The following is a 230,686-nucleotide window of genomic DNA, read 5'->3' on the forward strand; positions in this document are numbered from 1 at the left end:
TAATCTTTATCTGTGAATTTATCCTTCGCTTCACCGATACCCTTTTGGACCTCGCCTTTTGCCTTATCTTTTTTGCCTTCAGCCTGCATGTCCGTTTTGTCAGTCATATCTCCGACTTTATCCTTCACTTCTCCCTTGGCTTTATTTAAGCCGCCTTTCATTTTATCTTTTACACTATCGTTACCCATGTGTCATTCTCTCCCTTCATTTAAGTGTGTACTTGTTACCTTCCCGATCTGAGCAACAGTAAACATTTGAATATTATTTATCGATTTCATAACGCTCTCCGTAACGGAGCACCTTGTAGAGCGCCAGCCCGTCAGATGATTTATTTTCTGAGTAACGGACCGGCAGCAGGGCAAAAAACACATAATACGTAGAAAAGTAGACAAACTGATAGAAAAACACATTTGGCTCCAATACACTGTGTATAATGAGCAAATTCACTGCGAAAATGGTTATTAAGTTAAACAGGCAGCCTCCGGCATAAACAAGTGCGTGTGAGAATCGGTTGTCGATCTTCAGCTCACCGTACCGGCAAAACGAATCCATAAAATAAATGGTTCTGACCTGTATCGGCCCAATCTTAAACAGTTTTTTGCCCATCCCGATATCCAATGAACCCTTCCCGCCAAAAACAAAAGCCATAAAGCTGTGCCCGGCAACATGTATAATAGATACAAGCGGCAGAACGATGAGGAAAGACCATAGAAACTTCACCATATCATCAAATCCAAACATTGAATTCCCCCTCACGCTTGTCATAAACAACAACACATATGCACTCCGCCATTTCTCTGTTTACAAAATCGCGGCTTTCCATTCGTTTGTGTTCAAAAACAGTATGTAGCGATTTTTCCTGTTCTCCACGGAAATAAACGTCCCGATGCTCCCCTTTTTTTGTATAAAAAAACCATCCGGCATCAGATGGTTTCGTCTTACACTTGATATAAACAGTCTTCCTTCAGGATCAGCGCTCTCATGCTGACCGCTTTTTCATAGAAAAACACCGCATCTTTATAGTTTTCATGAAGGCTGGAATATGCAGCCGCATCCAGAGCAAATTCCTCAATATACACATACAGGGACTTGGCTTCCATATAATCAAATACCTCTTGTATCATATCCATATTAACGGATTCCACATATAGAGCCTGCAGAAATTTATATTTTTCCAGACTGAAGCTGTCGTTTCGTTTTCGGGCGATGGCAATCCCTTTTTCATAATAATGCATAGCCGCCTGTTCAGCCTGTTTTTTGAAGAGTACACGCGTTAAGCTGAACAGCGCTTTCGGGAGCTGCTCCAGCTGGTGTTCCTCAAAGACAGGAAGCGCTTTTTCAAAGAATGCGGCCGCCTGGTCCAGTTCTCCTTTTTCATCATAACAGTTCCCCATGTTGTAGAGGGCTGATCCGATCAAGCGGGGCTGTCCTTCCAGTAAAGCCAAACGATAAGCGTCATCGAGATGCTCGAGCGCTTTTTCATAATTTCTGTAGTCTATATAGTTCCCTGATATGACAAAATGGCATTGAATTCTTCTGACCCTGTAAAAATCATGAGCCTTGTAGGTCTCAAGCGCCTGTATCGCATGATTCATGGAAAAGTGGGTCTGCTTCATAATATAAAATACTTCCGCTACTTTAAAATGAAATTCCGCTCTTTCAATATCATCCTCTACAAACGCAAGCATTTTCTCAGCTTTCCGATAGAAAGATATGGCTGAGATATAATTGTTCTGTTCAAATTCATACATCCCTCTGAACAAATGAAAATAATACTCAGATAATCCCGAGATGCTGTCCTTGCTGCTTTCCAGCCTCTCGATCAATTCACGATATTGGAGCTGAGATTCCTCGTGCAGGTCGGGCTTTACATAATCAAGCATAATTTGGTGACGGTAGCTGATCAGCTGATAGTACAACAGAAGCAGCTGATCCTCTTCCATATGTTCTATATCATGATCAATCTCTTCCTTCAGCTGAACGGCATCAGCCACTTGAAATGCTAAAATGTGCTTATACCACTGATTGATTTTTACTCCTACTTGAGATGACGGGATCTCGTAAGCGGCCATGCCTCTCCAACCCTTTCTATGAACTAGTGGTTATATTTTATCATATTGTATGGCTTTGGAATTAAAATTTCTTCCAGTGATTCCTTCTTTTTGCCTATCCTTATATTTTTCGGTTTCTGATTGGATTTTTTGCACTTTTTTCGCATTACAGTTTTTGACACAAAAAAGCTTACCGGACTTAGCCGATAAGCTTTTATCATATTAACCGCCAATATAAGACATTTCCACTTTCTTTTTGCCCGCAGTTTTTGAAAGAGTCCGGTCAACTGAATATTGGTCTATCCGATTCTTCCACACTGTGCCGATCATCGCTGTCAGCTCGCCATCACTTAATCCCTGCCGAACCGGCGCTCTGAGGTCATATCCGCTTGAAGCAAACAGGCAAGTAAACAACTCACCGCGCGCAGACAGGCGGGCCCTGTTACACGAGCCGCAGAACGCATCAGATACAGAAGAAATCACGCCGATTTCGCCAGATCCGTCCAAGTAGCGAAACCTTGAAGCAACTTCCCCTTTATAGTTAGGCGCGATCGGCTCAACAGGCATGTGTTCATTGATTACATCAATGATTTCCGCCTTTGTCATGACGTCTTTCTTTTCCCATTGGTTGGTGTTGCCGACGTCCATAAATTCGATGAATCTCAAGATATGCCCTTTTTCTTTAAAATACCGCGCCATAGGCAGAATATCTTTTTCATTGACGCCCCTTTGGACGACCATGTTGATTTTAACGCCGAGCCCTGCTTGTTTCGCCGCTTCAATGCCTTCAAGCACCTTGCTGACAGAAACCCCTCGCCCGTTGATCATTTTAAAGCGCTCGTCCTCTAATGAATCAAGGCTGATGGTCACCCGTTTCAAGCCGGCTTCTTTGAGCTTCTCGGCATAAACAGGCAGCAGCGACCCGTTTGTCGTCATCGCAATATCACGGAGACCCGGAATGCGGGCCAATTTTTTGATTAATTCGGGCATGTCCTTTCTCATGAGCGGCTCTCCGCCGGTCAAGCGGATTTTCTCCACTCCGAACCTGGTGACAAACAGCGTCGCAAGCCGTTCCAATTCCTCAAATGAAAGCAGCTCCTCTTTCTTTAAAAAAGGATAATCCGGGCCGAATAACTCGGCTGGCATACAGTACGTGCATCGGAAGTTGCAGCGGTCTGTAACAGAAATGCGAAGGTCTCTGAGCGGTCTATTCCTTTTATCTAACATCTGGCGAGATTCTGTATTCATTGCTGCAGCCCCTCCTGTCCCTCAATTCTCTCGGGATGTGTATACACATTAAAAGATCCGTCTCTCACAAAACCGATCGCTGTAATATTTAATTCTTCTGCCATTTGAATCGCAAGCTCTGTCGGGGCCGATTTTGAAATCACAATCGACACGCCGATTTTTGCCGCTTTTAACAGCACTTCTGATGAGATCCTCCCGCTGAAGACAATCAGTTTATCGCGGACGGACATCCCATTCAGCAGACAATGTCCGTATAATTTATCAAGCGCGTTGTGACGGCCGATATCTGTGCGCATCAAAAGCACTTTCTCCGTATCGCAAAGCGCCGCATTATGCACGCCTCCCGTCTCCTGAAATGTCCCGCTCCCTTTTTGCATGTCTTTCATGAGCGCCAGACAAGATTCAGGCGAAATCTTCATTTGGCTGACAGCCGTCTTGGCGGTTTTGACATCCTGCTGAAAATAAAAATGGCGGCCCTTTCCGCAGCACGAGCCGATTACCCGTTTTGTATATTCCTGTTGATCCAATGTCTCAGGATGAATGAGATCGACATACACAAAACCGAGACTTTCATCTATTGTAAACCTTTTAATCTCTTTTTGAAATCGAATAACCCCCTCAGATGCGAGAAATCCGATGACGAGCTCTTTGATGTGCTCCGGCGTGCAAACGAGCGTGACAAACTCACTGCCGTTCACCATCACCGTCAACGGATATTCTGTCACCATCCGGTCGGTTTGCCTGCTCATTTCCCCTTGTTCATAACGCCATATCTCCCTGACCGCAGTTACTTTATCGTTCAATGTCTCTTCCCCTCCGCAATGTTCCTGCCTTTATATTTTTTCACACTCCTCAGATTTTGTCGAATCCTGTTATAAAAAAAGAGCCCATTTTAAAGGACTCTACGTTTGGTTATGCTGATTCTTTTTCAGGATCATAAACAGCACAAGAGCTGCGATCAAAGTGAGCATGCTGACAAAAAAGAAAGCTGCCAGTTTCAGAAAAACACCGAGCAATATAAAGGCCACGGCGGCTATAAGGAATATCAGTCCTAACAATCTCATGTTTTCCACCCCTTTTACGGGTATCATTCCCGCCGGCCCTGTTTTTAAACCAATAGAAAAAGGCGCCTGGGGGAGCGCCTTTTCATTCGGTTACTCAGTAAATTTTTGTGCTTCTTTTTCCCAGGCCTGCTCAAATTCTTCCGCGCTGTCAGCTGAAATATATTCTCCGCCGCCAGCAACAGCCGCCTGTTTCATTTCCGCGTTTCCTTTCACATCAAAGTTGAAGCCGATGATATTTACAATCGTATCTACATTCGCTTCACGAAGCTTTTCAATTTCATCAGCAGGATTTCCGCCGCATGTTTCTTCACCATCAGTGATTAAATACACCACGTTTTTCCCGTCTGCATCAAACGCTTCAAATTCTTTTCTTGTATCAGAAAGCGCTTTGGCAATTGGCGTCCAGCCGGTCGGTTTGACGCCGCTTAATGAATGGTCAAAGAGCGTTCCTTCATATGGATGGAGGCCGTAAATCGTTTCTGTTGTGCTGCATGAAAGAGCCTTTCCGGAAAGTTTATTGTTTCCCGCATGTCCAAAGACGCGAAGCATCAGATTTGTATCCTCAGGAAGCAGCTCGGCAAAAGACTTTACAGATTTTTTGGCAATGTCTATTTTTCGTTCTCCTCCTGTTTTTTGAATCATACTTCCGCTTCCATCAAACAGGACAGCTACATTCGTGTCGGCTTTTTTCTCAGCTGCAAAAGACGGGGACGCAAAGGAGACAGTCAACAGTCCAATAATACCGGCAGTCAGTAATTTTTTCATGTTCAACTTCCTTTCTTTATCATATTTTCCAACCATTTGTTGGATACTTCTTTATGCTAGAATATGAAACCACAAAATGATATAGGGCAAGCTGCCTCTTATCTCCCTTTCACTCTCTATTCAAAATCGCTGGAAACCTCAATATTTTTTAGCCATTTCCGCCCAAAAAATATAGAAAGAATGTGACACCATTCATTCTTTCTTCTCCGTGATCAGGAGAGAAAAGCTGAAATCTGCTACTATGCTACAGGCGGGCAGCTGCTTACTTTTGAACGTTTTGTTAAAAACAAAAAAGAGGCTGACCTTTCAGCCTCTTTTTTTCTTATTTAGATAACATCAGTGATTGCTGAGTGAAAATTTTCTCAACATCTTTTTGCGTATAAGCAGGGAAATATTCTCCGCCGCCCACTTTAGCAATTGCGTTCAGCTGGCCTTTATACCCTTCTTTATAGTCAAATCCAATGACATTTACTGTGATGTTGTCTTTATGAAGTTCTTTTGCTGTTTTGATCGGGTTGCCGCCGCATGTTTCCTCACCGTCTGTTAGCAGGTAAACGACTTTTTCTCCTTTTGCATCAAGCTGATCGAAAGAAGATTTTGCCTCGTTCAGCGCTTTTGCGATCGGTGTCCAGCCAGTCGGCCCGATTGTGTTAAGAGAATTGAGGAAGCTCTGTTCGTTAAAGCTTTGGAAGCCGTATACGTTGCGAATGGCTTCGCATGATTGAACTTTTCCGGAATTCTTATTGTTTCCTTCTGAACCAAACACACTCATTTTCACTTGAGTGTCCGCAGGCAGTGAGCTTGCAAACTTTGAAATTTCTTTTTTGGCTGAATTAAATTTAGATACACCGTCTATTCTTTTCGCCATGCTTCCGCTAGCATCTAGCAAAACCGCCACGTTTGCCGGAGCTTCAGCCTTCGGTTCTGTTTTTTCAGCAGCAAAAGCAGGTGACGTCAGTCCAAATAGCAATCCTGTCATCATGATCAGTGAAAATCTTTTTTTCATGTTCGTGCCCCTTTTCAAGTTTGTTTCTGCGTGCAGATGTTCAACGCTGAACATAACTAATCGTATTCGACAAAAACAGAGAAATAAATAGGGCGGGCTTCCCCATTGCCGCTGTTTACTTTTGCATAGAAACCTTTGTTTTTATTAGTGATTTCCGCCTAACAGCAGGATGAAAAATCATGATTGTCCGCCTTTCGTCTTTCGTTATATGAGTCTGTCGAAGTCTGTCGATCAATGTGGATTACTTTACCACAATCTCAGTGTCAGCAAATATGAAAAAGGAACTGATTCCCTCATCATCATATAGGCTGTAAAATACGCAGGCGGCCTTTAGAAGGTCTTTAACCGCTCTTACATAAAAATAGACTAAGGAACAGAATATACGCTTAAAAACGGCAAAAAAGACGCTTTATGAAGCGTCTTTTTATTTCTTCGCCATATATTTATTTAAAAACGAATCGGCGGTTGAAACCTGTGTTCCTTGATAATAGTACTTCACAATCTCATCAACTGTTTTGCCCTCTTTCGCCATAAAATTGGCTCCATACTGGCTCATTCCCACACCGTGGCCAAAGCCTTTTGTGGTAATGGTAATGGTGTCTCCGTTTCGTTTCCATTCAAAATCAGCTGAATTGAGGCCAAGCTTTTCGCGTATGTCCCTTCCTTTCAGCGTCTTGCCGTTAATGACGGCTGTTGCCACCTGATGGCCCGGTGTCTCTCCGGTAATTTTTCCGATTGTATTTGACCCATTCAGCTGGACGCCAAGCTTTTGTTCAAATTGCGCCACTGTAAAGGTTCTGGTGGCCTTATACTTCGGAGACTTTTTATCCCAAGAGCTTTTGACGCTTTTTAAGTAAGGAATGGCACTTGTCCAATATGCTTCCGCATTTTCTGTATAGCCGTTGCTTGTGGAGAAAAAGGAGGCTTCAATCGGCTGGTTGTTGTACGTTAAGATTTTGCCTTGCGTACTGGCAACCGCTTCTGTGATTTTTTTCAGCTTTGCTTCATAATCTGCGCCCCACTGTTTCTTCAGCTCCGCTTTGCTTTTGTACACCTGAAACATCTGAGTATCATCCACCAGCGAGCCTTTAGGGGCCTCTACTGCAGAATTTGAAACCATCAGTCTGACAATAAACGTTCTTGCGGCGAGAGCCTGAGCCTTCAGCGCTTCAGGTTCAAAGGTAGCCGGCATTTCGGAGGCGACGACTCCGATGACATACTCTTCAAGCGGAATATCTTCTACGGATTGATTGGCGGTTCGATAGACTGGGATAGAAACAGGCGATGCTTTCAATGTTTCCGCTCCTTTTGATTCTTGTATCGTGTTGACTGCTGTCTTTCCTGATTCTCCTCTGGCCCCGGCTTCTTTATTATGCTGAAACGGGATCACTAAGAGTGTGGGGACCAAGAGAATCAATGCACATAGTACGGATAGTGTGATTGCGAATTGTTTCATATTCAGCTGCCTCCTGCTCGGGATTCGACTCTAGTCTAGTCTATGGGCAGGGACAAGCTAATATGACTCTCCTTTTGGACAGAAACTTTATTTGTCATTTACGTATTCTTTTTTGCTATTTTGCGCATAATGATGATAATACACTAAAAATAAAAAACCAGTATGCCAGAATGACATACTGATTTTCAATCCTTTATGCGTTTAAGTCTGAGACAACTTCTTTGCTTTCTTGCTCAGAAGCAGACTCATCGTTTACACGTTCGATGTCTGCGCCAAGACCGGCAAGCTTCTGATGGAAATCAACATAACCGCGGTCTAAGTGTTTCAGTTCAGTAACACGTGTATGACCTTCAGCCACTAACCCCGCAAGAATCAACGCTGCGCCTGCACGCAAGTCAGTAGCTGCAACTTCAGCTCCTTGAAGCTGTACAGGGCCGTTAATAATCACAGAACGACCTTCAATTTTGATATCACCATTCATACGGCGGAATTCTTCCGCATGCATAAAACGGTTTTCAAAAACAGTTTCCGTAATCATGCTTGTGCCGCTTGCACGAAGCAGAAGCGCCATCATTTGTGACTGCATATCAGTCGGGAATCCAGGGTGAGGCATTGTTTTAATGTCGATCGGTTTCAGTTCTTTCGGACCGATCACACGAAGGCCTTCTCCTTCATCCTTAATCGTAACACCCATCTCTTCCATTTTTGCGATTAAAGAAGTGAGGTGTTCAGGAACCGCTCCTTTAACTAAAACATTTCCTTCAGTGATTGCAGCGGCAACCATGAATGTGCCCGCTTCAATACGGTCAGGTATAATATGGTGTCTTACGCCGTGAAGCTTGTCGACTCCTTCAATTTTAATGGTGCCGGTGCCCGCTCCGCGGATTTTTCCGCCCATGCCGTTGATATAGTTTGCTAAATCAACGATTTCAGGCTCTTTCGCCACGTTCTCAAGCGTTGTTGTTCCTTCAGCTAAAGCAGCTGCCATAATCAGGTTTTCTGTTGCTCCCACACTTGGGAAATCCAGATAGATTTTTGCGCCTTGCAGACGGCCTTTTACTTCAGCTTCAATGAAGCCATTACCGACTTTAATTTCTGCGCCCATTGCTTCAAAGCCTTTTAAATGCTGGTCTATTGGTCTAGATCCAATTGCACATCCGCCTGGAAGCGCTACTCTTGCATGACCTGTACGCGCAAGAAGCGGCCCCATGACAAGCACAGATGCACGCATTTTACGCACATATTCAAAAGGTGCTTCAGTTTGCAAAGCGTATGAAGCATTTACAGTGACTTCATTATTCTCAAAATGCACATCTGCTCCTAAATGACGCAACACTTCATTAATTGTATATACATCGGAGAGCGTAGGTACATCACAAATTACGCTTTTTTCTTCACTTGCTAATAAAGATGCAGCGATAACTGGTAAAACGGCATTTTTAGCGCCTTCAACTTTGACTGTGCCGTTTAACTTTTGACCGCCGCGGACGATGATTTTTTCCAAGGTATTCCCCTCCGCGTCCCTAAATTCTCTATATTAATATTCAGTCGTAACGATTGGTGTGCCAACCGTAACGATATGTTTTCCGCCCATTCCTGCACTTCTAAGTGCAATTTGCAAATTCATTTTATGTTCTGAGGTCATGATAGACTCTTTCCACTCATCTGTATACGCAGAAATAGAAACGAAACTTGGCTCAACTACATGTTCAACAGATCTTGCTTGAAATTCATTTAATAACTGATTTGCTTTTTTTGCAAAACAATATCCATATTATCATCTAAATGACCATTTAGACAAGTAAAAATAACTACTTTTTCTTGGAATATCCCGAGTGCCTGCCGTTCAAACTGTTCATATGTATCATTCCAGCTAATCGGTGTCTCAAGACTCATTTGCTCATATAATAAATACGAAGTTGGGTTGTGTTTTTTGAGGGTTGTGACAAGCTGCAGTTTAAAAGAAGTATGATTTTTTTTGTCAGTATACGTGCCAATGGCCTTTACTATTTGGTCTTCCTGTGCAAGTGCCCAATTATATTGACGATACTCTGATTTTAAACGTTGCACTTTTTGATAAAATTCTTTTTCGGTCAGAGACATATTTTGTTTTGCATGCAAAGTCCACTTATCAATTGACACATTCTGGCGTTCCATTCCCTCTGCAATTTGTGCTAATGGCGTTAACTCACTCGCATGAATCGTATGGAAAACAGCAATGACGAAACTTAATACAACAGATACTATAATAGCATAGCTTACTTGTTTTTTCTTCATTATGATCTCTCCCCCTAATCTCCAGTTTTACCGGAGGCAAGGGGTGCCATACGTGGAATTCTTCGTCAAAACTCGCGTGATTACAGGAAGCGATTTAACCCGCTTCCCCAGCCATTCCCATGTTTTCGGCAATCAAAACCTATCAAAATAAATAGGGAAGCTGCTGTGAATAATTAAGGTAATCCAAAAAGAAGTTTCCGACAGTCGTTCCGATTGCAATGGTCAGCAAAATCATTAGAAGTCTTGCCTGCAGGACTTTGCCTTTTCTGATTAACGGATCAATATTGACGGCTTGCAGCGCCCACCAAGTGACCGCGATAAAAATCAAGTGAACGATAATGCCAATTGCAGCCTGCTGTCCCAATACACTCATCTATACGCACTCCTTTCATCCATTCTCCGCTTTATACCCTTTCTTATTATATAAGAAGAAGAGATAAAGATGATACATTTTATACAGAACGGAATATTCATCCAAAACTAGGGCTAATCCCCGCTTAAACAGCGGCTCTTTTGCATGGTATACTTTTTTGGAAAGGAGCTGGCAATTATGAATCATTCATTTTTTCAGCCTGAAAAGCAATATGGTGAGGACTTGCCTGTATTTGAGCAGGAATGGGAAGCAATTGCATTCTATTATGATTATAGACAGTCACAGATTGAAGAACTGAATGAATTGTGTCAGTTTTATAACATTTCTCTCACCCAAACGAGAGAAAGCCTCGAAGAACTTGAACATCTTTATTTTCAAAGCATACAAGAGCTTTTGCTTGCTGATTGGAATCTTCCTATTGAAGAATTCGAGAAGATGATCAGTGTTTATCTTATAGATTGTGTGATTGCCCATCACGAAGATGCCGAATGGATCGTAAAGCCTTATCCGTATACAGACGGGGCTTATACAATGGGCTTTAGAAGGCACCATAAATCATGGCATACCGTGAATTGCTGTGACCGTTTATACTTGCGTCAAAAAGAGAGTCAGCCGCTGCTGTCACTGTTTGATTCTCTTGTGCAGTCATAAAAAAATCCTTCTCTTAATGAGAAGGATTTTTTTATTATTTCCCTGCTACATCCAATCTGTTCAAAGCCCGCTGTAATGCAAGCTCAGCCCGACGAATGTCAGTATCATCTGATTGAGAATTCAAACGCTCCTGCGCCCGCTGACGTGCAGCTTCAGCGCGCTCTTTATCGATGCCTTCCGCTGTCTCAGCAGTTTGGGCAAGGATGGTCACCTGATCAGGACGTACTTCTATAAATCCGCCGCTGACGGCAACCAATTCAGTCTGTCCGTCTTTTTTCAGACGAACAGCGCCGATTTTAAGAGGAGCCACGGTTGGAATATGACCTGGCAAAATACCGAGATCGCCGCTTTCGGCTCTCACACTCACCATTTCGATATTCGCATCGTATACTGGGCCGTCGGGAGTAACGATATTGACTTGAACGGTCTTCATGCTTTTACCCTCCTAGGACCAGTTTAAACTTCTACACCCATTTCTTTTGCTTTCTCAATAACTTCTTCGATACGGCCTACAAGACGGAACGCATCTTCAGGAAGATGGTCGTATTTGCCGGCTAAGATTTCTTTGAAACCTTGAACCGTTTCTTTTACAGGCACGTAAGAACCTTTTTGTCCAGTGAACTGTTCAGCCACGTGGAAGTTTTGAGAAAGGAAGAACTGAATGCGGCGTGCGCGTTGAACGACAAGTTTATCTTCGTCACTCAATTCATCCATACCGAGAATCGCAATGATATCCTGAAGCTCTTTGTATCGCTGAAGCGTTGATTGAACTTCACGGGCTACCGCATAATGCTCTTCTCCGACAATTTCTGGAGCGAGGGCGCGTGATGTAGAAGCCAACGGATCAACCGCAGGGTAGATACCCATCTCAGTTAACTTACGCTCAAGGTTTGTTGTCGCATCCAAGTGAGCGAACGTCGTTGCCGGCGCCGGGTCAGTGTAGTCATCGGCAGGCACGTAGATCGCCTGGATAGATGTAACGGATCCAACGTTTGTAGACGTGATACGCTCTTGAAGCTGACCCATTTCAGTTGCAAGCGTCGGCTGATAACCAACCGCAGAAGGCATACGGCCGAGAAGGGCAGAAACCTCTGAACCCGCTTGTGTGAAACGGAAGATGTTATCGATGAAGAACAGTACGTCCTGTCCTTGCTCATCACGGAAATGCTCAGCCATTGTAAGACCTGTCAGTGCAACACGCATACGTGCGCCCGGCGGCTCGTTCATTTGTCCGAATACCATGGCTGTTTTGTTGATTACGCCAGAGTCGCTCATCTCGTAGAAAAGGTCGTTCCCTTCACGAGTACGCTCTCCTACGCCGGCGAATACAGAGATACCGCCGTGCTCTTGCGCGATGTTGTTGATCAATTCCTGGATTAATACGGTTTTACCTACACCGGCACCGCCGAACAATCCGATCTTACCGCCCTTGATATATGGAGCAAGCAAGTCAACAACTTTAATTCCTGTTTCAAGGATTTCAACTTCTGTTGAAAGCTGATCAAATGAAGGAGCCTGTCTGTGAATCGGGTCCTTCTTCGCATCCGCAGGAACCGGCTCATTTAAATCAATATTTTCTCCGAGTACGTTAAATACACGGCCGAGTGTTACATTACCAACCGGAACTGAAATCGGCGCTCCCATATCGACAGCTTCCATTCCGCGCTGAACACCATCCGTAGATGCCATTGCGATTGTACGGACTGTGTCATCGCCTAAATGAAGAGCGACCTCAAGCGTTAAATCAATACCTACTTCGTTTTCACTTCCAGCCGGCTGTGAAATTTTAATCGCATTATATATTTCAGGTAAGTGACCGTCTTCAAAACGTACGTCGACAACTGGTCCTAATACCTGGCTAACGCGTCCTTTCTTCATCGCTATCCCTCCTGACAAAATCTTTCTATTCTAAAGCGGCTGCTCCGCCGACAATTTCCGTAATTTCTTGTGTGATCGCTGCTTGGCGAGCGCGGTTGTAAGAAAGCGAAAGTGAATCGATAAGATCCTTCGCATTGTCTGTCGCGTTTTTCATCGCCGTCATTCTTGCAGCATGTTCACTTGCTTTACTGTCAAGAAGCGCACCGAAGATTAAGCTTTCTGCGTATTGAGGAAGCAAAACCTCCAGAACCTCCTCTTCAGACGGTTCAAATTCATAAGACGCCGTTCTTTTTCCGCCGCCGCCCAAATCAGATAGCGGCAGAAGTTTTTTCTCCGTCACTTCTTGAGAAATGGCGCTGACATAATGGTTATATACAAGGTGCAATTCATCAAATGCACCGTCTATAAACATTTGAATCGTTTGACGGGCAAGGTCCTTAATTTCTGAAAACGACACTTCGTCTCCAAGTCCTGTTAACTCGGAAATGATCGGAATGTCGCGTTTTTTAAAGAAATCACGGCCCACTCGTCCGATAACGATCACTGCATACTCATCCTTAGACTGATGACGTTCTTGAATGGCCTGATAAGCACTTCGTAAAACCGAACTGTTAAAAGCGCCAGCAAGACCGCGGTCAGATGTAATAACGAGGTATGCCGTCTTTTTCACTTCTCTGCTGAGAAGCATCGGATGTTTCGCGCTGCCGGATACTTTTCCGACATTTGATACAACCTCTTGAATCTTATCCATATAGGGCACAAATGATTTTGCATTGTTTTCAGCACGATTCAGCTTAGCTGCAGATACCATCTGCATGGCTTTTGTAATCTGGCTCGTTTTTTTCGTTGACGTGATCCTTGACTTAATATCGCGTAATGAGGCCAAAGATTTCACCACCTTTTCTCTTCATTTGCGTAAAAAGAGAGAAAAAGAGAACCTTTTTCTCTCATCAGCATTCGAGTTAGTTGCTTGGTGCAAATGTGCGTTTGAAGCCTTCGATTGCAGCAGCGAAGTCTTCATCAGCAGGAAGGTTCCCTGTTTTTGCAATTCCGTCAAGCAGCTCTTTATGGTTTTGGTCAAGGTACATGTAGTACTCTTCTTCAAAACGTCTGATGTCCGCTACAGGAATATCATCAAGATATCCTTTTGTCAGCGCATAAAGAATGGCTACCTGTTTTTCAACCGGAAGCGGCTTATTCAGATCCTGCTTCAGTACTTCAACTGTGCGCGCACCGCGGTTCAGTTTCGCCTGAGTCGCTTGGTCGAGGTCAGATCCGAATTGAGCGAATGCTTCCAGCTCACGGTATGATGCAAGATCAAGACGCAATGTTCCTGATACTTTTTTCATCGCTTTGATTTGCGCGGAACCGCCGACACGTGATACAGACAATCCGGCGTTGATCGCTGGGCGTACGCCTGAGAAGAACAAATCAGATTGCAGGAAGATCTGTCCGTCGGTGATGGATATAACGTTTGTCGGGATATACGCTGAGATATCTCCGGCTTGAGTTTCTACGAACGGCAGAGCTGTAATTGATCCTGCGCCTTTCGCGTCGCTAAGCTTTGCTGCACGCTCAAGCAGACGGGAATGAAGATAGAATACATCCCCCGGGAACGCTTCACGGCCTGGCGGACGGCGAAGAAGCAAGGACAGCTCACGGTAAGCAGCCGCTTGTTTAGAAAGATCATCGTATACAACAAGAACGTGCTTGCCATTGTACATAAATTCTTCTGCCATTGTAACCCCTGCATACGGAGCAAGGTACAGAAGCGGTGCCGGCTGTGACGCAGACGCCGTTACAACAATTGTATAATCAAGCGCGCCGTGCTTACGCAATGTTTCTACTACGCCGCGGACTGTAGATTCTTTTTGACCGATCGCTACATATACGCAGATCATGTCTTGGTCTTTTTGGTTTAAGATCGAATCGATCGCAACAGATGTTTTACCTGTTTGACGGTCACCGATGATCAGCTCACGCTGGCCGCGGCCGATCGGAATCAGTGCATCAATTGCTTTAATACCAGTTTGAAGCGGTTCATGAACGGATTTACGGTCCATAACACCAGGTGCCTGGCTTTCGATCGGACGTGTTTTGCTTGTGAGGATCGGGCCAAGTCCGTCCACCGGCTGACCTAACGGGTTCACAATACGGCCGATTAATTCTTCACCGACAGGAACCTCCATGATGCGGCCTGTTCTTTTTACTTCGTCCCCTTCACGGATCTCTGTGTAAGGTCCTAAGATAACGATACCTACGTTTGATTCTTCAAGGTTTTGAGCCATACCCAAAACGCCGTTTGAAAATTCAACAAGTTCACCGGCCATACAGTTGTCAAGACCGTGTACACGAGCGATACCGTCACCGACTTGGATGACTGTACCTACGTCATGAACTTCAATTTCAGATTGATAATTTTGTATTTGCTGTTTTATCAGCGTGCTAATCTCTTCAGCTTTGATGCTCACTTAGGTTTCACCCCTTCTATCGATTTTCCCCGGCAAGTTGACGTTCAATGCGCTGAAGCTTTCCGCTTACGCTGCCGTCAAAAATCCGGTTTCCAATGCGGACTTTAATGCCGCCTATTAAATCCGTCTGCACTTCATTTCTGATTCTCAGTGAAGCGACTCCGGCTTTTTTTGCAAACACTTGTGATAATGATGAAATTTCCGCATCCGTCAGCGGTTTAACTGAATATACAATCGCGTCTTCTGTTTGACGGGCCTCGTTTGCGAGTTTCACAAACTCATCTGTGAGATCAGGCACAATTGATGCCCGGTGACGGTCAATCAAAAGAAAAATCGTATGGAGCACGGACTGTGATAAAGATCCAAAAGCGTTTTGGATGAGTTCTTTTTTCTTTGCGCCCGGCACCTTCGGATGGTTTAACACATCATTTAGCGCTTTTTCATTTTGAAATACTTCTTTTACAACTTTTAGCTCTTCTTCTACCTGATTGAGCTGAGAGGACTCATTGGCAATATCGAAAAGAGCTGATGCATATCGTTTAGAGACAGCTGATCCACTCATCGGCTTTCTCCTACCTCTTTAAGATAGTCCTGGATCAATTTCTCTTGAGCCTGTTCATCCAGTTCTTTTTCGATCACTTTCGACGCAATCATGACAGAAAGAGACGCTACTTGCTCACGGAGAGCAGAAACCGCCTGTTCTTTTTCCTTCACGATTTCAGTTCTGGCTGCTTCTTTCAGACGTTCAGATTCTGCACGCGCAGCCTGAATAATCTCTTCTTTTTGGTTCTCTCCCAGTTTCTTCGCGTTTTCGATAAGCGTTTGGGATTCCTGTCTTGCTTCTTTTAACATAGCGCGCTGCTCGTCAATAAGCTGCTGCGCTTCTTTATTTTTTTCTTCAGCAGACGTAATTTCTCCAGCGATATGATCTTCACGCTGTTTCATTATGTTTAATAGCGGCCCTAAAGCGTATTTCTTCAGAAGCGCTAATAAAATTAACATAGCTAACAGTTGGAACAGGATATCTCCGCCGTTAAACGACAGTCCTAGTTCAAGTGGTAATTGAGACATCTACTACGGCAACTCCCTTCTGCAGGTTTTTCTTTGCTGATCCAGCAGCCGCACTTGTCTCTTTTCAGCCGGCAAGGCGGGATGCTTATCAGACATAAAGCAATGGCGAAGGTTCTCTTGGAATGATCTTCGCCATTTTTAGTTCATATAAGGCTTTTATGCTTAGCCAAAGAACGCTAAGAATGCGATAACGACAGCGATAATAGGAAGGGCCTCAACTAATGCGATACCCATGAACATAAGCGTTCTAAGTTCTTTACCTGCCTCCGGCTGACGGGCGATCCCCTCTACCGTACGTGAAACAATCAAACCGTTACCAATACCTGCACCAAGTGCGCCTAAACCAATTGCAATCGCAGCTGCTATTAAATTCATGAAAAAGTTCCTCCTTTAAAATGTTATCCGTTTGGATATAATGTTTTAATGATCATTACTGATTTTATGAGACATGTACACCATCGTCAGCATCGTAAAAATAAACGCCTGGATGGCACCTATAAATAAACTGAATGCCTGCCATGCCAGCATCGGCAGAATGGCACCGATTGTACCGACAAGTCCGAGAACCACGCTTTGCGAATAGAAGCTTGTCGCTAATCCCGCAAGCAGGCCGAGAAGAATCTCACCGGCGAAGATGTTACCGTAAAGCCGCAAACCGAGAGTCAGCGTATTCGCAAACTCTTCTATGATTTTCATCGGGAGCATGAACGGAACAGGTCTTAAATACTCCTTGGAATATTCCTTGAGCCCTTTCATCTTTACACCATAATAATGGGTTAAAGCGACGACCATTACGGCAAGCGTTAATGTAATGGCAGGATCGGCTGTCGGAGATTTCCACCAGAGCTCATGTCCGATTGTGACAGAGAACGGCAGCCCCAGCATATTCGACACAAATATGTACATCAGCAATGTGACACCAAGTGCCAAGAAGTTAGCCCCTGTTTTCAAATCCATTGTACTGCCGATAATATTGCGGACAAAATCAACAATCCATTCCATAAAGTTCTGGGCTTTTCCGGGACGGATCGAAAGCGTTCTTGTGGTAAGGATGGCAATCAATAACACGATCACACTCGCCACAGTAATCATCAGAATGTTTGTCAGATTAAAAGTAAGTCCTAGAAATTCAATAGTTCTGTATTCATGATTCAAAGGGTTTTCACCTCTCTTCCATTGATGAACGTTTAAGCTGGATAAAGGAATCTATCATAATGACAGGATAAATTGTCATTAATCCAATAACTGTACTTGCCATATGAAAATGCTCGGGATATTTATAGGCGACAGCCGCAGCAAGAATCGCATTGCACCACCGCGCTGCGCTCCCAAGGGATCGTATGGACTTGCCTTTCGCAACGGCCCTGTCAAAAGCATTCATTCTTCTGACGAGCAGTAAAAAATTAAACAAACTGAAAACAGTTCCCAGAATAAGGCCTAAAAAAACGGTTTTATACGCTGTTAAACCATAACCCAGTACATACGCTGCCAAAATGAACAATAGATATTTTCGTTGTCTGCTAAATTGTAGCTTGGGATCGTCCATCAACTATCTGTCTCCTGATGAAAAAATAATATATTTCTTGGATACGGCAAAATCAGCGGTTAACCCTAGTAGAAGACCTTTTTTGTCCGGCAAAACGGGCCTGTTCGAAAAAATCATTCATCCGCAAGCCTTGCAGGGATGCTGTTTCATTCGCTTAAATAAATCCTCATAAAACGGGTTTTCTGGGAGGATTTACATTGGGGATGAGGACTATAATGAAAGCTATGAAAACCTTCTCATAATACCCTCGTTTAGCATACAATAGCCCCTAACATGTGTCAATCTGTTTAAAGTTAAAAAACTTTTTATACTGTAAGCCTCCACAGAATGTTCACATTTTCACCTATAATTGTATAGAGATTCACCGAATAGCAAATAACTGGATAACAAAAAAGAAAACCCGTTGGCGGGTTTTTCTTTTTTATTTTGTTCCGAACATACGGTCTCCTGCGTCTCCGAGACCCGGAACGATATAACCTTTTTCATTTAGTTTTTCATCAAGCGCCGCTATGTAAATATCCACGTCAGAATGATGCTTCTGCAATTCTTCCACACCTTCAGGCGCAGCTACGAGACACATGAAACGAATGTTTTTCGCACCGCGTTTTTTCAGGCTGTTAATCGCTTCAACTGCGGAACCGCCTGTGGCCAGCATAGGGTCAACCACGATGAATTCACGCTCTTCCACATCAGAAGGAAGCTTCACATAGTATTCCACGGGTTTTAAGGTTTCAGGATCACGGTACAGACCGACATGTCCCACTTTTGCCGCAGGGATCAGTTTCAAGATGCCTTCAACCATTCCTAAACCTGCTCTGAGAATAGGAACAACCCCGAGTTTTTTCCCTGAGATGACTTTTGATTTCGCAGTCTGAACCGGTGTGTTGATATCCACTTCCTCTAGAGGGAGATCACGGGTAATTTCAAACGCCATAAGTGTGGCTACTTCGTCTACAAGCTCTCTAAAATCCTTCGTGCCTGTCTCTACATTCCGAATATATGTCAGCTTGTGCTGAATTAAAGGATGATCAAATACATAAACCTTTCCCATACTGTGTTTCAGCTCCTTTTTTATTGTCCCATCGACAATTTCACACTTCTATTGATTCTACAAAAAAGACATTGAGTTTCAAGGACATCGTCAAAAAACCCGCCGGGCATAAGCCCGAGCGGGTTTTTCAATCTTAGTAATCTAATTCTTTATATAGAGGGAACTTGCCAGTCAGAGCAGCTACGCGCTGTCTTGCTTCTTCAAGTTTTCCTTCATCTTCGTGGTTTTTCAATGCAAGCGCAATGATGGCACCGACTTCATCCAATGCCTCTCCGTCAAAACCGCGGCTTGTCACAGCAGCTGTTCCGAGACGGATACCGCTTGTTACGAACGGTTTTTCAGGATCGTATGGAATCGCGTTTTTGTTTGATGTAATCCCGATTTCATCAAGCACATGCTCTGCAACCTTACCTGTCAGTCCGAGAGAACGAAGATCAACCAGGATGAGGTGGTTGTCAGTTCCGCCGGAAACGAGCTGAATGCCCTCTTTTGTTAATGATTCTGCAAGACGCTTCGCGTTTGAAATCACATTTTGTGCGTATGTTTTGAAATCATCGCGCAATACTTCGCCGAATGAAACAGCTTTTGCGGCAATTACGTGCATCAGCGGTCCGCCTTGAATGCCAGGGAAGATGGACTTATCAATTTTCTTGCCGAACTCTTCACGGCAAAGGATCATACCGCCGCGAGGTCCGCGAAGTGTTTTATGTGTCGTTGTTGTCACGAAATCAGCGTAAGGAACCGGGTTTGGATGAAGGCCTGCCGCAACAAGTCCTGCGATATGCGCCATATCCACCATAAAGTAAGCGCCGACTTCATCAGCAATTTCACGGAATTTCTTGAAGTCGATTGTACGAGGATACGCACTTGCTCCTGCCACGATTAGCTTAGGCTTGTGAGCGAGGGCTTTTTCACGCACGTCATCGTAATCAATATGTTGAGTTTCTTTATCTACGCCGTACTCAACAAAGTTATATTGAACACCGCTGAAGTTAACTGGACTTCCGTGTGTTAAATGACCGCCGTGGGAGAGGTTCATCCCAAGTACAGTATCGCCTTGTTCCAAAATCGTGAAATAGACAGCCATGTTTGCTTGTGCGCCTGAATGAGGCTGAACGTTTACATGCTCCGCTCCAAAGATTTCCTTCGCGCGGTCACGAGCGATATCTTCAACGACATCGACGTGCTCACATCCGCCATAATAGCGTTTGCCAGGATATCCTTCAGCGTATTTGTTTGTTAAAACAGAACCTTGTGCTTCCATAACCGCTTCACTTACAAAGTTTTCAGAAGCAATCAATTCGATCTTAGTCTGTTGGCGTTCACGCTCATTTTTAATGGCGTTAAACACCTGTTCGTCTTGCGCAGGTAAATGTTTCATCAGCGAGATCCTCTCCTATCCGTATCCTGTTCTTTGTTTTTACCACCACTATTGTACATGGTTTTTTAGGTCGATGTAAAAGATTATTTTCAAAAAAACGAAAATTTTATTGGCAAAAACGAATATTTATAAATTAAATTTAATTTAAAGTTCGGAATTTATTCCAGCGGCGAAAATTAAAGAAAAGACTGGCCCATGCAGTCCTTTCTCATTCACACTCATAAACTGCCCGCATTCCGCCGATCAGCTTTGGCCTTGTGCGCGCCAATGTCACATGGGCAGCACCGAGACTGTTCTGAGAAATGCGTACAGGAACAGCAACCGGCTTTAAGTGCATGCCGATAAACGTGTCGCCTATATCTATTCCGGCATCTGCCTGAATGGTTTCTACCAGAACAGGAGACTTCATTTGCTTAAACGCATAAGAAGCCATCGCCCCGCCCGCTTTTGGAACAGGTACAGCGGAAACGGCCGGAAGCCTGAACAGCTCGGCCGTTTCTTCCTCCACTACAAGCGCTCTGTTTAAATGCTCGCAGCATTGAAACGCCAGATGGATTCCCGTTTTTCCCTTCAGCTCTGCAAGTCCGCTGTAGATGCTTTCCGCGATGTCTGTACTGCCCGATGTGCCGATATGGCTGCCGGCCACTTCGCTTGTGCTGCAGCCAAGGACAAAGAGCTGATTTTCTTTCAATCCCGCTTTGTCCTGAAACTCTGACAGCATCGTCTTCCACGTTTGTGTGATCTCACTCATTGAGCAGCACCCCTACAGGTTTTTCTCTTCATAGTCCGAGATTTTTCCGATGCGGGTTTGATGTCTTCCGCCAGTAAATTCAGTGGTCAGCCAGATTTTCGCAATTTCACGTGCCAAACCGGGTCCAATCACCCGCTCGCCCATTGCGAGGATATTAGTATCGTTATGTTCTCTCGTCGCCTTTGCACTGAATGTATCATGTGCCAGCGCACAGCGGATGCCTTTGACTTTATTGGCGGAAATGCTCATGCCAATGCCTGTCCCGCAAATTAAAATGCCTCTGTCCACTTCACCGTTTACTACTTTCTCGGCCACCGGAAAAGCATAGTCCGGATAATCGACAGATCCGCCGCCGCAGTCACAGCCCATATCAACATATTCAATTTGCAATTCGTCCATTAAATCTTTAATTTCGTTTCGAATGTGAACGCCGCCATGATCCGATGCTATGGCTACTTTCATCAGCTTTTCCTCCCAGCGTGTGTGATGCGGTCCGCCCGCTTTGTTGACCGCGCAGCCTGTCCGCTCATTGATTCACACCATATCGATGTGCTTTTCACTATATTCTACTCCTTCACGCAGGATTTGCAAATGACCTGTTTTCAGATTCTCTGACAAGTTATTTGCCGTCATTTTTCAATCGTTCTGCCAGCTGCCGAAGAAGCTCTTCAAGCTCATCTCTCGTTTTTTTGTAGATCTCAATGGAGCCGCCAAACGGGTCTATAATATCGCCCCGGCTGCCTGTCACATATTCTTTTAGCGTAAACACTTTATCACGATAACGTTCGAATTGGTTGACGATAACCTGTTTGTGCTGGTGGGTCATTGCCAGTACCAAATCTGCCGATTCCATATGTTCTTCAGTTAATGGCGAAGAAACATGATTAAGGGCAATGCGCTTTTCAAAAAGCGCTTCGATCGCGTGAGGCGACGCTTTCCCGTTAGGTGAGGCAAATACGCCTGCCGAGCGGACGCTGACATCCAGCCCTTCCGCTTCTGCAATTGATTTAAAAAGCGCCTCAGCCATTGGACTGCGGCACGTATTTCCAGTACAGACAAAAATGATGTTCATGTCAGTCACCCCTTATTTTTTCTATTATATATGAAGAAAAAAGAAACGGCGACAGCGTTTCTTTTATTGGGATATTAAATTGGCAAAAGCAGCTTAAGGCCAAATACGATTAATATGGTCCCCCCAAGCGCCTCACTGTATGAGCCGAGCCAGGACTGCACTTGCTTTCCGATCAGCAGGCCCAGCCAAGTCAAAATCATGCTGAAAAGCCCAAACAGGGTAACGGTGAGAAGCGGATGCGAGCCGTATATTCCAAGGCTCAGACCGACGGAGAAACTATCGAGGCTGACGCCGACTGCAAATAACAATAAGCCAGGCCCAGCCGGTGACATCAAACGTTCTTCTGACTGTTTAAAAGATGCGATCACCATTTGAACACCGAGAACAAACAGCAGCGAACCCCCGATATATACGGCTACCATGCCGAGGAGCCCTGACAGCATATTTCCCGCCGCCATCCCTCCGAGAGGCATGATGACGTGAAAGAGACCGATAATGAATCCAATATAGATGATCTGCTTTTTTCTGAGTTTGACCATGCCCATTCCGAGGCCGACAGAAAAAGCATCCATACCTAAAGCAAACGCCATGATGCTTAAGGTAATCAGTTCGCCTATAAACATCTCCGACATCACATACATAACCCCCTTGGACACGCCCGCTTTTTTAGCCTATGCGTGTCCAAAAGGGGTTAGAACTTCTGACTGTGTCAGCGAATCACTCTTCCTCCGGCTGCTTTCATCAGCCTGTTCATAATAGCAAGTCCGACGCCTGTGTCAGGAAACGATTCTGCAATAATAAAATCAACCTTTTCTTCATCAAAACTGCGCAATGCATCATAAAGGGCTGCCGCTACTGTTTCAAGCTGATCTCTTCTGCCGCAGCTCTTCACATAGTCAGCCGAATAAAAATCCGCATTTTCTTCTGTCGTCAGGACGCCGACCCGTTTTCCGCCCTGCTGATATTCTTGAATAAGCGTTTGAATGCGCTCAGGGCTTCCTTCAGAAATAACAAGCGGCGCTGACGGCGCGTAATGTGTATATTTCATTCCCGGAGAAATCGGCTTCTCATTTTGATCGGCAAGCCCTTTATCCACAAGAATCGGTCCGATTTCGGCTTCTATTTGTTCTTTTGTAATGCCGCCCGGACGAAGGAGCACAGGTGTTTCTCCTGCACATGAAAGTACGGTTGATTCGACACCGATTCCCGTAGATCCCCCATCCATCAATCCCGCTATGCGGCCATCCAAGTCGTGAGCCACGTGTTCAGCCTTTGTCGGGCTTGGTTTGCCCGATAAATTAGCACTCGGCGCTGCAATCGGGAGACCCGCGGCACGGATGAGTGCCAGAGCCAGCGGATGATCAGGCATTCTGACGGCCACTGTATCCAACCCTGCTGTTACACGGGGTGACAGCGCACCAGGTGTACAAGGCAAAATCAGTGTAAGCGCCCCTGGCCAAAAGCGCTTCATTAATATTTTCGCCTTGTCTGGCGCCGGGCCTGTTAAACCGTCAAGCTGGCTGATATCCGCAATGTGGACAATCAGTGGATTATCACTCGGCCGCCCTTTCGCCTCATATATTTTTTTGACAGCATCTGTGCTTTTCGCATTTGCGCCGAGACCATATACAGTTTCTGTCGGAAACGCGACAACCTCATTTCCTCGGAGCAAAGCAGCTGCTTGTGCAATTTGTGGATCATTTGTGGATAACTCGTCCATTACATCCACAAACCATCTTTTCGTTTTCATTTCTGACCAAACTCCTTATTCACAACAATAAAACGATCGTTTTACGCGTGTAATCCTTTTGAAAGTATAAAAGATGTCCTGTAATAAAACAAGCGTTATCCACAAATTGTGGACAACGCATATAAAGAAGTGGATAAGTTTGTGTATAAATCTCACTTATCCGGATGTTTTTTTCATTAAGACGGCCCCTTCCACTTGCCTTGATTCACAGAAGTGATCCGAGGCAAACAGCTCTTCCGGCACACTCTCCGCCCGTTCAAAGCCTATGGCCCCCAGGAAATCAGCCGAAGAATGCTGATTGGCTACCAAGTATACCGTTTTAATCTCATGCTTTTCACAAAGCACCTCCATGCTTTGAAAGAGCGATACAATATGACCTTGGTGAAGCTTGTCCGATATCACAAGTGAGCGAAGCAGGGCTTGATCGCAGCTGATTTTTTCGATCCCCAGACAGCCGGCTATGTTTTTCTCGCTGTCCTCCAGCATCAGAAACTGGGTGAACCCTTCCTTTACGCCCTCATGATTCGTTTTGGCCTGTTTTAAAAATTCCTCAAGTATGTCTCCGTCCTTTTCCCTTGCCACCCGCAGTTGATAAAACATTCGTTCACCCCGTTTTCAGCGTTCTTTCTTCCAATCTATGAGGCAAATCTATTTTTAGACCTGGTGATTAAGAAAAAAGATCGGAAAACCATTCTACAACGAAGAATTTCACTTCTGTATTGTCTTCTTTCTCTTTCTCATCTTCTTTTTCAGCTTTCTCCGCTTTGGCTGTTAAGTCCTCAAGCGCTTTTTCCGTTTGTTTTTTTGAGGCTTCTTGATCTTCTTGTTCTTTTACGGCTTCCCCATTCGAAAAATCAAGAAAGCAGAGCGGCGGGAATAATACGCACCACCAATTGGCGCCTTCACCGTTTCCAAGCGTAATCAGAATGGCTTCGTATTCTCCAGCAGGATATACCATGCTGCCGTAAAGTTTTGTCGGAAATGAGATTTTGTCAAAATCAACAGATATTGATTGACTGGCGCCTTCTTTTTCCATGGTTTCTTTTGCAATTTCCTTGATCTCAGGCAGCTTTGAGCGGATCAAACGCCGCGCTTCTTCAATAGAAGTAATATCCTTGACCCATGTTGTGATTTCTTTATTGACGGCGTCTCTGATATGACGCTTTAATTCTTGGTCCTCGTCACGATCGCTGTTTGCCAATATTCTCAGGCGAATCGCCTCGTCCGGAATGACAACCGGCTCATTTTCAGATTGCTGTGCCGTCTCTTCTTTCGCCAATCCTACGATTGCCCCAGATAATAAAAGAAACATATATATACAAATGATAACTGTTTTTTTCATCGGTCCCCACCGTTCCTCTCCGTGCTTTGTATCTAGCCCTATTATGGACAAGGAACGTATGGAGTAAACCTGCAGCGGCAAAAAAATCTAGCAAGCTTTTAATCTAATTTATGGTACGATAGTGTTTTAGGAGGTTTAAAATGAAATATAATTACACAGTGCTGCTGTCAGCGTTCACGATGTCAGTTCTTTATTCGATTATTTACATTCATTCCTTTATTATAGCTGCTCTCGTAACGATGGCCTTTTATTTCTTATTTCCTTATTTACTATTCGCGCTGCCGCTTCAGATCATGATGAATAAAAAGCCGAAACGGTTCAGCCCTTTGTACTTGCTGTATTATCTTGCCGCGGCGTTTATCGCCAACGCGATCATCTTTGGCGTGCTGCAGCCTTCCGGGCAATCCCTGCTTCAAAATACAGCCTTTTACATCTTCGCTGTATTAACAGCTGTTGTCTACTGGATATGGGATTCTGTTTTGCTGCAAAAAAAGGAAGCCTCCTAAGGGCTTCCTTTTTCATTAGATCAAAACGGTCAATAGATAACATAGAATAGAAGGTATGGCAGCAACAAAGAAAGCAGCTGATATGTTCAACCGGGCTGTCCGGCCTTCTTTGGTTTCTGAATGATAATTCGCCCGCTGGTCGCTTCCGCTTACAGCTAAACCCGATGTCACAATGGCAAGCCCGATCAAAACAAGAGACGCAATGCCGAAAATGAATTCATAAGAAATGGCTTGCGCAAAAATAGAACCCACCATACTTTCAATGGCAATAAGTAAAATTCCTGCTGTCAGGGCCTTTTTCATCTTTTACATCCCCTTTGCTGGTGTTAAAACAGCTTGCTGGTCCCGTTCTTATCTCAACTCACCAGCAAGCTGCTTATTTATTCTTATGAATTACCGCGCATATGGTTCTGTCTTTTCCGTTAATATCCTTCAGGACTTCAACTTCCGCATCCTTAAACGCATGCAGAATCAGCTCTTTTACAGCTGCGCCCTGCTTCCACCCGATTTCAAAGACGACAAGCACGGTATTCTTCATGACCAGCGGAATGGCTTCCATAAACCGCTTATAAAATTTCAGCCCGTCTCCGCCGTCAGTGAGGGCATGCAAAGGTTCATGGAAACGGACAATCTCAGATAAATCGGCCATTTCTTCTTCAGAAATATAAGGAGGGTTTGAGACGATAATATCCGCTTTTTTTCCTGCCTTAATAAAGGGCTCAAGCAGGTCGCCTTGAAGAAAATGCACCTCCGCTCCGAGCTTTTCCGCATTGGCTGAAGCAACGTCCAGCGCCTCTTTGGAGATATCAATCGCTGAAACAGAAAAGTTTTTGTTTTCCAGTGCAAGCGTGACGGCTATTGCGCCGCTGCCGGTGCCGACATCTACCACTTCAAGCTGCTCTCCTTCAGAAAAGACACTTCTATATTTCTCAAGAAGATGGCAGACAACCTCTTCCGTTTCCGGACGCGGGATCAGCACATCATCATTCACCATAAATTCCCGTCCGTAAAAAAACTCTATACCAATAATGTACTGAACCGGTACGCCTTCTTTGTGCATATCGACGTGGCGTTTAAAGCGATACAGCTCATCTTCACCGATCGGTTCCTGCAGGCTGGCGAGCAGCTTGCTTCTATCCATTCCGGTATCATAAAGCAAAAGCAGCTCAGCCGCATTTTCTTCTCTTCCCGCTTCCGTTAAATAAGAAGAAGCCCATTTCAGGGCTTCAAATATCGTCTTCATCTTAACTATCCGCCTGCTGAAGCTTGCTTGCCTGATCTTCTACAATCAGTGTTTCAACCACTTCGTCAAGTTTTCCTTCAAGAATCTGATCAAGCTTTTGAATGGTCAGGCCGATTCTGTGATCCGTCACACGGTTTTGCGGGAAGTTGTATGTGCGGATACGCTCAGAGCGGTCACCTGATCCGACAGCCGATTTCCGTGTTTGATCATATTCAGCCTGGGCTTCCTGCTGAAATTTATCGTAGATTCTGGCACGGAGAACCTTCATTGCTTTTTCTTTGTTTTTGATTTGAGATTTTTCATCCTGGCATGATACGACAACGCCTGTCGGCAAATGCGTCAGACGAACGGCAGACATTGTCGTGTTCACGCTTTGTCCGCCCGGTCCGCTTGAAGCAAACGTATCAACACGGATATCCTTCTCATGAATGTCAACCTCTACCTCTTCGGCCTCAGGAAGACATGCTACTGTTGCAGTAGAAGTATGAATACGGCCGCCTGATTCTGTTTCCGGAACACGCTGAACACGGTGAGCGCCGTTTTCATATTTGAGTTTAGAATATGCGCCGCTGCCCGTAATCATAAAGATGATCTCTTTGTAGCCGCCCGTTCCGGTTACACTTGCTTCCATGACCTCGGTTTTCCAGCCTTGAAGCTCGGCATAGCGGGAATACATTCTGTACAGGTTGCCTGCAAATAAAGCGGCTTCATCTCCGCCTGCAGCTCCGCGGATCTCCATGATAACGTTTTTATCATCATTAGGATCTTTCGGGATCAGGAGCACCTTCAGACGTTCTGACAGTGTTTCCGTTTCTTTCTGGAGTTCAGAAATCTCTTCCTTCACCATGTCGCGCATCTCGGCATCAAGCTTATCCTCAAGCATTGCTTTTGCATCAGCCAGCTGTTCTGACGCATCTCTGTATTGTCTATATACGTCAACTGTTTCTTGTATATCAGATTGCTCTTTCGAATATTCTCTAAGCTTTTTCGGATCGTTGACAACTTCTGGATCGCTTAAAAGCTCATTTAATTTTTCATATCGTTCTTCGATTGACTTTAAACGGTCTAACACGGTCTTCACCTCTGTTTTCCTGTGCGTAACATTCTCATTATAGTATAGGGACTATCGCCAGTCAAAAGCATTTCAATCCCAGTTAAAAAAGCCTCCTCTGCTATACTGAAAAAAGGAGGGATCGTATTGCTTACATCCATACATCATATTGCAATCATATGCTCAGATTATGAAAAGTCGAAAGCTTTCTACGTACATAAGCTCGGTTTTCAGGTGATACAGGAAACATACCGAGAAGAGCGCGACTCCTACAAGCTTGATTTGTCGCTTAACGGCTCGTACGTCATTGAGCTGTTTTCGTTCCCTGATCCGCCCGCACGTCAAACCCGTCCTGAAGGTGCAGGGCTCCGTCATCTTGCCTTTACGGTCAACAGCTTAGAACAGGCTGTTCAGGAGCTTCACGAAAAAGGAATCGAGACAGAGCCGATCAGGACAGATCCGCTAACAGGCAAGCGGTTCACCTTCTTTTTTGATCCCGATCAGCTTCCGTTAGAGCTGTATGAGCAATAACGGTTTTTGAAGAAAAAAGGGAGATGCCCACTTTCTTTGCCGAATCTTTTCTTGTTTTGTCTAATAGGAAGGGAACCGCTCCCCATGGTCGAATACCTAGCTAAAAAGGAGGTATGGGATCATGAATACAAATATGGTAGCAAGTGAACTCGGCGTCTCCGCAAAAACAGTGCAGCGGTGGGTGAAACAGCTGAACCTTCCGGCTGAACGGAACGAGCTCGGACACTATTCGTTTACGGCTGAAGATGTGCAAGTCCTGAAATCTATTCAAAAACAAATTTCTGAAGGCACGGCGCTTCAGGATATCAATGTGCCGCAAAGCAATAAGAAGCGCACAGGCTTCCTTGTCCAAAAAACAAACAGTGACACAGAGAAAAGAATCGAACAGCTCGAACAAAAGCTTGACACCTTATTACAGCAAAAACAGGACGAAAACGGGCTGCTGGCAAGAATTGAGGAACTGGAACGCCAGCTTAAACAAAAAGCCGATGAAGGCGTATCCTATCAGCTTCTGCAGCACAGAAGAGAAATTGATGACATTCTTGCTGATCTGCAATCACTAACCTCACAAATGAAAGAATTCACCGCTCAGCCGACCCCTGAGACTGCTGCTTCTTCCGAAAACATAAAAACAAGAAAAAAACCGCTGCTGTCACTGTTTAAATTTCAAACGTAAAGTAAAAAAGCTCCCCTTAAAGGGAGCTTTTTAGATTACGCAGTAAGCGCAATAATAATTGGAAGTGAAATCAATGACAGAATCGCACTGATCACAAACGCAGTCGCAGTTTCTTCCTCTTGTTTCTCGAAACGAGTCGCAATCATGGCTGCAACGGCAGAACCAGGGAATGCAACAAGAAGGATCGCTTTTGTTGTTTGGTCAGCTGGAAGTCCGACTGCAAGAGCAATCAGGAACATTAAAGCAGGCTGAACCGCAACTTTTAGTAACGCAATACCGATAGCCGGCAGACTGAGTTTAATTTTACGAATACCAACGGTAACACCGACAGCAAAGAGAGCAACACCAGATGTTGTGCTTCCAAGCTGATCAAGCATTTTAACACCCAGCTCAGGAAGAGTGAAATTGAAAACCAGCACTAAGATCATACTGATTAGCGGAGCAGCTGCAAGCGGCTCACAAAGACCATGCAGGATTGACTTTCCTGTCATCTTCCAGAAACTGTCGCCGCTCTCTTCGTTTTTCTTAGAAGACTCACCCACTGTAGCAATAATGATCGCAAGCGGATCAAGAATCGCATTAACAACAATACCTGTTACAGCGATCGGAATCGCAACCTCTTGCGCACCGAACAAGCTTCCCAATACAGGAATACCCATAAATGCGAATGTCGGCTGTGCAGAGTTCAAAGAAAATACGGATGAGTTCGTTAAATCATACTTAAAGACAAATCTGCAAACCAATAGAATGATGATATAGAAACCAACAATCCCGATAAGTAAAGAAACCATTAATGGAACTTGTGATAAAAATTCACTTCTGGAAGTTGTCAAAATACCAGCGATAAAGTGAGCTGGAAGTGCGTATTTCGTTACTAACGTACTTACCCCTTTTGCTGACTTGGCATCATAACTTCCGAAATGTCCTGCAAACCAACCCAGCACGATAACAAAGAAGATCGGTGCCAGGAGGATTAAGATATCTAAGATGCTCAAAATATTCTCCTCCAAATCCTATGTCCGTATACTTTAGCTTTATTCAAAGCTTTCCCTCGGACAGAAAAATTACACGCTCAATTATTTTGCGATGACTTTTTTGTATTCAGGTGTCCACATTGCATCAAGAACAGCTTGTTTTACATCTTCAGGCTGACGATTTGCTACGCCGTCTTTAATCGCTGCTTCAGCTACAGCAATGGCAACTTGAATAGATACTTCTTGAAGCTTGTCGATGCTTGGAAGCAATCCAGCTCCAGGTGTTTCAAAATCAACCATTTCAGCAATCGCATCAGCTGTTGCAGCAAACATAGCAGGCGTAATAACACGCGCTTCAGCTACGATTGAACCAAGGCCAAGACCAGGGAATGCGAATGCATTGTTAGATTGTCCGATTTCATAAGAAACGCCATTGTACTCCACATTGTCAAATGGGCTTCCTGTTGCTACAAGCACTTTTCCGTCAGTCCATTTGAACAGATCTTCAGGAACAGCTTCTGCAAGGTGAGTCGGGTTAGACATCGGCATGATCACCGGACGGTCTACGTGAGATGCCATCTCTTTCACAATTTCCTCTGTGAACGCTCCTGAAACCCCTGAAGTACCGATTAAGATCGTTGGTTTTGCTTGGCGAACCACTTCATCGAATGAAATTTGGCCTTTTTCATCACGTTTCCAGTCTTTCACTTCTGCTGCACTGCGAAGGTAAGGTTTTTGGAAATCAAGGATGCCTTCCATATCGTCTGTTAACAGGCCTCTGTAATCAAGTGTGAAGAACGCTTTGTTTGCTTCTTCCTCAGATAATCCAGCAAGCACCATTGTGTCACGGATTTGGTCAGCAATACCGATACCAGCTGAACCTGCACCGAAGACAACTACACGCTGATCTTTAATAGATGCGCCTGTTTTCTTCATAGCAGCAAGCACACCAGCAAGTGTAATTGCGCCTGTCCCTTGAATATCATCGTTGAATGTCAGGATTTCGTTGTTGTATTTTTTCATGATATTGCGCGCGTTTTTGTTGCCAAAGTCTTCCCAGTGAAGAAGCGCTTTAGGGAAGAATTTAAGCGCAGCTTTTACATACGCATCAACGAATTCTTCATAACGTTCATCAGAAATACGTTCATGATGGTTACCAATGTATAAAGGATCATTTAAAAGTTTTTCGTTGTTTGTACCGACATCAAGCACTACAGGGATAACACGGCTAGGGTCAATACCAGCTGCAGCAGTGTAAACAGCCAATTTACCGATAGCGATGTTAATACCGCCTACACCCCAGTCACCGATACCAAGGATACTTTCAGAGTCAGTTGCAACGATAAGATCAATATCGCCTGCTGTCGCATGAAGGTTTTCAAAAGCCTTTTCAATACCGTCAATGTTGTCGATTGACAAGTAGATACCTTGAGGTCTTCTGTATTCATGGCTGTATTCTTGAATTGCTTCACCAACTGTTGGTGTGTACACAACAGGAAGCATTTCACGAAGGTGATTTTGCAGCAATTTATAGAAAAGAACTTCATTGCGGTTAGCAAGATCATTTAAGTAAACATTTTGACGAAGGCGGTCTGGCTGAGCTTTAAATTGCTCGTATGCGCGTTTTGCTTGTTGATCAAGAGAAAGTACAGTTGGCGGAAGAAGTCCTTCTAAGCCAAGTTCTTGTCTTTCTTCTAATGTAAAAGCAACACCTTTATTTAAAGTAGGAATAGATAAAACTTCTTTTCCTCTTAATGTTGTTTCCAAATGGCCTTCCTTAGTTTTTTTAATGTTATTCAAGCAAATCTCCTTCTTTCTTGAAATAGTTAACCAAGTTAAGTAATAACTCATCTAAAAATAACCGATCATGATCTTTATGCGACTTTGTGACAATTATTCGAACAATGTCTCAAAACTATTTACATTACGTTAGTTATTTTATGCCTGTCAAAATCAAAATTCAAGGGAAGAAAATTACTTAATTTTTTAATACACTTAATTAAATTTTTTAATTGATTGTTATCAGAATATATAAAAAAACACCAGCTTTTCGGCCGGTGCTTTCTATCTTTTTACCCATGTTTTGTATTAGTTTTTAGATTTTCCCGGGACTTCGTGATGATGTCTGCATCTTGCTTCATAGGATTCGGACGCACCCACCAGAATGACCGGATCATCATAAGAAGCCGGCTTTCCGTCAATGAGCCGCTGTGTTCTGCTTGCCGGTGATCCGCAGACGGAACAGACGGCCTGCAGCTTCGTCACACTTTCAGCGATGGCCATAATATCCGGCACAACGCCGAACGGCTCTCCTCTGAAATCCATATCAAGGCCCGCTGCGATCACACGGTAGCCTTTATCGGCAAGAGACGATAAAACACCAATGATTGACCGATCGAAGAATTGAACCTCGTCCACTGCAATCACATCCGTGCTCTCACTGATATGATTCCAAATGTCCTCAGCCGAAGAAATGGCATAGCTCGTCATAGATGTTCCATTATGGGAAACAACAGCATCCTCGCTGTATCGATTGTCAATCACAGGTTTAAAGACCCTGACCTCCTGCTTGGCATAAGTTGCTCTCTTCACTCTTCTGATCAGCTCTTCAGATTTTCCCGAGAACATGCTGCCGCAAATCAGCTCCAGCCACCCGCTTTGCTTCATTATGTACATTGGCTCTGCTCCCCTCTCTCTGCCAGCTGTGTTTTTGACAATATAAAAAACAGGCAAGAAGTGCTTCTTGCCTGTTGAAAAATCTATTATTACTTAAGACCGTATTTTTTATTAAAGCGATCAACACGACCATCAGCAGAAGCGAATTTTTGACGGCCAGTGTAGAATGGGTGGCATTCAGAGCAAATCTCAACGCGTACCTCTTCTTTTACTGAGCCTGTTTCAAATTCATTTCCGCAAGCGCATTTAACTGTTGCTTTTTTGAAATTAGGATGAATTCCTGCTTTCATTGTATCCATCTCCTTCCGCCCTGAATCCCGTGTGGAAACAGAGTTATTATTTCGGAGCATTGTCCGAAACGCATATGAGAAAATTATATCAGTGATTTACTTCTTTTGCAAATAGATTTTATCGTCTGGCTGATGATAGATTTGCCTGTTTCCATTCTTGATTGAGAATATCGAAAAATTCCTGGTTTGTTTTCGTCTTTTTCATTTTTCTCATGAATTTTTCCGCGAAATCAGGCGAATCTGACATCGTTTTGCGGATAGACCATAAACGGTCAAGATGCTCTTTAGGCACAAGCAGCTCTTCCTTACGCGTTCCAGAACGGCGAATATCGATGGCAGGGAAGATGCGGCGTTCTGCCAGAGAGCGGTCAAGATGAAGCTCCATGTTGCCCGTTCCTTTGAACTCTTCATAGATTACATCATCCATACGGGATCCTGTATCAACAAGAGCAGTGGCGAGGATCGTTAAGCTTCCGCCCTCTTCGATATTTCTCGCCGCCCCGAAGAAACGCTTCGGACGGTGGAACGCTGCCGGGTCAATCCCTCCGGAAAGTGTTCTTCCGCTCGGCGGAATCACTAAGTTGTAGGCGCGGGCCAGACGTGTAATACTGTCCATCAGGATAATGACGTCTTTCTTGTGTTCAACGAGGCGCATAGCGCGTTCAAGCACAAGCTCGGCTACTTTGATATGGTTTTCCGGCACTTCATCAAACGTTGAGCTGACGACATCCCCAGCAACAGAACGCTCAATGTCTGTAACCTCTTCCGGTCTTTCGTCGATCAATAGCACAATCAGCTCTGCTTCAGGCTGGTTCGCTGTAATGCTGTTGGCGATTTCCTTCAGCAGCATCGTTTTCCCGGCTTTCGGCGGCGCAACAATCAAACCGCGCTGGCCAAAGCCTACCGGCGCCATCATGTCCATAATTCTAGTAGACAAGAAATTCGGTTTTGTTTCTAGCACCATATGGCGGTCTGGATAAAGCGGAGTAAGGGCTGGGAAGTGAACACGCTCTTTTGCCGATTCCGGATCATCTCCATTTACCGCTTCAACGTGCAAAAGTCCATAATAGCGCTCATTTTCTTTTGGCGGGCGAACCTTGCCTGATACTTTGTCTCCGTTCCGTAAATCGAAACGGCGGATTTGTGAAGCTGAGATGTAAATGTCTTCAGAGCTTGGAGAATAGTTGATCGGTCTCAGGAAGCCAAATCCCTCTGATTGGATGATCTCAAGAACACCTTCCATAAACAGAAGATCTTCCTGCTCTGCATTCGCTTTCAGAATGGCGAAAATCAGCTCTTTTTTTGTCAGTTTGCTGTAGTAGGAGATTTTATAATGTCTTGCAAGTTCATATAGCTCTTTCAATTTCATATTTTCCAAAGAGGAAATAGATACGTCTTTCATAAAAAACACCACGCTTTTCATAGTCAATATCTTACTTTACACATGTAATCTGCTGCTTTTGCACAACATCCGCCAAAGCACATTCTTTTTTTAACATAAAGGAACTTCTATCGGTAACACTTCCACCCATGATCGGCGCTTTTGTTAAAAGGATTGTCTTAATGAGTTTTGAAGGAAGCGAGGACAAAAACATGAGAAGATCAATACTTATATCGTCTGTATGCGGTAGAAATTGAAACTTTCCTAGTGCTTAAAAGAAGGAATTACGCAGTTAAAAATCGCAGCACTCTTTATTTTTACCTTATTTCAAACAATTATTCAACTGAAATAAGGTTTTGACACGCAATTGATAGGGTTGTCTCTTTTTTGCAAAAGAAAAGCGGGTCAACACCCGCTTTTTCTCTTTGTTATGGACGGATTACGAGATTTGGTTTTTTCTTCAGGCTGTGTCTGCCGTCAACGAAACGGACAGTTCCTGACTTCGCACGGATGACCAAGCTTTCAGTCGTGCCGACAGACCCTTTGAATTGAACGCCTTTTAACAGCTCGCCGTCAGTTACGCCGGTAGCCGCAAAAATCGCGTCATCACCTCTCACAAGGTCTTCCATACGCAGCACTTTGCTTAAATCAAGGCCCATTTTGTTGCAGCGTATGATTTCTTCCTCGCTTTGCGGAAGAAGTTTACCGATAATTTCTCCGCCCAGCGCTTTTAACGCTACAGCAGATAGGACGCCTTCAGGAGCTCCGCCTGATCCGAACAGGATGTCTACGCCTGTGTGGTCGAAAGCCGTGTTGATGGCGCCTGCGACATCCCCGTCATTGATCAGTTTGATTCTGGCGCCGGCCTCGCGAAGCTCGGAAATAATTTTTTCGTGTCTATCACGGTTTAAAATGGTGGCAACGACGTCCTCGACGTCTTTGTTTTTCGCTTTTGCTACCGCTTTAAGGTTATCAATGACTGGAGCTTCAATATCAATGCAGCCCACTGCTTCCGGACCGACTGCGATTTTCTGCATATACATATCTGGAGCGTTTAAAAGCGTGCCGTGGTCCGCAACTGCAATGACCGTCAGCGCATTCCAGCCGCCGCTTGCCAAAATGTTTGTGCCTTCGAGAGGATCAACGGCGACATCGACACGCGGACCGTACCCGTTTCCGAGTTTTTCCCCGATATAAAGCATCGGTGCTTCGTCCATTTCCCCTTCTCCGATCACAACAGTTCCTTTCATCGGAACTGTATCAAAAACGTCTCTCATTGCGCTTGTTGCTGCTTCATCAGCCTCGTCTTTTTTTCCCCGGCCCATCCATCTTGCAGATGCTAATGCCGCAGCTTCAGTCACACGAACCAATTCCATTGATAAACTTCTTTCCATCTCAACACGATCTCCTCTCGCAAATAACCAATTAAGAATTTTGCAGCTGTTCTATCTCTTCATCAGTCATTCTTTCGCGCCAGATTGTGGCTCCCAGACCCTCGAGTTTTTTCTCAAGGCTGCTGTATCCGCGATCAATATGCTCCAGACCTGTAATTTCTGTGACGCCGTCGGCCATCAGCCCGGCAACCACTAAACAGGCTCCGGCCCGCAGATCGCTCGCCTTGACCTTAGCGCCTTGAAGGTCGACAGGTCCCGTTATGATTGCGGATCTGCCCTCTACCTTCATATTAGCGCCCATTCGTCTCAGCTCATCAATATGCTTGAATCTCGCCGAATAGATGGTGTCAGTCACGACGCTTGTCCCTTTTGCTCTCGTCAAAAGCGCTGTCATCGGCTGCTGCAAATCAGTCGGAAAGCCCGGGTATACCAGGGTTTTTACATCAACCGGCTTTAGGTTTTTCTGCCCGCCGACAATAAGCAGCTGGTCGTCGCTTGTCTCAATGTGAAAGCCCATTTCTCTCAGCTTTGCTGTTAAGGACTCAAGGTGTGTCGGGATTACGTTATCGATGACGACCTCTTTTCCCATCGCGGCACCGGCAATCATAAATGTTCCGGCCTCAATTCTGTCCGGGATGATCGTATGTTTGCAGCCGTGCAGTTCCTTTACGCCATCGATTCGGATGACGTTGGTTCCAGCGCCTTTGATTTTTGCGCCCATGCTGGTGAGCAGTGTCGCGACATCAATAATCTCCGGCTCTTTCGCAGCGTTTTCGATGATGGTTTTCCCTTCTGCCAAAACAGCCGCAAGCATAATGTTAATCGTTGCCCCGACGCTTACGACATCTAAATATATACGTGCGCCTCTCAGCCTTTCAGCGCGCAAATAAATCGCGCCCTGTTCATTGGTCACTTCAGCTCCGAGCGCTTCGAAGCCCTTGATGTGCTGGTCAATCGGACGGGGGCCCAAGTGGCAGCCGCCAGGCAATCCGATGACGGCCTGTTTAAAGCGGCCGAGCATCGCCCCCATTAAATAATACGACGCGCGCAGTTTTTTCACTTTTCCGTTAGGAAGCGGCATGCTGATCATTGAAGTGGGGTCTACAATCATATCCCCATTCTCAAAATGCACATTGCCGCCGATTTCCTGTAACAGGTCACGCAGCGTTTCAATATCTGAAATCTCAGGAAGCCCTTCTATTGTCACCTCGGAATTTGCCAAAATGGTTGCTGGTATTAATGCAACAGCACTGTTTTTAGCGCCGCTGATGTGTACTGTACCGTTTAACGAGTCACCGCCGGCAATATTCAACTTTTCCATGATAGTCTCCTTCCATAAGAAGATAGCTGCGGAGCTAAATAAAATGGCATTTTATTCTGTCTCTGCAAATAAAGCTCATGTCCAAAATCTAGCCAATTCGAAGAGAAAGAATACAACACATTGTAAAATATCAGGAAGAAAATAGCGAAGCTTTGCGGGGGCATAGGTTTCAAAAAATCGACAGAGACCCGCCGGCTAAAGAGACATCTTCGTCATCCGGCAAAAGCAGCACGCAACCCTCATTCCGATATCAGCTTCTGCAGCCCAATGATTCCTTCTCTGTAAGCGGCGTGCATCTGAAGGTCCGCTGGATCAGGACGGTGAAAAGCAAAGGCCGCGGCAAACAGACACTACACTCTGTTTGCCGCCGCTTGAATTACTTGTTCCAGTCTGCCAGGAATTGTTCGATTCCTTTGTCTGTTAACGGGTGCTTTGTCAGCTGATAAATGACTTTAAGCGGCATTGTGCCGATATGAGCCCCTCTTAATGCAGCTTCAGTTACATGCTGAGGATGGCGGATTGACGCCGCGATGATTTGCGTATCAAGCCCGTGGATATCAAAAATCTGCTTGACTTCTGAAATCAGGTCAAGCCCGTTATGGCCGATATCATCTAAGCGGCCTAAGAATGGAGATACATATGTAGCGCCCGCTCTTGCAGCAAGAAGCGCTTGGTTTGCATTGAAGATCAATGTGACATTTGTTTTGATGTTTAAGTCAGTAAGTGCTTTTACGGCTTTTAAACCGTCAGCCGTCATCGGGATTTTCACCGTGATGTTCGGAGCGATTTTCGCCAGTTCTTTTCCTTCCTCGATCATTTCCTCAGCTTTCAGAGAAATAACCTCCGCGCTTACAGAGCCCGGAACGACTTCTGTGATTTCACGAAGGCGGTCATGGAATGATACGTTAGCTTCTTTTGCTACTAAACTAGGATTCGTTGTTACACCGGCAAGAACTCCCAATTCATACGCTTCTTTAATCTCATCGATATTGGCTGTATCAATAAAAAATAACATTTACAAAAGCCTCCCTGAGTAAGAATTTTCAGAACTGTGAATATGATTGCGCTTTCTAAAGATAGACGGAAAACCGCCTGTCAAGCTGTCAGGCGGTTATAAAAAGTTCCAATTGAATTAAGCTTGGTTTGAAGAACCAAATTCACGCATTTTACCGATAACAGTTTCTTTAATCGCTTCGCGAGCAGGTCCAAGGTATTTACGAGGATCGTACTCGTCAGGCTTAGCTGCCAACGTTTCGCGAACAGCTTTTGCAGAAGAAATTTGGTTTTCAGTATTTACGTTGATTTTAGCTGTACCAAGTGAGATTGATTTTTTGATGTCAGCAGTCGGAATTCCAGTACCGCCATGAAGAACGAGCGGAAGACCAGTTGAATTTCCGATCTCTTCCATTTCTTTGAAGCCAAGGTTTGGCTCACCTTTGTAAGGGCCGTGAACAGAACCTAATGCAGGTGCAAGGCAGTCGATGCCAGTGCGCTCAACAAGCTCTTGGCACTCTTTAGGATCAGCGTAGATTACGCCTTCAGCGATAACGTCGTCCTCTTGTCCGCCGACTGTTCCTAGCTCAGCTTCTACAGATACTCCGTGGAAATGAGCAAGCTCAACAACTTTAGAAGTTGTTGCTACGTTTTCTTCAAATGGATGGTGAGAAGCGTCGATCATAACAGATGTGAAACCTGCATGAATCGCTTTCGCACAAGATTCAAAGCTTGAACCGTGGTCTAAGTGGATCGCAACAGGAACTGTCACTTTGTACTCTTCCATTAGTGCTTTTACCATAGCTACGACTGTTTTGAAGCCGCCCATGTAGCGTCCCGCACCTTCGGAAACACCAAGGATCACTGGAGATTTTTCTTCTTCAGCTGCTTGTAAAATCGCTTGAGTAAACTCAAGGTTGTTTAAGTTAAATTGTCCTACAGCATAACCTTTTTCTTTAGCTGTATTCAACATTTCCGTCATTGAAACTAAAGGCATGTCGAATGTCCTCCTTATGTAGCCTGATTGTCTTCTAGCGAAAAAAGCTTTCCACCCTAGCATGACCCATAATTTGCTGTCATATGTAAATCCTCAGATCGCTTTTTCTCCATAACTAGAATACCAACTTTTCGACAAATCGGCAACACAATGAGCTCATTCAATTGTTTCTTCTTTTTGTCAGTTAGACTTCAGGGGCAGATATTTTTTGACGGCGTCTCTGATTTCGTCGATGTCAAACGGCTTCGCAAAGTGCGTCAATGCGCCCAATTCCTTTGATTCCTGGATCATATCGAGTTCTCCGTAAGCCGTCATGATGATCACGCGGATGTTTTCGTCAATGACTTTCATCCGTTTTAAGATTTCGATTCCGTCCATGCCGGGAATTTCCATATCCAGAAGGACAAGGTCCGGACGTTCTTTTGTCACAATATCAAGCGCTTGAAGGCCGTTCGCAGCCTGAAATGTCTGATAGCCCTCTTTATTGAACACTTCGTTAAGCAAAATACGTATTCCGTATTGATCATCAACGATTAAAATTTTTTCATTCATCATTTTACACCCCAATATTATGATTTTCGTCAAAAGTAAGCAGTAGTTTATGTATTCTGTTTGATTTTCCTATTTCCTTTAATTATAATAGTCTACTTTACGACATTTTCTGAGCATTTTCTCTTTTGTTGTATACTGTTATTGTACGTTATAAAGGAGGATTCACTTATGTTGAAAATATTTACGACACAGTTAACAGGTATTTTTTCCCGCATTCAGGATAAGGAATCTGACGCGATTGAAGATGGGGCGCGATTGCTTGCTCAAGCGGTGGTCAGCGGGCATTCCATATATATATACGGGGCAAATGAGCTTCAGGGCGTCTTATATGAGGCTACCGAAAGCAAAGAGCCGCTTCCTTCTGTCAAAGCGTTTCCCGCCAACGCCGATGAAGTGACAGAAAGCGACAGGGTGCTGATGTTTTGCACAGGGACAGGTACAGATGAAGAACAGGCGGTCGCGAAAGAGCTTTATGAAAAAGGCGCGGGAGTCGTTTGCGTATCGCCGGCAGCCAAAGACAGCGCCGGAATCGAACAATATTGCGATGTGCATATTGATTCGAAGCTGAAAATGCCGCTCGTTCCCGATGAAGACGGCACCCGTTACGGCTTCCCTTCATTAATGACAGCATTGTATGTCTACCATGCTCTATCATTTATATTAAAAGAAATTCTGCAAGAGTATGCATAATCACTTATTGTACATGCTGTATCTTGCCGGAAACAAATAAAAAAGACTTGTCCGCTTTTGACAAACGGCAAGTCTTTTTTTATTACTTCTGATTTGCAGCTTCAACAGACGCTCCGATAAAGCCTTTGAATAATGGCTGAGGTCTTGTCGGTCTTGACTTGAACTCTGGGTGGAACTGAGAAGCCACGAACCAAGGATGGTCTTTCAGCTCGATAATTTCAACAAGGCGTCCGTCCGGGCTGGTGCCTGAGAATACGAAGCCTTGGTCTTCCATTTGCTGTCTGAATTCATTGTTGAATTCATAACGGTGGCGGTGACGCTCGTACACCACTTCATCCTGATACACTTCAAATGCTTTCGTGCCCTCTTCAAGCTTACAAGGGTAAAGGCCGAGACGAAGTGTTCCTCCAAGATCTTCAACATCCTTCTGTTCAGGAAGAAGGTCGATGATCGGGTATTGAGTTGACGGATCAATTTCCGCAGAGTGAGCGCCTTTTAAGCCTAATACGTTTCGGGCATACTCAATAGATGCAACCTGCATGCCTAAGCAAATGCCCAAGAACGGAATGTTGTTTTCGCGCGCATGTTTTGTCGCAATGATTTTACCTTCAACACCGCGGTCACCGAAGCCGCCCGGTACGATAATACCGTCTGTGCCGCTAGTAAGCTCTCCGATGTTGCTTTCTGTTACTTCCTCAGCGTTAATCCATTTCACTTTTACATCTGTGTCAAACGCGTAGCCCGCGTGGCGAAGTGATTCAACGACAGAGATGTAAGCGTCAGGCAGTTCAACATATTTTCCGACAAGTCCGATTGTGGTCGTTTGAGACAGGTTGCTGACTTTGTTTACAAGCTCTTTCCACTCGGACATTTCCGCTTCTTTGCATTCCAGCTGCATGTGCTGGCAAACAAGCTTATCAAGTCCTTGTTTTTGAAGCTCAAGCGGAATGGAATAGAGGTTGTCCGCATCTTCACATTCAATAACCGCTTTTGTATCAATGTCGCAGAATAATGCGATTTTGTCCTTCATATCTTGAGAAATCGGCATTTCTGTACGAACAACGATAATGTTTGGCTGAATGCCCAGGCTTCTTAATTCTTTTACGCTGTGCTGTGTCGGTTTTGTTTTCAGTTCGCCGGCAGCTTTAATGTAAGGCACAAGTGTACAGTGGATGTACATCACGTTTTCACGGCCGATGTCACTCTTCATTTGGCGGATCGCTTCAAGGAATGGCAAGGATTCGATGTCTCCGACAGTACCGCCGATTTCTGTAATTACGACATCCGCGTTTGTTTCTTTACCCGCGCGGTATACGCGGTCTTTCAATTCATTTGTGATGTGCGGAATAACCTGCACTGTTCCGCCCAGGTAATCGCCGCGGCGTTCTTTTTTAAGAACCGTTGAATAGATTTTACCTGTTGTTACGTTGCTGAATTTATTCAGGTTGATGTCGATAAAACGCTCATAGTGGCCCAGGTCTAAGTCTGTTTCAGCGCCGTCATCTGTTACGAATACTTCACCGTGTTGGTAAGGGCTCATTGTTCCCGGATCGACGTTGATGTATGGATCGAATTTTTGAATGGTGACGTTCAGTCCGCGGTTTTTCAGCAAACGCCCTAATGAAGCTGCTACAATACCCTTTCCAAGTGAGGATACGACTCCCCCGGTTACAAAAATATATTTCGTCATTTCGTTTGCTCCTCTCTTCGCTCTAAGCTACATTTCTTAAAATGTACCGTTTTATAGGAAATCATTTAGCCTTTTAAATGATTTATAAGAAAAATGAGGGGTGAAAATAAGAAAGCTCCCTTTCAATTTCTTGAAAGGGAGCATAACGTTCTATGTTCTCTCTTCGTTTTTGAAGAGCCCAAAATACATACTACATAGTTCGACTATGAAAGTCAAGATCGATTTGAGGATGAAATTCTTTTACTATTTTTTATCCTCATCGCCTTCATCATAGTCATCATCTTCTTCTTCCTCATCGTCATCAATGAGATCATCATCAATTTCGAGCTCGTCTTCGTCTTCGTCGTCTTCATCGATATCGTCAAACTCATCCGCATCGAGATCAAGTTCTTCCTCAACCTCAGCCAAATCGATGTCGTCTTCGTCAACCTCTTCAAATTCATCAAGATCAAGATCTTCTTCAACAGCTTTTTTCGCTTTTTTCTTTTTCGCCTTAACTGTCGGCTGTGTTTCTTCATCAAGCTGATCGTACGGATACCAGCTGCGAAGGCCCCAAGTCTGGTCAGAGAGCGCCAAGAAGCGGCCGTCAATGTTTAAATCTGTATAAAATTGTGCGACGCGGTCTCCAAGCTCTTCTTTTTTTACGCCGAGCAATGATGCAATTTCATTTAAAAGCTCCTGAAAAGGAACTGGTTTTTTATGATCTTCAAATAATTCGTGAGCGATTTCAACTAAAGCCATTTCCTTTAGCTGTTCCTGTGAATATTGTTTGATACCCAAGGTCGGACACTCCCTTTCTATTACTTATATGTATCTGTTTTATCAATAATGAAAGCGATATTGTATCGTTCTTATACAAACCATACCTCTCATTATAAACAAAATAAAACAGAATATGCTACCCTTAACAGCGTTAATTTAAATAATTTTACAAGAGTGATCCGACTGATAGATGTTTTGCCTTATTCTGCGAGCATTCTGGAGATAACCAGCCTTTGAATTTCTTGAGTGCCTTCGTAGATTTGCGTAATTTTCGCGTCGCGCATATAGCGTTCAACCGGATAATCCTTCGTATATCCGTAGCCGCCGAAAATCTGCACAGCTTCGGTCGTCACCTTCATCGCCGTATCCCCCGCCAGCAGTTTGGACATAGCGGAGGCTTTTCCATACGGAAGGCCTGACGATTCCAGCCATGCCGCCTGATAGGTCAGTAGCCTTGAAGCTTCTATCATTGTCGCCATATCTGCAAGTTTAAAAGCTATGCCCTGCTGCTCGGCGATCGATTTGCCGAACTGGTTTCTTTCTTTTGCGTATTGAAGCGCCGCATCAAGCGCTCCCTGGGCGATGCCAACAGCCTGCGCCGCAATGCCGTTTCTTCCTCCGTCAAGCGTCTTCATCGCGATTTTGAAGCCTTCCCCTTCTTCACCGAGACGATTTTCTGCGGGAACGACACAGTCTTCGAAGATGATCTCTGTTGTCGGAGAAGAACGGATGCCTAGTTTCTTTTCTTTCTTGCCTGTCAAAAATCCTTCGAAATCCTTTTCTACAATAAAAGCGGAAATGCCTTTTTTCTTTTTCTCAGCGTCAGTGACTGCAAACACAATATAAATATCAGCGGCGCCGCCGTTTGTAATAAACACTTTTGATCCGTTTAATACATAGCTATCACCGATTCGCTCAGCGGTTGTTTTCATCCCTCCGGCGTCTGAACCGGAGCCCGCTTCAGTCAAAGCGAAAGCCCCGATTTTCTGCCCAAGGGCCAGCTGTGTTAAGTACGCTGCCTTTTGTTCTTCTGTGCCAAATGCAAACAGCGGCCAGCCGCAAAGCGAGATATGGGCTGAAAGCGTCACGCCGGTGGAGGCGCAGACTTTTGACAGTTCCTCCACCGCTATGACATAAGCCAGGTAGTCACTTCCGATTCCGCCGTAAGCTTCAGGCCACGGAATCCCTGTTAATCCTAAGTCCGCCATTTCCCGAAACAGGTCACGATCGAAGCGTTCTTGTTCGTCACGTTCTGCCGCTGTGGGTGCAACCTCATGCTTCGCAAAATCACGAACCAATTTACGAATCATTTCGTGTTCTTCTGTTAATGAAAAATTCATCGCTTTTCCCCCATTGTCATATCAGCGCCCAAGACAGATTGAGCCAGAAGCTCCGCGACGTCATACGTTTTGACTCGATCTTCCGCTTCTTTTGCCTTTGTGCCGTCCCCAAGCATCGTGAGGCAGTACGGACAGCCGGAGCTGATTACCGACGGATTGACTGCCAGCGCTTGCTCTGTTCTGGCGACATTAATCCTGTTGCCCGACTCTTCCTCCATCCACATTAAGCCTCCGCCAGCTCCGCAGCACATGCCGGTTTCCCGGTTTCTCTCCATTTCAATAAGCCGCACACCCGGAATGGCTTTTAAAATCTCTCTCGGCGGATCATAGACTTCGTTGTACCGTCCCAAGTAGCACGAGTCGTGGAAGGTGATCGTTTCATGAACTGGGTGCTGCGGTTTTAGTTTCCCGCTCTTCACCAGATCGGCCAGCACTTCCGTATGATGATACACTTCGCCTTCAAAGCCGAAATCAGGATATTCGTTTTTAAATAAATTGTATGCGTGCGGATCAATCGTAACGATTTTTTTCACATTATTTTTTTCAAATTCCGAGATATTCTTTTCGGCCAGTTCTTGAAATAAAAACTCATTTCCAAGGCGGCGCGGGGTGTCCCCTGAATTTTTTTCTTTGTTGCCGAGGATCGCAAAGGTCGCACCTGCTTGGTTCAGCAGTCTTGCAAAGGAGATGGCGATCTTTTGGCTTCTGTTGTCGTACGACCCCATGGAACCGACCCAGAAAAGATATTCGAATTCTTTTTCCTCTTTTTTTAATTCTTTTACTGTCGGAATATCGGCATCTGGGGCTGCGTCGCGCCAATTTTCACGTTCCTTGCGGTTGAGGCCCCACGGATTTCCCTGCCGCTCAATACTCGTCATCGCCCGCTGTGCGTCACTGTCCATTTTTCCTTCAGTCAGCACGAGATAGCGGCGAAGATCAATGATTTTATCAACATGCTCGTTCATGACGGGGCACTGATCTTCACAGTTCCGGCAAGTGGTGCAGGCCCAAATTTCTTCTTCGGTAATGACATCGCCGATTAAGCTCGGACTGTAATCTAGCGCGGCGGCGGCTTCCTGTGATCCGCTCCCTGAGGCTGCCGCAGCCAGCTGGTTCCCTTTCGTATGCCGGAATGCTGCAGCCGGCACCCATGGCGAGCGCGAAGTGACGGCAGCGCCTTTTTCTGTGAGGTGGTCCCTGAGGCGTAAAATTAAATCCATCGGCGACAGCATTTTTCCGGTGCCTGTCGCAGGGCACATATTGGTGCAGCGGCCGCACTCGACACACGCATACAGATCAATCAACTGGGACTGCCTGAAATCCTCAATTTTTCCCGCTCCGTAGCTTTCTTTCGTTTCGTCTGTGAAATCAATTTTTTCGAGTTTTCCGGGCGCTTCAAGCCTGTTGAAAAAGACGTTGGCAGGACCGGCAATTAAATGAGCGTGCTTTGACTGCGGCACATACACTAAAAAGCTCAGTAAAAACAGCAGGTGCACCCACCATGCGATATAAAAAATCACCGCGGCGCCCGTCTCCCCGACGCCGCCAAGCAAAAACGCGATGCCTGAAGCGATCGGCTCGCTCCAAGAAAGCCCGTGATTATGCCAGATCAGATTCATTGCGTTCCCCAATAAAACCGTCAGCATTAAACCGCCGATAAAAATGAGAACAAGTCCAGATTTAAAGCCTCGTTTCAGCCTGACGAGCTTTTCGATATAGCGTCTGTAAAATGCCCAGCCAACCGCAATTAAGATCAGAAACGTAACGATTTCCTGAAAAAAAGTGAAGGCGGGATAGATCGGGCCAAGCGGCAGATTTCGATCCGGGACCAGCCCTTTGATGATAAAGTCAATCGCTCCGAACTGAACCAATATAAAGCCGTAGAAAAACATGACGTGAATGATGCCGCTTTTCTTATCCTTGAGCAGTTTTTTCTGTCCGAATACATTCACCCATATGGCCTGAAGCCGTTCCTTGATCCGTTTATCGAACTGTTCCTTTTGGCCGAGCCTGATGTAAGCAAGCCTTGTTTTGACCAAATAGACAAACAAATAAACAGCGTAAGCGGTTACAATCAGAAATAATAATGCATTGACAATGAGAAAGCCGCTCATTCCAATTCCCCCTTTTTACTGATGAAGACCGTGATCCCCTGCCCCAAAATCTGTATTAGATTATCTTTATGATAAATAATGAATGAGTGTTCAGTCAATAATTAAATTCCTGCTGTTCGGGCACACTACCTACAACTACGGAAAGGAGTGCCGGGATGAAGGTATTTTTCGTGATTCTCATCGTTGTCATCATACTATTGGCTTTAATCCTGCTGGATATCTTTATGGGCCGCGCCGCATACAGAAAGAAAGCGTACGAGCCTGTTTTTTCAAAAAAGAAAAGTGATATCGAATTGATTCACTGCGGCGCTGATCTTGTTGAACGGATGATGGAGGATATACGCGATGCCGTCTCTTCCGTTCACGTGATGTTTTTCATTATGAAAAACGATGAGGTCAGCCACAATATGTTCACACTGCTGAAAACAAAAGCCCAGGCCGGCGTATCGGTTTATTTGCTTCTGGATTGGTCGGGCAGCCAAAAAATTAAAAAACCGGCGCTGGAGACAATGAAAAACGCCGGCGTTCACGTTCATTTTTTGAACCGGCCCCGTTTCCCTTATTTCTTTTTTCATATACAAAAACGAAATCACCGGAAAATTGCTGTGATGGATGGAAAAGTCGGCTATGTCGGCGGGTTTAACATTGGTGAGGAATACCTTGGAAAAAAGGCGAAGTTCGGCAATTGGGAGGATTATCATCTGCGTATGACGGGAGAAGGTGTCCGCGATCTTCAAACGCTTTTTACAGCCGACCTGAAACGAAATACCGGATCAGCCGAACTGGGTCCTGATGTTTGGCCTGAGCTTCCCCAAGGGAATATCCCTCATAAGATTTATGCGACTGACGGCTATTCTCTTGAAAAAACGTATTTGGCAAATATCGCACAGGCGAAAGAGCGCATTACGATTTGCACGCCATATTATATTCCGACTAAACCGCTTCAGCAGGCTTTGGTCAAAGCAAGAAAAAACGGTGTAGACGTTACATTGATTGTGCCGATGAAATCAGATCACCCGCTGGTCAGAGAAGCTGCTTTTACATATTATTCGGACCTGCTGGATGCCGGCTGTCTCATCTACCGTTTTTACCAAGGATTTTATCATGTGAAAGCCTTGGTCATTGACGATCACTTCAGCATCATAGGCACAGCCAATTTTGATCAGCGCAGCCTGTTTTTAAATGAAGAGGTAAACGTTGAAATTGATGATGTTGCATTTACAAAAGAAGTCTATGCCACGATTGAAGAGGATATTAAAAAGTCGGAGCTGCTGACAAAAGAAAATTTCAAAAAACGCACGTTCAGGCAGCGACCGGCGGAATGGCTCGGTAAAGCATTATCTTATTTTCTATAAAGGAGAGTTCCTATGATTTTCAGATTCGGGTTCGTCTCAAATGCGATGAGCCTTTGGGATGCGTCTCCCGCCAAAACACTGACATTCGCCCGTTATTCAAAGCTGCCCGAGAATGAGAGAAAAGAAGCCCTTTTGGCTGTGACGAAAGCCAACTTGCGCAATACCATGAGAACCCTTCACTATATCATCGGCCACGATATTCCATTGTACCGTTTTTCCAGCTCAATTGTGCCGCTGGCCACTCATCCTGACGTGATGTGGGACTTTGTGACGCCGTTTCGCAAGGAGTTCCGTGAGATTGGAGAACTCGTGAAAAGATACAATCTGCGCACAAGCTTTCATCCTAACCAGTTTACCCTGTTTACGAGCCCTAAGGAATCCATTACAGCAAATGCAGTAACCGATATGGCTTATCACTACCGCATGCTTGAAGCGATGGGGATTGCAGACCGCTCAGTTATCAACATCCATATCGGCGGCGCTTACGGAAACAAAGAAAACGCTCTGAAACAATTTCATCACAACATGAAAATGCTGCCGAAAGAGATCAAACAGCGGATGACGCTGGAAAATGACGATAAAACGTACACCACGGAAGAGACGCTTCAGGTCTGTGAACAAGAGAATGTTCCGTTTGTCTTTGATTTTCATCATTTTTACGCAAACTCGGATGATCATGCAGACCTGAATGAAGCACTGCCCCGGATGATCAACACATGGCAGCGGATCGGATTGCAGCCGAAGGTCCATCTTTCCTCTCCAAAATCGGAGCAAGCGGTGCGCAGCCATGCGGAATATGTAGACGCCAACTTCTTGCTGCCGCTTTTGGAGCGCTTCAGACAATGGGGAACCAATATTGATTTTATGATCGAGGCGAAACAGAAGGACAAGGCGCTTCTCCGGCTGATGGATGAACTGAGCTCAATCCGCGGCGTGAAACGGATTGGCGGCGGCACTCTGCAATGGAAATCATAAGTGTGCAAAAACAGGTTTACAGTTTGTACACATTGGGAACATACGCTATATAAGACAAGAATCAATGGAGGAGAAAGAACATGAAAAACATCAAGTCTCTAAAAGTAGCCGCACAGGCATTTACTTTAAGAAATTTGATTCACCTATATAAAATGTGCCATTCCGGAAGCCACGAGGTTTATATTTACTCAAAGAAAACGATGTGCAAAATCAAAAGCTTAATCGAGCTGGAAACGTTCCGTATGGCTCATAACGAAAAAGAATATCTGATTGTGGTTGAAGGAACAAAAGCGTCTCAGCTGGTTGAAAAGTTTCAGAATATGATTGAGCCCGCTGAGAGAGAAGCGCTCTAACTTACATAAAAAAGGATAGACAGTGATGTCTATCCTTTTTCTTATGCTCGTTTATAATGCAGCTGCGCCGCCTGTCCAAATCGTTTTATATCGGTTAAACGCAGCTTTGTTTCGGTATTTTGTTCATGAAACAGCGGAATGCCGCTCCCTAATACAACCGGAATGACAGTGATGATGAATTCGTCGACTGCGTCCTCTCTCATAAAGGTATTCACCAGCTCTGCCCCGCCCGCGATCCAGATATTTACGCCTTTTTGCTGTTTTAAGCGGCCGGTGAACGCTTTGATGTCTTCATCGATAAACGTCACGTGTTTATCATGATAGCTGGCGGGCGTTCCCGTAAACACGTAGCATGTTTTATCCTGATACGGAAAATCGGGTGTAAGAATTTTGATGTGTTCGTATGTGCTCCGCCCTAATATGACAGTATCAACAGTCTGATAAAATTCACTGTACCCGTTATCACCCTCGCCTTCAAATTCATCCAGCCAGTCGACGCTCCCATCCTCTCTCGCGATCATCCCGTCTAACGAAACAGCTATGTACAGCACATTTTTTCTATCCATACTCTCCTCCTATTGCTGCACCATCTCTCCGAACTGTGCATGATGCAGTCTGCTGTAAATACCGCCGGCTTCGATCAGTTCCTGATGCCGCCCTTGTTCCTCGATACCGTTTTTTGTCACGACGACAATTCTGTCCGCGTGTTTGATCGTCGCCAGTCTGTGGGCGATCACCAGCGTCGTGCGCCCCTCCGACAATTCTTGAAGCGCCTTTTGGATCGCCGCTTCTGTTTCTGTATCAAGGGCGGAAGTTGCCTCGTCCAGAATCAGGATAGATGGATTTTTCAAGAACATCCTCGCAATGGAAAGGCGCTGCTTTTGCCCGCCGGAAAGTTTTACGCCGCGTTCTCCGATGACAGTGTCCAATCCATCCGGCATGTGATTGACGAGTTCTTCTAAGTGAGCCTGCTTCACAGCCTGCCAGATTTCCTCTTCCGATGCATCCAAACGGCCATATGCAATATTCTCTCTCAGTGTGCCCGAGAATAAGAAAACGTCCTGCTGCACAACGCCAATCTGCCCGCGCAAGGAAGACAGCGTCATGTCTTTAGTGCTGATGCCGTCAATGGCAATGTCGCCTTCTGACGCTTCATAAAAGCGCGGAAGCAGACTGCAAAGTGTTGATTTCCCCGCTCCGGACGGACCGACAAACGCTACCGTTTCCCCTGCCCGAATGGTCAGGTTAATGTCATGAAGAACATGTTGATTCTCATCATAGCCAAACGAAACATGCTGATAGCGGATATCACCTTTCAGCCCGGAAACGTCTCTCGCCTCAGGGGAATCCTGAATATCCGGCTCTGTCTCCATCAGTTCCATGTAGCTTTTAAAGCCGGCAATTCCCCGCGGATACATTTCAATAATGGCGTTAATTTTGTCAATCGGCCGAAACAGGACATTCGTTAATAGCACAAACGCCACAAATTCTCCGTATGACAGGGAGCCTCGGATGACAAACCACGTACCGCACAAGAGGACAAACAGCGTGACAAACCGTGTCAGCATATAGCTGATGGAGCCGTTTTTCGCCATGATTTTATATGATGACAGCTTAGTGATGCGGAATCGCTGATTGTTGACAGCGAAGCGCTCTTTTTCAAACGATTCATTGCCGAACGCCTGAACGAGCCGGATGCCGCCGATATTATTTTCTACCCGCGCACTGAAGTCTCCGATATCCTTGTTCAGCGTCGTAAACGCTTTGGTCATTTTTTTATTGAAGTAAAGCGCAAGCCAAATGACAATCGGCATGATCATAAACGTCAGCAATGCCAGCTGCCAGTTGATAAACAGCATAACCCCGAACGCCCCGAGAATCGTCATAATGGCGATGAACAAATCTTCTGGACCGTGATGGGCGACTTCGCCGATGTACATTAAGTCGTTCGTCAGCTTCGACATTAACGTTCCCGTTTTGTTGTTGTCGTAAAATTTGAAGGACAGCTTTTGCAGATGGTCAAATAGCGACTTTCTCATATCGGTTTCAATATTGATTCCGAGCATATGCCCCCAATACGTGACGACATATTGAAGAGCCGAGCTGAGCGCGTAAACCGCGAACAATCCGATTGAGGTCGCGATGATCAGGCCCCAGTCTCTCCCCAGAAGCAAGGTATCAATAAAATAATTGACGATCAAAGGAAAACTTAGCTCCATTAAGCCTCCTGCGATCGCCGAGAAAAAGTCGAGAAAGAACAATGTTTTATATGGTTTATAATACGCAAAAAATTGCCGCAGCACCCTATCTTCCTCCAATGCATTAATAACTGATAAGATTTCTCAATTATACTATACACCGGCTGTTTTGAAAGACAGTATTTCTTTTTTCTTACAGAACACTTGAAAAGAGACGGGCAACTGATTCCTTTGTCCGGTCGGCCATTCCTCTTTTATAAAAGCCGACAGGGCTAAGCTTCTCACTTTCCAGCATATCCTCTTCGAAATGGTCTTCCAGGGTGCGGATCGCTTCGGCATCCGTGAAGAAAACGTTCACTTCAAAATTGAGCTGAAAGCTGCGCATATCCATGTTTGCGGTTCCGACTGAGGCGAGATCGCCGTCAATGATTATTACTTTTTGATGCATGAAGCCTTTTTGATAGGAATACACCTCAATCCCTTCTAGAAGCAGCTCAGGGAAATACGATCTCGACGCGTATTGCGTTAAAAAGCTGTCATTCGTCTCCGGCACCATAATCCGCACCTGGACCCCTTTTGTCGCCGCGGCTTTCAAAGCCGTGCGGATGGATTCATTCGGGACAAAATAAGGCGTGGCGATCCATACAGATTTCTGCGCTGTAGAAATCATTTCATAGTAGAGGTCACTCATGCTTTCCTTCATGTCAGGCCCTGTCGCGACAATTTGATAAATGCCTCCGCCCTCCACGGGGACTGGCGTATTGTATTCTTTTTGATCAATTAACACTTCATTAGAGACATATTCCCAATCCAGCATAAAGATGGCGTGAAGCGTTTGCACAATTTCTCCTTCCAGCCGCAGATGAGTGTCTCTCCAAAAACCGATAATCGGGTCTCGGCTGATATATTCCTTCCCGACATTCAATCCGCCGACAAAGCCGATTTTCCCGTCTATGATCACGATTTTACGGTGATTTCGAAAATTCAATTTCTGATTGAAGAACCCGTATTTCAGCGGAGAAAAAGGAACGATGTCCACGCCCGCTTTTTTCATTTTCATAATATCTCTTCCTGCCAATTTGATGCTGCCCGCAGCGTCATATAAAAACCGTACCTCGACACCCTGACGCGCCTTTTCCATCATAATCTCCATCATGCCGCGGCCAAGCATGTCCGATTTGAACATGTAGTATTCGATATGCAGATAAGATTCCGCTTTCCGCATCGCTTTGAAAATATCAGGAAAGGTTTGTTCCCCGTTTTTCAAAACCTTCACCTTGCTTTTCGTGTTGATATTCATATGTGAAGCCCTGATGGAATAGGTAAAGAACCTTTCCTGATTGTCCTTCAATCCGGTCACTTCAGGCGTTTCCTCCATGTCAAACTGCTTTCGAAGCTTCTCCCTGTTGTACATTCGTTTTGTTTTAAACAGCTTTCCTTTTACATACAGCTGTCCGGAAAACAGATAAAACATGTAGCCCGCGATCGGAAAAAAGACTAGAATATGTATCCATAACAGCGTGTGCTGTGACGTTCGATTTTCAAGGATTAACGAATAAATGCTGAACAAAATAATGCCGGCATAGCAAAGCAATCCTCCGTAAAACTCAAGCCTGGAAACCGGAAAAACCCATATGACGTATGCCCCGATGAGCATGATATATAAAAAGAAAAACTCCAGTCTCCTTTTCAGCATTTGTCCCCTCTCCAATCCGATCCGATTACCTTCGTATTTCCTCTTATTTCTAACCGTTAAACCTTTCTATGAAAAAAGCCTCTCCGCGCACGGGGCGGAAAGGCTTACGAGGAGGCTTCCTGTGATTGGCCGGAAGTAAAGTTCTTGAGCAAATCTAGCTTCAGCGAGTAGCTGCTTTTGATTTTATGTTTAAAGAAGCCGACAGCCAATCCCGTGATGGCAATGGACAGGATGGAGCAGAGGCCTTTTTGCAAACCGACGGAAAAAATGCCGGCCAGCACAACGGCGAAATCGAAGGTGAAATTAACCGTCCCCGGATTCCACCCGTATCGCTTTTGCATAAATAATGCGAGAATATTGGCGCCGCCAAGGGATGCCTGGTGATAAAACATGAGCGACAGGCCGAACCCGATCAATGCTCCGCCGCAAATCGCGCCGGCAAACGGGGAAAAAGAGACGGGCGGAAGCCAGTGATCAGCGCTTGTAAAAAGAGTCAGTGCTGTTACTGCAAATAACGTGGATAAAGTGAAGCTGGCACCCATTCTGATAAAAGAGAAGACATAAAACGGGATATTAATCAGAAAGAAGATCATAGCAAACGAGGAATGAAACACGTATGTCAGGCTTAGAGAAAGGCCGGCTGTGCCGCCGGTTAACACATGAGAATGTCTGAGCGTCAGAACCCCGGCGCTAGTGATGAGGCAGGCAGTTAAAATGAGGAACATCCGTTTCATTCTTCACTCTCCTTTTTCGAACATATTGTTATTTCCAAATACAAAAATATCAGTATTCCTTGCCGCCAAGCAATTGTCTTGTAAGAAAATATCTTAGGTTTTTATTTTTTCCTATAATGTGAAGAGAAGATGAGAAATCCCCCTTTTTGGCAAAGGGGGATGTTTTTACGGATGCTGTATGTGCTGTTTCGAACGCTTGCGATATACGACATAGCTGCGGGTCAGGTATTTGAACGGCAAGCTGAACACGTGAACCAATCTCGTAAATGGCCACATGATAAAAATGACGTATCCCATGAGAATATGAAGCTTAAACCATAGCGGAACACTCTCCATTAAAGAAGCGTCCGGCCTCAGCAAAAAGATCTGCCTGAACCACGGCCCGACTGTTGTCCGGTAATCGAATCCTTTCGAATCAACGTTGAGAAATGTGGCTGCAACGCCCGAGACCATCACAAACAGCAGCAAAAACAGCGTGAGAAAATCGGAGGGCGAGCTGGTTTTGCGGATCCTTTTGTCAAACAGCCTTCTGTATGTCAGGATGAAAAGTCCAATTACTGCAGCAATTCCCGCCGGCAAGCCGACGCCAATCGCCATTTTGTGATACACGTGTTCTGTGATGCCGATTGCACGATACACACCTTCGGGGATGAGAATGCCCATAACGTGTCCGCCGATAACAAACAGCATCCCCCAATGAAAGAGCGTGCTGCCCGCCGCAAGCTTTTTCTTTTCTAACAGTTCGCTTGATTTGGCGGTCCAGCCAAATTGGTCATGCTGATAGCGGTAAATATGCCCGCCGATAAATATCGTCAATACCATATACGGCATGATGACCCACAGGATCTGCCCGCTCATGTCCGAACAGCTCCTTCGCTGCTTTCACACAAGCCGATTTCCTCAAGTGCGGTAAGCAGTGCATCCAGCAGTACGGCATATAAACTTTGGTTTTGATCTAAACGGGATGTCAGCTCCCGCAAATTAGACAGATACTTCTCAAATATGCTCTTGGCTTCCTTCATCTCCGCAATGGCGGCGAATTCCAGCATAAGCGGCAGGTAATCGGGAAGCTCTTTGTCTGTCGGGAGGAAGCCGGATTGCTCATAAGTGTTCTTTAACTGCAGCAATTCAATGCCGCGTTCCCTTTGCTCGCCTGAGTTAAAGTAGGTGACATACATATTCGTTTTTTTCCCGAAGTCAAACGTGTATACATAATGTTCAATCAGGGCCTGCGGGGAAAAACATGCTGATGACTTTACAAAATGAAGCAGTTTCTCCCGGATATGCTGATTTTCGATTTCATTGATCAGATCTTTCCATTCGGGATGTTCCGCTCTCCACTCTTCATCCGGATACGAAAGAAGATAGGAAAGAGCCGAGAATGTGATTTGCCGGTCTGTGGTGTTCATCGTGTTACACCTCATTTTTCTTTGGTTATATACAAGAGCCGGGACCGCCTGAAAATGATAAGCCGCAGCTCCCTTGTTCAGCGTATAAATCAGAAATGTCTTCACGGTGGCTGCTCGGAATCACAAATCGGTCATCGTATTTGGCGATCGCAAGCAGCCGATACATGTCTTCAATTTGCTGTTCTGTTAAGCCGACACTGGAGATCAGTGCCGGATCGATTGATTTATTCGTCTGGATCGCTCTCATATACTGGCGCATGACAGACAATTTCTTTAATGTCGACCGAATATGATCTGTATCACCGGCCGTTAATAGCTGCGCCAAATAGTCAATCGGAATCCTCATTTGGTCGATAGCCGGAAAAATGTCTTCCGCTGTTTGCCGGCTTCCCTCTCCTTCAAAGAGATTCATGATTGGACTCAAAGGAGGAATGTACCAAACCATCGGCAATGTCCGATACTCCGGATGAAGCGGCAGGGCGATTTTCCAGTCGATGATCATCTTATAAATGGGCGATTGCTGTGCAGCCTCTATCCATTCTGTCGGGATGCCCTGTTCTTTTGCTTGTTTAGCAACCTCGGGATCATTCGGATCAAGAAACACTTCTAATTGAGAATGATAGAGATCCTTTTCATTTTCTGCAGATGCCGCTTCCTCCACCTTATCCGCGTCATACAGCATGACGCCCAAATAACGGATTCTCCCCACACATGTCTCTGAACAGATGGTCGGCAGTCCCGCCTCCAAACGCGGAAAGCAGAGTGTGCATTTTTCCGCTTTGTTCGTTTGCCAGTTAAAATAGACTTTTTTATACGGACAGGATGAAACACAGTATCTCCATGAACGGCAGGCATTTTGATCCACGAGCACAATGCCGTCTTCCTCGCGTTTATACATGGCGCCGGACGGGCAGGACGAGACACATGCCGGGTTGATGCAGTGCTCGCAGATGCGCGGAAGATACATCATAAAGACTTCATCGAATTCTGTTTTGATCGATTCCTCCATCTTTTGCACGTTTGGATCTTCAAGTCCCGTAATGTGGCCGCCTGCGAGATCGTCCTCCCAGTTCGGCCCCCATTCAATATTCATGAAATCTCCTGTCAGCGACGATTTTGGCCGCGCTACGGGCTGATGTTTTTTCTGCGGACTGTTAGTCAGCGTTTCATAATCATAGTTCCAAGGCTCGTAGTAGTCATCAATGGTTGGCTGATTCGGATTATAGAAAAGATTTGCAAGACGGTTGGTTTTCGGGCCTGATTTCAGCTCGAGCTTTCCTTTTTTTAAGGTCCAGCCGCCTTTATATTTGTCCTGATCCTCCCATTGCTTCGGATAGCCGATACCTGGCTTTGTTTCTACATTATTGAAATACATATATTCGGCACCGGAACGGTTTGTCCATGTGTTTTTGCAGGTGACGCTGCACGTGTGGCAGCCGATGCATTTATCTAAGTTCATGACCATTCCGATTTGCGCTTTAATCTTCAAGCCAATCGACCTCCTTCAGCTTGCGGATGACCACATTCAGATCGCGCTGATTCCCCGTAGGGCCATAGTAGTTAAAGCCGTAGCTGAGCTGGGCATAGCCGCCGATCATCTGTGTCGGCTTGACGTGAATCCTTGTCGGACTGTTATGGGTGCCTCCGCGGTTATTGGTCAGTTTTGTGCCGGGCACGTTGATGTGGCGGTCTTGGGCATGATGCATAAACGCCATTCCTTTAGGAATACGGTGAGAAAGAACGGCTCTCGCTACGACAACGCCGTTTCGGTTGAAGCATTCAATCCAATCGTTGTCTCGGATATCTGTGTCCTCTGCATCATCTTTATTCATCCACACTGTCGGCCCGCCGCGAAATAGCGTAAGCATCGGCAGAGAATCAAAATACATGCTGTGCACGGACCATTTGTTATGCGGCGTTAAATAATTGAGAACGATTTCTTTGCCCTCTTGATCAGGCCGTTTGCTTAAGAAAGGGCGATGCTGGAGGATCGGTTTAAAGGTCGCCATCGTTTCCCCGAACTCCATCATTAGCTCATGATCGACATAATAGGATTGTCTGCCTGTCAGCGTACGCCAAGGGATTAATTTTTCCACATTTGTCGTAAACGGCGAATACCTGCGCCCGCCTTTTTCCGAGCCTGTAAATGCCGGAGATGTGATCACCGTTTTGGGCTGAGCCGTGATTTGTTCGAACGTAAAGCATTCTTCCTCCCGCTCTTCAGCCAGATCTTTCAGCTTCAGATTTGTGATGTCTTCAAGCGATTCCCATGCTTTTACGGCAACTTTTCCATTCGACGTGGACGAAAGGGTTAAAACGGCTTCTGCCGCCTGCTTGGCCTCGCTTATATTCGGACATCCCTTTGCGACACTGTCTGAGGTGACTTCTCCCAGCCTTTTTTTGAGTGATTCGTATTCATCGGCAATCGACCAGCTCATGCCTTTTGTTCCGCTTGGTTTTAAGGCGGCGTTTGGGCCGAGCGCAGTCATTTTATGAAAGATTTGCTTGTAGTCCCTTTCAACAACTTGAATGTTCGGCATCGTTTTCCCCGGGACGGCTTCGCATTCGCCTTTGCTCCAGTCCTTTATTTTTCCGAGAGGCTGGGCCATTTCCTGCATAGTGTCATGAAGGAGCGGTGCGGCGACAGCTTCTTTTACCGGCTTCATATCAACTCCGTCCGCGAGATCGGAGACGGCTTTTGATAAAGCCTTGAAAATATCCCAGTCTGACTTCGATTCCCAAGGAGCCGAAATAGCCGGGACAAAGGGGTGGATAAACGGATGCATATCAGTGCTGCTGAGATCGTGTTTTTCATACCATGTCGCCGCCGGAAGCACGATATCGGAATACAAGGCGGTACCGGCCATTCGGAAATCGAGATTGATTAACAAATCGAGCTTTCCTTCCGGTGCCTGCTCGCGCCATTTGATTTCTTCAGGACGGATGCTGTCGCTGTCGTCATTCATCAAGCCGTTCGTCGTTCCCAAGAGATGCTTGAGAAAATATTCATGCCCTTTTCCCGAACTGGAGATCAGATTCGCTCTCCACACGAACAGGTTTCTCGGAAAATTCGCTTCATTGTCAGGATCTTCAATGGCAAATTTCAGTTTTTTCTCTTGAAGCTGGCGGGCCACATAGTCAGCAACATCTTTTGTTGTCTTCGCCCCCGCTTTTTCAGCTTCTTTGTACAGGTCAATTCCGTTTTTATCAAATGTCGGATAAGACGGAAGCCACCCGAGTCTTGCCGCCAGCACATTGTAGTCGGCGTGATGCTTGTAGCGGGAGGATGCCGCGATCGGAGATGCTAAGTCACTGACCGGCTGATCCTCGTAGCGCCACTGGTCAGTCGCAAAATAGAAAAAGGAAGTGCCGTTTTGCAGCTTTGGCGCCCCCTCCCAATCCTTAGCGTTGGCGATCGTCTGCCAGCCTTCAGCAGGGCGGAGTTTTTCCTGTCCCACATAATGAGCCCAGCCTCCGCCGTTTACGCCTTGGGCGCCTACCAGTAATACGAGATTTAATACTGCCCGGTAGATCGTGTCAGAGTTGAACCAGTGGTTGATCCCCGCCCCTACGATAATCATGGATCGGCCCTCTGTATCGATTGCATTTTGGGCAAACTCTCTGGCTATCTTAATGACGGCTTCTTTTTTGATCCCTGTCACCTGCTCCTGCCAGGCTGGCGTAAACGGTTCAGGATCGTCATACGAGCAGGCTGATTTCTCCCCGATCCCCCGATTCACGCCGTAGTTAGCCAAAATCAAGTCAAATACGGTTGTGACATAGACATCTTCATTGTCCAGGGCCAGTTTTTTTATAGGCAGATCTCGCTCTAGCACTCTGTTTCCCTCATTTGAGAAATAAGGGATTCGAACTGTGCCGATTTCGTCCTCTATGCCGAGCACCGAAAGCCGGGGTTCAATCGATTCGCCTGTTTCTTCATCTATCATGTGCAGGTTCCATTTCTTTTGGCCGTCCCAGCGGGAGCCCATTGTTCCTTGCGGGATCGCGAATGCGCTTGTACGTTCATTCCACACCGCAGGCTTCCACTGATCATGCTCCGTCTGCCGCCCGATGTCCTTTGCGTGAAGAAAACGCCCGGCCGTATACACGCCATCCTCTTTAGTTAGAGTGACAAAGAACGGGAAATCCGTGTATTGCTTTGCGTACTCTATGAAACGCTCTGTCTTCTGATTAACGTAAAACTCCTGCAGGATCACATGCCCCATCGCCATCGCAAGCGCGCCGTCTGTTCCTTGGCGGATGCTCAGCCAGTCATCTGCAAATTTAGAGGATTCCGCGAAATCGGGGCTGATTGAGATGACCTTAGCGCCTTTATAGCGGGCTTCTGCCAAAAAATGCGCATCCGGCGTCCTCGTTAACGGCACATTGGAGCCCCATGTGATGATATAGCCTGAGTTGTACCAATCACTGCTTTCCGGGACGTCTGTCTGGTCGCCCCAGATTTGCGGCGATGCCGGGGGAAGATCCGCATACCAATCATAGAAACTGAGCATAGGGCCGCCAATCAAAGACATAAACCGCGAGCCTGACGCATGGCTTATCATGGACATAGCCGGAATCGGAGAAAACCCGATATTCCGGTCAGGGCCGTATGTTATAACCGTATACAGCAGAGAAGCAGAAATCAGCTTCAGCACCTCCGGCCATTCAGCGCGCACAAAGCCGCCCTTTCCCCGCGCCTGTTTATAGGACTTCGCTTTATCCGGATTTTCAACGATCGATTTCCATGCTTCCAAAGGGTTTTGATGAGCCTGCAATGCTTCCCGCCACAAATTGATCAGGACACCGCGCACGTATGGATATTTGACACGCAGCGGGCTGTAGATATACCAGGAAAAACTTGCCCCGCGGGGACAGCCCCTTGGCTCGAAGTCAGGCATATCAGGGCCGGTTGAAGGATAATTCAAATTTTGCCCTTCCCACGTGACGATGCCGTTTTTCACATAAATATTCCAGCTGCAAGATCCCGTGCAGTTGACTCCGTGGGTGGAGCGGACAACTTTATCGTACTGCCATCTGTTTCTATATACATTCTCCCAATCGCGATCTTCGCGGGTGGTTTGGCTATGTTTATTTGAATGGTGTTCGATAGGAGAGAAATAGTTCAATCTCCTAAACAACGGACTCAATTTCTTTTTCTTCATGAGAGTTCACTCCTTCCGAGTCAGGTGATGCTAAGTTCACTATAAACAGAGAAAGCGTATTTCCTTGTGAACTATGTCACACACTCCCCTTTTTTCACAGAAAGTTCACATGAGGAAGAAGGAAGGGACTTTCACAGGATGTGATGAAGGCGGCGTTCAGGCAGGACGCCTGAGTCATTAGCCGTCTTTCATTCAAAGATCAAAAACCCGGTTCCTTTTAGGAATCGGGCTCAGCGTTTTCATCCTGAGATCTATGCATGTATCGCAAAAACAGCTCATAAGAGAAAAAGACATTTTGCTGGAGCATCACCAGAAAATTCATTTGCAGCTGCGGATAATAGGACATGATTTTCTTTAATAAGTAAAAAGGGATATTGAGCATAAGAATGTCTTCGGATGTTCGGACTGAAATGAATGGAGATAAGAACATCCCGCCTTTTTGATCAATGGGAAACACATCGCCTTTTTCCCACAGCGCCACGGTTTGCGACCCTTCAGGCAGCCTGCTGTCAATAAAACGAATACTGCCTTTTAATACAATATAAATGGATTGAGAATGGAGAAAAGATAGATCCTGATCACATGAACCGCGGATAAACGTCCCGTTATTCAGCAATGTTTCGACAATGGATAGAGGCACTTCATTAAACATAGGAAGTTGTTTCAAAAAAAATAAATAGTCACACTGATTCATAGGGAAGCCTCCTGTGCTAAGGATAGCTTTAGTGTAGCCCGGCCGATCCATGACAGCAGTGATGTATTTCACAGATGATATGATGAATGTCACTTATTGGCGGTATTTTTGCTTTTATAATGAAACAAGAAAGGAGTGTTTCGATGAAGGCGCTTATTCCGAAGCAGCACGGCGCTTGGGCCATGCTGCTGATTCCGTTTTGCCTCGGTATGGTGAAGGGAGGAGCGGTTCTTTGGCATATCCCCCTGTTTTTAGGCTGGCTTTTTCTTTATTTAGCTGTTTACCCTGTTACGCTGGCATTAAAAAAGAAACAAATCAACCCCTATCAAAAGTGGATATTTTCTTACAGTTTTCCAGCCTGCAGCTTTTTGCTTGCCGCTGTCATCCATAAGCCGTCTTTTATCTGGCTTGCCTTTTCTTTGCTGCCGCTGTTTCTCATTCATGTGTATTATGCCCGGCAAAAAAATGAACGAGCGCTGCTGAATGATTTTGCGGGCGTCTTATTCTTTTGTACAGGCGGACTCGCCAGCTGCTGGCTGGGGACGGAGACTCTTGACGGCTGGGCATGGTTTATTTTCGCACAATCTGCTTTGTTTTTTACCGGAAGTTCATTTTATGTGAAGTCGGTGATCCGGGAGAAGAATAATAGAGTATTTGCTTACTGGTCGTGGGGCTATCACCTGATCCTCCCCTTACTTTCCGCAGCTTTTGGAGCGGGCTGGGCCGTTCTCGCCTTTATCCCCAGCAGTTTGCGTGCATGGTTTTTTCATGGAAAGAAGTGGCCTGTTCAAACGATCGGCATTCTTGAAATCGTCAATGCGTGCTTCTTTTTCGCCATCATGTGTATTTGGCTAACAAGATAAAAACAAGGACACATTGCTGTCCTTGTTTCCTCTTAATCAATATTGCAAATCTCTAACGGGCAATTTTCGCACTCAATCTCACACCGTAAATAGTCCCGCTGATGCAGTACAATCTTTCCGGAATCCTCTATTGAAATAACCCCTTGTTTGCGGAGATCACCCAGCATGCGGTTGACGCTCTCTCTTGCAGCCGCGCAAAATTTCGCCAGATCCTGGTTTGTCAGGGCAATGTTAATGAGAATGCCGTCACTCCGGTTCACCCCATAGCTGTTTGACAAGCGGATGAGGGTGGAGTAGAGCGCCCCTTTTTTGCCATGAAGAAGAAGGTCTCTGATTTTGGATTGAATTTTGCGCAAATGGGTGCTCATCCATTTCATAAATTCAAATGTCAAAGCACCGTTGTGGATAAGTTCCTTTTCAAGTCTGCTTTTATTGATGACGAGCACTTCGCCATCCTCCAGCACTTTTGCACTGAGCATATATCTCGGTTCTTCTGTGAAAAGTGTTAATTCACCGACAATATCATTTTTTTGGCAGATTCTTAGCGTCAGGTCTTTGCCGTCAGACGTCAGCTTCCCGATTTCAATGAGTCCTGACTGAATCAGATAAAGCTCTTCTGCATCCATTCCTTCTCGAAACAGGTATGTGTGTTTTTCGATTTTTCTTTTTGTACTGATGGATTCCAGCAATTGATGAAGATCACTGGAAATAAGATCCTTATCAGATGTTCGAACAGAGAGAAAATTCATGAGCTCACCTCGAAGAAAAGTCACGTTGTGTATCTATTGTAACGTGAAATCATTTGCGCTTTTCAGAAAAAACTTACAATCTCGTGAATTCCCCAATCGACGGCGGCCCGTCAGTTTACGCTGGGCCCGCTTCTCTCTGTATGTGTTTTCATTCTTTCCTGCCAATACATCCATATGACAATGACAAAGCTTGCTAACGCGACTTCCGAAAGCGCCATAAATCCGATGGCGTATTGTCCCGTCGCCTGAAATACACTCGCCAGGATCAGCGGAGGGAAAAAGCCGCCTAATCCGCCCATGGCAGACACAACTCCGTTGGCGATTCCCGCCTGCTTAGAAAAATAGAAAGGAACCAGTTTAAAAACCGTCCCGTTTCCAATCCCGGAGCACACCGCAACCGTTAACGCCCCAAAGGCGTAAATGCCGATCGTCGGCGAAAACGACAGGATGACGCCCGATAATGTCAAGCCGGCAAAGACAAACATCAGGATGCGGAGCGGACTCACTTTATCAGCCAGCCACCCGCCCGCCGGCCTGAGCAGCGTGGATACAGCAATAAAACCTGCCGTCCGCAGCCCGGCATCCGCAGGACTCAGATCAAACTGCTCAACAAGAAAGTTTGGCAGATAGATTGTAAAAGCGACAAAGGCGCCAAACGTAATAAAATAAAAGAGACTCAGAAACCACAGCACATGATTTCGGTAAACGGCTTTGATTTGAGTCTTTACGGACACCTTCACTTTCTTCTCATGCCGGTCACCGAAGAAAAAGTGCAGCAAAGCAAATAAAGCCAGCAGAACCATATACATTTGCACCGTACTTTTCCACCCCGCCGCTTGAGCAATCACGGGAGCTGCAAATGTAGTGATCGCGGTTCCGATATTCCCGGCACCGTAAATACCGTTTACAACGCCATGTTTTTCTTTAGGATAGTACTTCGGAAGAGATGTAACCCCAATGGAAAAAACGGCTCCCCCAATCCCTAAGAAAAAACCGCCCGCGATTAAATCAAACAGGGAATCTGCCATACTGATCCAAAATACAGGGAATAAAAGCAATATAAAGCTAATCATAAAAATGATCCGCGCGCCAAACCTGTTGGTCAAATACCCCAGCGGAATGCGGAGAAGCGATCCTAATATAACGGGTATGGCCGTTACCAGGGAGATTTCGCCTTTGCTCAAATGAATATCTAATGTGATTTGGGAAATAAGTGACGAAATCAGCACCCAAACCATAAACCCTGCCACCAAGCTTAATGACTGCAGCGATAATTGAAAGTGTTGACGGTTAATCATTCGGCTTGCCCCTTTCACTGATTCAATAATCAGCCTTATCATACAAAAACTCGGCGAAGAAGATTGTGAACTATATCACACGATTTTTTAACAAAAAAGGACAAAGCCCTCTGGCTTTGTCCTTTCAGCTTGATTACATTTTTTCAGGAGCCGATACGCCGATCAATTGAAGCGCGTTGTTCAGCGTGATTTGAGTTGCTTTCATTAAAGCTAAGCGCGCACGGCTTTTCTCTTCGTTTTCAGGGTCGATGACTTTCTCCGCATTGTAGAAGCTGTGCAGAGCTGAAGCCAAGTCATAAATATAGTTCGTCACACGGTGAGGAATTCGTTTTTCCGCCGCTTCCGCCACTGCCTCTGGGAAACCGCCGATTGTTTTCAGCAGATCATATTCTTTTTCTGATTGAATAGGGCTGAAATCAAGATCTGCCGCCGGCTTAAGTCCTTGCTCTTCCCCTTGGCGAAGCATGCTGCAAATACGGGCATGTGCGTATTGCGCATAATATACAGGGTTTTCGTTAGATGTTGATACAGCAAGATCCAAGTCAAAATCCATATGCGTATCAGCGCTGCGCATCGCGAAGAAATAACGCACGGCATCAAGGCCGACTTCGTCAATCAGGTCGCGCATCGTTACCGCTTTCCCCGTCCGTTTGCTCATTTTCATTTTCTCGCCGTTTTTGTAAAGGTGCACGAGCTGAATGATTTCTACTTCCAACGTTCCTTTTTCATAGCCAAGTGCTTCGATTGCCGCTTTCATACGCGGGATGTAGCCGTGGTGGTCGGCGCCCCATACGTTGACCAGCTTATCAAAGCCGCGGTCAAGCTTGTCCTTATGGTAGGCGATATCAGGAAGCAGGTATGTGTATGTGCCGTCCTTTTTGATCAGTACGCGGTCTTTGTCATCACCGAACGTTGTGGAACGGAACCAAGTCGCACCGTCTTCCTCATAGACATGGCCTTTCTCACGCAGCGCGTCCAGCGCCTTATCGATTTTTCCGTTTTGGTACAGTGATGTTTCAGAATACCACACGTCAAACGGCACACGGAAGTTTTCCAAGTCTATGCGAAGCTTTTCCAGCTCGTATTTCAAACCGTACTCACGGAAAAATGCGAGGCGTTCGCTTTCTTCTTCGTTGACGAAACGGTCGCCGTATTCCTCAGCGAGACGCTTTCCGATTGAAATGATATCCTCACCGCGGTAGCCGTCCTCCGGCATCGGTTTTTCCAGTCCAAGCGCTTCAAAGTAACGGACTTCCACAGAAAGCGCCAGGTTGTTAATCTGGTTTCCGGCATCGTTAATGTAGTATTCGCGGCTCACATCGTAACCTGCTTTTGCAAGCACATTGCACAAGGAATCGCCGACAGCCGCACCGCGCGCGTGGCCTAAGTGAAGGTCGCCCGTCGGATTTGCAGATACGAATTCCACTTGAACGCGTTCGCCGTTTCCGATATTTGTTTCTCCATACGCGTCTCCCGCTTCCAATACAGACGGGATCAGCTTCGTTAAATATTGATTGTTCATATAGAAATTGATAAAACCAGGACCGGCGATATCAAGCTTTTCAATAGAAGCCTTTCCTTTATCAAAAGAAGCGACAATCTCCTCAGCGATTTGGCGCGGCGCTTTTTTCGCGATTCTCGCGAGCTGCATCGCCATATTTGTTGAATAATCGCCGTGTGTTTTATCCTTCGGTGTTTCTAAAATGACATTTGGAATCTGGCTTTCTTCAGCCAGTCCCGCTTTCAGAACGGCTGCTTTGATTTCTTCTTTCAGCACGTCCTTCATCTGTTCCGCAATGTTCATGCGTGAGTTCCTCCCTCATACGTGATCGTCATATTATGTAAATGCTGCTGCTCGTCTCCGACATGCATATCATATGCGATACTGATACGGCCTTGTTCTTCGCCGAGATCAGATTGAATCGATTTTGTGCTCGTTTTCAGCTCAAGCTCACCAAATGACATTTTATATTTGGCGATTGTGGAAGCTCCAGTCACGAAACGCTGGTTCATTTTGACAGCACCTGATCTCATGACAAGCACTTCGCCTTCGCTTACTTTTACAATCGTTTTCACTTTGCCTAAGTCGTGTTCTTCATAATAAGATAGATACACTTTATTCTGTTTCACATAGTAAAATCCGGTGGTGCGGAATTCGATCACTTCTTCGTTTCCGTCATCCTCGATCACAGATTTCACATGGATTGTTATCGGTGTCTCTTGCTTCATTCTGACACGTCCTTTTCATCTTTCCACTTTGACTTGAATAGTATAATCATTCGGTTTGTAAACTTCAACTGCTTCTATCTTACCATCATTGCTCATCAGATTTGAAGATAAACCTCAGAAAAAGCAATTCCTTTATAGAAGAGAAAATCATACCACTGATTACCTTTAGGAAATATTACATTTTTCCGAATTCTACCGTTCTCAATTCACATTTTCTTCAAAATATATGTATTGAAATGGTAATTTGATAGTTTTAATATAAAAGTACATCAAAGATCTGCTAGAAAAACAAAAAAAGGGAGGATTCAATTATGAAAAAAGCTGTCATTGTAGAAAACAAAGGTTGCGCGACATGTTCAATCGGAGCCGCTTGTTTAGTGGACGGACCTATCCCTGATTTTGAAATTGCCGGTGCAACAGGTCTATTCGGTCTCTGGGGATAAGGTTCTCCGGAAAAGGGCATAGTAAATTACTATGCCCTTTTTAACTAAAATACAAATTTTAACTAAAATCTACATCTTGGTTATACATACACAGTGATTTTTATATTTGAATCATATGTATAGGGGATGGTATTTTGTTTATAGAGCAGATGTTTCCATTTATTAATGAAAGTGTAAGAGTCCACCAGTTGCCTGAGGGCGGTGTACTGGAAATTGACTACATGCGTGATAACGTCTCGATCTCTGATTTTGAATACTTAGATCTCAACAAAACGGCTTACGAGCTTTGTATGCTGATGGACGGTCAAAGAACGGCTGAACAGATTTTAGAAGAGCAATGCGCAAAGTATGATGAGTCGCCGGAAGACCACAAGGACTGGTACTATGACATGCTCAGCATGCTTTTGAACAAGCAGGTCATTCAGCTTGAAAACCGGGCCCGCTTTCACAAAATCGCCACAAGCGGAAGCAATGAATTTCCGATGCCGCTGCATGCCACCTTTGAGCTGACGCACCGCTGTAATTTAAAGTGCGCCCACTGCTATTTAGAAAGCTCGCCGGAAGCGCTCGGCACCGTATCCATTGATCAATTTAAGAAAACGGCTGATATGCTGTATGATAACGGCGTTTTAACGTGTGAAATCACAGGCGGCGAAATTTTCGTCCATCCAAACGCCAATGAGATTCTTGAATATGTGTTAAAGAAATTCAAAAAAGTCGCCGTCTTAACCAACGGAACGCTGATGCGAAAAGAAAGCCTGGAGATGTTAAAAGCCTATAAGCAAAAAATCATCGTCGGCATATCACTGGATAGCGTACAGTCCGAAGTGCATGATTCATTTAGAGGGAGAAAAGGCTCTTTTGCCCAAACCTGTAAAACGATAAAATTGTTGAGTGATCATGGTATTTTTGTCAGAGTCGCCATGTCGGTTTTCGAAAAAAACATGTGGGAAATCCACGATATGGCCCAAAAGGTGCGCGATCTCGGGGCGAAAGCGTTCTCTTACAATTGGGTTGATGATTTCGGAAGAGGCAGAGATATTGTCCATCCGACGAAAGATGCCGAACAGCACCGCAAATTTATGGAGTACGAGCAAAATGTCATTGATGAATTTAAAGATTTGATCCCGATCATTCCGTATGAAAGAAAACGTGCGGCGAACTGCGGCGCCGGCTGGAAATCAATTGTGATCAGCCCGTTCGGAGAAGTACGCCCGTGCGCACTCTTCCCGAAGGAATTTTCATTGGGAAATATATTTCATGATTCATATGAAAGCATCTTTGACTCCCCTCTTGTCCATAAATTGTGGAAAGCGCAGGCGCCGCGGTTCAGCGAGCATTGCATGAAAGACAAATGCCCGTTCAGCGGCTATTGCGGAGGCTGTTACTTAAAAGGGCTGAACTCCAACAAATACCACAGAAAAAACATCTGCTCCTGGGCGAAAAATGAACAATTAGAAGATGTGGTCCAGCTTATTTAGGAGGGAAACAATTTGTCACCAGCACAAAGAAAAATGTTACTGTATATCCTTTCATTTATTTTTGTCATCGGCGCGGTCGTCTACTTCGTAAAAAGCGATTATTTGTTTACGCTGATTTCTATCGCCATCGCCATAATTTTCGGTATGCGCGCGCGGAAGGCTGACTCACGATGAGCATTTTGGATATACACGATGTATCCGTGTGGTATGAGCAAGACAACGTCATCTTAGAAAACGTAGATTTACATTTAGAAAAAGGCGCCGTTTACGGACTGCTTGGGGTAAACGGCGCCGGAAAAACAACGCTGATCAATACGCTGACAGGGGTAAACCGCAATTTCAGCGGGCACTTTACGCTGTGCGGCATTGAAGCGGATGCCGGCATGCCGCAGAAAACATCAGATGAGCTGAAGACCCGCCGCTACTTTGCTGCCGATTATCCGCTTCTATTTACAGAAATTACGGCGAAGGACTATGTTTCTTTCGTTCATTCTTTGTATCAGAAAGTTTTCTCAGAGCAGCAATTTAACAGTTTGGCAGAGGAATTTCACTTTTCCCAATACACAAACCGGAGAATTTCCGAGCTGTCTCTCGGCAACAGGCAAAAGGTTGTGTTGATGACTGGGCTATTGCTCGGGGCTCCCCTGTTTATTTTGGATGAGCCGCTTGTCGGCTTGGATGTGGAGTCAATAGAGGTCTTTTATCAGAAAATGCAGGAGTATTGCAAGGCAGGCGGAACGATTTTGTTTTCTTCCCATTTGCTCGATGTGGTGCAGAGATTTTGTGATTATGCGGCCATTCTTCATCACAAACAGATCCGGAAGGTCATTCCGATTGGAGAGGAGACTGATCTTCGGCGTGAATTTTTTGAGGTGATCGGCCATGAATAACCTGTTTCCGATTCTGTCATTGCTGTTCAAACAGCTTTACGGCCGCCAAGGAAAAAAAGACGCCATTCGCATCACCGCAGGGCTTGCCGTTTTGGCCTTGTTTGAAATCGGGCTGATCCGCCAGGCAGGCATTGATGAATCAACCTTAGGAAAAACATACATCACGCTCGCGCTTCTGTTTATGAATGCGTACATGGTGTTTCTCTCTGTTACATCCCAATGGAAGGAATCTTACATGAAGCTGAGCTGTCTATTGCCGATCTCTTCCCGGAGCTTCTGGCTCGCTCAGAGTGCGGTTTTGTTTGTTGATACTTGCTTGAGAAGGACGCTGTTTTTTTTCATATTACCGCTGTTCTTATTCGGAAACGGAACGCTGTCCGGAGCACAAACCCTGTATTGGCTCGGCAGATTTTCGTTTTTTACTGTCTATTCGATTATTTTCGGCGTTTTGTTAAGCAATCTTTTCGTCAAAAAAAGGAGAACGGCACTCCTGCTGCATGCGGCGGCATTTACCTGCGTGTGCTTCAGTGCGGCTTTGATGCCTGCCGTGACGATCCCGCTATGTGCGATTCATATGCTCTGGGCTATTGTGATTGACTTCCCTTCATTTTTGCAGGCGCCTCAGCAGCAGAGCAAAATGCATTCTTTTATGCGGACATCAGAATTTTCGTTTTATAAAAGAGAATGGAACCGGTTTATTTCCTCCAAAGCGATGCTGTTAAATTATATTGTGATGGGGGCATTCAGCGGCTTCTTTTCGTTTCAGATGATGAACACCGGCATTGTCGATCAGCATGTCGTCTATATCGTGATCAGCGCTCTCCTGCTGATCTGCTCACCGATTGCTTTATTGTATTCTCTTGAGAAAAATGACCGGATACTGCTGATCACGCTTCCGATTAAACGCAGAACGATGCTTTGGGCGAAATATCGCTTTTATTCCGGTTTATTGGCCGGCGGGTTTATTTTGATTGCCATGATAATGGGCTTGATCAGCGGCCGGCCGATTTCACTTTTGACTTTTTTGCAGTGTATGGAATTGCTGCTGGCGGGGGCTTATATTCGGTTAATTTCAGATGAAAAAAAGCCGTCCTTCAGCTGGCAGACGGAGCAGCAGCTCTGGAGCGGTTTCTCTAAATACCGTTCCTATGTATTTTGTATTCCTCTTTTTTTAGCTACTTTAACAGGCACTGTTATTTCCTTGGCAGTCATTCCGATTGCCGGGCTGATCATTGTCTATTTACTGCAAAAACAGGATGGTGGTTTCTTTGATACAAGCGGAAAAAGAGAACGGCTTGGAAGTTAACCTGCTGACGACTGATCAATTTTCAACCATCTCGATCGCCGCGAGCTTTCTGAAGCCGATCGAAAGCGCGGCGGAACCTGAAGAAGAAACGATCTATTTTTATGGCGCGGCTGCACACCAGAAGCAAAACATCATCGACACTTTCGGCTATGCCGCCGGCCGCCGCTTCATATATTCAGCAAATCTCTTTTTTGACCGGCAGCTGAAAACGTACGGAACCCGCATGATTCATCCGTTATATGCTGAGGGATTTCATACAGATGCTGTTCTGAACACCTTTGTTGACATGTCCTCCTTTCCGGCTTCTCTTTCTGCCAGCGCAGCGGAAAAGGCAAAAGCCGAACTGCTGCTGAAAATGGAAAAGACATTCGCTGACCCGTTCTCCTATTCAGCAGCCCGTCTGGCGGAGGAAGCCTTTGGAAACCCGATGTACGGCACTGCCATGTTTGGCCGGAAAGACAAGCTTATGGCTGTGCATCCTAAACGTTTTCTGGATGCGTCGGAATTTATCGCTGATTTATTTTCTCAGCAGAAACAGCTGAACATATTAGGAAACATACAGTCATGTGATGTTCAGGGACATGCCCCACAGGCGTCCGCAGTGTCTGCTGTAAGAAAACCCGTGAATCAGGATATTTTCGAAACAGAGACACGCAGCACAGCAGGTCCGTCCGTTATGACACTTGGCTTTGACTGCGGGGACATGAAAGATGTCCGCGATTATTTAGCCATCCAGCTGATAGACGGATTGCTCGGCAAGTACGGCCATTCCGCTTTATTTCGGCATTTTCGCGAAAAAGATCTGGCCGTTTATCATGTGATCACCCGCTATGACATCATGAGCAATATGCTGCTTGTTTCCGTATGCACCGACCAGCTTCATGAAAACGAGATTCCTCCAAGAGTTTTGGAAGCTGTATCGCGTTTCCACGCGGATGAACCGGAATTAAAAAAGGCACAACAATTTTTAATCAATGAAATCCTGCTGCAATTTGATTCTCCTGAAGGACTCTTAGCCTATATGGGAATCCTGCGCCGTTTCTCTTGCAAAAAAGAAGACTTGCTGGACAGCATCTCAGCAGTCACGTGCCGCGATTTGCTGCAATTCATCAAAAATCTTACATATATCGGAGCTCATGTAGTAAGGGGATGAGAGATATGGAAAAGGAAGCCTTTTTTCAACAGCTGGATGAACGAACCGATATCAGATACACAGACAAGGGAATGAAAATATTCAGGTTACAATTCCCCCGCGCCCATTTAAGACTGTGCAATGTCAAAACCGGCTTTGGAAGCCGAGATGTCCGCTTACAGTCAGAAACCGGCAGCCGGATGCTGCCATATGGCACAGCGCACTTTTTAGAACATCTCCTCTTTTGGCATAACGGCCGGAACCTGTATACTGATTTTTTTGAACACGGCGCGCTGTTGAATGCGTTCACCACTTACACTGATACAAATTTCATGTTTACCTCATTGCCGGATCGGCTCAGACAAACCATTCCAATCCTGCTTGACGCTTTATGGAACCACTCGTTTGACGAGCAGATCATTGCTCAGGAAAAAGCCGTGATTACAAGTGAAATAGATACGGCGCTTCTCAACCACCAGCTTCATTACCATTATCAGCTGATCCAGATGCTGTCTCCTGCCTCACCAGCCGCAATCTTCCCCGCAGGCAGAAAAAGAGACATTGAGGCTCTGTCGATCTGTGATCTGCAGGAAGCCTATGCTGCCGCCTACCAGCCCCATCGGATGACGCTGTTTCTGATTGGCGGCCCAGAAGATGCGGAAACTCTTTTGCCTTCTCAGCTCAGACTGGAAAAGTGCTCTGGCAGCCGCTCTGACAGAAAGATCGTCCCTGCGTGCCCTCCCCTCTCATCAAAAGAGGTAAAGGGTGATCTGGAGCGGCCGGAAGACACTTGGACCGGAATACAAATCGGGGCGCTCCCAGGAGAAAACGGACTTTTGACCTTGAAGCTGTATTGGGACATTGCCTCTCGCATCCTGTTTCACATGGATTCGCCGTTTTTTCAAGAGATCCGGCAAACGTACCGCTTGAATATCCAAAGCCTGTCAGCGGATGTTCACTTATCAGAGGATGGCGGCTTTTTGATCCTTCACAGTAAAGGGGCGCATTCTTCCGCATATATCGATGTGGCATCTTACTATATCACGCAGCAGAAAAACCGTACCGAAGCCTGGCTTGAGTACGGCAAGGATTCTTTAGTCAACGCGATCATCTATGACTGTGATTACGCGCGTAAATGCTTTGAATGGGCGGCAGAATGTGAACAGTACGATTGCTCGTTTCTCGGCCTTTACCGCACCATTCAGCAGATGAATTCTCATGATTTCTTGGCTCTCATTGAAGCAATGGTTTCTTCTAACAAAGCAGTCATTCATGTACCCCAGAAAGAAGTGATGAGACAATGAAAAAAAGCACTGTCTTTATTTTATTATTGCTGCTTGCGGCCATGGCGGCTTATTCCTTCGGCTGGTTTCACTCAGGTGCCGAAGCCGCGGGCCAATATGTACAGCTGATCAAAAATGACGCTGCCCGCCTTGGGCTGTTGGCTTGTGCCGCTTCCGTACTGATGCTTCCCGCCTTTCTCTATCTTCACTACGTGACGCAATCTGTCAAAAACATGACAGCAGCTTTTCAGAAACTCACACAGTCTCATCAAAGCTGCTGTGACTTTCAGCATCGCAAGCTGTGCAGCCGTTATGCCGACGATGTAAAATTGCTGCGCGACAGCTATAGGGGCATCCGCCAATCATATGTGATGGCTGCTGTATTGTATCAGGTCATCGTTTTCGGCTGCATGTTCGAAATCGTCAAGGCCGTTCACTTCAGCTTTCATACGTCCCCTGCCGTTACAATGGGGCTTGCGGTGTTACTGATTTTGTATTTATTGTTTTATTTGCGAACGTACTTGCTGCAGCTTTTTCAGCATGGAAACCTGTTCCGAAAAGTGCTTGTGGGAGTGCTGACAGGAGCCGGGATTTGGTGGATGCTCAGTTTTACTATAAGTGAACTGCTGTTTCTGATCATCTTAGCTGCCATCCAGCAGATCGGATCTTTTATTTATAAACGATTCTCTTATCGCAGCCCTGCTTCTCTCGATCTATAAAAACATCTACATTGCAATCGAGGACGGACCGGCGCCAACCGGAATGACCGTCACGGCTGAATCATCACTCGTGCGGTACACGGTCACTGCATTGTCGCCGGGCTTTGTCGGATGTTACTGTGAGGTTATAGACATTAGGAAGAGACACGTTTGCAATTTCCTTTGTGCGGCAGTATTAACGACATATACATTGTTAATGAGAAACGGTTCACTATAAGACTCTGGAAAATAAGCCCTAGTACTATCCAGAGAACATACAATTGTCCTCAAAGTTTCAAATAGGCGGTCAAAGCCACCCCCTGCTCAAGGGTGACAAACTGATCTCTGTTACACCCTTCGGTCCTAGTTCACCATTCATCACGTCTGTACTCCATGTAACCGCAGTGACTGCCTCCGCAGGATCAACGACAAACCCCTCAGGCACTTCAATCGGCACTTGAAATGGCGCTTCACGGCTGGCATCTTCATCACAAAAACAGAAAGATCATTCTTTTTCATGATTTCTCATCCCTTTTAGAAATGCACAATATCCAGTTGATTAAATCGCAATGTCACTCGGTGAAACGCCAAGCGATATGACAGTTTCCACAGAATAATCATCCGTGTTGTAAACAGTGATGCTTTGCTCTATAAAATTTGTTGCATACAGAAACTCGCCATTCGGGGTAAACGCAATGTCTCTTGCCAATTGCGGAAGATTTCCTATTACGCCTGCACCACTTGGACTGACGGAATATAGATTGTGAGTGAAATCATCAAACAAATACACCCCTGATCCGCTCTTGAACATTCCATATTCACCTTCATACTCCAGCTCTTGGGTGCTGCTGATCGTAAATGTATTCAAATCAATCACCGTCAAATAATTGAAAAAGAATTCTTGTTCTAATACATAAAGGTAACGTTCCGGCCAACCCGTTTCTAGGGCATTTACGATAAGATCCCGTTCAATAGTTCCTGTCACTTCACCTGTGTTTAAGTCCAATCTTTGCACTGAACCGAAACCAAGCAGATACGCAAACAATCCATTTGGATCAATTGCAACATCAAAGCCTTCAAAAGGAATAGACCTTTCAACAGTTAAGGTTTCAATTCCTATCACATTTATGGCACCACCAGCGACAACGTAAAAAAATTCGTGTCCAGGTATAAAAGATATGGATTCCGGCGGCTGATCCAGCAAAATAGAAGCTGTAACACTCAATGTGTCTTGACTGATGACAGAAATGACACGATCATAGTAATGCAAAACAAACACAGAGGTGTTATCTGGCGCCTTTTCTATCCTTGTAGGTTGGTATGGAAGAGAAATCGTCGTCACAACAGTATGAGTGTTGGTATCAATCACAGAAACCGACTGATCATCTGGATTCGCTGTGAACGCATAAACGGGTTCGGGCTCCGGCGCAGGTACAAGCACAATCGTTCCCGTCACCGATAATGGACTGCCGTAAAATGGCGGGACGACAACAAGGTTCTCGATCGTAATGTCACTGACATCCGGACAATCATCCGGTTCATCAGAATAATAGACAACTTGATCGATCTCCACATTGTGAATGACAGAAACAGCCCCCTCCCCTTGTCCATATTGGTTTCGCACAGGTGAGACACTGACCAGAAGCGTAACGGTTCCCTGCAGGCGGACTGCAAATTGAACACCGATTTCATCAGGCTCAGGCCCCGTCTCAATTAAGCAGCGTTCACTGACACAAGAAAGGCTGTCTGCATTCCACGTGACGTTTGCAACAGCTTCAGCCGGATCAACGACAAACCCCTCAGGCAATTCAATCGGCGCTTGAAACATCGCTTCACGACTGGTTTCTTCCTCACAAAAACATAAACAATCTTGTGCAGCTTCTGCTTTTTCTTTAAAGGAAAGCTTGTTTTTCCTCATTTCATCACTTCCTTTTCAGACATACACTGCTCACGCAGATACAACAGAATATGGAAGGTGAATGCATTTGCTTGTACAAACAGCCGAGGGTAAAAGCTGTTTTTGAAGAAATTCCGGCCATCATGCGGTGTAACGAAAGAAAAGATTGCGGTTTTTTTGCGCTTCTCACAAGAATGATGATGATAAAATATGACATATATAGAATAATGAAGGGAGGGATTTTCAAACGTGACAAGTGTCATATCTTCTTCTTCCGTTGGAGAAAAGATTAATGAATGGTATATGTACATACGCCGATTCAGCATACCGGATGCGGAATATTTACGAAGAGAAATCAAACAAGAGCTGGATCAAATGGAAGAAGACCAGGATCTTCATTTGTATTATTCACTGATGGAATTCCGGCACAATCTGATGCTTGAGTATCTTGAACCGTTAGAAAACATGCGGATAGAGGAACAGCCGCGACTGTCCGATTTGCTGCTTGAGATTGATAAAAAACAGGCTCGTTTAACCGGACTGCTTGAATACTACTTTAATTTCTTCAGAGGTATGTACGAACTGGATCGCCGGGAATATATATTAGCCATTCAATTTTTTAAAAAAGCAGAGAGCAAACTGACTTTTGTGACAGATAAAATTGATAAAGCTGAGTTCTTTTTCAAAATGTCAGAAGTTTATTACTATATGAAGCAAACTTATGTGTCCATGGACTATGCACGTCAAGCCTTTGAAATATACAATGAACAAACTACATATGATATCAGAATGATTCAATGCCAATCCCTGTTTGGAGCTAACTTTTTGGATCTGAAACAGTATGATAAAGCAATTGCCCATTTCCAAAAAGCTTATACACTTGCTGAGGCGGCACAGCAGCCGCAGCTAATGGGAAGAACGCTTTATAATATTGCACTTTGCAAGCAAAACCAACACAGTCTTGAATCAGCGATAGAGTATGTAAAAAAATCTATTCATGTATTTGAAGAATCGAAAATGGTTCCTTCACTGCCACAAGCTTTTTTCCTAATTACACAAATTTATTTTAAATTAGGCAAGATTGATAACGCTTGTGAATATCATAAAAAAGGAAGAGATTATTCAATAGCTGCCGGAGACACTGTGTACTTAACGGAGTTTGAATTTTTGGAATCTTTATACTTGTCTGGACCTGATGAAGCAGCAATAGAAAAATGTTTTGTTTTCCTTGAAAGTAAAATGATGTATGCTGATATTGAAGACTTTGCACTCGATGTTGCTAAGTATTATCATCAGCAGGAAAATTACAAAAAAGCATCTACTTATTTTTTAAAGGTTGAAGAAGCAAGACAGCACATTCAAGGGGGGGTGAATTTATATGAAATGGAAGTATAAATTATTACTCGCTTGTTTAGCTGTGAGTGCTGTATTTGTCACAGTAGAAGTATCAAATTCATCTACAGAACATTTTGATGTTGCACAACGTGCTATGATCTAAGACCGCCTTTATCGGCGGTTTTTTTCGTCCCCTCTTTCCACCTTGAATAAGATGTTTGCAAAGCATGAGAACAAAAAACATCCAGACAAAGTCTGGATGTTTCTCTTATTTCACAAACCCAAGCAGCATTTCACGAATGATTTTGCTGGCTGTGTTTGCCGTTTGCTCTGAGTGGTCGTAAATCGGAGCTACTTCTACTAAATCAGCGCCCTTTACGTTTACCTTTGAGCGCGCGATTTCATGAACAGATGCAAGCAGTTCTTTAGACGTGATGCCGCCTGCGTCAACGGTTCCTGTTCCCGGTGCGTGAGCAGGGTCTAATACGTCAATGTCGATTGTGACATATACCGGACGGCCTGCCAGCTTCGGAAGAACCTCTTTCAGCGGCTCAAGCACTTCAAACTTAGAGATGTGCATGCCGTTTTCCTTTGCCCATTCGAACTCTTCTTTCATACCGGAACGGATTCCGAATGAATACACATTTTCCGGGCCGATTAATTCCGCCGCTTTACGGATCGGCGTTGAGTGAGAAAGCGGTTCTCCCTCATAGTCGACGCGAAGATCCGTATGTGCATCAAAATGAATAATCGCCAGGTCAGGAAATTTCTTGTACATTGCTTTCATGACAGGCCATGACACGAGATGCTCCCCGCCCATACCCATCGGGAATTTTCCTTTTTCTAAAATACTGTCCACATATTCTTCAATCATATCAAGACTTTTTTGCGGGTTGCCGAATGGCAGCGGAATGTCGCCGGCGTCAAAGAAGTTCAGGTCCGACAGATCAAGGTCCAGATACGGGCTGTATTCTTCAAGGCCGATTGACACCTCGCGGATTCTTCCAGGGCCGAAGCGTGATCCCGGACGATAGCTCACCGTCCAGTCCATCGGCATGCCGTAAAGGATGGCGTCCGCCTCTTCCCACTCTGGACGGCTCGCGATAAATACTTTTCCTGAATAAGCTTCATCAAATCTCATCTATAAAACCCTCGCTTTCCTTTAAAAAAGCGCAAGATTCGCTCCTGCGCCATACATTCATTATTTAATCAGGTCACTCACAAATTTCGGCAGAACAAACGCCGCTTTATGAATATCTTTTGTGTAATATTTCGTGTCAATATCAAAGAAACGGCTGTCTTCCACTGCAAGCGGATCATATGTTTTCGAACCGATTGTAAATGTCCACAAACCGCTTGGGTATGTCGGAATGTTCGCCGTATACAGCTTCGTAATCGGGAAGATTTCCTTTACGTCACGCTGTACATTTGTAATTAATTCCGGTGTGAACCATGGGTTGTCCGTCTGAGCGACAAAAATGCCGTCTTCCTTCAGCGCCTTCGCGATTCCGGCATAGAACCCTTTTGTAAACAGGTTTACCGCAGGCCCGACTGGTTCAGTTGAATCTACCATAATGACGTCGTATTGATTTTCAGATTTCGCAATGTGCATAAATCCGTCATCCACCTGCACGTCAACACGCGGATCGTCAAGTTTTCCCGCAATAGAAGGAAGAAACTTTTTAGAGTATTCGATGACCTTGCCGTCAATATCAACAAGTGTCGCTTTTTTCACGCTCGGGTGCTTCAGAATTTCTCTGATGACGCCGCCGTCACCGCCGCCGACTACAAGCACATGCTCCGGATTCGGGTGCGTAAACAATGGCACATGCGCCACCATTTCGTGATAAACGAATTCGTCTTTTTCAGATGTCATCACCATGCCGTCCAAAAACAGCATGTTGCCAAACTCTTCTGTTTCCACCATTTCTAAATGCTGAAACTCCGTTTGTTCTGTATGTAATGTTTTATTAACCTTCAATGTAATGCCAAAGTTTTTCGTCTGCTTCTCTGTGTACCAAAGTTCGCTCAATTGTCATCTCCCTTTCAAGGCTGTATTCATTTATTGTAAGCGTCTTTTCAGCTTTTATTCCCGGTTGAAATCGCATTTTCACCTAAGGAAAAAGTATAGAGGATGGCGGGGAAAAAGTAAAGATGCGTCCTGTCACCCGATGTTTAAAAACAATCTTTTTTTCTCATAATAGTAGAAACATAAAAAAAGGGGGAACCATTGTGGATGCAATGACAAATAAACGGCTGAGACTGACGCTCAAAACCGTTCGCGCCTTTATCTTTCTTGGGGCTTTCGCGTGCTTAGCGGCAGCTGCTGTGTTTATGACTGTCATTTTGATAGCCAAATACCAGGGCGCTCCCTCGGTTCAAGTGCCGCAATCCACGATTTTGTTTGCGAGCGACGGCTCAAAACTCGGGGAGACGAACTATGGCGAAAAACGCTATTGGGTCCCCTTAAAAGACATGAATCCGACGATTGTAAAAGCGACGGTGGCGATTGAAGACCAGAACTTCTATGATCACCATGGCTTTGATTATAAACGCATGGCTGGTGCGGCGCTGGCCGACTTAAAAGCGCTGGCCAAGGTGCAGGGCGCAAGCACCATTACCCAGCAATATGCGAGAAACTTGTATCTTGAACACGACAAAACGTGGAAACGCAAATGGAATGAGGCATTCTATACAATTCGTCTGGAACAAAACTATTCTAAGGACGAGATATTAGAAGGCTATTTAAATACGATATACTACGGCCACGGCGCCTATGGGATCGAAGCCGCATCCCGCCTCTATTTCGGCAAGCATGCCAAAAACCTGACAGATGCGGAGGCGGCGCTTTTGGCCGGTATTCCGAAAGGCCCTTCCGGCTATTCGCCTTATGTCAATGAAACAAAGGCCAAGGATCGCCAAAAAACAATTGTGCGGATGATGGAAAAACAGCGGATGATCAGCCGTAAAAAAGCGGACGAGCTGATCAAAGAGCCCCTTTCCTATCAGCCGTTGAATAAACACGCCATTAGCAGAAAAGCGCCTTATTTCTATGATAATGCGATGAGAGATCTGGAAAAAAACTCGGCATGACGCGGGAGCAAATTGAAACGAGCGGGTTAAATGTGTATACAACCGTGAATAAACGGCTTCAGCGCATTGCCGAGGAAACCATTACCGAAACGGTTAACGCCGGTTCTGACATTCAAGTCGGATTTTCAGCCGTTGATCCACGCACAGGAAACGTTCTCGCTCTTGTCGGCGGCAGGGATTATCAAAAGAGCCCGTTTGACCGGACGACACAGGCGAAACGCCAGCCCGCTTCGACAATCAAACCGTTACTGTATTATAAAGCGATCCAGAGCGGGTTTACGCCAGTGACACTGATGAAAAGCGAAGAAACCGAGTTTCAAATCGACGCAAAGGGAGAAACCTATTCTCCAAGCAACTATAACGGTTATTACGCAAACAAACCGATTACGCTTCTTCAGGCGCTGGCGCTGTCTGACAACATTTATGCTGTGAAAACCCATCTCTTTCTCGGAATGAACAAGCTCGTTCAGGCTGCAAAGGAATTTGGCATCACCGCGCAGCTCCAAGCGCTGCCATCCTTGGCCCTCGGCACGGAACCGGTGCGCCCGATTGAGATGGTCAACGCCTATGCCATGCTGGCAAATGGCGGAAAGAAAATCGAACCGACCTTTATCACGAGAGTGACTGATGCAGCCGGACATGTACTGTACGAAAGCCCGAATCAGCATAAACAAGTGCTGGATGAAAAAGCTGCCTTTGTGACCGCTAATATGATGACAGGCATGTTTGATACAGATTTAAACGGCTATACATCCGTGACAGGACGGACAATCGCGGACCGCCTGACTAGAACCTATGCGGGAAAATCAGGCACAACAAGCGCAGACAGCTGGATGATCGGTTTCAACCCGAAGCTGGCTGCGGGTGTATGGACGGGCTATGACAAAAACAGCACCATCGACTCAGTCGCAGAAAAAAACTATGCCAAAACCATTTGGGCGGAGTTTATGGAGGATGCGCTCAAAGGAGAACCAGAAACAGCCTTTAAACCGCCAAAAGGCGTGATCGGCGTCTACATCGATCCGGCAACAGGCTACTCCTCCGGCCCCGGCTGCGCAGCCAAGCATTACACGTATTTTGTGAAAGGCACAGAGCCAGCGAATGTGTGCTTCGGCTCAGAACCTGTCAAACAAACAAAAGACCAGCGTCCAGTCAAGGAAAAGCCCGCTTCCCCGAAAAAGTGGTGGGACAAATGGCTGGGACGGAATCATTAACAAATAACCCGGCTGCCTGAATGCCGGGTTATTTAATATGGTTCTTCCATTATCCACGGGAGCAGCGTCACACAGTCAAGCTGGAGAACGGGTTTCGGGAATCCTTCGGGGATAAAGTGGTCATCTCTCGGCACTTCAAATGATATATACCAGTTACGGTCCGGATCCCATTCTTTTTTCCCTTCTATAATACGTCCGACAATAAAATAGCTGGCCACATAAAGATGAAGGTCACCCTCCTGTCCAAATTCATTAATATCCGTACAAACAGACGGCTGAAGACCAAAATCCTCCAACATTTGCGCCTTCTCACGCGGCAGTGTTTTCATTGCTTCCCGGTAATTTTCACAGAGAAGACATTCTCACATATCGTCAATATCTTTTTCATACTGCCTTCTCGTTTCCTCCACGTCCGCTTCAATGACCCAATCACCAATCCTCATCATTTGAAACATGATATCTCCCCTATCTGCTGTCAAAAAAAATGAAAAACCCCGAGTCTTGTTTCGGCTCGGGATTTTCCATGTCCTAGTTTCTGTATCACCAGTTTACTCAATGTTTACGAAAAATAGTTCAAATATTCTAAGAGTTCACATAAAGTTCACAAATTAATTTTCTTCTTGAAGCAGGCCTTTTTTCAATTCATCAGAAGAGCGTTCCCACAGGCCTTGGTCATGGTTTTTCAGAAATTCGCCAAGCACTTGCTTCGAGCTGTCATCCATGCTATCAATGATAATGTTCCGTTTCATCGATTTATCCATCAGATTCACATGCTCCGGGAGCGATTTGTAGCCTCTTCTGATGCTTCTGTCGACCGTCAGTTCACAGGCTGTAACCCCTGCGTAATAAGGGCCCTCTTCTCTTCTGTCAATCGTCACCCACACAAGCCAGTATGGTTTTCCGTTTGGAACATCTTCTTTATTAGGCAGAAATTTAATGCCTTTTTCAACGACGCTGCGGGCGTGCATCGCGCCGATGTCAACGAACGCTTCTTTTTCCTCTACATCGACGAATACAGGAGAAATATTATCCAGGCTGAGTGCCCCTGCACCGAAGCCGCCGTGTCCGTCTGTCGGATCACTTTTGATAATATTAAACCCGATTGATTTTTTCTTTTTTTCTTCCATGAGTTCTACCTCCTACAAAAGCGGTTGAAATATCGCTGAAAACAAATGTAAAATCGAATCCCTTCCGGCGTTGAGCAATGGCCAAAGCACGTAAGATCCGAGCGGTGTCACAAACAGTACCAAAAAGACGATAAAGCCGTAGCTTTCCGCTTGCGTCATCTTGGCACGCGCCCCCGGCGGGACGAGATCTTCAATAATACGATAGCCGTCGAGCGGCGGCAGCGGCAGCAGATTAAATAAAAACAGAACGAGGTTCAGCTGTATCCAGATTGAAAAGAACTGGTCCAGTCCTGTACTGAATGCCGCAAGCAGTTCCATTCCGTAAGCATGCATCAACACTAACAAAGAGAAACCGATAAACGCAAGAATCAGGTTACTGATCGGCCCGGCAATGGATACGAGTACGCCAGCCAGACGAGGTTTCTTAAAGAAACGGCGATTGACGGGAACAGGGCGAGCCCATCCAAAGCCGGCCACCAGGATCAAAATGGTTCCGAACGGATCAAGGTGTTTGATAGGATTAAGCGTCAGTCTTCCTTCATTTTTCGCCGTATTGTCACCAAATTTGTATGCGACATAGGCGTGAGCGAGTTCATGCATTGTAAACGAAACAATTAACGTGATGACGAGGTATGGCATTAACGATAACGGATAATATAAAAAACGGTCCAAGTGAGATATCCCTCTTTCTAAAAATGCAAGAATTTACTTTATTCAGTATACTATAAGAAACCTCTTTTTCTAAAGAGAGGAAACGAGATAAAGGAGGATTCAGCACCCATGCCATACGTAACCGTCAAAATGCTCGAAGGCCGTACAGACGAGCAAAAACGCAATCTTGTCGAGAAAGTAACAGAAGCCGTAAAGGAAACCACCGGTGCTTCTGAAGAAAAAATTGTTGTGTTTATAGAAGAAATGAGAAAAGACCATTATGCCGTCGCAGGCAAACGCCTGAGCGATATGGAATAATCTCTATAAAGCCGGCGCTTCGCAAGCCGGCTTTTTCATCTCTATTTCGTCATTTTTTCAATAATAGCTAAAAACGATGCCTTCTCTTCGGCAGTCAAACGTTCAAACATGCCGTCAATCAGCTGCTGGCGATTTTGAATCATTTGAAGAGCTGCTGCCTGCCCCGATTCAGAAAGCGTAATCCAAACGGTGCGGCGATCATTGTTATTTCTGGATCTCTCAATAAACCCTTCCTGCTCTAAGTGGTTCAGAGCGGTTGTGGTGGCAGACGGAGACAGCGTGACCTCTTTTAGAATGTCCTTTATGGTGCAGCTCCCATGCCTGTATATGATCCGCAGAATAAATCCTCTTACATTATTTACGTGTTTCGGAACGGTGGCTTCATCTAATTGCTTCGTGCTTTTCAAATATTTTGTAAGTGCGTGATCCAGCAAATTTGCTTCCAGTTTGTCATGATCCATGTAGATTTCCCCATTTCGAGATGCATTCATAACATACGAACGATATGATTACTTATTATTTTACTGATACCAGATAGGGAAAGTCAAAAAAGCAAACAGCGAATTCGCAACTTTTCTCCTACATGCTTCGATTTTTCACCTGTTTGACAATATTCTCTTTAAATACCTGAAAAGGAACTTGTTCACTCTTCTGATGTCCGAATTGACGGACGTTTACGGCCTTTTCATTCACTTCCTGATCCCCTAGCACCAGCATGTACGGGATTTTCTGCATTTGTGATTCTCTGATTTTGTAGCCAAGCTTTTCATTGCGTTCATCAATATTGACTCTTATCCCGAGCCGCTTTAGCTCAGACTGCACCTTTTCGCAGTAGTCCATATGAACGTGAGAAACCGGTATAATTTGGACCTGCACCGGCGCAAGCCAGACTGGAAAAGCTCCGCCAAAATGCTCGATCAGAATGCCGAAGAAACGGTCAATTGAGCCGAATACCGCTCTGTGAATGACAACGGGACGAACCTTTTCATTGTGCTCATTAATATATGTTAAATCAAATTTTTCCGGCATTTGAAAATCAAGCTGGATTGTGGCGCATTGGTGGCTCCGCTTCAGAGCGTCTTTAATATGAAAATCGATTTTCGCTCCGTAAAACGCTCCATCCCCTGCGTTTACTTCATAAGGAAGACCCAGATCCTCAAGGACGTGTTTCAAGGCGTTTTCAGACATTTCCCACACGCTGTCTTCACCTGATGAATCCTCCGGACGAGTGGAAAGCTCAACCGTATACTCGAAACCGAATGTGCGGTATACCTCGTCAATAAGCCGAATGGCTTCTTTGATTTCACTCTCGATTTGATCCTCCCGAACAAAGATATGCGCGTCATCCTGGCAGAACGTCCGGACGCGGAGCATTCCGTTCAGAGCACCGCTGTATTCATGGCGGTGCACCTGGCCGAACTCCGCCATACGAATCGGCAGATCCCGATAGGAGTACAGGCTGTTTTTAAAGATGAGCATATGGCCGGGGCAGTTCATCGGCTTCATTGCAAATGCAGTCTGATCTACTTCCGAAAAATACATATTGTCGCGATAATGGTCCCAGTGCCCTGACTGCTCCCATAACCGCTGATTCATCATAAACGGCGTACGCACCTCAGCGTAGCCGGCATTTGTTTGCAGTTCACGCGAAAAGCGTTCCAGCTCATTGCGGACAATCTGCCCTTTTGGCAAATAAAACGGCATTCCCGGAGCTTCTTCCGAGAACATAAACAGCTCTAATTGTTTTCCCAGCTTGCGGTGATCCCGTTTCGCTGCTTCTTCCAGCATATGCAGATGCGCCTCGAGATCTTTTTTCTTCTGAAACGCAACACCGTACACCCGCTGAAGGACTTCATTTTGGCTGTCTCCTCGCCAATAAGCACCCGACACCCGTGTTAATTTGAACGCCTTGATCATTCCTGTTGAAGGAAGATGCGGCCCGCGGCACAGGTCAACAAATTCTCCCTGCTGATACAGCGTCATGTTCTCCCCGCGCGGAATGTCTTTCAAAATCTCCAGCTTAAACAGCTCACCTTTTTCTGCAAAAAGCGCTTCAGCCTCCTCGTAAGAAACCTCTATTCGCTTGATATCCATATTTTCGTTTATAATATGCTTCATCTCTTTTTCGATGGCCTCTAAATCTCCGGAAGTCAGACTCCGATCAAGCTTCATATCATAATAAAATCCGTCTTCAATGACAGGCCCTATTCCCAAGGACGCTTCGCCGTACAGCCGTTTCACTGCCTGAGCCAGCACATGCGCTGATGTATGGCGAAGCACCTGCAAGCCTTCTGGAGAATCCAGTGTGATAATTGAAAGCTCAGCATCTTCCTCCAGCTTGAAGCTGACATCAACGAGCCGGCCATTAACCTGTCCCGCTGCTGCTTTCTTTTCCAAACTGGAGCTGATGGACGCAGCCGCCTCTTTGACTGTAGTGCCTTTCGGATATTCCTTTACCTGTCCGTCCGGAAGCTGAATACTTACATGTTTACTCATTTCAAACACTCCTTATTCATTGTTGTATATAAAAAAACACACCCGTCCCTCTGTAAGGGACGAGTGTGTGATTAACCCGTGGTTCCACCCAAGTTCCCAACGAACTTTCATGTTCATCGGCTCGGTGCTGTAACGCAGCATAAACGGCATTGGATACTGACTGTTCCCCAACGCTGCTCCAAGGCGGTAAATGATATTCCTAAGCTGGGAAGCTCGCACCTTTCCTTCCCTCTCTGAAAACCGTAAATATCATTCATGTCCTTTTCATCGCATTTCTATATGTATATAAAAAAACACACCCGTCCCTCTATAAGGGACGAGTGTGTGTGATTAACCCGTGGTTCCACCCAAGTTCCCAACGAACACTCATGTTCATCGGCTCGGTGCTGTAACGCAGCATAAACGACATCGGATACTGACTGTTCCCCAACGCTGCTCCAAGGCGGTAAATGATATTCCTAAGCTGGGAAGCTCGCACCTTTCCTTCCCTCTCTGAAAACCGTAAATATCATTCATGTCCTTTTCATCGCATTTATTGACTCATATAAAAAAACACATCCATCCCTCGCAAGGGACGAATGTGTTAAAATTCGTGGTTCCACCCAAATTCCCAACAAACATACATGTTCGTCGGCTCGGTGCTGTAACGCAGCATGACGGTATCAGATACTTAATTTCCCCGATACAGCTCAAAGGCGGTAAGCTGCTTTCTCTGCGTTAGGAAGGTTTCAGCTGGTCCTTCCCTCTCTGGAAACCGTAAAAAGCATCTCGTGTCCTTATCAGTGCCTGTTTGAATAATTTCATATATCTTACTATATATTTCTTGAAAAGACAATGGACGATTTTAAGATGATGCAGAAGCGGACGTTTCTTTATGAGAAGTCAGAAACCGCCACACAAGGAATGCGGCAAGACTGTATGCCGCGCCCATCATCAAAAACGTAAACCCAGCTCCGGCGTACCAAGTGGCGGACAGATGAATGACCACTCCGGAAACCGCTACGCCAACCAATGCCCCGATTTGCCGGTTGGCATTTAAAGCTGCTCCTGCGATATTTGCATGCTCCTGTCCCGCTGTCTTCATCATCACAGCTGTCATGGCAGGAACCGTAATGCCGACACCAAGATTCATGGCAGATGTCAGAACCGCAAGCTGCCAGTAAGGCAAATCCGGAGAAACCATGACAAATAACAGCAATGCCATGATGCAGCTGACAGCCATTGAAACAAACATAAGAAGCCCCGCTTCAAAACGGTTCGCCAGCCGGGCAAACAGCAGATTTCCGACCACAAAGACAGCCATCATCGGCAATAGTTCGACTCCCGCTAAAAAGGAACTTGCGCCTCTTGCTTCCTGCAAAAATAGACTCAGCATAAACATACCGCCAAAAAGAGCAAAATTCAGCAAAAACCCAACGAACTGCGCTGCCGAGAAACGTCCGTTTTTATATAATGACGCAGGAAGAATAGATGTTGCCGAAAAAATTTCTCTCAGAATAAAAAGCACAAACGCCAAAACCGCCGCCGCGAAAGCACCGAGAATGGAGAGCGAACTCCAGCCTATTGAAGCGCCCTGTATCAGCGCAAATGAAAGAAATCCGAGAGCCGCCATTCCAAGCAGATGCCCTGTGATATTCACCCGGCTGCCTTTTCCCGGGAAACTGCTGAGCGTTCGATAGGCGCAAATAAGCGCCGCAACCCCTAACGGCACATTGATCAGAAAAATACTCTGCCACCCTGCCGCATTCACCAGAACACCGCCGATAAAAGGCCCCAGTCCGGAGGCGGCGGAGACGAGAGCGGCCCACAAGCCAAACATTTTGGCCCGCACCCGTTCATCGGGGTAAGAGGCAGCCAAAAGGCTGAGTGAACTCGGCATAAACAAAGCCGCGCCAAGACCCTGCAACAGCCGGCCTGCGATCAGCATTTGGCCATTTGCTGACACAGCGCATAGACATGAGGCAAGAACAAAAACGGCCAAACCCAGCATATAAATGGTCTTTGAGCCGTAACGGTCAGCCAGCGCACCGCCGGCCAGCAGAAGCGAAGCAAATGTAAGCATGTACCCGTCTACAACCCACGTCACCCCTGAAAGTGAAAGGGAAAGAACGTTTTTCATATCAGCAATTGCAACATTCACCACGGTCACATCAAGCGTAGCCATGAGAAAACCGAGAGCGAGCACGATTAACACTGAGATGCCTGTTGATCCTGATTGATGTAAAGGCCCGCTGTTTTTCATTGCCATTGCCCTTTCAGCTGATGATGTACCCAATCATCAATTTTTTCGAGGTCATAAAGTTTTCCGATTCTGTTCATGACACCCTGCAAGGTTTCTTCCTTCATGAGCGAAGCCCATTTATCCTCAATATCCCCCATTACCGTCTCCAGCACACAGGGATTTCCGCTCTCAAATACAGATGGCAAAAGGCCTTTTCCTTGATACATGGAACCTCTTCCTTCAACAGCTTGATAGACATCATAGAGGGTAATATCCGTCAAAGGCTTCGTAATCGTAAAGCCTCCCTTCGTACCTGGTATGGACTCTGCCAAACCAGCCTGCACCAAAGTTCTCATCAGCTTTTTCAGATAAGACGGAGACATGTGCAAGCGCTGGCTGATCGCCTCTGATGTTAAAGAAGCCTGCACAGGCAGCCGTGACAGTAACAGCAGCACAGAAATTCCCTGCTCCATTCCCGATTTCATTTTCATTATGTTCCCTCCCGGTTCATTATGGATAACTATTATCCACAATAGATCCATTAGCAGGTTTTGTCAATAAAAAAAGCAAAAGAAACGATTCATTTCTTTTGCTTGTATGGTTAACAAATCTGCTTCAGCTCTTCTATGTATTGAAGCGCTTCGTCATATTCTTCATTGGTATACTTTTGCTTACTTTTGATTGTAAATACTTTCTCTTTCTTTTCCTCAGCCTCAAGCCCGTCAAAGTAAAGAATCGTGGAGACCAGCTCTAAAAACCGTGATGAACGGTTGTTTACACTGTCAATATAGTGCTTGATATCAGGCATATCAAGATCGGCGTGGTCTAAAAACGCGGAGCCCGTCTCTGTCAGCGAATAACGGTATTGAAAGTAGCCGCCCTTTTTTTCCTTTACCTCATGCAGGAATCCAAGGTTGCACAGCTCTTCAATTTGGAGCGTCAGTTCCTCCGAATACGGCCCGTAAAAGTGAAAATCATATTTCTCATAGAAAGGAAACTGCATTTTCTTCGCTATATAAATCATTTTTTGCAGCTTCTTTCGCCCGATGATTTCTCCAGAATCCGAGAACACCTTCATCAGTTTTGCATGTTCTTTCAACAAATTCCCGACATCTCCTTTTTCCTTCTTTACCAATTTCTATGTCAGTCCCAGCAGCTGCCGGATTTTCATTTTCGCTTCCGGGTGTTCAGAGCCGTCACAAATCAGGTCCTTCGGATAGTACAGTTTGTGGTCCGTCCGCCGCTTACCGGAGATGGATTCCACAATGGCCGACTGTCTGGACAGCTCTTTAATTTGACCGTTTTGCGTCAAGAGATGGATCGGCAAACGCTCCTCTTCCTCTCCTGGACGGTAAAAATCGTATGGCAGATCTGAAGAAGAATCCACGACCAAATAATAGCTCGGATCGATTCCAGCCTCTTTGAATAATGAGGTCAGCTCAAAATAGGCCGACATCTCTTCATTCGGATTAAATTCAACGTATTGGAACAGCTGGCGGTTAATGAATCTGCGGCACAAATCGGATAAAATCGGGTCTTCTTCATCCTCCCAGGCCTGGAAGTAATACAAAATAATAGATTCATCCAGCCTCAAATAATCCTCCAGCGTCAGTTTCCCTTCAAAAATAGAATAGAAATGAACCGGAGCATGAGTGAACACATAACCTTCATCATGGAGCTGCTTCGCTCTGTGGAGAATCTTCGTTAAAATAACCTCCGCACTTCTCGTCACAGGGTGGAAATAGACCTGCCAGTACATTTGGTAGCGGCTCATAATATAGTCTTCTACAGCGTGCATTCCGCTTTGTTTAATGACGATTTGATCCTCACGCGGGCGCATCACCCGGAGAATCCGCTCCATGTCAAAATGGCCGTAGCTGACGCCCGTATAGTAAGCGTCGCGCTGCAGATAATCCATGCGGTCCGCGTCAATCTGACTCGAAATCAGGCTGACCACTTGTTTGTTTTTATATGTTTTGGCAATGACTTCAGCAACATCCTGCGGGAAACGCGGGCTCACCTTTCTGAGCACCTGATTAACCTCTGTGTCTCCCAAAATGATATCTCTTGTAAAATCTTCGTGGTCAAGATGAAAGACTTTTTCAAATGAATGCGAGAACGGCCCGTGCCCGAGATCATGAAGCAGCGCCGCGGACAAACAGAGTTCGCGCTCACTGTCATCCCATTCAGGACGGCCTTTAAAGACATCATCAACCATTCTCCTGACAATTTCGTAGACACCGAGAGAATGGTTGAACCGGCTGTGCTCAGCGCCATGGAACGTCAAATACGTCGTGCCGAGCTGCTTGATTCTGCGGAGACGCTGAAATTCGCGGGTTCCGATCAGATCCCATATCAGCTTGTCCCGTACATGAACATAGCGGTGCACCGGATCTTTAAACACTTTTTCTTCTGATAATTTTCCATTTGGATACGCCATCGTCATTCCCTCTTTTTTTTAGCCGTGTTTCTATTATATCGACTCTATTCTTTGAAAACATCCTTGAATTTGTCCGGCGATTTGTTCCATCTTTCCAAAAATCACATGATGTGAAGCAAAAAAGCCTGACCAGAGGGCCGAGGCTATGAAAAAATATGTTTTTACTTTTTTAATTTCTTTTTCACTTTGTCAATCAGCTCATCCTCTGTCGGAGCTGACAGCGGGCGATTGTTTACAAAAGCAAACGATTTTTTCCGTCCGGGCCCGCAATAAGATTGGCATCCTACCTCAACCTTTGCGTCCGGGTCTACTTCTTTTAAACGCGGCAGCAATGTTTTGATATTAGTGGCTTGGCAATCATCACACACTCGAAATTCATTAGCCATGACGTACGCTTCCCTTCATTTCTATGTTCATCTATGTTTTAAACCTAAAATCGCTCTGTCGAAAAAATCACATCACTCCTCATTGTACAAGGATTCGACTGTTCCTGCAAGCCGCTTCAGCCTCCGTATCTCCTATTCTTCCAGCCAATTTGTATAAATATTTTCCAATCTGGACATTCTAATATCATGAAAAGAAAAATGGGAGTTGAGATAAATGACAAAACAGCGCCAGGACGCTTGGTCAGAAGAAAATGATTTGCTTTTAGCCGAAACTGTGCTTCGGCATGTAAGAGAAGGCAGCACTCAGCTGAATGCCTTTGAAGAGGTCGGCGATAAATTAAATCGGACGTCCGCAGCCTGCGGATTCAGATGGAACGCGGTGGTGCGCCATCAATATGAAAAAGCGCTTCAGCTTGCAAAAAAACAGCGAAAACAGCGCATGAGAGCCCTTGGAAACGGACAGCCTGCGAAGAAAAGACTGCTATATCAGCCTCCTGCGGTTGATCCCGATACAATTCAAGAAACTGCAGTGCAGGAGGAGCAGGTGAAACCTGAAACCCCGACTGCCGAAAATGAGAAGCAGGCATTGATGTCAGGCGAGCACATGCCTTTTGTGGATGACAGCTTTAAGGAAGAGTTAGCTAGTCTATCACACTTATTGTCTCCTCAAACGTCTGCGCCTGAGATGACGATGAATGATGTCATCAGATTCCTGCAGAATTACGAAGGCAATCATGAGCAATCCTCAGCTTTAAAAATGGAAAATGAGCGTTTAAAGAAAGAAAATCAAGAATTACAAAGCAAAACAGAACAGCTGGAAGCAGAAGTTCAAAAACTTGAAAAAGATCAAAAAACGATCCAGGAAGATTATGAAACCTTGGTAAAAATCATGAATAGAGCCAGAAAACTAGTTTTATTTGAAGATGATGAACATGCCTCTCCGTCCTTCAAAATGGACCGGAACGGAAATTTAGAAAAAATGGCGGAATAGCTTTTAAAAACTCCAAAACGATGTCATGTTTTGGGGTTTTGCCATTAAAAAATCCCCTTTTCCTTTTAGAAAAGAGGATTTTCTGTTTTTGCGGCGGCTCCGTTAGTCTTGTAAAATGAGCCCAGGCTTATGCTAATCTATTAAGACACATGAGCCGCTTCAGCTGGCTTTTGCTTGCGAGGCACCCCTGAAATGACCAGAAGCCCTAACATCATCAGCACGATGCCGAGCCATGAGGAAAGAGAAAGCATTTCACCTATGAAAAACACGCCCAGCAATGAGGCGGTCAGCGGCTCAGCCAGGGACAGTGTAACCGCTGCCGAAGCCGGAACGCCGGTGAGGCCTTTTGCAAACAAAAAGTAGGCCGCGCATGTCGCAATTAACCCGATGTAAAGGCTCGTTCCCCATCCTTTTGGGGTCAGCATCCAAGAGAGATCCGACTGCCACAATAGCGGCATCAGCAATATGGCGCTGAGCATAAAGACAACAGCTGAGGCAGCTCTCGGCGGCTGTGTTTTCATCATTGATTTACTGATCAAGGTATAACCCGCAAAAGATGCACCTGCTCCAATCGCCATGAGAGCCCCTGACACATCAATCCGAACATTGGAGCCGTCTGAAAACAGGAGCCAGCATCCCGCCAAAGCCAATACAGTTGCAATCCACCAGGAATTTCGCGGACGTTTTTTCAAAACGGCCCACTCTAAGCTCCCGGCAATAATAGGCGCACTGCCGATGGCAATCACTGTCCCAACCGCAATCCCTGTTTCTTTTACGGCGGTGAAAAAAAGCGGCTGATAACAGGCCATACAAATCGCTGCTAAAAACACGGGAGGCCATGACCAATTTTTCACGTGAAGCTCTCGGCTGATCCAGACCACAAGAAGCATGGCGCTGCCGCCTACCAATAATCTGACCGCTCCGAATGCCAGCGGAGTGGCGCTTTCTGGAGCCAGCGCCTGAACAGTGCCGGTTGTTCCCCAGAAAAAAGCCGCGATCAGCACAAACAGGCTGTAAACATTCCCTTTCATTTGCCTCTCCCCTTTGTATGCAGATGCTGCTGTTATTTTATCGCTTTTTTTGCTGCAATTGTTTTCTGTTTATAAGAAAGATTTATCTGAAAACAAGATGATAGGCAAAAAAAAGCATGCCAGCCGTATCGGCTGACATGCAAATGGCGTTCATCCAAACACCTTTTCATTCCGTTCTGTCATCCGGACAAGATTTTTCTCAAATTCCAATTCCTCGTCAATGGACAGTCCGGCTGAGTAGAGGCGGGTGCTTAACGCTTTTAATTCCGTAAGCAAAGCAAGCATTAAATCCTGTACGGAGATATCGGTATGCAGAAGCTCACTTAACGATGCCATGGTTTCCGGACGTATATCCGGGTAGACGCCTTTTTTGTCGTTTTGTTTATCCTTCAGGGCGGCTTGATAGAATCGTCTGATCAGATCTGCCCTCTCGCTGCCGCTTTTATCTGCACAGAGATAAATTTGAACGGCTGCACCGCCGCGAAGACGTCTTTGAGAAATGCCGGCGAACTTTTTGCCGTCAATGCTGAGATCATAGCTGCCTGGACAATAGGAGCCCTCAATTTCATAGGCTTCAATCTTTGCCCCGTACGGCTTAAGCATCCGTTTCATCAGTTCCACCATTGCTTCGTATCCTCTGTCTATATCGATGCCCTTCTTTTGGTCCTCGAATATGAGAGAAATATTTAAAACGCCTTCATCCAAAACAACAGCAAGACCGCCGGAATTGCGGACGATGACGCGGTATCCCTCATTTTCCAGCAGGGCAATGCCGTCCTGCAAAAACGGGAGCCGCGTATCCTGAATACCGAGGACAATCGTGTCGTGGTGCACCCAAGAGCGTGCTGTCGCCGGCGACACGCCTTTTCCTACAGAGGCGCACAGCGTATCGTCCATAGCGAAGGATTGCTTCGCGTCAAATAAAGGGCCGAGACTGGATTGGTCAATGACTCTCCATGTCGGCTGCATCAGTAAATCAATCGGTTGGTTTGCCATCTATGTAAAACCCTTTCATGTTAGGCTTATGAACGAAAACTATTATATCATTTCAGCTGTGATGATTGAAAATTGCTTTTCAGCATCGTAATGAAAATTTCTTTATTTTTTGTATTCTCCATGAGAGGAGAATGAATATAAGACAGCTTGCGCTTTAATGAGAAATCTTTAATGTGGAGAATTGAAATGTCACGGTGGATCAAATCCTTATGCAGCACGCTTCTTGATAAGACCGATAAACCCATGCCGCTGATCACCGCTTCTTTTACACCTTGATTGCTGCTGATGGTGAACATCGACTTCGGCCGCAGTCCGTTCGAGCTGAGCACATGATCGAGATATTCCCTTGTGCCGGAGCCTTTTTCCCTTGTCACCCACGCTTCATTTTGCAAATCGCTGATTGAAATGTCTCTTTTTCCGGCAAGCGGATGCTGGTTCGGCGCTGCGATGCACATTTCATCCTCCATGAACGGTTCAATTTCCAATTCATTCTCGTCCGTATGTCCTTCAATCAGCCCGATATCAGCCTGAAGCATTCGGACACGTTCGCTTACCTCCTTTGTATTGCCAATCATGACGTCCAGATTCAGCTCAGGATACAGCTTTTGCAGCTGGGCAAGAAGCGGCGGAAGAATATACTCTCCGATTGTAAAACTGGCGGCTATTTTCAATTCACCTTTTACATAATGATGGTGCGCGTAGATTTCAGCCTTGGCCTGCTCGTAGAGAAATACCATTTGCTTTGCCCTTTGATACAAAATGTCCCCTGTCGGTGTTGTCGTAAAATGCTTCGGCGACCGATTCAGCAGAGCCGTTTGAAATTCTTTTTCAAGATTTTTAATATGCAGACTGACGCTGGGCTGGGAAATCATCAGCTTTTCTGCTGCTTTTGTGAAATTTTTTTCTTCCACCACTGCGATAAAGGTTTTCAGCACGTCGTAATACAAAGGCCCCACCCCTGTCATGAATAAGATTTATAATGATGATCAGTTTTCTTTATTTTACTCATATCATCTGTTCTGGTAAAGAAGGCGCAAAAAAAGCAGCCCTCTGCGAGAGAGCTGCCATCGCTTTTCTTACAGTGCTTGTGCCGCTGTAATTAATGCGAGATTGTAAACATCTTCAGCGTTACAACCTCTTGAAAGATCGTTAACAGGCATATTTAAGCCTTGCAGGATTGGTCCTACAGCTTCAAAGTTGCCTAAACGCTGTGCAATTTTGTAGCCGATGTTTCCTGCTTCCAAGCTTGGGAATACGAATACGTTCGCGTCTCCTTTGATCTCGGAATCCGGCGCTTTTTTCTCAGCTACAGATGGAACGAATGCAGCGTCAAATTGGAATTCGCCGTCAAGCGTTAATTCAGGCGCTTTTTCTTTCGCGATTTTCACAGCATCCGCTACTTTTTCTGTTTCATCAGATTTTGCTGAGCCTTTTGTAGAGAAGCTGAGCATTGCTACGCGAGGATCAATGTCGAACATTTTTGCCGTATTGGCGCTTTCGATCGCGATTTCCGCAAGATCTTGGCTGTCTGGTGCAATGTTGATCGCGCAATCTGCGAATACGTACTGCTCATCGCCGCGTGCCATGATGAAGACGCCTGAAGTCTTTTTCACGCCTTCTTTTGTTTTGATGATTTGAAGAGCCGGACGGACAGTGTCGGCAGTTGAATGAGCCGCTCCGCTCACAAGACCCGCTGCAAGACCTTTGTATACAAGCATTGTGCCGAAGTAGTTCTCGTCTAAGAGCGCTTTTCGAGCCTGTTCTTCTGTTGCTTTGCCTTTGCGGCGTTCCACGAATGCCTGTACAAGATCTTCCATGCCTTCATATGTATGAGGATCATAAATATCAACGCCGTCAAGCGTCACATTCAGTTCTTTTGCTTTTGCTTGGATCTCATTTTCATTGCCGATCACAATTGGATTCAGCACTTTATTGTCTGCAAGCTTGCTGACCGCAACTAAAATACGTTCGTCCAAGCCTTCAGGAAATACAATTTTAACGCCTTTTCCAGCTACTTTTTCTTGCACTGTTGAAAATAAATCTGCCACAATAAACCCTCCTCAAAAGTTACAAAAACGCTTTCTTTTACTAGCATACTCTTCTTCCAGTCAAATTCAAACAGCCAACTTTTATTATAGCGCTTTCATCAAAAAATCTTATTTTTCTAACTAATTTAAGCAACTGATTCTTTCCTTATATGTTCTCTTATTTTTAGGGAGATATACGAATCGGATGTTCAAGGTTTCTCCACAGTAGAATCGGATAAACTATGATATAGTGAAGGCATTAACGAAAAGATAATAGGAGTGAAGATAAATGAGTGAACAGCAAATGACAAATGAAGCGGCAAAAACGCTGGACGGCTGGTATGCGCTTCATGATTTCCGCACAATGGACTGGACTTCCTGGAAGATGATGTCAAGTGATGAGCGCCAGTCTATCATTCATGAATTTACAGGATTGCTTGAAAAATGGGGAGTCGCCCAAAAAGAAGGGAAAGGCTCGCAAACCCTTTACAGCATCGTTGGCCAAAAAGCTGATTTTATGCTGATGATTCTTCGCCCTACTATGGAAGAATTAAATGAAATCGAGCTTGAATTCAACAAATCAAGACTTGCTGAGTTCACCATTCCGGCTTACTCCTACGTGTCAGTTGTTGAACTGAGCAACTATTTGGCGAGCGGCGACGGCGACCCGTATGAAAATCCGCATGTACGTGCGCGCCTTTACCCTGAACTGCCGGAATCAAAATATGTATGCTTCTATCCAATGGATAAAAGAAGATCCGGCAATGACAACTGGTACATGCTTTCTATGGAAGAACGAAGAAACTTGATGAGAAGCCATGGCTTAATCGGACGCAGCTATGCTGGCAAAGTGAAACAGATCATCACAGGTTCAGTCGGCTTTGACGATTATGAATGGGGCGTTACACTGTTCAGTGATGATGTGCTTCAATTCAAAAAGCTTGTATATGAAATGCGTTTTGACGAAGTCAGCGCGCGCTACGGCGAATTTGGCTCGTTCTTTGTGGGCAACCGCCTATCGCTTGATACACTTCCTCAATTCCTATATGTATAATTTCTCCTCCCGCCGCAGCTGGCGGGAGTTTTTCGATTCCTCTTTATCAGAATTTAAATAAAATTTGCTATTTTCTCCGTTTTTTTTTACGATGTAGATAATAATCCAATTTTTTCAAAGGGGTGCAGTTATTTGTCAAAACGAACCGCATTTATTATGGGAGCCAGTCAAGGGATCGGAAAAGCAATTGCTCTGAAATTAGCAGACCAGCATTTTACCGTCGTCATCAATTCGCGAGTCTTGGACAATATTGAACCTGTCAAAAAAGACATTTTGGCCAAGCATCCTGAGGCGAGTGTCATTGTCCTTGCGGGTGATATGTCTGACCAGCATACGAGAGAGGAGATTTTTAAAGAAATTGAATCTCAATGCGGACGGCTTGATGTTCTGATTAACAATATCCCGGGCGGCGCGCCTGACACATTTGATAACTGTAATATAGAGGATATGACGGCCACGTTCACACAGAAAACCGTTGCCTATATTGACGCTATCAAGCGTGCCGCCTCTCTGATGAAACAAAACGAGTTTGGCAGAATCATCAACATTGTCGGAAATCTGTGGAAAGAACCCGGCGCCAATATGTTTACAAACAGCATGATGAATGCCGCTTTAATTAACGCCAGTAAAAATATTTCCATCCAGCTTGCTCCTCACAACATTACTGTCAACTGCCTGAATCCTGGTTTTATCGCTACAGACCGTTACCATCAATTTGTGAAGAATGTGATGGAAAAGAACAGCATATCCAAACAAGAAGCCGTAGAACAGATTGCTTCTGGCATCCCGATGAAACGGGTCGGATCAGCCGAAGAAACCGCAGCGCTCGCCGCGTTTCTCGCTTCCGAGGAAGCCTCCTATATCACCGGGCAGCAAATTTCCGCTGACGGCGGCAGCATGAAAAGCATATAAAAAAATCCCGCTTTTTAGCGGGATACTTCTTCTAATGAAGCAAACGGCAGGTTCAGCTTTTGAATCCTCATGACAAATTCCCGCAGATCCTCCTGCTTCGATACCATTGATATTCTGACATGACGTTTTCCGTTGCTGCCGAAAATCTCGCCCGGTGTTACGACAACATGGGCCTGCTCCAGCAGGTAGTCAGAGAATTGATGAGAAGACTCAAACATTTTTGGAATTTCAGCCCATACATAAAATGTTCCTTTTGGTTTTTCTATCTTCCAGCCCAGTTCTTTTTCACATAGCTCCGTAAAAAAGTCAATACGTTCCGCATAGATGCGTTTCAAGCGATCTGTTTGTTCCGGATCTCCTGACAGCGCCGCACTGGCCGCCTGCTGCAGTCCGCCGAACATGCCGACAAAGACGTGATCCTGAAATTCATTGACCGCTTGAATGATCTTTTCATTCCCGACGGCAAACGCCATTCTCCAGCCGGCCATGTTAAATGTTTTTGAAAACGAATAAAGCTCCGCGCCCACAGTTTTTGAGTCCTCCGCCTGCAGGAAGCTGGCTGGTTTTTTACCAAACTCAAATGCGCCGTACGCAAAGTCATGGATCAAATGAATCTGGTGCTCTTTTGCAAATGCGGCCGCTTTTGCATAAAAAGCCGCATCCGCCACAGCTCCCGTCGGGTTATTCGGATAGTTCAAAAACATCAGTTTCGCTTTTTGTAACACAGCGGGATCTATTTTCTCAAAGTCAGGCAGATAGCCGTTTTCCGCGTGCAGCGGCATTTCGTGCAGCTCCGCTCTTGCCATTGTAATACCCGAAAGATATTCAGGATAGCCCGGGTTCGGGACCAAAGCGATATCTCCCGGATTGAGCAGGCATTGTGTCAAAACATACAAGCCTGCTTTTCCCCCGCCAAAGAGCGCCACTTCTGTTTCAGGATTGATTGTCACTCCGTATTCTCTTTTATAGAAAGCGGCAATCGCTTCCTTCAGAAAGGGATAGCCTCTGAATGGCCCGTACCCGTGGAAAGAAGGGTTCACAGACGCCTCCTGCAATGCCTGCACGATATGCGGCGGAGTAGGAAGGTCAGGGTTCCCCTGTCCAAGATTAATGACTTGCGCCCCCGTTTTTTCCATTTCTTTTACCTTTTGAAAAACGAGAGAAAATTCTTGCCTTGGAAGTGTCTTGATGACGTCGGACGGTGTTATTTCCATCTGAAAGACTCCTTATAAGTGAATTTGCTCAGTTTTTTTATCCCGTTCCAAAAAAGACTTGTTCACCAGCTTCGTATGCAAAAACAAACCGCTTACCATGATAACAATCAGCCCCATGATGACAGGAGCTTCTAACACGTTGATAAGCATGGAACCAATCGAAATGCACAAGCCAATGGACGCTTCAGCCACCGAAAAAATACGCCCTTGAATCTGGTTCGCCGCGTTTTCCTGAACTTTAACCTTTGCAAGCACTTCCCCATATTCCATGGCGATGAAAAAGAGAATGGCAGCAATGACAGATACAGCGAAAATAGGCGTGAATAAAAACAGCGCCAGCGAGACGATTGATAAAATGGTAAAGTACATCAAGCCTTTATTGTTGTTAAAGCCCCACTTGCTGACAAGCGCCGCTCCGATGAAACCGCCGAAGCCGATGCAGAAGGTAAGGATAAAGTTGCCGATCTCCCCGTCACCCAAAAAGCGGCTGACAATCGGAAAATAGCTGTACACGATCCCCCAAAGCATTGCCATCGTAATCATCGTAAACATGGCGTTTAACACGAATGAATTGGTTTTGATTTCCTTCAGCCCTTCTTTAAAAGACTGAAAGGCTTCTTTTATATTTTCAGACTGAATCGGGACAAATTGCAGCTTAATTCGCCTGATAAAAAACGCTGAAACCAGGTAAGTCACACCGTTAAAGGCAACAGCCATCTCTACAGACCCGGCTAACAGGAATAACCCCCCGGCGGCCGCCCCGACAATAATAGAAATGGTCGTGGCTTTAGCGAATAAGGTATTGATATTTTTAATATCTGATTCCAGAGAAGACATGACTGCGAGACGCGCCGGATTAAAAAATACGCCGCTCCCGTAAGAGACAAACAGCAGGGCCAGAAAAACCAGCGGATACTCGCCTTTTGGGAGAAAGGTGAGCCCCAAAAAGATGATGCCCCTGATGACATCCGTCCACAGCATAATTTTAATTCTGTCCAATCGGTCAACGAGCACTCCTAAAAACGGCTGAAACACCATCGGAATGCTTCTGACCGCAATGACTCCCGACGTCACCCAATAATCGTGATAATATGTAGACAAAATGAGCAGGGCTGGGAGAACACAATAGTCTCCCATAAACGAAAGCGCCTGCCCGTAAAGCAAGTATTTAGAATTTGGCTTTAACTGTTTCATACCGGCAGCACATACTTCGCAGTCAGCTTCGCATGCTGCTGGATGTGTTTAATTGAATCGGCTACATCCTGGGAATTGCTGCCTTTCAGTTCAAATGCGGCAATGGAATTAAAGGCTTCAAACAGGCGCAAATCAACAGTCGTACCTGGTGCCGCAGCCGAGAAAGAAACAAGTTCCGTATCTCCCTTCAGCAGCCCATCCGGAATGTTGATGGATTCAATGATCATATCCTCCGCCGCTTCAGGAAGCTGCCCGTTTTGTTTGAAATGCTCCGGGTACAAATGACAGTCGGCGATATAGCAAGGTTCTTGCTCCAGCAATCCATCCGGAAGATCGGCGTCTTTTCCGAAACAGAGAACATCCAGCAATAATTGCGCCATGTCGACGCCGAAGACCTTTTTAATATTCGGGATCATATTCCATCCGGCGAACCTGGCCGCAGACTCTATTAAACCGGCTTCTCTATTTTTCATTAACTTGATTTCTGTATGTGTCGCGCAGTTTTCCAGCCCAAGCCCTTCATTTGCTTTTTTGGCCGCTTCAATAATGATCTTTTTCGCTTCATCATCCAAGATGGACGGCGTGATATGCGATGTTTCCGTAAATCCGATTTGCGGTGTTTTATCATGAATCGCGACTGGAAAATATTCTCCGTCCGCCATGATCCCTTCTATGCTGATATAGTCGGAGTATCCCTCAGTTTGATACCAGTCCGGGTATTTATTCTCCCTGTAAAAATTCCTCCGCAATAAACGGGGCTTCAAACGTTACCGCCTTCGGCACATTAATGGATTTCAGGAAATCATTGACTCTGTTAAACTCGGCTTCTGCTGTTTTGGTGTCTGTAATCAGCGTCACGCCGATTGAACTCGCCAAATATGTCGGTTTTAAGATGAGCGGCGTGCCGATCTCTTTCAGCGCGGAGCGGAAATCTTCAAGGGTTGTGACCCGTTTGTTTTTGATTGTTTTGACCCCGGCTTTATTAAACGCTGCCCTCATTTTATTTTTATCTCTGGCATTTTCGGCAGCTTGTACACCCGCTCCTCTTAAGCCGAGACGTTTACAGGCTTTCGCCATCGGAGCGATGAATAATTCATTGTTTGTTGTGATGGCTTCCGCTCCAAACATTTCGGCAACCTTGACGATTTGCTCGACTACCTCTTCTTCGGGTTTGTCATGATCCTCATGCGCCCAGTAAATGGAATCGGGATGTTCGAAATCTGTGATACTCTGAAAATAATCTTTATCCTTTATGACCGCGACCGAGTATTTTTCAATAAGTGCCGCATGGGAAGCTGTAATGGCAAATGGTCTCGGAATAAAGCTGACCAGGTTATATTTTTCAGCTGCGCTTTGATAAAACATATGCGGCGGGCAGCCTCCAAGATCAGCGATAACCAAAACTGTTTTTCTCTCCATATGTAAAACACTCCTTCTCTCTCTATTGTGCGGTATATCCTCCGTCTGCGGTGATGGCGCTTCCGGTCATGTAGCTTGATAAATCAGAGGCTAAAAACAGCATAACGTTTGCTATTTCTTCAGGTTTTCCGAGTTTTAGCATCGGATTCACCTTCGCCTTTTCTTTCTTGATTTCTTCAAGTGTGCCTTCATTATTTTCCATAAAGGATTTCTCATTTAATGGCGTATCAATAATCCCCGGACATACACAATTAACGCGGATTTGATGTTTGGCGTAATCAACAGCCATTGACCTTGTCAGCTGCAACACGCCGCCTTTGCTGGCGTTATATGCCGGGATATCAGGCCATGCCACGACTCCGCCGACAGAGCACGTATTAATGATATTGCCTTTGCCGGCAGCCAGCATATGCCTGAGTGCGTGCTTGCTCATTAAAAACATGCCTGTCAGATTGACTTGGAGCACCTTATTCCAATCGCTCAGCTCCATCTCATGAATAGGCGCCACGATTTCGATCCCCGCATTATTAATTAAAATATCTAATCCTCCGAATGTATCGATTGCCGATTGAACAGCGTGCTGGCAGGCAGCTTCGTCTGTTATATCTGTTTGCACAAAGTGCAGCCGGTCACTATTTTCTTGCCGGACCATGACTTCTCCCTGTGCTGCATCAATATCCGCCACAACCACATTTGCCTGCTGGTTCAAAAAAGCTTGAACCGCGGCATAGCCGATGCCTGATGCGCCTCCTGTTATGAGGACGGTTTTATCGGTGAGGTTCATGATCACTCATCCGCCTTTATTTTTTTTGCTTTTGCTCTGTTGTAGCGCGGCGGGAAGAAGATATTAATCGATTTTGATTCTTTTTCGGAACGGTTGATGGCGCCGTGATCTTCCCGCGGCTCACAGAAATAGGCTGTGCCGAATGTCATATCGACTGTGCAGCCTTCGACGGTCATGTCGTATCCGCCGCCAATGCAGATGCCGATTTGTTCATTCTTATGTTTATGGAAAGGCATTTCTCCGCCATTTCCAGGGATTTTGGCCAGCATGATCTCCACCCAGTCCTCAACAAAGAACGTGACTTCCATGCCCGGCAATAGGTCTCTTGTTTTGAAAATATTCAAAAAATAGTCCTCAGGACTTGTATATGTTTCATCAGCTTTCAGCCGCTTGATATCAATAGCAATGACTTCTTGGTCCGTGTCGTTTCTTGCCCCGTGAGGCACATGCGGCGGCGCGATATACGCAGATTCCAAAGCTGTCATCTTTCTCGTCACATCTCCGACAGTCATCATCAGCTCGCCAGAAACGACCATGCCGATTTGGACTTCCTTATGCTGATGCGGTTCAACGTTAGTATGCGGCGGAACGTAGGACATTAGCACTTCAGTATCGCCGCGGACGGTGGAATACTGTCTCACTCCGTTCTCCCACTCTATTAATTTTGGTGTCGGGAAATAAATCTCCTTCACATCTTGTTCAGTTTTCATAATCAACGTCTCCTTTTCCGAATAATGACCAGCTCATAGGAATGCTTTTAAATGTCTTAACAAACTTGAGCCCGTATTTTTGTCTTGCCAGTTCATTGGTTAAAGCAATGTCAGAAAGACCTTCTTTTACTTTTTTTGCTGCGGCGCTGGTTGAGTTGACCAGCTCGAACCTGACGTCTTTGCGGGTAAAATATTTAATTAAATTGATAGGTGATGGATGTGAAACAATAACAGATGTGTCAAGCATGTCGTCGCTGAATGTGAAATTAGGACGGACAGCCAGGCCGTACATCGGTGTATCGCACCTGAAGATTTGCAAAAGCTGCAAATCCGGCCTCATGTAGAAATGTTTAATGCCGTCGTAAGCATGTGGAACGATGGTATATTCCAGCGGGCTTTGAAGAGTCCTTTCGATGCATGATTCAAATGTATCATGCAAAGATAATTTACTGTTTAGCCCCTGGAGAAGAGTAAAATTAGAGATGAAATGCTTTGCTGCGTACTCACTGCTTGTCCCTTCTGGGCCGAGCGTGTTGACTGTAATCAGTTTTGATATTGAATAAGCTTTGTTTTTTGTTTGAATGCTATTATCCAATATAATCATGAGCACCAACCAATCTTTTAAATTTTAAGTAAATTTTATCCAGCAGAGATCGAACTGTCAACATTTTTTGAAAATACTGATAATTATTCCCATACAAACAGAAAAACCCTTAAGAAAGGGTTTTTTGTTATAGGAATTTAGAAACTTTGTTTATTGGGATAAGGAACGATCTGCTTTCTGCTCATGCTTTCCGTACTTTTTATAGGCGAATACACTGAGCACAAAACCGAGCACTGTAATGATGGCGCAAATCAATCCGACAGCTGCATACCCGTATTCCACATATACAGGTCCCATCAAAGCAGAACCTAATGTCACAGCCAAATTTGAGGCAAGGCTGTAAAACGCCATAATTTTCCCGCGATGACGCTCTGAGCAATCACTCAAAATGGTGCTGAGCAGCGTCACCGTCAAGCTTTGCATTAACCCCCAGATGAATAGACTGATGATTAGCAGAGGCATTGATGCGGGCGCATACGCGATACAAGCCAGCAGAACGCTGATGACCGCCAGCGCAATGATCAGAGAGCGCATTTTTCCAATGCGGTCGGCAATCTTACCTGTAAAGACACTCATGGAAAACCCGATGCCATAAATCATAATAAATAAGCCGGCAGCCGTATTGCCTCCGGTAAAAACGTCCTGTAGGTAAGAGCCTAAAAACGAATACATACCGTAAAAACCAATCATATTGCACAAAGTGATTATGATATAAACGGGAACACGCGGCACTTTAAGCGCGTCTCGAAATGTCTCCGCCGGCTCGTCTTTTTCCTCCTGGACGGTGCTTTTATTATCGTTATGGCGGCGCATTTCAAATAGGACAAGCAAAACAACAAGTGCACCCATCAAGGCGAAAATCCAGAATGTCCATCTCCAATGTAAGACGCCGCCTATAAACGATCCGATCGGCACGCCGAAAATCAGTGCAAGCGACCAGCTTGAGACGATCAGACCCATCACTTTGCCCCGATAGGTATACGGAACACGATCCCCGACAACTGCGTAAGCGGTCGGGACAAACGCACCTGCCGCCAACCCTGAAAGCGCACGTCCTAAAAAGAAGAAAAAGATATTTTGCGCCAAAGCGCATATCACGGTTCCTATAATAAAGATCACGAGTCCCAGCATTAAACTCAGTTCTCTCGAGTATTTATCCCCTAAAGGCACCAGCAGCGGGGCACCGATAAAGATCATGATCCCATATATACTGATAGATAGCGCAAGCACGCTGACATCTGAGTTGAAGGCATCTGCTAAATCAGGCAGCAGCGGTGAAATGACAAGCTCTTCAGATCCAGCCGCAAATACGCCCATTGTTAAAGCCAGCGCAAGAAATAGCGGAAAATGATGTTTTGATTTGATGTGATTGTTTTGTTTACTGTTCATTCTCCCTTAACACCTCTTCCGAAATCTTAAAATAAAGTTGAATTATAGTTTAGCATCCTTTATTTACAATTTACAATTCGAACGAAAATAATTTTCTTTTTATTATTTACATTCAAATATGAATAAGGGATTTCTTGTTTCAAATTTAAAATAAAACAAAAACATATCCTGGGATATGCTATAGTAATGCATTTTTTATGTCGGGTCAGGTGATGAATCAAGGTTATTCAACAGTTACTCCGATTTCGGAAGGATTCATCCTTCAATTTGCTGACTGGTCAACTGTGTTTATCGTGCTGGCCGGGGTCGGGTGTTTTTATTTTTGTCACGGTTCTGACCGCATTGCCTGAATCACCGCCTGAAAGCTGATCACATTTCGGCACTTGCTTGGCGGCCGGGCGTTTATGGGTTTTGCTTTCAGCCAGGCCTTTATCGGGATCGGCATGTTTGGGTATATTTCCGGTTCGCCGTTTATCCTGCAAAACATATACGGTGTGTCGGCTCAGATGTTCAGCATGCTGTTTGCCATCAACGGCGCTCGCCGGTGTTGCCGGGGAAGAAAACGCGTGGCTGATGGCGTTGAGTATATTCGGCTTTGATGTGCTCGCGATATTGTTCTATGTGTTTCTTGTCAGACGTGACGCGTAAAAAAGCTCTCCGGTCTCCCGGAGAGCTTCTTCTATTGCGCTTCTGTTTGCTCTTTTTTCAGCGGTTCATTTTGTAAGCGCTTCTTGATGCTCAGATGATAGTACGCATAGCAGAAAATAATGAGTGGTACACCGCAGTACAAGCCGATTCTTTGATCTGGGATGAAGATAAGGCTTATCAATACGCATCCGTATAATACAAACCCAAGAATCGGCACCAACGGATAAAGAGGGGTTCTGAATTCCAGGTCGTTCACGTTTCCGCCTTCAGCGAGGAACCGCCTGCGAAAGAAAAATTGCGAGGCGCAAATGGACATCCACGCGACAACTGTCACCATGCCAGAGATTGATATACACCACAAATACACGGTTTCTGCAGCCATGACGCTAGTCAGCAGCGAACAGCCGGAAATCCCAATCGTAATCAGCAGGGCATTGATCGGCACCCCTTTTTTGGTCAGTCTCGTTAAAAGGGCCGGGCCCATTTTGTTTGTTGAAAGCGACCACATCATACGCGAGGCTGCATATAAACCAGAATTGGCAACAGATAAAATCGCCGTTAATATGACAAAGTTCATCATATCAGCCGCAAATGGGATACCGATATGATCAAGCACCGCTACAAACGGACTCTCAATCACCCCAGCCGTTTCATACGGCAGAATGGCAACCAAGACGAACATAGCCAGCACAAAGAAAAACAGCGTTCGCCAGATGACATTTCGAATGGACTTTGGCAGTGTCTTTTCCGGACTTTCACTCTCCCCTGCCGCAATTCCGACCAGCTCTGTCCCCTGAAATGAGAAATTGACCATAACCAGCGTAAACATAACAGCCAGCACGCCATTTGGAAACAGTCCTTTATCAGTCATGAAATGAGATAGAAAAGGCGTTTCCTGACCGCCTTTAAAATCGATCAAGCCAAACACGGCGCACCCGCCGATCACGATAAATAATATGATCGCTGTCACTTTGATGCTCGAAAACCAAAATTCCATTTCCGCAAAGCTTCGGACAGACAGCACATTAATCAAAAAGATGATAACACCGAAAACGAGACACCATATCCAGATCGGCACGGAGGGCAGCCATCTTTGCATCAAAATGCCCGCTGACGTTAGCTCCAAGCCGACTGTATTCGCCCAGCTGAACCAATACAGCCAGCCGATCATAAAACCTGTCGACGGTCCCAAAAACTTTGTGGCGTAGGCTTGAAACGACCCGGCCACCGGCATGGCGACAGCCAGCTCCCCTAAACAAAGCATGACCAGATACATTAAAAATCCGCCAATCATATAGGCGGCAATGGCTCCGAGAGGACCCGCCTGGCTGATCGTAAAGCCGGAACCTAAAAACAGACCGGTGCCGATGACGCCGCCCAAGGCAATCATAAACAAATGCCGGCTTTTCATACTGCGCTGCAATTCGTTTTTATGATCCTGCATCATCCTTCTCCCTTCGGCTCTTTTGTGCTGATATTCATCCGATAGCTTTGCAAAAGGTGAACAGTGGTCTGCTGTATCAGATCAGGCAATACATGAAATGTGTACGGCTTGTATACTCTTTCAGTCCATTTATGTCCGTCTTTCCCGTATACACCCATGTTAATGGAAGGAATGTTCAGTTTCCGTATGTCTTTGAACGGAATGGTTCCAATCATCTCCCACCCCGGGAAGTTTCTGATAAAGGAATTAATTTCATCATCGGTTTCATGCAGCGATAAAAAGCTGCCGTCTGCCAAGTAAGGGAAAAACTTTTTGAAAACAAAGGTTTCGCCTGTCGTATCGGCGGTTTTGTCCACCGCTTCTTTGATCACATGCTGCAATAGCTGGTCTCTTGTGCTTTCTTCTTTTAAATAGTTATGCGGTAAATAAGGAGGAGCATAAAACAGAATGACTTTTGCGCCCTGATCGGGATCAAGCTTTTGGAGTTCTTCAATTGCAAGAAAACATCTCATGCGCAGTTCAAGGTGCTCATTGGCTTTGAATGCTTGCTCTATACACTGCTCAGGATCGACGCCGCGGCTTCTTAGCTTTTCCATGTATTGATCCACACTGAAGACTTGAATATCCCAAGACAAATGTCTCTTCGGAAGATTTGTTCGCTTCAGGTATTCTTCATAATACTCTGATAATTTTCGCTCTGTGTCCCGGCACGCCTCCTCAGCGACTTGGGTAAGCTGGTCCATGACTTCCTTTGCTGTTTTTTCATAGATAAAATAATTGAAATACAAATAGCTGCTGACGGCTGTTTGGACGTTATAGGATTCCTTGTTATCACGCTGGTACAAGCAGGATGGGGGCAGAACCAATTCGCCTTCAATCTTTTCTGCTAAATGAATATTGTTGTGGATGCGTCTTGTGATTTCAGAAGAAATGAGATTTGGATCGATGCCCGCAAGCGTGTCTCCGACATGCACTTCCCGGCCGGATATATAAAAGCAAGGCAGCAGCTTTCCCGCGGCTCCGGTATAGATATATCTTGTTGAATCACCATCGTACAGCGGCGTAATAAAATCGGTATTAATGGCAGCCAGATACTGAATCTGTTTCTCCTTTTTTAATCGGTTCAGCTCAGAAATACTGGCGAGAATACCGGCATGCTGACTTTCTTCATCCGGGTTTGCCATAAATAATAGATTTCCCGGCAATGCTTTGGGGTTCTCTGAAAAGTGCAGGAGATTGGACAAATGCACCGCGATGCCGCTTTGCATGTCGACAGAGCCTCTGCCGAACATCCACTCACCCGACTTGGCGTCCCGCTGAACGTCTTCATCAAAGTCGTAGTTGGAGAAATACTCAACCAATTTTCCAGAATCAAAAGCGATATCCTTAAGCGGGCCGAAATCTTCAATTCCCACCGTATCCAAGTGGGCGTGATAAATGACAGTATTCCGGCTTCCCCCGCTGCCTTCCACAAACGCAAAAATATTTTTCCGGTTGTACGGGTCATTAGGAATAGCCTGTTCCCATACATGGCAAGGATGTTCCTGAAAGTAAGGATAGCTCATGATGACTTCTTTGATAAAATCTGCTTTCGTCCCTTCGCCGATGGTGCCGTTTACACTGCTGAGGCTGACCAAAGACTTTGTCAGTGTCTCAACCCGTTCTGCCGGCGGCATGTGACTGATTTTTGTATAGAGCATACATCATCCCCCTCATCCAAACATGTAAATAGTGCGATCTAAAAACAATCGCACTATTTCGGTTTTCTCAATTAATACGCTTCGGACGTTGTTTTCGCCTGCATATGAAGAATTAAATAATCCGGACCTCCTGCTTTTGAGTCTGTTCCGGACATATTAAACCCGCCGAATGGCTGATAGCCGACAATAGCTCCGGTACAGCCTCTGTTAAAGTATAAGTTTCCGACATGAAAATCCTCGCGAGCCCGTTCAATGTGCGCACGGTTTTTCGTCAGCAGAGCGCCTGTCAGTCCGTATTCTGTGTTATTTGCAATCTCAAGCATATGATCGAAATCACGCGCTTTGCAGATGGCAGCAACCGGCCCGAAGATTTCTTCCTGCATGAGACGCGCATGTTCATCAACATCTGCAAAGATCGTCGGCTGAATAAAGTAGCCTTTTGAATCATCGCCTTCTCCGCCGGCCAAAAGCTTGCCTTCAGACTTGCCGATTTCAATGTAGCTCATGACTTTATTGTAGGAAGCTTCATGAATCACAGGCCCCATATACGTATCAGGATCTTCCGGACTTCCGACTGTCAGCGTTTTGGTCAGCGCAACTGCTTTTTCTACGACTTCATCATAGACATCCTGATGAATCACTGCACGGGAACCCGCTGAACATTTTTGCCCTGAGTACCCGAATGCGGAGTAAACGATAGAAGAGGCAGCAAGATCCAAATCGGCATCTTTGTCGACAAGCACTGTGTCTTTCCCGCCCATTTCAGCAATCACGCGTTTCAGCCATTTTTGGCCCGGCTGCACTTTTGCGGCACGCTCGTAAATCCGGCAGCCGACCGCACGGGAGCCTGTAAATGATACAAATCTTGTTTTAGGGTGTTCTACTAAGAAATCACCAATTTCCGCTCCGTCTCCCGGAATGTAATTGAGAACGCCGTTTGGTAAACCCGCTTCCTCCATCACCTCGACAAATTTAGCGGCCACTACTGGCGCAGCATCTGCCGGCTTCAGCAAGATCGTATTCCCCGTGACAATCGCAGCCGCAGCAGTCCCTGCCATAATGGCGAGCGGGAAATTAAATGGCGAAATGACAATGCCGACGCCAAGCGCTTCATAATGATATTGGTTGTACTCGCCTGCCCGGCTCTTTACCGGAGCTCCGTTCTTCAGCTTTAAGATTTGGCGCGCGTAGTATTCTAAAAAGTCTATTGCTTCCGCTGTGTCAGCATCTGCTTCCTTCCACGGTTTTCCCGCTTCCTTTACAAGATAGCTTGAAAATTCATGCTTTCTTCTGCGCAAAATAGCCGCAGCTTTAAAAAGGATATTCGCGCGGTGCTCCGGTCTTTGTTTTTTCCACGATTCAAATGCCTGTAACGCCGATTGCATCGCTTTTTCAGCAAGCTCTTGATTAGCCGTTGAGGCGCAGCCGATCACTTCTTCCTTATTGGCCGGATTAATCGAAACAATTTTACGATCCGTTTCGATCTTTTCTCCATTAATGACAAGCGGATAATGCTTGCCGAGCTGAGTATTTACAAAGGCCAGTGATTCTTGAAAGGCTGTTTTATTCTTTGCTTCCTTAAAATTAGTGAATGGTTCGTGCGCATATGAAACGGTCATATGTAATCCCCCTCGTTATGTAATATGTCTTCATACGAATATAAAAGCAAGATTCGTACCAATATTTCGTCTTTTCACAAAAAAACTTGTAGAATCACAGAGAACTTTGTCAGAAATCTAAACATTTTTCCTTTTATAAATATAACGCGCAAAATCATTTTGCGATTTTTACGCCATACGCAAACAAAAACGCAAAATATTTTTGCAGAAGAAAGGGGGATTATCCCCCCTAAACCCATCCGCGGAATTGAGACGCCTCTGCAGATTTTCTGATGCCCGTCATGTAAGCCGCCAAGCGCATATCGACTTTGTGTGCGGCCGCGGTCTGATAAATCGTTTCAAATGAATTGACCATCACGTTTCTCAGCTTTTCAGCAACCTCTTCTTCTGCCCAATAATATCCTTGGTTGTTTTGAACCCATTCAAAGTAAGAAACCGTTACGCCGCCTGCACTCGCCAGTATATCCGGCACCAGGAGCACGCCTTTTTCATTCAAAATCTTTGTCGCGTCGATTGTCGTCGGCCCGTTAGCCGCTTCGACCACAATTGAGGCCTTAATGTTATGGGCGTTTTTGGCTGTGATTTGATTTGAAATAGCCGCCGGCACTAAAATATCGCATTCTTGTTCGAGCAGCTCTTCATTTGTGATGACATCTGTAAATAAATTGGTGACCATTCCGAAACTGTCCCGCTTATCGAGCAAATAAGGAATATCGAGGCCATCCGGGTTGTACAGCCCGCCGTGGGCATCCGAAATCCCGATAACCTTGGCGCCGGCATCATGCATAAATTTAGCCAGAAAACTGCCGGCGTTCCCAAAGCCCTGTATGATGATGCGCGCGTTTTGCAGCTTGATTCCTTTTTTCTTAACCGCTTCTTCTATACAAATGGTTACGCCTTGAGCGGTTGCTGTTTCCCGGCCCTGTGAGCCGCCTAAAACGAGCGGTTTTCCTGTGATAAAACCCGGGGAATCGAATTCCCGAAGCCGGCTGTATTCGTCCATCATCCACGCCATAATTTGCGAATTGGTGTATACATCGGGCGCGGGAATATCCTTTGTCGGGCCGACTAACTGGCTGATGGCGCGGACATACCCCCGGCTCAGCCGTTCCAACTCTCCAAACGACATCGTCCGCGGATCACAAATAATGCCGCCCTTTCCGCCGCCGTACGGCAAATTCGTGATCCCGCATTTGAGCGTCATCCAAATCGATAACGCCTTTACTTCCTCTTCATTCACCTCGGGATGAAAACGCACGCCCCCTTTTGTCGGGCCGACCGCGTCATTGTGCTGTGAACGATAGCCTGTAAACACTTTCACACTGCCGTTATCCATTTTCACCGGAATTCGTACAGTGAGCATTCTCATCGGCTCTTTCATTAATTCATACATTTCGCTCGGATAGCCCAATTTCCGCAGGGCTTCCTTTATGATCGCTTGCGTAGACAGAAATAAATTGAGAGCTTCTTTTTCTTCATCCTTTGTGATTTGTTTTTCTGACATGTTTTTTCACCTCATCATATTTTTATCTTCAGAAAAATGTAAGCGCTTTTAAAAAACTGTAATCGATCAATTCCTTTCTTGATTGGGTTCACCCTTATCTACATGCAAGATTCGTACCAGTTTTTTAATCATACAAAAAAAGAGGCTGATATCACACCAGCCCCTGATCATTTCTATTGATATTAACGAGGGTCGATAACCAGCTGCGTTTCAGCATAAAAACTGCCGATTCCCAGACCGTTTACCACATCGCCTTTAATCGTGTATGTGCCTGCACGCGGAAGCGTTTTGCGCACCATGACAAGATCGAATTCAGACACCCCTAACAAATCAAGAGTAAGCGGGAGCCTGACCGTTTTTCCATCGTTTAAAATCTGTGTTTCTTTCAGTGTTCTTCCATTCACAGAATCTCTTGTTGTCGCGTGGAATCCGTCAGGAAATTGAAACTCGACTGCTCCCAGAGAAAGCACTGCGTTTGGTTTATAAGTCACTTCAATATCTGAAGTCGTCCATTCTTTTGTACTGTTTACGGTTTTTGCCTCAATTGATGCAGACTGTGCATGCGCTTGGCCTGAAGGAAGCAAGATTGATAGCAGGACAGCTGAACTGATGAAAAATGAAGATACGAATGAAGTTCTTTTTAACATGACATTTCCTCCTCAAATCACGGTTGGAATTTGGCCAGAGCGTCCTCTGCAGAAAAAGCGTTTTACCGTAACTCGCGAATTACCATTTCTTTTTCTTAAAAGTTAATCTATCACCATTTTCCATGGAAGTAAATGTTTTTTTGCGAATATTAACACTTGGCATGATGTAATAAATTCAACCTATATACACAAGATGCTAATAGACTGTTTCTGATCCGCATCTAGTAAAATATGCGCCTTTTATCCCTGTCTTTTGTCCTGATATCAAAACAGGACAAAAAAAGTCGAAGATGCCTCATGATCTTCGATGGATAACTGCTCTATGACTTATTTAAATTCGGTATTCCAGTTAAAACCGATTGTCTCATCATTCCATGGGATTCTTTTTTCATCTGGCTGATCAGGGTTATACGAGGTTGTCGTAAAATAGATAATTGTCAGCGGCGTTTCGCCCAGCACTCTGTATCCGTGAGCGACGCCTTTTGGAATCAATAACAGCATCGGGTTGTCTTCTCCCATATAATAGACATCGGTTTCTCCTTTTGTTTCTGAATCCTCCCGCAGGTCGTAAAGGACAACCTGAGCGTGGCCGTTCGGGAAGAACCAGAGATCGTCCTGCTTCTCGTGATAATGAAACGCTTTAATCACACCCGGATAGCTTTTAGACCAAGACGCCTGCCCAAAATGCTCAAGAAGGTTCTCATCATCGCGAACCAGTTCAGCAAAAAAACCTCTGTCATCACAATGCTTTGTCAGCTTCTTAACTTTGACTCCTTCAATCACGCGCACTGCTCCTTTCCTGCAAAAATTCCCGTAAAGCTTCCCGCCAGTGGCGCGGGCGTATGCCGGCTTCTTCAATGGCCCGGTGGCTCAGCACAGAGTAAGCTGGCCGGGGTGTCGAATTCCCGTATTCCTCTGTCGTCACGGGCGTAATCGTTGTGTTCAGCCCGCTTTCTTCCATAATGGCCTTTGCGAACTCGTACCAGCTGCATATGCCTGAATTGCTGACATGGTAGATGCCCGGCGGATGGCTGAACAGCTTGATGACCGCTTCCGCCAAATCCTTCGTATAGGTCGGCGAGCCGATTTGATCATTCACAACCCGCAGCTCTTGTTTTGTTTCCGCGAGCTTCAGCATCGTATGAACAAAATTGCTGCCGCTTTTTCCATACACCCACGATGTTCTGATGATCGTGCTGTCGGTTCTTGCTAACTGGATCAGCTCTTCTCCGAGTTTTTTACTTTTACCGTAGATGGTGTTCGGGTCAAGGTGGCCGTCTTCCCTGTATGGCTGGGTCCCCTTCCCGTCAAATACATAATCCGTGCTGATATGAACATATTGCGCTCCGATGCGGGATGACTCCAGCGCTGTGTAATAAGCGCCAACTCCGTTGATCAAGTATGCTTTATCCAGCTCCGTCTCGCATTTGTCGACGGAGGTAAACGCGGCGGTATTGACCACGATATCCGGCTGATAATGCCCGAACGAATGCCGTACAGAACGCTGATCGGCGATGTTCATCATCTGCTTTGTTAACGCAATGACCTCATATCCGGCTTGCTTCAGCTGGCGGCACAGCTCCAAGCCAAGCTGTCCGCCCGCACCGGTTACCAATACCTTTGTCAATCGGATCACCTTCTCATCGGTCATTGTCTGTATACCAGCGAATCGTGCGCGCAATGCCTTCTTCAAACGGCACTTCCTGCCGCCAGCCAAGCTCATTTTTCAGCTTTGACGCATTGATCGCGTAGCGCCTGTCATGCCCTTTTCGGTCTTCGACGTGAGCAAACAATTCTTCACAGCCCAAATGTTTCATGATGATACTCGCCAGCTCTTTATTCGTGCGTTCATTTCCGCCGCCGATATTATACACCTCACCGTCGGTTCCTTTTTCTAAAATCAGCTTGATGGCGCGGCAATGGTCCTCTGCAAAAAGCCAGTCTCTGATCTGAAGTCCGTCGCCGTAGAGCGGAACCGGCAAGCCTTGTTTTGCATGGCGGATAATCGTTGGGATCATTTTTTCACTATGCTGATATGGTCCGTAATTGTTGCTGCAGCGTGTAATAATAGCCGGCAGTTTGTGTGTTTTCACATACGATAGAACAAGAAGGTCAGAGCTCGCTTTGCTCGCGGAATAAGGGTTGTTAGGAGAAAGCGGCGTTGTTTCCGTAAATGCGGGATCATTCGCTTCTAAATCCCCGTACACCTCGTCTGTTGAAATATGAATCAGCTTTTTGGCTTTTCCTTGTAAGACTGCCTCAGCCAGACGGTATGTGCCCATGACATTCGTTGTGATAAACGGCTCCGCTTGGGAGATGCTTCTGTCTACATGCGATTCCGCGGCGAAATGAATCACGGCGTCATAGGTCTCGTCAAACGCCCGGTCGATATCCTCCTGAATGCTGATATCCCCTATTACAAACCGAAACCGGCTGTTTCCCTTTAGTTTTTCGATTTCCTGCGGGTGGCTGGCATACGTTAATTTATCTAGAACGGTAATGCGCGCATCCGTTTCCTTCAGCATGAGCTTTGTAAATGTGAGCCCTATGAATCCGGCCCCGCCTGTAATGAAATATGATTTTGCCATAGCTATTCGTCCTGTCCTTTCTGTAAAGCCTGATGTACCAGCCGGGAGGCGAGATAAAGAGATTCGTGTGTTCCTGCATCGACCCACCAGCCCGATAACACATCATACGTAAGCTTGCTGTTTTCAATGTATAAATTATTTACATCGGTGATTTCCAGCTCGCCGCGCTTGGATGGTGATATTTGTTCAATATACGAAAACACCTCTGCATCATACATGTAAATGCCGGTTACACAAAGGTTGGTCGGCGGATGTGCAGGTTTTTCAATAATGGATCGAATGTGTTTGTTTTTCTCATCAATCTCAGCAATCCCAAAACGTTCTGGATCATCCACTTCTTTCAGAAGCACTTTCGCCCCTTTTCCCTGCTGTTGAAATCGCTCCGTATAAGGCTTTAATGAATCTTCGAATATATTATCACCTAATAATAAAATGAAAGGCTCCTTTCCGGTAAAGCGTTTTGCATATGATAACCCATCTGAAATTCCCGATGCGTCGGGCTGCACTTGATAAGTGACGGAGACGCCAAGCTCCTCCCCGCTTCCCAGCAGCTTATAAAACTGCGGCATGTGCTCTTTTTGGCTAATGAGTAAAATCTCTTTAATTCCGGCTTCCTCAAGCTTCATTATCGACCAGTAAATCATCGGATAAGGGCCTACAGGAAGCAAATGCTTGTTGACGGCTTTGGTTAAGGGCATAAGGCGTGAGCCGTTTCCTCCGGCTAAAATGACACCTTTCACATTAACACTTCCTTACGTGCATTTTTATATCTTATCATCAAGCAAATCATAAAGAATGGCTGATACCCGTTTCATTCCTTTTCCATCTACGAGCGGCCTTCCTCCCTCGTGCAGAGAAAGACGGAGAGGATAGCTGCTGAATATTTGTGACATATGATAAGCAAGCTTTTCGACGGATACATTCTCTCCCAAGCCGAGATCAAGAGCGGCGCCATGTTCCGCAAATTTTGCAGCGGTTGCGGTTTGATGGGCAACCTGAGAAAGCACGAGGCACGGCACGCCGATACAGATCGCTTCATAAAGCGAGATGCCGCCGGCGACAATGGCTGCATCTGCTTGCTTCATAAACATAGCCATGTCATTTGTCTGCTCGATTAGTGCGTATTGGGGTTTGTTTTGAATCAATTTACGGACCGCCTCTTGATGCGGTGAAGCGCTGCCCATGATAAAAATCATTTTCTTGTGTTTCCTGTCCGGGAGCTGATCGGCCGCTGCTATCACTTTAAAAACAAGCTGCTTTGGATCGCTTCCTCCTAATGCAACAAGGATATTGCGGCAGTCTTCCTTAAGTGCGTAATCAGCTCTTGCGGCTTGAAAGGCAGGGTGGAGAATAAGATAATCCGGACCTTCATAGACACGGGTGTTTCCCTGATCGTAAACCTTGCTTCTGACATCGCCGTAAATTCCGTTAATGACCGCATTACTTTGACCTATCGCTCTCTCATTTTTTTCTTCGAACAGAACGATTTTGGCATCTGTGCCTGCTTTTATTTTTGTTAATAAATCGACAGGTGCACCAAGGATATCGAATAAAAGCAGATCGAGCTTTTTATCGTTTATTTCCCGGAGAATACATTCATTTTGCTGAAGCTCAGGTTTTACGATGACCTGCCAGTACTCTTCTTGAAGAAATTGTTCAGACTCGTCATTTGTGTAAAACGTAATGGAACAGCGGTGTTTGAGTTCTTCCGCAAGCCTTTTCATTCGAACGGCGTGCCCCATTCCTTTCTCGAACCCGCCGTCTGCGAATATCCCGATATGCATGCTACTCAACCTCTTTTTGCTTTGTCATACCGTTCATCGCCGCCAGATTAGGGTGCTGGTTCAGCAGGCTGATTAACTCTGCAGCCGAGACATCAGGGCGCTCGCCTGCTTTTTGATAGAGGGCTGAGACCAATTGATAGTCTTCCTCCGTATCGACGGTCAGCCGATATTGAGGAGCGCAGAGCTGTTCCGGAGCCTCTAAAAACTGCAAACGGTAAAGATGGGGATGTTTCCGGACATACAAGGTGACATGCTCTTGGTATTTATCCTCCAGCATTTTGATGCCGCTGATATCGAGCAAAAGCTTGGCGCTCACCGCTTCACCGCAAATGCCTAACGGTGTGTTCAGGATATACGTATAATCCGCACCTTGATCAAGATGAGCCGAAATCATCATATCGAGCAACTCTGGATCGACAAACGGATTATCCCCCGTTAAGCGGATGACGACTTCCGGTTTCGCTGCCTTTATGACTCGCGCAAATCTGTCGAGAACCCGTTCCTCACTGCCGCGGAAAACGCGAATGCCATTCTTGATGCAGTGTGCCTCTAATACATCGTCGGCTTTTTTGTCAGATGTAGCGATGACAAGATTATCGCGCTCCTTTTGATAGAACGCGCTTTGCCGTACGCGCTGAACGAGAATATCGAGTAAATGCTCCGAGCCAAGCGGACGCAGTACTTTTCCAGGAAGGCGTTCCGATCCCATTCTCGCCTGCACGATAAAAAGTATGTCAACCATGGGACGGGCTGTCCTTCGTTAAAATATCTTCCCATGTAATGCCTGTGTCTGCCGGGATGTCCCTTACCGCACGCACACCGCCGGTCAATAGCTCAAAAAATCTCGGGTGCAGCCCCTGAGGCTTTTGTCCGGGGCGGAGCACGGCAATATTGTCTTCGCTGAAGGCATCCCCTTTTTGAATCGGAGCCGTTGTGAAAATTCCCCTGTATGCAAATGTTCTGATTTCACCCTCAATGGCAGTTGTTGTTTTGTATGAACTGCCCAGCAGCTTTTCAGAAACTGGCTTCCTGATGCCTAGTTTCAGCTCGGCTTCCGTTTCCCTGATGGCCTTGACCATTTCCTTTAATTCATCCGGATTTAATGCAAATGAATGATCAGCCCCCGGCAGGTTTTTATCGATAGTAAAATGCTTTTCTATCAGTCTGGCGCCGAGCCGGACCGCGGCACATGGCGCTTCTGTCGGGTGCTCGCTATGATCCGAAAAACCGATGAGCGCATCCGGAAAAGCGGCGGCAAGCATCGGGATCACACTGAGGTTGCTGTATTCAGGCGGTGCAGGGTATTTCGCCACACAATGCATAATGGCAATTTCGTGGTTGCCCTCTGCTCTGATGGTGCGCCAAGCCTCATGAATATCAGCAATTTCCGCTCCGGCTGTCGAAAAAATCATCGGCCTGTTCATGCGGGCGACGTACTTGAGCAGCGGGAGATGGTTAATTTCATAGGATGCGATTTTAAAAGCACTTGGAGAAGTGGAAAGCAGCAGATCAGCTGATCCTTCATCACACACCGTGCTTAAAAAGATCACCTGTTTCTTGCGACAGTAGTCCAAAAGCGGATTAATCCACTCCGCGGGCAATTCCATGGACTGAACGAGAGAAAAAATTGATACATCATTGCCCGCAGCCGTTTTGTATAATCCAGGATCCTTTTGATACATCTTATCAGCCTGGAACATTTGAAATTTCACGGCATCTGCACCCGCTTCCGCCGCGGCATCAATCAGTGCAAAGGCCTGATCCAATTTTCCGTCATGATTAATTCCTGCCTCGGCAATGATAAAAACGGGAGCATCTTTGCCGACAGTTTTGTTTGCGATCTGAAAACCCGCCATTATTTCGCCTCCTTGCCCGGCCAAATGTGATAATAGTAATATGATTGAACAGCGGTGAAGCCCATTCTTTCATATAGGCGGATCGCTCTGACATTATGAAGCTGCGTCCCCGCTGTTACCGTTTTATGCTTCAGCGTCTCCGGTTGTTCTATGAGATTCGCCAATAAATGAAACGCGATACGCTTGCCTTCATACCCCGGCTTCACAGCCATCAAATCAAGCGCATACTCATCACCTTTTGATAAACCTTGCAGGTAGCCGATTATTTCCCCATTATATTTAGCGGCAATATTGATATCCGCTCTCCCCATCAGATTGTTTCGTGTCCACTCTTGAAAGATTTTGTTCGCCGCCTCACGGCTGAGATAAGGATCGTGAAAATATCTGCTTTTCATAAATGCGTTGCTGGCTAACTGGCAAATCTCTTCGGTGTCTCCAGGCTCAGGCTGAACCAGTTCAAAAAATGGCGGCGTTTTTTCATATATAGACGGGGTCTTCGCCAGTTTAAGCAAACTGCCGACAAAATAAGAGGACGGCTGCTGCTGAATGACATGTACTGCTCCGATATCCTCTGCCGGTACACGCACAAACACAAAATCCGTTTCATCCGTTTGCCGAACAGAATAAAAGGCCTGAAATAGCTGTTTTAGCTGTCCTGTGCTGTTAGCCGCGAGAAGCTTTACGTTCATGACTTTTTTCTGAAGCATTTTGCTTTCCCAAAGAGCGTCTTCATACAGCATCACGCCTTGAAGCTGGCTGTTTTCAAATAGTCCGATCGAAAATTGATACGACCCGTCAAGTGTCATCTGTTTGCTTTGGAGAAATTCCATGATCGCCTCTTTGGAAACATTCTCTTTTATCGTATACACCTAACCAGCCCCTTTTGCGATGTCCCGCACGGCCTCTATCACGTCGTTGACATCTTCGTCAGACATTGATGGATACAGCGGGAGTGACAGGGTGCGTTTGTAATACTTCATGGCGAGCGGGTAGTCTGTTTCCTTAAACCCGAATTCCTTTTGATAATACGGATGAATATGCACTGGGATAAAATGAACACTGGTCCCGATATTGTATTCATCCTTTAGAGCCGTAATCATTTCATCCCGAGTGACGCCAGCCTGTTTTTCATCAACTTGCAGGACATATAAATGCCAGGCGTGCCGTCCTTCGTTATGAACAAACGGCGTGATCAGCCCCGGGATTTGCTGAAAAGCGGCTTGATACTGACCCGCGATCTCTTCTCTCCGTTTTTGCATGTCATCCAGCCGTTTCAGCTGATGAAGCCCGAGCGCCGCCTGCAGATCAAACATGTTCATTTTGTAGCCGGGCGACTCGACCTCATAGTACCAGCTGCCATTTGAAGAATAACGGTTCCACGCGCCTTTGCTCATGCCGTGAAGGCTCAGAACCCTGATTTTGTCGGCAAGCTCCTCATCATCCGTCGTCAGCATGCCGCCTTCCCCTGTCGCCAGGTTTTTGGTCGCGTAGAAGCTGAATGCTGTCGCATCCCCGATGGAGCCGATCATTCTCTGCTTATAAGTGGTGTATACTGCGTGCGCCGCATCCTCGAGCACAAATAGACCGTGTGTTTGAGCAATGGCTAAAATCGCGTCCATGTCACAGGACTGCCCGCCAAAGTGGACGGGTACAACGGCTTTCGTCCGCGGTGTGATCGCCGCCTCAAGCTTTTCCGGATCAATGTTAAGCGTCTTTTCATCTATATCCGCAAACACCGGCGTTGCTCCGGTATGAATAATCGTATTGGCGGTTGAGCTGAACGTCAGTGGAGAGGTGATGACTTCATCACCCGGTCCGACCCCTTTTGCTTTTAAAGCCAAAAATAAAGCAGCGGTACATGAATTCAGCGCCACGGCGTGCTTAGCACCGACAAACGCGGCAAACTCCTTTTCAAACTGCTGAACCTTCGGGCCTTTGGAAAGCCATCCGGATTCAAGCGTTTCTGTGACCTCCTGAATTTCTTCCTTTCCGATCAGCGGCAAGGAATAAGGAAGAAAATGATTTCTCTTTTGCACCATTTCTTTGCGCTCCTATCGTTTTATTCAGAATGATCCCGCCTGTAATCAACCCCTGTTTTTGCTTTCAGTTCCGAAAACAAGGCGAGCGTCGACTCAGTAACCGGGTAATTAGAAGCCGTAAATGACAGACGCGCCGCTTCTGCCTTCTGATACATGGCGGGATTTTGAAGAACCTCAATCAGGGTGCGCGCTAATTCCTCCGGTTTTTCAAATAAAAAATCGCCAAGAGACTCGTAATACGGATACGTGCGGTTTCCGGTCGATTTCCCGATCAGTGCGGGCTTTTGAAACAGCATGGCCTCAAGGCCCACCGTTGAGGTTTGTGTTACAGCGGCGTTAGCATACATCAGAATATCGTACAGATCCATCTCTTTTTTGATGACTCTGCATGCTTTATGTTTTTTTGCCGCCGCATGATACAGATCCAGCTTGTTTTTTCCAATTTCCCATGGGTGAGGTTTAATGATGATTTGCAGCTGTTTTTGCGTGGAAAGCTCATCTAACACACTTGAATAAAATTCCTCGGAGAAAGGCTGTGTCGCGATCAAAACGATTTTTTTAGACGGGTGAAAGGCCAGCTTTCGATAAAATACTGACATGTCCATAGGTGTCCTGTTAAAAATTTCGTCAAAGCGGGGATGACCCGTTATGAGAATCTGTTCTGGTTTGCAGCCTTTTTGCTGATACCAACCAGCTTCATATGCGCCAAAAACAGCCTGATAGGTTGTAAAAACGGGCAAGAAAGCTTCATCACCCATCAGCGCTCCATGCTGAAGGCAGATGCTCACGGCCCCTCTCCTTTCGCACATAAGAGCGAGCACCCTGCTGTAAATGTCTTCTGTCGTTCCTACAACAACGGCAGAAATGTTCTCTTTCGTGAATAAAGCATCTACTGTGTCAATGGCTTCCATGAACAAAGGAATATCCTTGAAAAGCCGTTCACGAAATGCTTGATCACCGAATGCCGGGTGGTCGTCATAAGCCGAAAGAATCGAAAAAGCCTTTTCAAGATATGGCTTCGGGTCGCCTTTTTCACATGAAGCAGCCACTTCAGGCTTGCTGATCACAGGCAAATCGCAATAATTTGGCATACTCCATCTTGCCAAAACAGCTGTTTTCTCAGGATCAAATTGGTAGTAATTTTCGTTTACAAAACGAAGGTGATCAAAATGCAAGATCACTTTTCCCTTAACAGGCGCGTCATTTGTTTTGGCAATGCTCTGTTTTTTCTCTTCAAAAAACGTCTGAATCTGACCTTCATCGATATGCTGATCCGCAGGTCCGAATAATTCCGGTTCTTCTTCCATCATCACTCTCAGCTCAGGGCTGATGTATTGGTAAAAATTACTGATAAGCCCGAGCGGAATCCCCTTGTAGCGAAGCCTGTCAAAAAGCTCCGCATACTTCCGGTACAGCACCCAATAATTGCTTAAATAGGCCGACACACTCTCACCCCATTCCAAGCTTTTTTAATGATTCACGCAGTTCGCGGCAGTTGCGCTGCGGAGGAAGATTCCGAACGAACTCGTTTTTTTCTGACTCAAACAGCTGAAAATGAATGGATTGGTCTGTAATATAGTTCAGATCAAGCTCCTCGGCCAGCGGGTAAAACGGATAAAAATGATTGACTCTCCAAAAGAACCGGGCATCACCGATCCGGTAAAACGCCGGGCTTTCATCCCAATAAGAGCCAAACGCCTCCTTTACCTTCTCGAGCACCGAATACCTGTGCATCACCGAGCAATGGTCAATTGCGCACGGAGCGTTCCACGTTACTTGACTGGCGGGCCTGACAGTTTCTTTTATAATGTCTCGATTCTGGTTTAAATGATAGGTTTTCGAGCTTGAGTAGATCACAGCCTTTTCCGGGTGACCATCGAGTTCACGCACCATCTTTAACAGCCGATCCGGCATATAGATGTTGTCATCCGTCGCATAGGTGATATATTCACCCTCTGCCATCTCAATCGCTTGGTTGATCAGGGCCGCGTATCTCGTTTTTTCCGTTCTTTCCTTCACTCCAGATACATCGCTTTGATAGAAATGCACACGGTTATCATTCAAAAAGGGACGGATTTCATTCAGCGTCTTTTCATTTGAGTTGTCATCCATAATAAACAATTCAAAATCAGAAAAAGTTTGTGAGAGTATGCTTGAAATGGACTTTGCCACATAATCGCTTTTGTTATAACTCGTCATAATCACTGAAACTTTCGGCAAATCCTACACCTCCTTCTTGAATTTCCACACCTGAAACTAACGTTATCTTATGTTGCTTAAGCGCAAGTTGCGCTAGGAATACAGACCAATATGCGAAAAGATTGTGTAGGTCCATTGAAAAAACAGTGATCGGCCAGAGAAATCGGCACGCTCACTGTTCTTTTTTTCAGCATATTCCAAGCTTTGGCCTCATAAGGTGAAAGAGATAAAAATCGCACTAGCGACTAAGATCGTTTGTCATCGGAGGTGAGTTATCTCGGATCGTTTATTTATACATCCGGAACATGTTCTGAATGGTTTTCATAAAAAGGAGGAACGATATGAAACCGAAAAAAATCAATATCAGCAAATGCAGGGATATGATATGCAGGGGTATTCGCCTCAATTCGGTCCAAATCCGTACCCGCAGCCGCAAGGGCAAGGCCCGCAAATGCAAGGTCCACAAATGCAGACGATGGGACAAATGCAGCAAATGCCCATGCAGCAGGGGCAGCAAGGCTTCGGTTTCCCCACTCAGCAGCAGGGCCAGGGCGGCGGGTTTCAAATTCCATCGGGGCCGACGCCATCGGGCGGCCAAAACATTCCCGGCATGCTGCCTGTCGAGGAATCATATATCGAGAATATACTGCGCCTGAACAGGGGAAAAACGGCTACCATCTATATGACATTTGAAAACAGCAAAGAGTGGGGATCAAAGATTTTTCGCGGCGTCATCGAGGCTGCGGGCCGGGATCACATTATTATCAGCGATCCAAAGACAGGAACCCGCTATCTTCTGCTGACGATCTATCTTGATTACGTTACCTTTGATGAAGAAATTGCATATACCTACCCATACTCGATGTCATCCTATTCGCCAAGATAAAGAAAAAAGCCAATCACTCAAAATCATGAGGATTGGCTTTTTTCTTTATAGATATTTGACGGCTGCGACAACGATCATGATCCAAGAAATAATGAACGCCACACCGCCAAGCGGCGTGATTGCCCCGAGAATGGAAATTTGCGTCACACTGAGGATGTATAAGCTTCCGGAAAACAGCACAATCCCAGCAAACATCAGCCAGCCGGCTGTTGTGACGCTGCCGATGCCAGACAGTTTATCCGCAAGAAACGCGACAACAAAAAGCCCCAGCGCGTGATACATATGATACTGCACGCCTGTGTGCCACACCTGAAGATATTTATCGGGAATTTTCCCTTCTAATCCGTGTGCGCCAAATGCCCCGAGGCCCACGGCAAGCATGGCATTAATAGCGCCTAATATGAGAAATATTTTCATCTATTCTCTCCCGCCTTTTCGTTAAACTCATATCAATTATCATATCGCACCTGTATGAAAATTCAATGTTTGTTCTCTGATGACACGAGATTGTCGGATTTTCTCCTGCGCCAAAGCTGAAACTGATCCATCGCTATTGCAGCAAGCGTCCCTAAGACAAGCCCGTTGCTTAACAGAGAAATAAACACCGGATGCATATCCTTTAATGCACTTTCTGGCACAAACATAATGCCGACACCTGTAAGCAGTGAAATGCCGATCACAGCCCGCACTCTTTTCAGCTCTGATTTCTCATAGGAATCAAATTCAGTAAACGCCAAACCAACCATTGCCGAGAACACAACAAAGTTTACTGCGAATCCAACGGGTGACGGCAGGCTCGCAAACGCATTCATAAAAAACGGAATCACGCTGATGAAAACGACCAGCATACTGCCGAGAACAAACGGCTTTTTAGAAGGCATCTTTGTCGTTTCAATAAAACCCGCGGCTCCCGAAATCGGAACCGGTGCAATGGCTCCAGACAAACCGCTCAGCAAATGGCTGAATGCAGCCGCAAAACCGGCAGGGCGCTCATGATGCTTTCCATCTGTCTGTTTGCCGAATTTTTTCACCGCAATGTCCACAACCTTCATACTTGCCAGCATGTTAACGATCAGCAGGATCGTAATAAAAACCGAGGTGATGGCTAGGCCGCTGTTAAATAACGGGGCACCGAACGGAAACAGAGACGGCAGCTGAAACAGCCGATCCGGCATTTCGATCGGTTTCGCAACGCCCGCAGCAGCAAACAGCACCCATCCGCCGAAAAGGGCCAATAAAATAGAATATTGCTTTAAAAAAACGATATGAGAATTTGTCATGATAAAAGCTGCGGTGACGACAACCAGCGCGAGGACAAATACAAGACCGTCCACGCTGTCTTTTAAATAGCCGATGCCGAGAAGCCCTTTTATTATCGGCTGGCTCAGCTGCATGACGAGCAGCAGCAAATAGACCCCTGTCACAACCGGAGTAAACAAGGCAGCAAGCCGGTCAATGACCTTGAAGACACTTAACAAAAAGAAACATACAGCGCTTACAAGAAGCGCCCCCTGCAAGCCTCGCAATGTTTCGCCATATGTCGCAAACACCGTTCCGGTCAGGCCGCCGTAGATCGTGTACACTCCCCACCACAAGCCGGCAGGGCTTTCATTTATAGGCAGCCGGTGTCCTTTCAAACACTGAATAACTGCGGCAATTCCCAATACAAAAAAAGTGCTTTGAATCAGCCGTGCAGAATCTGAATGATCCAGATGAAACGACTGGGCAACCGCCACCGGAACAACAATCGCCGCGGCAATCATAAACGCTGTCCATTGCAGAGCGCCAAGAACCAATTTCACGTAAGCTCAACCTTTCTGATTAAAAATCAAATAAAGACTCTCCGTTTCCATCCTCTTCCTGCTTATCTTTTTCCTGCTTCCGATATTTGTTTAATCCCGCGTTGCCCATCATCTTTTCCATCAGCAGCTGGTCTGTCGAAGGCGGCGCCGAAGGATTTGGCGTGACACTCGGCTGAATAAGCGGCGCGCTCCCCGTCTCCGGCTGATCCAGTACGACGTCGCACAAAGAACGGACGACCGCCACGTGACGCTTCAGCTCCTCATCACCTTCAGCCGTCTTTGCTTTCTTCAATTCCTCTTCCATCTTCTGAATCAAAGCGGATATATGAATGTTCATAAAAAATCCTCCAAAAATAAAATGTAGTCTCCCTGCATTTTATCAAATTCCCGCCGCAAACGCAGACAAGAGTTTGTTATTTTTTCTGACAAGCGCCTCGCATTTGACAAGCAGAAGACATTTTTCACATAATGAATCACCATGACCCGCAGGGAGGAGAGAGAATTATGAACAGCATCCCCTCTATTGTCAGCAGACATCAAGCATTTTTCGCGGCAGGGCATACGAAATCAATTGACTCAAGACTGGACGTCTTAAAGAAATTGAAACACACCATCAAAGCGTATGAAGCAGACATCACAGCCGCTCTCTATCAGGATCTTCACAAATCTGAACAAGAAGCATACTCAACGGAAATCGGCATCGTTCTGGAGGAAATCAGCTTTGTGATGAAACGTCTGAAAAAATGGGCCAAGCCGAAAAGAGTTAAAACGCCATTGACCCTTATCGGTTCCAAAAGTGTCATTATCCCCGAGCCGTATGGCACCGTCTTGGTGATTGCGCCATGGAACTATCCCTTGCAGCTGGCGCTTTCTCCATTAATCGGAGCCATTGCGGCCGGAAACACGGTCGTTCTCAAACCTTCAGAATATACGCCAGCTGTTTCGGCTGTTCTTTCCGATCTCATCCATGACGTTTTTCCGGATCATTATGTCGCTTTGGCGGAAGGCGGGCCGGACATCAGCACAGCTTTATTACAGCAGCCGTTCGACTACATATTTTTTACAGGAAGCGTCGCCATAGGAAAAGTTGTCATGGAAGCGGCTGCCAAACAATTAATCCCTGTCACCTTAGAGCTCGGAGGCAAAAGCCCCTGCATCGTGCATAAGGATGCTGACATCAAGCTTGCCGCCAAACGCATTGTCTTCGGGAAATTTACAAATGCCGGACAAACCTGCATCGCACCCGATTATTTAATTGTCCACGAAGACATCAAAACGAAGCTCACAGAAGAAATGAAGCGTGCAATCAATGAATTTTACGGCCCTCAGCCCGAACGGAATCCGCAGTACGGCAAAATCGTCAGTGAGCGCCACTATCAGCGGCTGCTCGATTTTCTGAATGATGGCGTCCCGCTCACAGGCGGACAATCTGATTCTGATCACCACAAAATAGCGCCGACGATACTTGATCAAGTGGAGGATGACTCTCCTGTGATGCAGGAGGAGATTTTTGGTCCGATTCTTCCGCTGTTTACGTACGGTGATATCGATGAAGTCATTGAGAAAGTCCAATCGCGACCGAAGCCGCTCGCCCTGTACGTCTTTACCACAAACAAAGAAATCGAGCGGGCTGTTTTAGAGAATCTGTCATTTGGCGGCGGCTGTGTCAATGATACGTTAATGCACGTCGCGACACCGTATTTGCCATTCGGCGGCGTCGGAGAAAGCGGTATCGGCAGCTATCACGGATTTGACAGCTTTAACACATTTACGCACAAAAAAAGCGTCGTCAAACAAACGAACCGCTTCGACATCGCTTTTCGTTATCCTTCTTCCAAAAACGGGCTGCGAATGATTCGGAAAATACTTAAATAAAAAAGCGCAGATGATCCGCGCTTTTTACAAATCCTTTATACACCAATCAATCGGCGCTTCTCCCATTTTCTCCAAGCACGCATTCGCCCGGGAAAACGGTCTGCTCCCGAAAAATCCGTTTCTTGCCGAAAACGGGCTGGGATGCGTCGATTCAATGATAAAATGCTTGGACGTATCGATCCGTTCTTTTTTCATTTGGGCATGCCGGCCCCACAATATAAAGATGATCGGCCGCTCTCTTTCATTCAGCACGTCAATCATCCGGTCAGTCAGCCGCTCCCAGCCTTTTCCCTTATGGGAATTCGCCTGTCCGCGCCGCACCGTGAGCACGGTATTCAGCAAAAGAACCCCCTGCTTCGCCCAGCTGACGAGCGACCCGTGATTCGGTATGCTGCAGCCGATATCATCCTGAAGCTCGAGAAAAATATTTTTTAATGAAGGCGGCTGCTTCACGCCCGGCTTTACGGAGAAGCTTAAGCCTTGCGCCTGTCCAGGCCCGTGATACGGATCTTGGCCGAGAATGACCACCTTGACATCATCGTACGGCGTATAGTGCAGCGCATTAAAGATATCGCGGCTGTCCGGATAGACCGTCTCCTCCATGTATTCCCGCTTCAGCATTTCTCTCAGCTCTTGATAATACGGTTTTTCAAACTCTTCCTTCAGCTGTTCCCACCAGCTGTCCTGTAAAAGCTGTTTCAAGATGCAAACCTCCTTACGAACGATGAAGTCTGGAATAGACAGGTTTGCCATCCCAAACAATCTCACTTTGTGCTTCCCGTCTCTTCATGTCAGGCTCTTCAAGCAGGACGGCAAAGTTTTTCGTCGGCAGTTCCCCTAGTCCGTGCTTCTCGCTTAAACGATCCAAATATTGCTTCCGCTTGGCGCCAAGGTCTGCGGACTGATTGTCTCCCGCGTCACTGAATGCATATATCACACTGGCACAAGGCACACGCTTGACCCGGTAATCCTTCGCTGCACGCAAGTAAAAATCCCAGTCCCAATAATTATGCACATCAGCATCGAAATACCCGATCTCATCGTGCAGGAAACGTCTGTACATGCTGCCCGACGGCACGTAGGTCGAGAACACTCTCATATCCTCATAGTCAGCGGTATAAGCAAACAATTTCCGTGACACTGGATATCTTGTTCCGTTTTTCTCTTCAAACGAAACAATTTCGGCATCAGAATGAACAAAATCTGCCGTTTCCATTTCTTTCGCCATTCTTTCCAGATGGCCCGGCGTGAAGAAATCATCATCATCACAAAGCATGATACAGTCGCCTGACACCTCTTTGACACCCGCATTTCTCGCGGCCACATGGCCTGAGTTCTTCTCTAAATCAATCACAACAATCGGCAGCTCCGGATACAGTGCTTTGGCCCGCTCAACCGATTCCCCGGCATCATTGACAATAATGACTTCATACGGCTTCATAGTCTGCTGCGAAATCGACTCCAGCAGCTCGCACAAAGCCGGAATCCGATTATAGGTCACAATTACGATAGAAATCTTCATGATGCTCTCCTTCTCATTTTCATAGTCATGTACTATTAAAACATATATTGGACGGGAGATCAGTGGGAAGATCCTACCGAACTGTGAAATGGAAACTATAGAAACAGCAATGTGACGCCCACCAGAAGCACCATAATCAGCATCAGATCTGCGCATACACGAACGACATCTTTCAGGCGGACGCCATTCGGCAGGACGAGATGCCACAGCTTCGATTGATAGACCGGCAGCAGCACCAATGCGTAAGAAAGGCACAAAAAAGTGAAGGCCGGCGGAACAAAAGCACAGCCTGCATCGTCCCAATCCCTCACAATTTCAGAAACACTCGTTCCATCTGACAAAAACAAACCAATCAGCAAGGCCAGCAGAACAAAGGACCCCAATTGAACATCAAACAGACGCATGCGTTGATGGCAAGCAAGCCTGAGTGCCAAAAACCAGCCTAGAGAATAGAAGAATAATAGAAAAAAGATTGCACCAGCAGTAAAAACAACATCTGGCAGCCTATCGAGCAAAAAAACAAGCGGTACGGACACAGCCATAACCAAAAGCATGGAGGCACCCACAAACAAAAATACAGCTACATGAATAACAAAACCATATAAACAAGAGCCGAGTCTCATGACAATCCCCCTCATTACATAGAAATTCTATGTATATACCTAAAAAATCAGGCAAGCTGGCGCCTGCCAAAATAACAGCCTATTCGCCCGCACGCCGGAAATAACAGCGTAGCACAAGCACACGCCCCTATAAACCAAGGTGTCAGCAAGGATTGAAACAGCGCAGCAGGAACGAGATCAAACAGAAAAACAAACATAAAAATAACGTTCGGCACCATGGAAATAAGAATCGTATGTAAAACAAGCCGTTCACCGCGTTGCCCGAACTCCCTGACACCTTGGTACCCAATCAGCACCCAATAGAGAATATAAGCAGCTAAAATCAGCCACACTGAAACAGAAATGCCTTTCCACACTGCATGAACAAAGGAAGATTCTAACCATGCATGCAATGCCGTAATGGTAATACCTGCTGCAAATAAAGCATTATTGCAGAAAAGATGGAATAATAAAAACGTACGGGCGGATACAGGCTGTTCTTTCTGAAAGGAAGATACAATCTCATCCGGTGTGCCAAACTCCTGAAGCAAACATTCCATGGCTTCCGCCTCACTCTTCCCCTCTTGAATGGAGTGAAACAAGTGGTGGTCAATATGGTTTTCGATCTCTTCGGTCATCGCTTCACAATCAGAAACCCCTTTAAGCCCGTTTTTCACTTTATATAAATAAGTCTCTTTATCCATTCTGTCCGCCCCGCTTCAGCATTCGGTCCATCATAGCTGAAAACACGCTCCATTCCTTTGTGCGCTCTGCAAGAATCTCTCTGCCGTCTTCTGTAATCCGATAATACTTGCGATCCGGCCCTTTCTCCTGCTTCTCCCAATAGGAAGAAATATATCCTTGCCGTTCAAGTTTATGAAGGGAAGGATACAATGTTCCCTCTTTCATCTGCAGTTCATGATCGCTGCGGCTTCCCATCTCTTTTACAAGCTCATAGCCATACATCGGCCTCTCATTCAGGAGCGTTAATACCAATATCACAGTGCTGCCTTTAATCAGCTCACGATTTAACATGACAAAACCCCTACCTAGTTTTCTTATGTAGCATTTTACGAAATCACCCTGATATTGTCAATTGATTCCTATAAACCTTTCATATTGTGATAAGCAGAAAATCTAACTATAATGAGATATAAAACATTGATGGAGGTTCAACACATGTCTATGCATAAAGCACTCACGATTGCCGGCTCCGATTCCAGCGGCGGCGCGGGAATTCAAGCTGATTTAAAAACATTTCAAGAAAACAACGTATACGGGATGACGGCCTTAACGGTGATCGTCGCGATGGACCCAAACAACAGCTGGGACCATCAAGTCTTTCCGATCGATCCTGACACGATTCGCGCCCAGCTCGCAACGATTGTAGACGGCATCGGTGTGGACGCCATGAAAACAGGAATGCTGCCAACCGTTGACATTATTGAGCTTGCTGCGAAAACGATCAAGGAAAAACAACTGCAAAACGTCGTGATTGATCCGGTTATGGTTTGCAAAGGGGCAAATGAGGTCCTTTATCCAGAGCACGCGCAAGCCCTGCGTGAACAATTGGCACCGCTCGCTACCGTGATTACACCAAATCTGTTCGAAGCCAGCCAGCTCAGCGGCATGGGCGAATTAAAAACGATTGAAGACATGAAAGAAGCGGCGAAAAAAATCCACGCCCTCGGTGCTCAATATGTTGTGATTACAGGCGGAGGCAAGCTGAAGCACGAAAAAGCTGTAGACGTTCTGTATGACGGAGAAACAGCGGAAGTCCTTGAAAGCGAAATGATTGATACGCCTTATACACATGGCGCCGGCTGTACGTTCTCCGCGGCGGTGACAGCAGAACTCGCAAAAGGTGCGGAAGTCAAAGAAGCGATTTACGCGGCGAAAGAATTTATTACTGCTGCGATTAAAGAGTCCTTCCCGCTGAATCAGTATGTCGGACCTACGAAGCATTCAGCATTGCGCCTGAATAAGCAATCATAAGCGTAACAGGCTGCCTTATAAAGAGGCAGCCTGTTTTTGTTTTCAATCTTACACATTGGGACGCTCTGTCGCATTCCATTTCACATCTTCGTAACCGTCCGCCTCAAAAATGTCTATATCACAAGAGTCTTCGTGCGTTTCATCTGCCGCTTCCATACTTGAAAGTAGTCCTCTTTTACAACAGAAAAAACTGCCGATCACATCGGCAGCCTGTTTATTTGGTTTTTAAATTGTTCGCAGATGACCTCAAAAATGTCTCTATCGACTGAACAAAAAGCGCATATTCCTTCATTTGTTCATATGCCCGTGAAAGGGTTTCTGCCGCTTCACTATGCGGCGATGTTCCCCGTAGCATTTTTTTCAGCTGAAGAAGCACATCCTTATATTCTTCCCGCTTATCCTCAACATGATCCGCAGCCTGTTCTAAACATTCCGGTGTTATCTTCTGTTCATGTATATTCAAGAAAACAACTCCTTTTACAGAAAAAAATAGTAGGTTATCGTTGAAGAATAGCACAGATGGCACAGATTTCACATAAGAAAATAGGAGGATTTTCTACATAAGTGTCCAAATTCCGACTTTCATTTCAGATTTTCCATTTGACCTCGCTGTCACTTCATCATTTCCCGGGAAAGGAAAATATCTCGCACTGAATACCTCTTCCCCATGATTGATAAAGACTTCCACTGATGACGCGTCGATAAACATGTGTACTGTGTGCAGATTGCTGATTCGGCAATGTCTCGCTTCTGTTCTTGTGCCGTCAAAGCTTGTGCGCGTCAGCGTGATAAGCCCTTCTTCCTTCTGAAAAGAGAATGTGGCAGTGGCGCGGATATCGATTTCAAAACCAGACTCCGTATTAATGTCTTCAATCAAAATCTCAGCTCTGTCAGGATTTTCAACTGGCAGCGTACCAGACGATCCATACATGTTGATTTGAACTTCCTGCCCATTTTTCCGCATCGCTTTCAGCTCAGGAAGCGGCTGCTGAATCAGCTTATCCCCTGATAGCGTCAGCTGTCTCGGCAGCGTCATGCAGTGAATCCAGTGATAATCTTTCGTCGGATGATCCTTCTCATCCTGATCAGGTACAGCCATCCACGCAAACAGTATCCGGCGTCCCTGATCGTCTTCAAGTGTTTGCGGCGCGTAAAAATCAAAGCCTTGATCAAGCTCCGTAAACGCAGCATGCATCAGCCCCGTTTTTTCATAATCAAGCCGGCCTACAAAATATCCGGATTGATACACATTTTGATAATGATAGCCGTCCGCTTCAAGTCCTTGGGGCGAGACAATCAGCACTTCGGAGCCTTGAAGAGAAAACAGATCAGGGCACTCCCACATATACCCGAAACCGTTCAGTCCGTTGAGGCCGGCACCTGTTATCGGGCCGAGAAACGCCCATTCTGTCAGGTTATCGGAAGTAAACAAAACAGCTTGGCCTTTCATGTTCTCCGTTTGTGCACCGATCACCATATACCATTTTCCTTCATGCTCCCACACCTTCGGATCGCGAAAATGAGCTGTATAGCCTTCCGGAAGGCGGGCGACAACCCCTTTTTTCTCAAAGGTCAGCCCATCATCCGATACAGCAAGGCACTGATACGTTTCCCGATTCCCATCCTGATCCCTGACATTTCCTGTGTAAAACAGATAGAGCCGGTCATCTTTGACAACAGCGCTGCCCGAGTAGCAGCCGTTTTTATCAAACCAATCACTCGGAGCCAGCGCAATCTCTTCCCGCTTCCAATTCACAAAATCGCGTGTCGTATAATGCCCCCAAAACTTTGCGCCGTGCCCCGTCTGAAACGGCTGCCACTGAAAAAACAAATGATAGACTCCTTTCCAATACACAACGCCATTTGGATCATTCAGCAAACCAACCGGAGGCATGATGTGAAAGTGCTGGCGGTGCGGATCGCTGTCAGCGATATGTTCTTTTTTCTCAACTTCTTCATAAGCCCGGCGACGCAGCTCCTGATCATGTGCCGTCATTTTTTTCTCTCCTCATCTTCGTTAATTTTCATGACAAACGCCGCAATGAATGCTGATACTGCTGCAATAACCATTCCAATCATATAGTTTACTAGATTTCCAAAGCCAAACGGTGCTGCAATGGCGATCATCGGAATGCCTGTTAACCCGTAAGCGTTTGCAGCAACATGTGTAAATACGACATACGCGCCGCCCAACGCGCCCCCGATCATCGCGGCGATAAACGGCTTCCGGTATCGAAGGTTCACCCCGAAAATGACGGGCTCAGTAATACCAAGAAAAGCAGAAAATGCCGCCGGAAGAGCGATTTCCTTCGTTTTTGCCTTTTTCGCTAAAAAGAAGACGGCAAGGCCTGCCCCGCCTTGGGCGACATTCGCCATAGACCAAATCGGCAATAAATAGTTCCTGCCAAGATCTGAAATAAGCCCCGCCTCAATCGCATGGAAGCTGTGATGAACACCTGTCAGGACGATCAGTGAATAGGTGCCGCCGAAAAGAAGGCCTGCGACAAAATGATCGTACACATATGTTAAAGCAACAGTAATACCGGAGCCAAGCGCTCTTCCTAGAGGACCGATGGCAATAAATGCGACAAAACCGGTGACAATGACAGTAACAAAAGGCGTAACAAGCAAATCGACCGCATGCGGAACCACTTTTCTTGTCCATTTCTCTACCTTGCTCATGACATAAACAGCCAGCAGAACAGGGATGACGGTTCCCTGATAACCGAGAAGCGCGATATCAAACCCGAAAAGATGCATATAATCAGGTGACGCTTCCGCCAGACCCCATGGATTCAACAGAGTGGGGTGTATCATGATTCCCCCGATGACCACTCCTAAATACGGATTGCTTCCAAACTCTTTTGAAGCGCTGACCCCGATCAAAATCGGCAGAAAGATAAATGCCGCGCTTGAAAACATATCGAGGAGCTGCAGCAGTGCAGAGTCCTTACTCATCCAATGAAAGGCATTGATCATTCCCAATAACCCCATTAACAGGCCGCTGGCTACGATGGCTGGAATGATCGGAACAAAAATATTCGAAAGCGTTTTCGCAAATCTCGCCGCAGGGTTCAGTTTCTCTTTAGCAGCATCCTGGTGATTCACTTGTTCTTCACGCTCTACATCGGCTTCCTTAGAAAAAGCGTCATACACTTTATTGACAAGGCCAGTTCCAAAAATAATCTGGTATTGGCCTGAACTGCTGAAAGCGCCTTTGACGCCTTCAAGCTCTTCTACTTGCGATTGGTCAATCTTTGATTCATCCCTGATCACTAAACGCAGCCTTGTCGCACAATGAGCCGCGCTGATGATGTTTTCTTTTCCTCCGAGAAGCTCAATGAGGCGTTTTGCAGTCTCTTTGTAATCCATCTGTTTCTCCCCCTTTTATAAACAAAAAAGACCTAAAATTCGCCAACGAAGAAAGGACACAGCGATCCTTTTTCATTTACGCAAATTTTAGGTCTTGCCTGCTTTACCAGTCACAATCCCGCTTATTCGAATGAAGAATACGCTTTCATCATAATTGATGACAGCGTTTTCGTCAACTGTTTTTTTAGATAAAAAGTGATGTAAAACATTTAGACAAAAAGTCGTAAATATTAATTGTGAAACATTTCACAATATCATGCTATACTATGCTCATCTCTCAAAGAAAGCAGGAAAAGACAATGGAAACTCAAGCACTGCAAAAGGTTGAACAGTATGCTTTAAGAAAACAAAACATATTCGTTTCAAGCAAAATCCGTTATTTGCTCAGATCCATTTTAGCCAGCATGTTTATCGGTTTTGGCATTACAGCCGCAAGCAAAACAGGCAGCTATTTCTCTATTGCCGACTCACCGTTTGCCTTTCCGGCTGCTGCTGTGACATTTGGAGCTGCTATTGTATTAATTGCCTACGGAGGCGGGGATTTATTCACCGGCAACACCTTTTATTTCACTTATACCGCACTCCGGAAAAAAATCCGCTGGCGTGACACCCTGTACCTGTGGATTTTCAGCTATACCGGCAATTTGATCGGAGCCGTTTTGTTTGCGATTCTTATCAGTGCAACCGGGCTTTTTGAGGGGGCATCCCATTCCTTTTTGATTCATCTTGCAGAGCACAAGATAGAGCCGCCTGCCTCAGAGCTGTTTTTCCGAGGAATGCTGTGCAATTGGCTTGTATGTCTCGCTTTTTTCATTCCGATGTCTCTCAAAGGAGAAGGGGCAAAGCTGTTTGCCATGATGCTTTTCGTTTTCTGCTTTTTTATTTCCGGTTTTGAACACAGCATTGCCAATATGTGCACATTTGCGATCTCACTTTTGATCGATCACCCTGATACAGTCACCCTGGCGGGAGCAGTCAGAAACTTAATCCCTGTTACACTCGGCAATCTGGCCGCAGGAATTGTGATGATGGGCTGGATGTATCACACGCTGAATGCCGATCAATAAAAAAACTTCCAGAGATCACTCCCTGCAAGTCAAAGCGGTTATTCCGAGAGATCTTGAAGACGCTGGACATGCAGCGTGATATAGCCGGCCTCGGACTCCGGCAAATGTAATTGATATTCACTTTTCAGAAACTCCGCCAGCTCCAGCGCACATTGATAGGCAAATGAATACTTTTTTTGGATGAAATAAAGCATCTCTTCGTCCATGGCATGAAACGCTTCATTTGATTCCAACCGGCTGACCGCGTATCGCAAATGCGTGACAAGGCGTTGATAGGAAATGCTGTTTTCATCCACCTTTCGATTAAAGTAGTTTTCTATTTTCTCTATCATTTCTTTTATCATCGTCGTATGCTTCAGCGCTGAATACATACTCTCTGCATCCATCTTTGCCGTATGGATGTGAAGGGCAATATAACCCGCTTCATCTTCAGGCAGAGACACGCCCAATGTCTCTTTTACATGTCCGATCGCCCACAGGCCGATCTCGTATTCTTTTTTATAGAGCGCCTTTATCTCATGCAATAATTTATTTTGCACAAGCAGCCCATTTTGAATCCTTTCGATCGCAAAGGACAAATGGTCAGAAAGCGCGATATGAATATGGTCGCTCAGCGGCGCCGCGAGCTCCCCTTCCGCATAGCTGATGATATCCTCAGCTATGTCAATATGCTCCTCAGGCAGTGTTTGCAGGATTTGTTTAAACTTTTCATTCTCGTCGTGCACGACAAAAATCTTTTCTACTTTATTCATAGGGATGAGATCATTTTTCTTTTTTTGAAAAGCGATGCCCGGACCCATAACGATTTTTTCCTGATCATCCTCTTTGATTAAAGCCGCATTGTTGTTTAATACCTTATAGATTTTCAAGAGGCTCTCTCTCCCGCCAATTAGCTTTTATGACTGGGATTTTACCTCCTTTTGACCGCCATGTAAAGCTGCGGGCCGGCCCTCTCCTGCTTTGGCGATTCCTTGAAGGCTTGCAGACATCTTCTTTTATAGAGAGCGGCGGTTTTCGATTTCTGTTTTTCCTCGTCATTCACAGCCATCCGCCATTCATAAAACGAAACCAGTCCTGCGGCTTGCACCGCCGCTTTTCTTTGATATGTACGCTGAGCCGAATAAATAGCGGCAGCCGCATGTTTTCGGTCCGGCGCCACCCAGTTCATCAAAAAGACCATCCACACCCGTAAAGATACAAGCAAACGTTTCATAAAAAACATCCCTCCGCTTCTTTTGGCAGGCAGCCTTTTTAGCAGCCCGTTTTTTCAGCCGCAGCTCACAGGAAAAGACGGCCGATTTCTTTTCTCGCAAACTAGCAGCTCTAGCAAAACTCATGACTCTATGATAGACCGTGGAAAGAGAATTCTTTGTCACAATATGAGTGAAAAAACAAACTAGTTTTAAGAAGTTTTGTTGAAAGCTGAAAGAAATGAAATGAAAATTGGAGAACCGCTTTAAAAAGTTTATACACAAGTTATCCCAAAGATAAGAACAACTTAATCACAAGAGATATCCACATGTCCACAAAGCCCAACTATATTTTGTATAAGAACATACATTCCCAACTATATATATGCACAACTTTATTCACTTATACACAGGGTTCTGTGTATAACTCCTTCCTTATACACAACCAAAATCCAATAAATGGTCCAAATGACACAAGGATTTTTTTGAATTTTCAAGAAATATATACTAGACCTTCACCATTTTTTCTAAACACAAAGGGGGAAACACATTGAAAAACGGGATTATTCGTTTTCTGCTTCTAGGTTTGGTTTTATTCTTTACGTTATCCACAGGCAGTACAGGTGTACAGGCAGCACCGGTTTCTTCAAAAGGATCGGCGGACCTGGAAAAGGCCGAGGTATTCGGTGATATTGACATGACAACAAGCAAACAAACAACGGTGATTGTGGAATTAAAAGAAAAATCCTTAGCAGAGGCGAAAGAAGCGGGAGTAATCCAAACGAAAAGCAAGCTCAAAAACGCCCGCTCAAAAGCAAAAAATAAAGCCGTGAAAGCGGTGAAAAATGGAAAAATAAAACGAGAATATGAGCAGGTATTCTCAGGATTTTCTATGAAACTTCCGGCTAATGAAATTCCAAAACTTCTAGCAGTAGACGACGTTAAAGCTGTGTACCCGAACGTCACTTACAAAACAGACAATATCAAGGAGAAAGACATCACCATCTCCGAGGACGCTGTCTCTCCGCAAATGGATGACAGCGCGCCATATATCGGAGCAAATGATGCATGGGATTTAGGCTATACAGGGAAAGGCGTCAAAGTGGCTGTTATTGATACAGGGGTTGAGTACAATCACCCTGATCTGAAGAAAAACTTCGGACAATATAAAGGATACGATTTTGTAGACAATGATTACGATCCGAAAGAAACACCGACAGGCGATCCAAGAGGCGGGGCCACTGACCATGGAACACACGTGGCCGGAACTGTCGCTGCAAACGGCACGATTAAAGGCGTAGCGCCTGATGCAACACTTCTCGCTTACCGTGTTCTCGGACCGGGAGGAAGCGGCACAACAGAAAACGTCATCGCCGGTGTAGAACGTGCAGTTCAGGACGGAGCAGATGTGATGAACCTGTCTCTCGGAAACTCGTTAAACAATCCGGATTGGGCGACAAGCACAGCGCTTGACTGGGCCATATCAGAAGGCGTTGTCGCCGTTACATCAAATGGCAACAGCGGACCAAACGGCTGGACAGTGGGATCGCCAGGCACATCCAGAGAAGCGATTTCTGTCGGCGCAACGCAGCTTCCGCTCAATGAATACGCCGTCTCATTCGGCTCTTACTCTTCAGCAAAAGTCATGGGCTATGACAAAGAAGAGGACGTCAAGGCGCTTCACAATAAAGAGGTTGAGCTTGTCGACGCTGGCCTAGGCGAAGAAAAGGACTTTGAAGGAAAAGATCTGAAAGGCAAAGTAGCACTCGTCAAACGGGGCAGCATTGCTTTTGTGGATAAAGCAGATAACGCAAAAAAAGCAGGCGCCATCGGCATGGTTGTGTATAACAACCTGTCCGGAGAAGTTGAAGCCAATGTGCCAGGCATGTCTGTGCCAACGATTAAGCTATCATTAGAAGACGGCGAAAAACTCATCAGCGCCATGAAAGCAGGCGAGACAAAAGCAACATTCAAGTTGACGGTCTCAAAAGCGCTCGGTGAACAAGTTGCCGATTTCTCATCCCGCGGCCCTGTGATGGATACGTGGATGATTAAGCCGGATATTTCCGCGCCAGGCGTCAATATTGTCAGCACCATTCCGACACATGATTCTGACAATCCATATGGCTACGGGTCAAAACAAGGAACAAGCATGGCATCACCTCATATTGCAGGAGCGGTTGCCGTCATCAAACAAGCTAAACCGAAATGGAGCGTTGAACAGATCAAGGCTGCCATCATGAATACCGCCGTCACATTAAAGGATGGCGAAGGAGAAGTATATCCGCATAACGCTCAAGGCGCAGGCAGCGCAAGAATTATGAACGCGATCAAAGCCGACTCGTTCGTCACACCGGGAAGCTACTCGTACGGCACATTTTTGAAGGAAAAAGGAATCGAAACGAAAAAAGAAACCTTTACAATTGAAAACCAATCTTCCATTAGAAAATCATACTCGCTAGAATACTCATTTAACGGAAGCGGCATTTCCACATCCGGCACAAGCCGTGTTGTGATTCCGGCTCATAAAACCGGAAAAGCCACTGCAAAAGTAAAGGTCGACACAAAGAAAACAAAAGCAGGCACCTATGAAGGAACAGTCATCGTTAGAGAAGGCGGAAAAACCGTCGCCAAGGTTCCTACATTGCTGATCGTAAAAGAGCCGGATTACCCGAGGGTAACGTCTGTCTCAGTTAATGAGGGCTCTGAACAAGGCACCTATGAAATTGAAACCTACCTTCCTGCGGGAGCGGAAGAGCTGGCATTCCTCGTCTATGACAACAACCTTGACTTTGCAGGCCAAGCAGGTATTTATAAACATCAAGATAAAGGCTATCAGTACTTCGACTGGGACGGCACGATCAATGGGGGTACAAAGCTTCCAGCCGGTGAATATTATATGCTCGCCTATGCAGCCAACAAAGGCAAATCAAGCCAGGTACTGACCGAAGAGCCGTTTACTGTTGAATAAAAAGCAGCCCTGCCGAGAAACATCGGCGGGGCTTTTTCAGATTAATTCGCAAATGCCTCCTTCAACAAGCGGTATGAATGGAGTTTATCTTCAAAATGATGTGTGATTGTCACCGCCATGATTTCTTCTGCTCCATACGCTTTGCTCAAAGCCAGCAGTTGCTCCTTCACCTGTTCTTTCGTACCGACAATCATTCGGTTTCTGTTATCAGCTATTCGTCTTTGTTCATAAGGAGAGTACGTATTTTGCCGGACAGCTTCATAATCAGGAACGCCTTCTAAAGGAATGCCCTGCTCACCCGCCAAGAGAGTAAAATCAAGCACTGCCCCCAGCTGCTCCGCTTTCTCTTCTGTATCCGCACATAGAACAAAAACAGCAACTGCCGCCCGAGGTGTTTCTCCTAACACAGACGGCTTAAATCGTCTCATATATTGTCTGACCGTATCCTCCCCGCCCTCGCCATTGATAAAATGGGCAAACATATAGCCGGCACCCGATTCAGCGGCGAGCAGCGCGCTTTCTCCAGATGAACCGAGCAGCCACACATCAGGCGCAGTTGAAATATGCGGTGCAGCCGTTAAATTAGGAAACCGGTGACTGTCATCCGCCAAATCATGCAAATACATCGTCAGCTCCTTGATTTGCTGCGGGTACTGATCGGCATTGCGTTTCCCGCCGTCATTCAGCGCCCAAGATGCAATCGGCATTCCTCCCGGCGCTCTGCCTAAGCCGAGATCAATTCTTCCCGGTGTCAGCCCCTCCAGCACACGGAAATTCTCAGCTACTTTATAGGCACTGTAGTGCGGCAGCATGACACCTCCTGATCCCACCCTGATCCGGTTCGTTTTCGCCGCAATGTGGCTGATCAGCACCTCTGGGCTGGACCCTGCCAGACGCTTTGAAAAGTGATGCTCTGAAACCCAAAATCTCTTATACCCAAGATCCTCAGCCGCCTGAGCAAGCTCAACAGTTTCCCGTAATGCCGTTTCTGCAGAGCTTCCCTCGGACACCGGAGATTGATCTAATATACTTAATGATAACATCCCTACCACCTCGTCCTCATCGTATCACTGATCCATTATTTTTTCTTCTAAGCCGCTCACACTGTTCATCAGTGTCCCCCGATCAATCGTCATTTATTTGTGTCAGCTTGTCTCTATTTGTCGGAATATGTTACACGTGAAACATAAAAACCTCTCCGCCAGCGGAGAGGTTTCACATTTAGTTCTTATTAAAGCCTTTTTTCTTCACATATTCATTTAAGTACGTACGCGGTTTCTGCTTCATAAAGTTCAGAATTTGGTCAGACCACGTTTCTACCCGCTGACCGTTTGTTCTTTCTCTATAATAATCAGAAATGGTTTTGTCATATGCACTCATATGTTCACGAAAATCATCGTCATTCACGTTATACGTATTTTCATGATATACAGCCTGCTTCGGCAATCTCGGTTTTTTGCCGGATAGGTTGGCAGGGTGTCCTACAGCCAGGCCAAAAAGCGGGAGCACATGGTCAGGCGTTTGCAGCACCTCTGTCACCTTGTCCAGTTCATTTCGAATGCCTCCGATATAACATATGCCAAGCCCCATTGATTCTGCGGCGATGCTCATATTTTGAGCCGCAAGCGCAGCATCAATTAAACTGACCATAAACATTTCCGTATTTTCCAGCAGCTCAGAAATATGTTCGCCTTTTTCTTCAGCCAGTTTTTGATGACGGTACAAGTCCGCACAAAACACAAAAAAGTGCCCGTTATTTTCTACATAAGGCTGATTCCCCGCAAGCACAGACAGCTCACGTTTTTTCTCAGGATCGGAAACACCGATAATCGAATAAGCCTGTACATAGCTGGATGTAGGCGCAGCCTGCGCGCTTTTCACTAATGTATCAATTTCCTCAGCTGTCAGAAGCTGATCAGTAAAAGATCGGATCGACCGATGGTTTAAAATGGTTTCAATTGTGTTGTTCATCACAAGGACCTCCTTATCTGTTTATCATATCCCAAAAAAAGTGAAGTCAAAAGTGAAATGCTCTGAAACAAAAAAGACAGCCCTTTAAAGACTGTCTGCATTTTATGAATTAAACAAATAACTTCTGTATCTCGTCAACTGGACACTCGCATTATACACAATCCCGAAGCCGATCAGCGTGGAAAGTGTAGAGCTTCCCCCGTAGCTGACAAACAGCAACGGAATCCCGGTAACAGGCATAATACCGATGTTCATTCCGATATTCTGGAATGTGTGAATCACTATTAACGCCGTATAGCCAACGCAAAAGAAAGAAGCGAAACGGTTAAACGGATGTATTTTATCAATCAGAACGACAAGCCTATAGATTAAGAAGAAGAACATGATGACGACAAAGGCACAGCCTAAAAATCCAAAGGATTCACCTATTATAGAGAAGATGAAGTCAGTTGTACTTTCTGGAACATAAACCTTTAAATCAGAAATGCCATTTCCTAAAATACCACCAGAACCTATAGCCATGATAGCTTGATCAACTTGCCACCCGCTATCATCATTCTGTGTGTCATTTGAATCAGAAACCCAAGAAGTAACCCTCTTAATTTGATACTCCTGTATTCCGACTGATTTAGCAGCGTCGGGAAAGTTTATCATTACTAATAAAATTAATGAAATGAGTAAGATACCTGAACCAGCAATGATTGTTATCAGTTTCCAATTGATCCCTGACATAAAAACCATTACAAGAACGATAAACATACATATTCCCGCAGTCCCAGCATCTTGCATCAGGATAAGACCAACAGGGATAACTGCGACACCCGCAATCTTTAATAAAAGGTGAACATCATCTCTAAGCGTCCGAACTCCTTTAGGGTTAGCTTTTCCGATGACTGACGCAATCATCATAATCAAACCAACCTTCATGAACTCTGACGGCTGTATGGTTATTCTCCCAAACCTAAACCAACTTTTTGCGCCTTTAATGACAGGTGCGATGGACTCAGGACTGATCTTAAGAATAATCAAAGATAAAATACCAATGATAAAAATATATAAACTTAATTTTTCAAGCTGTTCTAAATCAAAGTACAAAAGCACTGTGATCGCAATAGCACCCAAAAGATAAAACACAAGTTGCTGTATCCAATCTTTGTTTCCATACTGCCCAAATTGACCGGCAGCATAAATTGATACTACACTTATAATAAAAAACACACCAAATATAAAAATCAAATCCCCCTGATAAAAGGGGCTTTGCTGTTTCTTATATCGACTCATTCTATCCCGCCTTACATTTTCATCGGAAAATCACTAATGTTTATTATACATGAACCACGTTCAAGATGACACGTGAAGCTCGTTTCCTTTTTTGTTTTTTGCGCGCATTTGCGGCGCTTTTTCAGCTACACGAAATATGACGTATCATAAACCGAAATGTTTCGATTGACACAAAACTTTTCAAATGAAAAAACCCCCTTTGTAAAAAGGGGTTAAAAGAAATCCATTAGAAATGGAGACCTTGGCTGTAAAACGTCATCAAGCCTTTTAATTTCCGATAATGGTCCTTTGATCATGCCTGTTTCGTAAAGGAAACGAGCACTACGTGCGCCGAGGAAGAAGGCGGTTAAAGAAGATATGTTGCATTCTATTAGATGGCCAGACGAATCTTCGGGGATATTCTGCACCCGCTGAGAGTCAATGCGGAAGGTTTGTTGATTCCACGGGGCCCATTGATCCGTTACCTTAAAGTCAAAGGGTGCGGTTAACCGAGATTTTGGATACTCCCGCAAAAAACCTTCAACATCAACGATGCGCGCCATACTGTAAGGATATATCTCTTGTTTGATCCGGGGTTCGGCGGTTAAAAAATCAAGCTCTTCTTCCATTCGTACAGTCAATTCCACTTCATTCACCATCGAATCATGCTGGCAAATAAAATTCCACAAACCTCTCTGTGCTTCTCTGTTCAAATAGACAAATTCCACTACTCGCATCGTTTTGTTTTTGATGTCATACACAAGATATCCACAGGGTACTCCCTCTCCAGAGATATACACAGCCTTCATTCCATGGATCTTCTCTTTCCAATGCTCCTTTGAACGCTTCAACAACCCATTGTGCGTTTTTCTGTATTGATTGTAGATGGCATTCACTGTATCTGTTTCATCTTTTTGAATCCTTCTCATGTACCCTGGGGCGTCGTCTAGCTTTTGCAGCTGTCCTTTAAGATAGGTCAGACGTTTTTGATAGAAACAGAGCTCCCAGCCAAACTTGCGATAAAAAGAGATCAGGAATGGATGCAAAAAACTGATGGTTTGGTTTTCTTTCTTCATGATCGATAAAGCGTTTAGGATTAGCTCCTTTACGGTTCCTTTTCTTCTGTCTTCAGGCCAGGTTGCCACCCCGGCAATACCGCCCATCTTTATCTCCTGCTCCTCCAGCATGACAGAAAAGGGAACCATGTGAAGCTTAGAGAGGAGCTTCTCTTGTTCTTTGATTCCGATGATGTAATGGTTCTCTAAAGCTTTTACTTTCTCTTCTCGTTCCTCATCACTGAGTTCTTTCTGAAAAGCATATTCAGACATGCGAATCACTTCTCTCCAGTCTTCTCTTTCAAGCTTTATTACATCATACATCTACATCCCCCCTGTTTTAAAAAGAAAGCTCCGTACATTCTCCTATCATACGAACCTTTAAAAATAAGACGATAGTTCTAACACATTTTTACGAAATCACGTATCAATTTCTGGAAAACATGGTATAATAATTGTAACAAAATGTTCACAAAACAACCATAAAACAGACACAATTCATTTCCTCTACTTCATTTTTGTAAACGCTGTCACAAAATGAAAGGAGACGGGTATGATGGACATGTTTTTTGCTTATTTATTGGTTGCCAGTGCTACTCCCCTCTTTATTTGGCTCGATAACAAAAAAGTCGCACTCTCTGCTATTCCGCCAATTATTTTAATGTGGGTATTCTTCTTCTTTTACGCAACAGAAAGCCTTTCTCCACTCGGACACACTCTCATGATTATCCTGTTTGCCGTCAACGTCATTGTCGCTCATATCGCGGCCTTTATCATTTATGGCCTTCCTTACCTTCGCAGAAAGCGAAGCAGCAGCTGAAACAGCAAAAAACCCTCTTCTAACGAAGAGGGTTTTTGCTTATTCGTTGTGGCCTGAGTGCTCTGAGTGTTCAGCGCCTCCAGGAGGATTTCCGTCCATGTGGTCACCGTGATGATAGTGAGCCGCGAAAATCCAGATGGATCCAAGCACGATAACGATCGCGCCGAAGAATCCGAACAGCGTGTTTCCGACTTGGATACTGCCGTTTTCGCTCTCTGTCATATGCATGAACATGAGAAGCTGGAGCGCCGCCTGAATGAAGGCGAAGCCGAAAATGATCCAAAGTTTTGCTGATGAGCTCAAGTCAGTATACACTGCAACCCATAGAGCCAGCAGGGTCAAAACAATAGACAGTGCAAAACCTACAATGTGCTTCCATGGAAAGTGACTGTGTTCAGCAGATTTGTTTGCCATTTTACAGACCCCCCAATCCCATGAGATAGACACCTGTAAAGATGAAAATCCATACAACATCTAAGAAGTGCCAGTACAAGCTTGAGATAAAGATTTTAGATGAAGTTTGCGGAGTTAAGCCGCGTTTCTTCAACTGAATCAGAATTCCTGTAATCCAGAAAATACCGATTGTTACGTGAGTTCCGTGAGTTCCTAGTAAAACAAAGAATCCAGACCAGAACGCACTTGTACCGAGAGATGCTCCTTCATGTACATAGTGGACAAACTCGTTGATCTCACAACCGACGAAGCCGGCGCCGAGAAGAAGAGTAATAATTGTCCAAATGACTACGCCTTTTAAACTTCCGCGGCGCATTTCATGAACAGCGATCCCGCAGGTAAAGCTGCTGATAAGCAGCAAGAACGTCATAATCATTACCAGATTCACTTCAAACAGTTCGTCCGGTAAGACACCTCCTGCTGTTCTGTTTTGAAGAACGAAGAAGGTTGCAAATAGTGTTGAGAACAACACAATTTCTGCCCCTAAAAAGATCCAAAACCCGAGAATATTAAGTCTGCCGGTTTCAGATTGATATTCCATAGGCGCGTTAGAATTGCCGTGTTCTGCATGTTCCATAACTCACGCCTCCTTATTCGGAAATCTTTCTTTCCGTCTCTTTTATTTCATCAACACTAACGTAGTAGCCATTGTCGTATTCGAATGAACGCAGAACCATGCAGAGCAGGACTCCGATCAATCCGACTACGCCCATCCAGTACCATTCAAAGACAAGTCCAAAGCCGGCGATACCGAAGGCAACAGACATAAAGAACGGTCTGCCTGAGTTGCTTGGCATATGGATTTTCTTGAATTTGCTTTCAGGGTATAATTCAGTTTTTTCTTCCTTCATATGCAGGAATGCATCTTGAGACTTGACTTCAGGAAGCACCGCAAAGTTGTAGTGCGGCGGAATCGCAGATGAAGTCGCCCAATCAAGCGTACGTCCCACACCCCATGAATCTCCGCTGATTTCACGCGTAGAGTAACGGAAGCTGTAGTAGATGTTATAGCAAAGGATTAAGAATCCTACACCCATCATGAAAGCTCCGACTGTTGAGATAAAGTTCAATGTTGTCCAGCCGTCATTCGGTCCGTATGTGTAAATACGGCGAGGCATGCCTTGAAGCCCCAAGAAATATTGCGGGAAGAAACAAATATTGAACCCGATCATAAAGATCCAGAAGAACCATTTTCCGATTTTTTCGTTCAGTTTGTGGCCGAACATTTTTGGATACCAGAAAATAAATCCTGCGAAACAAGCAAATACAGTACCCGCGATCAGCACGTAGTGGAAGTGAGATACCAGGAAGTACGTATTATGGTATTGATAATCCGCTGCTGCCATCGCAAGCATAACCCCTGTAACCCCGCCGATAACGAAGTTAGGAATGAACGCAAGCGCCCACAGCATAGGCGTTGTAAAGCTGATTCGGCCTTTATACATGGTAAAGAGCCAGTTAAAGATTTTAACCCCGGTCGGAATCGAGATTGCCATTGTCGTAATTGAGAAGAATGAGTTAACGGACGCACTGTTCCCCATTGTGAAGAAGTGGTGAGTCCAAACTAAGAAACTCAATACGGAGATGGCGATAATAGAACCGACCATCGCTTTGTAACCAAACAGTTGTTTTCTTGCAAAGCTTGAGATAATTTCTGAGAAAATACCGAACGCCGGAAGAATAACGATATATACTTCAGGATGTCCCCAAATCCAGAACAGGTTGGCCCAAAGCATCGGCATACCGCCTGCTTCCAGTGTGAAAAAGTGAGCGCCGAACAAACGATCAAATGATAATAGTGCTAAAGCTACTGTAAGCACAGGGAAAGCAAACACGATAATAACCATTGTGATCAGTGTTGTCCAAGTGAACATTGGCATACGCATCAGTGTCATGCCTTTTGTTCTCATTTTTAAGATTGTGACCATAAAGTTGATCCCTGTCATCAGGGTACCGATACCGGCAATCTGAAGTCCGAGGAGGTAGTAGTTCTCACCCGGCCCAGGGCTCATGTCGTTACTTGCAAGCGGCATATAACTTGTCCAGCCTGCGTTCGGAGAACCTCCGATAACGAAAGAAATATTGAAAAGCATAGCCCCTACGAAGAACGTCCAGAAGCTCAGGTTGTTCAAGTAAGGAAATGCAACGTCGCGAGCACCGATTTGAAGAGGTACAACAACGTTAATAAGACCGATTAAAAACGGCATCGCCATGAAGATAATCATGATCGTACCGTGAGTCGTAAAAATTTCATTATAGTGGTTTGAGTCTAAAAAACTGTTATTCGGAAGCGCTAGCTGGGCACGCATCATCAAACCGTCGACACCGCCGCGGAATAACATAATTACAGCAGAGATAATATACATGATTCCGAGTTTTTTGTGGTCAACAGTTGTTATCCATTCAGACCAGAGCCATTTCCATTTCTTGAAGTAGGTAAGTACAACAATGATGGCGATGGTAGATAGTGCAATGGAAACTTGTGCGCCCAGAATTAATGGGTCACCTGTTACAAAAAATTCATCCCATTTAAATTTCATGCGGGCTTCCTCCTTTCCTGATCAATATCATTCTTCTGTATCATCAGACTTCTTAAATTCATTTTCCTTTACGTTTTCAAACGGATCTGTTTTAGAGTGCGGTGAAACGGCTTGATAGCCAAGGCGTTTGCGGGCCTCCATCGCGTATTCTGCGTCTTGTCCGTGATCAACGTATTTTAAGTGAGTAGAAGAGAACGTTAATTCGTCCACATTTTCAGGAAGCATCAATTGATCATACTTCTCTTTTGTCAGCTTAGGAGCCTCATTTTGAGTCTTTTTCACCCAGCTGTTAAAGTCTTTTTCTGTTACAGCATTCACATCAAACTCTTGGTCGGCAAAATGTTCGCCTGTGAAGTTCGCGTTGCGGCCTTCATAAGTTCCCACTTCATCAGCCTGTAAGTATTGATCCATCAGCATTCCTGCCATCGCGTATTTTTGTCCTCCAAGCTGAGGAATCCATAGCGATGCCATTGAATCTGCAGATGAGATTTTAAACAAGATTGGGCGGTCGACAGGAATGTTTAAGTAGTTGACCGTTTCAATATCCTGTTCAGGGTAGCTGAATACCCATTTCCAGTCTACCGAAGTAGCGTAAACAACAAGAGGCTCTTTATCCTTTGTTGCTTCAGGAGCTTTTTCTAACGAATATATCGTCTGTACGGTTGGCACAGAAAGTGCGATGACGATTAAAATTGGGATCACTGTCCAGACTACTTCTAAGAACGTGTTACCGTGAATTTCTGGGTTATAAGATCCATTATCTTTGCCTTTACGGTCGCGGTATTTTACTAAAATAATGGTAAATAGAACAAAGACGACCCCGACGATAAACAGCATAAATCCGATAGATAACAGGATTAAATCACTTTGCTGATCAGCCACAGGCCCTTTCGGATCTAGTACTGAGGCATTGCTGCATCCCCCAAGGACGAAAACCACAGTTAACAGCGCTAATACAAGTAACGGTTTTATTGCTCTGAACAAGAAGATCACCATCCTTCCTATTGATGTAATAAATCTGAAGTGCATACTTCCTCAAAATCTTTTCTCTACTTTGTTATGCTATCAAAAACTTCACTTATTAGCTTTATTTTTTTATAAACTTCAGCCCATTTTCGCTTAAATGTCATAAAATCGACAAAAATTGCTCCAACTTTATTCATATCTATCGCTTAAGATGAAAAGTTTCTAGTTATTTCCGCATATAAGTAAAGAAAGATGATGAAGAACTAATTCTACTGACAAATAAAGGTTTACCACAATAAAAAACCAAGGTCAATCAAAAATTTCATTTTGTTAAACTTTCTACAAGGGAATTAATTTTTCCTTGCCTAGCATCTTTTCACACGATTACCATTTTAACGCAACCAATATTGAAAGAAAAGGCTGAATAGAGCGGCGATATGCTCTGAACTGATCCCGCTTTTTTATTAGCACATTCAATTGTTTATCTTATACAAAAAGGAGGAATGATATAAGCAAATAAATTTAAAATAGGATGTGTTGCATGATGAGTTTCATAATTTCACTTATCGTCGCTATTATTATCGGATGGGTTGGCAGCCTGTTTGTAAAAGGAGATATGCCCGGAGGAATTATCGGGTCGATGATCGCAGGTCTTATCGGTGCCTGGATCGGCCACGGGCTGCTTGGAACATGGGGACCGCACCTTGCCGGATTTGCCATTATCCCGGCGATTATCGGTTCAGCCATTGTTGTATTTCTAGTAAGCCTCTTAGCAAGAAAAAGAGGATAAGAGCGACAGAGCCCAAAGCGTCACGTTTTGGGCTCTTTTTTCAATAGCAAAAAGCCTCTCCCTTAACGGTTGAGGCTTTTTACTTGTTTGACGCCTAAACAATGGATAAACCTGTTGAAGGCCTGTTTTCCTTCGGGTGTCTGTTTAAATACGCCGGCATGTTCAAGAATGCATGCGAATACATGACCAAGCTCTTCTTTTATAACCTGTTCCGCATTCCCTTTTGTTATGGTTCTTCTTTCCATCAGACGAAGAGCCCAATCCTTATGTTTAGCCGTCAGCTCATTTTCTTCTAATGCTGTTTTCGGATCAGCAGAGCACAGGGACGCTGCCGTTGCCTTCATTTCTTCCTGTAAACGGCCCGGCAATATCGCTAAGCCCATAACCTCAATCAGGCCGATATTTTCTTTTTTAATATGATGAACCTCCTGATGAGGATGGAAGATTCCTAATGGATGCTCCTCATCCGTCCGATTGTTTCTCAGCACGATGTCGAGTTCATATGAGCCTCCCCTGCGTCTTGCAATCGGTGTGACCGTATTATGCGGCGTATCCCCTGTGAAGGCGGCTATTCCGGCTTTTTCATCTGAATATTGCTGCCATGCACGGAATATATGGTCCGCTGCGTCAGCGACAATATGCGGATCGTCTCCCTGAAGCCTGAGCACAGACATCGGCCACTTCACTAAGCCCAGCGACACGCCTGGATGATCATTTAATTCATATACATCTTCCGCTTCTGCACGCGCCATCGGAAAATCGTGCGCCCCGCCTTGGAAATGGTCATGGCTTAGGATGCTGCCGCCGACAATCGGCAGGTCTGCGTTTGATCCGATAAAATAATGCGGATATTGCCCGAGGAATGAGAGCAGTCTTTCAAATGTCTTTTTGCTGATTTCCATCGGTTCATGCTCACCCTTTAAAACGATGCAATGCTCCGGATAATACACGTATGGCGAGAACTGCATATACCATTGCTCGTCTTTGAGAATAACAGGAATCATTCTGTGATTCTGCCGGGCCGGATGGTTCGCACTTCCCTCAAAGCCGACATTTTCCTTACAAAGCACACACGGCGGATAATTCGTCTGCGTCTGTTCTTTGGCTGCCGCAATCGCCTTCGGGTCCTTTTCAGGCTTTGACAGGTTAATTGTCATTTCCAGCTCGCCATATTCGGTCGGCACCGTCCAATGAACGTTTTTGGCGATTCTGTCAGACCTAATATAATAGACATCCTCTGCATACTGATAAAACTCTTTTGTCGCCTGTTTCGGTCCGTATAACGCCTTTGTCTCTTCAAACTTGCGGATGACCTCAGACGGAGGCGGGACAAAACAGCCCATCAGCTTTGCACTGAGCAAATCTCGATAGGTGTCTGTATTTGCTTCTATACGGCCGGCTTCTGCCGCCCACTTGTAAATGGGAGAAAGCAAGTCAGGAAGACGCTGGCTCTGCTTAATGAGTGTGCTTGAGACTGGCTGGGGATGTTTGATGTCCAGCGCTTCATAAAGTCGGTTTCTCGTGTATTCCTGATCCCAAATCGATATCAGTTTTCGTTCCAGCCCATACTCTATCAGCTGTTCCAGATGTTCAAAAATGCTCATGTGTCACTCCCCCTTTAGTTCTCTCGCTCCTTCACCAATATCAGCGACATAAAAATCCGCTTTCAGTCCTGTTTTTTCTTGATATTTGTCTCCAACCTTTTGGATAAAGTCATCAACAAATTCATCCTTTACAATACTGATCGTGCAGCCGCCGAAACCCGCTCCCGTCATTCTTGAGCCGATCACTCCTTCTTGCTCCCACGCTGCAAATACGAGTTCATCAAGTTCCGGGCATGTCACCTCATAATCATCCTTCAATGAAAGGTGGGATTCCTTCATTAAACGCCCAATTTCGTGAATATTGTTTTCTTTAAACATGTCGGCTGTCTTGATGGCGCGGTGGTTTTCATATACGGCATGCTTTGCGCGGCGTCTGTTCGTTTCATTTTGGATCAGGCCAGAGTGGGCGTCGAAGTCAGAAGGCTTGATGTCGCCAAGTGATGTAATGTCAAGATCCTTTTGCAGATCCAGCAATGCGTCGCTACACTCTTGGCGTCTCGCATTATAGCTTGAGTCCGCCAATGTCCTTTTTTTGTTCGTATTCGCAATAACCAGCGCAAGCCCGGAGACATCGAGTTTGCTATATTCATAGTCCAGTGTATCGCAGTTCAGGAGCATCGCATGATGTTCTTTCCCCATTCCGATTGCGAATTGATCCATAATTCCGCAATTGACACCGATAAATGTGTTTTCCGCATGCTGTGCCATTTTGACAAGCTCCAGCGCATCGAGTTGAGGATGAAAATAGCTTTGGAGCACGACCGCCATCAGCAGCTCAATGGAAGCGGAAGATGAAAGCCCTGCCCCGTTTGGAATATTCCCTGAAAACACGATGTCAAAGCCATGCGGAATCGAATAACCCCTTTGCTGAAATTCATATATGACGCCTTTCGGATAATTGGCCCAGTCATCTTCTTTTTGATAACGGATGCCGTCAAGACTGCATTCCTTTATGCCGGCTTCCTGAAAGTTGTCCGAATACAGTCTGACCAGCCCGTCTTTTCTTTCTGCAACAGCAGCATATGTACCCATGGTCAGCGCGCACGGAAACACGTGCCCGCCGTTATAATCCGTATGTTCTCCAATCAGATTCACTCTTCCCGGTGCGAAAAAAAACCGTAATCCCTCTTTCTCTCCGAATACACTTGCAAATATCCCCTTCAATTCTTCCCGCATGTGCATCACCTTTCATGGTTTTTATTTTTTGTTTCCCGGTCTTTCTGTAACGAAAACGGAAGATCATATGCTGCCGCCCTCGTCATACCCCTTCTTCTTTTGTCTTTTTAAAGACGAGCCATTTGCTTGCGGCATAGTTGACGACAACAATCACCGCATTGTCGAGTATTTTGGCCAGCGTTTCATTTGTATGGAACTGTCCGACAAGGATGATCATCATGCCAAGGTCTATGCCGAGAGACAGCACCCGAACGCTGAAAAAGGCAGTGAGCTCTTTCAGCAGGCTTTGCAGGTCATCTGTCTTCTGCTGAAACACATATACTTTATTTGTTATGTAAGCAAACAGAACAGACAAAATCCAAGCGGCAACTGTTGCAGCTTTATAATCCACATTCATGATCTCTACCAATATATAAAAACTGGCGATATTCACGATTGTCGTGAAAACCCCCATAATGATATACATAATCATTTCTCTATACTTCACTGATGTTCCTCGCTTTCTGAAAAACTTTTCGAATTTCTTAGCGTTGCATATTCGCGGTTAAAAGTAACAAAAACGGAAAGCGCGTCAAAAAAGCTGCGGAATGTGGCCGGATGGCCCAATACACGCGATTGTTTGATGATTCCGTCGAGCACCGCACATATTATTTTAGCCGTATATTCGGGATCAATACTGTCGTCAACCAGCTTTCTCTCCTTCAGCCAATGAATATATGACGTATTTTCTTCCACCCACAATTCGTATAGCCCCACATAAGCCTTGCATTTTTGGACAGCTTTAAAGGTCGGCATATTCATCGCAAACGAGGTGATGTCCCATGATGGTTTATTTTTGTAGTAAGAAAACAGCAGCTCTGCGGCATGTTTTGCAGCCTCATGCAGCGTCAGCGGCTTCACAGATGTCCGTTCGATTTCATCCAGGTAGCCGATGATAATCTGTTTTTTCATTTGATGATTTTCGAAGATATGCTGCAGGAAGTCTTCCATGTTGTCAAAATGAACATAAAATGCGCCTTTACTGTATCCGGCAGCTCTGCTGATTTCTTCCACAGACACAGAGTCATACGCTCGGTCAATCAATAAATTCAGGCCAGCCTCTATAAATTTTTCAAATGTTTGCTCTCTTTTAATTTGAAATTTGTTTTTTTCATATTTTTCTCCAGCCGGTATGATTACCCTTATCTTACACCGGATCAATCTTTTGCGGTATTTATTTCTTTCCAGAGGTATGCTATTCGGTTGTTAAGGGGTCATATTTAATAGGCAATAGGATTTATTTTCATTTACATACTATCCAGTCAGTATTTAATTGTTTATTATTATAAATAAGGTTCATTGGTTATATTAGTCATTTTTTTAGGGAATAGGTAGGTGATTTATCCTTCAGTTTGTGAACACCGAGCAACTATGTGTGAAATTTGTTGTACTCGCCTCATCATCGCACCGGCTTGTCTTTTATTGCCAGGATGTTGCAGGAAAACATTTTATACAATTGGAGGTTACTATGAAAACTCAAGTTAAAAAAGATTTGGACAAAGATTGGCATATGTTGATTCAAGAAGCTAGATCCATTGGGTTAGGCATTCATGATGTGAGGCAGTTTTTAGAATCTGAAACAGCGATGAGAAAAACCAATCACAAAAAAACCGTCCGTCAAGACTAATCCGGACAGGCGGATCTTTTACCTCTGGCTTTTCTATCATCTGATCTGAGTTTTCACCATTTCCTCTATTCGATAGCTTATTTACTGCGCCGATTTTGAGGACAAACGGTGTTTCAGCCTAAAATATGACAGACAGCTGGTGATGCGGTCACCTCTTGGCACATGCATTGTCATAAAGAGGTGATGCGAACATGAAACCGGACTTTAGAAAAAGGGCAGCTTTGCATAGGCTGCATTTGGTGAGGTTTTGAAAGCAAACTTGTTAATACGCGGCAGCTGGAAAACCTTCGCCCGTTTTATACCCTCGCGTCTTATCTTCACGTTTCCTGCTTTTTTCGTCCACTTTATGATCCTGAAGAATAAATCAGACGTTCTGTACATACCTATTGGTGTACCTTTATGCTTATTTTTCAACAGAATAAAAGGAGGAAAGCCATGTACAGATCGCAAGCTGATTACCAAAAGATTGCTGGGTCTCCATCTTTTCAAGCCTTTTTGAAGCAGAAACGGGCCTTTATTGTTCCAACTGCGATTTTCTTTTTTGTCTTTTATTTTTCACTCCCTGTTTTAACGTCTTATTTCACCTTTTTGAATACTCCGGCAGTCGGTGCTGTTTCATGGGCTTGGCTGTTTGCCATCGCTCAATTCGCTATGACCTGGACACTCAGTACGGTGTATTCCCGAAAGGCAGCTCGTTACGACCAATTTGTAAACGCTTTAAAAGAAGAGCTAAAGGGTGAACAGACATGAACCTGACAGCGTTTCTGTTATTTGTAGCGATTGTCGGACTGACGCTTGTGATTACGTATTTTGCCGCGAAACAGACGAAAACGACGAGTGAGTTTTATACGGCCGGCGGCGGGCTCACTGGTGTTCAGAATGGACTGGCAATTGCCGGCGACTACATGTCTGCCGCGTCGTTCCTCGGCATTGCCGGAATGATTGCGTTATATGGGTTCGACGGGTTTTTTTACAGCATCGGTTTTCTTGTCGCTTATCTCGTTGTCCTCTATATCGTGGCGGAGCCGCTTCGGAATCTCGGAAAGTATACGATGGCGGACATGATTGCGGCGCGTTTTAAAGAAAAGAAGATCCGCGGTGTCGCCGCTCTCAATACCATCGCCATCTCTACCTTTTATATGATCGCTCAGCTCGTGGGAGCAGGGGCGCTGATTAAACTGCTGCTTGGGCTCGATTATACCGCGGCCGTTCTGATTGTCGGAGTGCTCATGACCATTTATGTCGTGTTCGGCGGAATGATCGCGACGAGCTGGGTTCAGATTATTAAAGCCGTTTTGCTGATGGCCGGCACCCTCGTCATCTCAATCATTGTTTTTTCTAAATTCGGTTTTAACCTCAATACAATGTTTGAGCACATGAAAACGGCTACTCCGCTTGGCGCTGATTTTTTAAATCCAGGCAACAAATACAAGGTCCCGCTTGAAACCCTGTCGTTGAATTTGGCACTTGTGCTGGGGACCGCCGGCCTTCCGCACATCTTAATTCGCTTTTATACAGTTAAGGATGCCAAAACTGCCCGGGCATCGGTCGTTTCAGCAACGTGGATCATCGGTGTGTTTTACATTATGACGGTATTTCTCGGATTTGGCGCGGCCGCGTTTGTCGGTTTTGACGCGATTACAGCGGCCGATCCAGCGGGAAACATGGCGGCGCCGCTTCTGGCAAAAGCACTCGGAGGGGATTTCCTGTTCGCGTTTGTATCAGCCATCGCCTTTGCCACGATTTTGGCAGTGGTGACAGGCTTGGTGCTTTCTGCCGCTTCAGCGTTTGCCCATGATATCTATAGCCAGATTATCAGAAAAGGAGAAGCAACTGAGAAAGAACAGATGAAAGCGGCTAGATGGGCATCTGTTGCCGTGTCAGTGCTGTCTATCATTCTTGCGATTTTTGCACAATCCTTAAATGTCGCATTTCTTGTCGCATTGGCATTTGCCGTTGCCGCCAGCGCAAACCTTCCGCTGATTGTGTTTACTGTGTTTTGGAAAAGATTTAATGCCTCAGGCGCATTATGGGGCAGCCTGACTGGGCTGATCAGTGCTCTTGTCCTCGTGTCGATGAGCCCGAGTGTGTGGGACCCGGCCGGAGGTGCTATTTTTGTAGGCGAGCCGCTCATCCCGCTTTCTAATCCGGGCATCATTTCGATTCCGCTAGGTTTCCTTGGTGCGTGGCTTGGAACGCTTCTGTCTTCCGATAAAACTGCTCATGAAGATACATTTGCGGAAATACAGGTGAAGGCACATACCGGGATTCATATGGATCAGGATTAAAAAAGGCTCTCTAAACAGATTTTTGTTTAGAGAGCTTTCTTAGGTTACGTTTTTTGTTGTTCTTGAGAAATCGCGTTTTCAAATACTTCCTTGCCGGCTGCTCCTGGAATCACGGTGTCGCCGATGACAAAGGTTGGTACGGCTGTAATGTCAGCTTCTTCATAGGCGTGCTTCAGAGCTTGCCGCTGCACGTCCTGATATGTTCTTGCTTCCAGTGCAGCTTTGAACAATGCTCCGTCTAAGCCGACTTCCTCGGCCAGCTTCGTCAAGATATCAATCTCTCCGATGTTTTGGCCCTCTTGGAAAAACGCTGTAAATACACGGGTATTATACTCATGTCCTTTGTTGTATTCTTTGGCAAAGTGAAAGCCTTCAAAAGCCAAGTCTGTATAAGGGTGAGGCGAGACGTTTGGAAATTTGATGTCGACTCCCAATTTCTCCGCCATCGGTCTGATCGAGGTTTGCCACATATATTTCTTGGAAGGATCGTTTACAGGATCAAGCTGCGGTGAAGGACTTGGACGCAATTCAAACGGCATCCACTCGACTTCAACATCCTTTCCTTTTATCGCTTCTTCAAAAGCGGCTTTTCCAATGAAACAAAATGGGCAAACGTAATCTGAATAAACTTTTATCTGTACTGTCATGATTGTCTCCTTTCGTATAGGTTGATTTTAAACTGTAACAATAAAAGTTACAACTGTTTTTTAAAAAAGAAGCCTGCATGGCTTCTTTTTACGATTCAAGCAACCGCTGAGCGATATATTCTCCTTTTTTACACCCGCCGGGAATTGCATATAAAGCAGAACCAATCGTTTGCGTATATTCATTTAACGCATCCTTTGCCGAAAGTGCCTTCAGCATGGGAATGAACTGATTGTCGGGATTTTTTTGAAAGCTGATAAACAGGAGACCTGCATCCATATAACCGGTTTTGGAGTCAATGCCTTCCGTGTAAGAAAAGGCTCTTCGCAAAATTTGTTTCCCTGTAGATTTCGCAAGGCTGACGTGCGAATTTGACGGGATTTGATTCAGCTTGACAGGGTCTGTTTCCTTTTTTTGGCCAAAAGGCGCCCCGGAGCTTTTTCTGCGGCCGAAAGTATCCTCTTGATCCTTCAGGGAAGAGCGGTCCCAAATTTCAAGGAACATTTTGATTTTCCGAAAAGCCATATAAGTTCCGCCTGTCATCCAGTCAGGCTCGCCAGATTGAATCCACACAATCGAGTTCATCAAGGTGTCATCCTTGGTGCTTTGGTTCCCTGTTCCATCTTTAAACCCAAATAGATTGCGCGGCGTTTCTCCATTTTTGCCTCCGCTTAAAAAGCCTTTGTTTATAAAGCGGACTTCACAGGTGCCCACCGCTTGATTCAGCAGGTTTCGCAGCGCGTGAAACGCCACTTGTTCATCATCTGCGCATACTTGGATGCAGATGTCTCCGCTTCCCTGCTTCGCATCGAGATTGTCATTCGGCATCGCCGGAAGAGCAGCAAGGTGTTTCGGTTTCTTGCCTTTCAGTCCGAAACGATCCTTTCCATTTTTTTCGAAAAAGTCAGGCCCGAAGCCAAAAGTAACAGTTAAATTGGAAGGCGGTAAATCAGCCGATTCACCCGTATCCTGCGGAGGCAGATATTGATTTTTCTGCTCGCTCGACATTTTGTTTCCTGACGTCAGCATTTGTGTCAGGCTGGTCCAGTTTCTGAATAACGTGATGATATCGCTTTTCTCCTTCGCCGTCACATCAAGCGCGGCAAAATACACGTACGTCTGATGGGCAGTGGTGATTCCGGCCTGATGCTTTCCGTAAAATGGAACAACCTGGTCATCCTCTTTTTCGTCCTTCTTCGATGGCTTAGCCGCGGTCTGAACAAGCGGAGCGAGACCGCCGAGGCCGCTGGCGCCAATCGCCACGGCCGCCCCAGCCATCGCTCCCCATTTTAAAATGTCCCGTCTGTGAATTTGTTCTGGCTTTTTCTGTTCATCGCTCATGCTGTTACAAAACTCCTTTTATAGCACATTCGCAATCTTCGACATGGTTTCAGAAAGAGTCGTCAGCTTTGTGCTCAGCTCTCTGATTTGATCTTCACTTAATTTATCATAAGACGTATAGGCCTGATCATTCGTTTTGTATTTTGCCATTAAAACTTCAAATTCGCTGAATTCGGTATCCAGCTTTTCCGTCAGATCAGAGTGATCTTTTACGAGAGCGCTTTTCACAGTTTGATACACAGCCTCGGAGCCTTCAACATTTGCCATAAGATCGACTAAGTCGATTCGTGAGTAGCGCTCCTCTTCACCCGTAATTTTAGAAATACCTGCTTCGTTCAGAAGCTCCATCGCGCCTGCCACAATTTGTTCAGGCGTTAATGTCAATGATTCAATCGAACCATCAAGCTCTTTTACATCCTTGACAAGCTGGTCAGCCGTCGCCTTTTCCCCGGAAATATTTTTATCCTTCCAAATGGCTTTCTCAAGCTTGTGGAACCCTGTCCATTTGTCTCCTTCTTCTACATCGTTTTCCCGGGCATCAATTTTCGGGTCAAGATCTCCGAGGCTTTCGGCAATCGGTTCAATTCTTTCGTAATAGACGCGCGCTTTCGCATATAACGTCTTTGATTTTTCAATATCGCCTGCCTTCACGGCAGCTGTAAATGCTTCCGTCGCCTTCACAAGCTGATCGCTCTGCTCTTTGACGTAGTCTTTATATTCATCTGCCGCTTTTGCCAGCTGATCGCTTGCCTTTTTGCTGCTCTTCTTCGCTTCTGTCAGGTCTTCTAAGGACGCTTTCAGTGACTCGGATTCTGTCTTGATTTTGTCTGTATCCGGTTTGGATTTTTGCGCTTCTGTGTAGATTGGCTGAAGATGCTTTTCGATTTCTGTGTATTCGAACGGATAGTCGCTGCGAATATCATTTTCAAAAGAAAGCCAGTAGCTGTTTAATTCTTTCCCCTTCTTTTGAATCTCTTTTTGATCAGCTTTTTCAGCTGATTCATTCAGCTCGGAAATCATATTCTCCATTTTATCGACGGAAGCTGCGATCTCTTTGCTTACCCCGCTTTTATCAGATGACGCTTTTTCTTTAGTTGACGAAGTGTCATTGGCTCCGCATCCTGCACACAGTGCAAGGATGCATCCGGCTGTTACAGCAATCTTTGTGATATTCATTTTGTCAGTTCCTTTCCATTTGTATAATGTTTTGCCGCTTCTGAGATAAGCGCGATCAGTAAAAATAGCAAAATCAGCAATTGCGGAATCGTACTGTACACGGACGGATAAATTCCGAGAACGGACACAGACGGCAGCCAGCTTTCTGCATCAGACGGAAGGATCCCCGCGAGTTGCAGGCTGTGGACGCCTGTTCCGAGAAATTTCACGCACATATACAGGACAACCGCCATTGACAGCAGAAAAAACGGCTTCAATGGAATGCGCATTCCGAGCCTCATCATAAGAACACCGACGATGACGAGAACGACAAGGCCCGCGGCTGTCCCGCCGATCAGCTCAGTGAGAGAGAGCTTTCCAACAAGGCCGATGAAAAAGATGACTGTTTCGAGCCCTTCCCTCACGACTGCCAGAAATGCAATGAGCGCAAAGGAAAGCAGGCTTCGCTTTTTCAGCGCCTGTGATTTCTGGACATTGATTTTTTCTCTCCACTTGTCCATCGAGGCGTTTCTATGCAGCCACACCCCGACATACAAAAGCATGACAGCGGACAGCAAGCCGGTGATTCCGCCTAGCAAGAAATTGTTTTCTCCGAATACATTCGAGGAGAACAGGAGGGTGACGCCGATTCCGGCTGCTAAGGAAACGAACATGCCTGCTGACGCGCCGCCCCAGATCCATGCAGAAGAACGGGTGACACGGGCTTTTTTTGTCATGGTCAAAAGCGCCCCGATGACAAGCAGCGCCTCCATTCCTTCTCGAATTGGGATCAAGGCCGCGTCCCACCAGCTGTAGCTGCTCGAAGCAATCGGCTCAAGCAATTGAATCATTTCGTCAATTTGCTTTATGACCTGATCGGGATGGCTGTCGATTTCAGCCTTCATGAGTGCCAGATTTTCCTCCGATGTGGTATACGCTTCTTTGGATTGGGATACGACGTCTCCTTCTACGGCCAGCCAAGATGTGATTAAGTTGTCGATAGCGGCTGACGCTTCACCCATCTGTTTTTTTTCTATCAATTGTTTTGTGTCTTTTAAGCTTTGAATATAAGCTGTTAAGGACGCCCTTGATTGACCCGAGGATGCCTTCTTCAGCACAACAGCCTGCTGGTAGGTTTCTAAGTGAGAAGAAAGCTCTTCAAGCTGTGTTTCGAGTTTGTTCGCGTCTTGATTAATGAAAGAAAGAGAAATCATAGCGATATTCGAGTCCATTTTGCTGTGGGATGAAAGGTTTTCCTTCTTAATAGATGGTTCTTCCTTTTTCCACGCCGATTTGAAGGTCTCAAATGTTTGCTGTGCGGAATCTATATCTCCGTCTTGTACAGATTTGATCATTTGCTTGTTTAATTCAAGCAGGGAAGCAATCGGATCATTTTCCGCATGCACCGCCGAACCGAAAAACATCAACAAGCTGAGTAATATAAGTGTCAGCCCCCGAGCCATCATGTTCCTCCTATAATTGAAAATGATTATCATTGTATATCATAATCATAGCCAGTTCCCGATCTTTGTCAATGAAAATTTGAAGGTCTGAAAACCTTGGCGGAACAGCAAAAAGGCTGCCCTTTACAGGACAGCCTTTTGAAGGCAAATCGGGTTATCTGCCGGTCTTATATGTGTGAATAACATCGTAAAATTTACGTGCGGCTTCTTCCGGATCTTCCGTCAGACTGATAGCGCTGATCATACTGACACCATCAGCCCCCGCTTCGATGACGGGAGCGGCATTTTCTATTGTGATGCCGCCGATGCCGACAATCGGGATGCTGATGCCTTGACGTCTCACCGCTTCAATCAGAGACACACCCTGCACAGCTCTTGTATCCTTTTTCGTTTCCGTCGGATAGATCGGCCCGAGACCGACATAATCTGCTCCATCTTCCTCGGCTTGCTTCACCTCAGACATCGTATGGGCAGACACGCCAAGAATCATATCGCCAATTGCGTCACGGACCTCTTTTGCTTTCGCATCCTCTTGGCCGATGTGCACACCGTCTGCCTTCAGTTTCAGTGCCAGCTCCACATCATCATTGACAATAAAAGGGACTCCGGCTTCACGGCATGCCGCCTGAACCTTTGCGGCGAAGGCAATCCGCTCCTCTCCTGTCAATGCGCCCTCGCCCTTTTCACGAAACTGGTACAGAGTGGCACCGCCTTTTAATGCGTTTTGCACGACTGCCACAGGATCGCCTTTCGTATTGTTTGAACCCATAATGAAGTAAACAGATAATAGCTCTTTCATCATTTCCCGAGAAATACGTGTCATGAGACTGTCACCCTTTCTATTGTCGCTAGCTCTAGTACATCTTGTTCAGAGACAGAAGACAGCTTGTTCAGCAATTCAATCTGAAAACTCCCCGGACCTTTGTCAGCTGTCTGCTGCGCGGCAAGCTGTGCCGCAACACCATATGAGGAAATCGCAGCGATAGCAGCGTATAACGGATTTTTTTCCACTGCACAAAACGCACCGACAACTGAAGTCAGAAGACATCCGGCGCCTGTCACCTTCGTCAGCAGCTTGTGGCCGTTATGAAGAGTGTATACGTTAGATGCGTCGGCAATTACATCGACTTCCCCAGTAATCGCAATGACCGTGTTCAGTTTTTGCGCCGCCTGTTGAGCCAGATGGATGCTGTCGCCTCCGCCTTCACCGGCATCGACTCCTTTGATCATCCAATCCGAAACACCGACGGTATGTGCAATTTCCGCGGCATTTCCCCTGATTGCAGAGAGGCGCACCTCACGAATCATCTCACGTGCCGATTCAGTGCGGAACGTTGTCGCTCCAGCACCGACAGGATCAAGAATGACGGGTACGCCATGTTCATTCGCTGATTTACCCGCAATGATCATAGCTTCGACGGTTTCTTTGCTTAGCGTTCCGATATTTAAAACGAGCGCGCCCGCGATTTTTGCCATGTCGGCGACCTCTTCCTCCGCATAAGCCATTACGGGTGATGCACCGAGGGCGAGCAGGCCGTTCGCTGTAAAATTTGTCACAACATTGTTTGTTATACTGTGCACCAGAGGGCTATGCTTCCGGACGGCTGTTAGACGTTTTGCTGCTGATTGTGCATCCATATTAGCATCATCCTTTACTCTCTCTTTTTTTCGGATCCCATAAATACGATTTCGTATGTTCAAGCCAAGCTCTTGCCGCAAAGGACAAATAGCGATCCTTTCTCCATATAATCGCAAGATGCCAAGGGATGACCGGATCGACAAGCGGAATGACTTTGACCTTTTCCGGGTCAAGGCCGCGGCATATGCGTTCCGGCAAAAGTCCGATCCCCAGGTTGGCTGACACCATCTCACTGATAAAATCCCATTGTGAGGTTTCGTAAATGATATGAGGTCTGAATCCGGCCTTGATACATTCCATCATAATTCGATTGTGGAGAACAAAATCCTCCCTGAAGAAAATAAAAGGCTCTTCCTTCAAATCCTGTAATCGGCTCTCTTTCTCACCCGACAGCCGGTGGGAAGGGTGTACGACAAGCATTAATGTTTCTTTTACGATCGTAAATGAATGAAAAATGTCTTCGTTTGCGGGGAGAACGACAACACCGATGTCAAGAGAACCGTCCCCAACGCCTTCTTGGACTTTGATAGAGCCGTCCTCAACGAGCTGAAAGGTCACATTCGGATAATTTTCCCGAAAATCGCCGAGCACTCGCGGGAAAAATCCTGAGCCGATCATCGGCGGCAGTCCGATTCGCACATGCCCTTTCTTGACCTCCATAATATCATTTAACTCAGATGTCAGGTTTTGAAATGATTTAATGATTTCCTGTGCCTGCACATACATGCTATGGCCGGCGTCCGTCAGTTCCACCTGTCTGCCGTTTCGGTAAAAAAGCTCGATCCCAAGCTCCGCTTCTAAATTTTTGATCATTTTCGATATCGTCGGCTGAGAAACATAAAGTGATTGAGACGCCTTAGTAAAACTTTTCAGACGGGCGACCTCCAGAAAATATGTTAAATGGCGGATGTCCATTTGTTTCACCCTTTCTATAGACAAAAGGAATACTTATTATGCTTAATATATATTTTACCTATAGCGTAACCTCATGTACAATATGAATATAAGGGAGGCATCAATATGAAAAAACTGTTGCTAACCGTTATTCAAATCGCTCTGTTATTTATATTTGCTCGGCTGATTAATTGGGTGACAGCCCTTCTTCATATAAATATTCCCGGCAGTATAATTGGGATTGTGATTCTTTTCACATTATTACACTTTAAAATCATCAAGCTTGAATGGATAGAGCTTGGCGCGGCGTGGCTTCTTGGGGAGCTGCTTTTATTTTTTATCCCATCTGCCGTCGGAGTGATTGAATACGGAGACATTATGTCAAAATTCGGTGTCAGCATTTTGCTTGTTGTCATCATCAGCACGTTTGTCGTGATGGTGTCCACAGGAACGCTTACACAAATCATTGCGAAAAGAAAGGAGAAAAAACATACGTGTTCATCGGAATTGTAAGTTTGTTATTAACGGTTTTGGTGTATTTAGGAGCAAAAAAAGTATATTCGCGTTTTCCGCGAGTCTATACGTCGCCGCTATTGGTGACGCCCGCTGTGTTAGTCGGTCTGCTGCTGCTGGTTAATGTCCCGTACGAGACATATAATCTCGGCGGTGAAGTGCTGACCGATATGCTTCAGCCGGCTACCGTGGCATTTGCGATCCCGCTTTATAAATATTTCCCTGTTTTAAAGAAATACGCAGTGGAAATTATTTTAAACGTCGCCCTCGGCTCATGCATCGCGATTATTTCTACAGCTCTTATTGCGAAATGGCTTCATCTCGGAACTGGCTTGATTGACAGCCTCGTTCCAAGATCAGTGACAACGCCGATCGCTATGAACGTATCTGAAATGATCGGCGGAATGCCTGCGGTCACAGCTATATTTGTCATTTTGACTGCATTGTTCGGCACCGTCATCGGCCCGATGGTCATCCGCTATTTCCGCATTGATAACGAAATTGCGCGGGGCGTGCTGCTCGGCACAAGCGCACATGGAGCGGGCACATCCAAAGCATTTGAGCTTAGCTCAGTGTCCGGCACGATTTCCAGCGTGTCAATGATCCTTGCGGCGATTATGACGCTTTGCGCGGCGCCGTTTTTACTTTCATTTATGTAGGTAGAAAAAACTGTCCTGGCAAGGGCAGTTTTTTTGTGTCTCCTTCCATTGAAAAGCTGAGAAATTACAATATAATGTAATTTGTGGATACTAAAGGAGGAGCCCTCATGCGCAGTTTGCAGGTGAAACGGCATTACGCCGCGTTAAAAGGATTTTATTTATTTGCTTTCCTGGGCACAGGCAGTATCATTCCGCTGCTCAGTATGTATTTAACAAAGGAACAGCATGTAAGCGGCTCACAAGTCGGCTTGATTATGTCACTCGGCCCGATTGTGATGATCTTTTTCCAGCCGTTTTGGGGTATGCTGAGCGATTATACGCAAAAAACAAAAAGCCTGCTTGCGGTTTGCACATCGGTAACAGGTGTCATCGGGCTCGGCTACATCGCATTTGACGGCTTTCCGTTGTTTATTCTGATTGCAGCCTGTTTTGCAGCCTTTCAGAGCACAATCATTCCATTGTCAGACAGCATTTCTTTACGCTACACACAACAAACAAACGGAAACTACGGCGGAATCCGCCTGTTTGGTTCTCTCGGCTTCGGCATTGCGGTGTTTGTCATGGGACAGGTGACGAATCAGCTGTACCCCATTCACGTCATCTTTATCTTTGGCTGTGCCTTTCTGTGCATGGCAGCCATATTAGCATCACAGATGCCGGGCCAGCAGAAAACAAAAACAAAGATCAACATCCGCAAAGGGTTCCGGGAGCTGGTCAGCAACAAAACTTTCCTCATCTTTATGATCATCACCTTTACGACATTCGCACCAAATTTAGCGAACAATACATACTTCAGTCTGTTTCTCGACAAAAGCGGCGCGTCTCTTTCCGCCATTGGCCTTTTATTTTTTATCGGAGTGATCTCAGAAATTCCGTTTATGAGGTTTGCACAGAAATTCATAGATAAAATGGGATTGCTCAATGTCATCATACTGTCCGGCGGGGTTTCATTATTCAGATGGACGCTTTACTTCACAGAGCCTTCGTTATGGCTCATTTATGCGACGGTATGTCTCCAAGGCGTTTCTATTGGTTTATTTATTCCGGCGGCGCTGCAATACGTCAAAAAGATTACCCCGAGCCATGTGGAGGCGACAGCGCTAACCATGTACGCCGCCATCGGCAACGGATTCGGCAACTGGTTCTGTACGTTTGTTGGCGGATACATTTTTGACTACATTTCCATCTTCGCGGTCTATCTGCTCTTCGCCATTCTCAGCATAGCGGGCGCAGGGCTGACATTATATTTAATAAAAGCAGAAAAAAATAAACATACGCTTCATCAGCCGGCTGTTACTTTTAAACCATAACGACTATAATGAATAAAAAGAAAGGAAGTGTGCTATGAACGGGCAAGAGCGGAGCAGCATTTCTAAAGGATTACAGGTTGATATTGTCTTGAAAGCGGATCAAAAAACAGGAAAACTGACGCGAGGCACAGTGAAGGATATTTTGACGAAATCAAGCTATCACCCGCACGGCATTAAAGTCCGTCTGGAAGATGGCCGTATCGGACGCGTCCAGCAAATCATTTCTACATAAAAAATCTGCCCTGAACCGGGCAGATTTTTTCTTTTTATTTTTTCTGCAGAAAGACAACCTTTAAGTAATTGCCTTCCGGATATGCTGACATCGTTTTAAAGTCCTCTGGCAATGTAAATTCCTCTATGATCGTATAGCGTTCATTTGTTTCTTTGAACGCGGCATCGATAAAGCCTTTGAATTTCTTCATTCCGAAGGCGCTGCTGTTTGTAGAGGCGACAATGATGCCCTTGTCGGCTGTAATCGCGATCGTTTCCTTCAGCAGATTTTTATAATCCTTGGCCGCGCTGAAGGTGCGTTTTTTTGTGCGGGCAAAGGATGGCGGGTCGAGAACAATCAGATCAAAGCGCAGATCCTTTTTCGCCGCATATGAGAAGTATTTAAAAACATCCATCACTTTAATATCGTGCGCCTCGTAATCCAGCTTGTTCACGCTGAATTGCTCGATCGTTTTGGCGAGGCTTCGATTTGCCACGTCCACGCTTGTTGTTTTTTCCGCTCCGCCTAACGCTGCCGCCACTGAGAACGCACCCGTATAAGAAAACGTGTTTAAAACGTTTTTTCCACTGGCATAGCGGTCTCTGATCGCTTTGCGCACATGTCTTTGATCTAAAAAGATACCTGTCATGGCGCCTTCGTTTAAATCAACCGCGTATTGTATCCCGTTTTCTTGAATGATGATCGGGAACTCGCCTCTTTCCCCCTTCACGAAGTCATCATCCTCGACATACTGTCCAGCCGTATCGAAGCGTTTCTTTTCGTAAATCGCTTTATATTCAATATCCAGTTCATCCAGAGCGGCAATCAGCGTTTCTTTAAAAGTGTAAATGCCTTTGCTGTACCATTGGAGCAGCAGGTACCCTTCATAATAATCAACGGTGACGCCGCCAATGCCGTCGCCCTCACCGTTGAAGAGGCGGAAAGCCGATGTATCAGGCGCCGCAAAAAGATTTGTACGCGCTTGTACCGCTTTTGTTAATTTACTGAGGAAAAATGCTTGGTCGATTTGTTCATTTTTATTGCGGGTAAGCGTCCAGCCGACCCCTTTGTTTTGCAGGCCGTAGTAGCCCCTTGCGAGAAACTCGCCGCTTTCAGACACGACATCAACGAGGTCGCCTTCTTTGACGTGCCCCGCACTGCCGGTGAGAGCTTCCTTTTCGATCAGCGGATAGCCTTTTTTGATTTTTGCAGCATGTGCTTGCTTTAGGGTGAGTAGCTTCATATATGTTCGTCCTCTTTCTGTTTGCTTTTTCTTATCGTACCACAAAACGCCAAGATGTCTTCATTGACAGAAAGGAAAGGTTTTTCTACGATAGACAAAAAGAGTTTCTAGGAGGAACAGCATGGCAAAACGAATTGACCATACAGGCATTATGGTAAGAGATATGAACGCGTCCATTTCATTTTATGAAGAGGTTCTCGGCATGAAATTGAAGGACCGCATCACTCATACGAACGGTATTATCGAGCTTGCTTTTCTAGGCTTTGAAGATGGTCCGGAAACAGAAATCGAACTGATTCAAGGCTACAGCAGCGAGCTTCCCGCCGAAGGTAAAGTGCATCACATTGCCCTGCTGACTGATGATATCGCGGCCGAATATACAAAAGCGGAAAGAATGAATGCAAAATTTATCGACGAAGAGATCACAACACTTCCAAACGGGTATCGGTATTTTTATATCGAAGGTCCTGACGGCGAGTGGATAGAGTTCTTTCAGCGGTAAGAAAAAAGAACGTATCTCTGTTTAGGGGTACGTTCTTTTCTTATCTATACCAATTCATATACGTAGTTTCATCGCAAAACATGGCCTCCCAGCCCATACGCTGAACCATGTCATGAATGTTTTCATCTTTCGCAAGAAAAACATTCATGAATGAGTCATATACACTCATAAATACAAAATCCATTTTCTCATCAGTCAAAATGAGCTCTGCGGCGGCTTCATCAAGAACCGTCCGCAAGTTAGCCTCAGTTGTGTCCAGAAAGCCGCTGTTTTCCACAATTGGTTCTGAGTAATAAAACCGATTGGAGCCGTTGTAACGAAGCACTTTTACCAAACCGGGAATATGAAAATTTGAAATATGGTCCTCACTGGGATAAAAGAGATCTCCTTTTAAGTTCGCATGTAAAAGTTCAGCCAAATCCTCTCTCGCGTACTCATCCCTTAAAGCAAATATCGATGTCTTCAAAGCCAGCGCCAGCTCTGCATGTGTTTGGAATCCGCATGAAGACATGATCTCTTTCCATGTAACTGCTTTTCCTTTTTCCCTTACTTCTTGATCATTTGGATAAATATGCTCATACTCATTTTTTCTCTTAGCTTTTTCCCACCCTTCAGGCATTTGAATAAAAGGAGAAAATAAAATAGCAGCTGATGTATATTCAACTGGTATTTGTTTTAAGATTGGTGATTCGTCATCTAACCATATGTATTCTAGCATGCGCACCCCATTTACATATTCTAACATTTACTCATAGTTGATAGAAGATCATCAGCCCTTTAACAGCTGATGATCTATTACAGCTACATCACGTCACATTTTTATCCCCGGATTCAACCGCACTCTCTTCCTTCCATTTTTGATGATCCCATATTCTGAAAAACGGATAGTAGAGAGCACATGTAATGAGCAGGTTCACCAGCTGCATGACCGCTCCCGATACTTTTCCGCCTGTCGCCAGGTACCCTGATATGAGCGGCGGCATGGTCCATGGCACGGCGATTCCGGCGGGCCTTGCCACCAGTCCTGTGCTCATGCCGATATAAGTGGCGGTAATGGTGAGGAGCGGGGCTATGATGAAGGGAACGATAAGGAGCGGGTTCATCACAATCGGCATGCCGAAAATGATCGGCTCGTTGATGTTAAATAGCGCAGGACCAATCCCTAATCGGCCGAGCTGCTTCATCTGTTTGCTCCGGGACCGCACAAGCATTGTGAGTACAAGCGCCAGCGTTGCTCCACTTCCGCCGACATTGATCCAAATTTGAAAAAACTGAGTCGTAAAAATACTCGGCAGCGCCTCGCCCGCTTGAAACGCGAGACGGTTTGCATCCATCGCGCCATACCAAATCGGCGCCATAATACCGCCGATGATCGAAGCGCCGTGAATGCCGCACGCCCAAAGCAGCATTTGCACGAATTCAGCGATCAGACTCCCTCCGAGGCTGCCGCCAAGGATGGAAAGCGGCGTGCCGAGCAGGTCTCCGACGACATTGTGCAGGCTTTGAAAAGGCGTCATTTCAATCAGAAGACGCGCCAGCCATATAAGAAATACGATAATAAAGCCGGGAATCAGCGCGACAAATGATTTGCTTACCGCCGGCGGCACGCCGTCAGGCATGTTAAACACAATATTTTTTTGAATGATGTACCGGTAGACTTCAGTCGAAAACAAGGCGATGATCATGGCGACAAACAGTCCCTTGCTGCCGAGCAATGTAATGGGAATTCCGCCTCCAACCATGATTGATTCTGTTGAGCCATCCGGCGTAAAAGGCACCTCGAACGGCGTTGCCAATAAGAAGGCTGCAATTGAAATCGCTCCGGCCGACAGGGCATCAACACCGTAGCTTTCCGCCAGCCGATAGGCGATCCCGAAAGCCGCAATCATTGCCATAATATCGAATGAAGCATTGACAGGATAGCCAAGCTTATCCGCCCACTGTTCCCCAAACACACTCGCCATAAAATCAGCATAACCGGGAATCGGCAGGCTAGTTAAAATCAAAAAGACAGAACCGATAATAATCAGCGGCATGGTCAAAACAATGCCGTCACGCAAAGCGCTGAGATGCCGCTGCCCGGCAATTTTCCCAGCGACAGGCATGATTTTTTCTTCCATCACCCGAGTGAATGCGCTCATCTGAAAAGCCCCCTTTTTTCACTGCTTTGTAAACAACCTTTGCAATGTTTTCTTTATCTTATTTTGAAAACGCTTACAAATTCATGCGGAAAATTTCCTCTTTCTGCGGAAAAAATCTGTATTCTTCTGAACAACCCTGTCAATGAAAAAATCTTTCCTTCTTATTATCAAAATCACATTTTCCTCCGATATATATATCAAACATCATAGAAAAAGGAGAAGAACCATGAAAAACACGTTTTGCAAACTTGTTGTATCAGTCACTCTGTTTTTCAGTTTTCTCGCCCTTGGGCCTCTTGCACATGCAGAAACCAGCAGCGAGAAAGAGGTCATTGTGGTCTATAAAAACACAGACGGCAAGGAAACCGTTCTGGACAGTGATGCTGAGGTTGAACAGCAGTATCAGCATCTTCCGGCGGTAGCTGTTACAGCAGATCCAGAGACAGTAAAAGAATTCAAACAGGATCCTGATATTTTGTATGTCGAAAACAATGTCACGTTCACCGCAGCGGACAATACAGACCTCAAAGTACTGTCAGAGAACGCCGACACCTCTGACAACTTCGAGCAATGGAATCTTGAACCGATTCAGGTCAAACAGGCTTGGAAGGAGGGGCTGACAGGCAAAAACGTCAAAATCGCTGTCATTGACAGCGGGATCTCCCCCCACGACGACCTGTCGATTTCCGGCGGGTACTCAGCTGTCAGTTACACCTCTTCTTACAAAGACGATAACGGCCACGGAACACATGTCGCCGGGATTATCGGCGCTAAGCATAACGGCTACGGAATTGACGGCATCGCACCGGAAGCACAAATATATGCGGTTAAAGCGCTGGATCAGAACGGCTCGGGAGATCTTCAAGGTCTTCTCAAAGGGATCGACTGGTCGATAGCGAATGGAATGGATATCGTCAATATGAGCCTTGGCACGTCTTCAGACAGCCAGATTCTTCATGACGCCATGGACAAAGCATATGAAAAAGGCGTACTGCTCGTTGCCGCAAGCGGAAATGAAGGAAACGGGAAGCCAGTAAATTACCCGGCGGCATACAGCAGTGTCGTTGCAGTGTCAGCAACAGATCAACACAATCAGCTCGCAGCCTTTTCAACAACAGGAAATCAAGTTGAATTTTCAGCACCGGGAACAGACATCACGAGCACGTATTTACATCAATATTACGCGACGGGAAGCGGCACATCCCAAGCGACACCGCACGCCGCTGCCATGTTTGCGTTATTAAAACAGCGTGATCCTGGCAACACGAACGTGCAGCTTCGCGCCCTCATGCAGAAAAACATCGTTGATCTCGGAATTACGGGCCGCGATCAGCAATTCGGCTATGGCCTGATCCGGTATAAAGCCCAGCAGGCAGATAAAGCGTACGCGGCGGCTGAGCAAGCGGTCAAAAAAGCCGAACAGACAAAAACACAAGCCGATATCGACAAAGCGAAAAAGCTCGTCAGCAAGCTGCCGAATTCCAGCGCCAAAAAAGCTTTGCAAAAAAGACTGGATAACGTTCAGGCATACAGAAATGTAAAAGACGCGAAGGACAAAGCGGCAAAGGCAGAAAAGTATAAAACCCAGCAAACCGTTGATACAGCACAAGCCGCGATCAACAAACTGCCGAACGGCACGGATAAAAAGAACCTGCAAAAACGGTTAGATCAGGTCAAGCGCTATATCGCATCAAAGCAAGCAAAGGACAAAGTCGCCAAAGCGGAAAAAAGCAAAAAGAAAACAGATGTCGGCAGCGCTCAATCGGCAGTTAACAAGCTTCCGGCAGGCTCAGAAAAAACGTCCCTGCAGAAGCGTCTCAACAAAGTGAAAAGCAGCAATGTAAAAACGGCGCAGCAATCAGTCGCCGCAGCGGAAAAGAAATCAACTGACGCAAACGCGGCGAAAGCCCAAAAGGCCGTCAATGAACTTCAGTCCGGAAAAGACAAAACGTCATTGCAAAAACGGTTAGATAAAGTGAAGAAAAAAGTGGCGGCAGCTGAAGCCAAAAAAGTCGAAACGGCCAAAGCCAAAGTGAAAAAAGCGGAAAAAGACAAGACAAAAAAATCAAAAACAGCCGCTCAGTCCGCAGTCAATCAATTAAAAGCATCCCATGAAAAAACAAAGCTGCAAAAACGGCTGAACGCCGTTAAGCCGAAGAAATAATTGAAAAAACCTTTAAGACAAGTGTTACGTCTTAAAGGTTTTTTCATCTGTTAAACTGTGTACGCAACCTTTTTCCCATTTGCTTCACAGGCTTTTCATACTATTGCTATCCTGCTGTGAACAGCATAAAATGAACGTTATTACAGATATCAACTGCATATTGCGGGATTGTGACTGGCAAGCAGGCAAGACCCAACGATGCAAAGGGAGTATTAGTGCCTAGAAAAAGAAAGGCATTTTAACTCTTCTTTTCGTGTTGGGCTCGTAACGGCGCCAATGACATTTCTGCTTTATATGTTTCGTATGCCCCGTCACCCGACGAGGGCATTTTTTGACGGCTCTGCACGCTTTACATTTTTCTCACTTTTTTCATTTTGATTGTCAACTTTTCATTTGATACGATGAACAAGCCGACTTTTCTTCAACAGAGGAGGTTTTTATTGTTTGCAAAAAGAAATTGCGAAAGAATTATTGCTCCTCGCAGGAGGAAAAAGCAACATTATCAGCATCAGCCACTGTACAACTCGTCTTCGTTTTGAAGTAAAGGATGAAACAAGAATCGACATACGTGCTATTGAGAATCTGCAAGGTGTGCAGGGCACCTTTTTCAGATATGGCCTGTTCCAGATTATTTTTGGGGCGGGTATCGTCAACAAAATTTATAAAGAAGTCGTTTGTGTGTGGGAGGCAGCGCCTTCTGAAGAGGCTGTTCAAGAGAAACATGCCAGACGCAAACTGAACCCCGTCACAACATTTGCTAAAACGCTGTCCGATATTTTCATGCCGATTATCCCGGCGATAACAGCAAACGGTTTGCTCATGGGGCTGATCGGCATGATTCAGGTCTTTCACTGGTTCTCTGCCGATAGCCCGTGGATCAAAATGCTGGATCTCGTGTCAAGCACCGCCTTTATTCTGCTGCCGATTTTGGTTGGCTTCAGTGCCGCCAGACAATTTGGCAGCAACCCATTTTTAGGGGCATTGATAGGAGGGCTTCTGACTCATCCTGATTTGCTTGATCCATCCATGCTCGGCAGCAAAACCCCCGCTTCCTTGGACATATGGGGGCTGCACATTCCATTGATGGGCTATCAGGGCGCCATTATACCGATCCTTCTCTCCATTTATATCATGAGCAAAATTGAGAAGCTTTTAAAAACGATTGTGCCCAAGTCACTTGATGTCGTGATCATTCCCTTTATCACTGTGATGGTGACAGGGTGTCTCGCGCTGATTGTGATGAACCCCGCCGCAGCTATCATCGGCCAGGTCATTTCACAATCAATTGAATACATTTATCACCACGCGGGCATTGCTGCCGGAGCTCTTTTCGGGGGCATCTATTCCACTATCGTTCTATCAGGCTTGCATCATAGCTTTTATGCGATTGAAGCGACTTTGCTTGCTGACCCTCATGTGGGTGTGAACTTTTTGGTGCCGATATGGTCAATGGCGAATGTGGCGCAAGGCGGAGCAGGACTGGCGGTTTTCTTCAAAACGAAGCAGTCAGGCCTGAAGAAAATCGCGCTCCCCGCTTCCCTTACCGCGTTTTTAGGCATTGTGGAGCCAATTGTTTTCGGAGTAAATGTGAAGCTGATCCGCCCCTTTATCGGAGCCGCTATTGGAGGCGCTCTCGGCGGGGCGTATGTAGTTGGGGCACACGTCGTTTCGAATTCCTACGGACTGACCGGCATCCCGATGATTTCAATCGTGCTGCCGTTTGGCATTGCGAATTTTGTTCATTATATGATCGGTTTTTTGATCGCGGCCGTCTCTGCTTTTATAGCTACATTGTTTCTCGGGTTTAAAGAAGAGACAGAATAACTGGATTTATTCGATTTCATTCATAAAACGGGGGATGAAAGGACAAAAAGCTATGAAAATTAAAAGAATATTAAATCATAATGCAATCGTCGTAAAGGATCAAAATGAAGAGAAGATTCTCTTAGGTGCAGGAATTGCGTTCGACAAAAGAAAAAATGATATTGTTGATCCGTCTAAAATCGAAAAAACATTCGTCAGAAAAGATACACCTGACTATAAACAATTCGAAGAGATTTTAGAAACATTGCCGGAAGACCATATTCAAATCTCCGAGCAAATTATTTCCCATGCTGAACAAGAACTGAACATCAAAATCAACGAACGGATTCACGTTGCGTTTTCAGACCACCTCTCATTTGCGATCGAACGCCTGAGCAACGGGATGGTCATCAAAAATCCGTTGCTGAATGAGATCAAAGTTCTTTATCCGAAGGAATTCCAAATCGGCATGTGGGCTAGAGCGCTGATTAAAGAGAAACTGGGCATTGAGATTCCTGAGGATGAAATCGGCAATATCGCCATGCACATTCACACAGCGAGAAACAACGCCGGCGACATGACACAGACACTTGATATTACAACGATGATCCGTGATATTATCGGCATTATTGAAACCCAGCTGTCGATCAACATTGTGGAGGATACCATTTCTTACGAAAGGCTCGTGACCCATTTGCGCTTTGCCATTCAGCATATCAAAGCAGGCGAAACCATTTACGAGCTGGATTCAGAAATGATCGCCATCATTAAAGAAAGATTCAAGGATGCTTTCCTATGCGCCAAAAGCATCGGCACATTTGTGAAAAAAGAATACGGCTTTGAATTTCCTGAAAAAGAATTGTGCTATATCGCCATGCATATTCAGCGCTTTTATCATCGGTCAGTGGCCCGCTGACAAACAAAAAAACGCTTTTGATCATCTCAAAAGCGTTTTTTTCATATATAGATTATTGATTGATGGCCGGGTTTCCGATCGTATTCCACTTTGTATAGGACATGTAATGGAAATACTCATCGCGATACGGATGTTTTGTATTGGAGTTCCAAGGCTTTTCTCCGCCGCAGAAGTGGACGATTGCCGGGTTTTCTCTCGTTTCATTATATTGCTTCCGTCCTAACAGTGTCGGAGGTGTTTTCAGTTTTAACATGATGTATGTTTGAGCGTTCCAGCGGGGATGAAGCTCATACCACTTATCATATAAGATCGCGTTCAGCGCATCTTGGTCATGTAACACAAGAAAATCTTCAGAACCGTTTTCATTGATAAAGTTGAGAACTTTTTCTGTGATGTTTTGCTTTCTCCAAGGTTCCATATCAATAACCATAATACCTGAGTTAAAATATTTTCCCGTGTCAGTGATATTCATTTCTTTCAAACGTTCATGCTGCCCCGCATCTTCCACAGCAGCAACGGTGTATGGAGCGATGTCCAAGTCCCATAGTTTCGAAATATCCTCAAGGACAAGTGCATCACAATCGACATAAATCATCCGCTTAATGCTCTCATCCTTAATTAAGTCAGGAATCGAAATGCGGTAATACGCCGCTTTTGTAATATGGCTGCTTTCCACAGCATGTTCATACTGGTTGGCATCCACTTCTAAAAACTCAATCGGCACGCCGAACTTCAATGTGGTTTCTTCCAGCCTTTTTTTGTTATCAGGCTCAATTCCCCCATCAATCACATATAGCTTTACTTTTCTGTTCTGGTCCATGTTTGTCAATAAAGAAACGAACATCCCACCTAAATGACGAGCATAATTATCATCTGCGCATGATACGATATGCATAATTTCATCTTTCTTCAATGGTATTCATCTCCCTTTGTGTTGTACAAGTTACATTCCCTTTTTCAGAAAATTAAACACCAATCTCCAATATTTTTTAAAACAGAATGTGCTATACAACAAAAAAGGTGTTATTTTTTGAACATCCGATAAAGCCAATAAAGGATGAAAAAGCTCGCGATCGTAATGGCTTCAGCTGAGGCGATATACCATGGCCAAGGCCCGAGAACATCCAATAGCGAAGAGCCGCCCGGCTTTTTCGTTAAATACATATAATTCGCATTCAGCCAGCGGTCAACCAGATAAATGATCCCTCCGTATAGATTGACAATCAATACAGTCACCCATAAAGAGCGCTGTCTGAGTCTGTACGTGCCAATCACCGCCATAAGCAAACAGGACAGAAACACGGATCCGTGCGAAATAAAAAAGAGAATATACCGCACATGCGGAAATGAGAACATACCAAGGTCTGGGGTCAGAAGCGCCTGAAGCGAGCTTCCGATGCCGACAAAATACAAAAACACAAACAGTTTTCTGCTTTTTGTCACCAGCATAATAGCTGATAAATACACAGATAAGTCACTCAGCTGAAGAGGCAGAGAAGTCCGCACCGACCACCTGCCCGCGGCGATCATCCATATTTGGTAACCAATTTGTGAAGCAAGCAAAAGAAACACAAACAAATAGCGCAGAAATGTACTGAATGCCGGCCGGCTGACTGGCCGGCGGAACAAAAACAAAAGAATGGCAAGCATGCCGATCAAGCTTAATGTCAGTGCATGCTCTGTCGAAAACAGATGAAACGGATCGTGTTTATACACGCCTTGAACATATTTTTGCACAATTGCACCCCCGTCTGCGGGTTTTTCTTTATTGTGGTGTTCTTTTGGCTTTTTTTATGCAACCGAAAAATATAGGCTTGAAGTTCACCATCGTCTCTGCTACAATTCATTTCATAGCTAATGATTCTGATAATTTAAGGCAGGCCTGATAAATGGAACGTTTAAATACACAGCAGCAGCTTCGCAAAGAAGAGCATGACACACTCAGCAAGCTTAAACAAATGCCCGTTGAGTCACTCAACCTGGAAGCCATTTCGATCGCGACGAACCTGTATCGGTCTGCGCAAAGGCTCCGTGTCAAAATGGAGACTGAGGTTCTTTCTTCTTACAAATTATCTTGGACCGCTTTCTCCATTCTTTACGATCTATGGGTATGGGGCAAACTCGAAACGAGAAAAATCGCTGAGCTGTCAGGCATTTCAACAGCAACAGCAAGCAACGTGATCAAAACGCTCGAAAAAAAGGGCTTTTGCTCCAAAAGCATCGATACCAGAGATCGGCGACTTGTTTTTGTCACAATCACTGAATCCGGCAAACAAGCGATCGAAGACCTCTACCCCGAGTTTCACAAAGGGGAAACGGAATTGATTACGGGCATGACAAAAGAGGAGCAAAAAACCCTGACAGGACTGCTTAGAAAAGTAGCGGACAATCTTCATACATCATAAGCTTTGACGGGAATGCAGTAGCGGTTGTCTCCCTGTTTCAGAGAGCCGGCGGAAGGTGCGAGCCGGCACACAGGCAAACGCGAATTACCTCCCCGAGCTTTCTTTGTGAACGTTAGTAGCAAAGGACGGGAAACCGTTATTCGAATGAGCGGAAGACAATGTCTTCAACCAGGGTGGTACCGCGTGCATTGAGCCACGTCCCTTATCGGGATGCGGCTCTTTTTGTGTTTCTAAAAAAGGAGGAAGAACAATGAAAACATTTGATCAGCTCACAGCAGCACAGCAAAAAGAAATCGAAAGACAGCTTGATCTATATATGACAGGCGCCCAAGAAGTCATACCGCCGGAGGAATTAAAGGCCAAGCTTGTCAAATCGATTGCGGCAGGCACACCGCTAAAAATCAAACTCGGATTAGACCCTTCTGCACCGGATGTTCATCTGGGACATACGGTCGTTTTAAACAAGCTTCGCCAATTTCAAGAAAACGGCCACATTGTGCAGCTCTTAATTGGCGATTTCACAGGAAAAATCGGTGATCCGACAGGCAAGTCCGCGGCCAGAAAACAGCTGACTGATGAAGAAGTCCGGCACAACGCCAAAACATACTTCCAGCAATTCGGGAAAGTGCTTGATCCAGAAAAAGTCGAGCTGCACTACAACTCGAAATGGCTGAAAACATTGCATCTGGAGGACGTTATTGACTTGGCAGGCAAAATAACAGTAGCCCGCCTGATGGAACGCGATGACTTTGAAGAACGCATCGCCATGCAAAAGCCGATCTCCCTGCATGAATTCTTTTACCCGTTGATGCAGGGATACGATTCCGTCGTTCTGGAAAGCGATATTGAATTAGGAGGAACAGACCAGCATTTCAATGTGCTGATGGGGCGGCATTTTCAAGAACGATACAACAAAGAAAAACAAGTCGTCATCCTGATGCCGCTTTTGGAAGGCTTGGACGGTGTTGAAAAAATGTCGAAATCGAAACACAACTACATCGGCATTGACGAACATCCGAACGACATGTACGGGAAAACAATGTCACTGCCCGACAGCCTGATGAAAAAATACATTCATTTGGCAACGGACTTGGAGCTTGAAGAGAAAAAACGGCTCGTAAAGGACTTAGAAACCGGCGCCGTTCACCCAAGGGATGCCAAAATGCTTTTAGCCAAAACGATTGTCCGAATGTACCACGGATTAGAAGCCGCTGAAGCAGCCGAACAATCTTTCAAAACAGTCTTTCAGGAAAACAGCCTGCCTGAGGATATTCCGGCTGTGAACTGGAAAGGTGAGAAAACGATCGCGATGATCGATCTGCTCGTCACTCTTGACCTTCTCTCTTCGAAAAGCGAGGCGCGCCGCATGATTCAAAACGGCGGTGTCCGGATTAACGGAGAGAAAATAACAGACATTCACGCCGATGCAGAGATAGAGGAGAATATGATCATCCAGGTCGGCAAACGCAAGTTTTTAAAACTCCGATAATTTGATTTCCTGACGCTTATGAAATCGGCTTCATAAGCGTTTTTTTTGCAGGTATAAAGAACTGTCTTTTCAAAAATGCGCTTCAGTTGCAGGAAAATCCTTTAGCATCCCGAAATATTCCCCATCCAAACATTAGGGGAGGTTCATGTTTATGAAAAAGCTTTTGACTGTAATGACGATGGCCGTTTTAACGGCCGGCACGGTTCTCTTGCCGGCACAGAGTGTCACCCCTGCTGCGCATGCTGTTCAAATATCAGATAGCCAGCGGGAGCTCCCATTCAAAGCAAAGCGTGCATACTCAACCATTTCACAGCTTAGTGAAACAATCGGCCCCAGAATAGCCGGCACATCTGCCGAAAAAAAGAGTGCCTTATGGATCGCTTCATCCTTGAAAAAATTAAAGCTTGATGTGAAGGTTCAACGATTCAGTATCCCTGACCGGCTTGAGGGAACGCTGTCTTCAGAAGGACGCGACATTCTTCTCCGGGCAGCATCCGGCTCTGCACCAACTGAAGAAAAGGGCCTCAACGCTCCGCTGTATCACGCCGGTTTAGGACATCCTGATGACTTCTCCGCTGACGCCAAGGGAAAAATCGCTTTGATTTCAAGAGGAGACCTGACATATTACGAGAAAGCCAAAAATGCCAAAGACGCCGGAGCGAAGGCTGTCATCATTTATAACAACAAAGAAAGCCTCGTGCCTGTCACCCCAAATCTATCAGGACATACAGTCAGTATTCCTGTCGTCGGAATTAAGAAAGAAGACGGTGAAACTCTTATCCAGCAAAAAGAAGCAACCTTACAACTAAACGCATTCGCAAATCAAACCTCCCAGAACATCATCGGTATCAAAAAACCAAAGAACATCAAAAATCCTGATATTGTGTACGTTACAGCCCATTATGACAGTGTTCCTTTCTCGCCCGGCGCAAATGACAACGGATCAGGCACATCTGTCATGCTGGAAATGGCACGCGTCTTGAAAAGCATTCCTTCTGACAAGGAAATCCGCTTTATCGCCTTTGGCGCTGAAGAGCTCGGCCTGCTCGGCTCCTCTCATTATGTAGATCATCTATCAGAAAAAGAGTTGAAACGAAGCGAAGTAAACTTCAACTTAGACATGGTGGGTACAAGCTGGGAGAATGCGTCTGAGCTGTATGTCAACACCTTGGATGGACAATCTAACGATGTTTGGGAATCCAGCCATACGGCCGCTGAAAAAATTGGATTCGACAGCCTGTCTCTGACACAGGGAGGCTCATCCGATCACGTGCCGTTCCATGAAGCCGGCATAGATTCCGCTAACTTTATTTGGGGAGATCCGGAAACAGAAGGAGTAGAGCCGTGGTACCATACCCCTGAAGACTCTATCGAACATATCAGCAAAGAACGCCTTCAGCAGGCTGGCGACCTTGTGACAGCCTCTGTCTATGAAGCTGTGAAAAAAGAGAAAAAACCAACCGGCAAGAAGGCACATATCAAGGCAAAAGCCTCTGATATTTATGAAGATATCAAATAAAAAAAGACGGCACATTGCTGCCGTCTTTTCTAATCCACTTCTTTCTTAATCCCCAGCATTTTTTCATCTAAATAGTGGGCAATCTCCGCCGCTTCCTTCAGCTCATCGGTTAAATGTTTAGGGACGTCGTTGTTCAGTTTATAGTAGATTTTATGCTCCAAGCTCGCCCAGAAATCCATGGCGATGGTGCGGATTTGAATTTCTGCTTTGACGTATTCCACTCTGTTCGTTAAGTTCACAGGCATTTCAATAATCAAATGCAGGCTTCGGTAGCCGTTCGGTTTCGGATTCTGAATATAATCCTTTACCTTTACGATCCGCAAATCCTCATGCTGCTTCAGGACGTTCACGACATTATAAATATCAGAAATAAAGGAACAAATGATACGCACACCGGCAATATCGTGGATATTTTCCTTCATTTCTTGTGTCGTAATCTCGCAGCCCTTTCTCATGAGTTTATTTACGATGCTTTCAAAGCTTTTCACACGTGATTTTGTATGCTCAATCGGATTGTGGCCGTGAATTAAATTATATTCCTGACTGATAATCGAAAACTTTGTATCAAGCGCATCTAGCGCAAATTTATAAACTAACAGTTCGTTTTTCCAGTCTTCCATGACGGTTTTTAAATCGTCCATATGTGTTACAGATAAATCCATTTTCGTCATCTCCTTTAACGGATCTTTATCCGCTGTCCATGTACTAGACGTGCCTGCCTGCTGCTAGGTTCTATGAATTTTTTTACAAAATCCTGTCGAATGTAACAAAAAAAGACCGCACGAAAAGCGGTCTTCTTTCTTACCGGAAATAGCTGATCAATAATCCAATTGACAGCAGGAATCCGAAAAATGTATTGGTTTGCGCTGTGGATTTCATCGCCACAATCATATTCATCGGCAGTTCTTTTTTGACGAAGCCTTTCACCGCCTGAACCGGCTTAGGCACGCTCAAAAAGACGACAAACAGCCATGGGCTTGCAGCTCCGGTAATAACCAAGCCGACAACCCAAATATAAGCGACAGCAAACGATGCAGCCAGCAGAGTGACGGCTCCTTTATGCCCCATCAGGATCGCCAATGTTTTGCGTCCGCCTTTTTTATCCTCTTCGATATCACGAATATTGTTCGACAGGTTGATCGCGCCGACAAGAATCGCAATCGGAATCGAAATGAAAATGCTCTGCTTATTGATCATGTCTGTCTGAATAAAAAACGAAATCAGCACAAACACCGAACCCATGCAAATGCCTGAGAATAACTCGCCGAACGGTGTATATGCAATCGGCAGAGGCCCGCCTGTATACAGGTAGCCTATCGCCATTCCGACAAGGCCGATGGCAGCCAGCCACCAGCTGCTGCTCATGCAAATATAAACACCGAGTAAAATGGCAATGCCGTATGAAGCAAGAGCTAATTGCAGAATCGTTTTGGGCTTCATACCATGTCTGACAATTGCGCCGCCGATTCCGACAGATTCAGCTGTATCTAACCCGCGTTTAAAATCGTAGTATTCATTGAATAAGTTCGTCGCGATCTGGATCCATAAGCAAGAAAACAGCATAGCCAGAAACAGCAGCAAATCAACCTTCACATAAAACATCGCCAAAACGGTTCCGAGAAGCACAGGAACAAACGACGCCGTTAATGTATGCGGACGCGTTAATTGCCACAGGATCTGCCCCATACTTTCTTTTTCCGGCGCTGTCTGACCCTCACCCTTATTTGTTTGGTTCATCTTCCTCTTCCTTTCTATTAAAAGGCTTACTTTTTTTCAGCCGGCCACTTGATGAAACTTGCGTTTTGCTTCCTTATCTATCATAATGACTTCTCCACCATTTCACAAGATACCTTAAGCGGGCGTTTTCCTTCTTATTATACGCTTTCTGCCCTGATTTCATTAGAGTTCTGCCTGCGCCTTTACAAACAGGAGCGGAAAATTTTTTTAAATCATTTACGCTTTTTAAAAGTTAAAAAGTTCTCTTCATAACATTTATTCTTTCCTTTATAATGAATCAGTCAGAGAAACTTCATTCATCCTCTTTCAAAGATAAAAATTCACTTCTGAAGGCAGAAGCCGATATATAAATTTGAGGGATATTAGGGAAAATATGAAACTTTTTGCGCATCCGCTCGTCATATACTCATGTAATTGTCGAAAAAACGGGAAGGGAATTTGAATATGCTGCAATTGATGAAACAGCTGTATGAAAAACCCGCTGTCAAGTGGACATGTCATACAGGCTTTTATTTGTTGATACTGCTTGTTTTGTTTTTTATGTATGGTTTTCACACCGCGAATACCGGTTCTTATATTTATAACGATTTCTAATTGGAGAGAGAATAACAATGAAACTTTTAGATGCTATTCAAACACATGCGGAAAATTATCCGCAAACCGAAGCCTTCCGCTCTCAAGGCCAGTCGCTCACATATCAGGAACTTTGGGCGCTGTCTGACCGTGCGGCTGCCGCGATCAAAAAACGCGTTTCTGGAGAAAAGGGTTCTCCTGTTCTGGTGTACGGACATATGGAACCGCACATGATTGTCTCCTTTTTAGGAAGCGTCAAGGCGGGACATCCTTATATCCCGGTTGACTTGTCCATTCCGTCCGAGCGGATTGCGAAAATCATTGAAAGCTCGGGCGCCGAATTGCTGATTCACGTATCTGGTCTTCCTGTTGATATTGACAGCGGGCGGATTCAGACAGTTTCAGCGGAAGAACTGCTGGAAAACGAAGGAACTGTCAGCCGTGATCAATGGGTGGCGGGACACGAAACGTTTTATATCATTTACACTTCCGGAAGCACGGGCAATCCGAAAGGCGTGCAGATTTCTGCCGCAAACCTTCAAAGCTTCACAGACTGGATTTGCGCGGACTTCCCGATCAACGGAGGCAAAACGTTTTTAAACCAAGCGCCGTTTTCATTCGATTTATCCGTCATGGATCTTTATCCGTGCCTTCAGTCAGGCGGTACTTTACACTGCGTGACAAAGGACGCCGTGAATAAGCCGAAGATCTTATTCGAAGAGCTCAAAAAGTCCGGGCTGAATATATGGACATCGACGCCATCCTTTGTGCAAATGTGCCTGATGGATCCTGGATTTTCACAAGATCTGCTTCCTGAGGCGGACACATTTATGTTTTGCGGTGAGGTTCTCCCGGTTTCTGTAGCCGAAGCGCTGCTTGAGCGTTTCCCGAAAGCGAGAATCTTTAATACGTACGGTCCGACTGAGGCGACAGTCGCTGTTACGTCCGTTGAAATTACAAGTGACATCATCAGCCGGCACGAATCTCTGCCAGTCGGCTTCGCCAAACCGGATATGAACATTTTGATTATGGATGAACAGGGGAACCAGCTTCCGGATGGAGAAAAAGGCGAAATCGTCATTGCAGGCCCGAGTGTAAGCCGCGGCTATCTCGGTGAGCCTGAGCTGACAGATAAAGCGTTCTTCTCTTATGAAGGCCAATGGGCATACCGAACTGGGGATGCTGGTTATATACAAGATGGTCAGATTTTCTGCCAAGGCCGCTTGGATTTCCAGATTAAACTTCACGGGTACCGGATGGAGCTGGAGGAAATTGAGTTTCATGTGAGACAGTCTCAGTACGTGCGCTCAGCTGTTGTGATTCCGTATCAGCCAAACGGAACTGTCGAATATCTGATAGCTGCAATTGTGCCTGAGGAGCACGAATTCCAGAAGGAGTTTCACCTGACGAGTGCGATTAAAAAAGAGCTTGCCGCTTTCCTGCCGGCTTATATGATTCCGAGAAAGTTCATTTATCAGGATCACATTCAAATGACGGCTAACGGCAAAATTGACCGGAAACGCATCCGCGAAGAGGTTCTTGTATGACGCCTTACAGCTCGTTTTTATTCTTTATATTGCTTGGCATTCTTCTTCTGCCGACCATCATTCTCGGCTTGAACGGAAAAAGATTTCAGGCATACAACATGTTTATATCCATTCTTATATTGGCTCTGATTTTCTCGCACGACTTACACGGCGTCATCGCCCTGTGTCTGTTTACCATATGGCAGGTGCTCCTGATCAGCGGCTACCTGGCGTACCGGCAGAAAGCGAACAGCGGCTTTGTCTTTTGCTCGGCTGTTATCGCGTCTATTCTGCCTTTATTCTTGTCAAAAATATGGCCGTTTCTTTCTCATCCGCAGCCGCATCATACGCCTCATAACCTGATCAGCTTTTTAGGGATTTCGTATTTAACCTTTAAAGGCGTTCAGCTGATTATGGAAGCGAGAGACGGGCTGCTGAAGGAACAGCTTCCGCTTCACCGTCTGCTGTATTTCATCCTGTTTTTCCCGACGATTTCTTCCGGTCCGATTGACAGGTACCGCAGATTCGTCAAGGATGAGCAGAAGGCATGGACAAAAGAGGAATATGCCGATCTGCTGTATACGGGGATTCACAAGATTTTCATTGGATTCCTTTACAAGTTCATTATCGGCTATGCGATCAATACGTATTTCATCATGAACCTTCCGGCGATCACGCACAATAAGATTCTCGGGAATCTGCTATATATGTACGGCTACAGCATGTATTTATTCTTTGATTTTGCCGGCTACACGATGTTTGCCGTCGGGGTCAGCTATATTATGGGGATTAAATCGCCGGAAAACTTTAATAAACCGTTTATCAGCAAAAATATTAAAGACTTCTGGAACCGCTGGCATATGTCTCTGTCATTTTGGTTCAGAGACTATGTATTTATGAGATTTGTATTTTGGATGACAAAGAAAAAGTGGATCAAAAACCGTATGGCCGTCTCAAACATCGGGTATTTCCTGCTGTTTATGCTGATGGGGGTTTGGCACGGCCTTGCGCCGCAATATATCATCTACGGCCTCTATCACGCCGTCCTGATGACGTGTTACAACTTTTTCGAGAAGTGGAATAAGAAATATAAATGGCTCCCGTCCAACCGCTGGACAACGATTCTCGCTATTGTGATCACGTTCCATTTTGTTTGCTTTGGGTTTTATATTTTCTCAGGAAAGCTATTTCATCACCATCATTAAAGGAGATTAGAAAACTATGGATTTTAAACAAGAGGTATTAGACGTTTTAGCAGAGGTTTGCCAGGATGACATCGTAAAGGAAAACCCTGATATTGACATTTTTGAAGAAGGTTTGCTTGATTCTTTTGGAACAGTAGAATTGCTGCTTGCGATTGAAAACCGTTTTGATATTCTGGTGCCGATCACTGAATTCGACCGGGATGTATGGAATACGCCTAATCACATTGTAAACCAGCTGTCTGAGTTGAAATAATGAAAAAGCGTTTTTTCGGTCCAATTATTTTGGCGTTTATTCTATTCGCAGGCGCCATCGCAGTTCCATCTTCATGGCTGACAGGCTTCATCACCGATAAGCGGGTGAAAGAATCAGCAACAGCCTTGAATCCGAGTATGTTTCAAGGGCTATATTTACAAGATCAAATGCTCAAAGATTCGACATATCTTCCGATTTACGGGTCTTCTGAGCTTTCCCGGCTGGACGAGTTCCACCCATCCAATTATTTCAAAGTAAACAATGAGGGATTTACGCCTTACCTTGTCGGCAAAGGCGGGTCCCAGTCATTGATACATTCCTTAAACTTCGCTGCCCATATGGATCAGCTGAAGGGCAAAAAAATGGTTTTCATCGTTTCTCCGCAGTGGTTTATTAAGCGCGGGTCTGATGAACAGCATTTTGCGCCGAACTATTCCGCGCTTCAAGGTTTGGATTTGGCTTTTAACGAGCAGATCGACCCTGACGTCAAAAAGAAAATGATGAAGCGTATGCTGCGCTTCAAAGCTGTTCAAAACGATGCTGTACTTTCCGAGCTTTATAAGGCGATAGTGAATGGCCAGACATGGAAAGTGAACGCGCTGAAGCCGGCGGCAAAAGTATATTACAAGATGCTAGAAAAGAAAGACCTTTATTATTCAACGACGGAAACCACGGGACCAAAGCGTTATATCTCACAATCCGTGAAGGATAAGTCATGGTCTGAATTAAATAAACTGGCCGATGAATCAGGCAAACGCCACTCCGGGTCTAACGATTTTCACATCGACAATCCTGTTTATAAAAAGCTGAAGCCGAAAGTGCCTAAGCTAAAAGGAAAAAACAAAGGCAGATCGTATGCGAAGTCACCGGAATACGGCGATTTTGAGCTGATGCTTAATATCCTGAAAGACGCGGGCGCAGAGCCTATGTTTGTCACCATCCCTGTTAACGGAAAATGGTATGACTACACAGGCTTCCCGAAAAAAGGGCGCACTGACTATTATGAAAAGGTCAATAAACAGATTAAAGCGAAGGGCTTCCAAGTCGCTGATTTTTCAGGTCATGAATATGACCCTTATTTTATGAAAGATACCATCCACATCGGCTGGAAAGGCTGGGTATATGTGGATAAGGCAATTGATGAATTCTATAAAACCGGAAAGGTTACTTCATCGTGAGCAGCTATTAGGACGCGGCTGCATATTTCCTGCTAAGATTTGAAATAGTAAAGGAATCACAGCCAGCTTGATAAGAGGTGTTACATCAATGAAGATAACAGACAATACGGTTTTGATCACAGGCGGTTCAGCAGGCATCGGGCTTGAACTGGCAAAACGGCTGCTTGAGCTCGGGAATGAAGTGATCATTTGCGGACGCAGCGAAACGCGTCTTGCAGAAGCGAAAAAACAGCTCCCAGCCCTCCATACAAAACAATGCGATGTCGCAGACCGCACGGAGCGTGAGGCATTGTTTGAATGGGCCCAGAAGGAATTTCCAAAGCTGAACGTTCTCGTTAACAATGCGGGCATTCAAAAAGAAATCGACTTTAAAAAAGGGACTGAGGAGCTCTTTGTGGACGGGGATGAAATTGAGCTGAATTTTCAAGCGCCTGTCCATTTATCAGCTCTTTTTACGCCTCACTTGATGAATCAGCCGGAAGCGGCAATTGTTCAGGTAACATCCGGGCTCGCGTTTAACCCGTTAGCTGTTTATCCGGTGTACTGTGCAACAAAAGCGGCGCTCCACTCCTTCTCACTCACGCTCAGACACCAGCTTCGCGATACAAGCGTTGAAGTGATCGAGATGGCGCCGCCTATGGTTGACACGGGATTAAATCAAAAATCACGTGATAAGCAGGGTCTGGCGTACCGCGGCATGACACCTGAAGAATATGTCCAATATTTCTTAGACGGCTTAAAAGAAGGCAAACAAGAGATTACAAATGAACGTGTCGAAGGTTTGCGGAATGCGGTCCGTGCCGATTACGACAGAGTATTTGAACAAATGAATGCGCAGGAGAATTAATTTCTCCTGCTTTTTCTTATAAATTTTTTACAAATTTGAGCAAACCTATTGCGATTATTTGGTGAAGGTATACAATAGAATATAAAATATTTTCAAATAAGTTTGATAATATAAACAATTTAACAACAGGGAGATTGACCATGACTAAACAAACGATTCGAGTTGAATTAACATCAGCCAAAAAACCGAAACCAGATCCAAATCAGCTTTCTTTCGGAAGAGTGTTTACAGACCACATGTTTGTAATGGACTACGCATCTGATAAAGGCTGGTACGATCCGAGAATCATTCCTTATCAAGCCGTTTCAATGGACCCGGCCGCAATGGTCTATCACTATGGCCAAACGGTGTTTGAAGGCTTAAAGGCTTACGTCACAGAGGATGACCATGTTCTGCTTTTCAGACCGGAAAAAAATATGGAGCGACTGAATAAATCAAATGACCGCATCTGTATTCCGCAAATTGATGAAGAACAGGTTCTTGAGGGTTTAAAACAGCTGATCGCTATTGATAAAGACTGGATTCCAAATGCGGAGGGCACGTCCCTTTACATCCGCCCATTCATTATCGCAACCGAACCTTTCCTTGGTGTCGCGGCATCTCATACGTATAAGCTCTTTATCATCCTTTCTCCGGTCGGCTCATATTACAAAGAAGGCATTAAGCCTGTCAAAATTGCTGTGGAAAGTGAATTTGTCCGTGCGGTAAGAGGCGGAACGGGAGATGCGAAAACCGCAGGAAACTACGCTTCAAGCTTAAAAGCGCAGCAGGTAGCAGAAGAGAAAGGATTTTCTCAGGTTCTCTGGCTGGACGGCATTGAGAAAAAATACATCGAAGAAGTCGGCAGCATGAACATCTTCTTTAAAATCAACGGTGAAATTGTGACACCGATGCTGAACGGCAGCATTCTGGAAGGCATCACGCGCAATTCCGTTATTACTTTGCTTAAGCATTGGGGGCTTCCGGTATCAGAACGAAGAATTGCCGTTGATGAAGTCATCCAAGCCCATAAAGACGGCGTTCTTGAAGAAGCCTTCGGAACGGGTACGGCTGCTGTTATTTCTCCTGTCGGCGAACTGATCTGGAATGACGAAACACTGATGATCAACAACGGTGAAACGGGAGAAATCTCTAAAAAGCTGTATGACACGATTACAGGCATTCAAAAGGGTACAGTTCCTGATGAATTTGGATGGACGACTGAAGTCGCAACGCTCACTGAAAGCAAATAAACAAAAAACCGGCCCAAAACGGGCCGTTTTTTTTATGCTTCAATTTTGTTAAAGAACTGCGGCAGATGTGCTTTGTGCGCTTCCAGCATTTCGTCTAAGATCTGTTTGGCCACTGTGTCGGATGGTACGAGAGGGTTAATCGTCATGGCAAGCAGCGCTGCTTGGTAGTCGCCTGTGACAGCCGCTTCCGCCGCGACACGCTCAAATGATTTGATTTGCTGGACGAGACCGCGGACAGATACTGGCAGATCGCCTACGGCGATTGGCTTAGGGCCGTTTTTCGTCATCACGCAGTTTACTTCAACAGCGGAATCATCTGGAATGCTTGCAATCGCACCGTTATTGACCGTGTTCACCGGCTGAATGTCGTGTTTATCATTGTAAATGGAGCTGATGAGGTTGCACGCTGCATCGCTGTAGTAAGCACCTCCGCGTTTTTCAAGCTGCGGCGGCTTGATCGCCAAATTTGGATCTTTATAAAGCTCGAACAGCTCTTGCTCTACCTTTTGCACCACTTCAGCACGGGTGCCTTCCGTTTGTGATGCTTCAAGCTCGTGCTCGAACATTTCTTTTGTTTTGAAATAGTAGCGGTGGTAGCCGCAAGGGATCATATCGAGTGCTTTTAAGAATTCTGGCTCCCACTCAGCGCCGGAGATGTTTTTCATTGTCATTGCGTTTTTCGGGTCACCCATCGCTTCAATGACTTTATCCTTCACGCTGACACCGTCTAAGAAGACGTCCATTCCGAACACCATATGATTCAATCCGGCAAATTGAACCTCTACCCGGTCGACATCTACATCGAGCGCTTTCGCTACGCCCATTTTGATGCCGATCGGGACATTGCAGAGACCGACGACTTTCTTCAGGTTGGAGTAGCGAAGCAAGGCCTCCGTCACCATACCTGCCGGATTTGTGAAATTGACGAGCCATGCGTTCGGACAAAGCTCCTCGATGTCCTTCGCAATCTCTAGGATGACCGGAATGGTGCGCAATCCTTTAAAGAGTCCTCCCGGGCCGTTTGTTTCCTGGCCGATGACGCCATATTTTAATGGAATGCGCTCATCCTTGGCTCTCGCCTGGAGCAATCCGACCCGGAATTGAGTCGTCACAAAGTCTGCATCTTTCAGCGCTTCCCTCCTGTCCAAAGTGAGGTGAATGTCGATAGGGACACCGGCTTTTTCAACCATCCGCTTGGCGAGCATGCCGACAATGTTCAATTTTTCCTCGCCTTCAGGAATATCAACGAGCCATAATTCACGTACAGGCAGCTCTTTGTACCGTTTGATTAAACCTTCCACAAGCTCCGGTGTATAGCTTGAACCTCCGCCAATCGTTACAATTTTCAATCCTTTTGTCATATGCTTGCTCCCCCTTGCACGGTGATTTTTTCATATAGCTCAATGAATTCAGCCGCCAAATCCTTGACTGTCATGGCATTCATTAAATGATCCTGTGCGTGGACCATCAGCAGCGTCATTTCTGTTTTTTCTCCGCCCGCTTCACTTTGGATCAGCTCTGTCTGATAATGATGGGCTTTTGATAATTCATCCGCAGCTTCTTGAAGCTTATTCCGCGCCTCTTCGCTGTCGCCGTTTTTCGCGGCGGCGATCGCTTCCATTGCGGAGCTCCTTCCGTTTCCTCCGTGAAGAATGATTTGAAAAATAATTTGCTCCATTTTCTCATTCACACCACTCACTCCTTTCTTTACAAAGCCGCCTCTTTGTCGTCTGAAACAGCAGGCGTTTGAACGAGTTCTAATTCGTTTTCTTCCTTCAGCTTCTGTTTATCCCACATTCTGAAGAACGGGTAGTAGACAACAAAGGAAACGGCGATATTAATGGCTTGCATGACCGCGCCTGATACTTTGCCTCCTGTCGCTAAGTAGCCTGAAAAGATCGGCGGCATGGTCCACGGGACTGCGATACCTGCAGGTTTGGCGACAAGTCCGGTGCTCATTCCGATGTATGTGAGTGTCAGTGTGATAAGCGGCGTGACGATAAACGGAATCAAGAGCATCGGGTTCATGACGATCGGCATTCCAAAAATGATCGGTTCGTTAATATTGAAGACCGCCGGGCCGACCGCAAGCTTTCCGAGCTGCTTCATTTGTTTGCTTCGGGCGCGAAGGAACATCGTGACAACCAGTGCAAGAGTGGCACCGCTTCCGCCGATATTGACCCAGATATCGAAAAATTGCTGGGTGAAAATCTTAGGCAGCTCCTCACCGGCTTGGAACGCGATCCGGTTGACATCCATGGCGCCGTACCAAATCGGTGCCATGATGCCGCCGACAATGTTAGCGCCATGAAGACCGCAGGCCCATAAAAGCATTTTGACGGCTTCTGCGATAAGGCTGCCCCCGAGGCTTCCGCCAAGAATGGAGAGCGGCGTCCCCAGTAAAACGCTTACAATATTATGAAGGCTTTCAAACGGTGTCGCTTCAACAATCAGTCGTGCTGCCCAAATCAGGAAGATGACGGCAAAGCCGGGGATTAAAGCGACAAATGACTTGCTGACCGCCGGCGGAACACCATCCGGCATTTTAAAAACCATATTGCGCTGGATAATGAGACGGTAAATCTCTGTTGACACCATCGCGATAATCATGGCGACAAACAGGCCTTTACTTCCCATCAGCGAAAGCGGAATACCGCCGCTGACCATCATCTCTTTCGTCGAGCCATCCGGCGTAAACGGCACTTGATACGGTGTCGCTAAGAGGAAAGCCGCAAGGGAGATGGCACCGGCTGACAAGGCATCGACCCCATATTTCTCCGCCAGCCTGTAGGCGATGCCGAATGCGGCGACAAGCCCCATAATTTCAAAGGTGGCGTCAACCGGGTAAGCGAGTTTCTCAGACCAGGCGCTGCCGAACGTTTTTGCCATAAAATCGGCATATCCGGGAATTGGGAGGTTGCCGATGATGAGGAAAAAGGAGCCGATGATAATAAGCGGCATTGTTAAAATGATACCGTCACGGAGCGCCTGCAAATGACGCTGCCCCGCAATTCTTCCCGCTATAGGCATGACCTTCTCTTCTAACAACTGATTGACTTTATTCACATAGCCCGCCCCTCTCTATGACGCGTTTCCAAGCTGTTCAGCCGATTTCAGCACTTCCGCTCCGTTGCACGTCCCATAATGGACTGTGTTAATGACGTCTACCGGAACACCCTTTGATTCTCCTAGTTTTTTCAGCTGAGGAAGCAGGTAACGGACTTGCGGGCCGAGGAGCAATACATCCGCTTTATCGATATGATTTTGTACAGAATCACCTGATACTGCCCAAATGGTATAGTCTTTTCCTTGTTCCTGCGCACTTTTTTCCATCTTGCTGACGAGTAAGCTTGTTGACATGCCTGCTGCACAAACGAGTAATATATTCATGTAATAGACCCCCTAAGAGTTTGATAGAATTTGTATGTCCTGCTGTTGATAACATCATATTATGAAATCGCTTTCATAAACACTCAAGGTTTTTCCGCAGGAAACGGAAAAAAGGTATATCCAGGCTGTCAGTTTATCGTTTTTTGTCAAACACATCGGAGAGCTCTTGGTACGTGCGGCTTTTTAACAGCTGGCTTACCGCTGCCGGATCATCCAAAATGCTGCCGAGCAGTTTATACATGCTTTGCAAATCCGCTTTGTTTTCCTTTTCGACACAAAGCAGGCAAACAAATTGAACCCGTTTATTCTCCCAGTCTATCGGCTTTTTGAGCGTACAGACGGCCCAAAATGTCGTTTGCGTCTGCGGGACGAGCGGGTGCGGAATGGCCACGAGGTTGCCGAAGCACGTTGGCGACATCTCTTCTCTATCAAATACAGAATCTATGAGCTCCTTATTCGCATAGCCGCCGTCCACTGCTTTCTGACCTAAAAATTGAATCACTTCTTCTTTCGAACGCAGATCCTTCTGGAAAAAAACGAGATCCTTTTTGAGATAGCTGACAGCTTTTTCTTGCTCATCATTGAGAATGGATTCTATTTTTGTAAAATCGGTTCCGCCTAAGATGGTGTTTACCTTCAGTACAGGCACAGGGAGTTCTTTTTTGATCGGAATGGTGCTGACGACAAAATCAATCGATTCATAAGACAACTGGTCAAGACTGTAATATTCAGCCGTGCCGAGAATATCGATCCGTTTGCCGAAGTGGGAGCGAAGTTTTTCCCTCAGAAGCTGGGCGCTTCCCGCACCTGATGCACAAACGATGATGCAGCGCTTCGGCGGGCTTTCTGTTTTCTTCCGTTCAATTGCGGCGCCGAAGTGCAGCGCTAAATAACCGACTTCATTTTCATGAATATCGATGCCCGTTTTTTCTCTTATGACGATTCCGGCGATGATTCCGGCCTCAAAGGCGAGAGGATAATTTTCTTTGATCGCTGCCAGCATTGGATTTCTCAGATTCATGCCATACCGGTTGCGGGTGACAGCGGGTTTTACATGCAGTGCTAAGCCAATTTTCAGCTCTTGATCATGCAGGATGCCGAGCTTTAATTCTCGGTCGACCGCTTCGATCATGGCGGCAGTCAGCCGATCTGTTTCTTCATCGATTGAAAATTCGACTTCTCCACACTGCGGCTGTGTCATTCGTTTCGTGCCGAGAAGATGCATGGCAATATAAGCCGTTTCATTTTCCGGAAACGTGACGCTAAGGGCTGATTCCAGTTCTTTCACAATGGCTTCAGCAGCCTGGTATTCTTTTTGATGCAAAATGTGATCCATATCTTCCGGGAAAAGAGAAACATAGTGTTCCGTTCTGATCCGCTTACAGGCGATGGCGATATGAATGATGAGGTTATTCAATCCAAGGTTAGACAGAGGAATCCGGTCGTTTTTAATCTTTCTCATAATCACAGAATGGATGATCTCGATTTCTTCCTTTGGCAAAATATCAGCCTTTTCATTCAGAACATCAATCTCTGTTTCTCTTTCATCAACAATGTACTCCGCCATACAGTACCTCATCTGCACCTCGTCTCCGCGCAGCTTGAAGCCGTAATTCGGGCGTGTTTCCATGACAATGCGATAAGGAAGCAGCCGTTTCTTCACTTCCTTTAAATCGGTTTGGAGTGTAGATTTTGAGATAAAAAGTTCTTCGGCCAGCTCATCCAGCTTGAGATAATGTTCCGCCAGCAGCAGCCGTTTCATGAGATATGTAATCCTCTCCTCGGGAAATACCGGCAGCCCCTTTTTCTGCTGAAACGCGTCTTGCAGCAGTTTTCTAAAGGTCTGCTCGTCATGAATGCGCAGCTTGTATCCCGAGCCTCTTACCGATTGAACCAAAGCGCCATGGCCGCTTATCACATCTTGGAGTTCCTTTATATCATTGCGGACCGTCCGCGTCGTCACATGTAAATGTGCGGCAAATACCGAGCTTGTCACCGGAACTTCAGCCGCCATCAATAAGCGCAGAATTTCACGAAGTCGCCCATGCAGCATGAGAAAAACCTCCTATCAAGATAGATGCAGGAATTACATAGTAGGCAGAAAGGATGTGGTGAAGGGAAAGCGAAATGTATATAAATTCTATAATGGGGAGAAATGCAAGTCAATGAACATCGGGAGGACAGGAGGGAAAACAGACCCATAAAAAAACAGCCGGGATCAGCCGGCTGTTCGGGATGCGGACATGTTCTTTTGTTTAGACGCTTTGCGGTCCTTCATGATTTTTCGAACAACCGGGTAAATGACCGGCGCCCATTTGATAACGGTTTTGATCATTTTTTTCAAAGCTCCGATTCTCCCTTCTTTTTTCTCAATCATTCCCCTGATTCCCCTTTGCTTAAACATACTAACGCGACACGTACCTGTTTCCCGTCACCCAGAAACGCCACGGATAATCGCGCGCCTCTCCGCTGTTGTCGATGCCGATGCGCGGACCGGTTGACATGTCTTCCGGTGTGTACCCGCTTTCAATGTAAAGCGGCTGTTCCGTGATCCAGCGTCCGTAGTCATTCATCGTGACGCCAAGCGCTTTCGTTAACTTTCCGGGACCATTTGTCCATTCTCTCGGACGCCGGCCAGGCCTTCTTTCCTCCATTAACAGCTGGCCTTCATGAGGCTCAATCGCCCTGATTAATACCGCTTGCGGAACATCCTCTTCTGCGGCAACGACGTTCAGCAATGTATGGGTGTGCATCACATACGTATACACACGGCCAGCTTCAGCAAACATAATCTCAGTCCGCTTCGTCCGGCGGTTGTTAAAGCTGTGGGCTGCTCTGTCCCCGGCTCCCATATAGGCCTCTGTTTCCACAATAAAACCTGAAGCTGTTCCTTCATCCGTTTCCTTTACCAAAAGACAGCCGAGAAGAGAAGGAGCCAGTTCTAGGGCCGTTTTTTGATAAAACTCGATGGGCAGCGGATTTCTTTTTCTGGTCACGAATGTCGTACTCTCCTTTTTTCGTTTTGGTAATTGTACCATTCCCGAAGCAGCTAAAAAAAAAACTTCCGTTTTAAAATTCTTCCATTAAGGGCATATTGTTACCGTTCAAAAAGGAGGCTCAACCAATGAAAGATGATCATCAAAAAGAGTATCACGGCACAAATGTCGAAGGCAGTGAGGATGCGCTTTCTCATAAGACATCCGGGAAAAACGAGTCAGAGGATACCTTGACGAACAGACAGGGGCATCCCGTCACCGACAACCAGAATGTGAGGACGGTCGGGAACAGAGGGCCGACAACGCTGGAAAATTACGATTTTCTCGAAAAAATCAGCCACTTTGACAGGGAACGCATTCCCGAACGTGTTGTGCATGCCAGGGGTGCAGGCGCACATGGGTATTTCGAAGCCTATGGCAGTTTTGGAGACGAGCCGATTTCAAAGTACACGCGAGCAAAGCTTTTCCAGGAAAAAGGCAAGAAAACGCCGGCATTTGTCCGTTTTTCCACGGTGAATCACGGCAAACATTCACCTGAAACCTTACGGGACCCGCGCGGCTTTGCCGTTAAGCTTTATACCGAAGACGGAAACTGGGATTTGGTCGGGAACAACCTGAAAATCTTTTTTATTCGCGATCCGCTGAAATTCCCGGATCTTGTACACGCGTTTCAGCCTGATCCGGTGACCAATATCCAAGATGGTGAACGTATTTTCGACTTCATTTCTCAATCTCCTGAAGCGACACATATGATCACATTCTTGTTTTCGCCTTGGGGCATTCCCGCCAACTACCGGCAGATGCAGGGTTCAGGCGTTCATGCCTACAAATGGGTGAATGAGGAAGGCAAGGCCGTTCTTGTGAAATACCATTTTGAACCGAAACAGGGCATCCGCAACCTGACACAGAAGGAAGCGGAAGAGATTCAGGGGAAAAACTTCAACCACGCGACACAGGATTTGTATGAAGCGATTGAAAACGGCGATTATCCGGAATGGGAGGTGTATGCCCAAGTCATGAGTGATGACGAGCATCCGGAGCTCGACTTTGATCCGCTTGATCCGACTAAGCTGTGGTATAAAGAGGACTTCCCGTGGAAGCCGATCGGCAAATTAGTGTTAAACAAAAACCCTGAGAATTACCATTCTGAAGTAGAACAGGCTTCATTCGGTACTGGGGTCCTTGTCGACGGGCTTGATTTTTCTGATGACAAATTGCTTCAAGGCCGGACGTTTTCCTATTCCGATACGCAGCGGTACAGAGTTGGCGCAAACTACCTGCAGCTGCCAATCAACTCACCGAAAAAGCACGTCGCGACCAACCAGCAAGGGGGGCAAATGCAATACCGCGTGGATATCGGCGAAGGTCAAAATCCGCATGTCAACTATGAACCGTCAATTATGGGCGGGCTGAAGGAAGCGAAGCAAGATGGTAAAGACCACACCCCGCATGTCGAAGGTAACCTGAAGCGGGAAGCGATCGACAGAAAGAACAATTTCGGACAAGCCGGTGAAACGTACCGGAGATTTACTGAGTTTGAGCGTACTGAACTCATCACAAATCTGGTCAATACGCTTTCAACCTGCAGAAAAGAAATTCAGGAGCAAATGATTGAGAATTTCACAAAAGCCGATCCGGACTACGGAAAACGCGTTGCGGAAGGGCTGAAAAAGGCTTCAGAAAATAACAGCAACGGACCGATCGGCACGACAGAAACGGCTCAAGCCGCCGAGCAGGCTGAACAGGAAAGCCATCCGTCTGATCCGTATTAACACCAAGAACAGGACTTTTTGAAGTCCTGTTTTTTATTTCCCTATTGAAACGTTTTCACTCATTGTGTTGTACTGGAAGAAAAGAGGTGGTGAGAGCATGGAAATACAGCAGCCGCTGATGCCTCAGCAGAAAACAATCGGTGCTTTAGATCACGCCGTTTTCTTATGCATGGTATTTTGTTTTTGGTTTTCGGGCTATATTTACGTTCCTGTTTTCAGCCTGTATTTGGAGGATCTGCACTTTTCATACGGAGCGATCGGCATGATTCTTGGAAGCTATGGGGTGACCCAAATCCTGCTGCGGTTCCCGCTTGGGCTTCTGTCAGAAATTCTTTTTTCTCTGCGCAAGTCATTGTTAATCGCCGGCTTTGGATGTTCCATTCTCAGCAGCGTGCTTTTTCTTGCGTTTGATTCTTTTTTCTTCGTCCTGACCGCCCGGCTTCTCGCGGGGATTACAGCATCCATGTGGGTGATGGCGACGATTCTATACACTCATTATTTCAAAGATGGCAGTGCCTCAAAAGCAATGGGCATCATGCAGTTTTTTACCGTCATGCCTCAGTTTGTCAGCATTGTGTTCTGCGGGCTTGCAGCAGCGCATTTAGGCAGGCAGGTTCCGTTTTGGATGGCACTGACTGCTTCGGGCATCGGCCTTGTGATATGCTGCTTTATGAAAGATCCGTCGACTTTTCCCGCTCATCACAAGACTGTCCGTATGCCGCAATACATCAGGGACACATTGCGGCTGCCGAAGCTGAAGCTTTTCACGATTCTATCTATGACCGCACATGCCGTGCTATTTATGACGGTGTTTGGTTTTACGCCGCTTTACACGAATCAGCTCGGAATGGGAGACATCGAACTGCTTTGGGTGATGAGCGCCTTTTTTCTCCCTCATGCAGCGGCTACCCTGAGCTTTTTGTTTTTGCGTTTTACCGGAAGAATCGCCTATGTCACCTTGCTGATCTGTTTTGCTGTCATTGGAGTCTGTTTGATGTTCGTTCCTTTTTCAGCTTCATTGCTCACGGTTTGCATGACCCATGCTTTCATCGGTCTGGCGCTTGGCCTTGTGTTTCCCCTATTGTTAAGCCGGGTCGTCGATATCAGCTCAGCGCGTTTAAAAATGTCAGCCATGGGATTTTATCAATCGTTTTATGCACTGGGCATCTTTACCGGCCCCCTTCTCGCCGGAAAAATCGCACAGGTTTTCGGTTTGCCGGAGGTATTTTATGGAGCCGGATTGATGGCATTGGCCGCTATGATGATGATGCTGGCCACAAAGCGGAAACTGATCAGTTAATAGCTTTCATACCGCCGGAAGCGCCACACAGAAAAAACGGCCAGAAGCACGATGCACAGAATGGAGAATGTGAGCGACCATCCGAAAAAGTCCGCCCGCTCTCCATGAAGCAGAATATGCTCCGCCTGCTTGCAAAGCTCAGCCGGCAGCCATTTCGCACCATCAGGAAAAAGCGAGACAGCAAAGGAAACGGCAGCAGTCAGCCCAATCCCGGCTGCCGCGGCTGCTCCGAGAGACCGAAACATCGTGCTGCCGGCAAGCCCTGCAGTAACAATAAACATCATCCAAAGAGAGTGGAGGCCGAGGCTTGCTGCAAAGCGGCTGAACGATGCGTGCTCAAACAATATCCGGACGTAATAATAAGCAAGTCCGTACCCAGCTGCAAACGACGCGATTCCGATCATGCTTTGGGTGATCCATTTGTTCAATATATACTGGGCTGCCGTCACAGGCCGCGACATAATCAGAGCCGTTACACCTTGATTTCTTTCATTCGCCACACTGCCCATGACACTGAAGATGATCAGCGCCATGCCAAGCGTGTTGAATTGGGAAAGCGTGCTCACCATCACCTCAGATCCGGAAGGCATGGTAAAACTGATTTTCATACCGTCTGGAAGATTCCCCCCATGCGCAATGATTTCCGGCATATAATAAATGGTCAGCGGCTGCGTCAGCCCCACGATCATCATCGCAATGGGCAGCCAGATCAGCTTTCCGCTTCTCCAGCCTTCCAGCCATTCCTTTTGTAATAGCGTCATCATGACATTCATGCGTGCACCACCTTAAGATAGACGTCTTCGAGAGACTCCGTTTTCTGTTCAAAACGGGTGACTGTCAATCCCATTTGGATACAATCACTCAGCAATATCCTGCCAGAGCCTGTATCGCTTAGCTCAAAAACAGCTTGAGACGGATTCATATAGACAACATCGGATATATAAGGCTTCTCTTCAAGCCAGCCCTTCAGTTTCTCTTTCACAGTAAGAGTGAAAACATTCGTTTGATGCTGTTCTTTGAGCTGCTGTAAAGCGCCTTTCCATGAAATCTCGCCGCTTTTCATGATCACGACTTGATCACACACCTGCTCCGCATCGTGCAAAACATGAGTAGAAAACAGAACAGCCATATGTTTTTTCAGCTCCCGCATCATATCCAGCACCTCGATACGCCCTGAAGGGTCCAGGGCAGAAACCGGTTCATCCAAAATCAAAAGCTTCGGTTTATGAAGCAGAGCCTGAGCCAGACCGAGCCTTTGTTTCATGCCGCCAGAATAACCGCCGATTCTTTTGTTTGCCGCGTCCTGCAAACCGACAAACGCCAGCATTTCGCCTATTTTCTCTTGGCATTTTTTCTTTGAAAGGCCAGACAGTCTCCCGGCAAAGGTTAAAAATTCATTTGCCGTCATCCATGAATAAAAAGCCGGGTACTGCGGAAGGTAGCCGATCATACTGCGATCTGCCTTTTTCTCCCCGTACAGCTTGACCGTCCCGGAGGTGGGTGACAGCAGTCCGGACAGCATTTGAAGCGTTGTGGTTTTACCAGCCCCATTCGGTCCTAATAGAGCGACACACTCGTTCTCCTTGACTTGAAAGCTGACATCCCGTACAGCTTGATGATGCCGATATGATTTGCATAATGACTCAATAGATAGCATGCTCGCTCACCTTTGCTTTCTGCCGACGGTAAAAAATAAAATCGGCCCAATAATATTGATGCATATAATCACTGCTGCCCACATCCATTTCGGCCCGTTTGTCCGCTCTTCTTTCACACAGCTGATCAGGGCAAACACTGCCAGCACGGCCTGTAACACAATCAGAGGTACAATCATTTCCCAAGAAATATTCATTAGCTGATCCTCCTATTTTTTCGGTCAGGCCTTATCACAAAAAAGTAATAGCAAATCAGAGGCATCGGCGCTGTAATCAGTCCGACAATTCCCCATACCCATGCCAGACGATCCCGTTTTTTCGCATCAATGAATAAAAAGATTCCCTGTGCCAATACAATCAGATAAGCAAACACAAAAATCGTCAAATCTGTTTGGAACATCAGCGCTTCACCTCACGTTCGCCAAAGTATCTTTTTTTCTCAGCCGCAATCAAAATCGGCAGGACAGCCAGCACACAGACCTGAAGCACGACAAAAGCAGCGGGAACTTGAGTAAATGCCAGAGTCGCCGCGCTTACCACCATCAGTGCACAGAACACAAATAAGATAACTTCTTTCAGCACGCTTTTTCTTCGTTCGGCTTTCATTTGTAACAGCTGATCAAGCAATTCTTTTTGACTCGGTATAATCGGGTTGGCGCATTGGTCAATTTTCTGCAATTCCGATTTTAAATGAACAGATCGCTTTTCTTTATTCATCAGTCCACTCCTTTCTGATTTGCTGGAGCCCTTTATGGACTCTGGACTTTACCGTGCCTTCTTTGATATGCAGCATCATCCCGATATCAGCATAGGTATAGCCGTAATAGTGCCTTAATAAAACGGGCGTGCGCAGCTTCGGGTCAAGCTGAGAAAAGAGATCAAGCGTCTCGCTCCACTCAGAGCCTTTCATTGACACATCCCATTTGATCTTGCGTATCGTTTCCTCTGTAACAGCCTGATTTCGTTTCCATTCTCTCTTCCTCTTTTTCTGGTGATCAAGGTAGAGTCTTGACGCGATAGAGATCAGCCAAGTGGAGAATTTGGATCGCCCTTGAAAACTCCCCAGATGGACGTACCCTTTCAGAAAGGTTTCCTGAACTAGATCCTCGCTGATGTCAGGGTGAAGGGAAAGCTTTAACAAGTATTTGTATAGAAAAGAATAATAATGCTGAAATAGGGCTGTAAACGCCTCGTCGCTTCCCTCTTTCGCCTGCTGAATCAATTGCTGTTCTTCATTTGTATCCAACGGCCGCAATCCCCCCTTTTTTTGTTATCTTGCCTTATGAGACGACACCGGATTCCAGAGCGTTCAACTTTTTTTATAATTCTTTTGATCTATTGACTTCACTGGCTTCTCATTGGTTTTCGTGAACATCTAAATTTGTAAAGCGAAGTACAGTCTGTTAAGCTATGTTTTTATGTCTATTTCAAAATTTCATTATATATGGAGGACGATGCATTGAAAGTAGAAAGGCGAACGATTGAATATATTCCGAATGAAGAAAGACATGGTAAAGCAAAAGATTTATTTCCCGTATGGTTCGGGGCCAATATGCATATCACCACGTTAGTGACCGGTACTCTTCCCGTTGCAATGGGACTTAATCTGTTTTGGAGTGTTGCCGCTATTATTTGCGGAACCTTAATCGGTGCCATATTTATGGCTTCTCATTCCGCGCAAGGACCCCAGCTCGGCATCCCGCAAATGATTCAAAGCCGTGCCCAATTCGGCGTAATTGGAGCGATTCTTCCCCTCTTCTTAGTCATGTTTATCTACCTTGGTTTCTTCGCAAGCAGTACAATTCTGGCGGCCGGGACCTTAAGCAGCTTTGTTCCCATCCCGGGATCATGGAGCATTATAGGCTTAAGCGCCGCATGTTTTTTACTCACCATTTTCGGTCATGATTTGATTCACAAAATGCAAAAAATCCTTTCTTGGACTTCTTTTGCCGTATTTTTTGCTGCAACGATACTCATTTTCCAATTACCGATTCCGACAGGCAGCTGGATGCCCGGGACGGTCGACTTGCCCGTTTTCTTGGTCGCAGTCAGCGCCGTAGCAACTTGGCAGCTTGCCTATGCGCCTTATGTCGCCGATTATTCCAGATATCTGCCAATTAAAACACCGGCGTCCCAAACGTTTTGGTACAGCTATGCAGGAACATCTGTCAGCTCCATCTGGATGATGCTGCTCGGCGCGCTGCTGACCACGGCACTTCCTGATTTTACGACAAACTCAGGGACCCAGATTGTGCAATTGTTCGGCCCCTTCTCGTTCATTATGCTGATCATTGTTTTATTTGGCCAGATGGCGATTAATGTCTTTAACTTGTATGGAGCTTTTATGTCCACGACGACTACGCTTGAGCCGTTTCTGAAATTAAAAGTCACACCGAAAATCAGAATCATCATGATCCTTGGCGTCACCGTCGTCGGAACAGTCCTAAGCCTTCTCGGGCAAAGTAATTTTATGGAGCTGTTTTTGAATTTTATCTTTTTTATCAGTTATTTCTTAATTCCATGGACGGCGATCAATTTAGTGGATTACTACTTCGTCCGCCACGGGAGCTATGAGGTCAAAGCGATGTTTGATGTCAACGGGCCATATGGAAGAGTCAATTGGATCACAACGATTGCTTTCATTCTGTCCATCTTGTTAGAAATTCCGTTTATCAATACATCCTTTTACATCGGGCCATTGGCAAAAATGTTTGGCGGCGGGGATATCGCATGGATTATCGGCTTAGCTGTGCCTTCTGTTCTATATTATGTACTCATGAAACCGCGCCTGAAAAAACGAGCGGGCTATCAAGAAAAGCTGTCTTCCCTATGAAGACAGCTTTTTTCATTCAAATCGTTTCCACACACGAGGCAACATGTCAGAGAGCTCGTGGGCAAGCAGCGTATGGGCAGAGTGTTCGTCAGTCCAAAGCTCGGCGCATGCACCGTGCAAGTATACGGCATTTAATACGGCATGTTTCGTGTCTTTGTGGCAGCAAAGCATGCCCAATATCATTCCCGTCAGTGTGTCGCCGGTTCCGCCTTTGGCGAGTGCCCCGTTTCCGGTCGGATTGCTCCAGCAGTCGCCATCGGGAAACGCGATGATGGTTTGATTTCCTTTTAACACGATCACCGTTTGCAGCTGAACCGCCCACTCCTTGGCATATTCTGCTCTTTTATTTTGTAAGTCTTTCACCGGAACCCCTGTCATTCGGGAAAACTCACCTGGATGCGGCGTAAGGATGACGGGCGCCTTCCGTTTCGGATACGTGCGCTTTGTCAGCGCCCCGGCATCCAAAATAACAGGACAATCCTTCTCAAGAACATGATCAACGGCCTGCTGCACCCTCTCTGTTTGCGGAAGCCCCGAACCGATCGCAATTGCCCGGTATGTCTCTTCAAGGCGAGAGCCCGCCGCTTTTTCCCAGCCGTCCCGCCAATACGTGGCCTCCGACAGAACCGGAACGATCAGCGGGATCACGCTTTCAGACGTGCCGATGACAAGCTTGCCGAGACCGCTCCGCATGGCTCCAAGCCCGGCTAAAAGCGCAGCGCCCGGCATGTCGTCGCTTCCCGCCAGCAGCAAAGCCGTACCGTACGTACCTTTATGGCTCACTGCATCTCTTTCAGGGAGCGCAGCCCTCACATGCTCTTCCGTCCAAATCGGAACATTCATATCCATACCTCCTCTTATTTCTCTTCTTATTTTTCCTGCACTTCTTCTTTTTCAAACAAAAAAAGACAGCCTCAGAGACTGTCTTTTATTTTACAGGAACGTCGAGATGATAAAGCCGGCGATACCGTTCGTTCGTCGCCAGCAGTTCCTCGTGTGTTCCTTCCATTTCTGTTTTTCCGTTTTCCAGAAAGACGATTTTATCGGCCGCTTCCACTCCCGCCAAGTGATGCGTAATCCAAAGAATCGTTTTACCTTTCAGCACCTCAAACACGATTTCCATCAGTTCGCGTTCCGTGATAGGGTCCAAGCCTACTGTAGGCTCATCAAGTATAATGATCGGCGTATCCTGCAGCAAAATCCGGGCGAGCGCGATCCGCTGCCGCTCTCCTCCTGAAAATCGGATTCCGGTTTCCTGAACTGAAGTATGATATCCGTCAGGCAGCGACTCAATGTAATCATGCAGCTTCACTTGCTTTGCGGCGCGGCGCACATCCTCGTCGCTCGCCTTTCCGTTTCCGAGCCTGATGTTATTCAAAATGCTTGTATCAAACAAATGAGGCTTTTGATTTAACACAGCCACCGCATCAGCAATCTGATCCTTTACAAGCGCTGTTTCCACTCCGTTTAACGTTACCGAGCCTGAGTCAGGTTTCAATGCGCCCTCAATTAATGCGAGTGATGTTGATTTTCCTGAGCCGCTCCGGCCGAGCAGCGCCATTTTTTCTCCTTGGCGCAGCGTAAAGGAAAAATGGTTCAGTACTTGGCTGCTGTTGTCATAAGAAAACGTCACATCACGAAACGCCAAAGTGACGTCTTTGAGATCAAGCCTGTCAGCCGCAGACGCTGTTTGTGAAGCCCCCGGCTGAGCCACCTTGTTCATTCTTCTGATAGAATCCTGATAACCCGGCACTTCGCCCAACGCATCAGAAAGCGGCAGAAAAGCTTCTGTCAGCGGGAACACAACAAGCACAAAGGCAGCAATCATCGTTTTGGCTAGTTCGCCATTTGCATGCTGCCCCGCCGTCCAAAACAGCATCAGCAAAATAAGGCCGGCGACAAAGCATTGCGCGGCGAAATCCCGCCATCTTGTAAAACGATGTTTTTTGCGTTCCAGCTCAAACCAAGCGTTTTCTTCTCTTTCATAGGAATCAATAAAAGCATGCCAGCGTCCGCTGAACATCCAGTCGCTGACACCCATCACGGCATCTGTGAGACGGCTGTACAGCACGTTTCGCCCGCTTTTCAGCTTGGCATTCTTCGCCCGCGTCACAAGCAAAGACACGACCGGAAACAGCACAACCAGAACAAACAAATAAAGCGCCAGCAAAATGGCAAACGGCCAGGAGAAAAAGCCGAGCGCAATCACTGAAACAGCATACAAAAGCAAGGCTGAGATGGCAGGGAAAATGGTTTTTAAGAAGGCATCCTGCAAATGCTCAATATCCTCAGACAAAATGCCGAGCATATCTCCCGTGCGAAAACGGGACCGCAGCATCAAAGCGCCAGGCTCAAGCATGTTGTAAAGGCGGACGCGCATGTCTGACACGATTTTCAAAATGATATGATGCCCGATCAGGCGCTCCACATAGCGTGACACAGACCGGGCGATCCCAAAGGTTCGAACGGCGACAATCGGCACATAAATGAGCAGGATGTTCTCCGGCCTTGTCGCCGCCTTTGAAATTAAAAACCCTGAAGTAAACATGAGAAAAGCAGCGGAAAAAATCGTCACCGCGCCCAAAAAGACAACAAGAACAAACAGACGGGCATTTTGCTTGATATACGGCAGAATCCATTCTTCTTTCTTCATGCTCTTTCCCCCAGTTGTGCCTTCACGAGTTTGGTGTACACACCGTTTTTCGCCAGCAATTCATCGTGAGTCCCGATTTCTGCTGCCCTGCCTCCGTCCAGCACGATAATTTCATCCATATCGAGCATCCAATGGAGACGGTGTGTCGCGAGAAAGACGAGCTTGTCATCAAATAAATCCAGCATCGTTTCTTTTATTTCATATTCTGTTTCGATATCCAGATGGGCGGTCGGCTCATCCAGCAGCAGAATCGGGCGGTTACCCAAAAAAGCGCGGGCAAGCGCGACACGCTGAGCCTGACCGCCGCTGAGCGCCCGGCCGCCTTCTCCGATCCGTCCCTCTAATCCTTCAGGAAGGGTGTTTACAAACTCCATCAATCCCGCTGAGGAAGCAGCGCGGGCTGTATCTTCAGCAGAAGCGCTTGGGTGATAAAACCGGATATTGTTCGCTAGCGTATCATCAAAAATATAAGGATGCTGCGGAATATAGAGAAGGTTTTTCTGCCAGTTCCCGTCCTGCAGGTGCGAACGGCTTGAACCGTTCACACTGATAACACCGTCATCCGGCTCCAAAAATCCTCCAAGAATATCGATTAAAGTTGATTTTCCGGCACCGCTTGCTCCAATGATGCCGATTTTTTTCTTCCCTTTAAATGAAAGAGTCATATCAGACATCGCTCGGCCAACTGAGACACCTGACAGCTTCAGTTCATCGTGATTGGACCATGTTTCAAGCTGAAGCGGGGCCTCTTCTTTGAATCCCGGCTGAGATAATATGTCCTGAATCGTCTTGCCCGCTTCCTGACCATTAAGTGTCGCATGATAATCATTTCCCACTTCCCGCACTGGCAGAAAGTATTCAGGTGCCAGAATAAGCGCTGTTAAAGCGGGGCCAAGCAAAATACCGCCGTCTATCAAACGCAAGCCTAAAAACACAGCAACTGTCGCCACCGACAGCATCGTGAAAAAATCGAGAGCAAATGAAGATAAAAACGCCACCCGCAGTGTGCTCATTGTCGCTTTGCGATACCGCTCACTGACGTGGAAAATGTTTTTGCTATGCGATTTGCTCAATCCTAAAAAACGCAAAGTCTCCAATCCGCGAAGAGAATCAACGAAATGGTTGGACAATGTCTGGTATGATTTCCACTGGCGATCCGCTTTTCGCTGTGCGACAAGGCCAAGAAGAATCATAAAAAGAATCAGAATCGGCAGGGCCGCGACTAAAATAATCGCAGAAGTCCGATCCTGAAAAAACACGTAGATGACAACCGCAGCCGGCACAATCGCCATGCTGACCATTTTCGGCAAAAACAGCTCTAGATAGCGGCGGAATTGGCTGATGCCTTCCATCGCCAGCGTCACCATTTGCCCCGTCCCCTCTTTCTTTGCAAAGCGGGGGCCTAAGCGGAACAGCTGATCGAGAAAGCTTTTCCTCAAATCAGCTCCCGTCCGGGCGGCATAATGATAGACGATTTTCTGACGCGCCACTGTCACCCCGTGCCGCGCGACAAAAGCGATGAGGAAAAAGCCGATCACCGGAAACAGGGAGGCAATGCTCTTCCCGTTGAAAAGCCCGGTTACAGCTTCACTCAGCCACTCTGCCTGCATGATAATAGCGGCTGTCTGAATCAGCGTTAAGCAAGTAATCACGGTGAGAATCCGCTTCATTCCTTTATATCGAAACAGGTCTTTTCCCATTAATAAGTCATAGGCTCCTTATGACTGACGCGCTTCCGGAAGACATAATAGCTCCAGATCTGGCTGCCGATTACAAACGGCAATAGCGTTAATGCTGCAATTGACATGACTTTTAGCGAATAATCACCGGAAGAAGCGTTAGCTACTGTTAAATCGAACGCGCTTTGAATCGAGCTGACCATCACCCGAGGGAATAATGAAATGAAAATCATTCCTACGGTCAGAGCAAGCCCCGCGCCTGTCATCCCGAATGTCCATCCGTCTTTTTTCTTACGGATAAATACAGCCGCGAGCATAAAGCAGATGACAATCAAAACAACAAGCGGAATGGTAATCTCGCCGCGGCGTGTAAACATGTCTGTCTCATAAGCAGAAAGGGCCGCGAAGGCAAGAACCGCTACAAAAACAACACCCATTATCTTTTGTGCCATTTTCCGGGCGCGGTTTTGCAAATCACCAATCGTACGCAGCGTGATGAACATTAATCCATGCTGGAAGCAAAGAAGTGTTACGGTCACGCCGCCAAGTACAGAATATACATTGATATAATCAGATAAGTGCGCGTGAATGTTCATATCGGCATCAATCGGCATACCGCGGAATAATGTCGTAAATAACACACCGAGCACAAACGGAGGAATCAGACTGCCGAAGAAAACCACCCAGTCCCAAACCTTTACCCATTTCAAATGATCAACCTTGCCGCGGAATTCAAACGCGACCCCGCGGCCCATTAACGCAAGCAGCACAATGACAAACGGAATGTAATAACCGCTCAGCATTGTTGCATACCAGTTTGGAAACGCCGCGAAGATAGCACCCGCACCAGTCAAAAGCCATACTTCATTCGCGTCCCAGAACGGTCCGATCGTGTTGATCAGCACTCTGCGCTCTAATTCATTATGGCCAAGAAAACGGGTCGCCATGCCGACCCCAAAATCAAAGCCTTCCAAAAAGAAGAAACCTACAAACAATACAGCAACGAGTATAAACCAAAGATCATGAAGAGATGCCATGGTATACCTCCTGACTAAATGGATCTGTTGATACAGGAACATCATGATGATCACTATGCTCCGCACCTTTTTTAATCTCACGAATGAACAAGAAGACAAGCAATGCGCCCAAAATCAGATACATCACACCGAACGCGATGATTGAGAATAACAGGGAGCCCGCCGTTACGTTAGGCGACACGGATTGAGCCGTTGTCATCAAACCCATGACCGTCCAAGGCTGACGCCCGATTTCTGTCATAATCCAGCCCGCGGAGTTCGCAAGAAACGGGAAGGATATCAATGCGATCATGATGCGCAAATACCATTTGCTGTTTTCCAGCTTTTTGCGGCGGTTTAGCCAAAGGCCGCCTAACGCAGCAAGAATCATGACAACACCTGCTCCAACCATAATGCGGAAACTCCAGAACGTCGTTTTGACAGGCGGAATATAGTCGCCTTTTCCGTACACTTTTTCGTACTCTGCCTGAAGTGTTTTCATTCCTTTGACACTGCCGCTGAATTTTTGATAAGCCAGATAGCTCAATGCGTAAGGAACTTTGATTTCATTAGAGCTCTTTTCATTTTTCGTATCAATTGTGGCAAAAGCCGTCCAAGCGGCAGGGTCGCCGCTGTCTTCCCAAAGCCCTTCACTGGCAGCCATTTTCATTGGCTGTGACTCCATCAAGTGTTCAGCCTGCATGTGTCCGCTAAGGCCGACGCCAAGACCTGCACAAAGCCCGACAATCATTGCGAGTTTGAAAGATTGTTTAAAGAATGGCACTTCTTTTTTCTTTAATAGTTTAAAAGCACTGACACCGGCGATAAAGAAAGCCCCGGTGGCAAGCGCACCGAAAATGACGTGCGGAAATTCAACCCAAAGCTGCGGATTTGTAATCAGCGCGCCAAAGTCATTCATTTCCGCGCGGCCGTTTTTGATCGTAAAGCCGACCGGTTCCTGCATAAAGGAGTTCGCTGTTAAGATCCAGAAAGACGACATAATCGTTCCGAATGACACGAGCCAAATGCAGAGCGCATGAATTTTTTTAGGCAGGCGGTCCCACCCGAAAATCCATAATCCGATAAAAATAGATTCCATGAAAAACGCCAATAATGCTTCAATCGCAAGCGGCGCGCCAAATACATCTCCGACAAAACGGGAATAATCAGACCAGTTCAGTCCAAACTGGAATTCTTGCAAAATCCCCGTAACAACACCGACTGCGAAATTTATTAAGAATAAGTGTCCCCAAAACTTCGCCATTTTGAGGTACAGCTCATTTTTCTTCACAAGATAAAGAGTCTCCATCAACGCAACCATAAACACAAGCCCGATAGACATTGGCACAAACAAGAAATGAAACAACGTTGTTGATGCAAATTGAATGCGGGCTAATACTAATTCACTCATGCTTTATCCTCCATTTCCGGTTGAGCGTTATATTGTTCACTACTTCACAAGCAGAACCGAAACTTTGATCAGTATTTCACAAAATAGACGAAAAAAATATTGTTCAATATTTCACAAATACGTCAAAAAGTTGTCCAATATGATTCAAGATTGCCAGACTGACGAATGGCACGATCTCTAAATGGTTCATATTAAGTACTTTACAACGATCCGTTTCAAAAATAAAGCCCGAAATACCTAAAAAGTCCCACACTATGTGACGGATTATTGTCTATTTTGTTGCTGATTTATGACGGCTGCTAGGATAAATGACCCTTTATTATCGTACATCAACGCCTCGCTCCTTGCGAATAAAATGCTTGACCGGCATCAGCACTCGTTTCTCGGCACTCCGGCACTTCCGAAATTTAGTCAAAACGTCTCTTTTCATCTGAATCATAAAGAAGAAACAGTTTGAATAGTAAATTTTTAATATATTAATAATTTCAACTTTTTAGTATACTTAACATAGTGAACAATTTCACTGCAACAAGAATAGGGGAGGTTTTTCAATGGGAGAGCTTCAAACTCAATTGCAATTGCAAACGGATACAATTCACGAAGGGGTTCGAAAAGAGAATTGGTTTGCGAAAGCTATGAATATAAAAGTAGGCATCATACCGCTTCCTGTGTATGTCTTGCTGTTTATATTAATCACTGTTTTTGTTATGCATCACGATGTAAAAAGTGACATTTTGACATCCATTGCCGTCATGGCGTTTTTCGGATTTACCTTTGCCCAAATCGGAAAATCGATACCGATTGTGCGCTCTATCGGCGGCCCGGCCATCCTTGCTACTTTTATTCCATCTGCTGTCGTCTACTATCATCTGCTGCCAAATGATATTGTCAAATCCACCACGGAATTTACAGAAAACTCAAACTTTCTTTATTTGTTTATTGCCGGAATTGTTGTCGGAAGCATCCTCGGCATGAAAAGAGAAACACTTGTAAAAGCATTTATGAAAATTTTTATACCGCTTATCGCCGGTTCTGTCGCGGCCGCCATTGTGGGACTGGCTGTCGGTACATTGCTCGGACTCGGATTTCAGCACACTCTTCTGTACGTCGTGATTCCTATTATGGCTGGCGGCGTCGGAGAAGGCGCCATCCCTCTGTCCATCGGTTATTCCGATATCATGCCGATGTCTCAAGGGGAGGCGTTTGCACTTGTTCTTCCATCGATCATGCTCGGCAGCCTGTGTGCGATCATCTTAGCGGGCCTGCTCAACAGAATCGGCAAGAAAAAACCGGAATGGACCGGCAACGGTAAAGTTGACCGTTCAGAAGATTCACCTGCGCTGGAGGAATCGCAAAACGGCCAGCACATGTTCAACCTTTCTCTGTTTGCGTCCGGAGGAATCCTTGCCGTTTCCTTGTATTTGGTCGGTATGCTTGCCCACGATTTTTTCGGTTTTCCGGCCCCTGTTGCCATGCTGCTGTTAGCTGTTTTGATCAAGCTGTTCAGACTGGTCCCTGCCTCAATTGAAAACGGCGCGTTTGGCGTGTCCCGCTTCTTTTCAACGGCAGTCACCTATCCGCTGCTCTTTGCAATCGGCGTGTCTATGACGCCATGGGACAAGCTTGTTGCCGCCTTTAATCTCAGCAATATCATTACGATTCTGTCTGTCGTTGTCACAATGATGACGGTCGGCTTTTTCACAGGAAAATGGCTGAACATGTATCCGATCGAAACAGCCATTATTAATGCGTGCCATTCAGGGCAAGGAGGCACCGGTGACGTCGCGATATTAAGTGCCGCTGAAAGGCTTGAGCTGATGCCTTTTGCCCAGGTGTCCACTAGAATCGGCGGGGCCATCACAGTGTCCTTGACCTTATTGCTGTTACACCAGTTTTATTGATACGCCGAAAGCAAGTTCTTCGTATAACGAAAGAGCTTGCTTTTTTGCATTTCCGTGTTTTTACAAGTTCCTGCCGCATGCTATAGTAATAGTTGGAAAGATTACGATAGAAAGGACTCTAGCATGCCTATGGAAACCAGTCTTTTTCTCTTTATCATTCTCGGGCTGGGCATTCAGCTGATATCAGCCCTTGCAGCAAAGCTTCTTCCGGCATTAGAACTCTGGATTGATATTGTTCTTTGGATCGGTGCTGCTAGCTTTATCTTCTCTCAACAGCCTTTCTTAGATGGCATCGTCTCTCTGGCATTGATGTTCACCAGCTACTGGACCGCATTGGATCTGACTGTCCCCAGCCGTGTTGAAAAACCATCAGGCGAATGGCAGGAAATTGAGCTTGCAAGAGATCACACACGCCTCCTCTCGGACATTGCTCTGACTGTCATTGTGTTTGCGGGCGCTATTATTTTCTTCATTTACGGTCCTGACACCAGTGTTCTAAAATATGTGATCCTGTTCGGTTTCATCTCGGGCGGCGCAGCACTGGCAAAACGCATATTAAATTTTCTAAGTGTAAAAGTCTTTTATTCATCGTCTTTAGAAACATGGCATATCAGTTCACGATATGAAAGCCGCACCTACCCGCTTTCAGACCTGAAAGACATCCGGCTTGAATCGACGGCAGATCTATTAAAGCTTCATCCGCTTTTGACCATGTATTCATCCCGGCTCGATATGACAACAAGCTTTCAGCAAGTCATAAGGCTCTCTCTTCCCGGAGAAACGCTGTTTCTGACCGTGAAAGATCCTGAAAAGTGGAAAGCGATTCTCGGGGAATTTCTAGCTTCCGAAACCAAAGAGGAAACGGTTATTGCTGTCCTGCCGATTTATCATCGGAAAAATGTAAAACGGCTTTTAGGTAAACTTTATTTTGCCGCAAGCGTAAAAGGGATATCTGCTTACGCCATATTGGTGCTCGGTTTATATGCCTTACACGCCTCCCCTTGGGTCATTTCTGGTGCCGTGATGTTGTACTGGGTTTTGAATATGTATCTATCTGACCGGGTGCTGCGGACAGCAATGGATGCCAGGCCTTGTCTGAATTCAGACGTTCAGGCAGCGGCAGATAAGATTTTTAGAAAAGCAGGCATTTCGCATGTGGAGATTTACGAAACGGATAGTGATGAATACAACGGCATGGCCGTCGGAATGAATGTAGGAAGATCAATGGTGATTCTGACAAGCGCTACATTAACCCTTCCGCCGCATGTCATTGAGGGTATTCTTGCCCATGAGGCTGTTCATATTAAAAAACGTGATGTGCTGTCCATGCAGCTGTTGCGCTTTTTATACCTTGGGGCAGTCATCGGGATCATTCTTTTACTTGAGCATTACATCGCCCATCCCGGCGCTTACAAAATTGCACTTTGGGCGCTGATCATGGGAATCATCTTTCTATTTCAGCTTTATCAGTCATTTTGTTCCCAGTGGATGGAGGTGCGCGCCGATCACATTGGCGCTTCATTGCTGGAGGGCGGATACAGGCAGATGGCCGAATCCTTAAAGATCCTGGCGGTTCGCCAGGATGAAGATCTGCAAAAACAAAACACCTACTGCTCTGATATAGATGAAGACGACGTTAAGGTGAACTCTCTCACCCGGGATAACAGCTGGCTTTTCAGAATCATAGATTTTCAGTTTTCTCCTCATCCGCCTATGTATTGGCGTGTCGGCGCATTGCTTTCAAACAAAGGACACGGCATGGTCAAGCGCTGGCTGAGAGATCGGCTGAAAGAATCGATCTCCCTTAAATGAAACTTTTCAGGCTTCAAAACGTATGAAAAATAACTGTTTAAAGGGGGGGACGCCATATGATTGTGATTCTTATCGCTTTGATCTTCGGTATGATCGTTATTTATCAATCGGCTCGATCAACCGCTTCAGAAAACAAAGGACGCCAGCGGGCGGACAGCGGTTTTTTCGGATTTTCCGATGGCGATTCCCGCCATGATGGATGCGGCAGTGACGGAGGCTTCGGGGATTCCGGCTGTGACGGCGGAGGGGGCGGCGGCGATTAATCGCCGCCATTTTTATTTCATCGACTCGATATACGCGCCAAATGACGCCCCTGACATTCCCGGGGATACACGTACGCGATGGAGGGCGTACATCCCCTGATCTCTGGAGGCTGCTCCCGGTTCAGTCGTCACTCCCATTTGATAACCGGTTTTTTCAGCGGCCTTCAGGGTATCTTCGTTGTAGCGCCCAACCGGATAGCTGATGATGGCCGTTTGCTGATCGAACATCCTGTCAAACAGCTTTTTTGAATCTGCCATTTCGCTATGCTGCTGTTTTGGCGTTAAACCGTTCAGCTCAAGGTGGTCAATCGTATGGCTTTCAATCGATATGCCATGCTGTGACATTTCCTTCATTTGATCCTCTGTCAGATGATGTTTATGCCCAATCGATTTGCCGATCATAAAAATCGTCGCCTTCATGCCATACTTCTTTAATACCGGATACGCGTCTTTGTAATTATCGGTGTATCCGTCATCAAACGTGATGAGCACACATTTCTCACTCGGCTTCTTGTCCTGAGTCAGCATGAGATACGCCTCTTTTGGGGTTAATGTCTGGTAGCCGTTATCGTGCAGCCATTTCATATGTGCCTCAAATTCTTTCTTTGGCACACGGAGACTGTTGCCTGAAGAGATGCTGTGGTACATCAAAATCGGCAGCTTTGCCGGTTTCTCTGTTTTGATCCATGCGGATGTATCATCTTCTTTTTTCTGTACATGTATTGTCTTTTCTTCCGGTTTCTTTTGTTCCGCTTTTGGCATCTGCTGCTCTGCGATTGCTTCTTTTTCAGCACAAGCGGCAAGAGTCAAACAACTAGCCAAAAGAAAACTGCTTAAGATAAAACGTTTCATCGGTTTCCTGCTTTCTGTCTATTTCTTCCTCCTTTTCATCGGTTGATTTGCGGGATTTTCAAGTGAAAAAACCAGACATGTAGCCATGTCCGGTGCAGATTAGGAAAACTGATTCAAAATCAAAGACGTTAAAAGACCAAGAGCAGCAATTAACCCTGTCATCGGACCGCTGTCTTCATATGCCTCGGGCATCATCGTGGATGCAATCATTGCGATGATGCCTCCGCCCGCAAAAGCGGCGATTGCCGACATCATCTCCTCAGGAGCGCCATCGAGGACGTAATATCCTGACCATGAGGCAAAAATAGAAATCATCAATACCGCCGCCCAAAGCAGCAAGATTTTCGCCTTTGAATATCCGCTGTTCTTCATGCCGTCCGTACTGGACAGCCCTTCAGGTATATTGCTGATAAAAATCGCAATCACCAAAAGGAAGCTGACGGATTGTTTTTCAAGAAGGCTGGCTCCAATCATAATAGATTCGGGGACAGCATCCATGATGGTGCCGATAAAAATCGCGATCCCCCCGCCGCCTGCAGCTGCTTGTCCCGATCTTTTTCTTTGTGACGCGCCTCTTTTCGAAACCGCGTAATCAAAAAGGGTAAACACGACAGCGCCTGCTATAAATCCGGCTCCTGTCGAGACAATTCCGCCATCCTTCACCGCGTCCTCAAGAAGTTCATAGGCAGCAGCGCCGATTAATACCCCTGTGCCAAAAGCCATGATATAACCGATGATACGCTTGCGAATCGGGAGAAACATAGACGCCAGCGCACCCAGCAAAACAGCAGAACCGGAAATCCCGCCCCACATCGCCGCATTCCACATTTCTATCTCTCCTTTCTACAAACCACTACCCGCCGCGGTTTTTGCTGTAAACCTTGAGATAGAGAGGGAATGCAAAAAACCGGACATCGCTCCATGTCCGGTTCTCCAGCTTAACGGATTCTGATTTCAGTTTCACTGTCAAAGAAATGCCCTTTATTCATATCAAACGCAACTGTCAGCTCATCCCCTGACTGAATATCGAGACGGGCGTCGATCCTCGCAATGAAATCCTGGTTATCGATTTGCGAATAAATCATGATTTCAGACCCCAGCAGCTCCGCAACATTGATTTTCGCTTTAATTGAAGAACTCTTATACGATTCCACGACAATCAATTCATCATGAATATCCTCAGGGCGGATGCCGAAAATGACTTCTTTGCCAATGTAGCCTTTTTCACGAAGCACCTTCATTTTCCCCTCCGGCACACTCAACACGGAAGAACCGATTTTGATTGTGCCGTCAGACAGCTTCCCTTTGAAAAAGTTCATCGCTGGTGACCCGATAAAACCGCCAACGAATACATTTTCAGGGAATTCGTAAACATCCTTCGGCGTCCCGATCTGCTGGATTTTGCCGTCCTTCATAACCACAATCCGAGTCGCCATCGTCAATGCTTCTGTCTGATCATGCGTGACATAAATCGTGGTGGTTTGCAGCCTCTGGTGGAGTTTAATAATTTCCGCTCTCATTTGCACCCGAAGCTTTGCATCCAAGTTTGACAAAGGCTCATCCATCAAGAATACCTTTGCATCCCGCACGATCGCCCTTCCCAGCGCAACCCGCTGTCTCTGCCCGCCTGAGAGCGCTTTAGGTTTGCGGTGCAAATATTCTTCCAGCCCGAGAATTTTAGCGGCTTCCTCCACTCTTTTTTTGATTTCAGGCTTGGGCATTTTGCGGAGCTTCAGTCCGAATGCGATATTATCGTATACCGTCATATGCGGATAGAGCGCGTAGTTCTGGAACACCATCGCGATATCCCTGTCCTTTGGCGCCACATCATTTACCCGTTTTCCTCCAATATAAAAATCGCCTTTCGAAATTTCCTCAAGTCCTGCGACCATCCGCAGTGTCGTTGATTTGCCGCAGCCGGACGGGCCGACAAATACGATAAATTCCTTATCCGCAATGTGAAGATTAAAGTCGTCTACCGCCGCTTCCTTCTGATCATAATATTTATAAATGTGCTCCATCCGCAATTCAGCCATCTAACATCCCCCTTTGTTATTGTAAACGCTTTCTTAAATCAAGTGTATCAGCATTTATCCGACACTGAAATGGGCAGCATTCATAAAATCACACGGCCGTTTTCGTGCATATTTCCAGTTTATTCTGAACCTTCGCTTTGCAGGCAGATAAAATACGCAAGCAGAGCGCCTGTATATGTTTTAATGTCTATTCCTGACCGCTCGATAAATTTATCAATCCGGTACTGCAGGCTGTTGCGGTGCAGATGCAGTTTTTTCGCTGTTAATGTCACGTTTGAGCTGTTTTCGATAAACAGCTTGATTGTTTTTCTCAGCTCAGGTTCATTTTCAAATAATAGCTCGGCTTCTTCACTAAGCAGTGATTTCAGCTGTTCCTTTTCTTCCTCCAATAATAAAAAAGGGAACATGATATCAAACGTCACACGCTGAACCTGCGGCAGCCGCTTTTCAGCGAATAGAAAATACGTTTGTTCACGGGCATAATGTTTTCGTAAGCGCTCATCTGTTTCATAAAACCTTCCAGCGTAAAAACGGACACTGAAGTAGAAATCACTTTCAAGAACCCTGGCGAGCGACTCCAATTCGTCTTTCCCCGCTGCCGCTTCACTTTCCTGCTCGACAATCACGCCTCTGTCCTCATGCATCCAAACGATCACAAAAGACACCGGCCAAAAATGGCGCATCGCTTCCGCAAATGATGCCCGTTCAGTTTTGCCGATCAAATGAAAATGAATGAACCTTGTCCTCTTCTTGATATTCGGCGGCACTTCTCCTTGCGAGAATAGAAACGCAAACCACCTGTTTTCTTCCGGCGATTTGAGAGACATGTGATCTGCCTCTTCCGCTAGCGTTAAAAATGACTGAAGCAGCAATGCCTCCTTTTGGCTGATCTCCGTTTTTGGGATCGAGATATATTTCTGACTGTTTTCATCAAAAAAACACAAGCAGTCTTCCTTTGTACAAAGCTTGTCAGACACAATCGAACCGGGATAAATAGCCAGCAGCGACTTCATATGGTCTCCTCTCCTATGTAAGGATATGTATTTTCAGTATAAGGCGAAATGCACATGTTCTCCAGCTTCTTTTCGTATTAGATGGCCCTCTTTCGTTTACAGCAACGGCAATAAAGCGCGATACAGAAGCAATGGTTCTAAACAAATAGATCCCTCTGCGTCTGCGCAGAGGGACCTCCTTATTTTGAAATATCCACAAACCCTTCACCAAACACATCGCGCACATCATGAACGATCACAAACGCTTTTTTGTCACAGCTTCTGATGATTTTCTTCAGCATAGAAAGCTCCTGTTTGTTAATGACGATGTACAAAATCTCTTTTGACTCGCCCGTATAATTTCCCTTTCCTGATAAAATGGTGACGCCCCGATCCATCAGCGTATTAACCTGCTCGGCAATCTCACCTTTATTTTCCGATATGACAGTAATCGCTTTTTTCGTATTCAGGCCTTCAATAATAAAGTCCATCACTTTTGTTCCGATATACAGCATCACAATCGTAAACATCATTTTTTCCGCACCAATAATAAAATAAGAGCTGAAGACAACAATTAAATCAAAAAAGAGCAGGGCGTAACTGATATTCCAATCTAAATATTTATTGGCAATTCTGGCCAAGATGGCGGAACCGGCTGTTGTGCCGCCGACCCGAATGATCATGCCGATCCCGACACCCGCAAACACCCCTGCGAAAATCGTGTTAATGATCAGCTCATCAGACGGTGTGCTCCACCCGTGTGTCAAATGCAGAAAAAGCGAGTTTGCTGCCACGGCGATAATCGTATAAACCGTGGTTTTCCCGTCGAGAAATTTATATCCGATCAATAGCAGAAAAGCGTTTAATATAAAGTTTGTCACCCCGGGAGACCATTGAAACACATAATACAAAATCAGCGTAATCCCCGTAACGCCGCCTTCCCCAAGATCATTGGGAATCGCGAATAAATTCACAGCAAGCGCGAAGAAAAAAGCGCCAATCACAAGCATCAGCACATCAAGCATTTTCTTTTTCATCACAGAACACTCCTTCTTCAGATAGTATCAACAAAAAAACCCAGGAGTACGCTCTCGCAAAAGAGCAGAAACTCCTGGGCTTTTATCCCACCGTGTCATAACAGCCAGACTGTTATGTGTTTTCTCTCGGTCACAGGCCAATATGCATTGCGGAACCCTAGAAAACCAATGTTTTAGCATATCCTTTTCACTTTCCAATATTAGCATTATAAGGGACTGAGCAAATTGGTTCAAGGGGTATTTGCGGAGATTTAAGTGCAAGTTAAAATTCAAGAAAATACAAATTAGCTATTAACATATGAATCATATAGACGATAAGAAAATAAGCATATATTTTCACAAGAAAATATAGCTAACAATGATAAATAATATAATAAATTGATAATTTTGTATTGACTAAGTGAAATAATATAGGCATTATAGTACATATGTTTTGTGTATTTAATGACATAGGAGGAAATATAATGGCAGGAAAACTAGTCCCTTGTAAAGCTTGCGGTCAAGAAATTGCAAAAGGTGTAAAAAAATGTCCTAACTGTGGTAAGGATCAGCGTAACTTTTTTATGAGACATAAAATTATTACGTTTATTCTGGCAGTTGTTGTCATCATTATTATCGGTAATGTTATTGGCGGCGGAGGCGATTCAGAAGCCACTTCCAAAACATCAAGCAGCAGCAAAGCTGAAACTGAAAAAACATACAATATCGGTGATACTGTTAAGACTGAGAAAACTGAAGTGACAGTTACAAAAGTAGAAGACAGAGATTCTGTTGGCACTCAATATATTGAAAAGAAAGCATCTGATGGAGGTACTATTGTAGCTGTTCAATATACAATTAAAAACGTATCCAAAAAGCCGATAAGTTCTTTTTCAATTCCAACTGCTAAATTGGTTGATGGTGATGGCACTTCTTATGATTCTGATATTGATGCTTCTTCAACCTATGCAACTGAGACAAAAGTTGATAACTCTAAAATATTGAGTGATCTAAATCCTAATATTAAAGTAACAGATGTGAAAGCTTTTGAAGTCGACAAGGAAGCTTATGCAAAAGGAACTTGGAAACTCAAATTCAGCAATGATGTGATTGTGAAAATCAAATAATAGCAGACAAGGGTGCCTTAACAGGCACCCTTGTTCTCTAAAAAAGGCCTTCTCTGTTGAGAAGGCCTCCATTCTTATTTCAGACTCTTATACCCATTCACATTCGAAGACTGCCATCTCCAAGAATCGGCACACATTTCTTCAAGGCCTCTTTTTGCCTCCCAGCCCAGTTCCCGCTTGGCTTTTGCAGGATCTGCGAAGCAGGTGGCAATGTCTCCGGGGCGTCGGTCCGCAAATTGATACGGAACCTCTTTCCCTGATACTTTTTCAAAGGCTTTGACCATTTCAAGCACACTGTAGCCCGTGCCTGTTCCGAGGTTGTATGCATCAGCTCCGGTGGAGTTCAATACTTTTTCCAGCGCCTTGACGTGGCCTTCTGCGAGATCGACGACATGAATATAATCGCGTACGCCTGTCCCGTCTTTGGTCGGATAATCATTTCCGAATACGCTTAACTGCTCCAGCTTGCCAACGGCTACCTGTGCCACATATGGCATCAGGTTATTTGGAATGCCGTTCGGATCTTCACCGATTCGTCCGCTCGGATGCGCGCCGAATGGATTAAAGTAGCGCAGCAGGGCAACGCTCCACTCATTGTCAGCCGTATGCAAATCACGCAAAATTTGTTCAAGCATGAGCTTCGTCTGTCCATAAGGGTTTGTTGCACCTAATGGAAAGTCCTCCGTAATCGGTGACGTTTCCGGTACGCCGTATACCGTTGCGGAAGAACTGAATACGATTTTCTTAACGCCGTATTTCTCCATGATTTCACATAAAATAAAGGTTCCCGTGAGATTGTTATGATAATATTTGAGCGGAATCGCAACAGACTCTCCGACTGCTTTTAAACCCGCAAAATGAATCACAGCCTCAATCTCGTTTTCTGCAAAAACCGAATCTACCGCTTCCCGATCCAATAGATCCGCTTCATAGAACGTTAACTCTTTTCCCGTAATCTCTTTGACACGATTCAGCGCCTCAGCTGAACTGTTGGACAAATTATCAAGAACGACAATCTCATAGCCGCTGTTCAATAACTCCACACATGTGTGGCTTCCGATGTATCCCGCGCCGCCTGTAACAAGTATTGCCATGATGTAAACCCTCCTAAAAAATGACCTGTTTTTATTATATAGTGTTTAGAACCGGGCTACATCCATTTTTAAGAAGTTTAATCGTTTATTAATAGTTTCTTCATATTTCATCTTAAACCCTTGTGATTAATTCGGTAGATCTTTCAGCGAGAATATGCCCTTTTATTTTTTAAGAACTGCCCATATATTTTTATTGTATTTATTCTTATTATTATATCGATGTACCGGGAAAGAACTGTAAAGCCTGGGAAACTGCCCGCTGTTGCTGTTATGTCCAAATGCCGTTCTGCTCAGGTATCGAAGCGGCGAAAGACATTATGTCCATACCCAGATACAAAGATCGTCATTTTAACGACCGTTGACAATGAAGAATACGTATTTGAAGGCAGCCGCTAAAATCATCAGTGAGACATTCCGCTGCAAAGCAACAGCCTCATGCTGAAGAGCTGGCAGAGCCGTTTACCAAAGGAGAGCTTGAGGTTCTTCAGCAAATGGCCTATGGCTTGAGAAATGAGGATATTGCCGACAAGCTTTTTGTCAGTGAAAGCACCGTCAAAACCCATGTGCATCGAATTCTGCAAAAATGCAATGCCCAAGACCGGACTCAGGCAGTCGTTTTTGCCATTCGAAACGGCATTGTGAATTAGATATCTCTCATCCCGGCATGGTAGAATAAAACAAAGGAGATGATTGGAAATGAAAGAAGAAATCATTGAACGGTTTACTACATACGTAAAGGTCGACACACAGTCCGATGAATCCGCCGACACTTGCCCTTCCACACCCGGCCAATTGACGTTAGGAAACATGCTTGTCGATGAATTGAAGTCAATCGGCATGCAGGATGCAGCCATTGATGAAAACGGCTATGTCATGGCGACCCTTCCTTCCAACACTGACAAAGACGTGCCGACGATCGGCTTTCTCGCCCACGTCGACACCGCCACAGACTTTACCGGCAAAAATGTAAATCCGCAAATCGTTGAAAGCTACGATGGAAAAGACATCACGCTCAACGAAAAGCTGCAGGTCATCCTATCGCCTGATCAATTCCCTGAACTGTCGGGCTACAAAGGCCACACCCTGATCACCACAGACGGTACAACCCTTCTCGGCGCTGACAATAAGGCTGGCATCGCCGAAATCATGACAGCCATGGATTATCTCATCAAACATCCTGAAATCAAGCACGGCACCATCAGAGTTGCATTTACACCTGATGAAGAAATCGGCAGAGGCCCGCACAAATTTGATGTTGGGCGATTCAATGCCTCCTTTGCCTATACCGTTGACGGCGGCCCGCTCGGTGAGCTTGAATATGAAAGCTTCAATGCAGCCGCGGCGAAAATCACGATCAAAGGCAACAATGTACATCCCGGCACGGCAAAGGGCAAAATGGTCAACTCTGCGAAGATCGCAATGAAGCTGAACAGCATGCTGCCGGCAGATGAGGCACCTGAATATACAGAGGGCTACGAAGGCTTCTATCACCTGCTTTCCATTCAGGGAGATGTAGAAGAGACCAAGCTCCACTACATTATCAGAGACTTTGACAAAAACATCTTCCAAAACAGAAAAGAAACCATGCAGCGCATCGTTGAAGAGCTCCAGAACGAATACGGACAAAATCGCATTCAGCTTGATATGAACGATCAATACTACAACATGAGGGAAAAAATTGAGCCTGTCATCGAAATCGTCAATACTGCCAAACAAGCGATGGAAAACCTCGGCATCGAACCGAAAATCTCTCCGATCCGCGGCGGCACGGACGGTTCGCAGCTTTCCTATATGGGACTCCCAACGCCGAACATCTTTACCGGCGGAGAAAACTTTCACGGCAAATTTGAATACATCTCAGCCGACAACATGGTCAAAGCCGTAAATGTCATCGTTGAGATTGCAAAGCTGTTTGAAGAACAGGCGTAAGCTGAAAAACCAGTCCAAAAAAGGACTGGTTTTTTTGCGTGAAAATGAAACATTTTAAAAGCTCTGTCCGTAAAACAACTATCAACGGATGAGGAGGAAATGCAAAGATGAAGAACACAATTGCCGCAAAAAGCCTGTTCAAAAAATGGATGATTTCCCGCCCGCTCAAAATGCAAACAAAACGATCAAACCCATTTAAAAAAATAAGAAGAATGTTCAAACGCTTTTTCTGACCCTTCGCCGGACTCCCCTCAAATCAGCCAACCATTCCAAATTTCCGCCCAAATGCTCCGTAATTTGGGTTTTTTGTGTTCAATTCCTCAAAATAGGGTATACATCAAACAAAGAAGAACACATTATCCATATATAGTTAATTTGAATTACAGAAATTTAGGTTAAAAGTTATATAAAGGAATTCATTTTAACGTCGATAGTAACTATAGAACCAATCAAAAGGAAAAACACCAGCTTAATGTAAGACTATTTTCAGGTCATGGGCGAAAAGAATTTTTGAGGAACACACATTTATTATTATTTGATTTAGAATTTTTTGAATACTTTTAGACGTTTTATCCGTACAATAGAGAATACCAAAACTTTTTTTGGGAGGTATGTAAAATGATCCTATTTATTATCATCGCATTATGTGGCTATCTTCTCTTTTCATTCAGCAAAGACAATAGACGAAAACCGCAAAAGACAAGCCCTCTTCCTGCACCCGTTCCTCATCATAATAACCTAATCGACCTTGACGCCATCCGCCAAAAACGCCGGATGCATCTTTCCTAAGACATACCATATAAAATGAAAAGGCTGCAGATATATGCAGCCTTTTCGTTATTCCTGAAACCTACCCAAACAAAAGGAGACTTCAGTAATGATCGAATGATTGATGAAACAACGGATTTTTTCGTTTAAAGATGCTTTTCACATTTATGGCCAGAATGAACGGATGTCAGTCAGCAAAAAGCGGCTCAGCTGGGGTGATACGTATCGCCTGCAGATTGCACATGGGAAGATGTGCTGATTTGCAAAGCCATCGCGATTGTGCTGGATATGGTATTGTATGACGGTGAAGACAAGTCTTTTCTAAAAAGCTGTTGACAATTCATGCAAAAATAATAATATTAAGATAATTGAAAATCCAATATGAAGATTTACCTTATCAAGAGAGGTGGAGGGACTGGCCCTATGATACCCGGCAACCGCTGTTTTATACAGAATGGTGCTAAATCCTTAAGAACATCGCGTTCTTGCAGATGAGGCAGAGATTTGATCATTCAAGCTCTTCCTTACACAAAGGAAGAGCTTTTTTCATGCAGCAAACATTTTAGAAAAGAGGCGAATGATATGGCTCAACAAGTAAACCTTGCTTCACATAAATCAGAAAAACAGAAGAAAGCTCCTTTCCGCGCCGATCATGTCGGCAGTTTATTACGATCCGCCCCAGTAAAAGAGGCGCGGCAAAAACAAGCGGCAGGCGGGATCACGGCAGAACAGCTTCGTGATATTGAAAATAAAGAAATCACCCGCATTGTCGAAAAGCAAAAGGAAATCGGCCTAAACGTCGTAACCGACGGAGAGTTCCGCCGTTCTTGGTGGCATTACGATTTCCTGGAAGGGCTCGACGGAGTGGAACCGTTCATCCCCGCTGAAGGAATTCAGTTCCATAACGCGAAAACAAAAGCACGCAGCATCAGAGTGACGGGAAAACTTGATTTTACGAACCACCCAGCGCTTGCCGATTATCAATTTTTACATAAGATTGCCGGTGACGCGACACCAAAGCTGACGATTCCGAGCCCGAATATGCTGTTTTTCGGTGAAAAAGCTGATCAAGGCGTGTATTCCGATCAGGAGGAATATTTTCATGATCTGGCCCAGGCGTACAAAAAAGCGATTAACGCTTTCTATGATGCGGGCTGCCGCTATCTTCAGCTCGATGATACGTCATGGTCTCTCTTCTTTGAAGAAAAAGGCAGAGAGGTTGTCCGTGCCCTCGGCGGTGATCCGGAAACATTGCCTGCATTGTTTGCCAAAACGATTAACGATGCAGTGGCGGACCGTCCTGACGACTTAACGGTCACGATGCACATCTGCCGCGGCAACTTCCGCTCGACTTGGGCCGCATCAGGAGGCTATGACGCTGTAGCGGAAACGATTCTTGACGGTTTAGATCTTGACGGCTTGTTCCTGGAATACGATGATGACCGCTCCGGAAACTTTGACCCGCTTCGCTTTGTCAAACGCAAGGATCTGCAAATTGTCTTAGGCTTGATTACATCCAAATATGGAGAGCTTGAGGACCCAGAGGATGTCAAACGCCGAATCAGCGAAGCTGCGCGCTTTGTCAGCCTGGATCAGCTGTGCCTCAGCCCGCAGTGCGGTTTCGCTTCAACAGAAGAAGGAAACCTTTTGACTGAGGAGCAGCAGTGGGCGAAGCTCCGTCATGTGGCCGACATTGCCAATGATGTGTGGAAATAATCTATCATTGACAGAAAAGAGAAATGTGTGAATAATAGATACTATCAGAAAATTTCATAAAAAGGTTTTCCTTATCAAGAGAGGTGGAGGGACTGGCCCTGCGATACCCGGCAACCGCTGTTTAACAGAATGGTGCTAAATCCTTTAGAGCAGATTTTTGCTCTAGAAGATAAGGTTGAGATTGTTCACGCAAGCTCTTCCTTATCCAAAGGAAGAGCTTTTTTATATTCGAATGGAAAGAAGGAATGAACACATGTCACAGCAAACAACACCCGCAGAACAAAAACAATCGCTTCAGAGAAAAAAAACGCCGTTTCGCGCGGATCAAGTCGGAAGCCTGCTGAGATCTGAGCCCGTCAAAAAAGCGCGGCTGCAAAAGGCGGCCGGCGAAATCACTGCCGAACAGCTTCGCCAGATTGAAAACGATGAAATCATCCGCATTGTGGAAAAACAAAAAGAAACCGGCCTGAACGTCGTGACAGACGGGGAATTCCGCAGAGCGTGGTGGCATTTTGATTTCCTTGAAAATCTGGATGGCGTTGAGCCGTTTATACCTGAACAGGGTATCCAGTTCCATAATGTGCAGACAAAAGCACGCGGCATCAAAGTAACAGGCGATATTGATTTCTCAAATCACCCAATGCTCGAAGATTACTCATTTTTACATGGCATCGCTGGTGATGCCACGCCAAAAATGACAATTCCAAGTCCGAATATGCTCTTTTTCCGCGGCAGATTGGAAAAGGATGCATACAAAAACGATTATGCTCTTTTCCAGCATGATGTATCAAAAGCGTATAAAAAAGCGATTCAAGCGTTTTATGACAGAGGCTGCCGCTACCTCCAGCTTGATGATACGGCATGGGCAGTTTTCTTATCTGAAAAAGGCTTGAAACAAGTGGAAGCATTCGGAACAACGCCTGACGAGCTTCGCCAGCTGTTTGCGAAGTCAATCAATGACGCAATTGCCGACCGTCCGGATGATATGACCATTACCATGCATATTTGCCGCGGCAACTTCCAGTCCACTTGGACAGCTGAAGGCGGTTATGATGCGGCGGCGGAAACCATTTTTGACGGCTTGAATCTGGACGGGCTTTTCTTAGAGTATGATGATTCACGCTCAGGCGGATTCGAACCGCTCCGTTATGTGAAACGCTCTGATCTTCAGCTTGTCCTAGGCTTAGTGACATCTAAATTCGGTGAGCTTGAACATCCGGACGACGTGAAACGCCGTATCGAGGAGGCTTCCCGTTATGTCAGCCTAGATCAGTTGTGCCTGAGCCCGCAATGCGGATTCGCTTCGACTGAGGAAGGCAACAAGCTGACCGAGGAACAGCAATGGGCGAAGCTGCGCCATGTTGTTGAGATCGCTAACGATGTTTGGAAATAAGGAACAGAAAAACACACTTGATTCCCGGGCGGGGCAAGTGTGTTTTTTTATGCCTGCTCAATTTGATAGGCTTTGCATTTTTCATATAAGCTTGTTTTTCCTATGCCTAATAGCTTTGCTGCCTTTATTTTATTGCCGTCTGCTGCGGCAAGCGCCTCGATGATCGCGTTTTTTTCTGCCTCAGCGATTGTCTCTTTTAATGGACGTATAGATTGATATTCCCGAATTTTGATTGTTCTTTGGATGGGTGGATCTTCAGGAGCCAGATTCAGGTGTTTCGGTTCGATTCGTTTGCCGTCGAGGACGTTGACAGCCCGTTCTAAGACATTTTCCAATTCTCGTATGTTTCCCGGCCAAGAATAGCTCTGAAGCACTGCAATTGCTTCTTTAGAAAGCTCCAAGCCATCAAAGCCAAATTTCCGTTCAAGTTTTTTTAATAGAAGCCCTGCGATCGGCACAACATCCTCTATGCGCTCTCTTAAGGACGGGATTTGAATTTTGATCACATTCAGTCGGTAATAGAGGTCTTGCCGGAAGTCTCCTTCCCGGACCATTTCTTCGAGGTTTCGGTGTGTCGCCGCAATCACTCGTACATCTATTGGGATCGGGCTTCTTCCGCCGATCCGCTCTATCTCTTTCTCCTGCAGTACGCGAAGGATTTTGCTTTGCATATGCAGCGGCATATCACCTACCTCATCAAGGAAAATGGTTCCTTGATGCGCAAGTTCGAATTTTCCTTTTTTCCCGCCTTTTTTTGCCCCCGTAAAAGCGCCGTCTTCGTATCCGAACATTTCTGATTCAAACAAATGCTCTGGGATCGAGGCGCAGTTGACGCGCAGAAAGGGAGCATACCTGCGGCGGCTGTTCTGATGGATGGCGTGGGCAAACAGCTCTTTTCCCGTGCCTGATTCTCCTAAAAGCAAAACGGCCGATTGGCTGTCAGATACCCGTTCAGCCAGCCGTTTCGCTTCCATAAAAAGAGAGCTGTTTCCAATCAAGTCGCCAAAGTGGTATTTACTGAAAAGCTCTTTCTCGTATTTATTTTTGTAGTAATTGAGTTCATTGAGGAGTGGTTTAATTTTTCTTGAATAATCCATCCATTCCTGCGGATTGCGGAACATAACGGTTCCGACCGCTCCTACAAGCTGCCGGTTCACATAGAGCGGATACCGGTTGGCGATCATTTCGCTGCCGTTAATCGGATGAATAGCGGCAGCCTCTGTCCGCCCCGTCTTTGCCACGATGTGCATTCTCGAGTTTTCAATCACGTCCTGAACGGGTTTTCCTATCGCTTCTTCCTCTGTTTTTTTAAGAAAGTCACAGTACGCCGGGTTGATATAGAGAATTTTCCCCTCATGATCAACCACAACAATACATTCCGCCGCAAGGTTGATGATTTCATCCAGCCATTCAAAGGGTAATCTTTTAATAGAATGTTTCATCTCCCTGTCGCTCCCGTCACATTTTGTAATCGCTTTCAACCTTATGATAAACGAGAGCCTCCTATGAATACAAGAATCTATTATTGAGCTGTGTAGCCTCCATCCAGCACGACCGCCTGCCCTGTGACACCTTTCGCCTTTTCACTCGCTAAAAAGACGGCATAATCAGCAATTTCTTTAACCGAGAGAAGACGTTTTTGCGGCACAAGCGGAAAAATCACCTCTTCCAGAACCGATTCATAGGGAACATGTCTTGTTTTAGAAAGATCGCTCAGCTGATTGCGGACAAGCTGTGTGTCCACATATCCCGGGCAGAGTGCATTCACCGTAATCCCGTGGGGCGCGCCTTCCAGCGCCCCCACCTTTGTCAGCCCAATGACGCCATGCTTTGCGCTGTTATAAGCGGCTTTTCCCGCAAACCCCACCAGTCCGTTCACAGACGCGATATTGATGATCCTGCCGAACTGCTGTTTTTTCATAAGGGGAAAGACATGTTTCATTGCGATGAATGGCGCGGTCAGCATGACGCGAATAAGCTGTTCAAACCGTTCTGTCGGAAACTCTTCAATCGGCGCGACATGCTGCATGCCTGCGTTATTCACCAAAGTATCCAAACGTCCGTATCGGGTCTTGATAGTATGGACGATATCAGCGATTTGCTCTTCCTTTGTCACGTCACATGGAATGCCCGTGGCGCTAAAGCCTTCCTCGTTCAGCTTGGCGGCGGCCTCACCGCACGCTTTTGGATTTAGATCTGAAATAATGACATCGGCGCCTTCCCGGGCGAATTCCTTTGCGATTTCAAATCCGATTCCCCCGGCTGCGCCTGTCACAAGAGCGACTTGTTTTTTCATGTCATACACCTTCCCGCTCAAAATTTTTGCCGAATGACTGACTGGCTCACGGCGAAGTCAGCTTCAGTTTTCTCATATACCTCTTCCAGCGTGACGCCGTCCTGGAGCTCAGTCAGTGTCATATGCCCGTTATCAAAATCAAAAACAGCCAGATCAGTAATCAGCCGATGAACGACTTTCTGTCCTGTCAGCGGGAGGGAGCATTGTTTTTTCACCTTCGATTCCCCATGTTTATTGACGTGCTCCATGATGACGACGATTCGCTTAGCCCCGTTGACCAAGTCCATAGCGCCGCCCATTCCCTTCACCATTTTGCCCGGAATCATCCAGTTCGCCAAATCCCCTTGTTCAGAAACCTCCATGCCCCCGAGGATGGCCAGGTCGATATGCCCGCCTCGTATCATCGCAAAGGATTCCGCGCTGTCAAAATAGGATGCGCCTGTTACGGCGGTGATCGTTTCTTTCCCCGCATTTATCAGATCCGGGTCTTCCGTTCCTTCCAGCGGATACGGGCCGATCCCGAGCAAACCGTTTTCTGATTGAAGCATCACATTCACGCCCTCCGGTATCTCATTTGCGACAAGTGTCGGCATCCCTATGCCAAGATTGACGTTCATACCGTCTTTTATTTCCTTTACAGCACGTTTGACCATTCGTTTTCTGGCTTCCTTCATTGTGCCGCCTCCTTTCCCTTTGCTTGCTGAACGGTTCGTTTTTCAATCCGCTTTTCATGTGTGCCGAGCACAACATGCTGTACGTAAATACCAGGCGTGTGGATGTGGTCGGGATCAAGCTCTCCCGCCTCAACAATTTCTTCTGCCTCAGCAATTGTGATCTTTCCCGCCATGGCGGCAACCGGATTGAAGTTTCTTGCCGTTTTCCGGAAAACTAAATTTCCCATGGTGTCCGCTTTCCACGCTTTTACAATGGCGACGTCCCCAGTAATTCCTTTTTCTAACACATATGTGCGTCCGTCAAAGGTTTTATGCTCTTTCCCGTCAGCGATGGTGGTTCCGACGCCTGTGGCTGTATAAAATCCCGGTATGCCTGCTCCTCCTGCTCGGATTCTTTCAGCGAGTGTCCCTTGGGGAACCAATTCCACTTCCAATTCTCCGCTTAAAAATTGCTTTTCAAAAATTTTGTTTTCGCCGACGTAGGAGGCGATCATTTTTTTGATTTGCTTGTTTGCCAGCAGCAGGCCGAGCCCCCAATCATCAACTCCGCAATTATTGCTGACGACGGTTAAATCCTTTACCCCTTTATCCCTTATCGCCAGAATGAGCTGCTCGGGTATTCCGCACAGGCCGAATCCGCCCGCGATCAGTGTATCCCCCTCCCGAATGAGTTCTGCGGCTTCCTTACTCGATGACAGCACTTTTCCCATATCTGATTCCCCTTTCGTTTTGTCCTATACAAGGCCCGTCAAACTGTAAATCGCGATAATCACAAATACGGCGGCGGTTTTGATGAGAGTAATCGCAAAAA

The 230,686-nt window shown here is 45.7% G+C and carries 231 protein-coding genes, 9 pseudogenes, 3 riboswitches and 4 other annotated features (2 of these 247 running past the window's edge); of the genes and pseudogenes, 70 read left to right on the forward strand and 170 right to left on the reverse strand.

Translation table 11 applies throughout. The features are described 5' to 3' along the window. The 12 genes and pseudogenes from csbD to AU387_RS05450 form a co-directional block, all read right to left on the reverse strand. Positions 1–188: the 5' portion of a stress response protein CsbD gene (csbD, locus tag AU387_RS05400; protein WP_024123146.1), read on the reverse strand. Its footprint begins 1 nt before the window's first position; the window shows 188 of its 189 coding nt (coding positions 1–188); it begins with the start codon at positions 186–188; the stop codon is cut by the window's left edge — 2 of its three bases fall inside, at positions 1–2. A 73-nt stretch (positions 189–261) separates the two neighbouring features. Then, positions 262–741 carry a hypothetical protein gene (locus AU387_RS05405; RefSeq protein WP_024123147.1) on the reverse strand — a complete coding sequence of 160 codons (480 nt, stop codon included), beginning with the start codon at positions 739–741 and terminating at the stop codon, positions 262–264. A 197-nt stretch (positions 742–938) separates the two neighbouring features. After that, on the reverse strand, positions 939–2,072 hold the full coding sequence (locus AU387_RS05410; protein ID WP_044159709.1) for a response regulator aspartate phosphatase: 1,134 nt from the start codon (positions 2,070–2,072) through the stop codon (positions 939–941). A gap of 201 nt (positions 2,073–2,273) precedes the next feature. Continuing rightward, positions 2,274–3,299 (reverse strand): GTP 3',8-cyclase MoaA, encoded by a 1,026-nt coding sequence (gene moaA / locus AU387_RS05415; RefSeq protein WP_059292355.1) that lies wholly within the window; start codon positions 3,297–3,299, stop codon positions 2,274–2,276. Next, entirely contained in the window at positions 3,296–4,102 is an 807-nt protein-coding gene (gene fdhD / locus AU387_RS05420; protein ID WP_044159713.1) for a formate dehydrogenase accessory sulfurtransferase FdhD, read from the reverse strand. Before fdhD ends, moaA begins: the two co-directional genes overlap by 4 nt. A gap of 99 nt (positions 4,103–4,201) precedes the next feature. After that, positions 4,202–4,363, reverse strand: a complete 162-nt coding sequence (locus tag AU387_RS20365) for a hypothetical protein (RefSeq protein WP_044159716.1) — start codon at positions 4,361–4,363, stop codon at positions 4,202–4,204. A gap of 90 nt (positions 4,364–4,453) precedes the next feature. Further along, the gene (locus tag AU387_RS05425; RefSeq protein WP_059335370.1) at positions 4,454–5,128 is read right to left on the reverse strand and encodes a vWA domain-containing protein; all 675 of its coding nucleotides are present in this window, start codon (positions 5,126–5,128) and stop codon (positions 4,454–4,456) included. A 322-nt stretch (positions 5,129–5,450) separates the two neighbouring features. Next, complete coding sequence (locus AU387_RS05430) at positions 5,451–6,134, reverse strand: vWA domain-containing protein (RefSeq protein ID WP_024123154.1); 684 nt, start codon at positions 6,132–6,134, stop codon at positions 5,451–5,453. 424 nt (positions 6,135–6,558) lie between these two features. Continuing rightward, positions 6,559–7,590: a stage II sporulation protein D gene (spoIID, locus tag AU387_RS05435; protein ID WP_059335131.1), complete on the reverse strand. Its 1,032-nt coding sequence runs from the start codon at positions 7,588–7,590 to the stop codon at positions 6,559–6,561. A 193-nt stretch (positions 7,591–7,783) separates the two neighbouring features. Further along, entirely contained in the window at positions 7,784–9,094 is a 1,311-nt protein-coding gene (murA, locus tag AU387_RS05440) for a UDP-N-acetylglucosamine 1-carboxyvinyltransferase (RefSeq protein WP_024123156.1), read from the reverse strand. Positions 9,095–9,127: 33 nt separating this feature from the next. Further along, positions 9,128–9,867 (reverse strand): annotated as a pseudogene (locus AU387_RS05445) (YwmB family TATA-box binding protein). Between the two features lie 142 nt (positions 9,868–10,009). Continuing rightward, entirely contained in the window at positions 10,010–10,240 is a 231-nt protein-coding gene (locus AU387_RS05450) for a DUF1146 family protein (protein WP_024123158.1), read from the reverse strand. A 177-nt stretch (positions 10,241–10,417) separates the two neighbouring features. Between AU387_RS05450 and AU387_RS05455 the strand changes: the two genes are divergently transcribed. Then, on the forward strand, positions 10,418–10,891 hold the full coding sequence (locus tag AU387_RS05455; RefSeq protein WP_059335132.1) for a hypothetical protein: 474 nt from the start codon (positions 10,418–10,420) through the stop codon (positions 10,889–10,891). Positions 10,892–10,925: 34 nt separating this feature from the next. On the opposite strand, the gene AU387_RS05460 is transcribed toward AU387_RS05455, so the two are convergent. The 18 genes from AU387_RS05460 to spoIIR form a co-directional block, all read right to left on the reverse strand. Next, a complete protein-coding gene (locus tag AU387_RS05460) occupies positions 10,926–11,324 on the reverse strand; it encodes a F0F1 ATP synthase subunit epsilon (RefSeq protein WP_010332228.1) in 399 nt (132 codons plus the stop codon). A 23-nt stretch (positions 11,325–11,347) separates the two neighbouring features. Continuing rightward, positions 11,348–12,769, reverse strand: coding sequence for a F0F1 ATP synthase subunit beta (gene atpD / locus AU387_RS05465; protein WP_024123162.1), 1,422 nt, complete (start codon positions 12,767–12,769; stop codon positions 11,348–11,350). A gap of 25 nt (positions 12,770–12,794) precedes the next feature. After that, the gene (gene atpG, locus AU387_RS05470; protein ID WP_010332230.1) at positions 12,795–13,655 is read right to left on the reverse strand and encodes an ATP synthase F1 subunit gamma; all 861 of its coding nucleotides are present in this window, start codon (positions 13,653–13,655) and stop codon (positions 12,795–12,797) included. Positions 13,656–13,731: 76 nt separating this feature from the next. Continuing rightward, positions 13,732–15,240: a F0F1 ATP synthase subunit alpha gene (gene atpA / locus AU387_RS05475; protein ID WP_044159727.1), complete on the reverse strand. Its 1,509-nt coding sequence runs from the start codon at positions 15,238–15,240 to the stop codon at positions 13,732–13,734. 16 nt (positions 15,241–15,256) lie between these two features. Continuing rightward, positions 15,257–15,802, reverse strand: a complete 546-nt coding sequence (locus AU387_RS05480) for a F0F1 ATP synthase subunit delta (protein ID WP_024123165.1) — start codon at positions 15,800–15,802, stop codon at positions 15,257–15,259. After that, a complete protein-coding gene (gene atpF, locus AU387_RS05485) occupies positions 15,799–16,311 on the reverse strand; it encodes a F0F1 ATP synthase subunit B (protein WP_024123166.1) in 513 nt (170 codons plus the stop codon). The genes AU387_RS05480 and atpF overlap by 4 nt, the downstream gene beginning before the upstream one ends. Positions 16,312–16,473: 162 nt before the next feature. Then, positions 16,474–16,686, reverse strand: a complete 213-nt coding sequence (gene atpE, locus AU387_RS05490; protein WP_003151167.1) for a F0F1 ATP synthase subunit C — start codon at positions 16,684–16,686, stop codon at positions 16,474–16,476. A gap of 45 nt (positions 16,687–16,731) precedes the next feature. Then, complete coding sequence (gene atpB, locus AU387_RS05495; protein ID WP_024123167.1) at positions 16,732–17,466, reverse strand: F0F1 ATP synthase subunit A; 735 nt, start codon at positions 17,464–17,466, stop codon at positions 16,732–16,734. 7 nt (positions 17,467–17,473) lie between these two features. After that, positions 17,474–17,857 carry an ATP synthase subunit I gene (gene atpI, locus AU387_RS05500; protein ID WP_010332235.1) on the reverse strand — a complete coding sequence of 128 codons (384 nt, stop codon included), beginning with the start codon at positions 17,855–17,857 and terminating at the stop codon, positions 17,474–17,476. Positions 17,858–18,278: 421 nt separating this feature from the next. Then, complete coding sequence (gene upp, locus AU387_RS05505; RefSeq protein ID WP_003235778.1) at positions 18,279–18,908, reverse strand: uracil phosphoribosyltransferase; 630 nt, start codon at positions 18,906–18,908, stop codon at positions 18,279–18,281. 133 nt (positions 18,909–19,041) lie between these two features. Beyond that, positions 19,042–20,289: a serine hydroxymethyltransferase gene (glyA, locus tag AU387_RS05510; RefSeq protein WP_044159736.1), complete on the reverse strand. Its 1,248-nt coding sequence runs from the start codon at positions 20,287–20,289 to the stop codon at positions 19,042–19,044. Positions 20,290–20,497: 208 nt separating this feature from the next. Then, positions 20,498–21,040, reverse strand: a complete 543-nt coding sequence (locus AU387_RS05515; protein ID WP_059335133.1) for a TIGR01440 family protein — start codon at positions 21,038–21,040, stop codon at positions 20,498–20,500. A gap of 12 nt (positions 21,041–21,052) precedes the next feature. Continuing rightward, entirely contained in the window at positions 21,053–21,502 is a 450-nt protein-coding gene (rpiB, locus tag AU387_RS05520; protein ID WP_059335134.1) for a ribose 5-phosphate isomerase B, read from the reverse strand. A 157-nt stretch (positions 21,503–21,659) separates the two neighbouring features. Further along, positions 21,660–22,112: a low molecular weight protein arginine phosphatase gene (locus tag AU387_RS05525; RefSeq protein ID WP_059335135.1), complete on the reverse strand. Its 453-nt coding sequence runs from the start codon at positions 22,110–22,112 to the stop codon at positions 21,660–21,662. Positions 22,113–22,186: 74 nt separating this feature from the next. Beyond that, positions 22,187–22,744, reverse strand: a complete 558-nt coding sequence (locus AU387_RS05530; RefSeq protein ID WP_059292692.1) for a manganese efflux pump MntP — start codon at positions 22,742–22,744, stop codon at positions 22,187–22,189. A gap of 77 nt (positions 22,745–22,821) precedes the next feature. Further along, the gene (locus AU387_RS05535) at positions 22,822–23,862 is read right to left on the reverse strand and encodes an L-threonylcarbamoyladenylate synthase (RefSeq protein WP_044159742.1); all 1,041 of its coding nucleotides are present in this window, start codon (positions 23,860–23,862) and stop codon (positions 22,822–22,824) included. 156 nt (positions 23,863–24,018) lie between these two features. Then, the gene (locus tag AU387_RS05540) at positions 24,019–24,462 is read right to left on the reverse strand and encodes a GNAT family N-acetyltransferase (RefSeq protein ID WP_059335136.1); all 444 of its coding nucleotides are present in this window, start codon (positions 24,460–24,462) and stop codon (positions 24,019–24,021) included. Between the two features lie 67 nt (positions 24,463–24,529). Further along, positions 24,530–25,204: a stage II sporulation protein R gene (gene spoIIR / locus AU387_RS05545; RefSeq protein ID WP_059335137.1), complete on the reverse strand. Its 675-nt coding sequence runs from the start codon at positions 25,202–25,204 to the stop codon at positions 24,530–24,532. 140 nt (positions 25,205–25,344) lie between these two features. On the opposite strand from spoIIR, the gene AU387_RS05550 reads away from it, so the two are divergent. Further along, positions 25,345–25,710, forward strand: coding sequence for a UPF0715 family protein (locus tag AU387_RS05550; protein ID WP_044159746.1), 366 nt, complete (start codon positions 25,345–25,347; stop codon positions 25,708–25,710). 15 nt (positions 25,711–25,725) lie between these two features. Here AU387_RS05550 and AU387_RS05555 read toward each other — a convergent pair whose 3' ends face one another. The 3 genes from AU387_RS05555 to prfA form a co-directional block, all read right to left on the reverse strand. Beyond that, positions 25,726–26,013 carry a DUF5316 family protein gene (locus AU387_RS05555; protein ID WP_044159749.1) on the reverse strand — a complete coding sequence of 96 codons (288 nt, stop codon included), beginning with the start codon at positions 26,011–26,013 and terminating at the stop codon, positions 25,726–25,728. A gap of 73 nt (positions 26,014–26,086) precedes the next feature. Next, complete coding sequence (gene prmC, locus AU387_RS05560) at positions 26,087–26,953, reverse strand: peptide chain release factor N(5)-glutamine methyltransferase (RefSeq protein WP_044159750.1); 867 nt, start codon at positions 26,951–26,953, stop codon at positions 26,087–26,089. Between the two features lies 1 nt (position 26,954). Beyond that, positions 26,955–28,025 carry a peptide chain release factor 1 gene (gene prfA / locus AU387_RS05565; RefSeq protein ID WP_044159752.1) on the reverse strand — a complete coding sequence of 357 codons (1,071 nt, stop codon included), beginning with the start codon at positions 28,023–28,025 and terminating at the stop codon, positions 26,955–26,957. Positions 28,026–28,145: 120 nt separating this feature from the next. Between prfA and gloA2 the strand changes: the two genes are divergently transcribed. Together gloA2 and racA are read left to right on the forward strand one after the other, a co-directional pair. After that, positions 28,146–28,535, forward strand: a complete 390-nt coding sequence (gloA2, locus tag AU387_RS05570) for an SMU1112c/YaeR family gloxylase I-like metalloprotein (RefSeq protein ID WP_181251882.1) — start codon at positions 28,146–28,148, stop codon at positions 28,533–28,535. Between the two features lie 121 nt (positions 28,536–28,656). Beyond that, on the forward strand, positions 28,657–29,211 hold the full coding sequence (racA, locus tag AU387_RS05575; RefSeq protein ID WP_059335138.1) for a chromosome-anchoring protein RacA: 555 nt from the start codon (positions 28,657–28,659) through the stop codon (positions 29,209–29,211). Positions 29,212–29,246: 35 nt separating this feature from the next. Here racA and AU387_RS05580 read toward each other — a convergent pair whose 3' ends face one another. The 11 genes from AU387_RS05580 to spo0F form a co-directional block, all read right to left on the reverse strand. Further along, a complete protein-coding gene (locus AU387_RS05580; RefSeq protein ID WP_059335139.1) occupies positions 29,247–30,206 on the reverse strand; it encodes an AEC family transporter in 960 nt (319 codons plus the stop codon). 81 nt (positions 30,207–30,287) lie between these two features. Further along, positions 30,288–31,985: an oxaloacetate-decarboxylating malate dehydrogenase gene (gene malS, locus AU387_RS05585; protein ID WP_024123183.1), complete on the reverse strand. Its 1,698-nt coding sequence runs from the start codon at positions 31,983–31,985 to the stop codon at positions 30,288–30,290. Between the two features lie 288 nt (positions 31,986–32,273). Continuing rightward, the gene (locus AU387_RS05590) at positions 32,274–32,861 is read right to left on the reverse strand and encodes a thymidine kinase (protein WP_024123184.1); all 588 of its coding nucleotides are present in this window, start codon (positions 32,859–32,861) and stop codon (positions 32,274–32,276) included. 89 nt (positions 32,862–32,950) lie between these two features. After that, entirely contained in the window at positions 32,951–33,151 is a 201-nt protein-coding gene (gene rpmE, locus AU387_RS05595; protein ID WP_003151132.1) for a 50S ribosomal protein L31, read from the reverse strand. A 118-nt stretch (positions 33,152–33,269) separates the two neighbouring features. Beyond that, positions 33,270–34,553, reverse strand: coding sequence for a transcription termination factor Rho (rho, locus tag AU387_RS05600; protein WP_010332253.1), 1,284 nt, complete (start codon positions 34,551–34,553; stop codon positions 33,270–33,272). A 31-nt stretch (positions 34,554–34,584) separates the two neighbouring features. Further along, a complete protein-coding gene (locus AU387_RS21550; RefSeq protein WP_032731180.1) occupies positions 34,585–34,746 on the reverse strand; it encodes a hypothetical protein in 162 nt (53 codons plus the stop codon). A gap of 214 nt (positions 34,747–34,960) precedes the next feature. After that, entirely contained in the window at positions 34,961–35,926 is a 966-nt protein-coding gene (gene glpX / locus AU387_RS05605; protein WP_044159762.1) for a class II fructose-bisphosphatase, read from the reverse strand. Positions 35,927–35,957: 31 nt separating this feature from the next. After that, positions 35,958–37,247: a UDP-N-acetylglucosamine 1-carboxyvinyltransferase gene (gene murA / locus AU387_RS05610; protein WP_059335140.1), complete on the reverse strand. Its 1,290-nt coding sequence runs from the start codon at positions 37,245–37,247 to the stop codon at positions 35,958–35,960. A gap of 376 nt (positions 37,248–37,623) precedes the next feature. Continuing rightward, positions 37,624–38,262 carry a fructose-6-phosphate aldolase gene (gene fsa / locus AU387_RS05615; protein ID WP_024123188.1) on the reverse strand — a complete coding sequence of 213 codons (639 nt, stop codon included), beginning with the start codon at positions 38,260–38,262 and terminating at the stop codon, positions 37,624–37,626. A gap of 117 nt (positions 38,263–38,379) precedes the next feature. Next, positions 38,380–39,237, reverse strand: a complete 858-nt coding sequence (locus AU387_RS05620) for a class II fructose-bisphosphate aldolase (RefSeq protein WP_024123189.1) — start codon at positions 39,235–39,237, stop codon at positions 38,380–38,382. Between the two features lie 180 nt (positions 39,238–39,417). Then, positions 39,418–39,792 carry a sporulation initiation phosphotransferase Spo0F gene (spo0F, locus tag AU387_RS05625; protein WP_082687841.1) on the reverse strand — a complete coding sequence of 125 codons (375 nt, stop codon included), beginning with the start codon at positions 39,790–39,792 and terminating at the stop codon, positions 39,418–39,420. Positions 39,793–39,957: 165 nt separating this feature from the next. Between spo0F and AU387_RS05630 the strand changes: the two genes are divergently transcribed. Next, on the forward strand, positions 39,958–40,479 hold the full coding sequence (locus tag AU387_RS05630; RefSeq protein WP_059335142.1) for a DUF2529 domain-containing protein: 522 nt from the start codon (positions 39,958–39,960) through the stop codon (positions 40,477–40,479). Positions 40,480–40,561: 82 nt separating this feature from the next. Here AU387_RS05630 and pyrG read toward each other — a convergent pair whose 3' ends face one another. The 4 genes from pyrG to AU387_RS05650 form a co-directional block, all read right to left on the reverse strand. Then, positions 40,562–42,169, reverse strand: a complete 1,608-nt coding sequence (gene pyrG / locus AU387_RS05635) for a glutamine hydrolyzing CTP synthase (protein WP_024123191.1) — start codon at positions 42,167–42,169, stop codon at positions 40,562–40,564. 243 nt (positions 42,170–42,412) lie between these two features. Continuing rightward, entirely contained in the window at positions 42,413–42,949 is a 537-nt protein-coding gene (rpoE, locus tag AU387_RS05640; RefSeq protein ID WP_059335143.1) for a DNA-directed RNA polymerase subunit delta, read from the reverse strand. Positions 42,950–43,131: 182 nt separating this feature from the next. Further along, positions 43,132–44,271, reverse strand: coding sequence for an acyl-CoA dehydrogenase AcdA (acdA, locus tag AU387_RS05645; protein ID WP_059335144.1), 1,140 nt, complete (start codon positions 44,269–44,271; stop codon positions 43,132–43,134). Continuing rightward, positions 44,268–46,385: a heterodisulfide reductase-related iron-sulfur binding cluster gene (locus tag AU387_RS05650; protein ID WP_059292343.1), complete on the reverse strand. Its 2,118-nt coding sequence runs from the start codon at positions 46,383–46,385 to the stop codon at positions 44,268–44,270. The genes acdA and AU387_RS05650 overlap by 4 nt, the downstream gene beginning before the upstream one ends. 155 nt (positions 46,386–46,540) lie before the next feature. Between AU387_RS05650 and cls (AU387_RS05655) the strand changes: the two genes are divergently transcribed. From cls (AU387_RS05655) to AU387_RS05665, 3 genes are all read left to right on the forward strand, one after another. Beyond that, positions 46,541–47,740: a cardiolipin synthase gene (gene cls / locus AU387_RS05655; protein ID WP_059335145.1), complete on the forward strand. Its 1,200-nt coding sequence runs from the start codon at positions 46,541–46,543 to the stop codon at positions 47,738–47,740. A 12-nt stretch (positions 47,741–47,752) separates the two neighbouring features. Then, on the forward strand, positions 47,753–48,715 hold the full coding sequence (gene uvsE, locus AU387_RS05660; RefSeq protein WP_044159776.1) for a UV DNA damage repair endonuclease UvsE: 963 nt from the start codon (positions 47,753–47,755) through the stop codon (positions 48,713–48,715). An 80-nt stretch (positions 48,716–48,795) separates the two neighbouring features. Continuing rightward, complete coding sequence (locus tag AU387_RS05665) at positions 48,796–49,068, forward strand: hypothetical protein (RefSeq protein WP_010332264.1); 273 nt, start codon at positions 48,796–48,798, stop codon at positions 49,066–49,068. 41 nt (positions 49,069–49,109) lie between these two features. On the opposite strand, the gene AU387_RS05670 is transcribed toward AU387_RS05665, so the two are convergent. From AU387_RS05670 to AU387_RS05710, 9 genes are all read right to left on the reverse strand, one after another. Beyond that, positions 49,110–49,634 carry a dihydrofolate reductase family protein gene (locus tag AU387_RS05670; RefSeq protein WP_059292341.1) on the reverse strand — a complete coding sequence of 175 codons (525 nt, stop codon included), beginning with the start codon at positions 49,632–49,634 and terminating at the stop codon, positions 49,110–49,112. Between the two features lie 9 nt (positions 49,635–49,643). After that, positions 49,644–51,371: an ABC transporter ATP-binding protein gene (locus AU387_RS05675; protein WP_059335146.1), complete on the reverse strand. Its 1,728-nt coding sequence runs from the start codon at positions 51,369–51,371 to the stop codon at positions 49,644–49,646. 88 nt (positions 51,372–51,459) lie between these two features. After that, positions 51,460–52,962, reverse strand: a complete 1,503-nt coding sequence (cls, locus tag AU387_RS05680; RefSeq protein WP_044159783.1) for a cardiolipin synthase — start codon at positions 52,960–52,962, stop codon at positions 51,460–51,462. Positions 52,963–53,066: 104 nt separating this feature from the next. Then, positions 53,067–53,696 (reverse strand): YitT family protein, encoded by a 630-nt coding sequence (locus AU387_RS05685; RefSeq protein ID WP_059335147.1) that lies wholly within the window; start codon positions 53,694–53,696, stop codon positions 53,067–53,069. Positions 53,697–53,861: 165 nt separating this feature from the next. Then, a complete protein-coding gene (gene narI / locus AU387_RS05690) occupies positions 53,862–54,554 on the reverse strand; it encodes a respiratory nitrate reductase subunit gamma (protein ID WP_059335148.1) in 693 nt (230 codons plus the stop codon). Further along, the gene (gene narJ, locus AU387_RS05695; protein ID WP_059292338.1) at positions 54,551–55,105 is read right to left on the reverse strand and encodes a nitrate reductase molybdenum cofactor assembly chaperone; all 555 of its coding nucleotides are present in this window, start codon (positions 55,103–55,105) and stop codon (positions 54,551–54,553) included. Before narJ ends, narI begins: the two co-directional genes overlap by 4 nt. 25 nt (positions 55,106–55,130) lie before the next feature. Beyond that, a complete protein-coding gene (gene narH, locus AU387_RS05700) occupies positions 55,131–56,594 on the reverse strand; it encodes a nitrate reductase subunit beta (protein ID WP_059335149.1) in 1,464 nt (487 codons plus the stop codon). After that, positions 56,584–60,270, reverse strand: coding sequence for a nitrate reductase subunit alpha (locus AU387_RS05705; RefSeq protein ID WP_059335150.1), 3,687 nt, complete (start codon positions 60,268–60,270; stop codon positions 56,584–56,586). The genes narH and AU387_RS05705 overlap by 11 nt, the downstream gene beginning before the upstream one ends. A gap of 217 nt (positions 60,271–60,487) precedes the next feature. Continuing rightward, complete coding sequence (locus tag AU387_RS05710; RefSeq protein ID WP_059335151.1) at positions 60,488–60,964, reverse strand: cyclic nucleotide-binding domain-containing protein; 477 nt, start codon at positions 60,962–60,964, stop codon at positions 60,488–60,490. A gap of 143 nt (positions 60,965–61,107) precedes the next feature. Between AU387_RS05710 and AU387_RS05715 the strand changes: the two genes are divergently transcribed. After that, a complete protein-coding gene (locus tag AU387_RS05715; RefSeq protein WP_059335152.1) occupies positions 61,108–61,827 on the forward strand; it encodes a YwiC-like family protein in 720 nt (239 codons plus the stop codon). A gap of 32 nt (positions 61,828–61,859) precedes the next feature. Here the strand turns inward: AU387_RS05715 and fnr are convergent, their stop codons facing one another. The 4 genes from fnr to AU387_RS05735 form a co-directional block, all read right to left on the reverse strand. Continuing rightward, positions 61,860–62,576 carry a fumarate/nitrate reduction transcriptional regulator Fnr gene (gene fnr / locus AU387_RS05720; RefSeq protein WP_044159797.1) on the reverse strand — a complete coding sequence of 239 codons (717 nt, stop codon included), beginning with the start codon at positions 62,574–62,576 and terminating at the stop codon, positions 61,860–61,862. 110 nt (positions 62,577–62,686) lie between these two features. Then, entirely contained in the window at positions 62,687–63,874 is a 1,188-nt protein-coding gene (locus AU387_RS05725; RefSeq protein WP_059335153.1) for a nitrate/nitrite transporter, read from the reverse strand. Positions 63,875–64,007: 133 nt separating this feature from the next. Further along, a complete protein-coding gene (argS, locus tag AU387_RS05730; RefSeq protein WP_059335154.1) occupies positions 64,008–65,678 on the reverse strand; it encodes an arginine--tRNA ligase in 1,671 nt (556 codons plus the stop codon). Beyond that, complete coding sequence (locus AU387_RS05735; protein WP_024123211.1) at positions 65,675–66,103, reverse strand: YwiB family protein; 429 nt, start codon at positions 66,101–66,103, stop codon at positions 65,675–65,677. Before AU387_RS05735 ends, argS begins: the two co-directional genes overlap by 4 nt. A 311-nt stretch (positions 66,104–66,414) precedes the next feature. On the opposite strand from AU387_RS05735, the gene sboA reads away from it, so the two are divergent. From sboA to AU387_RS05775, 9 genes and pseudogenes are all read left to right on the forward strand, one after another. Next, the gene (gene sboA / locus AU387_RS05740; RefSeq protein ID WP_003222002.1) at positions 66,415–66,546 is read left to right on the forward strand and encodes a subtilosin A; all 132 of its coding nucleotides are present in this window, start codon (positions 66,415–66,417) and stop codon (positions 66,544–66,546) included. Next, a pseudogene (locus AU387_RS22355) lies at positions 66,503–66,643 on the forward strand (bacteriocin-like protein SboX). Before sboA ends, AU387_RS22355 begins: the two are co-directional and overlap by 44 nt. Before the next feature lie 37 nt (positions 66,644–66,680). Then, the gene (gene albA, locus AU387_RS05745) at positions 66,681–68,027 is read left to right on the forward strand and encodes a subtilosin maturase AlbA (protein WP_044159802.1); all 1,347 of its coding nucleotides are present in this window, start codon (positions 66,681–66,683) and stop codon (positions 68,025–68,027) included. Between the two features lie 12 nt (positions 68,028–68,039). Further along, positions 68,040–68,201, forward strand: coding sequence for an antilisterial bacteriocin subtilosin biosynthesis protein AlbB (gene albB / locus AU387_RS05750; RefSeq protein WP_024123213.1), 162 nt, complete (start codon positions 68,040–68,042; stop codon positions 68,199–68,201). Then, entirely contained in the window at positions 68,198–68,917 is a 720-nt protein-coding gene (locus AU387_RS05755; protein ID WP_059335155.1) for an ATP-binding cassette domain-containing protein, read from the forward strand. Before albB ends, AU387_RS05755 begins: the two co-directional genes overlap by 4 nt. Further along, complete coding sequence (locus AU387_RS05760; protein ID WP_059335156.1) at positions 68,910–70,223, forward strand: hypothetical protein; 1,314 nt, start codon at positions 68,910–68,912, stop codon at positions 70,221–70,223. Before AU387_RS05755 ends, AU387_RS05760 begins: the two co-directional genes overlap by 8 nt. After that, positions 70,213–71,376: an insulinase family protein gene (locus AU387_RS05765; RefSeq protein ID WP_082687857.1), complete on the forward strand. Its 1,164-nt coding sequence runs from the start codon at positions 70,213–70,215 to the stop codon at positions 71,374–71,376. The genes AU387_RS05760 and AU387_RS05765 overlap by 11 nt, the downstream gene beginning before the upstream one ends. A 5-nt stretch (positions 71,377–71,381) precedes the next feature. Beyond that, positions 71,382–72,659, forward strand: a complete 1,278-nt coding sequence (locus tag AU387_RS05770; RefSeq protein WP_059335158.1) for a M16 family metallopeptidase — start codon at positions 71,382–71,384, stop codon at positions 72,657–72,659. Continuing rightward, positions 72,656–73,357 carry a hypothetical protein gene (locus AU387_RS05775; RefSeq protein WP_059335159.1) on the forward strand — a complete coding sequence of 234 codons (702 nt, stop codon included), beginning with the start codon at positions 72,656–72,658 and terminating at the stop codon, positions 73,355–73,357. Before AU387_RS05770 ends, AU387_RS05775 begins: the two co-directional genes overlap by 4 nt. A gap of 6 nt (positions 73,358–73,363) precedes the next feature. On the opposite strand, the pseudogene AU387_RS21040 reads toward AU387_RS05775, so the two are convergent. Together AU387_RS21040 and AU387_RS05780 are read right to left on the reverse strand one after the other, a co-directional pair. Beyond that, positions 73,364–73,718: pseudogene (locus tag AU387_RS21040) on the reverse strand (YncE family protein); the annotation flags it as partial. A 177-nt stretch (positions 73,719–73,895) separates the two neighbouring features. Next, positions 73,896–75,254 (reverse strand): YncE family protein, encoded by a 1,359-nt coding sequence (locus AU387_RS05780; protein ID WP_059335160.1) that lies wholly within the window; start codon positions 75,252–75,254, stop codon positions 73,896–73,898. A 228-nt stretch (positions 75,255–75,482) separates the two neighbouring features. Between AU387_RS05780 and AU387_RS05790 the strand changes: the two genes are divergently transcribed. Further along, a complete protein-coding gene (locus AU387_RS05790) occupies positions 75,483–76,628 on the forward strand; it encodes a response regulator aspartate phosphatase (RefSeq protein WP_044159817.1) in 1,146 nt (381 codons plus the stop codon). After that, a complete protein-coding gene (locus AU387_RS05795; protein ID WP_024123223.1) occupies positions 76,612–76,731 on the forward strand; it encodes a PhrC/PhrF family phosphatase-inhibitory pheromone in 120 nt (39 codons plus the stop codon). Before AU387_RS05790 ends, AU387_RS05795 begins: the two co-directional genes overlap by 17 nt. Before the next feature lie 105 nt (positions 76,732–76,836). Here AU387_RS05795 and speB read toward each other — a convergent pair whose 3' ends face one another. Both speB and speE read right to left on the reverse strand, forming a co-directional pair. After that, on the reverse strand, positions 76,837–77,709 hold the full coding sequence (speB, locus tag AU387_RS05800) for an agmatinase (protein ID WP_059335161.1): 873 nt from the start codon (positions 77,707–77,709) through the stop codon (positions 76,837–76,839). A gap of 60 nt (positions 77,710–77,769) precedes the next feature. After that, complete coding sequence (gene speE / locus AU387_RS05805; protein WP_059335162.1) at positions 77,770–78,600, reverse strand: spermidine synthase; 831 nt, start codon at positions 78,598–78,600, stop codon at positions 77,770–77,772. Between the two features lie 200 nt (positions 78,601–78,800). Here speE and AU387_RS05810 point away from each other — a divergent pair. After that, a pseudogene (locus AU387_RS05810) lies at positions 78,801–80,875 on the forward strand (transglycosylase domain-containing protein). A gap of 32 nt (positions 80,876–80,907) precedes the next feature. On the opposite strand, the gene AU387_RS05815 reads toward AU387_RS05810, so the two are convergent. From AU387_RS05815 to AU387_RS05825, 3 genes are all read right to left on the reverse strand, one after another. After that, positions 80,908–81,204 (reverse strand): hypothetical protein, encoded by a 297-nt coding sequence (locus AU387_RS05815; protein ID WP_157722682.1) that lies wholly within the window; start codon positions 81,202–81,204, stop codon positions 80,908–80,910. 279 nt (positions 81,205–81,483) lie between these two features. Beyond that, positions 81,484–82,002: a YwhD family protein gene (locus AU387_RS05820; RefSeq protein WP_044159827.1), complete on the reverse strand. Its 519-nt coding sequence runs from the start codon at positions 82,000–82,002 to the stop codon at positions 81,484–81,486. Between the two features lie 12 nt (positions 82,003–82,014). Further along, positions 82,015–82,674, reverse strand: a complete 660-nt coding sequence (locus tag AU387_RS05825) for a site-2 protease family protein (protein WP_059292313.1) — start codon at positions 82,672–82,674, stop codon at positions 82,015–82,017. A 108-nt stretch (positions 82,675–82,782) separates the two neighbouring features. On the opposite strand from AU387_RS05825, the gene AU387_RS05830 reads away from it, so the two are divergent. Further along, on the forward strand, positions 82,783–82,971 hold the full coding sequence (locus AU387_RS05830; protein ID WP_003222038.1) for a 2-hydroxymuconate tautomerase: 189 nt from the start codon (positions 82,783–82,785) through the stop codon (positions 82,969–82,971). A gap of 41 nt (positions 82,972–83,012) precedes the next feature. On the opposite strand, the gene AU387_RS05835 is transcribed toward AU387_RS05830, so the two are convergent. The 7 genes from AU387_RS05835 to AU387_RS05865 form a co-directional block, all read right to left on the reverse strand. Beyond that, a complete protein-coding gene (locus AU387_RS05835; RefSeq protein ID WP_010332297.1) occupies positions 83,013–83,432 on the reverse strand; it encodes a MarR family transcriptional regulator in 420 nt (139 codons plus the stop codon). Positions 83,433–83,550: 118 nt separating this feature from the next. After that, positions 83,551–85,467, reverse strand: coding sequence for a threonine--tRNA ligase (gene thrS / locus AU387_RS05840; RefSeq protein WP_059335164.1), 1,917 nt, complete (start codon positions 85,465–85,467; stop codon positions 83,551–83,553). Between the two features lie 52 nt (positions 85,468–85,519). Continuing rightward, positions 85,520–85,744, reverse strand: a binding site (T-box leader). Positions 85,745–85,776: 32 nt separating this feature from the next. Beyond that, positions 85,777–86,003: a binding site (T-box leader), on the reverse strand. A gap of 31 nt (positions 86,004–86,034) precedes the next feature. Further along, positions 86,035–86,259, reverse strand: a binding site (T-box leader). Positions 86,260–86,311: 52 nt separating this feature from the next. Then, entirely contained in the window at positions 86,312–87,709 is a 1,398-nt protein-coding gene (locus AU387_RS05845; RefSeq protein ID WP_059335165.1) for an MFS transporter, read from the reverse strand. After that, on the reverse strand, positions 87,706–88,179 hold the full coding sequence (locus AU387_RS05850) for an Rrf2 family transcriptional regulator (protein WP_044159839.1): 474 nt from the start codon (positions 88,177–88,179) through the stop codon (positions 87,706–87,708). Before AU387_RS05850 ends, AU387_RS05845 begins: the two co-directional genes overlap by 4 nt. 110 nt (positions 88,180–88,289) lie before the next feature. Continuing rightward, on the reverse strand, positions 88,290–88,790 hold the full coding sequence (locus AU387_RS05855) for a YwgA family protein (protein ID WP_024123233.1): 501 nt from the start codon (positions 88,788–88,790) through the stop codon (positions 88,290–88,292). Between the two features lie 36 nt (positions 88,791–88,826). After that, positions 88,827–90,128, reverse strand: a complete 1,302-nt coding sequence (locus tag AU387_RS05860) for an HD domain-containing protein (RefSeq protein ID WP_059335166.1) — start codon at positions 90,126–90,128, stop codon at positions 88,827–88,829. A gap of 161 nt (positions 90,129–90,289) precedes the next feature. After that, the gene (locus tag AU387_RS05865; RefSeq protein WP_024123235.1) at positions 90,290–90,514 is read right to left on the reverse strand and encodes a YuzB family protein; all 225 of its coding nucleotides are present in this window, start codon (positions 90,512–90,514) and stop codon (positions 90,290–90,292) included. A 214-nt stretch (positions 90,515–90,728) separates the two neighbouring features. On the opposite strand from AU387_RS05865, the gene zapB reads away from it, so the two are divergent. Continuing rightward, entirely contained in the window at positions 90,729–91,505 is a 777-nt protein-coding gene (gene zapB / locus AU387_RS05870) for a cell division protein ZapB (RefSeq protein WP_059335167.1), read from the forward strand. 140 nt (positions 91,506–91,645) lie between these two features. On the opposite strand, the gene AU387_RS05875 is transcribed toward zapB, so the two are convergent. The 4 genes from AU387_RS05875 to pta form a co-directional block, all read right to left on the reverse strand. Further along, positions 91,646–92,536: a carboxylate/amino acid/amine transporter gene (locus AU387_RS05875; RefSeq protein ID WP_059335168.1), complete on the reverse strand. Its 891-nt coding sequence runs from the start codon at positions 92,534–92,536 to the stop codon at positions 91,646–91,648. Between the two features lie 150 nt (positions 92,537–92,686). Next, on the reverse strand, positions 92,687–93,532 hold the full coding sequence (gene lipL / locus AU387_RS05880) for an octanoyl-[GcvH]:protein N-octanoyltransferase (RefSeq protein WP_044159847.1): 846 nt from the start codon (positions 93,530–93,532) through the stop codon (positions 92,687–92,689). A gap of 47 nt (positions 93,533–93,579) precedes the next feature. Beyond that, positions 93,580–94,479: a cysJI operon transcriptional regulator CysL gene (gene cysL, locus AU387_RS05885; protein ID WP_044159849.1), complete on the reverse strand. Its 900-nt coding sequence runs from the start codon at positions 94,477–94,479 to the stop codon at positions 93,580–93,582. Between the two features lie 129 nt (positions 94,480–94,608). After that, the gene (gene pta / locus AU387_RS05890; RefSeq protein ID WP_024123241.1) at positions 94,609–95,580 is read right to left on the reverse strand and encodes a phosphate acetyltransferase; all 972 of its coding nucleotides are present in this window, start codon (positions 95,578–95,580) and stop codon (positions 94,609–94,611) included. A gap of 268 nt (positions 95,581–95,848) precedes the next feature. On the opposite strand from pta, the gene hemQ reads away from it, so the two are divergent. Continuing rightward, on the forward strand, positions 95,849–96,613 hold the full coding sequence (gene hemQ / locus AU387_RS05895; RefSeq protein ID WP_059335169.1) for a hydrogen peroxide-dependent heme synthase: 765 nt from the start codon (positions 95,849–95,851) through the stop codon (positions 96,611–96,613). 132 nt (positions 96,614–96,745) lie between these two features. Beyond that, a complete protein-coding gene (bacG, locus tag AU387_RS05900) occupies positions 96,746–97,525 on the forward strand; it encodes an NADPH-dependent reductase BacG (RefSeq protein WP_059335170.1) in 780 nt (259 codons plus the stop codon). A 14-nt stretch (positions 97,526–97,539) separates the two neighbouring features. Here bacG and bacF read toward each other — a convergent pair whose 3' ends face one another. From bacF to AU387_RS05935, 7 genes and pseudogenes are all read right to left on the reverse strand, one after another. After that, a complete protein-coding gene (bacF, locus tag AU387_RS05905) occupies positions 97,540–98,739 on the reverse strand; it encodes a transaminase BacF (protein ID WP_059335171.1) in 1,200 nt (399 codons plus the stop codon). 12 nt (positions 98,740–98,751) lie between these two features. After that, entirely contained in the window at positions 98,752–99,933 is a 1,182-nt protein-coding gene (gene bacE, locus AU387_RS05910) for a bacilysin exporter BacE (RefSeq protein WP_024123244.1), read from the reverse strand. Beyond that, positions 99,930–101,352, reverse strand: a pseudogene (bacD, locus tag AU387_RS05915) (alanine--anticapsin ligase). The gene bacE and the pseudogene bacD overlap by 4 nt, the downstream one beginning before the upstream one ends. 22 nt (positions 101,353–101,374) lie before the next feature. Next, on the reverse strand, positions 101,375–102,136 hold the full coding sequence (gene bacC, locus AU387_RS05920) for a dihydroanticapsin 7-dehydrogenase (RefSeq protein WP_044159860.1): 762 nt from the start codon (positions 102,134–102,136) through the stop codon (positions 101,375–101,377). 2 nt (positions 102,137–102,138) lie between these two features. Further along, a complete protein-coding gene (gene bacB, locus AU387_RS05925) occupies positions 102,139–102,846 on the reverse strand; it encodes a 3-((4R)-4-hydroxycyclohexa-1,5-dien-1-yl)-2-oxopropanoate isomerase (protein WP_044159862.1) in 708 nt (235 codons plus the stop codon). Beyond that, the gene (gene bacA / locus AU387_RS05930; RefSeq protein WP_059335371.1) at positions 102,836–103,450 is read right to left on the reverse strand and encodes a prephenate decarboxylase; all 615 of its coding nucleotides are present in this window, start codon (positions 103,448–103,450) and stop codon (positions 102,836–102,838) included. The genes bacB and bacA overlap by 11 nt, the downstream gene beginning before the upstream one ends. 150 nt (positions 103,451–103,600) lie before the next feature. Further along, complete coding sequence (locus AU387_RS05935; RefSeq protein ID WP_059335172.1) at positions 103,601–104,839, reverse strand: MFS transporter; 1,239 nt, start codon at positions 104,837–104,839, stop codon at positions 103,601–103,603. 212 nt (positions 104,840–105,051) lie between these two features. Between AU387_RS05935 and AU387_RS21935 the strand changes: the two genes are divergently transcribed. Beyond that, a complete protein-coding gene (locus tag AU387_RS21935; RefSeq protein WP_232460825.1) occupies positions 105,052–105,189 on the forward strand; it encodes a hypothetical protein in 138 nt (45 codons plus the stop codon). Positions 105,190–105,243: 54 nt separating this feature from the next. After that, positions 105,244–105,438 (forward strand): hypothetical protein, encoded by a 195-nt coding sequence (locus AU387_RS21940; RefSeq protein ID WP_059335173.1) that lies wholly within the window; start codon positions 105,244–105,246, stop codon positions 105,436–105,438. Between the two features lie 80 nt (positions 105,439–105,518). Here the strand turns inward: AU387_RS21940 and AU387_RS05945 are convergent, their stop codons facing one another. The 16 genes from AU387_RS05945 to spsA all read right to left on the reverse strand — a co-directional run bounded on the left by AU387_RS05945 (position 105,519) and on the right by spsA (position 122,888). Further along, positions 105,519–106,931 carry an amino acid permease gene (locus tag AU387_RS05945; RefSeq protein ID WP_044159866.1) on the reverse strand — a complete coding sequence of 471 codons (1,413 nt, stop codon included), beginning with the start codon at positions 106,929–106,931 and terminating at the stop codon, positions 105,519–105,521. Next, positions 106,931–108,631 (reverse strand): M20 family metallopeptidase, encoded by a 1,701-nt coding sequence (locus AU387_RS05950; RefSeq protein ID WP_059335174.1) that lies wholly within the window; start codon positions 108,629–108,631, stop codon positions 106,931–106,933. Before AU387_RS05950 ends, AU387_RS05945 begins: the two co-directional genes overlap by 1 nt. A 71-nt stretch (positions 108,632–108,702) precedes the next feature. Further along, positions 108,703–110,250, reverse strand: a complete 1,548-nt coding sequence (pruA, locus tag AU387_RS05955; protein ID WP_059335175.1) for an L-glutamate gamma-semialdehyde dehydrogenase — start codon at positions 110,248–110,250, stop codon at positions 108,703–108,705. A 229-nt stretch (positions 110,251–110,479) separates the two neighbouring features. Beyond that, positions 110,480–111,754, reverse strand: a complete 1,275-nt coding sequence (rocG, locus tag AU387_RS05960) for a glutamate dehydrogenase (RefSeq protein ID WP_044159872.1) — start codon at positions 111,752–111,754, stop codon at positions 110,480–110,482. Between the two features lie 182 nt (positions 111,755–111,936). Then, positions 111,937–112,401 carry a biofilm surface layer hydrophobin BslB gene (gene bslB, locus AU387_RS05965; RefSeq protein ID WP_059335176.1) on the reverse strand — a complete coding sequence of 155 codons (465 nt, stop codon included), beginning with the start codon at positions 112,399–112,401 and terminating at the stop codon, positions 111,937–111,939. A 327-nt stretch (positions 112,402–112,728) separates the two neighbouring features. Continuing rightward, positions 112,729–113,184: a dTDP-4-dehydrorhamnose 3,5-epimerase family protein gene (locus AU387_RS05970; RefSeq protein ID WP_044159875.1), complete on the reverse strand. Its 456-nt coding sequence runs from the start codon at positions 113,182–113,184 to the stop codon at positions 112,729–112,731. Continuing rightward, positions 113,177–114,028, reverse strand: a complete 852-nt coding sequence (gene rfbD / locus AU387_RS05975; RefSeq protein ID WP_059335177.1) for a dTDP-4-dehydrorhamnose reductase — start codon at positions 114,026–114,028, stop codon at positions 113,177–113,179. The genes AU387_RS05970 and rfbD overlap by 8 nt, the downstream gene beginning before the upstream one ends. Before the next feature lie 13 nt (positions 114,029–114,041). Further along, positions 114,042–114,989: a dTDP-glucose 4,6-dehydratase gene (rfbB, locus tag AU387_RS05980; RefSeq protein ID WP_059335178.1), complete on the reverse strand. Its 948-nt coding sequence runs from the start codon at positions 114,987–114,989 to the stop codon at positions 114,042–114,044. Positions 114,990–114,991: 2 nt separating this feature from the next. Then, the gene (locus AU387_RS05985) at positions 114,992–115,729 is read right to left on the reverse strand and encodes a sugar phosphate nucleotidyltransferase (RefSeq protein ID WP_044159879.1); all 738 of its coding nucleotides are present in this window, start codon (positions 115,727–115,729) and stop codon (positions 114,992–114,994) included. Positions 115,730–115,753: 24 nt separating this feature from the next. After that, complete coding sequence (locus tag AU387_RS05990; RefSeq protein WP_059335179.1) at positions 115,754–116,773, reverse strand: PseG/SpsG family protein; 1,020 nt, start codon at positions 116,771–116,773, stop codon at positions 115,754–115,756. A 1-nt stretch (position 116,774) separates the two neighbouring features. Next, complete coding sequence (locus AU387_RS05995; protein WP_059335180.1) at positions 116,775–117,515, reverse strand: cytidylyltransferase domain-containing protein; 741 nt, start codon at positions 117,513–117,515, stop codon at positions 116,775–116,777. Then, on the reverse strand, positions 117,508–118,629 hold the full coding sequence (locus tag AU387_RS06000; protein ID WP_059335181.1) for an N-acetylneuraminate synthase family protein: 1,122 nt from the start codon (positions 118,627–118,629) through the stop codon (positions 117,508–117,510). Before AU387_RS06000 ends, AU387_RS05995 begins: the two co-directional genes overlap by 8 nt. Beyond that, positions 118,629–119,498: a GNAT family N-acetyltransferase gene (locus AU387_RS06005; RefSeq protein ID WP_059335182.1), complete on the reverse strand. Its 870-nt coding sequence runs from the start codon at positions 119,496–119,498 to the stop codon at positions 118,629–118,631. The genes AU387_RS06000 and AU387_RS06005 overlap by 1 nt, the downstream gene beginning before the upstream one ends. Then, the gene (locus AU387_RS06010) at positions 119,499–120,668 is read right to left on the reverse strand and encodes a DegT/DnrJ/EryC1/StrS family aminotransferase (protein WP_059335183.1); all 1,170 of its coding nucleotides are present in this window, start codon (positions 120,666–120,668) and stop codon (positions 119,499–119,501) included. A 20-nt stretch (positions 120,669–120,688) separates the two neighbouring features. Continuing rightward, positions 120,689–122,113 carry a CDP-glycerol glycerophosphotransferase family protein gene (locus tag AU387_RS06015; protein ID WP_059335184.1) on the reverse strand — a complete coding sequence of 475 codons (1,425 nt, stop codon included), beginning with the start codon at positions 122,111–122,113 and terminating at the stop codon, positions 120,689–120,691. Positions 122,114–122,117: 4 nt separating this feature from the next. Then, complete coding sequence (gene spsA / locus AU387_RS06020) at positions 122,118–122,888, reverse strand: spore coat dTDP-glycosyltransferase SpsA (RefSeq protein ID WP_044159893.1); 771 nt, start codon at positions 122,886–122,888, stop codon at positions 122,118–122,120. A gap of 349 nt (positions 122,889–123,237) precedes the next feature. On the opposite strand from spsA, the gene gerQ reads away from it, so the two are divergent. After that, positions 123,238–123,753, forward strand: a complete 516-nt coding sequence (gene gerQ, locus AU387_RS06025; RefSeq protein WP_059335185.1) for a spore coat protein GerQ — start codon at positions 123,238–123,240, stop codon at positions 123,751–123,753. A gap of 45 nt (positions 123,754–123,798) precedes the next feature. Here the strand turns inward: gerQ and AU387_RS06030 are convergent, their stop codons facing one another. The 3 genes from AU387_RS06030 to AU387_RS06040 form a co-directional block, all read right to left on the reverse strand. After that, a complete protein-coding gene (locus AU387_RS06030) occupies positions 123,799–124,170 on the reverse strand; it encodes a DUF423 domain-containing protein (RefSeq protein ID WP_044159897.1) in 372 nt (123 codons plus the stop codon). Between the two features lie 62 nt (positions 124,171–124,232). Further along, positions 124,233–125,555, reverse strand: a complete 1,323-nt coding sequence (locus AU387_RS06035; protein WP_059335186.1) for a purine/pyrimidine permease — start codon at positions 125,553–125,555, stop codon at positions 124,233–124,235. A gap of 19 nt (positions 125,556–125,574) precedes the next feature. Next, positions 125,575–125,892, reverse strand: coding sequence for a YwdI family protein (locus tag AU387_RS06040; RefSeq protein WP_059335187.1), 318 nt, complete (start codon positions 125,890–125,892; stop codon positions 125,575–125,577). Positions 125,893–126,059: 167 nt separating this feature from the next. Here AU387_RS06040 and AU387_RS06045 point away from each other — a divergent pair, with 167 nt between their 5' ends. After that, positions 126,060–127,430, forward strand: coding sequence for an aldehyde dehydrogenase (locus tag AU387_RS06045; protein ID WP_059335188.1), 1,371 nt, complete (start codon positions 126,060–126,062; stop codon positions 127,428–127,430). A 24-nt stretch (positions 127,431–127,454) separates the two neighbouring features. On the opposite strand, the gene AU387_RS06050 is transcribed toward AU387_RS06045, so the two are convergent. The 5 genes from AU387_RS06050 to AU387_RS06070 all read right to left on the reverse strand — a co-directional run bounded on the left by AU387_RS06050 (position 127,455) and on the right by AU387_RS06070 (position 130,589). Then, on the reverse strand, positions 127,455–128,132 hold the full coding sequence (locus tag AU387_RS06050; protein ID WP_059335189.1) for a uracil-DNA glycosylase: 678 nt from the start codon (positions 128,130–128,132) through the stop codon (positions 127,455–127,457). Between the two features lie 13 nt (positions 128,133–128,145). Beyond that, positions 128,146–128,952: a glycosyltransferase family 2 protein gene (locus tag AU387_RS06055; protein ID WP_044159906.1), complete on the reverse strand. Its 807-nt coding sequence runs from the start codon at positions 128,950–128,952 to the stop codon at positions 128,146–128,148. A gap of 95 nt (positions 128,953–129,047) precedes the next feature. Next, positions 129,048–129,575, reverse strand: a complete 528-nt coding sequence (locus AU387_RS06060; protein WP_059335190.1) for a hypothetical protein — start codon at positions 129,573–129,575, stop codon at positions 129,048–129,050. 47 nt (positions 129,576–129,622) lie between these two features. After that, positions 129,623–130,258, reverse strand: coding sequence for a permease prefix domain 1-containing protein (locus AU387_RS06065; RefSeq protein ID WP_059292283.1), 636 nt, complete (start codon positions 130,256–130,258; stop codon positions 129,623–129,625). Continuing rightward, the gene (locus tag AU387_RS06070) at positions 130,251–130,589 is read right to left on the reverse strand and encodes a PadR family transcriptional regulator (protein WP_044159912.1); all 339 of its coding nucleotides are present in this window, start codon (positions 130,587–130,589) and stop codon (positions 130,251–130,253) included. Before AU387_RS06070 ends, AU387_RS06065 begins: the two co-directional genes overlap by 8 nt. Before the next feature lie 144 nt (positions 130,590–130,733). Here AU387_RS06070 and AU387_RS06075 point away from each other — a divergent pair, with 144 nt between their 5' ends. Further along, positions 130,734–131,549 (forward strand): bifunctional hydroxymethylpyrimidine kinase/phosphomethylpyrimidine kinase, encoded by an 816-nt coding sequence (locus AU387_RS06075; protein WP_059292282.1) that lies wholly within the window; start codon positions 130,734–130,736, stop codon positions 131,547–131,549. A 214-nt stretch (positions 131,550–131,763) separates the two neighbouring features. Here the strand turns inward: AU387_RS06075 and AU387_RS06080 are convergent, their stop codons facing one another. From AU387_RS06080 to scrA, 3 genes are all read right to left on the reverse strand, one after another. Continuing rightward, positions 131,764–132,012, reverse strand: coding sequence for a hypothetical protein (locus tag AU387_RS06080; protein WP_044159914.1), 249 nt, complete (start codon positions 132,010–132,012; stop codon positions 131,764–131,766). Between the two features lie 93 nt (positions 132,013–132,105). After that, positions 132,106–133,545, reverse strand: coding sequence for a sucrose-6-phosphate hydrolase (gene sacA / locus AU387_RS06085; protein ID WP_059335191.1), 1,440 nt, complete (start codon positions 133,543–133,545; stop codon positions 132,106–132,108). After that, a complete protein-coding gene (gene scrA, locus AU387_RS06090; protein ID WP_059335192.1) occupies positions 133,542–134,921 on the reverse strand; it encodes a PTS system sucrose transporter subunit IIBC in 1,380 nt (459 codons plus the stop codon). The genes sacA and scrA overlap by 4 nt, the downstream gene beginning before the upstream one ends. Before the next feature lie 299 nt (positions 134,922–135,220). On the opposite strand from scrA, the gene AU387_RS06095 reads away from it, so the two are divergent. Then, a complete protein-coding gene (locus AU387_RS06095; protein WP_044159917.1) occupies positions 135,221–135,988 on the forward strand; it encodes a formate/nitrite transporter family protein in 768 nt (255 codons plus the stop codon). Between the two features lie 38 nt (positions 135,989–136,026). Here the strand turns inward: AU387_RS06095 and sacT are convergent, their stop codons facing one another. Together sacT and AU387_RS06105 are read right to left on the reverse strand one after the other, a co-directional pair. Next, positions 136,027–136,857 carry a sac operon transcriptional antiterminator SacT gene (gene sacT, locus AU387_RS06100; protein ID WP_059335193.1) on the reverse strand — a complete coding sequence of 277 codons (831 nt, stop codon included), beginning with the start codon at positions 136,855–136,857 and terminating at the stop codon, positions 136,027–136,029. A 41-nt stretch (positions 136,858–136,898) separates the two neighbouring features. Further along, a complete protein-coding gene (locus AU387_RS06105; protein WP_059335194.1) occupies positions 136,899–137,201 on the reverse strand; it encodes a hypothetical protein in 303 nt (100 codons plus the stop codon). 527 nt (positions 137,202–137,728) lie between these two features. On the opposite strand from AU387_RS06105, the gene AU387_RS06110 reads away from it, so the two are divergent. Then, on the forward strand, positions 137,729–140,149 hold the full coding sequence (locus AU387_RS06110; RefSeq protein ID WP_059335195.1) for a S8 family peptidase: 2,421 nt from the start codon (positions 137,729–137,731) through the stop codon (positions 140,147–140,149). 41 nt (positions 140,150–140,190) lie between these two features. Here the strand turns inward: AU387_RS06110 and AU387_RS06115 are convergent, their stop codons facing one another. From AU387_RS06115 to AU387_RS06130, 4 genes are all read right to left on the reverse strand, one after another. Further along, positions 140,191–141,192 (reverse strand): LLM class flavin-dependent oxidoreductase, encoded by a 1,002-nt coding sequence (locus AU387_RS06115; protein WP_059335196.1) that lies wholly within the window; start codon positions 141,190–141,192, stop codon positions 140,191–140,193. A 178-nt stretch (positions 141,193–141,370) separates the two neighbouring features. Next, positions 141,371–142,120 carry an oxygen-insensitive NADPH nitroreductase gene (gene nfsA / locus AU387_RS06120; RefSeq protein ID WP_044159920.1) on the reverse strand — a complete coding sequence of 250 codons (750 nt, stop codon included), beginning with the start codon at positions 142,118–142,120 and terminating at the stop codon, positions 141,371–141,373. Between the two features lie 102 nt (positions 142,121–142,222). Next, entirely contained in the window at positions 142,223–143,401 is a 1,179-nt protein-coding gene (gene rodA / locus AU387_RS06125; protein ID WP_044159921.1) for a cell shape-determining peptidoglycan glycosyltransferase RodA, read from the reverse strand. 212 nt (positions 143,402–143,613) lie between these two features. Next, positions 143,614–144,759, reverse strand: a complete 1,146-nt coding sequence (locus AU387_RS06130) for a GNAT family N-acetyltransferase (RefSeq protein WP_059335197.1) — start codon at positions 144,757–144,759, stop codon at positions 143,614–143,616. 229 nt (positions 144,760–144,988) lie between these two features. On the opposite strand from AU387_RS06130, the gene ywcE reads away from it, so the two are divergent. After that, on the forward strand, positions 144,989–145,255 hold the full coding sequence (ywcE, locus tag AU387_RS06135) for a spore morphogenesis/germination protein YwcE (RefSeq protein ID WP_081638379.1): 267 nt from the start codon (positions 144,989–144,991) through the stop codon (positions 145,253–145,255). Positions 145,256–145,294: 39 nt separating this feature from the next. Here the strand turns inward: ywcE and qoxD are convergent, their stop codons facing one another. From qoxD to qoxA, 4 genes are read right to left on the reverse strand one after another with little or no spacing between them, the layout of a single operon-like run. Further along, positions 145,295–145,669 (reverse strand): cytochrome aa3 quinol oxidase subunit IV, encoded by a 375-nt coding sequence (gene qoxD / locus AU387_RS06140; RefSeq protein ID WP_044159923.1) that lies wholly within the window; start codon positions 145,667–145,669, stop codon positions 145,295–145,297. 1 nt (position 145,670) lies between these two features. Next, positions 145,671–146,285 (reverse strand): cytochrome aa3 quinol oxidase subunit III, encoded by a 615-nt coding sequence (qoxC, locus tag AU387_RS06145; protein WP_003236031.1) that lies wholly within the window; start codon positions 146,283–146,285, stop codon positions 145,671–145,673. Positions 146,286–146,298: 13 nt separating this feature from the next. Next, positions 146,299–148,248: a cytochrome aa3 quinol oxidase subunit I gene (gene qoxB, locus AU387_RS06150; RefSeq protein ID WP_010332354.1), complete on the reverse strand. Its 1,950-nt coding sequence runs from the start codon at positions 148,246–148,248 to the stop codon at positions 146,299–146,301. Positions 148,249–148,275: 27 nt separating this feature from the next. Further along, a complete protein-coding gene (qoxA, locus tag AU387_RS06155; RefSeq protein ID WP_081638380.1) occupies positions 148,276–149,241 on the reverse strand; it encodes a cytochrome aa3 quinol oxidase subunit II in 966 nt (321 codons plus the stop codon). A gap of 517 nt (positions 149,242–149,758) precedes the next feature. Here qoxA and AU387_RS06160 point away from each other — a divergent pair. Beyond that, positions 149,759–150,004: a GlsB/YeaQ/YmgE family stress response membrane protein gene (locus tag AU387_RS06160; protein ID WP_010332356.1), complete on the forward strand. Its 246-nt coding sequence runs from the start codon at positions 149,759–149,761 to the stop codon at positions 150,002–150,004. A 62-nt stretch (positions 150,005–150,066) separates the two neighbouring features. Here the strand turns inward: AU387_RS06160 and galT are convergent, their stop codons facing one another. From galT to AU387_RS06180, 4 genes are all read right to left on the reverse strand, one after another. Further along, the gene (galT, locus tag AU387_RS06165; RefSeq protein ID WP_059335198.1) at positions 150,067–151,608 is read right to left on the reverse strand and encodes a UDP-glucose--hexose-1-phosphate uridylyltransferase; all 1,542 of its coding nucleotides are present in this window, start codon (positions 151,606–151,608) and stop codon (positions 150,067–150,069) included. 3 nt (positions 151,609–151,611) lie between these two features. Then, entirely contained in the window at positions 151,612–152,784 is a 1,173-nt protein-coding gene (locus AU387_RS06170) for a galactokinase (RefSeq protein ID WP_044159926.1), read from the reverse strand. 82 nt (positions 152,785–152,866) lie between these two features. Further along, a complete protein-coding gene (locus AU387_RS06175) occupies positions 152,867–153,250 on the reverse strand; it encodes a GtrA family protein (RefSeq protein WP_044159928.1) in 384 nt (127 codons plus the stop codon). Positions 153,251–153,267: 17 nt separating this feature from the next. Continuing rightward, positions 153,268–153,957, reverse strand: coding sequence for a TetR/AcrR family transcriptional regulator (locus AU387_RS06180; protein WP_059335372.1), 690 nt, complete (start codon positions 153,955–153,957; stop codon positions 153,268–153,270). Positions 153,958–154,291: 334 nt separating this feature from the next. On the opposite strand from AU387_RS06180, the gene slrA reads away from it, so the two are divergent. The 3 genes from slrA (at position 154,292) to AU387_RS06195 (ending at position 156,738) form a co-directional block, all read left to right on the forward strand. Continuing rightward, entirely contained in the window at positions 154,292–154,450 is a 159-nt protein-coding gene (gene slrA, locus AU387_RS06185) for a transcriptional regulator SlrA (protein ID WP_044159932.1), read from the forward strand. A 435-nt stretch (positions 154,451–154,885) separates the two neighbouring features. After that, entirely contained in the window at positions 154,886–155,200 is a 315-nt protein-coding gene (locus tag AU387_RS06190; protein WP_059335199.1) for a DUF485 domain-containing protein, read from the forward strand. Then, positions 155,197–156,738 (forward strand): solute symporter family protein, encoded by a 1,542-nt coding sequence (locus tag AU387_RS06195; RefSeq protein WP_059335200.1) that lies wholly within the window; start codon positions 155,197–155,199, stop codon positions 156,736–156,738. Before AU387_RS06190 ends, AU387_RS06195 begins: the two co-directional genes overlap by 4 nt. A gap of 44 nt (positions 156,739–156,782) precedes the next feature. Here the strand turns inward: AU387_RS06195 and AU387_RS06200 are convergent, their stop codons facing one another. The 7 genes from AU387_RS06200 to cidR form a co-directional block, all read right to left on the reverse strand. Beyond that, positions 156,783–157,385: a DsbA family oxidoreductase gene (locus AU387_RS06200; protein ID WP_059335201.1), complete on the reverse strand. Its 603-nt coding sequence runs from the start codon at positions 157,383–157,385 to the stop codon at positions 156,783–156,785. A gap of 88 nt (positions 157,386–157,473) precedes the next feature. Then, a complete protein-coding gene (gene efeB / locus AU387_RS06205; protein WP_059292268.1) occupies positions 157,474–158,724 on the reverse strand; it encodes an iron uptake transporter deferrochelatase/peroxidase subunit in 1,251 nt (416 codons plus the stop codon). 18 nt (positions 158,725–158,742) lie between these two features. After that, entirely contained in the window at positions 158,743–159,900 is a 1,158-nt protein-coding gene (gene efeO, locus AU387_RS06210) for an iron uptake system protein EfeO (protein WP_044159939.1), read from the reverse strand. Further along, positions 159,897–161,342: an FTR1 family protein gene (locus AU387_RS06215; RefSeq protein ID WP_059335202.1), complete on the reverse strand. Its 1,446-nt coding sequence runs from the start codon at positions 161,340–161,342 to the stop codon at positions 159,897–159,899. The genes efeO and AU387_RS06215 overlap by 4 nt, the downstream gene beginning before the upstream one ends. A 154-nt stretch (positions 161,343–161,496) precedes the next feature. Continuing rightward, on the reverse strand, positions 161,497–162,165 hold the full coding sequence (gene thiE / locus AU387_RS06220) for a thiamine phosphate synthase (protein WP_059292265.1): 669 nt from the start codon (positions 162,163–162,165) through the stop codon (positions 161,497–161,499). Further along, positions 162,162–162,980 carry a hydroxyethylthiazole kinase gene (gene thiM / locus AU387_RS06225; protein WP_059335203.1) on the reverse strand — a complete coding sequence of 273 codons (819 nt, stop codon included), beginning with the start codon at positions 162,978–162,980 and terminating at the stop codon, positions 162,162–162,164. The genes thiE and thiM overlap by 4 nt, the downstream gene beginning before the upstream one ends. A 7-nt stretch (positions 162,981–162,987) precedes the next feature. Next, positions 162,988–163,896, reverse strand: coding sequence for a cidABC operon transcriptional activator CidR (gene cidR / locus AU387_RS06230; RefSeq protein WP_059335204.1), 909 nt, complete (start codon positions 163,894–163,896; stop codon positions 162,988–162,990). A 105-nt stretch (positions 163,897–164,001) separates the two neighbouring features. Between cidR and AU387_RS06235 the strand changes: the two genes are divergently transcribed. The 4 genes from AU387_RS06235 (at position 164,002) to AU387_RS06250 (ending at position 166,589) form a co-directional block, all read left to right on the forward strand. Next, complete coding sequence (locus AU387_RS06235) at positions 164,002–164,388, forward strand: CidA/LrgA family holin-like protein (RefSeq protein ID WP_003222205.1); 387 nt, start codon at positions 164,002–164,004, stop codon at positions 164,386–164,388. Beyond that, complete coding sequence (locus tag AU387_RS06240) at positions 164,370–165,047, forward strand: CidB/LrgB family autolysis modulator (protein WP_044159947.1); 678 nt, start codon at positions 164,370–164,372, stop codon at positions 165,045–165,047. The genes AU387_RS06235 and AU387_RS06240 overlap by 19 nt, the downstream gene beginning before the upstream one ends. 107 nt (positions 165,048–165,154) lie before the next feature. Next, positions 165,155–166,357 carry an MFS transporter gene (locus AU387_RS06245; protein WP_059335205.1) on the forward strand — a complete coding sequence of 401 codons (1,203 nt, stop codon included), beginning with the start codon at positions 165,155–165,157 and terminating at the stop codon, positions 166,355–166,357. Between the two features lie 34 nt (positions 166,358–166,391). Continuing rightward, positions 166,392–166,589: a YwbE family protein gene (locus AU387_RS06250; RefSeq protein WP_010332373.1), complete on the forward strand. Its 198-nt coding sequence runs from the start codon at positions 166,392–166,394 to the stop codon at positions 166,587–166,589. Between the two features lie 34 nt (positions 166,590–166,623). On the opposite strand, the gene AU387_RS06255 is transcribed toward AU387_RS06250, so the two are convergent. Next, positions 166,624–167,811, reverse strand: coding sequence for a class I SAM-dependent rRNA methyltransferase (locus AU387_RS06255; RefSeq protein WP_059335206.1), 1,188 nt, complete (start codon positions 167,809–167,811; stop codon positions 166,624–166,626). 121 nt (positions 167,812–167,932) lie between these two features. On the opposite strand from AU387_RS06255, the gene glxA reads away from it, so the two are divergent. Then, positions 167,933–168,313, forward strand: a complete 381-nt coding sequence (glxA, locus tag AU387_RS06260) for a glyoxalase GlxA (RefSeq protein WP_044159953.1) — start codon at positions 167,933–167,935, stop codon at positions 168,311–168,313. Between the two features lie 40 nt (positions 168,314–168,353). On the opposite strand, the gene AU387_RS06265 is transcribed toward glxA, so the two are convergent. Together AU387_RS06265 and celB are read right to left on the reverse strand one after the other, a co-directional pair. Continuing rightward, complete coding sequence (locus AU387_RS06265) at positions 168,354–169,031, reverse strand: DUF2711 family protein (RefSeq protein ID WP_044159955.1); 678 nt, start codon at positions 169,029–169,031, stop codon at positions 168,354–168,356. Between the two features lie 88 nt (positions 169,032–169,119). Beyond that, the gene (gene celB, locus AU387_RS06270) at positions 169,120–170,454 is read right to left on the reverse strand and encodes a PTS cellobiose transporter subunit IIC (protein ID WP_044159957.1); all 1,335 of its coding nucleotides are present in this window, start codon (positions 170,452–170,454) and stop codon (positions 169,120–169,122) included. Between the two features lie 226 nt (positions 170,455–170,680). Here celB and epr point away from each other — a divergent pair, with 226 nt between their 5' ends. The 3 genes from epr (at position 170,681) to sacY (ending at position 175,337) form a co-directional block, all read left to right on the forward strand. After that, the gene (epr, locus tag AU387_RS06275; protein WP_044159959.1) at positions 170,681–172,618 is read left to right on the forward strand and encodes a minor protease Epr; all 1,938 of its coding nucleotides are present in this window, start codon (positions 170,681–170,683) and stop codon (positions 172,616–172,618) included. A gap of 444 nt (positions 172,619–173,062) precedes the next feature. Further along, positions 173,063–174,442: a sucrose-specific PTS transporter subunit IIBC gene (locus AU387_RS06280; protein WP_059335207.1), complete on the forward strand. Its 1,380-nt coding sequence runs from the start codon at positions 173,063–173,065 to the stop codon at positions 174,440–174,442. 52 nt (positions 174,443–174,494) lie between these two features. Beyond that, the gene (sacY, locus tag AU387_RS06285) at positions 174,495–175,337 is read left to right on the forward strand and encodes a transcription antiterminator SacY (RefSeq protein WP_044160381.1); all 843 of its coding nucleotides are present in this window, start codon (positions 174,495–174,497) and stop codon (positions 175,335–175,337) included. Between the two features lie 52 nt (positions 175,338–175,389). On the opposite strand, the gene AU387_RS06290 is transcribed toward sacY, so the two are convergent. Beyond that, positions 175,390–176,250, reverse strand: coding sequence for a glycosyltransferase family 8 protein (locus AU387_RS06290; protein WP_044159962.1), 861 nt, complete (start codon positions 176,248–176,250; stop codon positions 175,390–175,392). Positions 176,251–176,360: 110 nt separating this feature from the next. Next, on the reverse strand, positions 176,361–177,074 hold the full coding sequence (locus AU387_RS06295) for a YwaF family protein (protein ID WP_059292258.1): 714 nt from the start codon (positions 177,072–177,074) through the stop codon (positions 176,361–176,363). 152 nt (positions 177,075–177,226) lie between these two features. On the opposite strand from AU387_RS06295, the gene AU387_RS06300 reads away from it, so the two are divergent. The 3 genes from AU387_RS06300 to AU387_RS06310 all read left to right on the forward strand — a co-directional run bounded on the left by AU387_RS06300 (position 177,227) and on the right by AU387_RS06310 (position 180,750). After that, positions 177,227–177,742 carry a MarR family transcriptional regulator gene (locus tag AU387_RS06300; protein ID WP_059335208.1) on the forward strand — a complete coding sequence of 172 codons (516 nt, stop codon included), beginning with the start codon at positions 177,227–177,229 and terminating at the stop codon, positions 177,740–177,742. After that, positions 177,737–177,948: a binding site (T-box leader), on the forward strand. Its footprint overlaps the gene before it by 6 nt. Before the next feature lie 44 nt (positions 177,949–177,992). Then, positions 177,993–179,231 carry a tyrosine--tRNA ligase gene (tyrS, locus tag AU387_RS06305; protein ID WP_059335209.1) on the forward strand — a complete coding sequence of 413 codons (1,239 nt, stop codon included), beginning with the start codon at positions 177,993–177,995 and terminating at the stop codon, positions 179,229–179,231. 151 nt (positions 179,232–179,382) lie between these two features. Further along, positions 179,383–180,750 (forward strand): M28 family metallopeptidase, encoded by a 1,368-nt coding sequence (locus tag AU387_RS06310; RefSeq protein WP_059335210.1) that lies wholly within the window; start codon positions 179,383–179,385, stop codon positions 180,748–180,750. 29 nt (positions 180,751–180,779) lie between these two features. On the opposite strand, the gene ywaC is transcribed toward AU387_RS06310, so the two are convergent. Both ywaC and AU387_RS06320 read right to left on the reverse strand, forming a co-directional pair. Continuing rightward, a complete protein-coding gene (gene ywaC, locus AU387_RS06315; RefSeq protein ID WP_059292252.1) occupies positions 180,780–181,412 on the reverse strand; it encodes a GTP pyrophosphokinase YwaC in 633 nt (210 codons plus the stop codon). A gap of 139 nt (positions 181,413–181,551) precedes the next feature. Then, entirely contained in the window at positions 181,552–182,487 is a 936-nt protein-coding gene (locus tag AU387_RS06320; RefSeq protein WP_059335211.1) for a 1,4-dihydroxy-2-naphthoate polyprenyltransferase, read from the reverse strand. A 444-nt stretch (positions 182,488–182,931) separates the two neighbouring features. Here AU387_RS06320 and AU387_RS06325 point away from each other — a divergent pair, with 444 nt between their 5' ends. The 7 genes from AU387_RS06325 (at position 182,932) to AU387_RS06355 (ending at position 189,301) form a co-directional block, all read left to right on the forward strand. After that, complete coding sequence (locus tag AU387_RS06325) at positions 182,932–183,081, forward strand: teichoic acid D-Ala incorporation-associated protein DltX (RefSeq protein WP_010332387.1); 150 nt, start codon at positions 182,932–182,934, stop codon at positions 183,079–183,081. A gap of 17 nt (positions 183,082–183,098) precedes the next feature. Further along, positions 183,099–184,607 (forward strand): D-alanine--poly(phosphoribitol) ligase subunit DltA, encoded by a 1,509-nt coding sequence (gene dltA / locus AU387_RS06330; protein ID WP_059335212.1) that lies wholly within the window; start codon positions 183,099–183,101, stop codon positions 184,605–184,607. Continuing rightward, on the forward strand, positions 184,604–185,791 hold the full coding sequence (dltB, locus tag AU387_RS06335; RefSeq protein ID WP_024123328.1) for a D-alanyl-lipoteichoic acid biosynthesis protein DltB: 1,188 nt from the start codon (positions 184,604–184,606) through the stop codon (positions 185,789–185,791). Before dltA ends, dltB begins: the two co-directional genes overlap by 4 nt. 16 nt (positions 185,792–185,807) lie before the next feature. Beyond that, positions 185,808–186,044: a D-alanine--poly(phosphoribitol) ligase subunit DltC gene (gene dltC, locus AU387_RS06340; protein ID WP_044159978.1), complete on the forward strand. Its 237-nt coding sequence runs from the start codon at positions 185,808–185,810 to the stop codon at positions 186,042–186,044. Continuing rightward, on the forward strand, positions 186,044–187,222 hold the full coding sequence (dltD, locus tag AU387_RS06345; RefSeq protein WP_059292249.1) for a D-alanyl-lipoteichoic acid biosynthesis protein DltD: 1,179 nt from the start codon (positions 186,044–186,046) through the stop codon (positions 187,220–187,222). The genes dltC and dltD overlap by 1 nt, the downstream gene beginning before the upstream one ends. Before the next feature lie 88 nt (positions 187,223–187,310). After that, a complete protein-coding gene (locus AU387_RS06350; protein WP_044159981.1) occupies positions 187,311–188,069 on the forward strand; it encodes an SDR family oxidoreductase in 759 nt (252 codons plus the stop codon). Positions 188,070–188,209: 140 nt separating this feature from the next. Then, positions 188,210–189,301 (forward strand): branched-chain amino acid aminotransferase, encoded by a 1,092-nt coding sequence (locus tag AU387_RS06355; protein ID WP_059335213.1) that lies wholly within the window; start codon positions 188,210–188,212, stop codon positions 189,299–189,301. A 32-nt stretch (positions 189,302–189,333) separates the two neighbouring features. On the opposite strand, the gene licH is transcribed toward AU387_RS06355, so the two are convergent. The 7 genes from licH to AU387_RS06385 all read right to left on the reverse strand — a co-directional run bounded on the left by licH (position 189,334) and on the right by AU387_RS06385 (position 195,687). Then, positions 189,334–190,662: a 6-phospho-beta-glucosidase LicH gene (licH, locus tag AU387_RS06360; RefSeq protein WP_059335214.1), complete on the reverse strand. Its 1,329-nt coding sequence runs from the start codon at positions 190,660–190,662 to the stop codon at positions 189,334–189,336. Beyond that, positions 190,659–190,991 carry a PTS lichenan transporter subunit IIA gene (licA, locus tag AU387_RS06365; RefSeq protein ID WP_059292246.1) on the reverse strand — a complete coding sequence of 111 codons (333 nt, stop codon included), beginning with the start codon at positions 190,989–190,991 and terminating at the stop codon, positions 190,659–190,661. Before licA ends, licH begins: the two co-directional genes overlap by 4 nt. Positions 190,992–191,008: 17 nt before the next feature. Further along, positions 191,009–192,367 carry a PTS lichenan transporter subunit IIC gene (licC, locus tag AU387_RS06370; protein WP_059335215.1) on the reverse strand — a complete coding sequence of 453 codons (1,359 nt, stop codon included), beginning with the start codon at positions 192,365–192,367 and terminating at the stop codon, positions 191,009–191,011. Between the two features lie 15 nt (positions 192,368–192,382). After that, positions 192,383–192,691 (reverse strand): PTS lichenan transporter subunit IIB, encoded by a 309-nt coding sequence (gene licB / locus AU387_RS06375; RefSeq protein ID WP_010332396.1) that lies wholly within the window; start codon positions 192,689–192,691, stop codon positions 192,383–192,385. Between the two features lie 133 nt (positions 192,692–192,824). After that, positions 192,825–194,744, reverse strand: a complete 1,920-nt coding sequence (licR, locus tag AU387_RS06380; protein WP_059335216.1) for a transcriptional regulator LicR — start codon at positions 194,742–194,744, stop codon at positions 192,825–192,827. 165 nt (positions 194,745–194,909) lie between these two features. Further along, positions 194,910–195,068, reverse strand: a complete 159-nt coding sequence (locus AU387_RS20385; protein ID WP_063623095.1) for a hypothetical protein — start codon at positions 195,066–195,068, stop codon at positions 194,910–194,912. A gap of 28 nt (positions 195,069–195,096) precedes the next feature. Further along, positions 195,097–195,687, reverse strand: coding sequence for a DNA-3-methyladenine glycosylase (locus AU387_RS06385; RefSeq protein WP_059335217.1), 591 nt, complete (start codon positions 195,685–195,687; stop codon positions 195,097–195,099). Between the two features lie 128 nt (positions 195,688–195,815). Between AU387_RS06385 and katX the strand changes: the two genes are divergently transcribed. Together katX and AU387_RS06395 are read left to right on the forward strand one after the other, a co-directional pair. Further along, positions 195,816–197,459: a catalase KatX gene (gene katX, locus AU387_RS06390; protein ID WP_059335218.1), complete on the forward strand. Its 1,644-nt coding sequence runs from the start codon at positions 195,816–195,818 to the stop codon at positions 197,457–197,459. A gap of 97 nt (positions 197,460–197,556) precedes the next feature. Further along, positions 197,557–198,759, forward strand: coding sequence for an MFS transporter (locus AU387_RS06395; protein WP_059335219.1), 1,203 nt, complete (start codon positions 197,557–197,559; stop codon positions 198,757–198,759). On the opposite strand, the gene AU387_RS06400 is transcribed toward AU387_RS06395, so the two are convergent. The 6 genes from AU387_RS06400 to sigY are packed head-to-tail and all read right to left on the reverse strand — an operon-like array spanning position 198,756 to position 201,660. Further along, complete coding sequence (locus tag AU387_RS06400) at positions 198,756–199,532, reverse strand: ABC transporter permease (RefSeq protein WP_059335220.1); 777 nt, start codon at positions 199,530–199,532, stop codon at positions 198,756–198,758. The two genes, AU387_RS06395 and AU387_RS06400, sit on opposite strands and share 4 nt — an antisense overlap. Continuing rightward, positions 199,529–200,416, reverse strand: coding sequence for an ABC transporter ATP-binding protein (locus AU387_RS06405; RefSeq protein ID WP_044160002.1), 888 nt, complete (start codon positions 200,414–200,416; stop codon positions 199,529–199,531). The genes AU387_RS06400 and AU387_RS06405 overlap by 4 nt, the downstream gene beginning before the upstream one ends. A 6-nt stretch (positions 200,417–200,422) precedes the next feature. Continuing rightward, positions 200,423–200,611, reverse strand: coding sequence for a sigma Y negative regulator YxlE (gene yxlE / locus AU387_RS06410; RefSeq protein ID WP_024123344.1), 189 nt, complete (start codon positions 200,609–200,611; stop codon positions 200,423–200,425). Further along, positions 200,611–200,814 (reverse strand): sigma Y negative regulator YxlD, encoded by a 204-nt coding sequence (gene yxlD / locus AU387_RS06415; RefSeq protein ID WP_044160003.1) that lies wholly within the window; start codon positions 200,812–200,814, stop codon positions 200,611–200,613. Before yxlD ends, yxlE begins: the two co-directional genes overlap by 1 nt. Then, the gene (locus tag AU387_RS06420) at positions 200,814–201,131 is read right to left on the reverse strand and encodes a YxlC family protein (protein ID WP_044160004.1); all 318 of its coding nucleotides are present in this window, start codon (positions 201,129–201,131) and stop codon (positions 200,814–200,816) included. Before AU387_RS06420 ends, yxlD begins: the two co-directional genes overlap by 1 nt. Next, entirely contained in the window at positions 201,124–201,660 is a 537-nt protein-coding gene (gene sigY / locus AU387_RS06425; RefSeq protein WP_044160005.1) for an RNA polymerase sigma factor SigY, read from the reverse strand. The genes AU387_RS06420 and sigY overlap by 8 nt, the downstream gene beginning before the upstream one ends. A 213-nt stretch (positions 201,661–201,873) precedes the next feature. Here sigY and AU387_RS06430 point away from each other — a divergent pair, with 213 nt between their 5' ends. Further along, a complete protein-coding gene (locus AU387_RS06430; RefSeq protein ID WP_059335221.1) occupies positions 201,874–203,247 on the forward strand; it encodes a purine-cytosine permease family protein in 1,374 nt (457 codons plus the stop codon). 12 nt (positions 203,248–203,259) lie between these two features. Here the strand turns inward: AU387_RS06430 and AU387_RS06435 are convergent, their stop codons facing one another. From AU387_RS06435 to cydA, 5 genes are all read right to left on the reverse strand, one after another. After that, positions 203,260–204,090 carry an NAD(P)H-hydrate dehydratase gene (locus AU387_RS06435; RefSeq protein WP_059335222.1) on the reverse strand — a complete coding sequence of 277 codons (831 nt, stop codon included), beginning with the start codon at positions 204,088–204,090 and terminating at the stop codon, positions 203,260–203,262. A gap of 85 nt (positions 204,091–204,175) precedes the next feature. Continuing rightward, a complete protein-coding gene (cydC, locus tag AU387_RS06440) occupies positions 204,176–205,900 on the reverse strand; it encodes a thiol reductant ABC exporter subunit CydC (protein WP_059335223.1) in 1,725 nt (574 codons plus the stop codon). Continuing rightward, positions 205,897–207,600, reverse strand: coding sequence for a thiol reductant ABC exporter subunit CydD (gene cydD / locus AU387_RS06445; protein ID WP_059335224.1), 1,704 nt, complete (start codon positions 207,598–207,600; stop codon positions 205,897–205,899). The genes cydC and cydD overlap by 4 nt, the downstream gene beginning before the upstream one ends. Next, entirely contained in the window at positions 207,600–208,616 is a 1,017-nt protein-coding gene (gene cydB, locus AU387_RS06450; protein ID WP_044160009.1) for a cytochrome d ubiquinol oxidase subunit II, read from the reverse strand. The genes cydD and cydB overlap by 1 nt, the downstream gene beginning before the upstream one ends. Then, positions 208,600–210,006, reverse strand: a complete 1,407-nt coding sequence (gene cydA, locus AU387_RS06455) for a cytochrome ubiquinol oxidase subunit I (protein WP_059292235.1) — start codon at positions 210,004–210,006, stop codon at positions 208,600–208,602. Before cydA ends, cydB begins: the two co-directional genes overlap by 17 nt. A 551-nt stretch (positions 210,007–210,557) precedes the next feature. Here cydA and cimH point away from each other — a divergent pair. From cimH to AU387_RS06470, 3 genes are all read left to right on the forward strand, one after another. Next, complete coding sequence (gene cimH, locus AU387_RS06460) at positions 210,558–211,907, forward strand: citrate/malate transporter CimH (RefSeq protein WP_044160011.1); 1,350 nt, start codon at positions 210,558–210,560, stop codon at positions 211,905–211,907. 123 nt (positions 211,908–212,030) lie between these two features. Beyond that, on the forward strand, positions 212,031–213,719 hold the full coding sequence (locus AU387_RS06465) for a M56 family metallopeptidase (RefSeq protein WP_082687843.1): 1,689 nt from the start codon (positions 212,031–212,033) through the stop codon (positions 213,717–213,719). Between the two features lie 59 nt (positions 213,720–213,778). Continuing rightward, positions 213,779–213,982: a hypothetical protein gene (locus AU387_RS06470; protein ID WP_044160384.1), complete on the forward strand. Its 204-nt coding sequence runs from the start codon at positions 213,779–213,781 to the stop codon at positions 213,980–213,982. A gap of 12 nt (positions 213,983–213,994) precedes the next feature. Here the strand turns inward: AU387_RS06470 and AU387_RS06475 are convergent, their stop codons facing one another. The 5 genes from AU387_RS06475 to AU387_RS06495 all read right to left on the reverse strand — a co-directional run bounded on the left by AU387_RS06475 (position 213,995) and on the right by AU387_RS06495 (position 218,899). Further along, a complete protein-coding gene (locus tag AU387_RS06475) occupies positions 213,995–214,834 on the reverse strand; it encodes a polysaccharide deacetylase family protein (RefSeq protein ID WP_059292234.1) in 840 nt (279 codons plus the stop codon). A 99-nt stretch (positions 214,835–214,933) separates the two neighbouring features. Further along, positions 214,934–215,662, reverse strand: coding sequence for a ZIP family metal transporter (locus AU387_RS06480; protein ID WP_059335225.1), 729 nt, complete (start codon positions 215,660–215,662; stop codon positions 214,934–214,936). A 110-nt stretch (positions 215,663–215,772) separates the two neighbouring features. Beyond that, the gene (msmX, locus tag AU387_RS06485) at positions 215,773–216,870 is read right to left on the reverse strand and encodes a maltodextrin ABC transporter ATP-binding protein MsmX (RefSeq protein ID WP_059292232.1); all 1,098 of its coding nucleotides are present in this window, start codon (positions 216,868–216,870) and stop codon (positions 215,773–215,775) included. Positions 216,871–216,989: 119 nt separating this feature from the next. Continuing rightward, positions 216,990–217,883 (reverse strand): PucR family transcriptional regulator, encoded by an 894-nt coding sequence (locus AU387_RS06490; RefSeq protein WP_059335226.1) that lies wholly within the window; start codon positions 217,881–217,883, stop codon positions 216,990–216,992. A gap of 179 nt (positions 217,884–218,062) precedes the next feature. Continuing rightward, on the reverse strand, positions 218,063–218,899 hold the full coding sequence (locus AU387_RS06495) for a YitT family protein (RefSeq protein WP_003218811.1): 837 nt from the start codon (positions 218,897–218,899) through the stop codon (positions 218,063–218,065). A gap of 69 nt (positions 218,900–218,968) precedes the next feature. Further along, a riboswitch (guanidine-I (ykkC/yxkD leader) is annotated at positions 218,969–219,071 on the reverse strand. A 391-nt stretch (positions 219,072–219,462) separates the two neighbouring features. Between AU387_RS06495 and AU387_RS06500 the strand changes: the two genes are divergently transcribed. Beyond that, positions 219,463–220,005, forward strand: a complete 543-nt coding sequence (locus AU387_RS06500; protein ID WP_125825422.1) for a DUF4352 domain-containing protein — start codon at positions 219,463–219,465, stop codon at positions 220,003–220,005. A gap of 74 nt (positions 220,006–220,079) precedes the next feature. Here the strand turns inward: AU387_RS06500 and galE are convergent, their stop codons facing one another. After that, complete coding sequence (galE, locus tag AU387_RS06505; protein WP_059292229.1) at positions 220,080–221,099, reverse strand: UDP-glucose 4-epimerase GalE; 1,020 nt, start codon at positions 221,097–221,099, stop codon at positions 220,080–220,082. A gap of 138 nt (positions 221,100–221,237) precedes the next feature. Here galE and AU387_RS21945 point away from each other — a divergent pair. From AU387_RS21945 to AU387_RS06525, 8 genes and pseudogenes are all read left to right on the forward strand, one after another. Further along, positions 221,238–221,372 (forward strand): annotated as a pseudogene (locus AU387_RS21945) (hypothetical protein); the annotation flags it as partial. Beyond that, positions 221,372–221,746 (forward strand): annotated as a pseudogene (locus AU387_RS06510) (response regulator transcription factor); the annotation flags it as partial. The pseudogenes AU387_RS21945 and AU387_RS06510, both read left to right, overlap by 1 nt. 49 nt (positions 221,747–221,795) lie before the next feature. Continuing rightward, a complete protein-coding gene (pepT, locus tag AU387_RS06515) occupies positions 221,796–223,028 on the forward strand; it encodes a peptidase T (protein ID WP_044160020.1) in 1,233 nt (410 codons plus the stop codon). 107 nt (positions 223,029–223,135) lie between these two features. Next, a complete protein-coding gene (locus tag AU387_RS22180; protein ID WP_010332428.1) occupies positions 223,136–223,261 on the forward strand; it encodes a hypothetical protein in 126 nt (41 codons plus the stop codon). A gap of 277 nt (positions 223,262–223,538) precedes the next feature. Then, positions 223,539–223,817, forward strand: a pseudogene (locus tag AU387_RS21950) (hypothetical protein). 148 nt (positions 223,818–223,965) lie between these two features. After that, positions 223,966–224,132, forward strand: a pseudogene (locus AU387_RS21065) (LURP-one-related/scramblase family protein); the annotation flags it as partial. A 55-nt stretch (positions 224,133–224,187) separates the two neighbouring features. Beyond that, a riboswitch (SAM riboswitch) is annotated at positions 224,188–224,294 on the forward strand. An 84-nt stretch (positions 224,295–224,378) separates the two neighbouring features. Next, positions 224,379–225,512: a 5-methyltetrahydropteroyltriglutamate--homocysteine S-methyltransferase gene (locus AU387_RS06520; RefSeq protein WP_059335374.1), complete on the forward strand. Its 1,134-nt coding sequence runs from the start codon at positions 224,379–224,381 to the stop codon at positions 225,510–225,512. 68 nt (positions 225,513–225,580) lie between these two features. Continuing rightward, a riboswitch (SAM riboswitch) is annotated at positions 225,581–225,688 on the forward strand. Between the two features lie 77 nt (positions 225,689–225,765). Continuing rightward, entirely contained in the window at positions 225,766–226,905 is a 1,140-nt protein-coding gene (locus tag AU387_RS06525; RefSeq protein ID WP_059335375.1) for a 5-methyltetrahydropteroyltriglutamate--homocysteine S-methyltransferase, read from the forward strand. Between the two features lie 47 nt (positions 226,906–226,952). Here AU387_RS06525 and AU387_RS06530 read toward each other — a convergent pair whose 3' ends face one another. The 5 genes from AU387_RS06530 to AU387_RS06550 form a co-directional block, all read right to left on the reverse strand. Continuing rightward, entirely contained in the window at positions 226,953–228,347 is a 1,395-nt protein-coding gene (locus AU387_RS06530; protein WP_059335376.1) for a sigma-54 interaction domain-containing protein, read from the reverse strand. An 80-nt stretch (positions 228,348–228,427) separates the two neighbouring features. Continuing rightward, entirely contained in the window at positions 228,428–229,201 is a 774-nt protein-coding gene (locus AU387_RS06535) for a 3-hydroxybutyrate dehydrogenase (RefSeq protein ID WP_059292226.1), read from the reverse strand. A 17-nt stretch (positions 229,202–229,218) separates the two neighbouring features. Next, complete coding sequence (locus tag AU387_RS06540; protein ID WP_059335227.1) at positions 229,219–229,875, reverse strand: CoA transferase subunit B; 657 nt, start codon at positions 229,873–229,875, stop codon at positions 229,219–229,221. Continuing rightward, positions 229,872–230,585 (reverse strand): CoA transferase subunit A, encoded by a 714-nt coding sequence (locus AU387_RS06545; protein WP_044160025.1) that lies wholly within the window; start codon positions 230,583–230,585, stop codon positions 229,872–229,874. Before AU387_RS06545 ends, AU387_RS06540 begins: the two co-directional genes overlap by 4 nt. 24 nt (positions 230,586–230,609) lie before the next feature. Then, a protein-coding gene (locus AU387_RS06550) for a GntP family permease (protein ID WP_059335228.1) crosses the window boundary here: on the reverse strand, positions 230,610–230,686 show its 3' end. The gene runs 1,363 nt beyond the window's last position; 77 of the gene's 1,440 nt are visible here — the last part of the coding sequence; its start codon lies off the right edge, out of view; the stop codon is at positions 230,610–230,612.

Source organism: Bacillus halotolerans (assembly GCF_001517105.1).
GTDB lineage: Bacteria > Bacillota > Bacilli > Bacillales > Bacillaceae > Bacillus > Bacillus halotolerans.

Excerpts from the sequence above, each read along its gene's own strand:
- AU387_RS06475 (WP_059292234.1), bottom strand. The coding sequence starts at position 214,834 with ATGAAACGTTTTATCTTAAGCAGTTTTCTTTTGGCTAGTTGTTTGACT.
- cimH (WP_044160011.1), top strand. The coding sequence starts at position 210,558 with ATGGGAGAGCTTCAAACTCAATTGCAATTGCAAACGGATACAATTCAC.
- AU387_RS05835 (WP_010332297.1), bottom strand. The coding sequence starts at position 83,432 with ATGGATCATGACAAACTGGAAGCAAATTTGCTGGATCACGCACTTACA.
- AU387_RS06320 (WP_059335211.1), bottom strand. The coding sequence starts at position 182,487 with ATGAACCAAACAAATAAGGGTGAGGGTCAGACAGCGCCGGAAAAAGAA.
- AU387_RS06235 (WP_003222205.1), top strand. The coding sequence starts at position 164,002 with ATGAAAAAACTGTTGCTAACCGTTATTCAAATCGCTCTGTTATTTATA.
- slrA (WP_044159932.1), top strand. The coding sequence starts at position 154,292 with ATGAAAACTCAAGTTAAAAAAGATTTGGACAAAGATTGGCATATGTTG.
- gerQ (WP_059335185.1), top strand. The coding sequence starts at position 123,238 with ATGCAGGGATATGATATGCAGGGGTATTCGCCTCAATTCGGTCCAAAT.
- bacF (WP_059335171.1), bottom strand. The coding sequence starts at position 98,739 with ATGGAAATAACACCGTCCGACGTCATCAAGACACTTCCAAGGCAAGAA.
- AU387_RS06465 (WP_082687843.1), top strand. The coding sequence starts at position 212,031 with ATGCCTATGGAAACCAGTCTTTTTCTCTTTATCATTCTCGGGCTGGGC.
- AU387_RS06520 (WP_059335374.1), top strand. The coding sequence starts at position 224,379 with ATGGCTCAACAAGTAAACCTTGCTTCACATAAATCAGAAAAACAGAAG.
- AU387_RS06065 (WP_059292283.1), bottom strand. The coding sequence starts at position 130,258 with ATGGATAAAGAGACTTATTTATATAAAGTGAAAAACGGGCTTAAAGGG.
- AU387_RS05555 (WP_044159749.1), bottom strand. The coding sequence starts at position 26,013 with ATGAAAAAGGCCCTGACAGCAGGAATTTTACTTATTGCCATTGAAAGT.
- AU387_RS05935 (WP_059335172.1), bottom strand. The coding sequence starts at position 104,839 with ATGAACAGTAAACAAAACAATCACATCAAATCAAAACATCATTTTCCG.
- AU387_RS06545 (WP_044160025.1), bottom strand. The coding sequence starts at position 230,585 with ATGGGAAAAGTGCTGTCATCGAGTAAGGAAGCCGCAGAACTCATTCGG.
- dltD (WP_059292249.1), top strand. The coding sequence starts at position 186,044 with ATGAAAAAGCGTTTTTTCGGTCCAATTATTTTGGCGTTTATTCTATTC.
- AU387_RS06045 (WP_059335188.1), top strand. The coding sequence starts at position 126,060 with ATGAACAGCATCCCCTCTATTGTCAGCAGACATCAAGCATTTTTCGCG.
- AU387_RS06095 (WP_044159917.1), top strand. The coding sequence starts at position 135,221 with ATGGAAACTCAAGCACTGCAAAAGGTTGAACAGTATGCTTTAAGAAAA.
- AU387_RS05410 (WP_044159709.1), bottom strand. The coding sequence starts at position 2,072 with ATGGCCGCTTACGAGATCCCGTCATCTCAAGTAGGAGTAAAAATCAAT.
- yxlD (WP_044160003.1), bottom strand. The coding sequence starts at position 200,814 with ATGTTCCAAACAGATTTGACGATTTTTGTGTTTGCTTATCTGATTGTA.
- pyrG (WP_024123191.1), bottom strand. The coding sequence starts at position 42,169 with ATGACGAAATATATTTTTGTAACCGGGGGAGTCGTATCCTCACTTGGA.
- AU387_RS05815 (WP_157722682.1), bottom strand. The coding sequence starts at position 81,204 with ATGAAAACACTGCCGCGTGAGAAGGCGCAAATGTTGGAGGATTTTGGT.
- AU387_RS06435 (WP_059335222.1), bottom strand. The coding sequence starts at position 204,090 with ATGAATGTTCCGATTTGGACGGAAGAGCATGTGAGGGCTGCGCTCCCT.
- AU387_RS06175 (WP_044159928.1), bottom strand. The coding sequence starts at position 153,250 with ATGTATATCATTATGGGGGTTTTCACGACAATCGTGAATATCGCCAGT.
- AU387_RS06405 (WP_044160002.1), bottom strand. The coding sequence starts at position 200,416 with ATGCTATCTATTGAGTCATTATGCAAATCATATCGGCATCATCAAGCT.
- AU387_RS06105 (WP_059335194.1), bottom strand. The coding sequence starts at position 137,201 with ATGAAACGTTTGCTTGTATCTTTACGGGTGTGGATGGTCTTTTTGATG.
- dltA (WP_059335212.1), top strand. The coding sequence starts at position 183,099 with ATGAAACTTTTAGATGCTATTCAAACACATGCGGAAAATTATCCGCAA.
- AU387_RS05455 (WP_059335132.1), top strand. The coding sequence starts at position 10,418 with ATGAATCATTCATTTTTTCAGCCTGAAAAGCAATATGGTGAGGACTTG.
- AU387_RS05430 (WP_024123154.1), bottom strand. The coding sequence starts at position 6,134 with ATGAAAAAAAGATTTTCACTGATCATGATGACAGGATTGCTATTTGGA.
- rpmE (WP_003151132.1), bottom strand. The coding sequence starts at position 33,151 with ATGAAAGCAGGAATTCATCCTAATTTCAAAAAAGCAACAGTTAAATGC.
- rho (WP_010332253.1), bottom strand. The coding sequence starts at position 34,553 with ATGAAAGACGTATCTATTTCCTCTTTGGAAAATATGAAATTGAAAGAG.
- AU387_RS06190 (WP_059335199.1), top strand. The coding sequence starts at position 154,886 with ATGTACAGATCGCAAGCTGATTACCAAAAGATTGCTGGGTCTCCATCT.
- AU387_RS05990 (WP_059335179.1), bottom strand. The coding sequence starts at position 116,773 with ATGCATATCGGGATATTCGCAGACGGCGGGTTCGAGAAAGGAATGGGG.
- AU387_RS05630 (WP_059335142.1), top strand. The coding sequence starts at position 39,958 with ATGTTGAAAATATTTACGACACAGTTAACAGGTATTTTTTCCCGCATT.
- AU387_RS05725 (WP_059335153.1), bottom strand. The coding sequence starts at position 63,874 with ATGATTAACCGTCAACACTTTCAATTATCGCTGCAGTCATTAAGCTTG.
- AU387_RS05515 (WP_059335133.1), bottom strand. The coding sequence starts at position 21,040 with ATGAGTGAGATCACACAAACGTGGAAGACGATGCTGTCAGAGTTTCAG.
- moaA (WP_059292355.1), bottom strand. The coding sequence starts at position 3,299 with ATGAATACAGAATCTCGCCAGATGTTAGATAAAAGGAATAGACCGCTC.
- AU387_RS06000 (WP_059335181.1), bottom strand. The coding sequence starts at position 118,629 with ATGGCGGGTTTTCAGATCGCAAACAAAACTGTCGGCAAAGATGCTCCC.
- scrA (WP_059335192.1), bottom strand. The coding sequence starts at position 134,921 with ATGGATTACAAAGAGACTGCAAAACGCCTCATTGAGCTTCTCGGAGGA.
- speB (WP_059335161.1), bottom strand. The coding sequence starts at position 77,709 with ATGAGATTTGATGAAGCTTATTCAGGAAAAGTATTTATCGCGAGCCGT.
- AU387_RS06310 (WP_059335210.1), top strand. The coding sequence starts at position 179,383 with ATGAAAAAGCTTTTGACTGTAATGACGATGGCCGTTTTAACGGCCGGC.
- cydA (WP_059292235.1), bottom strand. The coding sequence starts at position 210,006 with ATGAGTGAATTAGTATTAGCCCGCATTCAATTTGCATCAACAACGTTG.
- licR (WP_059335216.1), bottom strand. The coding sequence starts at position 194,744 with ATGCTGCATGGGCGACTTCGTGAAATTCTGCGCTTATTGATGGCGGCT.
- fnr (WP_044159797.1), bottom strand. The coding sequence starts at position 62,576 with ATGAATTTTCTCTCTGTTCGAACATCTGATAAGGATCTTATTTCCAGT.
- AU387_RS05710 (WP_059335151.1), bottom strand. The coding sequence starts at position 60,964 with ATGAATCAGTGTGACTATTTATTTTTTTTGAAACAACTTCCTATGTTT.
- AU387_RS06060 (WP_059335190.1), bottom strand. The coding sequence starts at position 129,575 with ATGAGACTCGGCTCTTGTTTATATGGTTTTGTTATTCATGTAGCTGTA.
- AU387_RS06250 (WP_010332373.1), top strand. The coding sequence starts at position 166,392 with ATGAACGGGCAAGAGCGGAGCAGCATTTCTAAAGGATTACAGGTTGAT.
- AU387_RS06055 (WP_044159906.1), bottom strand. The coding sequence starts at position 128,952 with ATGAAGATTTCTATCGTAATTGTGACCTATAATCGGATTCCGGCTTTG.
- AU387_RS05550 (WP_044159746.1), top strand. The coding sequence starts at position 25,345 with ATGAAATATAATTACACAGTGCTGCTGTCAGCGTTCACGATGTCAGTT.
- acdA (WP_059335144.1), bottom strand. The coding sequence starts at position 44,271 with ATGAATTTTTCATTAACAGAAGAACACGAAATGATTCGTAAATTGGTT.
- bacC (WP_044159860.1), bottom strand. The coding sequence starts at position 102,136 with ATGAACCTCACCGATAAAACCGTCCTCATAACAGGAGGCGCATCAGGC.
- msmX (WP_059292232.1), bottom strand. The coding sequence starts at position 216,870 with ATGGCTGAATTGCGGATGGAGCACATTTATAAATATTATGATCAGAAG.
- uvsE (WP_044159776.1), top strand. The coding sequence starts at position 47,753 with ATGATTTTCAGATTCGGGTTCGTCTCAAATGCGATGAGCCTTTGGGAT.
- AU387_RS06535 (WP_059292226.1), bottom strand. The coding sequence starts at position 229,201 with ATGAAAAAACAAGTCGCTCTTGTGACAGGCGCAGCCGGGGGAATCGGA.
- pepT (WP_044160020.1), top strand. The coding sequence starts at position 221,796 with ATGAAAGAAGAAATCATTGAACGGTTTACTACATACGTAAAGGTCGAC.
- epr (WP_044159959.1), top strand. The coding sequence starts at position 170,681 with ATGAAAAACACGTTTTGCAAACTTGTTGTATCAGTCACTCTGTTTTTC.
- AU387_RS06400 (WP_059335220.1), bottom strand. The coding sequence starts at position 199,532 with ATGAATGTCATGATGACGCTATTACAAAAGGAATGGCTGGAAGGCTGG.
- bslB (WP_059335176.1), bottom strand. The coding sequence starts at position 112,401 with ATGTTAAAAAGAACTTCATTCGTATCTTCATTTTTCATCAGTTCAGCT.
- AU387_RS05770 (WP_059335158.1), top strand. The coding sequence starts at position 71,382 with ATGGAAAAGGAAGCCTTTTTTCAACAGCTGGATGAACGAACCGATATC.
- thrS (WP_059335164.1), bottom strand. The coding sequence starts at position 85,467 with ATGAGTAAACATGTAAGTATTCAGCTTCCGGACGGACAGGTAAAGGAA.
- AU387_RS06010 (WP_059335183.1), bottom strand. The coding sequence starts at position 120,668 with ATGGTGCAAAAGAGAAATCATTTTCTTCCTTATTCCTTGCCGCTGATC.
- AU387_RS06040 (WP_059335187.1), bottom strand. The coding sequence starts at position 125,892 with ATGAACATTCATATATCCGCTTTGATTCAGAAGATGGAAGAGGAATTG.
- AU387_RS06325 (WP_010332387.1), top strand. The coding sequence starts at position 182,932 with ATGCTGCAATTGATGAAACAGCTGTATGAAAAACCCGCTGTCAAGTGG.
- AU387_RS06300 (WP_059335208.1), top strand. The coding sequence starts at position 177,227 with ATGGAACGTTTAAATACACAGCAGCAGCTTCGCAAAGAAGAGCATGAC.
- AU387_RS06195 (WP_059335200.1), top strand. The coding sequence starts at position 155,197 with ATGAACCTGACAGCGTTTCTGTTATTTGTAGCGATTGTCGGACTGACG.
- AU387_RS05865 (WP_024123235.1), bottom strand. The coding sequence starts at position 90,514 with ATGGCTAATGAATTTCGAGTGTGTGATGATTGCCAAGCCACTAATATC.
- lipL (WP_044159847.1), bottom strand. The coding sequence starts at position 93,532 with ATGGCAAACCAACCGATTGATTTACTGATGCAGCCGACATGGAGAGTC.
- spoIIR (WP_059335137.1), bottom strand. The coding sequence starts at position 25,204 with ATGAAAAAAACAGTTATCATTTGTATATATATGTTTCTTTTATTATCT.
- AU387_RS05405 (WP_024123147.1), bottom strand. The coding sequence starts at position 741 with ATGTTTGGATTTGATGATATGGTGAAGTTTCTATGGTCTTTCCTCATC.
- tyrS (WP_059335209.1), top strand. The coding sequence starts at position 177,993 with ATGAAAACATTTGATCAGCTCACAGCAGCACAGCAAAAAGAAATCGAA.
- qoxD (WP_044159923.1), bottom strand. The coding sequence starts at position 145,669 with ATGGCAAACAAATCTGCTGAACACAGTCACTTTCCATGGAAGCACATT.
- AU387_RS05715 (WP_059335152.1), top strand. The coding sequence starts at position 61,108 with ATGAAGGCGCTTATTCCGAAGCAGCACGGCGCTTGGGCCATGCTGCTG.
- atpE (WP_003151167.1), bottom strand. The coding sequence starts at position 16,686 with ATGAATTTAATAGCAGCTGCGATTGCAATTGGTTTAGGCGCACTTGGT.
- bacA (WP_059335371.1), bottom strand. The coding sequence starts at position 103,450 with ATGATTATATTGGATAATAGCATTCAAACAAAAAACAAAGCTTATTCA.
- AU387_RS05950 (WP_059335174.1), bottom strand. The coding sequence starts at position 108,631 with ATGCTCTATACAAAAATCAGTCACATGCCGCCGGCAGAACGGGTTGAG.
- dltC (WP_044159978.1), top strand. The coding sequence starts at position 185,808 with ATGGATTTTAAACAAGAGGTATTAGACGTTTTAGCAGAGGTTTGCCAG.
- AU387_RS05755 (WP_059335155.1), top strand. The coding sequence starts at position 68,198 with ATGAGCATTTTGGATATACACGATGTATCCGTGTGGTATGAGCAAGAC.
- AU387_RS05780 (WP_059335160.1), bottom strand. The coding sequence starts at position 75,254 with ATGAGGAAAAACAAGCTTTCCTTTAAAGAAAAAGCAGAAGCTGCACAA.
- AU387_RS05450 (WP_024123158.1), bottom strand. The coding sequence starts at position 10,240 with ATGAGTGTATTGGGACAGCAGGCTGCAATTGGCATTATCGTTCACTTG.
- licB (WP_010332396.1), bottom strand. The coding sequence starts at position 192,691 with ATGAATATATTACTCGTTTGTGCAGCAGGCATGTCAACAAGCTTACTC.
- rodA (WP_044159921.1), bottom strand. The coding sequence starts at position 143,401 with ATGAGTCGATATAAGAAACAGCAAAGCCCCTTTTATCAGGGGGATTTG.
- rpiB (WP_059335134.1), bottom strand. The coding sequence starts at position 21,502 with ATGAAAGTAGCCATAGCATCGGATCATGGCGGCGTTCACATTCGAAAC.
- pruA (WP_059335175.1), bottom strand. The coding sequence starts at position 110,250 with ATGACCGTTTCATATGCGCACGAACCATTCACTAATTTTAAGGAAGCA.
- AU387_RS21935 (WP_232460825.1), top strand. The coding sequence starts at position 105,052 with ATGAATCAAGGTTATTCAACAGTTACTCCGATTTCGGAAGGATTCATC.
- AU387_RS06255 (WP_059335206.1), bottom strand. The coding sequence starts at position 167,811 with ATGAAGCTACTCACCCTAAAGCAAGCACATGCTGCAAAAATCAAAAAA.
- spoIID (WP_059335131.1), bottom strand. The coding sequence starts at position 7,590 with ATGAAACAATTCGCAATCACACTATCCGTACTATGTGCATTGATTCTC.
- AU387_RS22180 (WP_010332428.1), top strand. The coding sequence starts at position 223,136 with ATGAAGAACACAATTGCCGCAAAAAGCCTGTTCAAAAAATGGATGATT.
- nfsA (WP_044159920.1), bottom strand. The coding sequence starts at position 142,120 with ATGAACAACACAATTGAAACCATTTTAAACCATCGGTCGATCCGATCT.
- AU387_RS05685 (WP_059335147.1), bottom strand. The coding sequence starts at position 53,696 with ATGAAACGGATGTTCCTCATTTTAACTGCCTGCCTCATCACTAGCGCC.
- AU387_RS05425 (WP_059335370.1), bottom strand. The coding sequence starts at position 5,128 with ATGAAAAAATTACTGACTGCCGGTATTATTGGACTGTTGACTGTCTCC.
- AU387_RS05525 (WP_059335135.1), bottom strand. The coding sequence starts at position 22,112 with ATGAACATCATTTTTGTCTGTACTGGAAATACGTGCCGCAGTCCAATG.
- AU387_RS06350 (WP_044159981.1), top strand. The coding sequence starts at position 187,311 with ATGAAGATAACAGACAATACGGTTTTGATCACAGGCGGTTCAGCAGGC.
- AU387_RS06245 (WP_059335205.1), top strand. The coding sequence starts at position 165,155 with ATGCGCAGTTTGCAGGTGAAACGGCATTACGCCGCGTTAAAAGGATTT.
- AU387_RS05665 (WP_010332264.1), top strand. The coding sequence starts at position 48,796 with ATGAAAAACATCAAGTCTCTAAAAGTAGCCGCACAGGCATTTACTTTA.
- AU387_RS05820 (WP_044159827.1), bottom strand. The coding sequence starts at position 82,002 with ATGGAAGAAAAAAAGAAAAAATCAATCGGGTTTAATATTATCAAAAGT.
- AU387_RS20385 (WP_063623095.1), bottom strand. The coding sequence starts at position 195,068 with ATGATTGAGAAAAAAGAAGGGAGAATCGGAGCTTTGAAAAAAATGATC.
- dltB (WP_024123328.1), top strand. The coding sequence starts at position 184,604 with ATGACGCCTTACAGCTCGTTTTTATTCTTTATATTGCTTGGCATTCTT.
- ywaC (WP_059292252.1), bottom strand. The coding sequence starts at position 181,412 with ATGGATTTATCTGTAACACATATGGACGATTTAAAAACCGTCATGGAA.
- glxA (WP_044159953.1), top strand. The coding sequence starts at position 167,933 with ATGGCAAAACGAATTGACCATACAGGCATTATGGTAAGAGATATGAAC.
- rfbB (WP_059335178.1), bottom strand. The coding sequence starts at position 114,989 with ATGGCAAAATCATATTTCATTACAGGCGGGGCCGGATTCATAGGGCTC.
- argS (WP_059335154.1), bottom strand. The coding sequence starts at position 65,678 with ATGAACATTGCGGAACAGATGAAGGACGTGCTGAAAGAAGAAATCAAA.
- AU387_RS06160 (WP_010332356.1), top strand. The coding sequence starts at position 149,759 with ATGAGTTTCATAATTTCACTTATCGTCGCTATTATTATCGGATGGGTT.
- atpD (WP_024123162.1), bottom strand. The coding sequence starts at position 12,769 with ATGAAGAAAGGACGCGTTAGCCAGGTATTAGGACCAGTTGTCGACGTA.
- AU387_RS06130 (WP_059335197.1), bottom strand. The coding sequence starts at position 144,759 with ATGTATGATGTAATAAAGCTTGAAAGAGAAGACTGGAGAGAAGTGATT.
- AU387_RS06170 (WP_044159926.1), bottom strand. The coding sequence starts at position 152,784 with ATGCGGGAAGAATTGAAGGGGATATTTGCAAGTGTATTCGGAGAGAAA.
- AU387_RS05670 (WP_059292341.1), bottom strand. The coding sequence starts at position 49,634 with ATGGATAGAAAAAATGTGCTGTACATAGCTGTTTCGTTAGACGGGATG.
- cidR (WP_059335204.1), bottom strand. The coding sequence starts at position 163,896 with ATGGACATCCGCCATTTAACATATTTTCTGGAGGTCGCCCGTCTGAAA.
- AU387_RS06070 (WP_044159912.1), bottom strand. The coding sequence starts at position 130,589 with ATGTTAAATCGTGAGCTGATTAAAGGCAGCACTGTGATATTGGTATTA.
- AU387_RS05530 (WP_059292692.1), bottom strand. The coding sequence starts at position 22,744 with ATGTCGGAGATGTTTATAGGCGAACTGATTACCTTAAGCATCATGGCG.
- AU387_RS06525 (WP_059335375.1), top strand. The coding sequence starts at position 225,766 with ATGTCACAGCAAACAACACCCGCAGAACAAAAACAATCGCTTCAGAGA.
- thiM (WP_059335203.1), bottom strand. The coding sequence starts at position 162,980 with ATGGATGCACAATCAGCAGCAAAACGTCTAACAGCCGTCCGGAAGCAT.
- atpI (WP_010332235.1), bottom strand. The coding sequence starts at position 17,857 with ATGGACGATCCCAAGCTACAATTTAGCAGACAACGAAAATATCTATTG.
- AU387_RS06200 (WP_059335201.1), bottom strand. The coding sequence starts at position 157,385 with ATGACAGTACAGATAAAAGTTTATTCAGATTACGTTTGCCCATTTTGT.
- AU387_RS05875 (WP_059335168.1), bottom strand. The coding sequence starts at position 92,536 with ATGAAAGGGAATGTTTACAGCCTGTTTGTGCTGATCGCGGCTTTTTTC.
- AU387_RS21550 (WP_032731180.1), bottom strand. The coding sequence starts at position 34,746 with ATGTTTTTGTCCTCGCTTCCTTCAAAACTCATTAAGACAATCCTTTTA.
- AU387_RS05735 (WP_024123211.1), bottom strand. The coding sequence starts at position 66,103 with ATGAAGCAAGAGACACCGATAACAATCCATGTGAAATCTGTGATCGAG.
- cydC (WP_059335223.1), bottom strand. The coding sequence starts at position 205,900 with ATGAAGAAAGAAGAATGGATTCTGCCGTATATCAAGCAAAATGCCCGT.
- licH (WP_059335214.1), bottom strand. The coding sequence starts at position 190,662 with ATGACAAAAGGATTGAAAATTGTAACGATTGGCGGAGGTTCAAGCTAT.
- rocG (WP_044159872.1), bottom strand. The coding sequence starts at position 111,754 with ATGTCAGAAAAACAAATCACAAAGGATGAAGAAAAAGAAGCTCTCAAT.
- zapB (WP_059335167.1), top strand. The coding sequence starts at position 90,729 with ATGACAAAACAGCGCCAGGACGCTTGGTCAGAAGAAAATGATTTGCTT.
- racA (WP_059335138.1), top strand. The coding sequence starts at position 28,657 with ATGAATACAAATATGGTAGCAAGTGAACTCGGCGTCTCCGCAAAAACA.
- bacE (WP_024123244.1), bottom strand. The coding sequence starts at position 99,933 with ATGAAACAGTTAAAGCCAAATTCTAAATACTTGCTTTACGGGCAGGCG.
- upp (WP_003235778.1), bottom strand. The coding sequence starts at position 18,908 with ATGGGAAAGGTTTATGTATTTGATCATCCTTTAATTCAGCACAAGCTG.
- narJ (WP_059292338.1), bottom strand. The coding sequence starts at position 55,105 with ATGAACACCACAGACCGGCAAATCACATTCTCGGCTCTTTCCTATCTT.
- AU387_RS06115 (WP_059335196.1), bottom strand. The coding sequence starts at position 141,192 with ATGTTATCATTAAGTATATTAGATCAATCTCCGGTGTCCGAGGGAAGC.
- hemQ (WP_059335169.1), top strand. The coding sequence starts at position 95,849 with ATGAGTGAACAGCAAATGACAAATGAAGCGGCAAAAACGCTGGACGGC.
- atpF (WP_024123166.1), bottom strand. The coding sequence starts at position 16,311 with ATGTCTCAATTACCACTTGAACTAGGACTGTCGTTTAACGGCGGAGAT.
- AU387_RS21940 (WP_059335173.1), top strand. The coding sequence starts at position 105,244 with ATGGGTTTTGCTTTCAGCCAGGCCTTTATCGGGATCGGCATGTTTGGG.
- AU387_RS06265 (WP_044159955.1), bottom strand. The coding sequence starts at position 169,031 with ATGCTAGAATACATATGGTTAGATGACGAATCACCAATCTTAAAACAA.
- AU387_RS06490 (WP_059335226.1), bottom strand. The coding sequence starts at position 217,883 with ATGAAGTCGCTGCTGGCTATTTATCCCGGTTCGATTGTGTCTGACAAG.
- AU387_RS05830 (WP_003222038.1), top strand. The coding sequence starts at position 82,783 with ATGCCATACGTAACCGTCAAAATGCTCGAAGGCCGTACAGACGAGCAA.
- yxlE (WP_024123344.1), bottom strand. The coding sequence starts at position 200,611 with ATGAATATTTCTTGGGAAATGATTGTACCTCTGATTGTGTTACAGGCC.
- AU387_RS05535 (WP_044159742.1), bottom strand. The coding sequence starts at position 23,862 with ATGAAAACGAAAAGATGGTTTGTGGATGTAATGGACGAGTTATCCACA.
- AU387_RS06495 (WP_003218811.1), bottom strand. The coding sequence starts at position 218,899 with ATGAAAAAGAAAATGCTTGATGTGCTGATGCTTGTGATTGGCGCTTTT.
- AU387_RS05650 (WP_059292343.1), bottom strand. The coding sequence starts at position 46,385 with ATGAGCGGCTTTCTCATTGTCAATGCATTATTATTTCTGATTGTAACC.
- AU387_RS06030 (WP_044159897.1), bottom strand. The coding sequence starts at position 124,170 with ATGAAAATATTTCTCATATTAGGCGCTATTAATGCCATGCTTGCCGTG.
- sacY (WP_044160381.1), top strand. The coding sequence starts at position 174,495 with ATGAAAATTAAAAGAATATTAAATCATAATGCAATCGTCGTAAAGGAT.
- AU387_RS06355 (WP_059335213.1), top strand. The coding sequence starts at position 188,210 with ATGACTAAACAAACGATTCGAGTTGAATTAACATCAGCCAAAAAACCG.
- ywcE (WP_081638379.1), top strand. The coding sequence starts at position 144,989 with ATGATGGACATGTTTTTTGCTTATTTATTGGTTGCCAGTGCTACTCCC.
- qoxB (WP_010332354.1), bottom strand. The coding sequence starts at position 148,248 with ATGAAATTTAAATGGGATGAATTTTTTGTAACAGGTGACCCATTAATT.
- prmC (WP_044159750.1), bottom strand. The coding sequence starts at position 26,953 with ATGAAGACGATATTTGAAGCCCTGAAATGGGCTTCTTCTTATTTAACG.
- glpX (WP_044159762.1), bottom strand. The coding sequence starts at position 35,926 with ATGGAAAGAAGTTTATCAATGGAATTGGTTCGTGTGACTGAAGCTGCG.
- thiE (WP_059292265.1), bottom strand. The coding sequence starts at position 162,165 with ATGACACGTATTTCTCGGGAAATGATGAAAGAGCTATTATCTGTTTAC.
- AU387_RS05760 (WP_059335156.1), top strand. The coding sequence starts at position 68,910 with ATGAATAACCTGTTTCCGATTCTGTCATTGCTGTTCAAACAGCTTTAC.
- AU387_RS05995 (WP_059335180.1), bottom strand. The coding sequence starts at position 117,515 with ATGGTTGACATACTTTTTATCGTGCAGGCGAGAATGGGATCGGAACGC.
- cls (WP_044159783.1), bottom strand. The coding sequence starts at position 52,962 with ATGCTGAAAAGGAGACTGGAGTTTTTCTTTTTATATATCATGCTCATC.
- AU387_RS05945 (WP_044159866.1), bottom strand. The coding sequence starts at position 106,931 with ATGCAGGATCATAAAAACGAATTGCAGCGCAGTATGAAAAGCCGGCAT.
- AU387_RS05775 (WP_059335159.1), top strand. The coding sequence starts at position 72,656 with ATGAAAAAAAGCACTGTCTTTATTTTATTATTGCTGCTTGCGGCCATG.
- AU387_RS05860 (WP_059335166.1), bottom strand. The coding sequence starts at position 90,128 with ATGGCGTATCCAAATGGAAAATTATCAGAAGAAAAAGTGTTTAAAGAT.
- sacA (WP_059335191.1), bottom strand. The coding sequence starts at position 133,545 with ATGACGGCACATGATCAGGAGCTGCGTCGCCGGGCTTATGAAGAAGTT.
- AU387_RS06540 (WP_059335227.1), bottom strand. The coding sequence starts at position 229,875 with ATGAAGGAAGCCAGAAAACGAATGGTCAAACGTGCTGTAAAGGAAATA.
- galE (WP_059292229.1), bottom strand. The coding sequence starts at position 221,099 with ATGGCAATACTTGTTACAGGCGGCGCGGGATACATCGGAAGCCACACA.
- fsa (WP_024123188.1), bottom strand. The coding sequence starts at position 38,262 with ATGTTATTTTTTATTGATACAGCCAATATCGATGAGATTAAAGAAGCG.
- efeB (WP_059292268.1), bottom strand. The coding sequence starts at position 158,724 with ATGAGCGATGAACAGAAAAAGCCAGAACAAATTCACAGACGGGACATT.
- bacB (WP_044159862.1), bottom strand. The coding sequence starts at position 102,846 with ATGAAAACTGAACAAGATGTGAAGGAGATTTATTTCCCGACACCAAAA.
- AU387_RS05705 (WP_059335150.1), bottom strand. The coding sequence starts at position 60,270 with ATGAAGAAAAAGAAATTGAGTCCGTTGTTTAGGAGATTGAACTATTTC.
- AU387_RS06500 (WP_125825422.1), top strand. The coding sequence starts at position 219,463 with ATGAGACATAAAATTATTACGTTTATTCTGGCAGTTGTTGTCATCATT.
- celB (WP_044159957.1), bottom strand. The coding sequence starts at position 170,454 with ATGAGCGCATTCACTCGGGTGATGGAAGAAAAAATCATGCCTGTCGCT.
- AU387_RS05460 (WP_010332228.1), bottom strand. The coding sequence starts at position 11,324 with ATGAAGACCGTTCAAGTCAATATCGTTACTCCCGACGGCCCAGTATAC.
- AU387_RS05480 (WP_024123165.1), bottom strand. The coding sequence starts at position 15,802 with ATGAGTGGATCAGCTGTCTCTAAACGATATGCATCAGCTCTTTTCGAT.
- AU387_RS05850 (WP_044159839.1), bottom strand. The coding sequence starts at position 88,179 with ATGAAAATGAAATCGGGAATGGAGCAGGGAATTTCTGTGCTGCTGTTA.
- narI (WP_059335148.1), bottom strand. The coding sequence starts at position 54,554 with ATGAGCGGGCAGATCCTGTGGGTCATCATGCCGTATATGGTATTGACG.
- AU387_RS06530 (WP_059335376.1), bottom strand. The coding sequence starts at position 228,347 with ATGAAACATTCTATTAAAAGATTACCCTTTGAATGGCTGGATGAAATC.
- cydD (WP_059335224.1), bottom strand. The coding sequence starts at position 207,600 with ATGGGAAAAGACCTGTTTCGATATAAAGGAATGAAGCGGATTCTCACC.
- AU387_RS20365 (WP_044159716.1), bottom strand. The coding sequence starts at position 4,363 with ATGAGATTGTTAGGACTGATATTCCTTATAGCCGCCGTGGCCTTTATA.
- katX (WP_059335218.1), top strand. The coding sequence starts at position 195,816 with ATGAAAGATGATCATCAAAAAGAGTATCACGGCACAAATGTCGAAGGC.
- AU387_RS05620 (WP_024123189.1), bottom strand. The coding sequence starts at position 39,237 with ATGCCTTTAGTTTCAATGACGGAAATGTTGAATACAGCTAAAGAAAAA.
- AU387_RS05540 (WP_059335136.1), bottom strand. The coding sequence starts at position 24,462 with ATGTTTTATCAACTGCGGGTGGCAAGGGAAAAGGACGGAGACATACTT.
- glyA (WP_044159736.1), bottom strand. The coding sequence starts at position 20,289 with ATGAAACATTTACCTGCGCAAGACGAACAGGTGTTTAACGCCATTAAA.
- AU387_RS06395 (WP_059335219.1), top strand. The coding sequence starts at position 197,557 with ATGGAAATACAGCAGCCGCTGATGCCTCAGCAGAAAACAATCGGTGCT.
- cydB (WP_044160009.1), bottom strand. The coding sequence starts at position 208,616 with ATGGCATCTCTTCATGATCTTTGGTTTATACTCGTTGCTGTATTGTTT.
- murA (WP_059335140.1), bottom strand. The coding sequence starts at position 37,247 with ATGGAAAAGTTGAATATTGCCGGCGGTGACTCGTTAAACGGTACAGTA.
- AU387_RS06075 (WP_059292282.1), top strand. The coding sequence starts at position 130,734 with ATGTCTATGCATAAAGCACTCACGATTGCCGGCTCCGATTCCAGCGGC.
- spo0F (WP_082687841.1), bottom strand. The coding sequence starts at position 39,792 with ATGATGAATGAAAAAATTTTAATCGTTGATGATCAATACGGAATACGT.
- AU387_RS05795 (WP_024123223.1), top strand. The coding sequence starts at position 76,612 with ATGAAATGGAAGTATAAATTATTACTCGCTTGTTTAGCTGTGAGTGCT.
- AU387_RS05845 (WP_059335165.1), bottom strand. The coding sequence starts at position 87,709 with ATGAAAAACAGCGGGCCTTTACATCAATCAGGATCAACAGGCATCTCA.
- AU387_RS06480 (WP_059335225.1), bottom strand. The coding sequence starts at position 215,662 with ATGTGGAATGCGGCGATGTGGGGCGGGATTTCCGGTTCTGCTGTTTTG.
- sboA (WP_003222002.1), top strand. The coding sequence starts at position 66,415 with ATGAAAAAAGCTGTCATTGTAGAAAACAAAGGTTGCGCGACATGTTCA.
- galT (WP_059335198.1), bottom strand. The coding sequence starts at position 151,608 with ATGAGCATTTTTGAACATCTGGAACAGCTGATAGAGTATGGGCTGGAA.
- AU387_RS05590 (WP_024123184.1), bottom strand. The coding sequence starts at position 32,861 with ATGTACATAATGAAGCAAAGCGGGTGGCTGGAGCTGATTTGCGGCAGC.
- AU387_RS06215 (WP_059335202.1), bottom strand. The coding sequence starts at position 161,342 with ATGGCTCGGGGGCTGACACTTATATTACTCAGCTTGTTGATGTTTTTC.
- AU387_RS06420 (WP_044160004.1), bottom strand. The coding sequence starts at position 201,131 with ATGAATAAAGAAAAGCGATCTGTTCATTTAAAATCGGAATTGCAGAAA.
- cls (WP_059335145.1), top strand. The coding sequence starts at position 46,541 with ATGAAGGTATTTTTCGTGATTCTCATCGTTGTCATCATACTATTGGCT.
- qoxC (WP_003236031.1), bottom strand. The coding sequence starts at position 146,285 with ATGGAACATGCAGAACACGGCAATTCTAACGCGCCTATGGAATATCAA.
- efeO (WP_044159939.1), bottom strand. The coding sequence starts at position 159,900 with ATGAATATCACAAAGATTGCTGTAACAGCCGGATGCATCCTTGCACTG.